The organism is Budvicia aquatica DSM 5075 = ATCC 35567 (genome assembly GCF_000427805.1).
Taxonomy (GTDB): domain Bacteria; phylum Pseudomonadota; class Gammaproteobacteria; order Enterobacterales; family Enterobacteriaceae; genus Budvicia; species Budvicia aquatica.
The window spans coordinates 1-230,686 of the sequence record NZ_ATYS01000001.1 but is presented as its reverse complement, the minus strand read 5'-3'; the positions used below and the strand labels follow the sequence as shown (position 1 = coordinate 230,686).

General features: G+C 44.9%; 194 protein-coding genes and 3 pseudogenes (1 of these 197 cut by a window edge). 80 read left to right on the top strand and 117 right to left on the bottom strand.

Features of this window, described 5'->3' with window-relative positions; genetic code table 11:
• Both YWE_RS0101040 and YWE_RS0101035 read right to left on the bottom strand, forming a co-directional pair.
• Positions 1-432, bottom strand: partial view of a siderophore-interacting protein gene (locus YWE_RS0101040; protein ID WP_029092836.1) — the 5' portion only. 366 nt of this gene lie to the left of the window's left edge; the window shows 432 of its 798 coding nt (coding positions 1-432); its start codon is at positions 430-432; the stop codon falls past the left edge of the window.
• Between the two features lie 200 nt (positions 433-632).
• Positions 633-1,355, bottom strand: coding sequence for a sugar isomerase domain-containing protein (locus YWE_RS0101035; RefSeq protein ID WP_051323118.1), 723 nt, complete (start codon positions 1,353-1,355; stop codon positions 633-635).
• Positions 1,356-1,699: 344 nt separating this feature from the next.
• On the opposite strand from YWE_RS0101035, the gene YWE_RS0101030 reads away from it, so the two are divergent.
• Positions 1,700-2,314: a helix-turn-helix domain-containing protein gene (locus tag YWE_RS0101030; RefSeq protein ID WP_161628756.1), complete on the top strand. Its 615-nt coding sequence runs from the start codon at positions 1,700-1,702 to the stop codon at positions 2,312-2,314.
• An 82-nt stretch (positions 2,315-2,396) separates the two neighbouring features.
• On the opposite strand, the gene YWE_RS26255 is transcribed toward YWE_RS0101030, so the two are convergent.
• Both YWE_RS26255 and YWE_RS0101020 read right to left on the bottom strand, forming a co-directional pair.
• Positions 2,397-3,080: an HAD-IA family hydrolase gene (locus YWE_RS26255; RefSeq protein WP_036014624.1), complete on the bottom strand. Its 684-nt coding sequence runs from the start codon at positions 3,078-3,080 to the stop codon at positions 2,397-2,399.
• A gap of 221 nt (positions 3,081-3,301) precedes the next feature.
• Positions 3,302-4,210 (bottom strand): LysR substrate-binding domain-containing protein, encoded by a 909-nt coding sequence (locus YWE_RS0101020; RefSeq protein WP_029092833.1) that lies wholly within the window; start codon positions 4,208-4,210, stop codon positions 3,302-3,304.
• A 108-nt stretch (positions 4,211-4,318) separates the two neighbouring features.
• Here YWE_RS0101020 and YWE_RS0101015 point away from each other — a divergent pair, with 108 nt between their 5' ends.
• Complete coding sequence (locus tag YWE_RS0101015; RefSeq protein ID WP_029092832.1) at positions 4,319-5,458, top strand: alanine racemase; 1,140 nt, start codon at positions 4,319-4,321, stop codon at positions 5,456-5,458.
• 74 nt (positions 5,459-5,532) lie between these two features.
• Here the strand turns inward: YWE_RS0101015 and YWE_RS26250 are convergent, their stop codons facing one another.
• From YWE_RS26250 to YWE_RS0101000, 3 genes are all read right to left on the bottom strand, one after another.
• Positions 5,533-6,369, bottom strand: coding sequence for a class I SAM-dependent methyltransferase (locus tag YWE_RS26250; RefSeq protein ID WP_036014691.1), 837 nt, complete (start codon positions 6,367-6,369; stop codon positions 5,533-5,535).
• Positions 6,370-6,742: 373 nt separating this feature from the next.
• Positions 6,743-8,839 carry a DUF2207 domain-containing protein gene (locus tag YWE_RS0101005; protein WP_029092831.1) on the bottom strand — a complete coding sequence of 699 codons (2,097 nt, stop codon included), beginning with the start codon at positions 8,837-8,839 and terminating at the stop codon, positions 6,743-6,745.
• 4 nt (positions 8,840-8,843) lie between these two features.
• Entirely contained in the window at positions 8,844-9,386 is a 543-nt protein-coding gene (locus YWE_RS0101000) for a LemA family protein (protein ID WP_029092830.1), read from the bottom strand.
• A gap of 193 nt (positions 9,387-9,579) precedes the next feature.
• Between YWE_RS0101000 and YWE_RS0100995 the strand changes: the two genes are divergently transcribed.
• Complete coding sequence (locus YWE_RS0100995) at positions 9,580-10,362, top strand: metallophosphoesterase (protein ID WP_029092829.1); 783 nt, start codon at positions 9,580-9,582, stop codon at positions 10,360-10,362.
• A gap of 45 nt (positions 10,363-10,407) precedes the next feature.
• Here the strand turns inward: YWE_RS0100995 and YWE_RS0100990 are convergent, their stop codons facing one another.
• The 5 genes from YWE_RS0100990 to YWE_RS26235 all read right to left on the bottom strand — a co-directional run bounded on the left by YWE_RS0100990 (position 10,408) and on the right by YWE_RS26235 (position 13,425).
• Positions 10,408-11,220 carry a class I SAM-dependent methyltransferase gene (locus tag YWE_RS0100990; protein WP_029092828.1) on the bottom strand — a complete coding sequence of 271 codons (813 nt, stop codon included), beginning with the start codon at positions 11,218-11,220 and terminating at the stop codon, positions 10,408-10,410.
• A 305-nt stretch (positions 11,221-11,525) separates the two neighbouring features.
• Positions 11,526-11,903, bottom strand: a complete 378-nt coding sequence (locus YWE_RS0100985; protein WP_029092827.1) for a winged helix-turn-helix domain-containing protein — start codon at positions 11,901-11,903, stop codon at positions 11,526-11,528.
• Between the two features lie 369 nt (positions 11,904-12,272).
• Positions 12,273-12,680 (bottom strand): helix-turn-helix domain-containing protein, encoded by a 408-nt coding sequence (locus tag YWE_RS26245; RefSeq protein WP_051323116.1) that lies wholly within the window; start codon positions 12,678-12,680, stop codon positions 12,273-12,275.
• A 9-nt stretch (positions 12,681-12,689) separates the two neighbouring features.
• Positions 12,690-12,944: a transposase-like zinc-binding domain-containing protein gene (locus tag YWE_RS31800; RefSeq protein ID WP_036014623.1), complete on the bottom strand. Its 255-nt coding sequence runs from the start codon at positions 12,942-12,944 to the stop codon at positions 12,690-12,692.
• An 85-nt stretch (positions 12,945-13,029) separates the two neighbouring features.
• Positions 13,030-13,425 (bottom strand): winged helix-turn-helix domain-containing protein, encoded by a 396-nt coding sequence (locus tag YWE_RS26235; protein ID WP_036014622.1) that lies wholly within the window; start codon positions 13,423-13,425, stop codon positions 13,030-13,032.
• Between the two features lie 654 nt (positions 13,426-14,079).
• On the opposite strand from YWE_RS26235, the gene YWE_RS28870 reads away from it, so the two are divergent.
• The 5 genes from YWE_RS28870 (at position 14,080) to YWE_RS0100940 (ending at position 22,174) form a co-directional block, all read left to right on the top strand.
• A complete protein-coding gene (locus YWE_RS28870; RefSeq protein WP_051323114.1) occupies positions 14,080-14,907 on the top strand; it encodes a transcriptional regulator in 828 nt (275 codons plus the stop codon).
• A complete protein-coding gene (locus YWE_RS0100960; protein ID WP_029092826.1) occupies positions 14,897-15,361 on the top strand; it encodes a hypothetical protein in 465 nt (154 codons plus the stop codon). Before YWE_RS28870 ends, YWE_RS0100960 begins: the two co-directional genes overlap by 11 nt.
• 213 nt (positions 15,362-15,574) lie before the next feature.
• The gene (locus YWE_RS26225) at positions 15,575-18,016 is read left to right on the top strand and encodes an autotransporter family protein (protein ID WP_051323113.1); all 2,442 of its coding nucleotides are present in this window, start codon (positions 15,575-15,577) and stop codon (positions 18,014-18,016) included.
• Between the two features lie 153 nt (positions 18,017-18,169).
• The gene (gene mscK / locus YWE_RS26220) at positions 18,170-21,493 is read left to right on the top strand and encodes a mechanosensitive channel MscK (RefSeq protein ID WP_051323112.1); all 3,324 of its coding nucleotides are present in this window, start codon (positions 18,170-18,172) and stop codon (positions 21,491-21,493) included.
• A 141-nt stretch (positions 21,494-21,634) separates the two neighbouring features.
• The gene (locus tag YWE_RS0100940) at positions 21,635-22,174 is read left to right on the top strand and encodes a DUF6630 family protein (protein WP_029092825.1); all 540 of its coding nucleotides are present in this window, start codon (positions 21,635-21,637) and stop codon (positions 22,172-22,174) included.
• A 75-nt stretch (positions 22,175-22,249) separates the two neighbouring features.
• Here the strand turns inward: YWE_RS0100940 and YWE_RS0100935 are convergent, their stop codons facing one another.
• Positions 22,250-25,879 (bottom strand): autotransporter outer membrane beta-barrel domain-containing protein, encoded by a 3,630-nt coding sequence (locus YWE_RS0100935; RefSeq protein ID WP_153071447.1) that lies wholly within the window; start codon positions 25,877-25,879, stop codon positions 22,250-22,252.
• A 449-nt stretch (positions 25,880-26,328) separates the two neighbouring features.
• Between YWE_RS0100935 and YWE_RS0100930 the strand changes: the two genes are divergently transcribed.
• Both YWE_RS0100930 and nemA read left to right on the top strand, forming a co-directional pair.
• Positions 26,329-26,928, top strand: coding sequence for a TetR/AcrR family transcriptional regulator (locus YWE_RS0100930; protein ID WP_071605806.1), 600 nt, complete (start codon positions 26,329-26,331; stop codon positions 26,926-26,928).
• A 54-nt stretch (positions 26,929-26,982) separates the two neighbouring features.
• Entirely contained in the window at positions 26,983-28,080 is a 1,098-nt protein-coding gene (nemA, locus tag YWE_RS0100925; protein ID WP_029092822.1) for an alkene reductase, read from the top strand.
• 93 nt (positions 28,081-28,173) lie between these two features.
• On the opposite strand, the gene YWE_RS26215 is transcribed toward nemA, so the two are convergent.
• The 4 genes from YWE_RS26215 to YWE_RS0100900 all read right to left on the bottom strand — a co-directional run bounded on the left by YWE_RS26215 (position 28,174) and on the right by YWE_RS0100900 (position 35,263).
• Complete coding sequence (locus YWE_RS26215; RefSeq protein ID WP_051323111.1) at positions 28,174-31,812, bottom strand: autotransporter outer membrane beta-barrel domain-containing protein; 3,639 nt, start codon at positions 31,810-31,812, stop codon at positions 28,174-28,176.
• An 841-nt stretch (positions 31,813-32,653) separates the two neighbouring features.
• Positions 32,654-33,418 carry a TSUP family transporter gene (locus tag YWE_RS0100910; RefSeq protein ID WP_029092821.1) on the bottom strand — a complete coding sequence of 255 codons (765 nt, stop codon included), beginning with the start codon at positions 33,416-33,418 and terminating at the stop codon, positions 32,654-32,656.
• A gap of 277 nt (positions 33,419-33,695) precedes the next feature.
• On the bottom strand, positions 33,696-33,800 hold the full coding sequence (gene yniD / locus YWE_RS31305; RefSeq protein ID WP_099044182.1) for a small membrane protein YniD: 105 nt from the start codon (positions 33,798-33,800) through the stop codon (positions 33,696-33,698).
• A 74-nt stretch (positions 33,801-33,874) separates the two neighbouring features.
• Positions 33,875-35,263, bottom strand: a complete 1,389-nt coding sequence (locus YWE_RS0100900) for a cation diffusion facilitator family transporter (protein WP_029092820.1) — start codon at positions 35,261-35,263, stop codon at positions 33,875-33,877.
• A gap of 398 nt (positions 35,264-35,661) precedes the next feature.
• On the opposite strand from YWE_RS0100900, the gene YWE_RS26210 reads away from it, so the two are divergent.
• Together YWE_RS26210 and YWE_RS0100890 are read left to right on the top strand one after the other, a co-directional pair.
• Positions 35,662-36,177, top strand: a complete 516-nt coding sequence (locus YWE_RS26210) for a helix-turn-helix domain-containing protein (RefSeq protein ID WP_051323110.1) — start codon at positions 35,662-35,664, stop codon at positions 36,175-36,177.
• 45 nt (positions 36,178-36,222) lie between these two features.
• Positions 36,223-36,759, top strand: a complete 537-nt coding sequence (locus tag YWE_RS0100890) for a DUF6622 family protein (RefSeq protein ID WP_321572725.1) — start codon at positions 36,223-36,225, stop codon at positions 36,757-36,759.
• Between the two features lie 50 nt (positions 36,760-36,809).
• On the opposite strand, the gene YWE_RS0100885 is transcribed toward YWE_RS0100890, so the two are convergent.
• Together YWE_RS0100885 and YWE_RS0100880 are read right to left on the bottom strand one after the other, a co-directional pair.
• Positions 36,810-38,267, bottom strand: coding sequence for a Cu(+)/Ag(+) sensor histidine kinase (locus YWE_RS0100885; RefSeq protein WP_029092818.1), 1,458 nt, complete (start codon positions 38,265-38,267; stop codon positions 36,810-36,812).
• Entirely contained in the window at positions 38,257-38,940 is a 684-nt protein-coding gene (locus tag YWE_RS0100880; RefSeq protein WP_029092817.1) for a copper/silver response regulator transcription factor, read from the bottom strand. Before YWE_RS0100880 ends, YWE_RS0100885 begins: the two co-directional genes overlap by 11 nt.
• 185 nt (positions 38,941-39,125) lie before the next feature.
• Between YWE_RS0100880 and YWE_RS0100875 the strand changes: the two genes are divergently transcribed.
• The 5 genes from YWE_RS0100875 to YWE_RS0100855 all read left to right on the top strand — a co-directional run bounded on the left by YWE_RS0100875 (position 39,126) and on the right by YWE_RS0100855 (position 46,076).
• Entirely contained in the window at positions 39,126-40,508 is a 1,383-nt protein-coding gene (locus YWE_RS0100875) for a Cu(I)/Ag(I) efflux RND transporter outer membrane protein (protein ID WP_036014619.1), read from the top strand.
• 67 nt (positions 40,509-40,575) lie between these two features.
• The gene (locus YWE_RS0100870; protein WP_029092815.1) at positions 40,576-40,938 is read left to right on the top strand and encodes a copper-binding protein; all 363 of its coding nucleotides are present in this window, start codon (positions 40,576-40,578) and stop codon (positions 40,936-40,938) included.
• Positions 40,939-41,056: 118 nt separating this feature from the next.
• Entirely contained in the window at positions 41,057-42,376 is a 1,320-nt protein-coding gene (locus YWE_RS0100865) for an efflux RND transporter periplasmic adaptor subunit (RefSeq protein WP_029092814.1), read from the top strand.
• A 10-nt stretch (positions 42,377-42,386) separates the two neighbouring features.
• A complete protein-coding gene (locus YWE_RS0100860) occupies positions 42,387-45,524 on the top strand; it encodes a CusA/CzcA family heavy metal efflux RND transporter (RefSeq protein ID WP_029092813.1) in 3,138 nt (1,045 codons plus the stop codon).
• A gap of 117 nt (positions 45,525-45,641) precedes the next feature.
• Positions 45,642-46,076 (top strand): VOC family protein, encoded by a 435-nt coding sequence (locus tag YWE_RS0100855; protein ID WP_029092812.1) that lies wholly within the window; start codon positions 45,642-45,644, stop codon positions 46,074-46,076.
• Positions 46,077-46,172: 96 nt separating this feature from the next.
• Here the strand turns inward: YWE_RS0100855 and YWE_RS0100850 are convergent, their stop codons facing one another.
• Positions 46,173-46,526, bottom strand: coding sequence for a winged helix-turn-helix transcriptional regulator (locus YWE_RS0100850; protein WP_029092811.1), 354 nt, complete (start codon positions 46,524-46,526; stop codon positions 46,173-46,175).
• 146 nt (positions 46,527-46,672) lie between these two features.
• On the opposite strand from YWE_RS0100850, the gene YWE_RS0100845 reads away from it, so the two are divergent.
• Together YWE_RS0100845 and YWE_RS0100840 are read left to right on the top strand one after the other, a co-directional pair.
• A complete protein-coding gene (locus YWE_RS0100845) occupies positions 46,673-47,203 on the top strand; it encodes an NAD(P)H-dependent oxidoreductase (RefSeq protein ID WP_029092810.1) in 531 nt (176 codons plus the stop codon).
• A 255-nt stretch (positions 47,204-47,458) separates the two neighbouring features.
• Positions 47,459-48,433 (top strand): alpha/beta hydrolase family protein, encoded by a 975-nt coding sequence (locus tag YWE_RS0100840; RefSeq protein WP_036014674.1) that lies wholly within the window; start codon positions 47,459-47,461, stop codon positions 48,431-48,433.
• Between the two features lie 96 nt (positions 48,434-48,529).
• On the opposite strand, the gene YWE_RS30250 is transcribed toward YWE_RS0100840, so the two are convergent.
• Positions 48,530-48,667: a hypothetical protein gene (locus YWE_RS30250; protein ID WP_211230981.1), complete on the bottom strand. Its 138-nt coding sequence runs from the start codon at positions 48,665-48,667 to the stop codon at positions 48,530-48,532.
• A gap of 195 nt (positions 48,668-48,862) precedes the next feature.
• Here YWE_RS30250 and YWE_RS0100830 point away from each other — a divergent pair, with 195 nt between their 5' ends.
• Complete coding sequence (locus YWE_RS0100830; RefSeq protein WP_029092808.1) at positions 48,863-49,390, top strand: hypothetical protein; 528 nt, start codon at positions 48,863-48,865, stop codon at positions 49,388-49,390.
• Positions 49,391-49,614: 224 nt separating this feature from the next.
• On the opposite strand, the gene YWE_RS0100825 is transcribed toward YWE_RS0100830, so the two are convergent.
• From YWE_RS0100825 to YWE_RS0100800, 6 genes are all read right to left on the bottom strand, one after another.
• Positions 49,615-50,232, bottom strand: coding sequence for a hypothetical protein (locus YWE_RS0100825; RefSeq protein WP_029092807.1), 618 nt, complete (start codon positions 50,230-50,232; stop codon positions 49,615-49,617).
• A 54-nt stretch (positions 50,233-50,286) separates the two neighbouring features.
• Positions 50,287-50,655 carry a hypothetical protein gene (locus YWE_RS28865; protein WP_051323109.1) on the bottom strand — a complete coding sequence of 123 codons (369 nt, stop codon included), beginning with the start codon at positions 50,653-50,655 and terminating at the stop codon, positions 50,287-50,289.
• A gap of 286 nt (positions 50,656-50,941) precedes the next feature.
• Positions 50,942-51,331 (bottom strand): aspartate 1-decarboxylase, encoded by a 390-nt coding sequence (gene panD / locus YWE_RS0100815; protein ID WP_029092806.1) that lies wholly within the window; start codon positions 51,329-51,331, stop codon positions 50,942-50,944.
• Between the two features lie 12 nt (positions 51,332-51,343).
• The gene (gene panC, locus YWE_RS0100810; protein WP_036014618.1) at positions 51,344-52,192 is read right to left on the bottom strand and encodes a pantoate--beta-alanine ligase; all 849 of its coding nucleotides are present in this window, start codon (positions 52,190-52,192) and stop codon (positions 51,344-51,346) included.
• A 41-nt stretch (positions 52,193-52,233) separates the two neighbouring features.
• On the bottom strand, positions 52,234-53,076 hold the full coding sequence (panB, locus tag YWE_RS0100805) for a 3-methyl-2-oxobutanoate hydroxymethyltransferase (RefSeq protein WP_029092804.1): 843 nt from the start codon (positions 53,074-53,076) through the stop codon (positions 52,234-52,236).
• Complete coding sequence (locus YWE_RS0100800; protein WP_084166925.1) at positions 53,073-54,002, bottom strand: Rossmann-like and DUF2520 domain-containing protein; 930 nt, start codon at positions 54,000-54,002, stop codon at positions 53,073-53,075. Before YWE_RS0100800 ends, panB begins: the two co-directional genes overlap by 4 nt.
• Before the next feature lie 471 nt (positions 54,003-54,473).
• On the opposite strand from YWE_RS0100800, the gene YWE_RS29345 reads away from it, so the two are divergent.
• Positions 54,474-54,731 carry a YjhX family toxin gene (locus YWE_RS29345; protein ID WP_071605805.1) on the top strand — a complete coding sequence of 86 codons (258 nt, stop codon included), beginning with the start codon at positions 54,474-54,476 and terminating at the stop codon, positions 54,729-54,731.
• Positions 54,732-54,741: 10 nt separating this feature from the next.
• A complete protein-coding gene (locus tag YWE_RS26195) occupies positions 54,742-55,482 on the top strand; it encodes an SAM-dependent methyltransferase (RefSeq protein WP_407641203.1) in 741 nt (246 codons plus the stop codon).
• A gap of 98 nt (positions 55,483-55,580) precedes the next feature.
• Here YWE_RS26195 and YWE_RS0100780 read toward each other — a convergent pair whose 3' ends face one another.
• Complete coding sequence (locus YWE_RS0100780) at positions 55,581-56,570, bottom strand: aldo/keto reductase (protein WP_029092802.1); 990 nt, start codon at positions 56,568-56,570, stop codon at positions 55,581-55,583.
• 209 nt (positions 56,571-56,779) lie between these two features.
• On the bottom strand, positions 56,780-57,673 hold the full coding sequence (locus YWE_RS0100775) for a LysR family transcriptional regulator (RefSeq protein WP_029092801.1): 894 nt from the start codon (positions 57,671-57,673) through the stop codon (positions 56,780-56,782).
• Positions 57,674-57,800: 127 nt separating this feature from the next.
• Here YWE_RS0100775 and YWE_RS0100770 point away from each other — a divergent pair, with 127 nt between their 5' ends.
• Complete coding sequence (locus tag YWE_RS0100770; RefSeq protein ID WP_029092800.1) at positions 57,801-58,196, top strand: (R)-mandelonitrile lyase; 396 nt, start codon at positions 57,801-57,803, stop codon at positions 58,194-58,196.
• Between the two features lie 106 nt (positions 58,197-58,302).
• Here the strand turns inward: YWE_RS0100770 and arcA are convergent, their stop codons facing one another.
• From arcA to YWE_RS0100740, 5 genes are all read right to left on the bottom strand, one after another.
• Positions 58,303-59,571, bottom strand: a complete 1,269-nt coding sequence (gene arcA, locus YWE_RS0100765; protein ID WP_029092799.1) for an arginine deiminase — start codon at positions 59,569-59,571, stop codon at positions 58,303-58,305.
• Positions 59,572-59,588: 17 nt separating this feature from the next.
• The gene (locus YWE_RS0100760; protein ID WP_029092798.1) at positions 59,589-61,094 is read right to left on the bottom strand and encodes an amino acid permease; all 1,506 of its coding nucleotides are present in this window, start codon (positions 61,092-61,094) and stop codon (positions 59,589-59,591) included.
• A gap of 903 nt (positions 61,095-61,997) precedes the next feature.
• Positions 61,998-62,804, bottom strand: coding sequence for a 2,5-didehydrogluconate reductase DkgB (gene dkgB / locus YWE_RS0100750; RefSeq protein WP_029092797.1), 807 nt, complete (start codon positions 62,802-62,804; stop codon positions 61,998-62,000).
• A gap of 198 nt (positions 62,805-63,002) precedes the next feature.
• Positions 63,003-63,440, bottom strand: coding sequence for a GNAT family N-acetyltransferase (locus YWE_RS0100745; protein ID WP_029092796.1), 438 nt, complete (start codon positions 63,438-63,440; stop codon positions 63,003-63,005).
• Positions 63,441-63,528: 88 nt separating this feature from the next.
• Entirely contained in the window at positions 63,529-64,977 is a 1,449-nt protein-coding gene (locus YWE_RS0100740; protein ID WP_029092795.1) for an AMP nucleosidase, read from the bottom strand.
• A gap of 237 nt (positions 64,978-65,214) precedes the next feature.
• Between YWE_RS0100740 and YWE_RS0100735 the strand changes: the two are divergent.
• Positions 65,215-65,531, top strand: a pseudogene (locus YWE_RS0100735) (ArsB/NhaD family transporter); the annotation flags it as partial.
• Complete coding sequence (gene arsC / locus YWE_RS0100730) at positions 65,528-65,956, top strand: glutaredoxin-dependent arsenate reductase (protein ID WP_029092793.1); 429 nt, start codon at positions 65,528-65,530, stop codon at positions 65,954-65,956. The pseudogene YWE_RS0100735 and the gene arsC, both read left to right, overlap by 4 nt.
• Before the next feature lie 120 nt (positions 65,957-66,076).
• Here arsC and YWE_RS0100725 read toward each other — a convergent pair whose 3' ends face one another.
• The gene (locus YWE_RS0100725; RefSeq protein WP_029092792.1) at positions 66,077-67,024 is read right to left on the bottom strand and encodes an aminoimidazole riboside kinase; all 948 of its coding nucleotides are present in this window, start codon (positions 67,022-67,024) and stop codon (positions 66,077-66,079) included.
• 281 nt (positions 67,025-67,305) lie between these two features.
• Here YWE_RS0100725 and YWE_RS0100720 point away from each other — a divergent pair, with 281 nt between their 5' ends.
• The 6 genes and pseudogenes from YWE_RS0100720 to YWE_RS0100695 all read left to right on the top strand — a co-directional run bounded on the left by YWE_RS0100720 (position 67,306) and on the right by YWE_RS0100695 (position 71,943).
• Positions 67,306-67,812, top strand: coding sequence for a DUF2938 domain-containing protein (locus tag YWE_RS0100720; protein ID WP_029092791.1), 507 nt, complete (start codon positions 67,306-67,308; stop codon positions 67,810-67,812).
• 155 nt (positions 67,813-67,967) lie between these two features.
• Positions 67,968-68,873 carry an EamA family transporter gene (locus tag YWE_RS0100715; RefSeq protein ID WP_029092790.1) on the top strand — a complete coding sequence of 302 codons (906 nt, stop codon included), beginning with the start codon at positions 67,968-67,970 and terminating at the stop codon, positions 68,871-68,873.
• Positions 68,874-69,326: 453 nt separating this feature from the next.
• Entirely contained in the window at positions 69,327-69,602 is a 276-nt protein-coding gene (locus YWE_RS31300) for an IS110 family transposase (RefSeq protein WP_227659945.1), read from the top strand.
• A 170-nt stretch (positions 69,603-69,772) separates the two neighbouring features.
• Positions 69,773-70,153 (top strand): transposase, encoded by a 381-nt coding sequence (locus tag YWE_RS31795; protein ID WP_428829252.1) that lies wholly within the window; start codon positions 69,773-69,775, stop codon positions 70,151-70,153.
• A 146-nt stretch (positions 70,154-70,299) separates the two neighbouring features.
• Positions 70,300-70,837 (top strand): annotated as a pseudogene (locus YWE_RS26180) (recombinase family protein).
• A gap of 185 nt (positions 70,838-71,022) precedes the next feature.
• The gene (locus YWE_RS0100695; protein ID WP_029092789.1) at positions 71,023-71,943 is read left to right on the top strand and encodes a hypothetical protein; all 921 of its coding nucleotides are present in this window, start codon (positions 71,023-71,025) and stop codon (positions 71,941-71,943) included.
• Between the two features lie 63 nt (positions 71,944-72,006).
• Here YWE_RS0100695 and YWE_RS0100690 read toward each other — a convergent pair whose 3' ends face one another.
• Complete coding sequence (locus YWE_RS0100690) at positions 72,007-73,245, bottom strand: IS110 family RNA-guided transposase (protein ID WP_029092788.1); 1,239 nt, start codon at positions 73,243-73,245, stop codon at positions 72,007-72,009.
• Between the two features lie 422 nt (positions 73,246-73,667).
• Positions 73,668-76,796, bottom strand: coding sequence for an autotransporter outer membrane beta-barrel domain-containing protein (locus YWE_RS0100685; RefSeq protein ID WP_051323108.1), 3,129 nt, complete (start codon positions 76,794-76,796; stop codon positions 73,668-73,670).
• Positions 76,797-77,996: 1,200 nt separating this feature from the next.
• Here YWE_RS0100685 and aldA point away from each other — a divergent pair.
• On the top strand, positions 77,997-79,433 hold the full coding sequence (gene aldA / locus YWE_RS0100680) for an aldehyde dehydrogenase (RefSeq protein ID WP_029092786.1): 1,437 nt from the start codon (positions 77,997-77,999) through the stop codon (positions 79,431-79,433).
• A gap of 102 nt (positions 79,434-79,535) precedes the next feature.
• Here aldA and YWE_RS0100675 read toward each other — a convergent pair whose 3' ends face one another.
• From YWE_RS0100675 to YWE_RS0100655, 5 genes are all read right to left on the bottom strand, one after another.
• The gene (locus YWE_RS0100675) at positions 79,536-79,754 is read right to left on the bottom strand and encodes a YgdI/YgdR family lipoprotein (RefSeq protein WP_029092785.1); all 219 of its coding nucleotides are present in this window, start codon (positions 79,752-79,754) and stop codon (positions 79,536-79,538) included.
• A 95-nt stretch (positions 79,755-79,849) separates the two neighbouring features.
• Positions 79,850-80,167 (bottom strand): hypothetical protein, encoded by a 318-nt coding sequence (locus YWE_RS0100670; protein WP_029092784.1) that lies wholly within the window; start codon positions 80,165-80,167, stop codon positions 79,850-79,852.
• Positions 80,168-80,267: 100 nt separating this feature from the next.
• The gene (locus YWE_RS26175) at positions 80,268-80,522 is read right to left on the bottom strand and encodes a putative Se/S carrier-like protein (protein ID WP_051323107.1); all 255 of its coding nucleotides are present in this window, start codon (positions 80,520-80,522) and stop codon (positions 80,268-80,270) included.
• On the bottom strand, positions 80,509-81,591 hold the full coding sequence (gene yedE / locus YWE_RS0100660) for a YedE family putative selenium transporter (protein WP_029092783.1): 1,083 nt from the start codon (positions 81,589-81,591) through the stop codon (positions 80,509-80,511). The genes YWE_RS26175 and yedE overlap by 14 nt, the downstream gene beginning before the upstream one ends.
• 384 nt (positions 81,592-81,975) lie before the next feature.
• Positions 81,976-82,719: an SDR family NAD(P)-dependent oxidoreductase gene (locus YWE_RS0100655; RefSeq protein ID WP_029092782.1), complete on the bottom strand. Its 744-nt coding sequence runs from the start codon at positions 82,717-82,719 to the stop codon at positions 81,976-81,978.
• Between the two features lie 176 nt (positions 82,720-82,895).
• Here YWE_RS0100655 and YWE_RS0100650 point away from each other — a divergent pair, with 176 nt between their 5' ends.
• Positions 82,896-83,969 carry an FAD-binding protein gene (locus tag YWE_RS0100650; protein WP_036014612.1) on the top strand — a complete coding sequence of 358 codons (1,074 nt, stop codon included), beginning with the start codon at positions 82,896-82,898 and terminating at the stop codon, positions 83,967-83,969.
• Between the two features lie 84 nt (positions 83,970-84,053).
• On the opposite strand, the gene YWE_RS0100645 is transcribed toward YWE_RS0100650, so the two are convergent.
• Both YWE_RS0100645 and YWE_RS0100640 read right to left on the bottom strand, forming a co-directional pair.
• Entirely contained in the window at positions 84,054-84,935 is an 882-nt protein-coding gene (locus YWE_RS0100645) for an AraC family transcriptional regulator (protein WP_051323106.1), read from the bottom strand.
• A 190-nt stretch (positions 84,936-85,125) separates the two neighbouring features.
• On the bottom strand, positions 85,126-85,902 hold the full coding sequence (locus YWE_RS0100640; RefSeq protein WP_029092779.1) for an NAD(P)H-dependent oxidoreductase: 777 nt from the start codon (positions 85,900-85,902) through the stop codon (positions 85,126-85,128).
• A 91-nt stretch (positions 85,903-85,993) separates the two neighbouring features.
• Here YWE_RS0100640 and YWE_RS0100635 point away from each other — a divergent pair, with 91 nt between their 5' ends.
• From YWE_RS0100635 to YWE_RS0100625, 3 genes are all read left to right on the top strand, one after another.
• A complete protein-coding gene (locus YWE_RS0100635; RefSeq protein ID WP_029092778.1) occupies positions 85,994-86,887 on the top strand; it encodes a LysR family transcriptional regulator in 894 nt (297 codons plus the stop codon).
• Positions 86,888-87,216: 329 nt separating this feature from the next.
• The gene (locus YWE_RS0100630) at positions 87,217-88,887 is read left to right on the top strand and encodes a sulfatase-like hydrolase/transferase (protein ID WP_029092777.1); all 1,671 of its coding nucleotides are present in this window, start codon (positions 87,217-87,219) and stop codon (positions 88,885-88,887) included.
• A gap of 61 nt (positions 88,888-88,948) precedes the next feature.
• A complete protein-coding gene (locus tag YWE_RS0100625; RefSeq protein WP_029092776.1) occupies positions 88,949-90,112 on the top strand; it encodes an anaerobic sulfatase maturase in 1,164 nt (387 codons plus the stop codon).
• 114 nt (positions 90,113-90,226) lie between these two features.
• Here the strand turns inward: YWE_RS0100625 and YWE_RS0100620 are convergent, their stop codons facing one another.
• The 3 genes from YWE_RS0100620 to YWE_RS0100610 all read right to left on the bottom strand — a co-directional run bounded on the left by YWE_RS0100620 (position 90,227) and on the right by YWE_RS0100610 (position 94,518).
• On the bottom strand, positions 90,227-90,784 hold the full coding sequence (locus tag YWE_RS0100620) for an isochorismatase family protein (protein ID WP_029092775.1): 558 nt from the start codon (positions 90,782-90,784) through the stop codon (positions 90,227-90,229).
• Positions 90,785-90,922: 138 nt separating this feature from the next.
• Positions 90,923-91,150: an HP1242/YdcH family protein gene (locus tag YWE_RS0100615; RefSeq protein ID WP_029092774.1), complete on the bottom strand. Its 228-nt coding sequence runs from the start codon at positions 91,148-91,150 to the stop codon at positions 90,923-90,925.
• A 575-nt stretch (positions 91,151-91,725) separates the two neighbouring features.
• Positions 91,726-94,518 carry an autotransporter family protein gene (locus tag YWE_RS0100610; RefSeq protein ID WP_227659944.1) on the bottom strand — a complete coding sequence of 931 codons (2,793 nt, stop codon included), beginning with the start codon at positions 94,516-94,518 and terminating at the stop codon, positions 91,726-91,728.
• 366 nt (positions 94,519-94,884) lie between these two features.
• Here YWE_RS0100610 and YWE_RS0100605 point away from each other — a divergent pair, with 366 nt between their 5' ends.
• The 3 genes from YWE_RS0100605 (at position 94,885) to YWE_RS0100590 (ending at position 97,305) form a co-directional block, all read left to right on the top strand.
• Entirely contained in the window at positions 94,885-95,823 is a 939-nt protein-coding gene (locus YWE_RS0100605; RefSeq protein WP_029092772.1) for an ADP-ribosylglycohydrolase family protein, read from the top strand.
• Positions 95,824-96,388: 565 nt separating this feature from the next.
• Positions 96,389-96,799, top strand: coding sequence for a hypothetical protein (locus YWE_RS0100595; protein WP_051323105.1), 411 nt, complete (start codon positions 96,389-96,391; stop codon positions 96,797-96,799).
• A gap of 71 nt (positions 96,800-96,870) precedes the next feature.
• Positions 96,871-97,305: a DUF411 domain-containing protein gene (locus tag YWE_RS0100590; protein WP_029092770.1), complete on the top strand. Its 435-nt coding sequence runs from the start codon at positions 96,871-96,873 to the stop codon at positions 97,303-97,305.
• A gap of 55 nt (positions 97,306-97,360) precedes the next feature.
• Here the strand turns inward: YWE_RS0100590 and YWE_RS0100585 are convergent, their stop codons facing one another.
• From YWE_RS0100585 to YWE_RS0100565, 5 genes are all read right to left on the bottom strand, one after another.
• Positions 97,361-97,867 carry a hypothetical protein gene (locus tag YWE_RS0100585; protein ID WP_127526459.1) on the bottom strand — a complete coding sequence of 169 codons (507 nt, stop codon included), beginning with the start codon at positions 97,865-97,867 and terminating at the stop codon, positions 97,361-97,363.
• 10 nt (positions 97,868-97,877) lie between these two features.
• Entirely contained in the window at positions 97,878-98,924 is a 1,047-nt protein-coding gene (locus YWE_RS0100580) for an aldo/keto reductase (protein ID WP_029092768.1), read from the bottom strand.
• A 45-nt stretch (positions 98,925-98,969) separates the two neighbouring features.
• A complete protein-coding gene (locus YWE_RS0100575; protein ID WP_051323104.1) occupies positions 98,970-99,311 on the bottom strand; it encodes a TIGR04076 family protein in 342 nt (113 codons plus the stop codon).
• Positions 99,311-100,756, bottom strand: coding sequence for a Na+/H+ antiporter NhaC family protein (locus tag YWE_RS0100570; RefSeq protein WP_029092766.1), 1,446 nt, complete (start codon positions 100,754-100,756; stop codon positions 99,311-99,313). Before YWE_RS0100570 ends, YWE_RS0100575 begins: the two co-directional genes overlap by 1 nt.
• A 231-nt stretch (positions 100,757-100,987) precedes the next feature.
• Positions 100,988-101,413 (bottom strand): pyridoxamine 5'-phosphate oxidase family protein, encoded by a 426-nt coding sequence (locus YWE_RS0100565; RefSeq protein ID WP_211230980.1) that lies wholly within the window; start codon positions 101,411-101,413, stop codon positions 100,988-100,990.
• Between the two features lie 100 nt (positions 101,414-101,513).
• On the opposite strand from YWE_RS0100565, the gene YWE_RS0100560 reads away from it, so the two are divergent.
• Positions 101,514-102,443 carry a helix-turn-helix transcriptional regulator gene (locus YWE_RS0100560; protein WP_029092764.1) on the top strand — a complete coding sequence of 310 codons (930 nt, stop codon included), beginning with the start codon at positions 101,514-101,516 and terminating at the stop codon, positions 102,441-102,443.
• Here the strand turns inward: YWE_RS0100560 and YWE_RS28855 are convergent.
• The 4 genes from YWE_RS28855 to YWE_RS0100540 form a co-directional block, all read right to left on the bottom strand.
• On the bottom strand, positions 102,440-103,138 hold the full coding sequence (locus YWE_RS28855; RefSeq protein ID WP_051323102.1) for a hypothetical protein: 699 nt from the start codon (positions 103,136-103,138) through the stop codon (positions 102,440-102,442). The two genes, YWE_RS0100560 and YWE_RS28855, sit on opposite strands and share 4 nt — an antisense overlap.
• A gap of 6 nt (positions 103,139-103,144) precedes the next feature.
• Complete coding sequence (locus YWE_RS0100550) at positions 103,145-103,582, bottom strand: hypothetical protein (protein WP_029092763.1); 438 nt, start codon at positions 103,580-103,582, stop codon at positions 103,145-103,147.
• 86 nt (positions 103,583-103,668) lie between these two features.
• Positions 103,669-104,019, bottom strand: coding sequence for a hypothetical protein (locus YWE_RS0100545; protein ID WP_029092762.1), 351 nt, complete (start codon positions 104,017-104,019; stop codon positions 103,669-103,671).
• 18 nt (positions 104,020-104,037) lie between these two features.
• Positions 104,038-104,496 (bottom strand): DUF6985 domain-containing protein, encoded by a 459-nt coding sequence (locus YWE_RS0100540; RefSeq protein WP_036014605.1) that lies wholly within the window; start codon positions 104,494-104,496, stop codon positions 104,038-104,040.
• 469 nt (positions 104,497-104,965) lie between these two features.
• On the opposite strand from YWE_RS0100540, the gene dcuC reads away from it, so the two are divergent.
• Positions 104,966-106,438: an anaerobic C4-dicarboxylate transporter DcuC gene (gene dcuC, locus YWE_RS26165; protein ID WP_051323101.1), complete on the top strand. Its 1,473-nt coding sequence runs from the start codon at positions 104,966-104,968 to the stop codon at positions 106,436-106,438.
• Between the two features lie 201 nt (positions 106,439-106,639).
• Positions 106,640-107,818 carry a sugar efflux transporter gene (locus YWE_RS0100530; protein WP_029092760.1) on the top strand — a complete coding sequence of 393 codons (1,179 nt, stop codon included), beginning with the start codon at positions 106,640-106,642 and terminating at the stop codon, positions 107,816-107,818.
• Positions 107,819-107,835: 17 nt separating this feature from the next.
• On the opposite strand, the gene YWE_RS31790 is transcribed toward YWE_RS0100530, so the two are convergent.
• Positions 107,836-108,111, bottom strand: coding sequence for a hypothetical protein (locus tag YWE_RS31790; RefSeq protein ID WP_036014599.1), 276 nt, complete (start codon positions 108,109-108,111; stop codon positions 107,836-107,838).
• A 1,518-nt stretch (positions 108,112-109,629) separates the two neighbouring features.
• Here YWE_RS31790 and mntP point away from each other — a divergent pair.
• Positions 109,630-110,205 (top strand): manganese efflux pump MntP, encoded by a 576-nt coding sequence (gene mntP / locus YWE_RS0100520; RefSeq protein ID WP_029092759.1) that lies wholly within the window; start codon positions 109,630-109,632, stop codon positions 110,203-110,205.
• Positions 110,206-110,275: 70 nt separating this feature from the next.
• On the opposite strand, the gene YWE_RS0100515 is transcribed toward mntP, so the two are convergent.
• Positions 110,276-110,944, bottom strand: a complete 669-nt coding sequence (locus tag YWE_RS0100515; RefSeq protein WP_029092758.1) for a TetR/AcrR family transcriptional regulator — start codon at positions 110,942-110,944, stop codon at positions 110,276-110,278.
• 330 nt (positions 110,945-111,274) lie between these two features.
• On the opposite strand from YWE_RS0100515, the gene eptA reads away from it, so the two are divergent.
• From eptA to YWE_RS0100490, 5 genes are all read left to right on the top strand, one after another.
• On the top strand, positions 111,275-112,906 hold the full coding sequence (gene eptA, locus YWE_RS0100510; RefSeq protein WP_029092757.1) for a phosphoethanolamine transferase EptA: 1,632 nt from the start codon (positions 111,275-111,277) through the stop codon (positions 112,904-112,906).
• Between the two features lie 23 nt (positions 112,907-112,929).
• The gene (locus tag YWE_RS0100505) at positions 112,930-113,301 is read left to right on the top strand and encodes a diacylglycerol kinase (RefSeq protein WP_036014595.1); all 372 of its coding nucleotides are present in this window, start codon (positions 112,930-112,932) and stop codon (positions 113,299-113,301) included.
• Positions 113,302-113,424: 123 nt separating this feature from the next.
• On the top strand, positions 113,425-114,087 hold the full coding sequence (locus YWE_RS0100500) for a response regulator (RefSeq protein WP_029092755.1): 663 nt from the start codon (positions 113,425-113,427) through the stop codon (positions 114,085-114,087).
• A complete protein-coding gene (gene qseC, locus YWE_RS0100495; RefSeq protein ID WP_029092754.1) occupies positions 114,084-115,439 on the top strand; it encodes a quorum sensing histidine kinase QseC in 1,356 nt (451 codons plus the stop codon). The genes YWE_RS0100500 and qseC (YWE_RS0100495) overlap by 4 nt, the downstream gene beginning before the upstream one ends.
• A 499-nt stretch (positions 115,440-115,938) precedes the next feature.
• Positions 115,939-116,631 carry an SDR family NAD(P)-dependent oxidoreductase gene (locus YWE_RS0100490; RefSeq protein WP_029092753.1) on the top strand — a complete coding sequence of 231 codons (693 nt, stop codon included), beginning with the start codon at positions 115,939-115,941 and terminating at the stop codon, positions 116,629-116,631.
• A gap of 9 nt (positions 116,632-116,640) precedes the next feature.
• Here the strand turns inward: YWE_RS0100490 and qseC (YWE_RS0100485) are convergent, their stop codons facing one another.
• Together qseC (YWE_RS0100485) and qseB are read right to left on the bottom strand one after the other, a co-directional pair.
• Positions 116,641-117,990 (bottom strand): quorum sensing histidine kinase QseC, encoded by a 1,350-nt coding sequence (qseC, locus tag YWE_RS0100485; protein WP_029092752.1) that lies wholly within the window; start codon positions 117,988-117,990, stop codon positions 116,641-116,643.
• Positions 117,987-118,649, bottom strand: a complete 663-nt coding sequence (qseB, locus tag YWE_RS0100480) for a quorum sensing response regulator transcription factor QseB (RefSeq protein WP_029092751.1) — start codon at positions 118,647-118,649, stop codon at positions 117,987-117,989. Before qseB ends, qseC (YWE_RS0100485) begins: the two co-directional genes overlap by 4 nt.
• 205 nt (positions 118,650-118,854) lie before the next feature.
• Here qseB and YWE_RS0100475 point away from each other — a divergent pair, with 205 nt between their 5' ends.
• Both YWE_RS0100475 and YWE_RS0100470 read left to right on the top strand, forming a co-directional pair.
• A complete protein-coding gene (locus tag YWE_RS0100475) occupies positions 118,855-119,259 on the top strand; it encodes a YgiW/YdeI family stress tolerance OB fold protein (protein ID WP_029092750.1) in 405 nt (134 codons plus the stop codon).
• Positions 119,260-119,448: 189 nt separating this feature from the next.
• The gene (locus YWE_RS0100470) at positions 119,449-120,066 is read left to right on the top strand and encodes a LysE family translocator (protein WP_029092749.1); all 618 of its coding nucleotides are present in this window, start codon (positions 119,449-119,451) and stop codon (positions 120,064-120,066) included.
• A gap of 63 nt (positions 120,067-120,129) precedes the next feature.
• On the opposite strand, the gene YWE_RS0100465 is transcribed toward YWE_RS0100470, so the two are convergent.
• The 4 genes from YWE_RS0100465 to hutW form a co-directional block, all read right to left on the bottom strand.
• Complete coding sequence (locus tag YWE_RS0100465; protein WP_029092748.1) at positions 120,130-120,513, bottom strand: RidA family protein; 384 nt, start codon at positions 120,511-120,513, stop codon at positions 120,130-120,132.
• Between the two features lie 184 nt (positions 120,514-120,697).
• Positions 120,698-121,324 (bottom strand): SDR family oxidoreductase, encoded by a 627-nt coding sequence (locus YWE_RS0100460; protein ID WP_029092747.1) that lies wholly within the window; start codon positions 121,322-121,324, stop codon positions 120,698-120,700.
• On the bottom strand, positions 121,321-121,830 hold the full coding sequence (gene hutX, locus YWE_RS0100455) for a heme utilization cystosolic carrier protein HutX (RefSeq protein WP_029092746.1): 510 nt from the start codon (positions 121,828-121,830) through the stop codon (positions 121,321-121,323). Before hutX ends, YWE_RS0100460 begins: the two co-directional genes overlap by 4 nt.
• A 40-nt stretch (positions 121,831-121,870) precedes the next feature.
• Positions 121,871-123,172 (bottom strand): heme anaerobic degradation radical SAM methyltransferase ChuW/HutW, encoded by a 1,302-nt coding sequence (hutW, locus tag YWE_RS0100450; RefSeq protein WP_029092745.1) that lies wholly within the window; start codon positions 123,170-123,172, stop codon positions 121,871-121,873.
• Positions 123,173-123,609: 437 nt separating this feature from the next.
• Between hutW and YWE_RS0100445 the strand changes: the two genes are divergently transcribed.
• From YWE_RS0100445 to YWE_RS0100425, 5 genes are all read left to right on the top strand, one after another.
• Positions 123,610-125,757, top strand: a complete 2,148-nt coding sequence (locus YWE_RS0100445) for a TonB-dependent receptor plug domain-containing protein (RefSeq protein WP_029092744.1) — start codon at positions 123,610-123,612, stop codon at positions 125,755-125,757.
• 9 nt (positions 125,758-125,766) lie between these two features.
• Positions 125,767-126,606, top strand: coding sequence for a heme/hemin ABC transporter substrate-binding protein (locus YWE_RS0100440; RefSeq protein WP_029092743.1), 840 nt, complete (start codon positions 125,767-125,769; stop codon positions 126,604-126,606).
• Positions 126,607-126,908: 302 nt separating this feature from the next.
• Positions 126,909-128,963, top strand: a complete 2,055-nt coding sequence (locus YWE_RS0100435) for a TonB-dependent receptor domain-containing protein (protein ID WP_029092742.1) — start codon at positions 126,909-126,911, stop codon at positions 128,961-128,963.
• Between the two features lie 60 nt (positions 128,964-129,023).
• Positions 129,024-129,899, top strand: coding sequence for an alpha/beta hydrolase (locus tag YWE_RS0100430; RefSeq protein WP_036014590.1), 876 nt, complete (start codon positions 129,024-129,026; stop codon positions 129,897-129,899).
• Positions 129,900-130,017: 118 nt separating this feature from the next.
• A complete protein-coding gene (locus YWE_RS0100425; RefSeq protein WP_029092740.1) occupies positions 130,018-130,623 on the top strand; it encodes a LysE family translocator in 606 nt (201 codons plus the stop codon).
• A gap of 5 nt (positions 130,624-130,628) precedes the next feature.
• Here the strand turns inward: YWE_RS0100425 and YWE_RS0100420 are convergent, their stop codons facing one another.
• The 5 genes from YWE_RS0100420 to YWE_RS0100400 form a co-directional block, all read right to left on the bottom strand.
• Complete coding sequence (locus YWE_RS0100420; protein ID WP_029092739.1) at positions 130,629-131,462, bottom strand: AraC family transcriptional regulator; 834 nt, start codon at positions 131,460-131,462, stop codon at positions 130,629-130,631.
• Between the two features lie 24 nt (positions 131,463-131,486).
• Positions 131,487-133,949, bottom strand: coding sequence for a DUF3772 domain-containing protein (locus YWE_RS0100415; RefSeq protein WP_029092738.1), 2,463 nt, complete (start codon positions 133,947-133,949; stop codon positions 131,487-131,489).
• Positions 133,950-134,038: 89 nt separating this feature from the next.
• A complete protein-coding gene (locus YWE_RS0100410) occupies positions 134,039-135,991 on the bottom strand; it encodes a peptidase U32 family protein (RefSeq protein WP_029092737.1) in 1,953 nt (650 codons plus the stop codon).
• 292 nt (positions 135,992-136,283) lie between these two features.
• Entirely contained in the window at positions 136,284-136,565 is a 282-nt protein-coding gene (locus tag YWE_RS0100405) for an IS1/IS1595 family N-terminal zinc-binding domain-containing protein (protein ID WP_029092736.1), read from the bottom strand.
• Between the two features lie 1,825 nt (positions 136,566-138,390).
• A complete protein-coding gene (locus tag YWE_RS0100400) occupies positions 138,391-139,053 on the bottom strand; it encodes a DUF3313 domain-containing protein (protein ID WP_029092735.1) in 663 nt (220 codons plus the stop codon).
• A gap of 685 nt (positions 139,054-139,738) precedes the next feature.
• On the opposite strand from YWE_RS0100400, the gene YWE_RS0100395 reads away from it, so the two are divergent.
• Together YWE_RS0100395 and YWE_RS0100390 are read left to right on the top strand one after the other, a co-directional pair.
• Positions 139,739-140,632 carry a manganese-dependent inorganic pyrophosphatase gene (locus YWE_RS0100395; RefSeq protein WP_029092734.1) on the top strand — a complete coding sequence of 298 codons (894 nt, stop codon included), beginning with the start codon at positions 139,739-139,741 and terminating at the stop codon, positions 140,630-140,632.
• Between the two features lie 83 nt (positions 140,633-140,715).
• Positions 140,716-140,979 carry a YjbD family protein gene (locus YWE_RS0100390; protein ID WP_029092733.1) on the top strand — a complete coding sequence of 88 codons (264 nt, stop codon included), beginning with the start codon at positions 140,716-140,718 and terminating at the stop codon, positions 140,977-140,979.
• A gap of 55 nt (positions 140,980-141,034) precedes the next feature.
• Here the strand turns inward: YWE_RS0100390 and YWE_RS28850 are convergent, their stop codons facing one another.
• From YWE_RS28850 to YWE_RS26140, 13 genes are all read right to left on the bottom strand, one after another.
• Positions 141,035-142,174: a hypothetical protein gene (locus YWE_RS28850; RefSeq protein WP_029092732.1), complete on the bottom strand. Its 1,140-nt coding sequence runs from the start codon at positions 142,172-142,174 to the stop codon at positions 141,035-141,037.
• Between the two features lie 123 nt (positions 142,175-142,297).
• On the bottom strand, positions 142,298-142,606 hold the full coding sequence (locus YWE_RS0100380) for a c-type cytochrome (protein ID WP_029092731.1): 309 nt from the start codon (positions 142,604-142,606) through the stop codon (positions 142,298-142,300).
• 8 nt (positions 142,607-142,614) lie between these two features.
• Complete coding sequence (locus tag YWE_RS0100375; RefSeq protein ID WP_099044178.1) at positions 142,615-143,118, bottom strand: TlpA family protein disulfide reductase; 504 nt, start codon at positions 143,116-143,118, stop codon at positions 142,615-142,617.
• Positions 143,108-143,854: an ABC transporter ATP-binding protein gene (locus YWE_RS26150; RefSeq protein WP_051323100.1), complete on the bottom strand. Its 747-nt coding sequence runs from the start codon at positions 143,852-143,854 to the stop codon at positions 143,108-143,110. The genes YWE_RS0100375 and YWE_RS26150 overlap by 11 nt, the downstream gene beginning before the upstream one ends.
• 2 nt (positions 143,855-143,856) lie before the next feature.
• A complete protein-coding gene (locus tag YWE_RS0100365) occupies positions 143,857-144,969 on the bottom strand; it encodes an ABC transporter permease (protein WP_084166932.1) in 1,113 nt (370 codons plus the stop codon).
• Between the two features lie 13 nt (positions 144,970-144,982).
• A complete protein-coding gene (locus YWE_RS0100360; protein ID WP_029092728.1) occupies positions 144,983-146,263 on the bottom strand; it encodes an ABC transporter permease in 1,281 nt (426 codons plus the stop codon).
• 2 nt (positions 146,264-146,265) lie between these two features.
• The gene (locus YWE_RS0100355) at positions 146,266-147,636 is read right to left on the bottom strand and encodes a Fe-S-containing protein (RefSeq protein ID WP_029092727.1); all 1,371 of its coding nucleotides are present in this window, start codon (positions 147,634-147,636) and stop codon (positions 146,266-146,268) included.
• Between the two features lie 240 nt (positions 147,637-147,876).
• Complete coding sequence (locus tag YWE_RS0100350) at positions 147,877-148,404, bottom strand: iron transporter (protein WP_029092726.1); 528 nt, start codon at positions 148,402-148,404, stop codon at positions 147,877-147,879.
• Positions 148,405-148,616: 212 nt separating this feature from the next.
• Positions 148,617-150,530 carry an FTR1 family iron permease gene (locus YWE_RS0100345; RefSeq protein ID WP_029092725.1) on the bottom strand — a complete coding sequence of 638 codons (1,914 nt, stop codon included), beginning with the start codon at positions 150,528-150,530 and terminating at the stop codon, positions 148,617-148,619.
• 336 nt (positions 150,531-150,866) lie between these two features.
• Positions 150,867-152,042: a beta-barrel domain-containing protein gene (locus tag YWE_RS0100340; protein WP_029092724.1), complete on the bottom strand. Its 1,176-nt coding sequence runs from the start codon at positions 152,040-152,042 to the stop codon at positions 150,867-150,869.
• Positions 152,043-152,044: 2 nt separating this feature from the next.
• Positions 152,045-154,270 carry a type I secretion system permease/ATPase gene (locus YWE_RS26145; protein WP_036014585.1) on the bottom strand — a complete coding sequence of 742 codons (2,226 nt, stop codon included), beginning with the start codon at positions 154,268-154,270 and terminating at the stop codon, positions 152,045-152,047.
• Positions 154,271-154,354: 84 nt separating this feature from the next.
• On the bottom strand, positions 154,355-155,737 hold the full coding sequence (locus tag YWE_RS0100330) for a TolC family outer membrane protein (RefSeq protein WP_084166923.1): 1,383 nt from the start codon (positions 155,735-155,737) through the stop codon (positions 154,355-154,357).
• Between the two features lie 97 nt (positions 155,738-155,834).
• Positions 155,835-165,944 (bottom strand): Ig-like domain-containing protein, encoded by a 10,110-nt coding sequence (locus tag YWE_RS26140; RefSeq protein ID WP_051323099.1) that lies wholly within the window; start codon positions 165,942-165,944, stop codon positions 155,835-155,837.
• 1,038 nt (positions 165,945-166,982) lie between these two features.
• Between YWE_RS26140 and fnr the strand changes: the two genes are divergently transcribed.
• Both fnr and uspE read left to right on the top strand, forming a co-directional pair.
• Positions 166,983-167,732, top strand: a complete 750-nt coding sequence (fnr, locus tag YWE_RS0100320; protein ID WP_029092722.1) for a fumarate/nitrate reduction transcriptional regulator Fnr — start codon at positions 166,983-166,985, stop codon at positions 167,730-167,732.
• A gap of 236 nt (positions 167,733-167,968) precedes the next feature.
• A complete protein-coding gene (gene uspE / locus YWE_RS0100315) occupies positions 167,969-168,910 on the top strand; it encodes a universal stress protein UspE (RefSeq protein WP_029092721.1) in 942 nt (313 codons plus the stop codon).
• 302 nt (positions 168,911-169,212) lie between these two features.
• Here the strand turns inward: uspE and pntB are convergent, their stop codons facing one another.
• Complete coding sequence (gene pntB / locus YWE_RS0100310) at positions 169,213-170,622, bottom strand: Re/Si-specific NAD(P)(+) transhydrogenase subunit beta (protein WP_029092720.1); 1,410 nt, start codon at positions 170,620-170,622, stop codon at positions 169,213-169,215.
• Positions 170,623-170,632: 10 nt separating this feature from the next.
• Positions 170,633-172,162: a Re/Si-specific NAD(P)(+) transhydrogenase subunit alpha gene (gene pntA / locus YWE_RS0100305; RefSeq protein ID WP_029092719.1), complete on the bottom strand. Its 1,530-nt coding sequence runs from the start codon at positions 172,160-172,162 to the stop codon at positions 170,633-170,635.
• A 372-nt stretch (positions 172,163-172,534) separates the two neighbouring features.
• Here pntA and ydgH point away from each other — a divergent pair, with 372 nt between their 5' ends.
• Together ydgH and catB are read left to right on the top strand one after the other, a co-directional pair.
• A complete protein-coding gene (gene ydgH, locus YWE_RS0100300; protein WP_029092718.1) occupies positions 172,535-173,491 on the top strand; it encodes a DUF1471 family protein YdgH in 957 nt (318 codons plus the stop codon).
• A gap of 201 nt (positions 173,492-173,692) precedes the next feature.
• Positions 173,693-174,337, top strand: coding sequence for a type B chloramphenicol O-acetyltransferase (catB, locus tag YWE_RS0100295; RefSeq protein ID WP_029092717.1), 645 nt, complete (start codon positions 173,693-173,695; stop codon positions 174,335-174,337).
• A gap of 40 nt (positions 174,338-174,377) precedes the next feature.
• Here the strand turns inward: catB and rtcA are convergent, their stop codons facing one another.
• On the bottom strand, positions 174,378-175,409 hold the full coding sequence (gene rtcA, locus YWE_RS0100290) for an RNA 3'-terminal phosphate cyclase (protein ID WP_029092716.1): 1,032 nt from the start codon (positions 175,407-175,409) through the stop codon (positions 174,378-174,380).
• A 171-nt stretch (positions 175,410-175,580) separates the two neighbouring features.
• On the opposite strand from rtcA, the gene YWE_RS0100285 reads away from it, so the two are divergent.
• The gene (locus tag YWE_RS0100285; protein WP_029092715.1) at positions 175,581-175,967 is read left to right on the top strand and encodes a hypothetical protein; all 387 of its coding nucleotides are present in this window, start codon (positions 175,581-175,583) and stop codon (positions 175,965-175,967) included.
• A gap of 29 nt (positions 175,968-175,996) precedes the next feature.
• Here YWE_RS0100285 and YWE_RS0100280 read toward each other — a convergent pair whose 3' ends face one another.
• The 10 genes from YWE_RS0100280 to YWE_RS0100230 all read right to left on the bottom strand — a co-directional run bounded on the left by YWE_RS0100280 (position 175,997) and on the right by YWE_RS0100230 (position 186,446).
• Positions 175,997-177,220: an RtcB family protein gene (locus YWE_RS0100280; RefSeq protein WP_029092714.1), complete on the bottom strand. Its 1,224-nt coding sequence runs from the start codon at positions 177,218-177,220 to the stop codon at positions 175,997-175,999.
• A gap of 727 nt (positions 177,221-177,947) precedes the next feature.
• The gene (locus YWE_RS0100275; RefSeq protein ID WP_029092713.1) at positions 177,948-179,534 is read right to left on the bottom strand and encodes a vWA domain-containing protein; all 1,587 of its coding nucleotides are present in this window, start codon (positions 179,532-179,534) and stop codon (positions 177,948-177,950) included.
• 614 nt (positions 179,535-180,148) lie between these two features.
• Complete coding sequence (gene hxpB, locus YWE_RS0100265; RefSeq protein WP_029092711.1) at positions 180,149-180,805, bottom strand: hexitol phosphatase HxpB; 657 nt, start codon at positions 180,803-180,805, stop codon at positions 180,149-180,151.
• The gene (locus YWE_RS0100260; RefSeq protein WP_029092710.1) at positions 180,802-181,584 is read right to left on the bottom strand and encodes a DeoR/GlpR family DNA-binding transcription regulator; all 783 of its coding nucleotides are present in this window, start codon (positions 181,582-181,584) and stop codon (positions 180,802-180,804) included. The genes hxpB and YWE_RS0100260 overlap by 4 nt, the downstream gene beginning before the upstream one ends.
• Positions 181,581-182,231, bottom strand: coding sequence for a beta/alpha barrel domain-containing protein (locus tag YWE_RS0100255; protein WP_029092709.1), 651 nt, complete (start codon positions 182,229-182,231; stop codon positions 181,581-181,583). The genes YWE_RS0100260 and YWE_RS0100255 overlap by 4 nt, the downstream gene beginning before the upstream one ends.
• An 8-nt stretch (positions 182,232-182,239) precedes the next feature.
• Positions 182,240-182,686: a PTS sugar transporter subunit IIA gene (locus YWE_RS0100250; RefSeq protein WP_029092708.1), complete on the bottom strand. Its 447-nt coding sequence runs from the start codon at positions 182,684-182,686 to the stop codon at positions 182,240-182,242.
• 111 nt (positions 182,687-182,797) lie between these two features.
• The gene (locus YWE_RS0100245; protein WP_029092707.1) at positions 182,798-183,604 is read right to left on the bottom strand and encodes a BtpA/SgcQ family protein; all 807 of its coding nucleotides are present in this window, start codon (positions 183,602-183,604) and stop codon (positions 182,798-182,800) included.
• 46 nt (positions 183,605-183,650) lie between these two features.
• Entirely contained in the window at positions 183,651-184,964 is a 1,314-nt protein-coding gene (sgcC, locus tag YWE_RS0100240) for a PTS sugar transporter subunit IIC SgcC (protein WP_029092706.1), read from the bottom strand.
• Positions 184,965-184,979: 15 nt separating this feature from the next.
• The gene (gene sgcB / locus YWE_RS0100235; RefSeq protein ID WP_029092705.1) at positions 184,980-185,258 is read right to left on the bottom strand and encodes a PTS sugar transporter subunit IIB SgcB; all 279 of its coding nucleotides are present in this window, start codon (positions 185,256-185,258) and stop codon (positions 184,980-184,982) included.
• Positions 185,259-185,354: 96 nt separating this feature from the next.
• Positions 185,355-186,446, bottom strand: a complete 1,092-nt coding sequence (locus YWE_RS0100230) for a M42 family metallopeptidase (protein WP_029092704.1) — start codon at positions 186,444-186,446, stop codon at positions 185,355-185,357.
• 490 nt (positions 186,447-186,936) lie between these two features.
• Here YWE_RS0100230 and eco point away from each other — a divergent pair, with 490 nt between their 5' ends.
• Together eco and dauA are read left to right on the top strand one after the other, a co-directional pair.
• Positions 186,937-187,419: a serine protease inhibitor ecotin gene (gene eco / locus YWE_RS0100225; protein ID WP_029092703.1), complete on the top strand. Its 483-nt coding sequence runs from the start codon at positions 186,937-186,939 to the stop codon at positions 187,417-187,419.
• Between the two features lie 500 nt (positions 187,420-187,919).
• Positions 187,920-189,623 (top strand): C4-dicarboxylic acid transporter DauA, encoded by a 1,704-nt coding sequence (dauA, locus tag YWE_RS0100220; protein ID WP_029092702.1) that lies wholly within the window; start codon positions 187,920-187,922, stop codon positions 189,621-189,623.
• A gap of 140 nt (positions 189,624-189,763) precedes the next feature.
• Here dauA and YWE_RS0100215 read toward each other — a convergent pair whose 3' ends face one another.
• The 8 genes from YWE_RS0100215 to hemA form a co-directional block, all read right to left on the bottom strand.
• Complete coding sequence (locus YWE_RS0100215; RefSeq protein ID WP_099044177.1) at positions 189,764-190,144, bottom strand: DUF1090 domain-containing protein; 381 nt, start codon at positions 190,142-190,144, stop codon at positions 189,764-189,766.
• A 289-nt stretch (positions 190,145-190,433) separates the two neighbouring features.
• Complete coding sequence (locus YWE_RS0100210; protein ID WP_071605804.1) at positions 190,434-200,411, bottom strand: autotransporter outer membrane beta-barrel domain-containing protein; 9,978 nt, start codon at positions 200,409-200,411, stop codon at positions 190,434-190,436.
• Between the two features lie 688 nt (positions 200,412-201,099).
• Positions 201,100-201,954, bottom strand: a complete 855-nt coding sequence (kdsA, locus tag YWE_RS0100205) for a 3-deoxy-8-phosphooctulonate synthase (protein ID WP_029092699.1) — start codon at positions 201,952-201,954, stop codon at positions 201,100-201,102.
• Between the two features lie 34 nt (positions 201,955-201,988).
• A complete protein-coding gene (gene sirB1 / locus YWE_RS0100200; protein WP_029092698.1) occupies positions 201,989-202,804 on the bottom strand; it encodes an invasion regulator SirB1 in 816 nt (271 codons plus the stop codon).
• Positions 202,801-203,193: a SirB2 family protein gene (locus YWE_RS0100195; protein WP_036014575.1), complete on the bottom strand. Its 393-nt coding sequence runs from the start codon at positions 203,191-203,193 to the stop codon at positions 202,801-202,803. Before YWE_RS0100195 ends, sirB1 begins: the two co-directional genes overlap by 4 nt.
• 168 nt (positions 203,194-203,361) lie before the next feature.
• The gene (gene prmC, locus YWE_RS0100190; RefSeq protein ID WP_029092696.1) at positions 203,362-204,198 is read right to left on the bottom strand and encodes a peptide chain release factor N(5)-glutamine methyltransferase; all 837 of its coding nucleotides are present in this window, start codon (positions 204,196-204,198) and stop codon (positions 203,362-203,364) included.
• Entirely contained in the window at positions 204,195-205,280 is a 1,086-nt protein-coding gene (gene prfA / locus YWE_RS0100185) for a peptide chain release factor 1 (RefSeq protein ID WP_029092695.1), read from the bottom strand. Before prfA ends, prmC begins: the two co-directional genes overlap by 4 nt.
• Positions 205,281-205,310: 30 nt before the next feature.
• Positions 205,311-206,573 (bottom strand): glutamyl-tRNA reductase, encoded by a 1,263-nt coding sequence (hemA, locus tag YWE_RS0100180; RefSeq protein WP_029092694.1) that lies wholly within the window; start codon positions 206,571-206,573, stop codon positions 205,311-205,313.
• 224 nt (positions 206,574-206,797) lie between these two features.
• Between hemA and lolB the strand changes: the two genes are divergently transcribed.
• From lolB to prs, 3 genes are all read left to right on the top strand, one after another.
• Positions 206,798-207,424 (top strand): lipoprotein insertase outer membrane protein LolB, encoded by a 627-nt coding sequence (gene lolB, locus YWE_RS0100175; RefSeq protein WP_036014655.1) that lies wholly within the window; start codon positions 206,798-206,800, stop codon positions 207,422-207,424.
• Positions 207,424-208,263, top strand: a complete 840-nt coding sequence (ispE, locus tag YWE_RS0100170) for a 4-(cytidine 5'-diphospho)-2-C-methyl-D-erythritol kinase (protein WP_099044175.1) — start codon at positions 207,424-207,426, stop codon at positions 208,261-208,263. Before lolB ends, ispE begins: the two co-directional genes overlap by 1 nt.
• Before the next feature lie 150 nt (positions 208,264-208,413).
• Positions 208,414-209,361, top strand: coding sequence for a ribose-phosphate diphosphokinase (prs, locus tag YWE_RS0100165; protein ID WP_029092691.1), 948 nt, complete (start codon positions 208,414-208,416; stop codon positions 209,359-209,361).
• 183 nt (positions 209,362-209,544) lie between these two features.
• Here the strand turns inward: prs and ychH are convergent, their stop codons facing one another.
• Complete coding sequence (ychH, locus tag YWE_RS0100160; RefSeq protein WP_029092690.1) at positions 209,545-209,820, bottom strand: stress-induced protein YchH; 276 nt, start codon at positions 209,818-209,820, stop codon at positions 209,545-209,547.
• Positions 209,821-210,199: 379 nt separating this feature from the next.
• Here ychH and pth point away from each other — a divergent pair, with 379 nt between their 5' ends.
• The gene (pth, locus tag YWE_RS0100150; RefSeq protein ID WP_029092688.1) at positions 210,200-210,790 is read left to right on the top strand and encodes an aminoacyl-tRNA hydrolase; all 591 of its coding nucleotides are present in this window, start codon (positions 210,200-210,202) and stop codon (positions 210,788-210,790) included.
• A gap of 69 nt (positions 210,791-210,859) precedes the next feature.
• Here the strand turns inward: pth and YWE_RS0100145 are convergent, their stop codons facing one another.
• On the bottom strand, positions 210,860-211,108 hold the full coding sequence (locus YWE_RS0100145) for a GlsB/YeaQ/YmgE family stress response membrane protein (protein WP_029092687.1): 249 nt from the start codon (positions 211,106-211,108) through the stop codon (positions 210,860-210,862).
• A 553-nt stretch (positions 211,109-211,661) separates the two neighbouring features.
• Positions 211,662-211,895, bottom strand: coding sequence for a hypothetical protein (locus YWE_RS0100140; protein WP_029092686.1), 234 nt, complete (start codon positions 211,893-211,895; stop codon positions 211,662-211,664).
• Between the two features lie 190 nt (positions 211,896-212,085).
• On the opposite strand from YWE_RS0100140, the gene YWE_RS0100135 reads away from it, so the two are divergent.
• The 3 genes from YWE_RS0100135 (at position 212,086) to YWE_RS0100125 (ending at position 212,929) form a co-directional block, all read left to right on the top strand.
• The gene (locus YWE_RS0100135) at positions 212,086-212,283 is read left to right on the top strand and encodes a hypothetical protein (RefSeq protein ID WP_029092685.1); all 198 of its coding nucleotides are present in this window, start codon (positions 212,086-212,088) and stop codon (positions 212,281-212,283) included.
• Between the two features lie 89 nt (positions 212,284-212,372).
• Positions 212,373-212,507 carry an entericidin A/B family lipoprotein gene (locus YWE_RS0100130; protein ID WP_029092684.1) on the top strand — a complete coding sequence of 45 codons (135 nt, stop codon included), beginning with the start codon at positions 212,373-212,375 and terminating at the stop codon, positions 212,505-212,507.
• A gap of 179 nt (positions 212,508-212,686) precedes the next feature.
• On the top strand, positions 212,687-212,929 hold the full coding sequence (locus tag YWE_RS0100125; RefSeq protein WP_029092683.1) for a tetratricopeptide repeat protein: 243 nt from the start codon (positions 212,687-212,689) through the stop codon (positions 212,927-212,929).
• 237 nt (positions 212,930-213,166) lie between these two features.
• On the opposite strand, the gene YWE_RS0100120 is transcribed toward YWE_RS0100125, so the two are convergent.
• Complete coding sequence (locus YWE_RS0100120; protein WP_029092682.1) at positions 213,167-213,361, bottom strand: hypothetical protein; 195 nt, start codon at positions 213,359-213,361, stop codon at positions 213,167-213,169.
• A 223-nt stretch (positions 213,362-213,584) separates the two neighbouring features.
• Complete coding sequence (locus YWE_RS0100115) at positions 213,585-214,229, bottom strand: Vat family streptogramin A O-acetyltransferase (RefSeq protein ID WP_029092681.1); 645 nt, start codon at positions 214,227-214,229, stop codon at positions 213,585-213,587.
• Between the two features lie 372 nt (positions 214,230-214,601).
• Between YWE_RS0100115 and YWE_RS0100110 the strand changes: the two genes are divergently transcribed.
• Positions 214,602-214,991 carry an SHOCT domain-containing protein gene (locus YWE_RS0100110; RefSeq protein ID WP_029092680.1) on the top strand — a complete coding sequence of 130 codons (390 nt, stop codon included), beginning with the start codon at positions 214,602-214,604 and terminating at the stop codon, positions 214,989-214,991.
• A gap of 92 nt (positions 214,992-215,083) precedes the next feature.
• On the opposite strand, the gene YWE_RS0100105 is transcribed toward YWE_RS0100110, so the two are convergent.
• Together YWE_RS0100105 and YWE_RS0100100 are read right to left on the bottom strand one after the other, a co-directional pair.
• Entirely contained in the window at positions 215,084-215,398 is a 315-nt protein-coding gene (locus tag YWE_RS0100105) for a hypothetical protein (RefSeq protein ID WP_029092679.1), read from the bottom strand.
• Between the two features lie 72 nt (positions 215,399-215,470).
• A complete protein-coding gene (locus YWE_RS0100100; RefSeq protein ID WP_036014570.1) occupies positions 215,471-215,752 on the bottom strand; it encodes a hypothetical protein in 282 nt (93 codons plus the stop codon).
• A gap of 241 nt (positions 215,753-215,993) precedes the next feature.
• Between YWE_RS0100100 and YWE_RS0100095 the strand changes: the two genes are divergently transcribed.
• Together YWE_RS0100095 and YWE_RS0100090 are read left to right on the top strand one after the other, a co-directional pair.
• Entirely contained in the window at positions 215,994-216,419 is a 426-nt protein-coding gene (locus tag YWE_RS0100095; RefSeq protein WP_029092677.1) for a universal stress protein, read from the top strand.
• 226 nt (positions 216,420-216,645) lie between these two features.
• Positions 216,646-217,218, top strand: coding sequence for a cytochrome b/b6 domain-containing protein (locus tag YWE_RS0100090; protein WP_029092676.1), 573 nt, complete (start codon positions 216,646-216,648; stop codon positions 217,216-217,218).
• Positions 217,219-217,377: 159 nt separating this feature from the next.
• On the opposite strand, the gene YWE_RS0100085 is transcribed toward YWE_RS0100090, so the two are convergent.
• Positions 217,378-217,749 (bottom strand): VOC family protein, encoded by a 372-nt coding sequence (locus tag YWE_RS0100085; RefSeq protein ID WP_029092675.1) that lies wholly within the window; start codon positions 217,747-217,749, stop codon positions 217,378-217,380.
• Between the two features lie 341 nt (positions 217,750-218,090).
• Here YWE_RS0100085 and blc point away from each other — a divergent pair, with 341 nt between their 5' ends.
• On the top strand, positions 218,091-218,615 hold the full coding sequence (blc, locus tag YWE_RS0100080; protein WP_029092674.1) for an outer membrane lipoprotein Blc: 525 nt from the start codon (positions 218,091-218,093) through the stop codon (positions 218,613-218,615).
• A gap of 283 nt (positions 218,616-218,898) precedes the next feature.
• On the opposite strand, the gene YWE_RS30240 is transcribed toward blc, so the two are convergent.
• Together YWE_RS30240 and YWE_RS0100065 are read right to left on the bottom strand one after the other, a co-directional pair.
• Positions 218,899-219,072, bottom strand: coding sequence for a hypothetical protein (locus tag YWE_RS30240; protein ID WP_154661396.1), 174 nt, complete (start codon positions 219,070-219,072; stop codon positions 218,899-218,901).
• 69 nt (positions 219,073-219,141) lie between these two features.
• The gene (locus tag YWE_RS0100065; protein ID WP_161628755.1) at positions 219,142-220,143 is read right to left on the bottom strand and encodes a molybdopterin-dependent oxidoreductase; all 1,002 of its coding nucleotides are present in this window, start codon (positions 220,141-220,143) and stop codon (positions 219,142-219,144) included.
• A 304-nt stretch (positions 220,144-220,447) separates the two neighbouring features.
• Here YWE_RS0100065 and YWE_RS0100060 point away from each other — a divergent pair, with 304 nt between their 5' ends.
• Both YWE_RS0100060 and YWE_RS0100055 read left to right on the top strand, forming a co-directional pair.
• Positions 220,448-220,963, top strand: a complete 516-nt coding sequence (locus YWE_RS0100060) for a hypothetical protein (RefSeq protein WP_227659943.1) — start codon at positions 220,448-220,450, stop codon at positions 220,961-220,963.
• A gap of 154 nt (positions 220,964-221,117) precedes the next feature.
• Positions 221,118-222,143 carry a hypothetical protein gene (locus tag YWE_RS0100055; protein ID WP_029092670.1) on the top strand — a complete coding sequence of 342 codons (1,026 nt, stop codon included), beginning with the start codon at positions 221,118-221,120 and terminating at the stop codon, positions 222,141-222,143.
• Positions 222,144-222,514: 371 nt separating this feature from the next.
• On the opposite strand, the gene YWE_RS0100050 is transcribed toward YWE_RS0100055, so the two are convergent.
• From YWE_RS0100050 to YWE_RS31280, 4 genes are all read right to left on the bottom strand, one after another.
• Complete coding sequence (locus YWE_RS0100050) at positions 222,515-223,291, bottom strand: type VI secretion system-associated protein TagO (RefSeq protein WP_029092669.1); 777 nt, start codon at positions 223,289-223,291, stop codon at positions 222,515-222,517.
• A gap of 626 nt (positions 223,292-223,917) precedes the next feature.
• Positions 223,918-224,223, bottom strand: a complete 306-nt coding sequence (locus tag YWE_RS0100035; protein ID WP_029092668.1) for a hypothetical protein — start codon at positions 224,221-224,223, stop codon at positions 223,918-223,920.
• A gap of 179 nt (positions 224,224-224,402) precedes the next feature.
• The gene (locus YWE_RS0100025; RefSeq protein ID WP_029092667.1) at positions 224,403-224,732 is read right to left on the bottom strand and encodes a hypothetical protein; all 330 of its coding nucleotides are present in this window, start codon (positions 224,730-224,732) and stop codon (positions 224,403-224,405) included.
• A gap of 71 nt (positions 224,733-224,803) precedes the next feature.
• A complete protein-coding gene (locus tag YWE_RS31280) occupies positions 224,804-225,247 on the bottom strand; it encodes a hypothetical protein (RefSeq protein WP_227659942.1) in 444 nt (147 codons plus the stop codon).
• A gap of 253 nt (positions 225,248-225,500) precedes the next feature.
• Between YWE_RS31280 and ychF the strand changes: the two genes are divergently transcribed.
• The 3 genes and pseudogenes from ychF to YWE_RS0100005 form a co-directional block, all read left to right on the top strand.
• Positions 225,501-226,592 (top strand): redox-regulated ATPase YchF, encoded by a 1,092-nt coding sequence (gene ychF / locus YWE_RS0100015; RefSeq protein WP_029092665.1) that lies wholly within the window; start codon positions 225,501-225,503, stop codon positions 226,590-226,592.
• Positions 226,593-226,972: 380 nt separating this feature from the next.
• The gene (locus YWE_RS0100010; RefSeq protein ID WP_029092664.1) at positions 226,973-228,484 is read left to right on the top strand and encodes a Na+/H+ antiporter NhaC family protein; all 1,512 of its coding nucleotides are present in this window, start codon (positions 226,973-226,975) and stop codon (positions 228,482-228,484) included.
• 514 nt (positions 228,485-228,998) lie between these two features.
• Positions 228,999-230,686 (top strand): annotated as a pseudogene (locus YWE_RS0100005) (hypothetical protein); the annotation flags it as partial.

The window sequence follows — 230,686 nt, the reverse complement described above, 5'->3', positions numbered from 1 at the left end:
AGGCACAACTAATGAGCCACGAGGGCCACCGATGACCAATTCATCACCGATTTTAGCCTGAGTAGCCCAATCACTGGCTACGCCACCGTTATGAATGTAGAAATCAAGGGTCAGCTTTTCTTTACCATCGAAAAATAGCGGCGTGTATTCGCGAGAAATCGGACTCTTCCCCGTTTCCCATACAATGCCCTGCTCTGTCACTTGAGGTAATTGCAGCTTGCTCGATCCTGCATCAGGGAAAAATATTTTGGTGTGGTCGTCAAAACCGGCTGAATTGAAACCGGCCAGGTCAGCGCTGATAAAATCGACACGCCAGAAGCTGTCAGCAATAAGCGTTTTATTTGCTACGGTTATGGCACGAAAGCGTAATTCATTTTGAACGCGTTTTGGTGCGCGGGTATCGGTATTTTTGTTTTTTGGGGTATTTTGCAAATTACGTTCCTTAGTGTTGTATGAGGAAATAATAAATTAACTCAGAATCATATTGTTATCTAGCGGTTTGGCTAAGGATACGTTGTGTTTAAAGCTTGAATCCCGTTTTTCAACGGGATAGCGGAGGTAAAAGTGTTTGGTAATAATTAGGGTTTGATGCTCTGTGGCGCGAAAACTCACATTAGGGGATTAGGGCTACCCTAGAAATAAGGGTTTCTTGAAGAGAAGCGTCCAAATAATGCTTCATTACTGGTTTTTCTCTCCGTATTTTGGCTTTGAAACAGCGGCACCGGTATATTGCGTTCATGGCACAGCCGTACGCTCTCGCAGAGCAGCGAATTGATCAAAATAACGCCAGTGAGTGTTGATAAGGGACCGGTAACGTACTCGCCATAGTGCATTTGCGCGTCGCCGTCAGGGGCGCCATTATCAAGAACAACGTCGGCCAACTGATAGAGTTTTTTCCCACTGGCGTGCAGTGAAACATTTGCGCTTGACTGCGTCAGTGACGTAATAGCAACAGTAAATACGCTCTCTTTCTGTGCTCTGAGCGCCATTTCCACAATAGCAGCATTGCGGCCCGAGTTTGAAACAATAAAAATCATATCATTAGAGTTCGGCGGAGTATTTTCCCAGATAATATCAGCGAGCCCCGACAATCTCTCCATTTTACTTGAGCGCCTTGCGCCACCTCCATTTAGCACAGTCTCATCAAGCATTGCGCAGACGTTGGCTAAACCGCCTGCACGACCAAATAGCTCCATTGGAATCATGTGAGAGTGACCCGTGCCGAACGCATAAATAATGCCATCATTTGCAATAGTTTTAGCCATTTGCTCGGCAACTTGTTCAAGCCGATCTTTTTGACTGATCAAAATATTATTGATCTGAGGAAGGCTGGTCTGAAAATAATCTGTAATCATCTTTCTTATCCTGCGTTATGAATAATGATATTTATTCTCCATCATATTATGTTAATTTAGTGAATTATCAGCGCGTAATAATGAATAATTAGCTCATTTTTTCAGACGGGAAATCTATGCTCAGAAGAGAATCTTTCCGATATGAATCAACAACTTCATGGTTTTCTACATACCTTCAGTTACATGAGATACCGTTTAAGTGGCATTATCATCAAGAGTATGAGCTTACGCTAACTTTAAACAGCGAAGGTAAGCGATACATCGGCAATCATGCTGCAAGTTACTGTTCCCCCGATCTGGTTTTCATTGGCCCGAACCAGCCTCACTCCTGGAAGAGTGATTATATGAACAAAGCCAGCGATATCTTCGTCATTTTGATTCCGCAAACCTGGTTTAATCGCCAACTGCTCAGCGGCATGGAAGAATACCGCGCAATTAGCCAGCTATTCTCCCGCGCTTCCCCTGCCATTCAATTCTCTACAGAATGCGCCAGAAAAAGTGAACCTTTGTTCAGAAAAATAACAGCGGCCAGCTCACCACTAACCCGGCTGAGCTATCTTATTCTGCTTTTTGAGCTATTAATTGAAGATACAGGCATTGAATATATTTCTGATAAGAAAAAACCATTATCTTATCAAAATCAACGAGTAGAGAAGATATTAGAGTATATTGATAATAATTTCACACTGCCGTTGGCTCTCCATCAGGTGGCCGAGCATGTGCACTGCAGTATCAGCACAGTAAAGCGGGATCTGATGGTCTTTGCCGGTTTGTCATTCAGCGAATATCTATTGAAACTGCGGCTCCACAAGGCCTGTTATTTATTAAGAACGACTTCACGCTCCCTGCCGGTAATTGCATCACAGTGTGGCTTTCAGGACGTCAGCTACTTTCACCGGCAGTTTAGTAAGATTATTCAGGAGACCCCTTCCAGATATCGTAAAAACAACATGGTTTAATTTATCCCATCTGGTGAAGCATGAGCTTAAATTTCATTGAAATTGGATTCCGATTAATAACTATCCTTAGTTTATTTGCCGCTTACGCCCCAATATAATCATTAATCGCAGCGGGCAAATCCGTTAACGTTGTCATTTCTTTCATCGGCAACGGGGCATTCTCCGGCGCTTTTAAACCGATGCGGTTATGCCAGAAGGTTGGAATACCGACCTTTGCTGTTCCAATAAGGTCATAGGCAGAGCCGGCGACAAAAATGGCCTCTTCGGCTTTAACGCCGGCCAGATCCAGCGCTAACTGATAAGGCCGGGGATCGGGTTTATAGAAACCGGCTTGATCGGAAGTCACCACAATATCAAAAGGAACCCCTACCAGCTCAGCGGCCTGATGGCCTAATCGATCGGAGCAATTGGTCACCACCCCCAGCTGATAGTGCTGTTGTCTTAATAAGCCAAGTACCGATACAACTTCTGACCATGGCTGAAGATTGTGCCAATTTTCCCGCAGACGTTCTGCAAAACTAATATCTAAACCAGACGCTAAAGCCGCCTCTTCGACCAAGGTTTCGTAGGGACGATATGCACCGCAGCCATAAGTAAGCTTTAGATAGGCCATGCGCCACTTTCTTCCCAGCGCTTCTGAACCCGCCGTTTCATTCCATACCTGCCAAGAATCAATCAGCGCAGTTAATAGATCGAATAAAATAATTTTAGGCGGATGAGAACCCGGTCGGGCTGATGTTAACTGACTTGTTGAAGACTGATTCATGACTCGCTCCTACAGACGTACTACAGGTTTAAGTAAAAGAATAATAAACATGAAAGCGATCGGATAGCATTAACCAGTAGAACGACCTTAGTTGAAATAAAACTTATAGTTCAATGTATTACCAGTGATAAATGCTGTCTAAACTTGCAACGAGTATAGTAAGCAAATAATTAAGAGTAAATTAAGCATTATTAAGTATTTAATTAAGAACGGCTTAATATTTATCGACGTTGCCACGGCGGCTGCGGTGAAAACTGCTGCTTTAGCAATGACATAAAAGCATGGACTCTTTCTGGCATTCCCTTACGCCGGTGGGTGAGTGCAACAACCGGCGCTTCGGGCAGTGTCCATTCAGGTAACAGCCGTATCAAATGGCCTTGCGATAGCGCGTCTGCCACATCCCACTGGGATCTCATAATAATCCCCAAGCCTGATTTGGCCCATGAACAAACGACATCACCATCATTGCTGCTTAGCGACGGTATCACTCTGATAGTTTGTTTTTTGCTTTTTTGTTCAAAGCACCAAAGCGTGGTGTCTTCGTTATTTTCTTGTAGCGCAATGGCGGGGAAATTTAATAAATCCTGAGGCGATGACGGCATGCCATAGTGTTCAATAAGTGCCGGAGCTGCACAGATAAAACGTTGATTAGGTGCAATAGCATGAACAATAAGATTGGAGTTATACAGCTCTCCAATATGTAAAACCAGATCGAACCGATCCTGCTCTTCGAGTAAAGGCTGCTCGGAAAGTTTTAATAACACTTCTACCTGAGGATACAAGCGGTGGAACTGAGTAATAATTGCGGTTAAATATTTGCGACCAAAGCCAAAGGGAGCATTGATTTTTAATGTGCCAACCAGCTTACCATGTTGCTGCATCACCTCTTCCAGCAAGGCTTTATGCTGTTCCAATAAGGTCTGGCCTTTTCGACATAGTAGCTCTCCCTCATCGGTAAAGTGGAGTCGTCTGGCCGTACGGTCAATAAGGTGGATATCGAGCCTGGCTTCTAACTGCTGTAGCCTTTGTGTAACCGCTGACGGCGTCACATTGAGGAACCGGGCAGCGCCTACCAATGAACCATGCTCTTTGATCGCAAGTAAGAATTGAAGATCGAGTGTATCAATCATTATCTGGCCGATATCAGGTTTAGAATAGCTAAATGATAGAGTTAAAAATTATTAATTTAAACTTAAATATACTGCCGCTATATTGAATGAGTCACTATGGAGGTCACCATGCCAATGAAAGAAACTCAAATTACTCAAGAAACGCCCTATTTGCTGCTTGATATCAAAAAGCTGGACGCCAATATTGCACGTATGCAAACCCATTTAGCTAAACTAAACGTTCAGTTACGTCCTCATGTAAAAACCAATAAATCAGCTCAGGTTGCCAGCCGTTTCTTTGATGGTGCTGAAAAACCTATAACCGTTTCAACCCTGCATGAAGCTGATTTCTTTGCTCAGTACGGATTCACGGATATTTTGTACGGCGTAGCCATTGCCCCGAATAAGTTTGAGCATGTAAAAAAGTTAATATTGGCCGGAACAGCGCTCAAGCTGATACTCGATAATCTTCAAACGGCTAAACTTCTTTTAGATTTTGCATCACGCCATCACTTGCCGGTTAACGTTTTGCTTGAAATCGACAGCGACGGCCATCGGTCAGGCTTGCCGCCTTGCGATGCGGAGATTGAAGCTATTGCTCAGTTGCTTCAAGGCAGCTTAGTCACCATTTGTGGCGTTATGACGCACGCCGGTAACTCTTATAACAGTAAGTCAATTGCCGAAATAGAACAGTACGCCAACCAAGAACGGGATGCGGTGGTTTCCAGTGCCGATATGCTCAGATCCTTAGGTGTTAATGTGAGCATTGTTAGCGTGGGTTCTACCCCTACTGCACTTTTTAGTCAGGATTTAACCGGCGTTACCGAAGTCAGGGCCGGGGTTTTTGCCTTTTTTGATCTTGTCATGGCCGGGCTTGGCGTATGTGAGTTAAATGATATAGCGCTTTCGGTTGTGACTACGGTGATCGGACACCAAAAAGACAAAGGGTGGATTATCACGGATGCCGGCTGGATGGCATTGTCACGAGATCGCGGAACGGCTAACCAAAAAGTCGATCAGGGCTATGGCATCGTGTGTGACTTACAGGGGAACCCTATCGGCGATCTGATTGTTACTGCGGCCAATCAGGAACATGGCATTATCAGTTCCAGAAGCCAAGGCCATGTCGAACATTTTCCCGTAGGGACTCAGCTGCGCATTCTGCCAAATCATGCCTGTTCTACCGCAGCCCAGTACGGCGGATATCATCTTCTCAATCTGGAGAATGATGCTACCCCATATTGGGAAAGAATTAATGGATGGGCGTAGGTAACGGTAGGTAAAAAACGTCGCCCGACAATACTCAACTCAGCTTGGTACTGTCGGGCATTTTTTATGACTACCTAATCTTTGCTGGCTAAATAGGCGGTGAGTTTATTCGCAAAGGTATCACCCGTTGGCCAATCATCAACCTGATTAACCCGCATAAGACCGGCTTGGCGTAACAGATTACCGTACTGTTGGTCAGTATAGGCCTGCATCGTTGCGCCATACTCCGTCAGGTTTGTAGACTCTAAATCGATGATAAGGTAGCGCGTGACGGCTGACGACTCGGCTTGATACCAAAAGTTTTCTTGCAGGCATACATGAGGCCGGATCGAAAACAGGCCTGATTCAGCTCTGTCCCAACTTGTATCGGCTAATCCTTGGCGCTGCACTTCATCATATTGATGAACTTCCACAATAAACTGCCCCGCCGGATTTAACCAGCGATGTACATTACGCAGCACTGACACCATTTCTTCCCGCCTAAACACATTAAATTCACCAAAGGTCATCATAATGAGATCGAAACGTTCAGCGGTATCGAACGTGCGAAGATCTTGCAGATGGTAGTGAATATCAAGCCGGTGTTCAGTTGCCTGACGCTCGGCATAAGCGATAGACGCCGGCGAAAAGTCAACGCCGACACATTTGAAACCCTGCTCAGCCAAACGTTGAGTATACAGGCCCGGGCCGCAGCCTAAGTCTAATACTCTGCCACCGACAGGGATTCTTGGCACAATCCAGTTCAGCTGTTGCTCAATAATCGTAGCCCTGCGGCTAGCCCAGTCGTGATCTTGTGAAAGATGTGAGCTGAGCATTCTTTGGCTGAATTCAACCTCATTCCACGGTATTTTATCGCCACTTTCCCAAGGAAGCGGACGCTGTGTTAACTGCATGAGTTGAGATAAGTTCATGATATTTCCCATCAGGCTAATAATATTTATTCCATAGGCACAGTAAACCTGAGTTAGATAACTCATGCCTAAAAGTCGGCGCGCTTTTAATGGGTAAGGAACGTTTGGCTAAAAGGAATAAGCCAGCAAGCGGCTATGAATATGCCACTCTAAAGAGAAGTGTCTTGATAAGATCCTACTCAGTCGTCACTACGCCAGCGCGATGGTGGCGATTGGGTACATGGCATGTCCTCTAATTGTTGGATGAATTGTTGAATGGTCGTATCATTTTATTATTACTACTTGATCCCGAAATATCAACCGACTGGTTTAAAATATGCCGCGCGGTTAACATTTCAAAGATGAATAAGACAGCATCAGCAGTGATTAAAAATTACCAGCCACCGCCCCCTCCGCCACCGGAACCTCCACCGGATGATCCCCTACCGGAAGAGCCTGAACCACTACTGCTTGAGCCGGATCTCGAGCTTGAGCCAGATGATCCGTTGCCGGTTCTGGTTCTCACTGATGATGAGCGGCAGGACTCACTAAAACGGTTTACATGCTCCCAGTCACCGCTGACAAAAGCGTCAGATACCGCACCGGTAGTTTCCAGATATTGGGCAAAGGTATTTGCCCAGGTTTTACCTACGCCTAAGGCCAGAGCATATGGCAGCATCTTTTCAAAGTGAGAAACGATCTGCTCTGGTGGGTAAAGCGCCTGATAGCGATACCGCTCAGCCGTACCCAGATACATCTTCAGCCCTTTTGCTAAGGCTAAATCATTCAACCCTAGCTGGGTATGACGCGGCGCTATTTTTCTTAAAATCAGCGCCAGTAAAATAGCGCTGATTAATGCCCCGGCGTATCCGGCCGGCATTTCCGTTAACGGAATCGCCATAAAGATACGTATGCCGACATACAATGACAACGAACCGGTAGTTAAGGCGAAAAAGGGAGCTATCCATCCTTTAATTTTGCTAAACCGGCTTGGGTCTAATAGCTGTTTTATAAATAAAAACAGTAATGAGCCGCCAAGTAACAGCAGTAGCGCCGTAGGAATGGTGACTAATGCAGTAAGCAGGCTGAATGCGTTAGCGCATATGATCGGTATCAGGAGTATCAGCAAGCCAATATAAAACCTGATGCCATATATATTGAGAAATAGCTTTTTCCGCTCTCCCTCATACTTTTTAGACAATGTTTCGTATGCCTTTTGCAGGGTTTTATGATAAGAATGACTCAGGTCGATCGGGCCAGAGATACTTGAGAAGAGATTGTTTAATAGCTGTTTTTCATCAATATTTAGCGGGCTGTTATTACCCTTGGGCCTGCGGGCTAGCCATTGCTTGTTGACTGAACGTTGCTTGAGCGGTTTTTGCTTATTAGACGGCTTATTTGTTTGTGTGATATCGAGATAACGTTTAGCAACCAGATTCAAAATATCGCTGCTAAAGCCAAATACATCGTATTTACCGTGATTGATATAACGGATATACCCGGGCGTAATTCCCTCGGGTACTGAATACAAAGGAATAACCGCAGGCATTTTCAATTTGGCGGCCAGAACATACCTGCACCACCAAAATAAGTAAAATAGAGCGATAACCAATACCGGCATCCACAATATTTTAGTTTCTGATGAAGGAAGTAGTAAATGGAGCAACGGATAGGTTGATTGTGGTGCCGGCGCCAGGCTCAATATAGAACGGGGCCAAGTATAAGCAACCGTTAGCCCTTCGCCTGTGCGTAGCGGTTGAAGGGTTTCGACGCTGCCATCAGCAAGGATTTTGGCGTTATGCCCTTTTTCGCCAACGGTGCCGGTATACACGTCGATCGATTGCAGTCGGCTGTCTTTACCGTTGTTATCAAGAAATTCTGATGAATCAGGAAGCTGTAGGCTAAAGCGCGCTTTATCAATGTCGTATGCCCAGCCGTTGCCGGTAACGTTCCAGTACAGCTCATCCCAGTCAGGGAAACGGCTGAAATGGTTGTCGATCTCATATTGGATCACATAGTTATGCAGACCCGGAGATAAAAGTTGATTAGCGCTCCCGATACGAATGGTGAGAATGTCACCGTCTTTGATCAAACTGTATGGTTCCGGTTTACCGTCGCGCCACACCTGATTAATTTGGTAATTAACGCTAAAGAATTTACCGTCTTGCCGCTTCCAGGTTAACGGTAGCGTACGAAAAATTCCGCGTTCGATCCGATCTCCGGTTGACCTGAGCTGAATATGCTCGTTAATCGTCATAACGCCTTCAGGAGCAAAACCAGCCTGCGCATCAAACAAGAGAATATGTTCGTATTGGTGATGGTCGGTATCTGAAATTAAGCCATCATCTTTCACGTTATATTCGCTAGAGATAAACTCGGGTGATGCCGCATTCTCACTGATTGCTATATCAGAAGATACCGCCCGAGCACTGCCGAAAATGAGTGCCAGCAGCAGGAAACTGTAGCGTATTACGCCTGATAAGCTAACCATGCCATTATTCCATCCGTGGTAATTGTGCTTCTTCAGGGCTCTCGAGCTCAAAAAATGAATCGGCTTTAAAATTAAACAGTTTTGCTATTAACAGGCTAGGAAACGATTCCACTAGAATATTTAAATTTCGCACCGTTCCGTTGAAATAGCGACGTGCCATCTGGAGCTGTTCTTCAATTTCAGCCAGGGATTGTTGTAAAGAAAGGAAGTTTTCGTTGGCTTTTAACTCAGGATAAGCTTCAGCCAATGCAAAAACGCGGCCTAAAATACCGGAGTACTGTTGTTCATTTTGTGCAACCTGACGGGTATCCCCCACCAGATTAGTGCGCTGGCCGGCGATGGCTTCCAGCAATTCCTTTTCATGCTGAGCATAGCGTTTAACCAAGCTGAGTAAGTTAGGCACCAGATCGTGACGACGTTTTAGCTGTACCGCAATACCGCTCCATGCCTCATCTTTAAAACGGCGCAGAGAGATAAAACGGTTATAGGTCAAAATCACCCATATGATGACAATGGCAGCAATAGCCAAACCAATATAAAGTTCCATTCTAATATCTCATCCGGTTAGCTAACTAATAAAGGAATTATCCTAAGATTTGTACGGATATTATCCTACTCTGGCCTGTCAGGTAAATATTGAGGCTAATCAGAAACCAATATGGCGTTGAAGGTTTAATTAACCTCAGGCTAGAATGGCATTAAGGGCATGATGCACAACAGCGGGCGTTAAGGAATCAGATATGCGCATCCAATATCAAAGTGATTTACATCTCGAGTTTTGTCAAAACAATATCAGCTATAGCCTGCCTGAGGTTGATGCGGACGTTATTGTGTTAGCCGGTGATATTGGTATGACTAAGCCCAAATATTTTGATTGGGTACTGCGCCAAACCCATGATATTCCAACGGTGATGGTATTGGGAAATCATGAAAGCTATGGTACCTCGATTCAACGGGCGCTGCGTAAATGGAAAGAGGCAACGTCCGGAAGTCACGTTCATATTCTGGATAATTCCCAACCTGTTATTATTGATGACGTGCGCTTTCTTGGCGGTACTTTATGGACGGATTTCAGCCTGTTCGGGGCCGAAACCCGCGAGTTGGCAATGCGGACTGTGAGCGATCGCATGAATGACTATAAGAAGATTCGTTATGAGAAAAATGGTGCCTACCGCTCTTTTACGCCAGAAAATGCTCGTCAGCTTCACTACTTAACACGAAGTTTTATTCAAAGAGAATTGGCGGCCGAACATCGGTATGGGCCAACCGTTGTCGTGACCCACCACGCACCCTGTCTTGGTTCTGTGCCTCTATCCGCTCAAAATGATCTTCTTGCAACGGCCTATGCCAGCGATCTCAGTGAGTTGATTGTTGAATATCAGCCACAGCTTTGGATTCATGGTCATATACACAATAATACCGACCTGCGCATCGGGCAGACTAAGGTCCTGTCTAATCCGCGCGGTTATCAAGGTTCAGAAATAAATCCGCAGTTCGATCCTAATTCGGTAGTCATCGTTTAATGTATCTGGCGGAGTGAAATCAGTATCAGGATCACACCATGATAATTATCTGCGCGTCTGAGTTTTATCCCATGAAATAAACGCCCAGCCACGCAGCGGAGAAATCAACGGCTCAGGGCCATCCTTGCCTTTCTGGTAGTAGGCATACAGAGCATTTTGTTCCGACTCGGTTAATTCACCTAATGACCAGCTAATAGATTTTTCAAACTCTTCATAGCTGTCAACACGAGACTGGCAGTTACGGCTGTAGATATAGTCCAGCCGCGGGTTAATTCCCATCTGACATAAAATATTCAACGGATAGATATAGTTAGGTAAACCCGTACTTTCCCGACCTAGCGCGCGCAGAATACGGATATCCATAAAATGAGGATCAATAGTATGGGTGGTATAAACCCTTAACCGGGCTTTATCATTCAATTTTTTAAGGGCTGATGCCATATCTGCAACCAGCGTTGAGCGGGACGCTACCACAATGTCACATTCAGGAATGCTATCCCAACTGTCATCCCATGCCCGTTGAAACAGAGTAACGTTATCCTGTTTCATCACTTTAGCTCTGCGTTGGGCAACTGCTAACATACCTGCGCTGTAATCCAGACCATAAACGTGTTTCAGCCGATCGGCAACCTGTAGACAGATGGTTCCCGGGCCGCATCCGATATCCAGTAGCGTTTCAGCACCGGTCAGATCCATCATGGACAGAAACTTCTTTAGATATTCATCCTCAGGATTAGCACAGCTTTCTGCCATTTTTTCCGCTTTGGCATCCCAACTGCTGGCCGGTTTAGTCACCCGCCCGGCTTTAGCCATATGGTTTTTATACAGGGTAGCAAAATCAATATCGTTAATAATCATGGTGTCAGCCTTATTTTTTCTAATTTATAAAAATTAGCAGCTTGGTCTGCATTTGAACACGCCTTTCCTTTTCTAGGACAATTTGTATAACTAAATTTCGCTATACTTTTATATATACAACGATTTGGATAATTTATCATGAATGGATTGAATGTATAACCACTAAAGTATCAGGCCATGAAAACTCATGGCCTGAATGGTAATGACAGGTAAGGTTACTCGCGAAGTGATACAGCGCAAAGGATAAAGCGCCCTGTTTATTGTCGGGTTCAACTAAATATCAGTTAGAAAAATAATTAAAAAAACTATTTTCTATAATAAAGCGGAGTTATATTGGGGTAATTAACTTTATATCCCTTTCCTTTCATATTAATAATGAAATCTTGTGGCATTCCAATTAATGATAGCTTTTCTTTTAACTCGGTCACAACTTGCCACAGACGTTGATTCGACGAACTTAAGTTATTTTCATCCCAAACCTCACGCATTATCTCCTCTTTAGTCACAACCTCTTCACTGGCATGAGTAAGAAGAAATATTAATAAATTCATGACCGTATCTTTAAGAACGATAGCGCTAAAATTTAGAATTTTATGTGAGTTTTCAGAAGATACTCTGATAAGCCTGTTGTTATCGATATCAACCTGTACATCAGCACCGATTAAAAAACCATGTAGTTTCATCTATATAACATCCTACCAGTCATTGTCCGTAATTGAGGTTATATAATTACTATCGCTGGAGTTATTTAATGTGTTGCCATGATTATAATTAACAAAGATATGTTTTCAATATCCCAATAAAATCATTTAATGAGATAAAATATGGGCAAATACCACATGATATGTCACACCTAGCCGAGATAGTGATATATAAAAACAAACAATCGCAACCATTAGCAGTAAATGTTGCAATGTATACCATCACTTTCAATAACGATAAAAAACCAAAAAAGAGAGTTAGTTAGATAGTTTCACTGCGTTGCTGTTAATATAAACGATTACATATTTTCAGCATATAAAATAGCCTTAAATTTCATATCCAATGCGTAACTAACTATTTTTATTGTAGTTGATTATTTTTCGATACATTGATGGTGTAATCGAAAACTCTTTTCTAAATGCCCGCCAAAAACTTTGTTGTGAATCAAACTGATATTTATAGGCAATATCAGTGATGTTGAAGCGGCTGTGCCTAAGTTCCCACGCCGCTTTGTATAACCGTTGCCTTCTGATGTAAAGCGCCAATGATTGGCCAGTTACATGTTTAAAAATTCGTTGAAAATGCCAGCGAGAATAGCCTGATTTTCTCGCAATCATACTAATATTAATTGGCAATTCTAAATTTTCATTAATCCAGCCAACCAGATTACTAACGATCTCGGTATGGATAGTGATAATGCTTTCATCGTCAACATTGGCATTTTTATCTCTTTCAGTTATAGCGTGCTCACAGATCATCAGCATTACCTATAAATAGCGGTCAACAACAGAGTGACGTAACTTTAAAATGCCACAAATTTGAATCTTGGTTTTGCCCTTAGACAGTAAGTTCTGTACTTGCTTAGCCATATTTTCCTCATAGGCTGGATAAATATACTTCGCCTGAAAGGTTTTATTACAATGACCACAACGGTAGCGCTGTAAGCCTGAGCGAGCTAAACCATATTTTTTAACATTGTTGGAACTGTCACAATGAGTACATATTGGGGTGTTATTAAGCATTTTATTTCTCCTGAAATTAATTTAAGCAATAGCCATCACTAATTAATTATGCTATTCATTAACATTAATATTTATTAGATATACTTCAGACATAGTTTGACTCTTTATAATAAAGAGGTGTTATGTAGGAATGATTTACTTTATATCCCTTCCCTCTCTGATTCACAATAAAATCCGGAGATATTCCTATTAATGAAAGTTTCTCTTTTAGCTCATTGACAACTTGCCATAAACGTTGATTCGATGAGCTTAAATTATTATCATCCCAGACGTTTTTAAGTATTTCTTCTTTACTGACTACGTCATCACGGGCATTAGTAAGAATATAAATCAGCAACTTCATTACAATATCTTTAAGAACGACAGCGCTAAAGTTTAATATTTTATCTGAATTACCAGAAGATACTCTAATTAACCGCTTGTTGTTAATGTCGACTTGAATATCTGAGCCAATTAGAAAGCCGTGTAGTTTATTATCCATATATCCGCCATACGACATCCGTGATTAAGGTTTGAACTTGTATTTTCACAAACCAAAATGTGTTGTATTGATTATAATAAACATAAATATGTTTTCAATAGATCAATAAAACAAGTTAGATAGTGATTCAAACCATTAATACCAGATGATATCTTAATTAAAGGGAATAGATTGATACATAAGAGCAATTAATTTAATTAATCAGCAGTAAAGCCTGATTATCACAGTATGCATCTCAATGAACATAATAATCTAGAATTTAAATTTATCCAGATTATTCAGCTACCCAATAAGTGTTGCCATTTAAATGCAATCACTCACTTCAGGTGCCTGCTGAATGACGATTAGATTAAGTGAGTATCACTATTTGTGTTAGTCAATTTTCACTTATTCACTATTAAATAAGATAAACAAGATCTTTTTGTTAATAACTTTTTTTTAACAAATAAGAGTGTTGTGCAACCTATTGATTTAATGCAACTTACAGGCTGCACCTAAAATAAAAATGCCGCCATCACACTGATATGTTAAATTTCTTAATAAGAAAAATTTTTAGCATTAATTATCTTAACGTGGTGTTAACCTGTACCTTAAGGTAAACTTTAACCAAAGATAGTACTAACTTTTAGGATTAACTCTTTAAGACACTAAACAATGAATAAAAGCTATCTTATTAACCATGTGGTTATTTTCCACTCAGAAGAGCACCGACTGGTGCCCGTTAAAGGGCATAACGGTGTTGAAACCTCATTGAACATCCCCGCCAGTCGCTGTTTACTGCTGCTTATTGAGCGAAAAAATACCGTTGTCAGTAAAGAGGACCTCTTTGATAAGGCTTGGGAACAGCGCGGAACCTACGTTACAGCAAATACTTTTTATCAAAATATCTCTTTACTGCGTAAAGCACTTAAAAGCGTTGGCTTACCGGAAGAAATCATTAAAACCGTGCCTAAAAGAGGCTTGATGCTGGACGAAGACGTTGTGATAACGCCGTTTACACAAGAAGTTGGTCCGAAAAATTTAGTTATTATTGAACAACCGCGCGAAACCGAGCAAGTCAGCACCCTTTCTACTCCTTTATCCACGTCAGCAAGTGAAGAGTTAGCACCAACGGATAGAAAATCCGGCCATACCCCTAACTCCTGGCGTGGCGTTGTCATCAGTACGCTAGTGTTTTTTGCTATTGCATTAACCTTCACGCTGCTGATCAAAGAGCCGAAAAAATTCCTTGATGGTTATAAGAAAAGTGACGACGTCAATGGCTGTAGCCTCTATGTGCCAGATAAAGAGCGTGATGTGGCAAAGTACGTTAATTTTATAAACAACAATAAGATAGCCTGTAATGCTAACAATAGCGTCTTATTTATGACCATTGATAAGACCTCCGAGTACACTTCCATTATCCGATGTGACAGTACTCAGATTACTCAAGATAGCCACTGTGATTCAAAGTTCTACTCCAGAGGTAAAAATGAAAAATAATATAGCTAAACTGTATATATTAACTCTGGTCATTTTCGCCCTCGCTATCGCCGGTTACTACAGCTATGTTAAGCATCAAGAAGATGATTTCTCTTGTGAGAGCCGTTTTTATATCCAAAACGAAGATAACTTGCTGGAAATGGATGTTCAATATAACTTCAATTCAGGTAAAGGTGATGTGGAAAGCTCTGGCTATTTTATTCCTAACGGTGGCGAACCAAAGCCGATAAAAATAAATGTTAAATTTAGCTACCATAAAGAAGGTAATGATTACTTATTAACTTCCAATACCACCCATCCAAATTATAACGATATATTAATGCTCAAAAATGCGTTACCTGATTTTTTCTTGACCAGGAATAGAGGGTTAAACGTTCATATATATCCGCAAGGTCAGGCCGGTTTTGTTTTCTCTGGCGATAAAGTCCCCTACTTTCTTTGTTTAAGAAACTAGTGAGTGCCAGTCACTCGTTTTTTAGCAGGTAACTTCGTAAAACTGAATAAACATATATAACCGAATATAAATCATATTCAGTTATATATCGTTTTCTAATATTTCTCCGTTGAAATCAGCTGATTAATAGATATTGTGCTGGTATGGCTTTGTTGCCAAGCCATCATCTAATTATCACCATTTTATATTTACACATAAATTAACGGATTAATAATGAACATAAAAGATAAGTTAATCCCCGATATGTATCGGGGCGTTGTGATGTGTGGAACCTCATTGGCCCTCTTATTATTACCTGTCCATGCGCTTGCCGATCTAACCATCAATAATAGTGAGAAATTTGTAGGTGAAGGCCAAGTATTGGATACCGCAGGCGATCTGTACGTTGGCAGAAACAGAGGTAACGGGACTCCCGGAGTTTTGACTATTACTAATGGTGGTCGAGTGGACAGTCGCTTAGGCTATGTTGGGTACATTAACGGTTCAAAAGGTATTACCACGGTTACCGGTGAAAACAGTCAGTGGATAAATACCAGCGAGTTAAGCGTCGGGTTCCAGAGTGAAGGAAAGCTGACTATTGCTGATGGCGCAAAGGTTAGTAACACCGTTGGCTATATTGGTCATCAGGCTGCCACAGGTGAAGTTCTCGTCACAGGTTCTCATTCTTTATGGCAGAACACCGGCGATTTGACGATTGCACATACGGACAGTAGCGGCGTCCTACTCATTGAAAATGGTGCAACAGTAACCAGTGTCAGCGGTCATATAGCAAAATTTAATTCTACTGCATCAGCTATAGTTACGGGCTCCGACTCCCAGTGGATTAATAGTGGAAATGTATTTATTGCCGAAGGTAGTAACAGTAAAGGCAGCTTAATCCTGACCGATAGCGGTAGCGTGACTGCCGGTACAATTTCTGTCGGTACCAACGGAAGTATTATCATTGGCGGGACTGATACGGCAGATAAACCAGGTTTTATTCATGCCAATACGATTAACTTAGGGGCTAATAACAGTAGTCTTAATTTTAACCACACATCAGATAATTACCTGTTTACTCCCGGCCTGAGCGGTGCGGGCATAGTGGATATTACCTCAGGCAATACGACATTATCGGGTCTTAACACCTATTGGGGCCCGACGTTTATACACAGCGGTGCAGTATTAGAAGCAGCCTCCGACGGAGCGTTAAGTCTAAACTCAAAATATACCCTGGCGCAGGGCTCGATATTACGTCTTGGCGGTACCCGGCAGACTATCGCTACGCTATCCAATTCAGGGGTAATGGTGATGAATAACTCTCCTTCTGCATCAGGAGCAAGTTTAACCATTATTGGTGATTACATTGGTAATAACGGCCATATCATATTTAATAGCCTACTTGGGGGGGATAACTCGGTAACCGATTTTATGATGGTTAAGGGCAATACCTCCGGAATCACTAATATTAGCGTCATTCATGCAGGTGGTTTAGGTGCCGATACTATCGAGGGTATTAAACTGATTGACGTTAGAGGCAATTCCGACGGTGAGTTTATTCAGAATGGTCGCATCGTCGCCGGACCCTATGAATATTATCTCCATAAGAATGGTGCTAATAACGTTGATGGCGGGTGGTATTTGCGCTCTGAGCACCCAACAACTCCCGAACCTGAAAAACCTTATGTCCCTGAAACACCGAATGAAAACGGCAATAATAATGGTAATAGCGGAAAACCATCAGGCCATATTCAGCGTCCTGAATCCGGCAGTTATATGGCCAATATGGCTATTGCCAGTAAATTGTTTAACCAACGGTTGGAAGATCGTAATGGCCGGGCTGAAAACTCAAGCCTATGGTTACGTCAGTCCGGGGCTCATACCCGTTTTCGCGATGGTTCTGCCCAATTGCATAACCAAACAAACCGTTATGTGGTACAAGGCGGAGGTGAAGTACTGACCACCCATTTTAGTGATGCAGATAGCCTAGGATTAGGAACCATGTTTGGCTATGGCTCTGCGTCAACCCATACAGATTCAGTGAGGAGTTCTTACTCATCAAAAGCACTAGTTGATGGCTATAGTACGGGTCTGTATGCGACCTGGTATCAGAATGCAAACACGCATAATGGTTTTTATGCCGATAGCTGGATTAACTATAGCTGGTTACATGCTCGCGTTAACGGAGACGGGTTAAGCGGCGAGCGCTATAATATCAATGGATACAGCGCATCATTTGAAAGCGGCTATAAGTTATCCTTACGGCAAAATGAGAGCAGTCAGATTGCCATTACTCCGCAGGCACAAATTATTTGGAATGGTTTAAGGGCTGATAACCATACTGAGTTGAACGGCACCCGCGTTCAGTCTGACGGTAGCAATAATATTCAAACTCGCTTGGGCGTTAAATTATCCAGAAATAGGATAAGCGGACTTAATATGCCTTTTTCGGTCTATACTGAAGCTAACTGGATGAATAACAGTAAGCTTATTGGGTCGACGTTGGATAGTATTAAGACTCATCAAGCGGGTAGCCAAAATTTAGCCGAGTTGAAGTTGGGTACTCAGGGACAGGTGGCTAATAATACGTTTTTGTGGACCAGCGTAGCTCAACAGCTGGGGAATGACAGCTACAGTGATACTTTGGTTAATTTAGGACTTAAATATCAATTTTAACCCTAGTTCACTTAAGAAGATTGGTCGGGGATGCTGCCCTTGTGGTGGCATACTCGAATATGAAATGTGTTTTAACACCGGTTGAAAGTGATATCATCCGGATTATTATCAAATTTTTTGTTATTTTTCGCCCTCACTTTATTGGGTCATTAAATGATTAAACCAACTGATTCGACCATTTACCCATTCATTCTGATACGTCGAGTGGCCGTATTATTGGTATTTTGTTTTTTATTTGCTATTCCTCCTGCGCTGGCACTCAGCAATCAATTCCCGACCCGAGATGAAGTCAACAGCCAGCTTGATATCCTTAATGGCAGCACGAATCTGACACCGCAAGACAAATTGGTGAAAGACGATTTAATGCACACCTTAGAATACATGGATAAAATTGGTGATATCGCACAGGAGCGAGCGGCGTTAGAAAAACAGCCGGCACAAATACAAAGCGAAATAGACGACCTTATTTCGCTAAATAACAACCAACAGCTGCTTCCTTCATCAGACCAATTACAAGCACTGTCAATAAAACAGCTAGAAACCCAGCTTAATGACGCGACTAATCGTTTACAAATTGCTCAGGAAAATCTCTTTTCCTATAATAGCCAGCTCGCCTCATTACAAACATTACCGGAGCGGGCTCAAAGTGCGATTCAGTCTATCTCTCATCAACAGGTTTTATTGCAGGACCAGCTGAGCGATCTTTCGTCTTCAGATACGGCCAGGCCAACTCAACGTATCATGATGGTTAATCAGCAAAATTTGTTTGATGCGCAGCGAGCTTTAGAATTCAGTCGGTTAGATATTAATACCCGACTAAATAGCCTAGTGCAAAAGCAAATCGACTATATCACCGTTTACATCAGCAAATTGCAGAGTGCTGTTTTTCAGCTTCAGGCCGAGCTAAATACCAAAAGGCTTAACTTATCAAAAAATATTATTGAAGATGAGCAACTGGCCGATGACGTTAAACAAAACCCGATAGTGAAAAAGCAACTGGAGTCTATATATCAAATTGGCCAACGCCTTAATGCGGTAACCAATGATACTAATCGTCTGGTTGAGGAAAATATTCAGGTCAGAAACTGGCTTAATAGCATTCAGGAGTCTCAACGCAACCTTAACGTACAAATCAATATGTTTCGCGGAACCCTGTTGTTATCACGCCTGCTCTATCAACAGCAGCAAAATTTTCAGACCGGTTCGCTAAATAATGATTTAAATCTGCATATTGATAATATCCGCATTGAGAAGTTTGATATTAACCAGAAAATTAATGCGCTATTTGAGCCTGATAAATATATTGATAACTTAATTTCAGGCCAAAATCCCGATGGGTTATCTGATGATGTACGCAACACGCTAAATAAAATTGTTGAAGTCAGACTCGGGCTATTGGGCCAACTGAATGAGCAATTAGGTAGTCAGTTGACCCAGTCAATTAAGCTACAGGTTAATCAGCAACAGTTAACGGATATTAATACCTCGATACGCCGCACTCTTGCCCAGCAGATATTTTGGGTTAGCAGTAATAAACCGATGAACTTATCTTGGTTTATGACGTTTCCGACACAGGCTAAGCAGCAACTTAGTGAGATGAAAATACAAATATCCACTGATGAGCTGATTCAAGGGGGTAAAAATGCCAGTGGCTACCTGCTGTTAATATTGTTTGCCATTGTGGCAATATACTGGCGGATGGGTACTATCAATAAGCGCCTTGAAACGCTATCAGCAAACGTCGGGCATTTTATTCACGATGGTCAATTAAATACCCCCCACGCGATTTACCTTACGCTCATAAAAGCACTTCCCGGTAGCCTGTTTATTTTTGCCATCGGACTGGTGTGCTTAAAATCAGAAATGAGTACCAGCCATTTTTTCTGGCGTCTGGCTTTACACCTGTCGCTGTTTTGGTTGGTGTGTTCGTTTATTTGGTACAGTTTGTCACCTAAAGGTTTTGTTGTGCATCATTTTGCCGTTCCGGTTAAATATTGCACTCAGCGTCGGCGGCAAGCGTTATTGCTGTCACTGACGATTCTACCGCTAATTTTTGGCTCAATATTGGGGGAGCAAAACCCACTTTGGCTAATGAATGATGTAATTGGCCAGGGAATCATTCTATTTATTCTACTGGCGCTGTGCGTCCAAATTTTTCCTTTGTGCCGTAGCTATCTGCAAAACGGTAACTCATTTATTATTCGTTTATCGGTGGTCTGCGTTGTAACTTTGGTGCCGGTAATATTTATTGTTCTGGTGGTATTAGGCTATTTTTATACCACCTTGCGTCTGGCCAGCCCTTGGATTGACACCCTCTATTTATTGATTGCCTGGAATTATGTGTTTTTAACCACCGTCCGTGGTTTAAGCGTCGCAGCGCAAAAGCTGGCCTACCGTAGAGCAATGGCCCGCCGTCAAGAATTAATGAAAGAAGGCAATGAGGATGACGGGCCGGTGCCGGTTGAAGAGCCGCTGCTTGCCATGGAGCAGATTAATCATCAATCTTTGCGCATTATTAACATGGTTTTCTTCATGCTATTTGCGTTCTTGTTCTACTGGATTTGGTCGGACCTTATCGTTGACCTCTCCTATTTATATAGCATTACCCTTTGGAATTATGATGAAGTGGTTTCCGGTACCACCACCTTACAGTCGGTGACGCTGGGCAGTTTATTAATCTGTCTGATTATCCTCGTCGTTAGCTATATTATGATGCGTAACTTACCGGGATTATTAGAAGTCTCGGTGCTTTCCCATCTACAGTTAAGGCCGGGTACCTCTTATGCTATTACCTCAGTATTAGCCTATTTGATTGCCGTTATCGGCGTGATGATTGCATTAGGGCGATTAGGTATTTCATGGGATAAGCTTCAATGGCTGGCCGCCGCCCTCTCCGTGGGACTCGGGTTTGGCTTACAAGAAATTTTGGCTAACTTCGTTTCAGGCTTAATTATATTATTTGAAAGACCAATCCGCATTGGAGATACCATCACTATTGGTACCTACTCGGGTAAAGTCAGTAAAATTCATATCAGAGCCACGCAAATTATCGATTTCGAGCATAAAGAAGTGATTATCCCCAATAAATCTTTTGTGACTGAAAGACTGATTAACTGGACCCTGTCAGATACCATAACCCGCGTGTCAATTAAGCTGGGTGTCGCCTACGGTTCTGATTTAGATAAGGTAAGAGAAGTATTATTGAAGGCGACAAAATCAAATCAATATGTATTATCCGATCCTGAGCCGCAAGTCTTGTTCCTCAACTTTGGCGACAGCACGCTCGAACATGAACTCCGTTTTTATGTTGGTGAACTGAAATATCGTACCCGTACGGTTGATGCACTAAATCGCACGATTGATACCCTATGCAGAGAGAATAATATTGATATCGCCTTTAATCAGCTTGAGGTTCATTTACATAATCCACAAAGTGGGGAGACGGTGGCTATCGATAGTTCCCCCCCCCAGCAATAAAGAATCATAAAGTATTTATTAACCAAACAAGTAAAGACTTTATCGAGTAAATATAGACACCTGACCGCTCATCATGTTACTTAATAGCGCATAATGGCTGTAGATATTACAGGGATTTTTTACAGAGCTAGCGGAGTTAATATGTCAGGCAATTTATTGAATATCGTAGAACAGATTATGTCGTCGGTGAGTAAGCTCGCCTACCTGCTTAATGATGATAAGGAATACGCTGAAGAAGCTATTGAACGATTTAAAGATATGCTGGAAGAGCATATTGATGAAGTGGGTGAAGACGCCTTTTGTGAAAGCTTCCACGAGGGTTTTCTTGGCTATTCGTTGGCATCCTTTATTGATGAAGCTCAGATCGGCAACAGCTTTTCAGTGGACTGGAAAGATACTGAGTCTGCATTAGATTGGCTGGGCGACGCGCTGGAACTGGAAGGCATTAAGATTGATATCGATTATTCTGTCGATGACCCGGTGAACGAACTGGATGCCCGTCAGATTTTTGTGCGCAGTAATCAGCAATTGCAAAGTTTAGGCTACAGTTTATTAGGTTTTGATACCGGTGATGACAGCTATAGAGAGATCTTACTGCCGTCTGATTCTGTCGATCAGTTTATCCAAATTGCGCTGGAAATAAATGTAGAGATGGATCTTAACGATACTGAAGAAGAGTAACCGTTCGGAAAATTGATAATCCACTTATCTATCGCTATGCAGGAGCCGGAAAATTCCGGCCCCTTAAAAACTAGCCTACCACCCTACCCTTATACCAACAGCGCCACCAACGGCATAATTATCACTGATATTATTGGTTGCACCGGTCAGGTTCAAATTGCCATACACCGCATAGCGGCCGTTTTGCCATTCATAAGTTCCGCCGGCACCAATACCTATCCACTGACGTTCGTCCCGTGTAGAGAGCTCAACGCCGGAATCCTTGACCTTAGTACCATTGGTAAACTCGTTATACAGATCTACATTACCGTAAACGTGGGTGCGGCTGGTTGTACCGTTTTCAGCCACCCATGCAGCTTCTTTATCCAGTGAGGTTCCGATTCTGGCGCGCAGATTATTACCGTCCTGAGGTGAAACTTTGCTGCCATAGGGATCGCGGAAGCTGTTAAAATCAACCCGAGAATAGATCAACTGCATTTGTGGCGTTAGTGACAGCCCTTCTTCATTCAGCGCATAGCGCTTACCGCCTTCAATCGAAGAGGCATATCCCCGACCGTTATTGCCAGAAACCATGGTGCGGCCAAGCGTATCGGATTTCAGATCGCTATCAAACCACATGGTCTGTAACTGCCCGTCAATATACATTCCGTCAGTGCCGTACCAGGTCAGCGTAGTGCCGACACCGTAGCCGGAAGTATCAATCGAACCGTCGCCGTAATAAGAAGTGATATCGGCATTGGCTTTGCCATAAATAAAGTTGACGCCGCCGGTTAACAAAGAACCGTCAGTATACTGATGCAAAGGAATATCTACCCCGGTCTGTAATTTCCACAGGTCAATATCACGCTGTGAGCCGCTGGTCGATCTGGCCGGATCCGATGACTGATGGCTGCCTTCAATACGCCCCCATGCCCACTGGTCATTATTAGCCGCGCTGTCGGTCGGTGAACCCTGTGACCAGTAACGGTTGCCAATACGCTGTTGCAGTGTCGGCAGCGTATTCAGTGCGGCTAATACCTGCGGATATTGCTCGTACAGCGGCACCCCCGGTTGATAGCGGCTCTCGTCTGTTCCCGGTTCTTCTGGTAACATTTCAGAGGTGAGATACCAGTCACGCCCCGGCGTAGCGGCTCCGCCATCGGCCTGTAAGGTATAAGCATAAGCCCCGCCAATCACCGCTTGCTTACCGTCTTTCGTGACATAATCGCCATCAAGCAGAAACGTGCTGTCCGAAGACAGGCCACCAACATTGATAATGTTGATCCCTTTAATGGTTTGATCTCCATTGCCACCGGCATTATTCACTTTGATTGAGGTAGCCCCTAAGGCGTCACCGTTAATAACTAAGCGGTCAGTGGCGGAATCATCATTGCCCAGCACGGTATCAATCAGCAGATATGCACCGCTGTTGCCGGTATAGTTACCGGTTACAGTCAACGTATCGCCGGCAAAGCTACCATTACCACCGGTATACTGATTGGCCAGTTGAACTGCTCCTGAATTGGTCAAATTACCGCTTAGGATTGATGATCCAATAGACGATAACGCAGCACCGTTAGCGACGGTCAGTGCCGTGCCTGTCGCGATTCCCAGCGTTGAGTTATCCAAGGCCAGAACGCCGGCTTCAACGCTGGCCGATGAAAATAAATTGACCGTACCGTTGGCGGTGTTAGTGCCTGTTAAAGTCCAGACGCTATTGCCGGTTTTAGCCAGAGTGCCAAAACCGGTAATACGGTTCGGATCGCCATCCAGAATAGCCTCTTGGCGATTATCAATGCGGTTAAGATCAAATGCTGCGTTGCCCGCGCCGCCAAGCACTAAATGGCTGTCGGCTAAATTAAGTGAGGCAAAATCGAGGTCAACGTAATCTTTGCTGATAACCAGCGCTTGAGTCATGCCTTCTAAAACATAACCGGACTGGAGCTCCAGCGTAGCGGATTTTTGCAGGCCATCAAGACGATTAATACCAATAGCGGTACCGTCACCGCCGTGAACCAGACCGGAAACAGTGAGATAGGTTTCGGCCGTATTGGTTTCAATATTGATTCCCTGCCCCTGCTGAGAAATGATTGAGCCTCGGGTGATTGCATCAATTGTTGAATCACCTGAATCAATACCCTGAACATTACTGCTGATATGAATAGCGTTATCCAGGCTTGAGATATTATTCACATCAACAACCGTTACGGTTTTACCGTCAACTACCGAAGAATTAAGGTCAATACCTGAGTTCCCGGTTGATGTCATTTGACCGCTTACGCTGAGATTTGTCGTTGCAGTGCCCGTATCTGTGGTGGTGTAGAGCGTTAATGCGTTAGCATCGGCGTTCATATTATTCATAGCAATCGTGGTAGTAGCATCCCCCCGATCGCCCGTGGTTTGAATAATTCCCCCCCACCACGCATGAATATCTCCCGTGACACTCATTGCGGTCAATGCCGTTCCTGCCGTAGTCATATTGCTAATATTGATAGCCTGAATATCGGCAGTGATATTGTTAACGTTGGCATTGATTTCAGAATTACCTTCAGATGAATTGTTCATCATATAAAGGCCATCACCACTGCTGGAGATAATATCGCCAGATACATTCAGATTAGAGACTATATTGCCCTTGGTGGTATGGTTGTAAATATTAATAGACTCAGATGATGTATACACATTTTTTAGTTTGATCTCAGAGCTGACATCGCCCTCTGCGGTGCTGGAATTTACCCTAATACCTTGGCCAGAAAGCGCAACGGTTAAGTCTCCGCTCAGCGCAATATCATTGATCACCGCACCATTCTGATTATGGTTATTGACAGTCAAACCAAAGTATTGGCTGCTGACATTGTCAGCTTGGAATTTGAAGCTGATAAGCCCGTTGTTGGCGTCGTTATTAAAGGTTGCTGCCTGACCATCGGCCGAGGTGATACTCCCATCAATAATAATATTGGTCGTCGCGCCACCGGAGGCATTGGCATTACTGATATGTATAGAATCAGCATTGGTAATGATATTTTTAGCATTGAGATTAAGAAGACTGGTGCCGCCATAACCACTATTACTAAGGTAGGCACCCTGCTTGCTAACATGAATATCCCCGGCAATATTAAAATTGCTGGTTGTCACTCCGGCGTAAGAAACGTTATCGCTGTAGATGCCTTGCACACCGGAAATAGCCTGCGTATTTAGCGCTACCGATGAGTTTCCCTGAACGCTTGAATTAATCAGAACCGCAGAATTTTCTCCACCGGATAGTCCACCGGTCACATCAACCTGAACCATTGAGTCAGCCTGACTAACTTGTTCAATAGCAATACCATTACCAATCGCTCCGTTGGTCTGAACAATGGTTGAATTTGACGTTGCTGAGTTATTATTAATATTCAGAGAATAATCTCCCCCGGTGCTCAACGGGGAACCATTGGTATCAATATAACTAATCGTCCCGCCTCCGTTGATATCAAGGGCCGGATTGACTACGCCGGGTACCGTTACGCTGAATCCGGGGTTAGTTTGAATATCAATATCAGTACCGGTAATAACAATTCCTGCACTATTGGCATTCTCACACAAATAGGCGCTTCCACCGGTATTGGTACAGGCAGCCTGAGCGACCTGCGGCATAGTCATAACTGAGAGTGCAAATACGGCCAACAGTGCTTTATCTTGCCCAGACGGGATAAAAAATGGCGGTGTTGATTTTTTTATTTTATTCATTCTATCTTTCCATAATGCGTGTTAACCGATAACTTGATACTTTATAAAAAACAGATTCTGATAGAATCCATTAACTATTAACCTGCAACTTATTAACAATATTGAAATTATTGAATTAGCCAGGTAGGGTAAATTATAGATAATAATTCATTATGGGAAGGCATTAATTTTAACAATTTCTCACATAAATTATTATTATCATAAATATCATCCAAATAAGTTGTTATTTAATTTAGTTAGTCAGATAACTATTAGTTAACTCCATATAAATTAATTGATTAGATATTTTTATTCTTGTGTCTACGTTAATGAATTTTATTTTAAAAAGGTTTTAATTTTAAGCATCAATATCATGGTTCAATATCAAACCCTTTAGTTCTGCCACTGTTTCATGAGAAAATAATTGCTCGGGGTTGAATTAGACTGATTGGTCTAGTACATTACACACCATGAAACGACATCCTGAACACGACACTTGTGAACATCTCCTTACCACCGGAGCTCAACTTTGCCTGAGCCGCGGTTTTACCGGTATGGGATTAAGCGAACTGCTGGCGACGGCTAAAGTGCCTAAAGGCTCTTTTTATCACTACTTTCGCTCAAAAGAAGCTTTCGGTGTCGCCATGTTGGAGCGTCATTACACGCTGTATAACCAACAAATACAGCAGTATTTTAACCAGGGTGATACCACTTACCGCGAGCGGATTATTGGCTGGTATCAGCAAAGTCTGAACTATTTTTGTCAGCACGATAAGTTAGTGAACTGCCTGACGGTAAAACTGTCGGCGGAGGTTTGTGACCTTTCAGAAGATATGCGCACTGCTCTGGATAACGGTTCTGCTCAAGTTATCTCGCACCTTGCCAATGCATTGAAGAAAGGACGAGCTGAGCAAAGCCTCCATTTTTCAGGTGACCCGGATATGCAGGCTCATATGATGTATTCACTTTGGCTGGGTGCCAGCCTGCAGGCGAAGATATCCCGCCGCGCAGAGCCATTAGAATGTGCGCTTGCCCATGTAACACAACTTTTAGCGGAGCCTGTCTCCTGACAGGCTTTTTTATTTGCCAAACTACTAGACGACCGGTCTATTTGAGGTTTTACGATGTTAAAAAGTAAACTATTTACCCCACTAAAAGTGGGTGCGATTACCGTGCCTAATCGTATTTTTATGGCTCCGCTAACGCGCTTGCGCAGCATTGAACCCGGCGATATCCCGACGCCATTAATGGCAGAATATTATCGTCAACGTGCCAGCTCGGGGTTGATTATCAGTGAAGCGACTCAAGTTTCTGCGCAGGCTAAAGGCTATGCCGGTGCTCCGGGTTTACACAGCCCGGAGCAAGTTGCCGCCTGGAAAAAAATTACCGCCGGGGTTCATGCCGAACAGGGGCATATAGCCGTACAGCTATGGCATACCGGACGTATTTCCCATAACAGTCTGCAACCGGGTCAGCAGGCACCGGTCGCCCCTTCAGCTATCAGTGCGGAAACCCGCACTTCCCTGCGCGATGAGAACGGCCATGCTATTCGCGTTGATACTTCACTACCGCGAGCGCTGGAAACTGATGAAATTCCGGGAATTGTAGACGACTTCCGTCAGGCTGTAGCTAACGCCCGTGATGCCGGTTTTGATCTGGTTGAACTGCACTCGGCCCACGGCTATTTGTTACATCAGTTTCTTTCATCAAATTCAAACCATCGCACCGACCAGTACGGTGGCTGCCTTGAGAATCGCGCCCGTTTAGTGCTGGAAGTGATCGATGCTGTCAGCAAAGAGTGGAGTGCCGATCGTATTGGCATCCGTATTTCACCATTAGGTACATTCCAAGGGTTAAATAATGGCGAACATGAAGAGGCTGAGGCGCTTTATCTGATTGAAGAATTAGGCAAGCGCGGCATGGCATATCTGCATTTCTCTGAGCCAGACTGGGCCGGCGGCCAACCTTACAGCGATCAATTCAGACAAAAAGTTCGCGATCGGTTCAGTGGCGTTATCGTCGGTTCCGGAGCCTATACCATGGAGAAAGCTGAAAAGCTGGTCGATCAAGGTTATATCGATGCGGTTGCTTTTGGTCGGGCCTATATTGCCAACCCGGATTTAGTTAAGCGCCTGCAGCATAATGCCGCACTAAACGATCCTCGTCCTGAATCATTTTACGGCGGCGGAGCTGAAGGTTATATCGATTATCCGGCGTTATAGCTTTTCTTTATGGTAAGCCAATAAAACACGCATCCCGACTTTCGTCGGGATGCGTGTTTTAGCTAAACTATTTTTCAACTGAATGACGAATAATTACCAACCTACTCTTATACCAACGGCACCGCCAACGGCATAATTATCACTGATATTATTGGTCGCGCTGGTCAGGTTCAGATTGCCATATACCGCATAGCGCCCATTTTGCCATTCGTAAGTCCCGCCTGCACCAATACCCACCCACTGTCGTTCATCCCGGGTAGAAAATTCAACGCCGGAATCTTTAATTTTAGTGCCATTGGTAAACTCGTTATACAGGTCTACATTACCGTAAACGTGGGTGCGGCTGGTTGTACCGTTTTCGGCTACCCACGCGGTTTCTTTATCCAGTGATGTTCCGATTCTGGTACGCAGATTATTACCGTCCTGGGCTGAAACTTTGCTGCCATAGGGATCGCGGAAGCTATTAAAATCAACCCGAGAATAGAGCAACTGCATTTGTGGCGTGAGTGACAGCCCTTCTTCATTCAGTGCATAGCGTTTACCGCCTTCAATCGAAGAGGCATATCCCCGGCCGTTATTGCCAGAGACCATGGTACGGCTGAGAGTGTCAGATTTCAGGTCGCTATCAAACCACATGGTCTGTAACTGCCCGTCAATATACACCCCATCAATGCCATACCAGGTCAACGTAGCGCCAACACCGTAACCCGAAGTGTCGATCGAGCCGTCACCATAATAGGAGGTGATATCAGCGTTTGCCTTGCCATAGATAAAGTTGACGCCGCCGGTTAACAAAGAACCGTTAGCATATTGATAAATAGGAATGTCTATTCCGGTTTGTAACTTCCACAGATCAATATCACGCTGTGAGCCACTGGTTGATCTGGCCGGATCCGATGATTGATGGCTACCTTCAATACGCCCCCATGCCCATTGCTCATTGTTGGCCGCGCTTTCTGCCAATGTACCCTGCGACCAGTAGCGGTTGCCGATACGCTGCTGTAATGTCGGCAGCGTATTCAGTGCGGCTAACACCTGTGGATATTGCTCATATAAAGGTACGCCCGGCTGATAACGGGATTCGCCACCGGCTTCCGGGCTCGGCTCTAAAGGCCGGAGTTCTGAAGACAAATACCAATCTCTATCCGGGCTTGCCGCATCGCCATTGGCTTGTAAGGTATAAGCATAGGCTCCGCCAATCACCGCTTGCTTACCATCTTTAGTGACATAATCACCATCAAGCAGAAATGTGCTGTCTGAAGACAGTCCGCTAACATTGATAATGTTGATTCCGTTAGTGGTGAGATCACCGTCACCACCGGCATTATTCACTTTGACTGAGGTCGTACCTAAAGAGTCACCGTTAATCACCAAACGGTCAGTGGCTGAGTTATCGTCACCGAGCATGGTATCAATCATCAGATATGCGCCGCTGTTGCCAGTGTAGTTGCCGGTCACGGTCAGCCTATCGCCGGCAAAATTACCATTGCCACCGACATATTGATTAGCCAGCCGAATTTCACCGCTGCTGGTCAGATTGCCACTGAGTGTCGATGTACCAATCGATGATAACGCGCCACCGTTAGCCACCGTTAATGCGGTGTCAGCCGCCAGGCCCAAAGTAGCACTATCCAGTGCCAGCACGCCCTTTTCTACATTTGCTGATGAAAATAAATTCACCGCATCATTAGCGGTGTTAGTTCCGACCAGAGTCCAGACGCCATTGCCGGTTTTAGCTAATGTGCCGAATCCGGTAATACGATTCGGGTCACCATTGAAAATAGCTTCTTCACGGTTATCAATCCGACTAAGATCAAACGTGGCATTCTCTGCCCCGCCAAGGACTAAGTGACCATTGGGCAAATCCAGTGAGCCGCTAGGCAAATCAAAGTAGTTGCTATTCATCACTAGCGCTTGAGTGATGCCTTCAAGCACATAGCCAGACTGCAACTCCAACGTCGCTGATCTTTGAGCACCATCAAGAGTATAAATCCCGACGGCGGTGTCATTGCCGCCACGTACAAGGCCGGCAACGGTAATATAGGTATCTGAGCTATTAGATTCGGTATAAATACCATATCCGTCTTGCGATACGATTTCGCCCCGAGTGGTCACATTAACCACGGATTTACCGTTGTCAGTACCAGGAACGAGATTGGAGATGTAAATAGCATCATAAACACTGGTGACGCTATTAATATCGAAATTAGCCACAGCATTGCCATCATCCACATAAGAATTAAGCACAATGCCGCTACTGGTGGATTTGATCTGACCAGAGACGGTGAGATCCGTTGTTGATGTACCGATATTCGTGGAGCCGATTATATGTAAGCCATCTGCATTTGAAGTCAGGTTATTGAGATTAATGACATTCGCCACATTGCCTTGATCGGACGATGATTGGATCGTTACACCGCCGGCCGAACCCGAAACGATATCTCCGGTGACGGAAATGGTAGAGATAACGTCACCGGTCGCGAAGTTGCTCAAATACAGCCCCTGATAGCCGGAAGTAATATTATTGGCCTTAATATCGCTATACGATGCCCCATCCGATACGCTACTCATCATATAAATGCCATAGCCAAACTCAGACGTAATCGTTCCTGAAACGTCCAGATTAGACGTTACATCGCCTTGTGTGGCATTGGCGCTTATATAGAGCGCATCATAGAAGCTCGACACATTATTAAGCTTAATAGTCGAACCGACATCTCCCTCTGATGCATAAGTACTTAGCCTCAGCGCGTGCCCGGAGGTGGCTGAAATATCGCCGGTTAAAGCGATGTCGGTTTGCGAGGAACCATACTGGCTATAGTTGGTAATATTCAGGCCTAAATACTGCCCTGATACATTATTAGCTCGAATGGTCAGATCAGAGAGACCGTTGTAGGAATTGTTATAAAAACTCGCCGCCTGACCGTTAGTTGAGGTGATATCCCCATCAATATCAATATGGGTGATCGCCGCTCCGTCATGACCCGAGTTGCTGATATATATAACATCAGATAAAGCGATAAGGTTTTTGGCGCTAAAATTGAGAATACCGCTGCCGTTACTGCTGGCATTATTAATATACCCCCCAACTCCACTAACATTGAGGTCTCCCTGCAGGTTAATGTCTTGCCTTGCCGTGCCATTTGCTGAATGAACAACGGTATTGATGCCGTTATCGCCGGAAATTCCCTGAGTATTAATATTAACGCTAGCGTTTTTTTCACCAGAAGAACGAACGTCTATGGCGAAGTTATCATAACCGCCTTCGGATAGGCTGCCGGAAAGATCGATAGCAACCGTTGAGTCATTTTGACTACTATTTTCAATAAATAGGCCATTAGGTATATTTGCGTTGGTTTGAACATGGGTTAACGACGACTCACCTGCGGTAGTGGTATTGTTAATTTGCAGCGAATATCCACCTTGGGTATCAAGCGTAGAACCATTAACATCGGTGTATTTAACCGTACCTGAACCCATGATATTCAGCGCCGCATCGCTGTTCCCTGGCTCTGATACACTAAAACCCGGTGCAGTATTAATATCGATATCGGTGCCCGTAATCGTAATTCCAGTGCTATTCGCATTTTCACAGAGATAAGTTCCGGTACCTGAACTGGTACAAGCAGCCATTACAGACTGCGGCATGGCGATAACTGAAAGTGCAAAAACTGCGATTAATGCTGTATCTTGGCGAAGTGGAGTAAAGCGTGTGTTTGTTAATGGTTTCATTTTTTCATCTCGTTGCTACCTGCATCATGAATCAGAGAGCTTTCGCTTTTTGCTATGCTTACTGATATATCGTCCGTCTTTATTGATAAACGCCATGAGAATGAATAGATAAAGCTTAGGTATACAAGCTAGCTTTACCCTCTAAAAACTATTGATATCTAATAGTTACCCTTAGTGTTATTAACGAAGTGACGATGGTAATTAACAATCAACACTTAGTCATATTTAAGCCATTAATAATTAGCGGGTGATTATATACAATAAATTATAGATAAAAACTCATTTAAAAGTGAATCTCTCCAAGTTAACATATATAGCATAAATTATAATCATAAATATCATATGGATAAGTTGTTTTTAGCACTAATGATTTTCATAAAGATAAACACAACAATTAAACAGTTAATGAGCTCCCTAATAGTCACCATTGAGGGTATTATTGTCATTGTTTTAAACCCACTACTTATCAACTAAATAGGTATGCTAGTAAGCTGGCTGGCAAAATATATACTTTAATAACAGTAAGATAACATCAGGCTGGCGATAAATATCACTCACTAGACACCAATTATATGGCTAAATTTAATAATAATTTAACAGATGACTTAACTTAATAATAAAAACGTGGTTTGATTTGTTTTTTAATCAGACAGGTATAAGGAGAGATAATGGTTAAAATAGAGCGACAAGCCAAAAAATATAATGACAAGAGTACAAAATAGTTTCGGAAATGCGCCATAAAGATGAATGACGTTTGTATTAATGCTAAACGAGCTGCTTATCAATACTCCCCCCGCGATTGAGTTAATCTTTGATAATTTAGACACCCAAAGCATTACCATTAATAAAGATCAAAAATAAGCTTACCGCTGATGATGATAGAGATGAAGATAATCATTGGTCTGATGATCTTTTTTCCTTTTGTAATCACCAAATTTGCCCCCAAACGTGCACCAATAGCTTGTCCGACAAACATCACAAGCCCCAGTGACCAAATCATTTTCCCGCCAAACATAAAAAATAGTATTGAGGCAATATTGGAGGCCAGATTGATAAAGTTTGAATGGATCTGTGCTTTATCAATGCTAAAACCCCAAAGCAATATATAGCTCAAGGTATAAAACGATCCTGCTCCCGGTCCGAGAAATCCATCGTAAAAACCTACGCAACCTCCGCCAATAACAGAAAACCAGAATACCGAAATTCGACGCTCAGTCTTAGGTTCAGTTACATTGGGAGAAAGGATGAAATAACATGCAACGATGATAATCAACACCGGTAATAACTTTTTCAACAATACCGGATCAATAAACTGAATTAATGTGGTACCAAGCGCGGCACCAACAAAGGCCGCAAGAAAAACGAATTTATGCTCAGCGACATCAATATGACCCTTTCTTAGAAAATAGATCACCGAGGTTAATGAACTTCCCAAAGCCTGTATCTTATTGGTTGCTAACGCATAAGACGGCGGTAATCCGGTCAGTAATAATGCCCCTATCGAAAGAAATCCACCGCCACCGGACACGACATTGATAAAGCCTGAAACAATAGCCACGAAAAACATGATGATATACAAATTGAGACTCAGGAATGAAATATCCATACTTTATGCCTTAATATCAGAAAGTTAAATTTCCTCTTATGGCAATGTAGAGTAAAAATTAAGCAACGGAAATGGACAAATCAGAATGTAGTTGTGATAGAGGATCAAGTATTCAACATTGCTATGATTGAAACCACTGGAAAGGAAGTGCCGACATAAGGATAGCGCCATAACTCATAACCACAGCGTATGTTATGAATAGGATAAGAATGAACCGGCTAACGGTTAATGCGTTACGCAGCGAAAAGTAATCTCGATACTCAAAGGATAATCATGGTTAGCCAAAAATCATTGCTCCCCACCGCACCAACAGCAGCGCACCGCAGATACAGAGCAGCACCAAAACCATCTTCCAGTGCTTATTAATCCTTAATTTGGCCATATATCACCCCGCAAAATTACAACACCTTGTTTGAGAATACGTTATCTGACCAAAAGGTGGAATTAATAGTTGGTTTAAAATATTTGCTGTCTCTGTGGTAACGGTAGAGATTCAGCGTGTCCGATTACCCGAAACACATGTGGAAAACCCGAACGAATAGATCTTTCTACCCGATCGACCTCAGTATGAACTTGGTCAACGCACATATCCGCCGGTAAGTAATAGTCAAAATAGACAATGACGCCCTGACTGGTCTCACGCACCCGCACGTGACTAATTTTGTTATCGCCACGATCTGCGGTACAGGCGTAAAGCGCTTGTTCAAATTCCTGCTTGAGGTTATCGGGTACGTCTTGTCCTTCTAACCAGTTGGCAATAATAGGTTCAATATGGGTGTCAATTTCAACGTGCTGCCCCAGTTCGGCACGGATCGCCGTTTCCAGATTATCAACAATGCCCTGTGACTGTTTTAAGCTTAAAGCGGCATCCAGTTCCAAATCAAAGCTGATCGTTAGCTGGTTCGGTAGCTGCAAGATCGTTAAGCGATGAATCGCCTGGTCGAGATTGGCTGCGATAATGCGTACCCGAGTTGCTATGGTTTCGCTACTTTCCGAGCGAGGTATGGCTATCAGGGTTATTTCGGTATGATTTAAATGCTGCTGTAAGGTTTGGGTAATTTGATTCTTTAATTCGCTCACCCGCTCCAGAGGTAAGCTACGGCTCACTGCCAGCGTTAGCTCAATAAACAACACCGGCCCCGCATTGCGCACTCGGGTTCTTTCAATGGCGATCACTTCCGGGAAGTTGTCCAGCAATGAAGCTATCTTAGATTCAGTTCCTGCCGGTGCGGTATCAACCAATGAGTCAAATGAACGTTTACCCAGCGTCGCTGCGGCACTCAAAATAAAGCAGGCCACGACGATGGCGGCAATGGCATCGGCTTTAACAAAGCCAAATGTCACAAAAACAATACCAATTAACACTACGCCGGACGCCAGCATGTCGGAGAAAAAGTGCAAAGCATCGGCTTCCAGGGCCGGGCTTCCTGTCTTTTTAGCCACCCGCCGTAGCGCTTTTACCCGGAAAAAGTCGACCACAATAGAAATAACAAGTACTGCGATCACCAAAGGAGCGGCAATAATTTCGTGAGGTTCACCCATCAGGCGTTTAATGGCTTCATAGGCGATCCACCCTGCCGCACCGAATAACAGTGCGACTTCAAACAGGGCCGCCATACTTTCCATTTTTCCATGACCATAGTGATGATTGTCATCAGCAGGTTTATCACTGATGCGAACCGCCCACCAGGTAACCGCCGTGGCAATAAAATCAGAGCAAGAATGGATACCCTCAGAGATCAAACCGATACTGCCGGTGAATATGCCGATGGTGAACTTACCAATAGCCAACAAGCCACTGGCCAACATAGAAACTAAAGCAACGTGCTGCTTTTCATTTTTCATCAAACACTCACTCTGGGGATTTATCATCAACAACTTTTAGCGGCCTATGACAGTAGCATAGACCAAGGTGTTTTAGGCAACAATGGCTCGGAAAGTGATAAAGATTTTTATATAAGGGGCTTGAAGTCCCGTAATATAAAAAACATTTTAAGACATCAGCGATTTGTTATTATTGAAGATTGAAATCCTTTTCCCTTACCTCAACTGAATTCTGCTCTAAAGTGGCTTATGGACTTTACTTGTCTTAAGTCACGATCGCTTCCCTCAAATAAGCAGTTGATGCGGCTGTCGTGTAAAGTGTGTCGCGGTTTTGTCATATTGATGTCACCTGCTTGTCGTGTTCGCAGGCAGAATGATGTGTAAATATATCCTTGATCGGTAATCAACGGGGAACATGCATGAATACGGGTGAAAAGGTTAAGGAGTACCGGCTTAGAAACGCCTGGTCACAGGAGCAACTGGCGGAACTCGCCTCTCTTTCTGTGAGAACGGTACAACGCATAGAAAAAGGCCATAAACCCGGTCTGGAAACGCTCAGTGCGCTGGCCTCTGTTTTTAACGTGGAGGTCGCAGAACTATCCGGAAACACACATCATGCGAGCAAAATGCTGGATACGCGGATTAACGAAGCCAGACGTCGTGTGGAACAGGAAACGCATTTTTATCGGACGCTGATTATCGCTTTGTTAGTCTGTGGCATTTTAATGACCGTAAATTATCTATTTTATCCTAACCGCTACTGGTCAGTCGTGGTGACATTAGTATGGGGTTCAGTTGTCGCTTTTCGGGCGCTGAGAATATTTGTTCTGAAAGAACAAATCGCAACGTGGCAACAAAAAAGAGTGCTGCGCATTATACGAGAGAAAAATAACATGCCTGTCCAAGAAAAATCACCGACGGAAAAAGACGACTAAGACAATCATTTTTGCGCGCTGAATTTTCGCTGCTGCCAGTTAACAATGGATGTTAGTCAACAAGGTGAAGATATGTCTATTGCACAGCTGGTCAAAAATACGCCTATCTGGGTGTGGGTTCTGCTCATTTTTTTGCTTTGTCGTGGGATTATTGCCCTGTTCGACAGGGAAATGCGGCCGGGCAGACTGTTCCTCCTCCCCGTATTGTTTCTAATCTGGGGAATATATAGTGTCGTTCACGAAACATACCGCCCTAGCCTGAGTTTGATAATGATGTTAGCCGGAACTTTGGTAGGCGCAGTTGCCGGGTGGATGATGTGGTGGTCACAACCGCCGCTGAGGCGCTCGGCGACCCCGGGTTTAGTCGTGCGCAGCGGAACGCCACTAACGCTTGGGATAATAATAGTTGCCTTCAGCCTTAAATTTATATTGACCTCCGTCCCTTATCTTCGCCCAGAACTCGGTGAAACCCGCGCATTTTGCATAATTTTCGGATTATTGACCGGCTTTGTCGACGGGATTTTCTGGGGAGGAACGCTCAGGCTATTTGTGCCTTGGTATAGAAAAAGATCGAGCGCTTAAACAGGGACCGATTAGTTTTATCCCGGATTGCGAACGGAGCGTTATTTAAACTATGGCTGCGGAATAAAAACCGAAAACTGCGTCAAATTTGAATCAGAAGTCACCGAGACTTTACCCCGATGGGCTTCAATAATTGACTTCACTATCGCTAAGCCGATGCCGCTACCTTCCCCTTTTCTTTGCCGCGACTGGTCGACCCGATAAAAACGATCAAACAATCTTGGCAAGTGTTCGGCCGGAATAACCCTGCCGGGGTTGGCGACTGACATCAGTATTCCGTTATTTTTTTGTGACAACGTCACTGTTACGCATTCACCTTCAGGCGTATAACGAATGGCGTTAGAGAGTAAATTATTAATCACTCGTCGTAACATCAGCGGATCGCCTTGAACTGGCCCTGCGTCACCAAGTAAACGCAGAGTCACTCCCCGTTCTTCAGACCAGGCTTCAAAGTATTCAAATACCTTATTAATTTCGTTTTTTAAATCGATGGTTAAACGTTCGGGAATCAGCAAATTATTATCAGCCTGAGCTAAAAACAGCATATCACTGACCATTTTAGACATGCGCTCATACTCTTCCAGATTTGAGTACATCACTTCCCGATAATCCTCGGTTGAACGCTTCTGGCTTAAGGCTATCTGAGTTTGGGTCACTAAATTGGTGATCGGAGTACGAATTTCGTGAGCAATATCGGCCGAGAAATTAGATTGTCGTTTAAATACGTCCTCAATCTGTTCAAGCATGGCATTAAAGGATACGGCAAGCTGCTGAAGTTCAATCGGCACTTGATCGGGCTGTAGCCGAACGTCCAAATTTTCGGAAGTGATGCCTTTAATTTCCTTACTCACTCTGCGCAGCGGTGCATGCCCCTGATAAACCGCAAAGTGGACGATCAATACCATAATCAGACAGGTAAAAAATGCAGCTAACATCAAGTTTCGAGTTAGCTCTTTGATGTAATGCAGATGAAAATCAATCGACAGTGCGATAACCAGCCGATAGTGAAGCTTTTGGTTATCCGCCATGGTGACAATCGGTAAAATCATCACCCGGTATCCCTCAGACGTAGCGTCATGAAGGCTATTGTTATCTTCATGTGGTGCAGTTTGTTCTTCAGGAGCGTTCCAGATCACCGGTAATTCAGTGTCAACCGGATAAGTCTCAATAATTTTTTTAAAATCAGGCCCGTCGGGTGACTGAAATAGTATCTGATTTGGGCTGCTATTCATTCTTTCCAAAAAGATAAATGCATTAGGACGCTGAGAAATAGCGTTAATAACCCGTTCAATACGCACATGTTCAGTTAAATCTTGGTGAGTTAATAACTGGCTAAGTGAGGTACTTAACTGCTGTAGTTCGTTGAGATCCTGCTCTTCAAAGTGTTTCTCAACCGACTGGATAGTCAGCCAGCTAAAGAGCATGAAAGCGGTGATAGTCGTAATGCTAATAAACAACGTTAAGCGAAAAGCCAATGACAAAGGCCGACGCCCGGGCTTAGTCTTCATCAGGAACCTCTAATACGTAGCCAATGCCCCTGACGGTTTGGATCAGCTTAGGTTCAAAGTCATTATCCACTTTAGCGCGCAGGCGCTTAACGGCAACATCAATGGCGTTAGTGTCACTATCAAAATTCATATCCCATACCTGAGATGCAATCAGCGAACGGGGTAATACTTCACCTTCGTGGCGAATAAAAAACTCCAGCAATGAGAACTCTTTGCCGGTTAGCGTGATTTTGGTTCCGCCACGGGTCACTTTACGTTTGACCAAGTCCATGACTAAATCAGCGATCTGAAACTGACTTTCTACGATGGTAAAAGCCCCCCGGCGCAGCAGCGTTCGGACTCGGGCCAGCAGCTCGGCAAAATCGAAAGGCTTAACTAAATAGTCATCGGCTCCTAGCTCCAGCCCTTTGACCTTATGTTCAGTGTTGCCTAAGGCAGTCAGTAACAGAATCGGCATGCTTTTGCCGGATGAACGCAGAAGTTTGACCACATTCCAGCCGTCTATATCAGGCAGCATGATATCCAAAATAATTAAGTCATAGTCCATGGTCATCGCTTGGTGGTAGCCAGTCATGCCGTTATCGGCCAGATCGACAACGAATCCGGATTCAGTCAGCCCTTTACACAGGTACTCTCCGGTTTTCACTTCATCTTCTACCACTAATAATTTCATGTTTTTCCGCCTCACTGCCGTCGTATTCTCAGCCATTCTAGCCGATATCAATAGCATATGGTGAAAATGACAAAATTGTCATCAAGCTGTCATCCGTTGAACAGAGCCTGTTGTATACACTGTTACACCATAACAATCAGATAAATATCACCTTACTTATGATCTACCGGTGAACGGGACTTATTATGTTTAAACTGAAAAAATTGGCTTTAGTTTCGCTGTTGGCACTGGCGGGCTGTACTTCGCTGGAGCCGGAATATCAACGGCCGGAAATGCCCGTTCCGCAATATTTTTCAGTGACCCGTAATGCGCTGGTTGAATCCGACAGTATTACCACACCCGGTTGGCAAACCTTTTTTGTTTCACCTTCGTTAAAACAGGTTATTTCGCTGTCATTGGTGCATAACAGCGACCTGAAAACGGCCAGTCTGAAAGTCGCTCAGGCGGCGGCTCAATATAACCTGACTGATTCCGAGCGGTACCCTCAATTAACCGGTTCGACTGATGCCAATTACAGCGGCGGATTCAGAAACCCGTCTACTACCGAACGCAAATACAGTATTGGCATGGGGCTTAGCCTTGAGCTGGATTTCTTCGGTCGATTAAAGAACATGAGTGAAGCTGAACAGCAGCGCTTTTTTGCCAGCGAACAGGCGCAACGGGCAGCCCATATTTTAGTGGTTTCCGGCGTAGCACAAAGCTACCTAAACCGCAGCCGGGCTGAACAACAGTTAACTATCGCCAGACAGACTCTACAAAACTACCAACGTTCTTATCAGTTTATGGAACAACGGGCCCGAATGGGAAATTCCACCCTGCTGGCTTTAGAACAGGCCCGTGGCCAAACGGAAACGGCTCGCACTGACATCGCTAAACGTGAAGGCGAACTGGCGCAGGCAAACCATGCCTTACAGCTAATTGTAGGGCAATATACTCTGCCAAAAGACGCCACGTTATCGACTGAAAAAGTCACCGAGATCGTTAAGCTACCCGCTAATTTATCATCCGATATTCTGCTTCAACGCCCGGATATTATTGAAGCCGAACACTTATTAATGGCAGATAACGCCGATATCGGTGCAGCCAGAGCGGCATTTTTCCCATCGGTCTCATTAACCGGAAATATCAGCGGTAACAGTACCAATATCACTAACCTATTTGATGCCGCCAATGGCCTGTGGAATTTCATACCTAAAATCGAGCTGCCGATTTTTAACGGCGGTAAAAACAGAGCCAATTTGTCATTAGCTGAGATTCGCCAGCAGATGTCGGTGGTTAACTATGAACAAAAAATTCAAACCGCCTTTAAAGAAGTCGCTGACGCCCTATCGCTCAGATCCACCATTGCCGCTCAGATCGAGGCTCAGCGTCGTTATCTGAACTCGCTGCGCATCACTCAACATCGGGCCAATGTGCTGTATGGCAACGGTGCCGTGAGCTTTATCGAAATACTGGATACCGAGCGCGCCCTGTTTAGCGCTCAACAAACCCTGGTCGATCTTGAGTTTGACCAACAGCTTAATGAAATCACGCTGTTTGCCGCATTAGGTGGCGGCTGGATTGAATAACAATCTGTTGTTTGTTTTTTGCTGTTTCTAATTTTCTTATCGCATTTATTTTAAACCGGAGTTAAACATGAATAATTTACTTAAGCTGGTCGTCTTCACCCTGCTGTCTGGTCCAGTCGCTTTAACCGCCGTCGCTGCTCAAGATCATCAAGGTCATGGTATGCCAGCGGCGCAAACGGCTGCAACAAACCCAGCATCAGAAAAAGTCATCACCACTAAAGGTGAAATCAAGATTATCGATCTGGATAACAAGAAAATCACCGTTGCCCATGAACCAATACCGTCGATTAACTGGCCGGCAATGACCATGCGATTCACCTTTGATGATCCGGCACAAATTAGCGGCCTCAAGGTTGGTGACAAGATCGACCTCGATTTTGTTCAGCAAGGCAATATTTCGCTGTTAAAGAAAATCGCCCTGACCCGCTAACTTTCTTTGCGGCGGATTTTCAGAACCGGCGAACTGACTTATTGCCGACCGGTTCTGAATAACTCAGCCGTACTTTTCATACTTTAGCCCTCTGTTTATTATTGAGTCAGGAACACTTATGGCCCCGACAACCATTAAAAATATAGTCATCATCGCAGGCAGTTTATTGGTCGGAGGTTTAGCTGCCACCGGTATTAACGCCTACTTTGTTACTTCTCCAGCGGGACATTTGCCAGAAGAAAGCCCGACTACTGAAGCGAAAGTTCTGTTTTGGTATGACCCGATGTACCCGAACACCAAATTTGATAAGCCGGGTAAATCACCGTTTATGGACATGGACTTGGTACCGAAATATGCCGACGAAGATGGCGATGGCGATGGTACTCAGGCTAAAGCCGGGATCAAAATTGATCCGACAATGACTCAAAACTTAGGTTTGCGTACCGAACAGGTCACTTATGGTCAGCTAAATTATGCTCTGACCATACCGGCAAACCTGAGTTTTAATGAATATCAGTATGCGATTGTACAGTCGCGCTCAGAGGGATTTATCGAGAAAGTCTACCCGTTGACTATCGGTGATAAAGTTAAAAAAGGAACGCCGCTGATTGAGCTTACCATTCCTGAATGGGTTGAAGCTCAAAGTGAATATCTGCTATTAGCCGAAACCGGCGCTTCGCCGTTACAAATTAAAGGCATTTTGGAACGGCTGCGCCTGTCGGGTATGTCTGAAGATGAAATCTCACAGCTGCGTAAAACCAGAAAAGCTCAAACCCGCTTTGTGATTAAAGCACCGATGGACGGAGTTATCACTGCGTTTGATCTCAGAAGCGGTATGAACATTTCCAAAGACAAAGTCGTCGCTCAAATTCAGGGAATTAACCCGATCTGGATTAATGCATCGATCCCTGAATCTGCCTCTTATCTGTTAAAAGACTCGACTCAATTTAGCATCGGCGTACCGGCCTATCCGCAGGAAACATTTAAGGTACTTAAGTGGGACATTCTGCCGAGCGTTGATCCGATAACTAGAACCCTACAGGTTCGTCTTGCAGTTGATAATGCTAAAGAGCGACTGAAGCCCGGCATGAACGCAGTAATGACACTCAACAGCCAAAGCGAACCAATGCTACTAATCCCGTCACAGGCAGTTATCGATGCCGGAGATGAACAACGGGTCATTACCTTAAATGAACAAGGCCGCTTCGTTCCTAAGTTAATCAAAATTTTTCATGAGTCCAAACAACAAACGGGCTTGATTTCCGGGCTAGAGGAAGGCGAAACCGTAGTAACCAGCGGTCTGTTTTTAATTGATTCTGAGGCCAATATCTCCGGTGCATTAGACCGTATGAGACAACAACAGACGGCGACAGAAATCGACCATTCACAGCACGTCGCCCCCTCCACCGCTCAACCCGATCCGCACGCGGGACACTAAGGAAACTATGATGATTGAATGGATTATTCGCCGATCGGTCGCTAACCGTTTTCTGGTCATGATGGGCGTGCTTTTTCTTGCCGTTTGGGGCACTTGGATTATTGTTAAGACCCCGGTCGATGCATTACCGGATCTGTCTGACGTTCAGGTTATTGTTAAAACCAGCTACCCCGGCCAAGCACCACAAATAGTTGAGAATCAGGTTACTTATCCGCTAACCACCACCATGCTATCGGTGCCGGGGGCAAAAACCGTGCGCGGATTTTCATCTTTCGGTGACTCTTATGTGTATGTCATTTTCGAAGACGGAACAGATCTGTATTGGGCCCGTTCACGGGTGCTTGAATATTTAAATCAGGTTCAGGGCAAACTCCCCAGTGGTGTCACCTCTGAACTTGGCCCTGATGCCACCGGCGTTGGCTGGATTTTTGAATACGCGCTGGTCGACCGGACGGGTAAACACGATCTGGCTGAACTTCGTTCACTGCAAGACTGGTTCTTAAAGTTTGAATTAAAGACCATTCCCAATGTTGCTGAAGTCGCCTCTGTCGGCGGTGCGATAAAACAGTATCAGGTAGTGATTGACCCGCTTAAACTGACCCAATATGGCATTACCCTCGCCAGCGTTAAACAGGCGATTAACGCCTCTAATCAGGAAGCCGGTGGCTCTGCGATTGAAATGGCTGAAGCGGAATATATGGTCAGAGCAAGCGGCTATCTTCAGTCTATTGAAGACTTTAACCAAATCGTATTAACCAGCGGTCAGAACGGCGTTCCGGTCTATTTACGAGACATTGCCCGCGTCCAGCTCGGCCCTGAAATGCGCCGCGGCGTGGCTGAATTAAACGGTGAAGGTGAAGTCGCGGGTGGGATTGTGCTGTTGCGTTCCGGTGAGAATGCACGGGAAGTTATTGAAGCGGTAAAAATTAAGTTAGCAGCGCTGAAGTCGAGCCTGCCTGACGGCGTGGAGATTGTGACCACCTACGATCGCAGCCAGCTTATTGACCGTGCCATCGATAATCTAAGTTATAAATTGCTCGAAGAATTTATTGTTGTTGCCCTGGTCTGTGCCCTATTCTTATGGCATCTGCGTTCAGCCCTGGTGGCCATAATATCGTTACCTCTTGGCCTTTGTATTGCCTTTATCGTGATGCACTTTCAGGGAGTTAATGCCAACATTATGTCACTGGGCGGTATTGCGATTGCGGTCGGTGCCATGGTGGATGCCGCGATAGTGATGATAGAGAATGCCCATAAAAAGCTCGAAGAGTGGGAGCATCAGCATCCACAGAAAAAGCTGGATAACGAAACCCGATGGGCAGTGATCACCGATGCGGCAGTTGAAGTTGGCCCGGCCCTGTTTATCAGCCTGCTGATCATCACGCTATCTTTTATCCCTATTTTTACCCTTGAAGGTCAGGAAGGACGGCTATTCGGACCATTGGCGTTCACCAAAACCTATGCCATGGCGGGTGCTGCAGTACTGGCTATCGTGGTGATTCCAATTCTGATGGGATACTGGATCCGCGGTAAAATTCCTAAAGAATCCAGTAATCCACTTAATCGCTTTTTAATTCGAATCTATCATCCGCTATTGCTTAAGGTTCTACACTGGCCGAAAGTCACGCTGTTGATTGCATTACTGTCACTGACCACTATTTTGTGGCCGTTAAGTAAGATCGGCGGAGAGTTTCTGCCAAGTATCAATGAAGGTGACTTACTGTATATGCCCTCTACCTTACCGGGTGTTTCTGCCGCCCAGTCAGCTGCGCTATTACAGGCTACCGATAAGCTGATTAAATCAGTGCCGGAAGTCGCCAGCGTATTTGGTAAAGCGGGTAAAGCCGAAACGGCGACCGACTCAGCGCCGATGGAAATGGTAGAAACCACCATTCAGTTGAAGCCGCAGAGTGAGTGGCGGCCGGGTATGACCATTGAAAAAATCATAGAAGAACTCGATCAAACCGTGCGCTTACCGGGGCTGGCTAACCTGTGGGTTCCACCCATTCGTAATCGTATTGATATGCTCTCTACCGGGGTAAAAAGCCCGATAGGTATTAAAGTTTCAGGTACTGACTTAGCCGATATTGATATCACTGCTCAGCAAATTGAAGAAGTGGCTAAGCAGGTGCCGGGAGTGGTTTCCGCACTGGCAGAACGCTTAGTGGGCGGGCGCTATATTGATGTGGATATTAAACGAGAACAGGCTGCTCGTTACAATATGACCATTGAAGACGTTCAGCTATTTGTCTCTTCGGCCATTGGTGGCGCAATGATTGGCGAGACGGTTGAAGGTATTGCCCGCTATCCGATTAATATTCGCTATCCGCAAAGCTATCGCAACAGCCCGCAGTCGTTACGTGAGTTACCGATATTAACGCCGATGAAGCAGCAAATTACCTTAGGTGACGTTGCTGATATCAACGTCGTTGCCGGTCCGCCAATGTTAAAAACAGAAAATGCCCGCCCTGCCAGTTGGATCTATATCGATGCCCGGGGCCGGGATATGGTCTCGGTAGTTAACGACCTGCGTGATGCTATTCATCAACAGGTTCAGCTTAAGCCGGGAACCAGCGTTTCGTTTACCGGCCAGTTTGAACTGTTAGAGCGGGCTAACCAAAAGCTGAAACTGATGGTGCCTGCAACGCTGATGATCATCTTTATTCTGCTGTATATCGCATTTAAACGTTTGGATGAAGCTCTGCTGATTATTGCCAGTATCCCGTTTGCACTAACCGGCGGAATTTGGTTCTTATATGCACTGGGCTTTAACTTTTCAGTGGCTACCGGAACCGGATTTATTGCCCTGGCCGGTCTTGCCGCCGAGTTTGGCGTGGTGATGCTGATGTATTTACGTCATGCCATCGAGGAACATCCTGAGCTGAGTAAACCGGAAACATTCAGTGAGCAGAAACTGGATGATGCGCTATACCACGGTGCGGTACTGCGAGTCAGGCCTAAAGCCATGACGGTCGCCGTGATTATTGCCGGGCTGTTGCCTATCTTATGGGGAACCGGCGCGGGATCTGAAGTGATGAGCCGTATTGCTGCACCGATGATCGGCGGCATGATCACTGCCCCGCTGCTTTCGATGTTTATTATACCGGCGGCCTATAAACTGATTTGGATGCGTAAGCACCGAAACTAACATTAAATCAGGCCGGTTAACTCGGCAATTTGCTTAGTGAAACTGGCCGGTTTATGGCAGTTAAGATATAAATGATATTGGGCGATGGTGCCATTTCATAAAAACTTAGGAGGGTGTATGAAGCCCGATTTATCAGGTATCGAAGTGTTATTTGTTGCCGGTTTTGGCCCGATTACACAAAATACTGCAATCAGTAAATCATTCTATGTCGATTCTCTTGGCTTACCGCTAAAACCGATGGACGGTAATACTGACTATATATTGACCGGGCATGATGCATTAGGCGGCGTTAAACACTTTGCGCTTTGGCCGCTTTCTCAGGCGGCATATTCCTGTTTTGGAACCGAACAATGGCCGGACAATCTTCCTGTACCTCAAGGATGGATCGAATTTGAAGTGAGCGATATTGATACCGCCACTGACATCCTGAGCGGCAAAGGTTATCAGTTATTGGTAGCTAAACGTGAAGAGCCATGGGGCCAAATCGTGACTCGCCTTCTCAGTCCTGAAGGGCTACTAACAGGTGTGACGATTACGCCGTGGTTGCGTTAGAAGCCTCGGCAAAGAAACCGACCTGATACCGGGTAAAATGGCAGCCCTCATAAGTCGGGGCTCATATTTTATCTAAACCGTAAGCTATGCCTTATCTTATTCAGGCTTATCATTTCGGTGGTTGGTCCCCCATTCACACATCATATCTAATACCGGAATTAACGATTTTCCCCTTTCAGTAAGGCTATATTCTACTTTGGGGGGAATTTGCGGGTATTCCTTTCTCACCACCAGGCCATCTCTTTCCAGCTCTTTCAACGTTGTGCTCAGGGTTTTAAAAGAAATGGTATCAATGCTGCGTTTAAGTTCGTTAAATCGCATAACGGGTTTGAATTCAGCCAGCCAATATAAAATAACCATTTTATATTTCCCGCTAATCAACGACAGCGTATAGCTAAATCCGCTATCACCCATGATATCACTGGTACTACAGGGATTTATCTCAGCCATAACACTCTCCTTTTGTATAGTATATAACTTCAATTACCGTACTTTATTTTAAAAAGCAATCTAACATACAATGCCGGAGCGGTACAAATACCGGCAACCTGTGTTGGCGGATGACGATGTTTTTTTACATAAATGGAGTAACAGATTTGAAAACACTGATTGTTGTATCTCATCCCAACTTGACGCATTCTGTGGTCAATAAACGCTGGATTGAAGAGCTGAAAAAGTACCCTGACTTATATACCGTACACGACCTTTATCAGGCATATCCGGACGGTGTGATTGACGTAGCAAAAGAACAGGCGCTGGTAGAACAGCACGGTAACCTGATTTTGCAGTTTCCGCTCTACTGGTTTAACTGCCCGCCGCGCTTAAAGCAGTGGCTGGATGAAGTGTTTCTCTACGGCTGGGCCTATGGTTCTACCAGCGGCTATAAGCTAAAAAGTCATAAGATTGCGCTGGCCGTTAGCGCCGGAATCAGTCAGGAAGACTTTGTCGAAGGTGGCCAATATAACGGTTCGTTACAACAAATTTTGCAGCCGTTTGAATTAACTGCAAAATATGTGCAGGCCGATTATGCTGAGCCCTATTTGTTCTATGATGCTGAGTTTAAGCTGATACCGGAGCGGGTTGAAGCCAGTGCTAAAGGGTATATTGAGTATTTGAGCACTCTTTGAGTCGGTGGCTGTTGGCCTGATGACTATAAAGTCGTTCAATTTTATTTCAACGGGATGACGAAGATACCGCCACCCTCGTCATCCCCGTGAAAACGGGGATCCAGGTTTTAACTTGTTAACATCGTTTAACTTAAGGCTGGACGATTCGCTTTTGATGTTTAATTTTATTTATTGGATGACTTTATGGATATTAATAAAACGGAATATATCAAGGCTACCAACCTGCCGGATTATAACAAAATATTCCTGAGATTGATGTTGGTAGTATTGTTTCTTATGCTGCCTGTTGCAGGTGTCAACGCCGAAAGCATTCATGCCGTTGGCATCAAGAAGCTTGAAGTTGTCGATCCTATTGATCATCAGCCAATGGAAACCGTCGTGTTCTTCCCTATTTCCGGGCGCGCTGAAGTGACCAACATTGGCCCTTATCAGATTGCGGCATCCAAGTCAGTCGCCATTGAGCGCGGTTTCTATCCGCTGATCCTGCTATCTCACGGGAATATGGGCAGTATGTGGGGGCATCATGACCTCGCTACAACCTTAGCGCGACAAGGATATATCGTCGTTAGCCTGACCCATCCCGGTGATAACTTCCAGAATTCTAGCAAGATGGGCACTACCAGCGTGCTCTACGGACGCCCCTTGCAGGTATCTGCTGCTTTATCGGCGGCTCTTAAAGATTCTGTACTTGCACCCCATATCGATAAGGATCGAATAGGATTTGTCGGGTTTTCGGCCGGAGGAACCACCGGCTTGATACTCGCGGGCGCCAAACCGACGCTGGCACGCCTGGTGGAGTATTGCGCTAAGCGCCCCAACGACCGCCATGTCTGCGAAGCCAAGGGACATATTCGGTTAGATCGCCCCGATCTTGCAGCATCCGCTGACCCGCGTATTCGGTCATTCGTTCTGCTCGCCCCTTTAAGCGTTATGTTTACGCCAGCGGAATCGAAGCTTATCAAATCACCGTTACTGATCTTCGTCGGAGATAAGGATGAAGAATTATCCCCTGATGAAAATGGGATGGCGTTAGCAAAGAATCTAGGTGCATCGTTGCAGGTCATTGCCAACGCGGGTCATTTCACGTTCTTATCACCCTGTTCACCCGATATGAGCCAAGCTATGCCGGAATTATGTATTGACCCTAAAGGCATTAATCGTACTGAGACCCATCAAAGGATTAATGCTGATATCGCAAGCTTCTTTAAGGATACGCTTGGCGTACAGTAGCGATAAGGTTATTGAATTAATGGCATTGATAAAATGTCATTGGTTCAAACTGAGGCCGCCACATCAGTAAGGGACGCTCATTAGCACAGTTAACATTCACTCGAACTGGGCTAAAATTAACAACCTTAATTGAGGCAAATCATCAATAGGATCATTTCCTATGACAAACTCAACATCAGCACGTTTTATTTCTACAAAGTCACCTTCTATTTGGGCTGATATCGTGTAAGCCATCATTAATTTCCATTATCGTTTTCCTTTGTCTGGATTAATCGTGTCGGTAACGCAGGTTACTGGCTGTATCGTAAATGCGACAAACATCATGCTATGCCTATAAATTCAAGTGTTATCAGAAAAGCTAGGGCTCGCAAATACTGTTATAGTAATCAACGTCTTTCTTTATATATATATGACATGGAGATTATTGATATGAGTATGCCAAGTAAAGAGCAGTTCTTTTCTCTCTTTGACAATCCACAAAGTGAATCCGTGCGTAAAATTCAATCTGAACTCAGTGAACGCCGATCGGACTTGGTTTATGAAAAGGATTATTTTCGAGTTTTCTGTGAAGTTTTTTGCCTGAATATGGATTGGAAAGAAAGCATTCTCGACTTTCTTGAGTGCCTATCAGAGCATTTAGGGACCGATATCTTGCAAGTGACTATTGATGACGATAATGAATCAGCAGAAGTTCATTATCGTAGTAACTATAGTATCTTCACTTCCCCTGAATTAGATGACTTTGATGACACAGCCGAAACTTTCGTCGCAGACATAGCTAAGCTTCAAGCTATGCTGGAACAGGACTACATTATCCTAATGGTCAATGCTCATAAATATGGAGTTAGTGACACTCTTCAATTTTTGATCATCCCTGCTGAGCTGTGGCAACAAGCTGAATCGCATTACGGTACTCAGCATGTTTCCGCCAACTTTTTAACCTACGGCAGTGCCTGATTGCCTGATTGCTTGATTAGTTGCTCAATTTATTTTTAAAATATTCCAGTGGGCTCCGGCTATCATTTCATGCTCACGCAACACTTATGTTGGCTGTCCTAAACCGGTATAGGACAGTACCGATCTGGTAATCATTTACAAATAATCACTTATCTTAAAGGTACAGGCCGTTTCTCAATGGTGCGCTACAACAAATCTAACACCTAATTATTAACGTAAAGACGTTATGCCGACTGAACAAAAAATAACCCCGCATTATCAACATCATCAATATTTTTTTTCAAAAATAAATAACCGATGGCATCAGATAATCCTAAAGCCCCACCGTCTTTTGATGGAATATCTGCTGAGTATAGCTGACATATAAAATCATAATCTTTTATGATTTTATCGTAGCCAACCATTCCATTTGGTATTTCATTAGATAGAAAGGAGAATGCTGGATAATCTTCATCATTAATTTGTTTTTCATTTAATTTAATTCTTTGACAAGGAAAAGTATTACCAGATTCATTTAACTTAGAGCTATTACTGACGGTCACCTTTGTAAAACCTGATTTGATATAGTTCAGCTCTATATCATCGCCAAAAAAAATAATATCATCTAGAAAATATCTGTTTTCATTGTAAGTCGAAAAAACAGATATATACCTACCTTTAGGCAGCTTGAAACGGTTAATTTCATTATTCAACTTATCACTATCAATGGTAATGAGCAGTGTTAAATCTTCCCCTAACGGATTTTTTGGCCAATCTTTCTCAATAAATGCCCCTCCGCCAAATTTGATGCCGCTATCATTATCATCTGCTGACGCGCATAGAAGCTGATAAACCTGTCGCATAATATCTCCACTCGACATTTGATAAGTTTTTTATAAAAACGGGCTGTTTTCCTCTTAGTTTATACTGACAGAACTGCCAAAGAAGATATCACTAAGATGATTTTTTAATCGGACATAATCTATATTGTCATTGCTGAACGTAACCACAATCCTTGACGCGTTGACCTTTTCTTCCTTGCCTGCCTTTATATCAACAATAAAATTTGTCCGGTTCAATATTACTTTTTCTATCGCGTTCGAGGTTTCCATTTCTGATAAATGAGTCTGAATACCAATTGAATCATCAATTTCACCATCATCAAATCTGGAGATAATTAGATAGTTTTCTGGCTCAGTTGGATCATCACCGATACCCATAACAAGAACGTCATCCTCGGTATAATAATTAACCACAGAAGCGGTAAATTTGACCTCATTACTCATAAGTTATTCCTCAAAATTTATCCCTTTATTTTGCGATTCATTTCCATAATTCCCAATTCTCTCACTAAATAGCCGCCCGGCCAATTGCCCCTTTCTCGCGGTCCTTGCTTTCCCTCGTCATCCCCGTGAAAACGGGGACCCAGGTCTTGGGCGCAATGGTTTAAGGGAACGACTCAAGGATTGGACTGCGTTTTCAACCTGTCTCTTGATCAGAAGGTCCGCTCAAGAGACAGGATTGAGACGTGGAGTTGCACTACTGATAGATCATTGTGTAATGAATAGAATTTTATAAGTCTTCTAATCGCCCGTGTTTTTCATAGCGGGAGACGCGGGAAATACCATTATTATCATCGACAAAGATAACCTTAGGCTGATGACTCTGCGCTTCTTCTGGCGTTAGCCGGGCATAACACATGATAATGATCTTATCGCCGACCTGAACGTGACGAGCCGCGGCACCGTTAAGGCAAATCAAGCCGCTGCCGCGCTGGCCTGTAATGGTATAGGTCTCAAACCGGCTACCGTTATTGATATTGACGATTTGGACTTTTTCATACTCCAAAATACCCGAGGCATCCAACAGATCCTGATCGACGGTAATACTACCGATATAGTCCAGCTCAGCCTGCACCACCGTTGCCCGGTGGATTTTGCTTTTTAGCATGGTGAGTTCCATCACCGCCTCCTGTTAAATATCAAAAACAATGTTATCAATTAATCGGGTTTTACCGATGTAAACGGCAATCGCACAGAGTACGGACCGATTAATGCCTTCTACCGGGCTTAGGGTATCGGCATCAACAATCGAGATATAGTCGATTTTGGCTAATGGTTCCTGCTCGATTAACGCTGTCATTTGGGCTGAGATTCGCTGGCAGTCCCTTTCTCCGTCTTGCATTAGCTGCTGTGAAAGCTTAATGGCACGATAAAGGCAGAGTGCAGCCTGACGTTGCTCTCGGTTGAGATAACTGTTGCGCGAGCTTTTAGCCAAGCCATCGTGCTCGCGGATAATCGGACAGCCAATAATCTCAACGTCAATATTTAAATCCCGGACCATACGACGGATCACCGCCAGCTGTTGAGCATCTTTTTGCCCGAAATAGGCTTTGTCTGGCTGCACAATATTAAATAGCTTGCTGACCACGGTACATACGCCTCTGAAATGTATCGGGCGACTGCGACCGCACAGCTCTTCGGTTAATCCGGTCATATCAACAAAGCTGCAAAAATCAGCAGAGTACATCTCGGCGGCATCCGGATGAAAAATCAGATCTGCTCCGGCCTGCTGGCACAGCTGACGATCTTTATCTAAATCCTTCGGATAGCTGGCCAGATCTTCCGTCGGGCCAAATTGCATTGGGTTCACAAACACTGAGACCACGACTTTTTCATTCTCTGATTTTGCCGCCGTCATCAGGCTTTGATGACCTTCGTGCAAATATCCCATTGTCGGCACCAGCCCGACCTGATGGCCGGCCCTTTTCCAGGCTTTAACAATATCGCGCACTTCACTGATGGTTTTGACTATCTGGACCAAAGCAATTCCCCTGTCTGTCGTTGTGATATCCAAACGTTGTGTTAACCCAAAATTCTTTGTTTTAGTTTTTCAATAATTTCATCATCTATAGTAAAGGTATGTTCAAGGGCAGGAAATTCACCGTTTTTGGTTTGCTGAATATACTGGCCGAAAGCGGCCTTCATGTGTTCACCGATATCAACGAACTTTTTAGCAAACTTAGGCGAATGCCCGCCGTACATACCGGTCATATCTTGATACACCAAAACCTGACCGTCACACCCGGCTCCGGCACCGATTCCAATGGTCGGAATAGATAATAACGATGAAATTAAGCCGGCTAATTTGGCCGGCACACACTCCAGCACCACGGCAAAGGCCCCGGCCTTTTCTACCGCTAATGCTGATTGAATAATCTTCCATGCCGCATCTAAATCTCGACCCTGGACTTTAAAACCGCCGAAGGCATTAACCGACTGTGGCGTGAGCCCTAAATGGGCCATTACCGGAATAGCGGCCTGAGTGATGGCACTTATCTGAGGGCATACCTCTTCACCACCTTCCAGTTTTACCGCATGGGCCCGGCCTTCTTTAACCAGTCGGCCAGCGTTATACAATGCGTCCTGAACTGAAACCTGATAAGACATAAAGGGTAAATCGGTCACCACCATGGCCTGACCGGCACCTCTGGCGACGGCTTTACTATGATGGATCATATCGTCCATGGTCACCGAAAGCGTATCTTCATAACCAAGCATCACCATACCGAGTGAGTCACCCACTAACAGCGCATTGATCCCCGCCTGATCCATTAGTTTAGCGGTCGAGTAATCATAGGCTGTCAGTACGGTGATTTTATCTTTATCTATTTTCTGCTGCTGCATACTGATAACGGTATTTTTCACGATGTTAACTCCGCCTCTATAAATGAATAATCTCTGTCCGGGTGCTTCTGTTTAGCTACGTTAAGCAGTACCTGCGATAACATCATGTATATCTGCCGTTCTGTTCCGCTTAGCGCATTAATATGCTTACGGATGGTCTCTGCATCGCCACGTTCCAGTGGCCCCGTTAACGCATTAGTGACGCCCGATGCGCAAATATTTTCAGCATTACCTATAAATAGTGCATTCCAGGCTTTTTGAGAAAAATCCCGATCAAAACCGCACTTTGAAAACAGGTCTGAACCTACTGCGGCCAACGCAACAACCAGATTACTCATCATAGCTGAAGCCGCGTGATACAACGCTTTGTCCTGTGCGCTGATGACGCTTACCGGATTTCCAATGCTTTCAATCAACGTTATCAACGGGTTAATTTCAGGCCCATGACCTTCAACGGTAAAATAGACCTCAGAAAATGATTTAAATGAGTTGTACTTGTCATGAATAGCGTAAATAGGATGGACAGAATAACCATAACCACCATGACGTTGAATATCGGTAAAAATATCTGAAGCTAGCCCGCCGCTACAATGACAAATATTCTTGTTATTAACCGGATACTGCTTAATTTTGTTCCATACGTCAGTAATGGCTGCATCAGGTACTGTGACAAATATTGTGTCACAATTCAGCAGCAACGCCGGCAATTCACAAAAGTATTGAGTATCGGTAAACATCGCAGCATCTTTGGCATCATCAATCTGCCGGCTGTAATAGCCGACCACCTCAATGCCTCGCAGAGTGAGATATTTCCCTAAGGTAAATCCGACCTTTCCTGCACCAATAAACCCAATTTTCAAAGCGACCTCAGCTACTCTTTGAACCTGTTGCCAGACAGTAAGATAACGCCTATTTGATCTTTCTAAAAGCCGGATAAATCCTTTCAATAATTAACAATATTTTAGATAAATGAATAAGTGCATTTTGGCGGAATATAACGCCTTCTAACGATGAACATGCCAGTGAATATAACGGGTATCTAAAGCGTGTTGGAGATATTGCTCGGGGACGATTTATTTGGCTAAAACAGAATGGCGCTGCTCAGATTGAGGGCTAGGAGGTTTATTTTGATGTCAGCATCAGTTTCGTCTGCGAGAAGGCGCCGGAATATTGGTTTTTTCTGGCGGTCTTATTAGGTTCAATCAACTCACGGGTGTTTGTTTTAAAACTATCTGTTATCATTCACTCGGTAAATACCTTTCAACTCAACCCGAGGCTTTGATGCTGGAGAATGTAATCATCAGATAATCAGCTTACCGACTTTTTCAAGCCGGACTGATTATCAATGCGCAGAAATCGAATGCGAACACCGCTGTGTTTGCAGGTTTTGTACATGATGATTAATAGGTTTTTCCAGTATGAATTTATCCCGTCAGGAACAACGTACCTTACACGTTCTCGCCAAAGGTGGACGTATTGCGCACATCCGCGATACTTCAGGCCGCGTCACATCCGTTGAATGCTATAGCCGTGAAGGACTGTTGCTCACCGACTGCACGCTTGCCGTGTTCAAAAAACTCAAGACCAAAAAGCTGATTAGATCCGTCAACGGTCAGCCCTACCGCATCAACACCACCGGGCTGAACAACGTTCGCGCCCAGCTCGATAACCGTTAAGGAGAGCATGATGGATATCCCACGTATTTTTACCATTAGCGAAAGCGCCCACCGCATCCATAATCCGTTTACGCCGGAGAAGTATGCCACGCTTGGTCATGCATTACGTATGAAGCCGGGCACACGCATTCTCGATCTCGGTAGCGGCTCAGGCGAAATGCTGTGCACTTGGGCGCGTGATTATGGCATCTCCGGTGTCGGAATCGATATGAGCCAGTTATTCAGTAAACAGGCAAAACTGCGCGCTGAAGAACTCGGCGTCACCGATCGCGTTGATTTTATTCATAACGATGCTGCCGGTTTTGTTGCCGACGAAAAATACCATGTGGCCGCCTGTGTCGGTGCCACCTGGATTGCGGGTGGCGTCGCCGGCACAATTAAGCTACTGGAAAAGAGCCTTAAACATGGTGGAATGATACTTATCGGTGAACCCTACTGGCTTCAGCAACCGACAACCGAAGAGATCGCCAGAGCGTGTGGAGCAACGTGTATCGCCGATTTTCTCACGCTTAATGGGCTTGTCACCTTTTTCGATCAACTCGACTATGACGTTGTGGAAATGGTACTGGCAGACCAAGAAGGCTGGGACAGATATGAAGCCGCTAAGTGGCTGACCATGCGCCACTGGTTGGCGGAGAATCCTGACGATGAGTTTGCCGAAGAAGTCCGAACGGCGTTAACCATATCGCCAAAACGCCACGTGACCTACACGCGGGAGGGGGGTATTTGTATTAATGGCACGATGATATAAAGCAGTCGGTATAGTCGAAAGGCTATACCGACATTCGAAATATCAAACCCTGCTCTGTTTTTACTTTTAGCGTTACTCGCTATCAGGCTGGCGAAATATTAGTTACCCACCCGCTTCATTAGATGTTCAGGATAGCGCGCGCCCTGAACTTCAATTGCAGACAGTGCGCTTTCAATGGCCTTAAGTTCAGTCGGGTTTAGGGTCAGATCTGTTGCGGCCAAATTTTCTTCCAGCCGATGAATTTTAGTGGTACCGGGGATCGGTACAATCCATGGTTTTTGCGCCAGTAGCCATGCCAGCGCGATTTGAGCCGGAGTCGCCTGTTTTTGTCGGGCTATGTGACCAAGAACTTCAACTAAATTTTGGTTAGCCTTACGGGCTTCCACACTAAAACGTGGCACAATATTACGGAAGTCATTGCTGTCAAAGGTGGTGTTTTCGGTTATAGCCCCGGTTAAAAAGCCTTTACCTAAAGGGCTAAATGGCACAAAGCCAATACCCAACTCTTCTAAGGTTGGCAATATTTCGAGTTCAGGTTCACGCCACCATAGGGAGTATTCACTTTGCAGCGCAGCCACCGGTTGAACGGCATGAGCCCGACGTATGGTTTGAGCTCCGGCCTCAGATAAACCAAAATGTTTTACCTTACCTTGTTGAATCAGTTCCTTAACCGTACCGGCTACGTCTTCAATCGGCACATTGGGGTCAACACGATGTTGATAAAGCAAGTCGATCGTTTCAATATTCAGACGCTTAAGCGAACCTTCAACCGCCTTACGAATTAATTCTGGTCGGCTATTGATGACTTGTTTACCGTCAGGCTGAGGTAGCTCAAAACCAAACTTGGTGGCGATAACCACGCTATCACGTACCGGTGCCAGCGCCTCTCCCAGTAATTCTTCATTGGTAAAAGGACCATAAACCTCAGCGGTATCAAACAAGGTCACGCCCCGCTCAACGGCGCCACGAATCAGTGATATTGCTTGCTGTTTATCCGTGGCCGGACCATAGCCAAAGCTCAACCCCATACAGCCTAAGCCTAAAGCAGAAACGGATAATCCCGCATTACCTAATTGACGCTTTTGCATTTTGTTTTCCTCAGAACAGTCTCCGATCGCCTTACTCTATTCAGTTGGTGATTCAATGATGAAGAATAAGGCGGGTATAGGCTATTACTGTAGGAGTAAGTCCGCTCGCTGACTATAAGCTAAATCTACTTGTTATTATGAGCTGTACTCATTAATCAGCTGGGCGGATTAATCAAACTGGCTAATAGGGTTCTGTTTGATTCTCCCTATTAGCTACGGTAGCGCAACGCATCAATCAGCAGCGCAAACGCCGGCGTATGCTGCCTGCGGCTCGGATAGTAAAGAAAATATCCGGGAAAGAGCTCGCACCAGTCTGCTAAAAAACGTACCAGCTTTCCGCTTTTTAGCTCTTTCTGCACCGTATCTTCAGGTACAAATGCCATACCTAAACCGGCCAATACCGCTTTCATAATTTGCGAATTAGAATTTAATATCAGTTGCCCTTCAACCCGCACCCGCAACGGTCGCCCTTCTTTTTCAAATTCCCATGCATAGACACCGCCCAATGTAGGCAGACGCAGATTAATACAGTTATGGTGTTGTAAATCTTGTGGCGTGACTGGATGAGGCTTACCAGCCATATAGGATGGCGTTGCCACCACGGCCATGCGCATATCGGGTCCGATACGCACGGCGATCATATCTTTGGCCACCTGTTCACCTAAGCGGATTCCGGCATCGTAGCGTTCTGCAACAATATCTCTCAGGCCGTAATCAATGGTAATTTCAACTTTAATATCGGGGTATTTGGGCAGGAATTTTTCTATCGCCGGCCAAAGCACCGTTTGTGTCGAGTGTTCTGCGGATGTAAGACGAATTGTCCCGCCCGGGCTCTCTTTTTGCCCGCTTAACAGTGATAAGCCTTGTTCTATTTCGAGCAGTTGGGGGTCAATCCGGCTAAGCAGTTGTTCTCCGGCATCGGTTGGTGCAACGCTGCGCGTGGTTCGGGTTAATAGCCTGATACCTAAACGCTCTTCTAACCCGCGAATAGCATGACTTAGTGCTGATTGAGAGATACCCAGCTTAGCGGCAGCTCGGGTAAAGCTTTTCTCTTTTGCCACCACGGAAAAAGAGATCAGATCGTTGATGTTTTCTCTTAGCATTAATGAATATTCCTCATAAGTCCTAGCTCACTTTACTACCTAGTCACACAACCCAACAAGCTGTAAATTCATGGGTAACACAGGTTTATCAGAGTCCTTATTTGCCGTACAACCAGAGGAAACAAAAATGAAAATTATACCTAATGGCACACAACCCACGGTTGAAGGTCCACAAAGCTGGTTTACCGGTAAGGTACATATCAATTCCCCTTTTCAGGCCAGCGAACCTGCCCGGGTGGGTGGCGCAACGGTAACCTTTGAAGCCGGAGCCCGAACCGTGTGGCATACCCATCCTTTAGGACAAACGCTATTAGTCACAGAAGGTAAAGGTCGAGTACAAGAATGGGGAAAACCAATTCAGCAGATAACTCCCGGTGATATAGTCTGGATCCCAGCAGGCGTGAAACACTGGCACGGTGCCGCGCCGGACTCAAGCATGACCCATATCGCCATTGCCGAGTCGTTAAACGGCAGCGCCGTTGAATGGATGGAAGAAGTCACTGCCGGGCAATATCAACCATAGTAAATCCCCCCTTTGCCATAATGAAAAACGCCTGAACAAATTCAGGCGTTTTAGGGATTACACAAGTTTATATCTAAACATTACGCTATCAACCAGCGTTGCTTAATTAGTAGTCAATGCCATCACGAATCAATGGACAGGTCATACAGTGACCACCGCCACGACCGCGACCCAATTCACTGCCGACAATTTCAATAACTTCGACCCCCTCTTTACGTAATTGAGTATTGGTTTTGGTATTACGATCGTAAGCCATTACCACGCCCGGAGATAACGCAACCATATTGTTGCCGCTATCCCACTGCTGACGCTCAACGTCATAATCATTACCCTCTGTTTCAACCACACGTAATTTCTTCAAGTTAAGTGCGCCTGCAACGGCTTCAACAAAGGTTCCTTTGTCTTCACTGAGTTTCATTCCGGTAGGACCATCGTCCGGACGCAGTGAGAACGTCTTAATCTGATTAACAATGGTCGGATACAGAGTGACCACATCGCGATCGCAGAAAGTGAACACGGTATCCAGGTGCATTGCGGCTCTTAAACGAGGCATTGCAGCAATCATCACCCGCTCAACGTCTGATTTTTTATTGGCAAAAAGCGCCGCGGCTAACTGAGTAATCGCCTGATGAGAGGTTCGTTCACTCATACCGATCAGCACCGTTTTATTACCGATTGGCATCACATCACCGCCTTCTAAGGTTGCGGTACCGTGATGTTTAGTCGGATCTCCCCACCAGACATTAATATCACTGTTCGCGAAGTCTGGGTGGAATTTATAAATTGCCGTGGTCAAAATAGTCTCTTCATGACGGGCCGGCCAGTAAAGCGGATTCAACGTCACGCCGCCATAGATCCAACAGGTTGTATCACGGGTATACAGCGTATTTGGCAGTGGTGGTAATAAGTACTCGGTAATACCTACTGCCTGACGGATCAATCTTAACTCTTCGTTATCGCAATGGCCTTCTTTCGCCAGTTCGGAAGTCGACAATCCGCCGATCAATACTTCCGCCAGAATGCGCGGAGCAAGTCCGTCTAAAAAGCTGCGGGTTTCACTAAGGATACCCAGCGAAACTTCATCGGGAACAATTTGCTGATCTAAGATCCATTTACGCGCGACCGGATTCTCTAAAGTTTCCGCCAGCAGGTTGTGCATCTCAACAACATCAACCCCTCTTTCACGCATTTTAGTCATGAAATCAAAGTGATCTCGCTTAGCGCGTTCAACCCAAAGTACATCATCAAACAGTAAATCATCACAGTTAGATGGTGTTAGTCGGTTATGAGCCCGGCCTGGAGCACAAACCATAACTTTATGAAGCTTCCCTACTTCAGAATGTACACCATAAGGGCGAGTATTATTTTTGTTCATAAATTTAACCTCTGGATTTAGATAGTTATTGCACCTGTAGCAATGCTGTAAATTGCAACAATCGCTGCGACAATGATGATTGCAAAAATGGTTCCTTCTACAACGTTAAACGGTTTTTGATGTTGCTCACGTTTGGCGATTAAGTAGAAAACAGTGCCCGGGCCGTAAATAATCGCTGACAATAAGATGTACTTCAGGCCACCGGCATATAGCATCAGTAATGCATAGAACGTTGCCAAAACGGCAATCGTCAGGTCTTTCTTATAATCTCGGCTGTCTGTTTCATAAGTTTCCTTGGTGTAGGCCAACTTGACGCCATAAGCGGCGACTAATAGGTAAGGAATCAGCGTTAATGAGCTGGTTAACTCAAGCGCTAATTGGAATGCATAGTCACTAAAGAAGGTCAGGATCAAGAAGACCTGAATGGTGATGTTGGTTAACCAAACCGCAACGTGTGGTACGTCTTTGTCATTCTCTTTAGTAAAGACATTGGGCATGCTCTTACTTTTTGCTGCGGAGAACAGAACTTCAGCCGCCAGCAGTGACCACGATAAATACGCGCCTAATACCGAAATAATCAAACCAACGCTGATAAATATTGCCCCCCAGCGACCGACAATGGCTTCCAGAATACCGGCCATCGATGGTTGGCGTAGTGCAGCAATATCAGGACGTAACATTACGCCGTACGACAGCATAGTCACCAGAACCAGCAAACACAGTACGCCTAAGAACCCGAGTACCGTTGCGATACCAACATGTTTCCGCTCTTTGGCATAGCGAGAATAGACGCTCGCACCTTCAATCCCTAGGAACACAAACACAGTGACCAGCATGGTACTGCGAACCTGTGACCATAAGGATTCAGGCTCAACGCTTGGCTCAATGGCCAATGCCGCATGACCGACATAACCGTAATCATTCAGGTGTGACAGATCGGCCGGAGCACTTGGCGGCGTTCCCCAGAAGTTCAGCGCGAAGATGTCAGCTTTAAAGGCAAACGCCAGTATGATAACGAAACAAAAGATAGGAATGATTTTGGCAAAGGTCGCGATGGTATTTATCGCCGCCGCGCTTTTAACTCCGCGCAACAAAAGAATATGGAAAAACCACAAAATGACCGATGACACGGCAATAGCCAAAAAGGTATTTCCATCACCAAATACCGGGAAGAATGCCCCCAGCGTTGATTTAATCAGTATGAAATAAGAGACGTTACCGATACAGGTACCGGCCCAGAACCCTAGTGCAGCGATAAAACCAAAATAGTCACCAAATCCGGCTTTGGCATAGATAAAAACGCCGGAATCCAGTTCAGGCTTGCGTTGAGCTAATGTCTGGAAAACAAACGCCAACATTAACATACCACTACCGGCTATCAGCCAGGCGATAAGTGCTCCACCACCTCCCGTTGCACGACCAAAGGTCGCAGGTAAAGAAAATATACCGGCACCTATCATTGAACCAACAACCAGTGCCGTTAGCGCATATAAAGAGAGTTTACTCGAAGTTGAATCACTCATAATTGTTATCACCTTATGGATAGACGTTATGATGAAAAAGGTATCAAAACCAACAACATTAATTGCACGTGTAGTTATAGTTAGAAGTATAGTTACAATTAAAAAAAAGCCAGTTAAGTTGAATAAAAAAAGCGATGAAATAGAGGTTTAATAAGGGGGTGTGGAAACAAAAATCAATAAAAGCAAGGTGTTAATAAAACTATTAATTTTTTATTACATTGATATCACAAAATAATCTAAGGGAAATTTGACCGGTGATTTTAAACGAAACCACAACATCGATAAAATTTTAATTGATTGATTTTATTTAAATAATTAGATTTATCGTGTTCTTACACCCTCCCATTTCTCATTAAAATAATCACCTTTTAAAATAATTCGGAGTATGTTGATAACGCTCCATTCAATAGTGTTGCACACGTTACCCATATTTTATTTTACCTTTAACTTTTTGGTCGAGTTTAAATATTGATAAACGTGTTTATTTTGCAGCATTAATATAATTTTTTATTTTTTACCATTACGTGATTTTGGGAGCAAGGTGTGTTGGATTGTTTTTGGCAATGCTGGTTAAGTAAAATAAATCCCATTAATATAATAATCAGCCTAATTACTTCCCTTATCATTCGCTGGCGAATGGCCCGAAGGGGGAATGAAGCGAATCATCCAGCCCTTAAGCCAAGTATTTGTTGGTGAGTTAAAACCTGGATCCCCGTTTTCACGGGGATAACGACATCGTTAGATTACATGATGATTCGCTGTGCTCATCCTGCGGACCATATGTTTGCTTCGCCTACGACTTGCGCTCTCGCTTTCGTAAGAATGGCGAAGATGAAGACTTTTCGTCATTCCGTTGAGAAACGGGATAACAAAGGAAGATGTTTTAAGAACCATTACGTTTAATTAATCATCCCATTTCGGGGCTAATCCGTCCGGGCTGACTAAACGTCCGTTACGTTCCAGCGCCGCTATTTGTGCCATATCTTCATCTGTCAGCTGTAACTGTGATGCCTGTAAGTTACTGGCTAAATTTTCACGCTTTGTTGACGAAGGAATCACTGAATAACCTAACCGCAGCGCCCAAGCTAAAGTAACCTGCGCCGGCGTTGCCTGATGGCGTTTTGCAATGGCATTAATCACTTTATCTTTTAGCACATTACCATACGCCAGCGTCATATAAGAGGTGATATGGATCCCCTGTTGCTTGAGGAACGCGACAAGCTTAGGATTTTGTAAATACGGGCTTAGTTCGATCTGATTGGTGGCAATCGCCTGTTTACCAACCACGTCAATCGCCTGCTGAGTCAGCTCAATATTAAAGTTTGAAATACCAATTTGTTGGGTCAGCCCTTGGGCCTTAGCGTCGGCTAACGCCGTCATAAATTCTGTAACCGAAATACCGTTACCCGGCGCAGGCCAGTGAATCAGAGTGAGATCAACATAGTCAGTGCGTAGTTTTGCCAAACTCTCTTTAAGGCTGGGAATCAATTTATCGTGAGCGTAATTATCTAGCCAAATCTTGGTGGTGATAAACAGTTCATCACGCTTAACCCCTGACTCGGCAATGGCCTGACCGACTTCAGCTTCATTGTTATAGATCTGGGCGGTATCAATAGCGCGGTAGCCGACATCAAGGGCATTACGCACTGAATCAATAGCAACCTGTCCGTCCAAACGGAAGGTACCAACGCCAAAAGATGGAATACTCATTTGCTTCTCCTGCTAAACCTGAATGGCACTGTGCTTATACACAATGGTCGATGGAATCTGGTAACTTGCTAGAAAACAACGTTAATAGAGACCCGATTGGCGCTATATTGCCATTCGGATATTTTCAGAAAAAGGAGGGAATCTGCGAAAGATAATTGAGTTAACTGCAACAATACCCATCTTCGAGTTTCCACAAAACTATAAGCGTTTAATAAATTTAACCTGTCCGTCTGGCTGAAGTTGGCTCTCGGTCCATCCGGTGTAACGGTAAAAGCCGTTAGCCCGAACCGCCGTATTACTGTCCGTTTCTAGCCAAACTTCCCGGCACCCCATTTCAGCTAACCATTTTTCAGCGGCGTTCATCAAACGCCGACCAATTCCCCTGCCTTCAACCTCAGGTTCAACAAACAGTGCAAAAATAGTGGCCTCTTCAGCATCCGCCATGGCAAATGCTGTTACTTCACCGTCCACCTCGGCAACCCAGCCCCGCCCTTGGCCGATCAGCATTTCAGGTAATGATTCAGGGGTAACCCCGATGGCTTTAAGCTCATCGAGGGTCATTTTGTTTTCATTGACGCTCATTCGAACCCGAAACATTGCCGGTACGTCTGCCGGGTTAGCCAATCTAATCTGCATAATAATCTTTTTAAATCAACAACGTTAAATCATCAGTAATCATAAAGCAGGAAAATATCGCCTACCTTATGATCAATATTATTGTGTATTAACGAAGCGGCGGTTCGTTAAAGGTCCGTAGCTTACGTGAATGCAACCGGTCACCTTCAGCGATAAGCAAATCAATCGCCCGAATCCCAATTTGAAGATGCTCGGAGATCGCTCCTTCATAAAAATGGTTGGCCTGCCCCGGTAGCTTAATTTCACCATGCAGCGGCTTGTCGGAAACGCAGAGCAATGTGCCGTAAGGTACCCGGAAACGATATCCCTGAGCGGCAATCGTTGCACTTTCCATATCAACAGCCACCGCGCGGCTAAGACTAAAACGCAGCGCCGAAGCAGAAAACCGCAATTCCCAGTTACGATCGTCAGATGTAACTACCGTACCGGTACGCAGTCGCTGCTTAACTTCTTCACCGGGTATGCCGCTGACGGCCTTAGTGGCGTCATACAGTGCGCGCTGAACTTCAGCAATGCTAGGAATCGGAATATCCGGTGGTAACACGGCATCCAGAACGTGATCGTCTCGTAAATAAGCATGAGCCAAAACATAGTCGCCAATTGACTGACTTTCACGCAGGCCGCCACAGTGGCCAATCATCAACCATACGTGTGGCCGCAGTACCGCTAAGTGATCGCAAATGGTTTTGGCATTAGACGGGCCAACGCCAATATTAACCAGCGTAATTCCCGGACCGTCCTTTTTGATCAGATGATAGGCCGGCATTTGGTGCTTTTTCCACGCCAGGTCTGACGTTGTTCTTTCCGGATCGGCATTCTCTGCCGTGATATAGGTGCCACCGGCACAAGATAACGCTTGATAAGGACTATTTGGGTCGAGAATTTGCTCGCAGGCCCAGCTAACAAACTCGTCAACATAACGGCTGTAGTTAGTGAAAAGAATATAGGGTTGAACGTGTTCAACCGGCGTACCGGTATAGTGTTTAAGCCGGGCAAGGGAAAAGTCAGTACGCAGGGCATCAAAATGGGATAGCGGGAAGCTTTCGGTATCTGGGTCTATTCCGTCAGTTATGCCATCACCAATTTTAGCTAAGTCGGTGGTCGGAAAGTGCTGGGCCAGACCGGCGGTCATCGAACGGTTAAGAATCAGGTCTGAGCCATCGATTACAAAGGGATATGGCATCTCTTGTTGTGACGGTGTCACCTCAAATTTAGCACCATACTCATTTTCCAGCAGCGTAAGCTGTTCTGTCAGGTATCTTCTGAACAGTGCCGGTCGGGTAACGGTTGTGCTGTAGTGTCCGGTACGAACAAAACGCCCGAAGGCACGGGTGCGTAAACGCTCTTGGAACTGCCCGTCCCAGGTGACGCTGATTTGGGGATAAGTAAACAGTCCATTAGCCCGAGCAGCAACATCCGGCAAAGTACCCTGATTAACAAAATCACTAATGGCCCCGCGTAGTGCTGTCAGTGCACAATCATAAAGCGCTTCAAGTTTATCCAGTGCCTCAGCCGTTGTGAGTTGTTGTTTATTCAAAATAATATCTCCATTAAACGCCTGATAAAGGCAGCCTAATCATGGTAAACAGCAAGCATAGTCGCGCTATAGATGATTAGCCATTCGGGCTTGTGGTTAGTTACTCTATCGTTTGATTCACGTTAACACCATATTATTACCGTTATGTATTTCATTAAATGTCAGTTATTGCGCTCAAACACACTTTAAATTTCATATGCATTATATTTGACATCATATCTACCCTGCGTATATATGCCTACGGGACTTATCGGTGCCCTGTCCATAGAAGGAAGCGATGCTAGCGGTTTGAACAGGCGATGGTTTATGCCAATGTTATTGGCAGCGATTTAGGCCCTAAAATTACTCCCATCGGCAGTCTGGCAACCTTACTTTGGCTGCACGTTCTGGCCCAAAAGAATATGACAATTACTTGGGGATATTACTTCCGTGTCGGCATTATCATGACGCTGCCGGTATTATTAGTCACCCTGAGCGCACTGGCTTTCCGTTTGTCTTTTATACCCTATAAGCGTCACACCACGCAGAGAATATTAAAGAGGCGATTTAAATGAATAGCATCACCATTTATCACAATCCGGCCTGCGGAACATCCCGTAATACGCTGGAATTAATCCGTAACAGCGGCATTGAACCGACGATTATTCACTACTTAGAAACTCCGCCGGACCGGGCTACGCTGGTTAAGATTATTGATGATATGGGCACCGGCGTTCGCGGATTATTACGCCCGAATACCGATCCATATGTGGAACTAAAGCTTGATGACGCGAAATGGACCAACGATCGGCTTATCGATTTTATGCTTCAGTACCCTATCCTGATTAATCGCCCGGTGGTTATCACCAAGCTGGGAACTCGCCTTTGTCGGCCTTCAGAAGTCGTGCTGGATATCTTACCCGACCCGCAAAAAGGGGCATTTACTAAAGAAGATGGTGAACAGATAGTTGATGCGAACGGGCAGAGAATCATAAAGTAATGACATTCGCCTCAATCAGTTGCTGATTGAGGCGATTAGCGGTGCTAATGGATTTATTTAATCCGCTGTCCGATCATCATTTTCCGCTCATCACTGTCCGACTATAACTACCGGCTATAACTACACGCCAGAACGAAAAACCAAGGCTGGCCGTTGCTGAATAAACTGTTCCAGCAGTTCCTCGGTCGGGGCCGCATTAATCGCACCCTTTTGCGTTGTTGCCAACGCACCGCATGCACTGGCGCGGCTAAATATTGTCTGTAACTTCAACTCGTTCAGTTCGGGGCCGACTTTAGCCAAAGCCGCTAGCAGACCGGCCATAAAGGCATCACCGGCACCGGTGGTATCAATACTGTCTACCTGATATCCCTTAATATGGAATTGCCGGTCCTGCCATAAAATCAGGCAGCCTTTAGCACCATATGTAATCACTTTAAGCCGTGCCGGATATTGTTGCAGAAACTCAATAGCAGGCTGTTGATTGTCGGTACCGGTCAGCCAATGCAGCTCTTCATCTGAAAGTTTCAGAATATCAGCCAGCTCAACATAGCGTTGAATCGTCCGGCGCATTAGTGCGGCGTCAGGCCACATCTGTTCACGCAGGTTAACGTCAAAGCTCAACAGCCCACCTGCTCGATGAATATCCTGTATTGCTTTATCTAATGTTTGACGGCAGGTTTCACCAACCAACGCCAGTGAGCAAAAGTGCAGAATATCGGCAGCCATACTCGGCAGATTTTCCTGCGACAGAAATTGGTCGGCCGACGGGTTGACTAAAAATGAAAACTCGCGCTCACCGTTATCATGCAGAGCAACCACAACGGTACTGGTTTTATGCCGGGCATCAAACTCCATGGCAGAGGTATCAACGCCGATATCTGATAACGTCTTTTGTATAAAATGACCAAAGGGTTCGTCACCAACCCGCCCGATAAATCCGGCCTGCTGCCCTAAGCGAACCACACCGGCAGCGACATTGACCGGCGCTCCGCCGACACAGGCCTGATACTGCATATTTCCCTGCGGTAGCAGATCAACCACCGCATCACCTAATGACCAAACTTTCATTTACTCTCCCTGCGTTAACCGATGGTAAACAAGGGATAATCTAACACTAGACAAGCGTTGGAGGACAATTCATTTTGCCCTCCTGTTTATCATTTTGAGTTTATTTCCTTATTTCTGAACCCACCAACGTTCACAGGCAGAAATACTTGCGGATTGTTGGCTATTTTAGCCATTCAGCTTAAATATTCATCATGCTTTATCAGCCTGACATTATTGCTAATCTTTCATTAATTGTTATGATATAACATATCAATTGCATTTTACCTTAAGGACATAAGCCAATGAATGAATATATAATCCTGATGACATACGCAGTGGTCATAGGCTGTGGAGCAACGATAATAATGGATTTGTGGGCCATTATGTTAAAGCGCTTTTTTGGCATATCTTCCCTCAATTATGCCATGGTAGGTCGCTGGATTGGCCACCTGCCTAAAGGGTATTTAGTTCATCAAAATATTGCTCAATCATTACCAATAAAGCACGAGAAGGCCTTGGGCTGGCTGGCACATTACCTTATTGGCATCGCCTTTGCCGCTCTGCTATTGGTGATATATGGCCTGAACTGGGCAACTCACCCCAGGCTGTTACCGGCGTTAATTATCGGAATTGTAACGGTATTAGCTCCCTTTTTTATTCTTCAACCCGGCATGGGGGCTGGAATAGCGGCCTCTAAAACACCTAAGCCCAACGTGGCCCGTTTTCGTAGCCTGCTTGCTCACACGGCTTTTGGTTTCGGGCTCTATATTAGCGCTGGCTTAGTCGCCATTTTATTTCCGCTTAGCTAAAAAGTAACAATGCGGCCCCGGTCTCTGTGAAAATAACGTTATGAACCTGCTGAATAATCAGGTAGTTTTGGCGTATTGATTCGTTTGTTTAAACCATAGCTATCTTAGTGACACTGTCACTAATGTTGGCCATTTTAAATGAGGTTCAGCGTAGTATGAGTACCAGAGACAGGATATTAGCCCTCTGCGTGGTGATTGTCTGGGGTGTGAACTTTGTCATTATCAGATTTGGTTTGGACGGGATTCCCCCTTTTTTACTCGGCGGGCTTCGCTTTCTATTTGTATTATTTCCGGCGCTACTGTTTGTTCCATTCCCTAAAGCTCCGCTCAAACTGCTGGTCATGTACGGGCTGGCGATGAACTTTGGTCAGTTTGCCTTTTTGTTCAGCGCGATAAAACTGGGAATGCCCGCTGGCTTAGCGTCTCTGGTGCTTCAGGCTCAGGCCTTTTTTACGTTACTGCTGTGTGCGTTGTTTTTCCGCGAAAAAATCAGAGCCAATCATGTGTTGGGGATCGCCGTTGCCGGCGGTGGTATCGCCGTTTTAGCTATGGGCCAGGCCCCTGCTGCTAATATAACCGCCCTGGGTTTTATTCTGACGCTGTGCGCCGCCCTATCTTGGGCCAGCGGTAACTTGGTGAATAAACGTATCGGTAGTGTCTCTCCCAACGATCGTATCCTTAGCGTTGTGGTATGGAGTGCGGCCATTCCCATTCTGCCATTTTTTGTCTGTTCTTATTTATTTGAAGGACCTGACGTTATCGTTAGCAGCCTGCTAAATATCGACCTTAAAGGCGTTTTCTCAATTATCTATCTCTCCTTTTTGAGCTCAATATTTGGCTATTCAGTCTGGGGCAATTTACTGTCGCGATATGAGACATGGCGGGTTGCACCGCTGACTTTACTGGTTCCCGTTGTCGGGCTTGCCGCCGCGTGGATTGTATTAGACGAAACCTTATCTATAGCTCAGATCTCCGGCGCCGTTATGGTGATGGTTGGCCTGCTGATTAATGTATTTGGCGCGCTTATCAGACGCCCAAGAAAGCCGTTATCATCTCAATAATGCACCAAAAAAAAATAGTAAAACGGGCACCTATTATGGTGCCCGTTTTACTCAGACTGCTGACAAACGCCCGGACATCAGCGTTTTGCTCTTAAAAAGCTTAAACGTAGGGAAAGAATTACAGGCTACTTCCTGTAGCCTGCCCTTTGGGCTAACACTCTGTGTTGTTCAAAGCCGTTCCCTACGGCTTGTCCGTTGGGGTCGTAGCTGCGTGAGCAGCCGGAGCGCCCTTATATCTTGATCTCTTTCCTCACCGGAGAGATGACCCCCAACTGATCATTGGGATGTCATGGATGAGATTGTGAGCGCCCGTGGGTTTTAAGCCTGTTTCCTAGATTAATCCCCCATGACATATCTCGTCGCCTTAACGACCGAACGGTATCTTGTGCCTCGAGCACGTATTCTATAAGGGAGGTCATGGCGATTTATTATGTTCTTTATAGGGCTATCACTATGACAACGCTGACTTCTGTGGGTATTGATATTGCGAGTAAAAAGTTTGATGCAACTATCTGGATTGAGGCGAAGAAATATAAAAATAAGGTATTTGCCAATACTCCCGACGGATTTCACGCTTTCTTGCTCTGGTTAGCTCCTTATGGTTTGCCATTGGCTACTTTTATTCATGATGCCGGCTATTTAGTCAGCGTTGAAAATCCAGCCAGAATACATGCCTTTGGCCAAAGTGAACTTATCCGCAATAAGACTGATAAAGGGATGCTAAAATGATCGCCCACTATTGCCGTCTTCACAATCCTCCTGAATGGAAACCAGCACCCCATCGTACAGGGTTTAATTCAAAGGAGCATTTCGGTACTAGAGCAACAAATCAAAGAAACAGAACAGGCAATCAAAGAGCATGTCGATAACGATCCTGATTTGAAAAAGAATAAAATCTTATTGGAATCGATACCGGCGTAGGGGAAGTATTAAGTACGACTTTGCTGGGATATGTGGGAGATATGTCGAGATTTAACAGCAACAAGGCACTAGTTGCCTATGCAGGACTTAATCCGATATTAAAAGAATCAGGCATATGGAAAGGCCAAACGAGATTATCCAAGAAAGGGAATGCAATGTTACGAAAGGCTCTTTATATGCCAGCACTCGCAGCCCTGAGATATAATCCCGTTATCTTAGCGTTATGTAATCGATTAAGAGAAAAAGGAAAACGGGGTAAATACTTAGTGTGTGCCGCGATGAAAAAACTACTGCAACTGGCTTATGGTGTCTTAAAATCGGGTAAGCCATTTATGGCCAAAATACCGTTTGCCAGATAACTAACAAGGGGTCCGCTTGGAAAGCGGAAAATATCCTACGCTAAGCCTGTTTTTTGTACATACCACTATCCACTGAGCGTAATGAACGGTATTTCCCCAGTACCAGCTTAAGGTTTGTCCGCCAGACGTAATGCCGGGTCTCTACCCTGGATCAGACCACCGAAAATCAGAGCAGAGAAATCGAGGCTGCCGGTTTTACCGTCCGGCCCCAGCGACTGATTGAAGAACATATCAGCGGTTCGGTTGCTGCCGGTGAGCGACCAAGCTTCACCCGACTACCTGATCGCATGGAAAATGGCGACGTACTGATTGTTACTAAACTTGACCGACTGAGGCGCAATGCGATGGATATCAGAAAAACAGTGGAACAACTGGCTGCTTCAGATATTCGCGTTCACTGCCTCGCGTTGGGCGGAGTTGATTTGACAAGCCCTGCAGGAAAAATTACCATGCAGGTCATCTCTGCTGTCGCGGAATTTGAAAGGGATCTGCTGTTTGAGCGTACGCACGCTGGTATTGCACGAGCAAAAGGAGCCGGTAAGCGGTTTGGCCGTCCTTCTGCAACAGCAACTTACTGTGATTGCACGTATCAACGCTGGGGTCAGTATCAGCGCCATTGCTAGGGAATTTAATACTACCCGACAAACCATACTCCGGGTAAAGGTAGGGCAGAACGAATCCTGACAGTAAAAATAAATTGAACTTGAAAGGCAGCTTTGTGCCAACAGCGGAAGTTCGTCACAATTCGTATTTTTCCGGATATTTCCTGCAAAACGCCCCCTTTGTTATATACCCATTAATATTTACATTAACTTTATTAGCGGGCATTGCCGGTATTAGTTTACAGGATTAAACAAAAGGAAGAATGGATGAACATTTTTTTACCGAAGTCATTGTCAATTGTGTGTACCACGCTGCTACTGACGGCTTGCTCTGGCATTCGTGACCAATCTGAAAAATCGTACGCCTATCGCGCTGAACATAGCGTCGCTTGGAATATCATCAATGCATCCGGTATGGACCTTTATAGCGACGCCTTGGTTAGCCAGTCTCAAAGCAAGATGTTCAGCCGCACGGATTATGATTTTGTTTTCCCTACAGTGGGAAATGATAAATTAAATGAAGCGACATTGTCCTTAACCCCGTTGCTGCAACATCGTGCCACGGGTATGAGTGTGGAAGATTGGCAATCAAATGGGATCCTGGCATGGATCCCCACCGAACTGGCAACCACACCCCAGGCGGCTTCACTTGTGCTCTCAGATAAAATAGAAGCTGCTGTTCTGGCTACCTTAAATGAATCTAAACGCAAATTTAGGGTTAGTAAGGGGGCGGGATACAATAACTGGTTAGGAAAATACGTTTTTCAAACCAATGCTTCACGCTTTCTGGTCGTTAAATTTGCAGATAAAGATGCGGGATGTGAGCTTCCAAAAGATGATTATTTCGACCCTGCTCGCAAGAATAGTCCGACCTGCACCTTTTACACAAGCTTCCACGACGCAGAAAAAATTGTCCGCACTCCTGACCTAATAGGTTCAAATGCGACCGGAAAAAGTTATTTCATAAGACACGATGGTTTAAATGGAAGTTTCCTCAGCCCGGTATTTAGAAACAGTGCTGATCATTCCGATGCAGAAAATGAGCGTATGAATTATGCCTTCATACAACAAGTCAGTAGCCATCTTCCTGCGTGGGTAATTCTTTACCTATCACCTCATGAACATGAGGGCTTGCCTGCCGTTGCATTTCAGCAAGGGAAAGTGCATTTTTTCTTTCGCGAAAAATAAAGCAAATCAACAGGTGATCTTAATGTCTGCTCGCTTCACGCCCTGAGACATTCGACAAGCTTTTTATGGCCTAAGTAAAGGCGAGTGTCGCGCTTCGAGTGCCAGCAAATATTTCGCTTCGTCGTAGCGGGTTCTGGTCTTCCAGCAGCGGTAAATGATCCTTATCCATTTAAACGCCAGAGCCCGGATGGCTGATTGATGCGATTTCCCTTTTTCTCGCTGGCCCTGATAATAAAGTCTGGCCCAGTATGATGAGTTAACCGTCTTGGCAGCCCATTCAACAAAGGTCTGCCTGACGAACTTTGCACATTGCCATCGCCAGTGAACCCAGGATTTCTGGCCACTTCGCGCTGTCACCGGTGCAATACCTGCATAGTTTTGAATTTCTTCAGCGCTGTTAAACCGGTCACGGTTATCACCAAGTGCAGCAAGCATCCGTGGACCCATACACGGCCCTATGCCCGGAAGTGATTTGAACAGCCCCGCATCTGGCAATGTGTCAAACAGCGTTTCGATTCGTTCGTCATAGGTTTTGATGATTTCACTCACGACTTTAATTTGTGTCGCCAGTGCTGTTGCCATTAAAGCATTAGCCTCTATAACACTCGAGTCTGTAGTCAATGGGATCGCGTTATCAATACTCGCCACACGTTGCTCGGTAAGGGCCATTGCGCGGCCACCTTTGGCATTCAGAAAGTTGCGGATCGTGTCGCGCCTGGCACGTTTCAGTTGTTGCAGACTGGGCCACCGTATAATCAGTTCACACAACAGTAAGCTCCCCCGATGTGAGAACCACTCCAGTGGCTGAGGATAATACTGTTTAAGCGTGTTGATTATCCGGTTCACAAAGCGTCGCTTATCTTCAACCAACTGACGACGTTGCTCAGCCGGTTGCTGAAGCAACCGGATATCCGCATTGTCGGGTTCAATGGCTTTTATATTTTGGGGATAGCGTAGCATTAACTCTAATGTCAGCTCGGCATCCTGCGGATCATCTTTAGCGCCGCTGGGCGAGAAAGCTTGCCGGTAACGAGCCAGAGACAAAGCGTGGACAGGGAAAACGGTGATAAACGGATATTTCTGAAGAGCATATACCACGGGCCCCTTCTTCAGCTCGAGAGCTATAGCGATCCTGCCTTTTACCTTCTGGTGTAACTCGGTAAGCCAGACATCAAGCGCTTCTACTGTATGTTCAATCACATGGAATACGCGTTCGCCGTTTTTAAACTGAACACAGACATCGTGTTTTTTATCTGCCCAGTCCAGACCAACATGTGCAGCAAATTGATTAGTCGTAGTCATCACCAACTCCTTTTCATCGGGGATTGGTATGCATTCCACGCTCTTCGAAAGAAATATAGCCAGCAGTTTATCTGCATGCCCTGAGTATTCGTTAGCGAACGTGGAGCACCTACTGGCTCGAAAGAAAAGCGGCGATCATCACGTGATTCTCGCTCAATATTCGTAACCAGTAGGCGCATACCCTGAATCACTTTAAAGTGTAATTATCAGGGTGCGAATGACTATACCTCGCTCAGATCTGCCTGTCATGTCTGCTTAAGAAATGGCCTTAACATAGGATATTTTCCGTTTTCCAAGCGGCCCCCTAACAAGACGGTATCTCGGCCGCTAGGAAAAACCAATATTCCGATGCTAACTATGCGGACGAAATTCGCGCTGAAATCAAATTAAACCACTGTGTCATCACTCTGAGTAAACAACCGTTAGAAACTATATTTCATACCAACTAATCCGGCTGTATCACTGTAGCCATCGCCGCCAAGACGCTGAGAAACATTGCTCCACACGCTAAACTGCTTGGTTAATTGCCCTTCAACACCCAGTTTTAGCTCACCTAAATCACGGGTTCCTTTCTGTTCGACTTTGACACCGTTTAAATTAGCGCCAAAAGCTTTGGTATTATGAATCCAGTTAGTCTCAATAAATGGTTGGAAGATACGATCTTTACCTTCATCAATCGGGTGATACCCTTGAAGATAAGCTCTCACCCCCAAACGAGTCATAATGTTTCCATCACCACGACCAGAAACCGTAGTGGTCATTGCCTGAGCGTTATTGCCTTCAGTATGGTCGTCTGCACTGACGTTCATCCATACCACCTGAGCCTGAGGTTGAATAAAGGCTTTTTTGTTTTCCGCCTGATTATCCATAATCTGGAAGGTATATCCGGACTCTAATGACAACACGACACCATCAGAATTATACTTTTCAGTGCCGATATACTGCCCCTGAATCTCATTGTTAAACCAGTTATACTGCGCCCAACTATCAACATAGAGGCCAGTTTTATCAATATTGTTGCTATACCAGGTACCGTAAACGCCGGCGCTATAGCCATCAACTTTGCCTCTGGTTGAATAACCGGTAATTCGTGAATCACTATTGCTGTCGGCCTGGCCATAGCCAAACATCAAGCCCAAATGACCGCGATCTAATCCGTCGCTACTCCAGTTAGCAATTTCACCCCCCCCGTGAACAACCACCCGGTTAGTCTGGGTTTGCATCTGCCCGGTTGAATCGCGAGAGCGGGTATGCCCACCCACAATTCTCAACCACATGCTGGTCGGGTGTTGAGTTTGGCCTCGAAGTGAATCGGTATACTGCGGCTCACCCAGACGATCGTGCAATGAATGGGTAAATAAGGTATTCGCCATGGCCAGATTAGCCGAATAGGTAGCCGCTTCAGGTCGGAATATCTCTACGGGTTTTTCTGGTATTACCGCAGGCTTATCCACTTGCGGATCCGGGGTAGTAACATCGCAGGAACCCTGCCCGTTAACACAGCTCGATGTCAGGTACCAATTTTTATTGGTGTCGGCCTGACTACCGCGAATTACGTCGTATTCATAGGCACCGGCAACGATCCTGTGGTTCTGTGCTTTATAAAACTCACCGTCAGACTGCCCTAAAACGTCGATAATCTTAATGCCGTTTAACGTCTGAGCACCGCCGCCACCGGCGTTGATAACTCTGATATACCCGGTTCCTGACGTATCGCCGTTAACCACTAATTGATCGGTTGCAGAACCATCGTCGCCCAGTAGCGTGTTATACACAATTTCACCGCCGTCTGAGTGGTAGTTACCCTCAATAGTCAGCAGGTTATGAGTGTTACCACGGGCAATCTCACCGGTATGAAATTTGATAGTACCGGCATTGGTGATATCGCCAGTAGTCTGGCGATAACCGGCTAAGTCTAGTATTCCGCCCTGAGCAATGTCATAGATTGAATTAGTGCTGAATGCATTATTTTCACCGGCCCGTAAAGTGCCGCCATCATGAATTTCGGTCAAGCCGCCGTAGGTCTGTTGGTCATTAAAAATAGTCACGCCATTGTGCGCCACAACCGTGCCGGTACCCCTGAGTAAATGAGTAAACTGATAATCATTTTCTGTATGGTTAAACACCACCCGGCCATCACCGTCGCCGAAAACAATTTGATTGGCATTCACCGTTCCGGTAGTGGCTGCAGCGCTATTTTCAGCCGCACCAAAATTCAGTATTCCTTTAGAGCCGGCAAGATTAGCAATAGTCAGTTTGTCACCAACATTAACAACGCCATTGTCGGCAACGGTCAGAATCCCGGTACCCGCATTGCCCAGCGTAATATTGCCACGGTTATTCCAGGCGGAATCCATTCCGGTCACGGTAATCGTGCCGGTATAGTTAGCAGTTAAACCTACGCGACCAAGAACGTTTTCTACCGTTCCGCCATTTGAAATAATCAGGTTGCCGTTAGCCTGATTACCTACAATCATATCCTGCGCGGCTTGCCAGAGTGAATCAGGGCCGGTAACGTAAGCAAAAGCATCACCACCGTTCTGGTGGCCGACTATTGCCTGACCGGGGAATTGCGTTCCACCGCCCGGCGCAGCCGATGTATATAACTTAGCGCCATCTTCAACCAAAAGGACTCCGGCACCGTTTCCATAGATATTAAGGTTGCCATAGTGGGTCAGGACGGAGTTTTCTCCGCTAACGGTAACGGTTTGAGCGACGCCATTATTGCCGCGGCCAAAAATAATTCCGCCATAAATGGTCGCCTCGCCGCCGTGACTAACGGTCATATGCCCTTCACCATAAAGCATAGAAACCCCGGCCCAGCCGGTAGAATTTAGTTGGTCAGTACCTAATAGCAGACTGGAACCGACACCGCTGACCGTAACTGAACCATATGACCCTTCCGCACTTGCAATACTGAAGCCCCTGGGGGTAACCACTGTGCCGCCATTAAGTACCGAGAGCTGACCTGAACCGGCGTTACCTATTTTTATAACGGTCTGATTACTAGGATGTTGTACATCACCATAAAGATTACTCCAGGTAGAACCCGCGCCGGTGACAATGACTTCGCCATTAGAGCCGGCGTTATTGCCCAATATAGTTGTCAGCGTCGATGAGTAGTTAACCTCACCGCCATTTTCAATCACCAACTTACCGCTGCCGTCATGACCAATATACTGACCAACCCCGTCCGTCGTTTGAGCCGATACCGCCGTGCCCAACGTCAGCGTATTCCCTTGGCCTACGGTTAATGACGCCTCAGAACCGGGTGCAATTCCCACTCCCAAATTAATGCTGCTGCCTGAAGTATCGAGTACCACGTTACCGTTATTAATAACAGTGCCATTCACCTTGCTAGGTAAGATATTCAGGCTCCAGTTATCCTGATTACTCCAGTCAGAAGATATGCCGCCTATCCACTCATTTGTCGCCGCCTGTACCCCTGCCACATTGGCATTAGCGACAATAGCTGCAGTAATTAGCAAAGAGAGTAGTTGTTTAGATGGTGGGTTTTTAGGTGACGCAAATGCGTGTTTATTATTTTTCATAACAAAGCATCCTTACTGATTTCCATATGAATGTGATGCAGTAATATTTTCCAATTTTGCATCACTTAATTTTAACTTTATGCATTAATTGTACTTACCCATAGGTGACAAATATAGGGAAGGACATTTTAATGGTAAAAAATAACATCATAAATTGGTGTTTGAATAATAATTAAATACAATTATATGTGTTGTCACCTTTAATGTCAGATTCGGCATCAGGATGATAGAAGATGATGAACACTGAAGATGGCACGATTAAACAAAAGGATGACTAACTTGTCAAGATCAAATAATCGATCTATTGGCTTAACGTTTTTTATATAAATAGAATATTATATCGTTATTTTTAAATAAGTCGATCAAATAACTCATTTGAGTTCAGTGGTAAGATTTAACACAATGCTTTTATTGCCAATGCGTGTAATGACTATTTATATAAACATATGTAAAGTTAAATTAGACTGTGATGGCGTCCAGATTATAAAAGTAAATAAGCTTAAAATTTAATTTTATTAAAAAAGTGTTTCTATAGCGTTAATTATTAGGTTTAAAGACTTCCATTTTGAAGTGATTATAACGCAATTGAATTATTTACTTTTACTTTAATCATTAAAATGTTGTCATCAATCGAAACCACCTAATCATCTTATAAATAAAATGAGCGTTTCGGTAAACTCAGTACCATATGATATGGCGGATGTTTATGTAAGATCGATTGATGTTAAAAATCAACTAAAATGCAGTAAGTAAGCCTCTTGGAAAAAAATATCGCTATTGAAGTACATTGCCCTGCCGATTCGTACTGAAGCTATTTTAACAATCCGATAAAATATCACTAGGCTAAACGTTACTAAGTACCCTGTTCAGAATTTCCCATACCTTAGTAAAGGGGCTACGGATACTATTTTTAACTACCATACTTCAATTTTAAGAGAAACATTCCAAATCATAGCGTTAGCTTAATAATTCCAACCCATTGTTATCGATATGTGAGCAAGGTTGCAAATGTGAAACAAAGTTTCATTTTAGCAACTTTTGCATAACAATTAACTTTTACTCCTACCCTATACTGATCGCGAACCCTATTTTGGTCAGCAAACCAAAATTTATGATTTACATCCGTTTAATCACTATATGAATTGATATTAAAACAATTCATATAGTGATTAAACGGACTTAGTAAAGGAGTAACTCAGCGTGTCTAATCGTCCTACAATTTATCAAAACTTTATCGATGGTCAGTTTCGTAGCAGTGCCGACCATATTGAGGTTTTTAATCCTGCAACCCAGGCTCTGTTATCCCACAGCCCGGCATCCTCTGCCTCAGATGTTGATGATGCGCTAAATGCAGCCAGACGCGCTCAGGCCGGCTGGGCACGCAAGCCTGCTATTGACCGCGCCCGATATTTAAATAAGATTGCGGCAAAACTGAGAGAAAACGTTAACCTGTTAGCTCGGACCATTACGTTAGAACAGGGTAAAATATCTGCTTTAGCTGAAGTTGAAGTGAACTTTACCGCTGATTACCTTGACTATATGGCTGAGTGGGCACGTAGAATTGAAGGGGAAATTATCCCCAGCGATCGGCTGAATGAAAATATTTTTCTGTTCCGTAAACCATTAGGCGTAGTCGCCGGAATTCTCCCCTGGAACTTCCCTTTCTTTCTGATTGCCAGAAAAATGGCACCGGCATTAATCACGGGTAATACCATTGTGATTAAACCAAGTGAAGAAACGCCGAATAACTGTTATGAATTCGCCAGACTGGTCGCTGAAACCGATCTTCCGGCCGGTGTGTTTAACGTTGTCGGTGGCGCAGGCAGCGTCGGCGGGCAGTTATCAGCCAGTACTCAAGTTGATATGATCAGCTTTACCGGCAGCGTTGGCACAGGGTCTCGCATTATGGCTGCCGCAGCACCGAACCTTACCAAGCTTAATCTGGAATTAGGCGGAAAAGCGCCGGCCATCGTTTTAGCCGATGCGAATATCGATTTAGCCGTTAATGCTATCCGTAATTCACGAATTATTAATACCGGACAGGTTTGTAACTGTGCAGAGCGTGTTTATGTTGAACGCAGCGTGGCCGATCAATTTATTGATAAAATATCTCAGGCTATGGCTGCAACCCGCTATGGCGATCCTATTGCTAATCCGGATATTGAAATGGGGCCATTGATTAATCAGGCTGGCTTGAATCAGGTAACACAGCGCGTACAAACCGCGATAAAACAAGGCGCAACGGTAGTCACCGGCGGCGCTGTGGCTGATTTAGGTCAAGGTTATCACTATCAACCGACCGTTCTGACCGCTTGTACTCAGGATATGGAGATTATGCGAAAAGAGATCTTCGGGCCGGTATTACCCATTCAGATTATCGATAGCCTGGATGAAGGTATCGCACTGGCTAACGATTGCGAATATGGCCTTACATCGTCGATCTATACTGAAAATCTCAATAAGGCAATGCAAGCCTGTCGCGAAATTGACTTTGGTGAAACCTATATTAACCGAGAAAACTTTGAAGCCATGCAGGGTTTCCACGCCGGCGTTCGTAAATCCGGCGTTGGCGGAGCCGATGGAAAACACGGCCTGTATGAATATACCCACACCCATGTGGTCTATATTCAGTCTTAATATAATGTCGATAAAAAACCCGCAGCCGCGGGTTTTTTGTTGCTTAATCATGACGACTAAGATGCAAGAAGCCTCATAGCAGATGCATTGACAGATGATTCTTTATTCCGCAATCATCTCTTTAATGTCATCTTTGTTAATCTGGCGCCGATCGCCAGCTTTATCGGTATAACTCATCATTCCGGTATCTTCATCCAGCTCAGGCTTACCCTGTGAAACAATGACGTCACCGCTTTTGGTGGTCATGACATAATTACTGGCACAGCCGGTCAGAACGCTTACCATGATTAATCCGGTAAACAACATAGCTAATTTCTTCATCATTATTTTTCCTCTGATTGATTAGCACCTTAAGTTTATAAAAGGTACACCTACCACTATAGGCTGGTTGTTAAAGGCAAATGTTGCATTTATGGTTATTCTTCCAGGCGGATTGAATAGACTGTGAGCTGATACTGGTCGCCATTAGCATCCAGACTACCTGTTGCAGCAATGTGCTGCCCGGGCGAATAATTCATCAATATTTGAATTCGAGGATCAAGGCCAATAAGCTTGATTTGTGAGCCCCGATATTTGCCGCTCTCTACAAGTATAGTCAGAACAGCCGCATCTTGCCCCTCTGGCGTTGATTCCGACGTTGCCGGCTGAGTGACGGAACCCGAAATGGTGGTTAATACTACCGACCGGCCTTTCTCTTTTTTGCGCGTAGTCGTCGGTTCTTGGTTATCTGACATGATGGTACCTGCCGTTGATATTTTTTAATTGCCTGCGGGCTATCGTTACACAATGCCCCTACCCGTTATTCAATTAGCCGCATCCCTGCAGCCAACGTCACTACTGGCTATCTTGCCATAATGAGATATATCTTTCGCATTCCACCCGATATACCGCACTCACCTGAGGGTTAATAAGCGACCTGTAGCCCTCATCTTTGGTCAGACTAAAACGCACGCTCATACCACACTCAGCAGATAGCTGCCGGGGGGCATCCATTACGCAAAACTCAATGCCTTTCAGCATAAGCTGTTTCTTTAATAAAATAACACCCAGAGGCGTATAAAAAAGAAATTGGTAATCAACGGGATTCATCTGTTATATCACTTAATGATTTTCTGCTTGCCAAGGTGTAGATAAAACCGACTGCCAGCACCAGTACAATGCCAATAATCACAATAAGCTTGCCGTTCTCAGTCGGGCCTGCCGGGCTTGAGGCAAATGAGAAGTTATGAGCGAATGCAGCACCGACTAACATACCCAGCACGCTAATCGCTGCATCTGAACTTCCCTGCCCGGCACTAATCAATTGACGCAGAGGACAACCGGTAATAAACACCCCACATAGCCCGACTAAAACCATAGATAAAAAATTCCATAGTCCGTCAGTATGGGCAATCGGCTGATTATCAAAGCTGATATTAAATTTGCCTAAATAGAGATTGCCAATAATGACAACTAGGGTTAACGCCAATATGCCGAGCGCCATATTATAGTTACGCGACAGAAATATATTTTTCGCCATACCAATAAAACAGAATCGAGTCCGTTGAACAATAAAGCCAATGACCAGACCGGCAAGTATTGATAACCAAACTGGAGCATGACTTGCCCCGGGACCTTTTTCACTGGCAGTAAATATTTGGCTATCCCAAAGGAAAATCAGCAATGCAACCAGACAAATAATGGGGAATAACACGCCTTCTATTGATGATTGCTTATAGCTTCTTGGCAGTGAGAATCCTTTTTTAATAAACAGGCTACCAATACCAATGCCGATAATAAGTCCGAATAATCCAATAATGGCATTTAAGTCACCGGCACCAATGCGCAATACCATGCGTAAAGGACAACCTAGAAAGACTAAGCAGCCAATCATCATTAAAAAGCCCAATGTAAAACGTATTATCGGCGCAGAACCTGCGCGGGCGTTGAATTCTCTGAATAAAATTGCGGTAGCGAATGCACCAATAACAAAGCCAAATATTTCGGGTCGTAGATATTGTACCGTTGCGGCACTATGAAGATTCAAACTTCCTGCACTATCTCGAATAAAGCAGGCGACACAGACGCCCATATTGGGTGGATTACCGGAAACTCCTAACGTTAATGCAATAAGACCAATAGCAAGACCTGATATAATTAATATCCACATTCTAGACATTTTGATTCCTTTATGGGCAGGAACAACCTGCTCACTTTCCCATTAAATGAATCGTTATTTTATCTTGCATCCTCGGGGTCATCTAATAACTGAGTCACAGAATGAATGGTCAATAATCATTTTGTGGTAATAATATAATATGAATAACTTCTATTTATTGGTTGGTTAAAATCATTATATAGGTTTAGATATAAATGATTCGACCAGACAGTTCGGCTATTGCCACCATATATACTGAATTCACTTATATCCAACGCCTTTAACCGACATATTGTCTAAGCCTGTTTGAGTAAAACCGCTTAATGTCATTAATACCTTTTCTGAAGCCCGCCCACAGAACCCGTCCTGCAGCTCTGTGGAGTAATGTGATCGGCCTACTGACGACTATTGCGACGTATAGCCGCCATCAACCAGCACTGAAGCACCATTAACAAACGTAGCCATATCCCCGGCAAGAAACAATACGACGTTAGCCACTTCGTTAGGATGACCCAAACGGCCCTGAGGATGTAACTTAATCAGCGCATCTTTCTGTTCAGATGTTAGTGCACTAAGCAGTGGCGTATCAATGTATCCCGGGCACACTGCATTAACTCTAATGCCTTTTGCTGCGTAATCTGCCGCGAGGGTTTCAGTTAACAGCTTAACGCCGCCTTTGGCCGCAGCATAGGCGGTAACATGTTGCTTACCCACAAAGCTATGAATCGACCCGCAGTTAACAATAACGCCACGCTGCCCGGCGTTTAGCCAATGGCTGATTGCCACTTTGTTGCTGAGAAATACGCCCGTTAAATTAACATCAATCGTCTTTTGCCAGTTGTCCACGCTTAGTGAGTCTATCGGCCCATCGCGGGCAATTCCGGCGTTGGCAAAAAGAATATCTAACCGTCGGAACTGACGAAGCGTCTCGGCCAACATATTTTCCTGATCCTGTAAGCTTGTTACGTCAGTTTTTACAAATCGGACCTGATAACCTTTTTGTTGCAGGGATAGCGCAATATCCGGCCCTTGTTCGCTAACATCAGCAATCATGACCGAAGCCCCATGCTGTGCAAATGCTTTGACTGTCTCAAGGCCTATTCCACTGCCCCCGCCGGTCACAATAACCACTTTTTCGGCAAAATTCATAATGAGTCTCCTGTCAGGTTAAAAGCAACATCTATTGCTTATAGCCTCTATTGGTAGCCCTATAACCCGATGGATGTTTCACAAAAAATGTTAACTCTTGTGTACTTCACAAATACTTCACTCAACCTCAGTATTCTGCGCGCATACATACTTCGAGTTTTTTATAACGGTTAATTATGGATTACGATATCGCAATTATAGGATTAGGTCCGGCCGGAGCCACCTTAGCCAGACTCCTCAACCCTAACCTTAAAGTCATCGCTTTTGATAAAAAGCAGCAAACCGGCGAGCAAGGTTTTCAAAAGCCCTGTGGCGGTCTGTTGGCTACTGATTCCCAGCGATCTTTTGTCAGATTTAACCTTAATTTGCCAACCTCAGTGCTGGCTAATCCACAGATATTCAGCGTAAAAACCTTTGATCTGCAAACCCAAATTATCCGTAATTATCAGCGGACCTACGTCAATATTAATCGCCATCAGTTCGATTTGTGGCTCAAGACGTTAATTCCACAGACCGTTGATGTACGCCATGACACCCTGTGTAAGCAAATGATTAAACAGGATGACGGATATCAAATTACCTTTGTTGAAAACGGCATTGAGCAGCAGGTTTCTGCCCGCTTTGTTGTTGGTGCCGACGGTGCTAATTCAATGATTCGCCGCAATCTGTATCCCGATCATCAGATTCGAAAATACTTATCTATTCAGCAGTGGTTTGAAGATTGTCATCCGGTCCCTTTTTACTCCTGTATTTTCGATCGGGCCGTCACTGACTGCTATTCATGGAGTATTTCTAAAGATGGCTATTTCATTATCGGTGGCGCATTTGAAATGAAAAATGCCAACCAGCGATTTGAACAGCTAAAAGAGAAGCTCATCCCCTACGCATTTACCTTTAATAAGGTGCTAAAGACCGAAAAATGCGTGGTGTTATGCCCGTCAAAATTCAGTGATTTCCGCTGCGGTAAAGATAATTTGTTTTTGATTGGTGAGGCAGCCGGATTTATCAGTGCCAGCTCATTAGAAGGTATCAGCTATGCACTGGATAGCGCTGAGATACTAAGCAAAATATTTAATGCTAACGATGCAACACCCAATAAAACCTACCATACCCGCACTCTGAAGCTGCGGATTAAGCTGTTCAGTAAGATGGTAAAAGCGGCGATTTTAACCTCGCCGCTGCTAAGAAAGTGGATTATGAAAAGCAAAATATCTCATATTTCGGTAGAAAATCAGTTTGGTCGTCAGTAGTTAAAAAAAACCGCCGGGAAATAAAGTTTTCTCGGCGGGTTCAAGATGGTTTAGACAACCAGTGTTATCCGCTACTTCGAGATTTTATTTATCTTTAATCGGTAAATAGATATCGGTTATCAATTCGGCCTCAGGCGTATCGTGAGGATTATTAACATAGATCTCAAACGGTGGCTGATCGGCACATTCATAGCCGCTGGTCGGTAGCCATTGACCATAAAATGTTTGGTAGGCCTGATGTAGTGTTGAATAAGGACCGATATGGCGATACTTGGCATAGCGGCCGCCTGCCAGTTTTATTGCCTGAACGTTTTTATCAGTAGGTTCATTTGCCAGCGGGTGATTGAACTGAATACAGGCATCGGACCGGCACTTCTCAGGTGCAGTACATAGCGGATCATCATAATAAATTCCCAGCCCGTAGCGAGCCTGAGAGGCTAATCCACTGGCGATAACCCAATCCCAAAGTTGGGTGAACGCGTTATAAATCTCCATATAAGGTCCGTTATGACGGATGCCATAAACCGTCTCTTGTTGCCGAGTTTCAATGGTAATATTCACGTTAATAATCTCCGTGTGTATCGGTGGATAGATAAAATAAGGATGAGAATAGCCCGCGCTCTTATTCGCTTTACGGTATTGTGCGGGTGATAAAGAAAACTGCTTTTTAAAGGCTTTGGAGAATGACTGGGGCGTTTCATATCCTGCCTCCATCGCGATATAAGTTATAGGCAGCGAGCCCCGGGCAACCTGTGCAGCAGCGCGATCTAATCGTAAACGACGATGAGTATCTGCCACAGTTTCACCGGTGAGTGCCGTATAAATTCGGTGAAAGTGGTAGAAAGAAAAAGCGGATTCTTTAGCCAAAAAGTGGATATCCAGAGGCTTATCCAGATTCCGGGCAATTAATCCATAAGCTTTGTGTATACGATTTAAATAGTCCTGCTCTGTTTTCGGTTTTTTCACAATTCATTGTTCCGTCTGAATTTTTTCCTTTGAAATCGATTTAGAACGGATTATAGCGGCACTTTGCCATGATACTTATCCCCGGTTGCGAAAATATAATGAAAAACGGTAGCTTCGGAATATAAGCAAAAAAATCGGCCACGCTATATAGCGGTAGCCGATGGTTATTTCATCCGTTGGTTAGTCCCTATTATTCGATATGAATAGCAAAACCAGAACGGTCCGGCGCAATATCTTCCCGTAGCGTAAGCTGAGGGATGGCATAGCTCCCGCCGTTTTGCTGACGAAAACCAATCGGTGTCGTGATAGCCAGATGGTCAAGACGCTGCCCCAGCTCATGCGTGATATCGATAAACTTAGCCTGATCCACTTTATTGGTACGATAGACCATAAACGGCGGTAATACATCAAAACCGGGGTAATATAAGATTCCGTGTTGAATAGGAAACAGTATATCGTCTATCGGGCCATTAATTCCGCGAGCGCTATAGTGTGATTCCCATCCTCCGGCCGTGACGATGAGCATCGCCCGCTTCCCGGCTAAATTACCTTCACCATAGCGATCCCCCCAGTGGGTATCAGAGTGTTCACCTACGCCGTAGGCAAAACCATTCGCATAAACCCTGTCTACCCAACCTTTTAGAATCGCCGGCATCGAGAACCACCATAAAGGGAACTGTAATATCACCGTATCAGCCCAGCGTAACTTCTCCTGCTCAATGGCGATATCCTCACTTTGACGACCATGATCAAAAGCCTGCCTTGAGCTCATCACTGCATCAAAGAATTCACCGTTTATTGAATCGAGACTGTCATCAGCATCAAGGGATGTTTTCCATTTCATCGCATATAAATCAGACACCTGAACGCTATGGCCTGCATTTTCAAGGTGTTTAACCGTAAAGTCTTTCAGTGAACCATTCAATGAAGCCGATTCCGGGTGTGCATAAACCAGTAAAATATTCATAGATTGCTATTCCATATCATGACCAAGAACAGGCAAGATAGTTTCTTTACAGGTATATTGAAAATGAATTCCTAACATACCAGGTATTACTATGAATAATCTCAGACGATTGGATCTCAATTTACTGGTCACCCTTGATACGCTGCTTTCAGAACAAAATGTCACCCGCACCGCACAGCGGTTAAATTTTTCACAACCGTCGGTCAGCGTTCATCTGGCTAAACTAAGAGATATTTTTGACGATCCGCTGCTATTACCCGGCCCGAGAGGAATGCGCCCCACGGCCAGAGCCGAAGAGCTTCGCCAGCCGTTACAGGATGCATTGAGGGCGCTGGAGCATGCCATCTCGCCCTCCAGTCCGTTTGATCCGGCCAGTGCAACAAATACTTGGCGGATATCCGCCTTTGACTATGGCGAATCAACTATTTTGCTACCGGCACTAGCCGGGCTGCGTTCAGCCGCGCCGGGTACTCGACTGGCTATTTTTGAAGTGACACCGTCACTCTTGACCAAAAAGGCTGAGCAAGGCGAAATCGATCTGGCTTTTCATATCCATGAATGCGTTGTGCCCGGCCTGCGCCATCGCATACTCTTTAGTGAAAAATACGTTCTGGTTGGCCGGGTCGGACATCCTAAACTAAAGGCTCCGTTGTCCGTAGAACAATTCTGTCAGTTGGAACAGGTTATTGTTTCCCCCGATGGCGGTGGATTTCATGGCGTGACCGACCGTGAACTGTCAAAGATTGGCCTGAGTCGATGCGTTGTCTTGTCTGTTCCACACTTTCTGTTTGTAAAATCAGTACTGGCTACCACCGATCTGGTCGCTATGCTGCCTTCTCGCCTGGTGCGTGGAGAACCTGAGCTACAAGCGATAGAACCACCGATAGAGATTCCGGGCTATGAGATGGCCATGTTTTGGCACGAACGCTGCCATCGCGATCCTGCACACCAATGGCTGCGCGAATTTATTGCCGGCAGTGTGTAATAGCCGATAAATTTACCGCTAAAGGCTGATGCTAGTTCTTAACGTCAGCTCATTTTATTCATCTTCAATCTACTGCTCGTAACATTTCGCCAATTATTTTCGAAGAGAAATATCTACTTATCAATCTAATAATAACTACCGTTAGTGTAAATAAATTTCACGAAATCATAAATAATCAACATTAAAAACCAACAAGCGATCACATTAAGAAATAACAAACTAATACCAATGGAAACTATTTTAATCTCACTTATATAGTTGCGATCACATTAAATCTTATTTCTAGTCGTAAAATATCATTCGGACTATAACCAATAGAGAATTAAATAATGAAATTAAACTTAAAAAGGAACATTGTCAGCGCGTCAGTGTCCGTTATTTTGGCCTCAGGGCTTATGGGTGTCCCGGCCCATGCGGATGATGTCAAACTCAAAGCAACAAATACCAACGTTGCTTTTGCGGACTTTACTCCGAAAGAATACAGCACCAAAGGTAAACCTAATATCATCGTATTGACGATGGATGACCTAGGCTACGGTCAGCTTCCATTTGATGAAAGTTCTTTTGAACCTAAGTCTATGGAAAATAGAGAAGTTGTTGATACTTATAGAATAGGTATTGATAAAGCCATTGAAGCCGCAAAAAAATCCACGCCAACGTTACTTTCTTTAATGGATGAAGGCGTTCGCTTCACTAACGGCTATGTTGCTCATGGCGTTTCAGGCCCTTCTCGTGCAGCCATTATGACTGGTCGCTCTCCGGCCAGATTTGGCGTTTACTCCAATACCGATGCCCAGAACGGAATCGCATTAGAAGAGACCTTTTTACCGGAATTATTCCAAAACAATGGTTATTACACTGCGGCAATTGGTAAGTGGCACCTGTCAAAAATTAGCAACGTACCGGTCCCCGAAGCAGAACAAACTCGTGACTATCACGATAACTTTACCACTTACTCAGCAGAAGAATGGCAGCCTCAAAACCGTGGATTCAACTATTTTATGGGTTACCACGCAGCCGGCACCGCCTACTATAATTCCCCTTCTCTTTTCCATAATAAAGAGCGAGTCAAAGCTAAAGGTTATATCAGCGATCAGTTAACCGATGAGGCTATTGGCGTTGTTGACAGAGCAAAAGCTTTAGATGAGCCATTTATGTTGTACCTAGCCTACAGTGCACCTCATCTGCCAAATGATAATCCAGCACCGGATGAATATCAGAAACACTTTAATACCGGTAGCCAAACTGCAGATAACTTCTATGCGTCTGTTTATTCAGTAGACCAAGGGGTAAAACGCCTGCTTGAACAACTGAAGAAAAATGGTCAATACGAAAATACTATTATCATGTTCACCTCCGATAACGGGGCGGTGATAGACGGCCCACTGCCGTTGAATGGTAATCAGAAAGGATATAAGAGCCAAACGTTTCCTGGCGGAACACATACGCCAATGTTTATTTGGTGGAAAGGCAAATTGCAGACCGGAAATTACGATAAGCTGATCTCAGCAATGGACTTCCTTCCTACTGCGCTTGATGCGGCTAAAATTGATGCACCAAAAGATTTAGACGGTGTTTCACTGCTTCCGTATCTGACTGAAAACAATAAGGCTAATCCTCATAAATACCTAACGTGGGTAACGGCATATACTCATTGGTTTGATGAAGAAAACATCCCGTTCTGGGACGGTTACCACAAGTTTGTGCGTAACGAATCTAATGATTATCCTAAAAACCCTAATACCGAAGATCTTAGCCAGTTTTCTTATACTATCCGCAGTAATGACTACTCATTAACCTATACTTACGACGGAAATAAATTAGGCCTGTATAAACTCAATGACTTAAATCAGAAAAATGATTTAGCAAGTACGCACCCTGAGGTGGTTAAAGAAATGCAGGCTGAAATGAAAGACTTTATTAGCCACAGTAAGCCGCCGGTGAGTGAAGTAAATCAGGACAAATTTAATAAAATTAAACAAGCGCTTGGAATGAAATAAGCTAACAACCAGACGGCAAGTTTATCTCTTGCCGTCTGTCTTTATACCGCCGAGGAATACTATGCATATCACCGCTAAACCGACCAGTTTTCAATGTAACCTTAAGTGTGATTATTGTTTTTATCTCAGTAAAGAAAACACCTTTAAGCATAAAGGCTGGATGACTGACGAAACCCTAGAAACCTTCGTCGAAAGATACATAGGTGCAGCAGGACAAGAAGTGTATTTCACCTGGCAAGGCGGCGAGCCGACCATGGCCGGACTGGATTTCTTTGAGAAAGCTATACAATATCAAAACCGTTATAAGGGCAACAAAATAATACATAACGCCTTGCAAACTAACGGTATTTTACTGGATGATGCCTGGTGTATCTTTCTGAGAGAAAATGGTTTTCTGGTTGGTATCTCTATTGACGGGCCTAAAGAATTGCACGATAAATATCGCGTGACACGCTCGGGCAAAGGATCTTTTGACAAAGTCATGGCCGGTATTGAACAACTCAAAAAACATCAGGTTGAGTTTAATACCTTAACGGTAATCAACCGTATCAATGCTAAACACCCGCTTGAAGTCTATCAATTTTTAAAATCGATCGGATCCAAACATATTCAGTTTATAGAACTGTTGGAAACCACTGAACCCAATTCTGATTTTTTAAATCAGAAAAAAAACTTTGAGCTGATTGAGTTCTCTGTGCCGGCTGTTGATTACGGGCATTTTATGGCTGAAGTATTTAAACAATGGGTACACCATGATGTAGGAACCATTTTTATTCGTCAGTTTGAATCTTTTGTCAGTCGGTTTATGGGCAACGGACATACCAGCTGTGTTTTCCAGAAATCTTGTCGAAATAACTTTGTTATTGAATCTAACGGAGACATCTATGAGTGCGATCACTTTGTCTACCCTGAATATAAGATCGGTAATATTTATCACGACAAATTAAGCTCATTGGAAAGCCATAAACTATCAGCACAAAAAGGGGTGTTATCAGAATCTTGCCGCAAGTGTGCCTATAAGCCTATCTGCTATGGCGGGTGTCCGAAGCATCGAATAGATCAGGATAGTGACGGTATGAAATCCTATTTTTGTGAAGGATATAAAATTCTATTCTCACAAATGGTTCCCTATATGAATGCGATGGTTGAACTAGAAAAAAATAGTATTCCGCTCACCAGCATTATGAGTATTGCAGATGATATTGAACGTGGTATGCGCGGTTAATCTTGTTGCCTGATAAGGATTATTAAGGGAAAGTTGAAGAACGTGAGCCATAAGACCGCATACCGGGGCTTATGGCGATAGTCAGATCGATAATAACGATCTTATGATGAAGTGCTAAAAGTGAATGTCTTTCGCCGGGCGAACTTCAATGCCGCGCCCCTGATGCTTAAACAGCGGCAGGATATTATTGTGGTGGGCAACAATCTGTTGAAAGGTCATCGACTGGCTGTTAGCGGTTAAGTGACCATCAGCCACCAGCGTTACATTGTAACCAAAAAATACCGCTTTTCTGGCCGCAATATCGACGCAATATTGCGTCATAAAGCCGCCGACAATCAGACGATCGACAGAAAATTGACTCAGACGCTTAGCCAGATCCGTTTCAAAAAATGAATCATTGGTCTTTTTGGCGATCAAGATATCGCCTTTTACCGCTGCGATTTTAGGATGAATCTCCCACCCGGAAGTTCCTTTTTCTAACCGATGGCCGACCTTGCCATCGTGTTGCACGATAAACACCGGTACCTCCGCGGCAGTAGCCTTAGCTTTCAATAAACTAAGCTGATCAAGGGTAAAGTTAAAAGCTTGGTCGAGTTGCTGCTGTTTTTCTCCGGTTTCAAAATTACTCAGAATTGCATTTTGTACATCAATTAACAGTAACGCAGTTGCCACTTTGACCTCCTGGCGATTTTAAGGCGGAACGGGTCATTACAATTATCGATCCGCGTTCCGATCATCATGGTCAAAGTGAGAAATCATGTTCACTTTGACCATTCTCTATCTATTCCTTATCAATACTGTTAATGGTGACTATGACAATCCTTGTGCTTCGCACGCTTTCAGTATTTTGTATAACTCATCTTTCAACCGCAGTTTTTCTTTTTTCATCTGCATAATGTCGTTGTCATACAGCGCGCCGGGTTTCTGTTCAGCCCGTCTCACCTCATGATCTAACTGATTATGCCGTTGAAACAATGTGCAGAACCGTGGATTATCTACCTTTAACTGAGTGATTAAATTTCGATATTCTGGAAACACAATGCTATCTCCTCTTGTTGTTACGGTTAAAGACAGCCTATCACGACATTACGTGTATACAAATCATACATTATGCGAATGCTTTTTAGCCGCTAAGCCGTCGTCTGACGCCAAGTTGTACCCGTTGAATACGTTACTTAATGCCAGTTAAATAATATTAGCCAATATTTTTCACAACAATAAACCGGAGTAAGCAGCAGATCTCTGAGGTTATTTGAATAGGATAAAACTATCAGGATGACGTTGAATTCCTTAGAGTTAAATATAAATCACTCAGATAAAATCTGATTAAAACCGTAGGTTCCGTCTATTAATTAACCTTATATTACATAGTGATAAAAAATAACCGCTAGTCTGAACAAACAAACTATTTATTTTATTCAAGTATAAAATGAAATTAAAAACACCAATTAACAACACATTAGTTGATTAAGTAACTAAATATTTGTTGGCAGAATTTATTGGAAATGTGAAGAAAGTCACGCTCTGTCCAGACCCGAGTTTTATAGCGCGCATAAAAAAGCGTACCGCACTCTTATGCGATACGCCCTATCGGTTCCAGTAGTGGATAACCATCAGAAACTATACTTAATACCAACCAGTCCTTCAGTGCGTTTGTAATCTTGGCTACCTAACTGCTGACCGATATGGAACCAGGTAGTGAGATTTTGATTAATTTGCCCTTCAACCCCCAACTTAAGCTCCGCAATATCACGGATACCTTCTTGCTTCAGATTAATCGCTGAAGTAACAGGATGGTCAAAATTGATCTTGTTGTCCTTGGTATTATGGATCCAGTTAAGCTCAGCGAAAGGCTGGAATGTACGCTGGCGGCCTTTATCAAGATCGCTATAGCCATTCAGGAAGAGTCGTCCGCCCAGTCGAGTTTGTAGATACCCGCTATCTGCCTGAGAAACGTTAGTACCGCCGGACTCGAGATGGTCGTCCATTGTTACACCCAACCACGTAACCTGTGCCTGAGGTTCAACAAACAGCGCCTTATCGCTGGTTTGCCAAAGTTTAAGCGTATAACCCGTTTCAATTGATGCACTAATACCGTCTGAATCGTAGCGCTCATTTCTGAGACTATCGCCCTTCACTTCATTATTAAACCAACCGTATTGCAGCCATGAATCAACATACAGCCCGGTACGATCGGTATCATTCTGATACCAGGTAGCATAAGCGCCAACGCTATAGCCATCAGTGGTGCCTTTTGCTGAGGATGAAATTAGCGTCGAACCGGATGACGTATCCGCTTTACCGTAACCCGCCATCAACCCCAGATGCAGGCGATCGGTCTGATTATTGGTCCACTGAGCAACATCGCCGCCTAACTGAACAATGGCGCTGTTAGTTTTGATGTTTATCTGCCCCTGACCACTTTGGCTCTCGGCACGGCTACCGGCAATTCGTAACCACATTGACGTTGGCGTCGAGGTTTGGTCTTTTAGCGACTCGGTATAACGAGGTTCGCCCAACCGATCGTGCAATGAATGCATAAACATAGCATTCGCTGCGGCCAGGTTACCAATATAAGCGCCCGGTTCAGGACGAATAATCACGCCCGGCTCAGGCTTTTCACCGCCACCACCCGGTTGGTCATTTAGCTCGGAGCGAAGATACCAGTGACCATCGTCATAGACAGATTTTGAACCGGAATGGAGGAAGTATTCATAAGCTCCCGCCACCGCTCTTCCTTCAAGAACAAAGCTTCCGTCAGATAGACCATTGACCTGAACAACCTGAATTCCCTCTTGGGTTTCATTTCCGGCACCGGATATATTATTGACCATCAGCTTAGTCAGCCCTGACGTATTACCGTTAACGATCAATTTATCCGTTGGCGAGCTGTCACCGGATAGCTGGCCGTTAAGTAAAAGCGTACCACCGTTACCGTTATAATTACCGTTGATAGTGAGTGTGGTAAAGCCGGATGATGTACCATTGGCAAAAGTCTGCGGTTGCACAATCCCCGGAGCCAACAGCCCGGCATTTTCCACGTTACCATAAATAACGCCGCCACCGCCTAAGGTCCCGAACTCACCAATATTCACCTGCCCGCCCAGCTCACCATTAACGATCAGTCGCCCACCGGATACTTCGGTTTTTCCGCTGAATCCGGCGCTGTCACCGGTCAAAATAGTGGTGCCCGCCAGTTGATTAATCGTTCCGCTACCGTCAATATCAGCCCCCAGCAAATAGGAGCCGGAATTATCGGTATGATTGAGATTTAGGATACTTTTATCGGCAGTGAATAACTGAAGATAAGGCGTATTAAGATAGCCGGCCGCCTGGGCGGCGCTGCCTTTTGCTCCACCGATATTAATCACATTAATTCCGTCGCTCGGTGCACTGGCCGAATAATCACCATAGCCTACGCCGATCCCTTGGCTGACGGTGACTTCACCACCGTTGTTTACCGTCAGCGTTCCGCTGCTATTGTCACGGCCGATAAATAGGATATTACCGGCATTCCATGCTGATTCCTGCCCGGTGACTAATACGGAATTTTCTACATCATTTTTACTGTCTGCCAGATAACTATTGGCCGAGCCAAGTACGTTAACCTTTGCGCCATCCGAAATGGTTAATATGCCCGATGAGCTATTACCAATATACATATCGCCGCCGACGTTCAGTGATGACCCCGCACCATCGACCAATACATATCCTCCGACGGTATTATCGCCATTAAACCCGCCAATCAGTAGGCTATATCCGTTATAAACCGAATGTGTATTAACCGTGCCACCGTTGGTGATATTTAAATATCCGTTACCATCACCGCCAACCGTCAGATTACCTTGAATATCGATCAGCGATCCCTGCCCGTCAACGCCGACAATACCGGTTGATGTTTTATGGTCGGCCAGCACCATTCCACGGCTAGCGCCTTCAAGATAAACTTTACCGCCGCCACTAACCTGAAGCTCCCCCTGACCATACTGGCCGACATACAGCGAAGCACTGGTCAGTGTGAACTTGGCATCTTCACCTGTGACAAACAGTTTGCCGGAACCATTCGTCGCACTGTCGCCACCCAGCGTCATAAGCCGTGTACCGGTCACCGTGAGTTGGCCACCATCTGAAAGCGTGAGCTGTGCATTATGACCATTACCCGGAGCCATTTTGAGCTGAGTAATGGTTGAGTGATTATTTTTGAGGCTTACGCTGCCGTTATTAATCGTCGCAGCAGTACTTGGATCGGGTGTCGCTGCGGGTAACCAGTTACTGGCTTCAAACCAGTCGTCAGAGGCGGAACCATTCCACTCACCGGCAATGGCCGTTGAACTGATGCAGCTTAAAGAAAGTAATATTGATAAAGTGACATGATTCACCCTAACAGAGTGTTTTCCATAACTCATTGAATTATCTCCCTATAGATGAAAACCGAAAATTAAAAAGGTTGTTTCTATATTTACTATAATATTTTTATTGCGTTGTTAAAACAATTTTTAATAATTTGATTCCATATGAAACAAAATCAATTAAAGGGTGTTTTATCATTTCCTTTGGTAACAATGGATTGAAGCGAATAATATAAACAAACATTAATGAAATTTATTTCATTATCAACTTATCTTTATTTGATTAAATAATCACACTAATTATTAGCATAATTACTATCTTCTTTTCGTTAAGCTCGGCGACAAAGCTTTAAATTCAGACTTTATGACCTATTCACTTCCTGATATGTTTATCTTGTCACTTATTGAACAAGGAACGTTACTGTGGAAAATAGATCGATAGGCACTAGCCAATATCAAATCAAAAGCGCACTTTACGGACTGTTAATCGGAGATGCCGTTGGTGTTCCCTATGAGTTTAATGATGCTAAAACATTAGCTAAGCTCGACACTATTGATATGGTGCCGCCGAAAAACTTTCAGCGTTCTCATGCGGGAGAACTTCCGGGTACATGGTCTGATGACGGCGCACAGATGCTCTGTCTGTTTGCCAGCTTAAAGGCCTGTGGAAAATTCGATATTTATGATATCGCCGATCGCTTTGTTGCTTGGTACGATCGGGGCTATATGGCCATTAACCATCGTGTTTTCGACGTTGGAATACAAACCTCCCGTTCACTGCATGAATATAAACTCAGTAAAAATCCCTATACCTCAGGGCTGGTTGTCGAAAATGGTCGAGGAAATGGTTCATTAATGAGGGTACTGCCCGTTGGCCTGCATTCGGAATATTCAAACCAACAGTTGATCGACTATTCTCATCAACAGTCATTAATTACTCACGGTGATGCAGTTCCTCAAATTTGCTGTGCTCTTTATAGCCTATGGGTTAGCAGTATTATCAATGGACTATCGATAAAGCACGCCTATGAACACGCAGTTAATACCCTGACTGAACACTATCAGTCGCGGGACGATTTCCTCTATCAGTTGGAAGAACGTGTTCGACCGTTAGATTACGCGTTAACCGGTAAAGGCGGAGGTTATGTTATCGACTCATTAAGAAGCGTACGGGACGTATTATTGAATACGGATAACTATCGTGACGCTATCATTAACTCAATTTTGCTGGGCGACGACACCGATACGACTGCCGCCATCGCGGGTGGAATAGCCGGATTATATTACGGTTATGATGCGATACCCCAGCCTTGGGTTGATCTGTTGGCAGGTAAGGCGTTAGTTGAGGAACTACTCGTTTAAGTTAATTGTATTAGCCATTATCTATTAAATACGACTCCTTAAAGGAGCCGCATGATTAACTGAGTGAAGCTGAGGTTATCAGAACATCACTTTGACCCCAAACGTTGAGATTTTTATTGATTTGCCCTTCTACGCCGGTTTTTAATTCGGCGATATTTTTAGTTCTCGCCTGATTAACGGTATCTTCCATGCTTATATACAGACAATGCCATCTGAAATATCACTTAAAAAGTAAACGTTTTTTATCAGCATCGAATATTAAACAAGATAATCTAATTTCAATTATTCCTGTTATCCGAAAAACGAAATAGCACGATGATTGGAAATATATTTTTTAAATTAAAGGGTTGCTTATATGATAAAATGTAAAAATAAATGATATCTTGAGACAACCACCAAGAAAAATAACCGATGTTACTGTTCAAACAATAGCTTAGCGTCCGAGACTGATTATCAGTCATCAGAATATTTATAACTCTTTATAATTAGTGAAAAAATAAGCCTAGATTATACCTGTTGAACCATTGTATCCTTCAGGCCATATCCTTATAACATCAACGGTAATATGGTTAAAAATCATTCACTACTCCGGTTGATACATCGTTTAAGTAAACATACCGGCGTATGGATACTGGCGATCTGTTGGTTGCTGCTGAATGCTCAATTTGCCGTTGCCAGCCACGATTGCCGAATGGCTGACCCAAGTGCCCCAGCCCAGGCTTTACACACTCAACATATACAACCCGCCTCAATTAACCTTAGTGCTGAAATACCCGGTCCGCTGTGTGAAAAGCACTGCTTACCCGAAGCAACTCAGGCGGATACCGGCAACCATGCGTTTGTCGCACTTATTCCCGAAACCTCACTACCACTGGCCTATGGGGTTGAGCTGGCTAAAAACTCATCGTTTCATTGTCTTACACCGCCAATACAGGAAATTGCGGCTGAAATTCGTTTTTGCCGTTTCCGAGAGTAGATCCGGGTACTTCACTTTGTTTAAACGCCGCCGTTTGGCGTTATTAATGTGTTTACTATTTGGAGATAACGATGAAATTTAATTTATTCGCACTGGTGCTGTTATTCACTTCAACCTCTGCGTTGGCAACAACTATTACTATGTATAAATCCCCGACCTGCGGCTGCTGTTCTCAATGGGCGAAAAAAATGGAAGACAGCGGTTTTACCGTTGATACCGTGATGATCAACAACGACCGCGAGTTCTATAAAATCAAGCAGGACCATAAAATTCCAATGGAATATATGTCCTGCCATACGGCACTGGTTGATGGCTATGTCATTGAAGGCCACGTTCCGGCTGATGATATTAAGCGCCTGTTAAAAGAACGCCCGAATATTATCGGGCTAAGCACGCCGGGAATGCCTGTCGGTAGCCCGGGCATGGAGCAAGGTGATGAGAAAGAGGCCTATTCAGTGATGACCTTTGATGCGCAGGATAAGCGTACGGTTTATAGTTCACATTAAAAATTTATCCGACAATCAGCGTGAAACAATATGTTTCGCGCTGATTAGACCGTGTCTATTCGAACCAAGGAACGGCCTCGAGTTTGGGGTAGCTCTGACCGATCTCCATGGGTTCAATAATTAATTCCACGACCAGCTTGAGTTCATCGTCGTATGAGGATGCGAATTGTCGCAGCGTTACTCGATATATCCCTGGGAGGGCGGGCAATCGGACGTGACGGTCAACTTGCGGCGCTTCATCACTAAACTGGGCTGCCATGGTCAACTGAGTGTAGTCAGTCAGCCAAAGCCCCCCCGAGCCAACTCGAACTAGCCCTGACGCCTCTCGCTGCGCGGCAACCTTTGAAGGGGTATCAGAAATACGAAGGGATGCGTTAGCTAGATTCGGGCCTGGATAGGCAGTAAAGAGTGCACCTGCGTTCATCTGCTCGGTGAATCGAGCAAGTATCTGTTCAAGTGTCCAATCGTCACTAATGTAGCCGGAATATGTGTCTGGACAGACCAGCGCGACGAAACCATCGTCGTCCACGCTGCTGTGCAATTCAAGTTTGCCTTGGCTCATAAAGGGAGCTCTACTCATCGTTCAGGTTCATTTTCATAATATTACGATGCTTATTGCCCTCTTCTCGCTCCAGCCCGAACGGTTCGCCCGCAGGAATAGCGTGCTGATTAAGGAAATCATCAATCCGCTGAATATCTTCAGCCAATAACTGGGTAGAGAACACCTTCTCATTAGACTGAATATGACGCTCACTGCGGGTACCAACAATCGCCGAAGCCACCGCCTGTTTGTTCAATACATAATGAACTGCGACGTTAGACAGCGAGCAACCGCGCTGCTCACCAATCTGCTTCATCAACATCAGTAGCTGCTGGTAGCCATCCCAACCAACGGAATCATCAATGACCAACCGATATTTAACCAGTGAGCGGTTATCCAGCTTTTCCGGTGCCGCTTTGCCCAGCCATGACTCTGACAGGAAGCCACCGGCCAAAGAGCCGTAGCATAAAAGTTTCACATTATTACGCAGGCAGAAGTCGACCATTGCCCGCTCAGGGCGACGATCCAGCACTGAATACTGGGTCTGGTTGCTGACTAACGGGTATCCTGCATCAACTAACTGCTGTAGGTGTTCAGTATCGAAGTTAGTGGTGCCTAAGTTATCGATCAGCCCTTTCTCCTGTAGGCGAACCAAATGACCGGCAATATCGATACAGCCGGGAATGGCGTAATCCCACCAGTGAAACTGAACCAGATCCAAACGCTCCTTATTCAAGCGCTTTAAACTGCGGATAATGATGCGCTCAACGTAGTCATAATCCACCTGGTCTAACATCGATAAGTCAGGGACAAACTTGGTATGAACCTTAACGTCATCTTTACCGCTATTTTTACGGCGCTCAGCAATAAATTTACCAATCAGGTCTTCAACCCCGGTGTAAATATCTGCGCAGTCAAAGGTATTAAATCCACGATCGGCCAGCTGATGGAATGCCTTAAGCACCGGGTCAAAATCCAGCGTACCCTGTAGTTTATGTCCTTCAGAAAGCTGCCATCCGCCGTTAATAATCCGGCAGGCGCTATAATCGGGTGTCAGTGCAATTTGTTTATCAGTCATTGTCTTGATTCCTGTTGGTTCTTTTATTCTCTATTTTATCTGTGTTTATTTTGCCGCCGGATTAAGCGGTACTACAGTACAATCGCTGTGTTTAAAGGTGCGGATTCCGGTCCGGGTGATTTTAAACAGCGCACCGCAGTAAGGATCCGGACAGGCGATTAATCCGTCGGTGGTCATCCAGTCATTAGCGTGAGTCATACGCTGTTTAGCCGGTAACAAGGGTAATAATGCCGACAAAGAATAAAGCGAGAAGCGCCCGCCTTCAGGAAAAATCAAATTCTCGCCCTCAACGTCAAAGCCCTGCCCGGTATGATGAGAACACACATAGGGTTTATCACCGGGCACCACTTCAACGCGTAAATCGTACAGTTCAAAGCTATCATTCATCAGGCATTATCCTGTTCTGGTATCTCAATATTTTGCAGGGTTTTCTCAGGAACGCGGCTGCGACCTTCAAAACGGCGTCCCCATCCGGTAATAATACTGCCGCTGAACACCACAAACAGCGCCCAAGGATAGACGGCACTGAAAAATAGGGTAAATGGCGTAATTACATCACCGGACGCTTGATTTTTTACCGCAATCATCACCACAAACACAAAGGCGCTGAAAGGAAGAATCACCGGGATACTGTTGGCCATTGCACTCATAATATGCGAACGACGGAACGGATGAAGCTGAGCGCTTTTACCCACTTTATCGCCAATCGGCCCGAACAGGATAAGCGCAGCGCTGGTTACGCCGGCAAACACGGTGGAACACACAAAAGCACCTGCGGCTAATAGGGCCTCAGCTTTGCGCGGAGTTAACGGCTTATCACCTTGTAACAGCTTGGTGGTCATGGCTTCCATCGCGCCGCTCTTATCCAGAATGCCAATGACGGCAAACAGAGACAGACACAGCATGATGGTTCCGGCCATATCATTGATACCGCCATAAAGAATGCCCTGTAAATGACCGTCCTGCACAGATAGCACTTGATCTAAAACTAAACGCCCGCTTGCCAGCCCGATCAAAATGCCGGAAATAATTCCACCAATCAGCGCCAGAAATATATTCTTGGTATAAATAGCGATACCTACCAGAATGATCACTGGCAGTAACATCACCAGACCGGTCGGCGAAGCACTGTCGGCCAGTGCCATATTAATATCGCCACCGCCACCAAACAGCATATAGAAAGGAATAGTCAGCGCCGCGGCCAGTAACGCATAAGGTGAACGGGAAACGACTACGCCGCCCACCTCTGCCGTTTCCCCATCTTGAATATAGGTTTGGGTACTGGCGGAGATGACCGTTACATCCGAAACCGGCGCTAGGTTGTCACCAAAAATTGCCCCGCTTAAAATAGCGCCGGCCAGCATGGCCGGATCGCCGCCAAGCTGAACGCCGGCGGCAAAAAATACCGGAACGGCAGCAAAAATGGTACCGATCGACGTACCGGTGGCGGTGGCAATAATCGCGGTAGCAATAAAGGTAAAAGTACAGAACAGTGCACCGGTAATACCGGTTTCTGCGCCCAGCCAGACAAAACCATCAGCAACGCCGCCGGTTTTCATCATGGTAGAGAAAATACCAGCTAATACTAAAATACACACCAGAACGCCGGTTAGCGGCGTAGCAATGCCTGAAATGGCACCGTTCCAGTAATCTACCGAGTTTTTAGCTAAGAACGATCCCGCTACTACGCCTAAAAAGCCACCCATGGCTAATCCGGTCATATCGAAAGCTTTCTGAAAAATAAACAGATAAACCGCGACAATAAGAAAAACGATGGCCGGAATTAACACCATTCCTGCGCCACCGTAGAATCGAATTCGAGAAGAAGACAAAGGTAAGCTCCATGTAACCAATACGAAAAAAAACGTTGGCTTACCTTAACTGAACTACCGTCACATTCAAACCGCAATCTGATGCCAAATAAAAGAATAACGCGTTAACCGGAATCAGCCGCGATGTTTGAACAAATCAGCTAATATCTCGGAATTCTATAGATAAAGTCCCTTTGGTTAACGCGCAGATTATCAAACTGTTACTAACGTTTCAGCCACACGTCCGGTAAGTTAAAAACTCACGCTGCCTGAACGCGTATAATCAATGGTCACCGTAGCCTGCTTAAAGTGAATCTCATACAGATCCAGTTCATTACCCGCCTGTTCAATAATCGAGGCGTAATCAGGAACTTTAGCCACAAAAGCGTCTTTCAGATCATAAACGGTTAACTCACTAATCCTGACCGTTGATTGCTGAATCCGCACGTGTTCATTAGTTCCCAGCGGAACGGTGCTCAATGCCGCTTGAGGATTAAGCGCAAACTCTTTGGTTTTAGGATTGCCCCTAAAGGTGGCAAAGTACACGACGCCTTTGTTGTCAGGGTGATAAACAAAATTAACAATCCGAACGTTAGGTTGGTTATCTACACAGCTGGCCAGCGCTATCTCGCTTTGCTTTTCCATAATACGGTTAAAATCGGCTAAAAATTCCATCATCACTCTCCTGTTTGGTTGACTTGAACCGAGTATTACATGCTAACCTTGACAGCTGTATGTCAGGGTTTAGTTTCAACTTAAAAATAAGGGTTAACGGCGAGTGAAAATTGATCGATTGATATCGCTGATTATGGTTTTACTTGAGCATGATAAAGTCAGCGCAACCAGGCTGGCTGAAATGTTTGAAGTGACCCCTCGCACTATTTATCGCGATGTAGAAACCCTTAGCCGGGCTGGAATTCCGATAACTGCGTACCCCGGTATACACGGCGGCATCAGTATCATGAGCCAATATAAAGTGGATAAAAAGCTGTTTAATCCCGACGATATAGCCACGCTGCTTATTGGCCTCGGTAGCTTGTCTTCCACCCTGTTACCGAATGAAATTGTCGGCACCTTAGCCAAAGTTAAAGGCCTTATTCCCGATAAACAGCGTAAGGATATCGATCTTAAATCCAACCAGATATTTATCGACCTGACCAGTTGGGCCGGTAATAAGAACCTATCCCCTAATCTTGAGAAGATAAAATCAGCGCTCAACGCCAGCAACTGCCTGTCTTTTAATTACTCAGACAGTAACGGAAAAAGAACCGTTCGCACTATAGAACCCTACCAGTTAGTGTTAAAAGAAGGTCACTGGTATATACAGGGTTACTGCACCAAGCGGCAGGATTTTCGTATTTTTAAGCTATATCGAATCTCTGCACTTGAAGTGCTGAATAACACCTTTACCCCGCGCCCGTTTAACTCAAAACTGATGGATGATTCTTGTTGGATAGCATCGAGAATAATCACCATAAAGCTGTTAATTGATAATTCTCTCAGAGAACAAATTGCCGAACGTTGCAGTGAGGAGAATATCACCTCTTATGACGAACATAGGCTGCTGGTTGAATTAGAGTTTGTTGACGATGAACCGGGCTATCAGATGTTAATGAGCTTTGGCGAACGCTGTGAATGTTTAGAGCCAGAACATATCAGACAAGGCCTTATACAAAGGATTGAGCGAATGATGAAGGTTTATGGCTAGGTTGTTAGTCCTATAAGGTCCGTGCGATTACACCGGCTGAGTAATGTGTCACAGGTTAACGGAGATAAAATCAGGTTGCCGATATAAGCAGTCCTCCGATCAAAATCCCATTCACCGAAAGCGATCAAATGAGCCTGATGACTAATTAGTTGAATCAACAGCCAATTGCCCAAATTGCTTTGATCGTTGCCATAATAGTAGAGCCAATCTTGATATTGAATAATATGACTATCATCAAAACAATACAGTTTATCTAAAAAACACCCTACCTCATGCTCCGGCGCTATAGCTTGTTCAACCTTAGCTAAGGGAATAACATCCATCACTTTGACTTCTATCCACGCACAGCGTTCTGCCACGCTGATGGATGAAACAAACTGACAGTGAATAAAAGCAGATGAAATTATTTCCTGTGGATAATCTTCCCAACCGTTAAGACAGGAATATCCCGGCTGAAACAAAGTCCAGAATTCGCCATTAAGCTGTTGATTAAATGGTTTTTCGACCAAAACCATTCGAACTTGCCCAACTGAAGGAATATCCATCTCTCTGGGCCAAATATGATTATCCAGCGGAAGCTTTTCGGCATATTCCAGCCACTGGACGACGCTGTCATACCCCTGATAAATAAAACCAAGATAATTCGTCAGTACGTCTCGGCAATGTTTTTCACGTGAAAATGGAAATGTCAGCATCTCAATTTACTCGCCGTCATAACTACCATCCCGCCACTTATTATAATCCGGCACCACAAACTGATTAACCATCACTTCATCAATCAACGCCCAGTTAGGAAACGATGACTCATCGTCATCCTCAAGCTTTTTGGCTATTGCTTCAGCCTGAGCCCTATCACCACAAACCCGCTGAAACTCTCGGATAATCTGGCCGAAACCTTCAGAATAACAAGAGATCAAATAGACCTTTTGCCGATCGGCGCACTCACCTTCAATCGGCATAATGATTAAGTCATTACCAAGGTCAACCTCACGATAACTTTGGCTCTGCCACGGATCCTGCTTTTCTAACACTAAACGATATTGTAACCGCTGTCGCTCAGCCTGGTCTTGAGCGTCAAATAGCCCTAAAAACAGGCTGGGGCCATCATAATCAGAAACTTTGCGATATAAAATATACATACTAAACCTTATCTTCCCGTGAAACTGATTAACCGGCCGCGCTCAAATATGGCTTATCTCTCTCAATAAATTGCGCTAACTCACGACTATTTTTGATGCTCTTCAGGCAAGTAATACCAAGGGTATTCTTCGCTATCAAATACCGAATCATCAAACATGTGGTTAATTTTTTCCGGCATCATCGGTGCCATTTTTTGATACAAAGCGGTACTCAGCACGCTAAATCCAGCGGGTTGCTTAATGCTGCCCAAAAAACGTTCAACGCTCTGAATATGCGGATAATGCTCCGGTTGGTGGAAAAAACGCATATATTCATTCAGCGTCTGATAAACGTAAACCAGATCGGCCAGATTAACTTCAACGGTTAAATCAGGATCTATCTGATCCAAGTTGTGCGTAACCAAGCTGGCAATATCATTGGTGTAACCCGCTTTCATCTCTTATCCTTTTAATCATTAAGCATAATTCCATCGATCTTTAACCTGATAATTACCCCAACAGTCAACGCTGGTAAAATGACCGACATACAGCACCTCATCGCCACGGATAAGCCATTCCATACCGTGTTCAACTTCCCAACTGCAATTCAGTTCTAAATGAATTACCGGTTCATCACCATTTTCCGGGTTTGGCACCATCAACGAACACGGCGTTATCAGCGTCAGTACATCTCTAGGGTTGCTAAATTCAACGGGTTCGGATGCATTGTGGTAACGGATACTGGCCCGACAAAGCTCATCAATAACTGCGTCATCCAGATTATTCAGATATTCAATACAGCGAGTGGCGTAAGCAAGGTCTGCGTAATCATCAGTATAAAACTCAATATAACGGTCAAACAGTGAGAAGAAACACTCGCCCTCAAGCATTGGCCATTCATCACTGGTGGTAACATCTTTAATTAACTGTTTCATAAAGTATTCCTTGGTATAGATGTATCAACTATTTTTAACACATGATGCCATAACATATGCGATGAAATAGCGCCGTAACCAGACTACTGAACAATATTGTATTCAATCACCATCATACCCCAGCTGCTGTTTTGCCATAGCAATAGCTAAAAATGAATCCGGCTCAGATTATAACTACCTTTATCACACCTTAATCGCTATTGGTAAAGATCGCCTACTGAGTCTTGGCGATGCAAAAAGTGAATAACGCTGGATTAAGTACAAAAAGATTCACCTTTATTTTTTGCTTAATCGTCAAAGTAGACTCGCATCTCTAATGTGACAGAAAAACACAGACTAATTAGCTAACAAAAATCATTAAATGAAACATTTTTACTAAAAATGTATAGTGCACATCGTTTTTTTACTCTTGATGAGTTTATTGTGCTCACAATTTTTTTGAGCAGCCCTATTGTGGAGATAGTCAGATATGGTGGAAGTTCCTTATACCGTCAATTTATTGATCGGTGCAATTGTCGCGGTGGCCGTTGGCTATTACATTATGAAAGGCTATTCAGCCACCGGCGTTCTGATGATAGGCGGTATTGCCCTGCTGCTGATCAGTATCAGCCTTGGTCGCCCTATTATCGCACCTAAAGACTCAACCGGTTTTTTACTGCTTGACGTATTTGAGTATATAAAAGGATTGCTCAGTAACCGCGCAGCCGATCTCGGTATGATGATCATGATTTTATGCGGTTTTGCCGCTTATATGTCTCATATTGGCGCTAATGATATGGTGGTTAAGCTGGCCTCTCACCCGCTTAAATATATCAACTCCCCCTACGTTCTGATGATTGCTGCCTATTTCGTGGCCTGTCTGATGTCATTAGCGGTTTCATCAGCAACCGGCTTAGGCGTACTGTTAATGGCAACGCTGTTTCCGGTGATGGTAAATGTGGGTATTAGTCGGGGTGCCGCAACCGCCATTTGCGCATCGCCTGCCGCAATTATTTTGTCACCCACCTCCGGTGACGTTATTGTTGCTGCAGAAGCCTCCAATATGGGCGGCCCGAAGCTGATTGAATTTGCATTCCACACAACCTTGCCTATCTCAATTATTGCCATTTTAGCTATCGCCGTGGCGCATTTCTTCTGGCAGCGTTATTTGGATAAAAAAGAGCAAGTCGTCAGTGAAAAGCTGGACGTTTCTCATATTGTCACGCGCGTTCCGGTGTTCTATGCCATTCTGCCGTTTCTGCCTATTATCGGCGTACTTATTTTTTCCGGCAAAATCCCCCTGCCGTTAACTGATGCAGAAGGCGTTCAGAAAGTTATCCCGAGTCTAAACATCATCACTATCATCATTATCTGTATGGTGGTGACAGCGGTGATTGAATTCCTCCGCTCCTTTAAGGCCAAACAGGTTTTTGACGGTTTAGATTCAGCCTACAAAGCGATGGGAGAGGCTTTCTTCACCGTTGTTATGCTGCTAGTCGCAGCGGGCATTTTTGCTCAAGGTCTGAACACCGTCGGTTTTATTACCGGATTGATCCATTTAGCCGAAACCTCCGGCGGTGGAACCATTGTGATGATGTTGGTTCTGGTTGTAATAACCATGCTGGCAGCGATTGCTACCGGTTCTGGTAATGCGCCGTTCTATGCCTTCGTTGAATTTATTCCCAAGCTGGCCGATCAAATGGGCATTAACCCGACTTACCTGGTGATTCCAATGTTACAGGCATCTAACTTAGGCCGTTCCATGTCACCTGTCTCCGGGGTCATTGTTGCCACATCGGGCATGGCAAAAATATCGCCGTTTGAAATTGTGAAACGTACATCTGTACCGATGATAGTTGGCCTATTGGTGGTTATTATCGCGTCACATATTATGGTTCCGGAATATACGCCGGAGCAACTTCAGCAACAGCAGTCCTCTCAGCGGGCCCCTGTAACACCCTGATTTGCACTGAAATAGCCCATTCTAAATAGACAATCCCGCCATGTTCATTAACGGCGGGATTGTTTTATTCAGAACCTCAGCACAAGCTGTAATCCATTTAAATCAGCTCGCCGGACATAAATCAGATGTGAATAGTGTTCACTCGTCATATAATTTTCTGATTAACCGCCCTTATCTACTGACATAGCCTTTTAGCAATATATGCACATGATCCCTGCCTCACTGAAGAAGATGGCCGATGTTACCGCGCTCGCTTTTTTGTTAGTCGCTTTTCTGACCGGTATTGCCTCAGCGCTCCAAACACCGACGCTAAGTCTATTTTTAACCACTGAAGTACAAACTCGCCCTTTAATGGTCGGGCTGTTTTATACCGGCAGCGCAGTTATTGGCATTGTTATCAGCCAGTTGATTGCCAGCTATTCAGACCGCTCTGGCGATCGAAAAACCCTTATTATTCAGTGCTGCCTGATCGGTGCTGCAGGTTGCGTTCTGTACGCCTTCAATCGTAACTATTTCATTTTGTTAACTATCGGCGTTGTGCTTTCAACCTTTGGTTCTACTGCAACACCCCAGCTATTTGCCTTAGCCAGAGAGCATGCTGATAAAACAGGTCGTGAAGCGGTGATGTTCACATCAGTTTTGCGCACTCAAATATCACTAGCCTGGGTTATCGGCCCACCGTTAGCATTTGCCTTAGCTTTAGGTTACGGGTTTAAAACCATGTATATCGCGGCGGCGACCACCTTTGTTCTTTGCGCCGCCGTTGTTTGGTATGCACTGCCTTCAATGCAGAAGACAACAGTAAGTGAAGCGGCCTCCGTTGAGTCACCAAGGCAAAATCGTCTCGATACATTACTGCTATTTATTGCTTGTTCACTGATGTGGACCTGCAACGGCATGTACATCATTAATATGCCGTTGTACTTAATTCAGGAGTTGCAGTTATCCAAAAATTTGGTCGGTATTATGATGGGTGCCGCTGCCGGGTTAGAAATTCCGGTCATGTTAATTGCCGGTTATTATGCGAAACGCTTTGGTAAACAGCCGCTGATGGCATTAGCTATTATTTCAGGATTAGTCTTTTATATCGGTTTGATGGTATTTACGCAGGTTTGGTTATTACTGGCGCTACAGCTATTGAATGCGATATTTATTGGCATTCTGGCTAGTATCGGCATGCTTTATTTTCAGGATCTTATGCCCAGACAAGCCGGTTCAGCCACCACCCTGTTTACTAATACGATTCGAGTGGGTTGGATCATTGGTGGTTCAATGGCAGGAGCGGTGGCTGAGATATGGCAGTATCATGCTGTTTTCTATATTGCGGCGCTGATGTGTCTGGTCGCTGTTCTCTGCATGCTTAAGATTAAACCGGCTTAAAACAGCAGCCTATATTACTAACAGACACTCTCCATTTCTTCCGCATAATAGTTAACCGTCTGTAAGCGTACCTGAGTCTCTGAACTAATTTGCTCAGGGGTATGACCTTGCGATAACAACTTCTTAATTTGCATGGCCATATTCTCTTCATTACCGCGATATATGTAGCGCGTTTGGAATGTTCGTTTGCAGAATCGACAAAAATAACGCTGATTACCGGTGTTACCAATTCCATGCTTTTTTACCCCTTCAGGCCTGGCACAGTGGTGACAAATTGGCGTTTCTTTTTTCATTATTTCATCTCCTTTCTTAAATAAAGAGGGTAATCCATAAAGCGTTGCAAACCCTCTCATTACCCCCGGATATACCGGTATTTTTGATTTAAATTATGAGATTAGTACGGTGTAAAAATGCATACAGCAATACCGACATGCAGTAATTCATGCGATCTTTATTGTGCCTGGAAAGAAGGGATAAAATGCAGTTACACCAACGCGTTGTTAGTCAAAAATAGATGATTAGGCTACACTCCCTGTCATCAAAACTGCATCCCTACTTAATTAAACCTTACAGAATATATTATATCCGTGTCGACAAACTGTTCGCTAAAAATAAAACATTTGTAACCATAAGTTATTTACAAGATATAATTTATATTTTTCAGTTTATTAACAATAAAGAACTACTACCCAAAAGACGGTATCATATGTAAATGCGCAATTATTTCTATTGAAACTATTCACATTATATGAATATAACTTATCCGTTGAATATTATCGTATTCGATCCTATAAACCATGTAAACACGACATAACAGATTTGAATGCCACCCAGAAAGGCCTGTGCGATATATATCACTACCATTCGTTTTTTTTAAGCCTAAATAATTAAACTTACCTATTGCTCTGAAGTTTATAATATCTTTTTTGGAAAAAATAAGAACAAATAACTTTAATTGTCCATTGCAAGATAAAGACATTAATTGCTAAAAAATTAACCACCAACCCGAATGTATTGCCACACATAAAGACAATACCGTTGCCATTTATAATTAATTTAACCTCATATAACAAATTGTGACCAAGATCAAAACGTAGGCTAAAAATTAAAAATATAAATTACTTTATATTTGATACTCATCCACATTTACTCATTGTTGATAACAAAATTCACCAACGCATTAAGAACAATAGATTCACTAAACGAATGCTATTAATATTAAAAAAACAGAGAAATATTAATGACATCCAATAAAGCTTATTAAAATCAAATGATTCCGCCATTTACTCTCATTGTCTGTCCATTAACCCAGCCGCCAATTGCAGCCCCTATCCCTCTTGATGCTCCGGTCACTATCGCTACTTTCTTTGTTAGTTGATTCAAAATACCCTCTCTGCATATCCGCATAGTGACCTTAGGTAAAGCGATACTATTGAAATTAGTAAGTAAACCGCCAAAAGTCGACCTGGGTAATAAGAATTTATCAGCTGAATAAATTTTGTACCGTTAGCATGTTATTCAAGCGGTCTTTGTGTTGATGATAATAATTATCAATTGCATTGATTCTTAAGTCTTTTTTCACTTGGTCATCTAATACGTTGGTGGTAAGATGCGCCGGTCATTGGGGAGTAGCCGGTTTCTGTTATTGCAACAGAAGCGCTCGTATCAACATACTCGTATGAATCGGATTGATTCAACGTGGTGCGGGCAACCTATCTGGTAGGCGAGACCATAGACATGTTTAACACCCGATTGGTTGGGAGGTGTTTATACATGTATATGGAATCATCCCGGCCGGAGATATTACAACAATGAATCTTTCTGCAACTCTTATTCTTGCCTTTGGCATGTCTATGGATGCGTTTGCTGCCTCGATTGGGAAAGGCGCGATCCTACATAAACCACATTTTCGTGAAGCATTTCGTACCGGCCTTATTTTTGGTTGTATTGAAGCCATTACCCCGCTTATTGGTTGGGCTATGGGGCTGATGGCCAGTCAGTATATTCTGGAATGGGACCATTGGGTTGCCTTTACCCTACTGTTTGTTTTAGGTTGCCGAATGATTATTGAAGGCTTAAAACAACCCGAACCCGATGCGCCTAAGTTACATCGTCACTCCTTTCTGATACTTGCCACAACCGCGGTTGCCACTAGCCTTGATGCCCTGGCCGTCGGCGTTGGTTTAGCCTTCTTGCAGGTCAATATTATTCATACTGCGATGGCTATCGGCATGGCTACCATGATCATGGCCACTTTAGGCATGATGTTAGGCCGCTTTATTGGCCCTATTTTGGGTAAACGCGCTGAAATTATTGGCGGGGTGATTTTGATTGGCATTGGATTTAATATTTTAGCCGAGCACCTTGGATGGCTGAGCGGCTCTTGATCTCAATAATGCCAAAGGCTCAATATCTTTGGCATATATTCAGCTAAAAAGGGCTAATCCTTAATCCCGGTTAGCCCTTTTTATTTACTCGGTTTTCTGCTTCCGCTGCTGTATCAGCTTTAGCCTGATTAAGAATCGCTTTAGCCATCCATTGAGTAATAGACTGCACTTCATCATTATCTAGCTGCCAGATATCTTTGAACACCATAAAGACTTCAGAGCCATACACTAAAGATAAAGAGTGAATAACCTTTTCACGCAATTCTGCCGATAGCCGATCTTTTAGCGGTTCAGTGACCAGTGATAAAATTTGTTTGCGGTGACCACGTATTAGCTTTTCATTGACCACTACGCCCGGCTTAGCATTCATTTCTTGAGAACGGTTTTCAGCCCATTGCTGTAATGACAATAATAACGCAGCCCGTAGCGCGCCTTCATGCTTAAACATCTGTGGATAAGCGAATTTAAGTAACTCATCAACCCGATCTTCAGCATCAGTCTGTTCCGGTTCCCAAGCTATTATTGGTTTTAGAATTTCATCAACCACGGTCGAGATCAGCGCACTCTGCGTGGGAAAATACCGATACGCCGTAGCTCTGGAGACTTCTGCCTCAAGTGCCAATTCAGTCACTGATGGGAATGCCCCCTCCTCAAACATTCTTAAAGCATGCTGTATTAAAACCTTATACTTTCTTTTTTTGAGTTGAGTGAGTGGCATCACTGGTTTATCCCGTTCCATACTCTCGCCCCTATGACTGATTGGTTAAATATTCCAATGATAATATCACATTACGCTACATCGTCTATCAACCCGTAATATCTCATTATTATTTATTCTTTACCTAATTTCTTCATAGTTGAACAACTTATAGAAACTGTCATCTCTTTTATTACATTCCCCGCCAAAATGCAGACCTATCATCATTAGCCCTCCACTCACAAAAAATAACCATTAATTATCAGTTGGTTATTAAAAATTAATCGCTTAATAATTGATTAAGAATTGAATGGTTAACTTTATACATCATCCGATTAGTTTGTTGCGTTAATTTCAAGGTAGAGAATGTGTATGAAGATTAAATCCCGGCTACAGTGTAGTGATACCACATTTATTATCTGTATCTCCCTGTTCATTACTCTGTTTCAAAATACCCGGTTCTTAACCAAGGGATGGGATATCGTCGGTTTCGATTCACTCCGGGCCTTGCTATTTTCAGCTTCGATGTTGGCGTTACTATTTTGCTGTTTAAATGTCATTTTTAGCCTGCTGCTGTTGCCCTACTTACGCAAAAGCGTGGCGATTATTTTTATTTTGACCGGCGCGGTAATCAATTACTTTATGTACAGTTTTAATATCGTGATTGATGCCAACATGACCGACAATGCTCTTCAGACCAACCTCAATGAAACGCTGGATCTGGTCTCAATAAAAATGGTGCTGTGGATTGTATGCCTGGGCATTATTCCATCGATTATCGTTGCCATAACTCAAATAACGCCAACACAAAGCATCAAAAAATTTATTACATTTAAAGCAATAAATATTATAGCTTCCACTCTGGCGATCGTTTTTATTGCTTTCTTTTTCTATCGTGACTACGCCCCGTTCTTTCGCAATAACAAAGATATGATGAAGATGCTGGTTCCTTCCAATGCCGTTGCCAGCCTGATTAAAAATATCTCTGATGGAATTGAAGCGCGTAAGCCGTTTGAGACTATTGGTCTGGACGCCAAAAAAGGTGAAAAAATCACCGGCCAACCGAAGAAAACGTTAGTCATTCTGGTGCTGGGAGAAACCGCCAGGGCTGAGAATTTTTCATTAGGTGGCTATCAGCGCGATACCAATCCACTGCTGTCTAAGCGCAGCAACCTGACCTACTTTGATAATGTCAGTTCTTGCGGCACAGCAACCGCTGTTTCACTGCCCTGCATGTTCTCTAATATGACGCGTAAAGACTACAGTGCAATTGAAGCTAAACATCAGGAGAACGTACTGGATATTTTACAACGCGCTAACGTCAGCGTGTTATGGCGGGATAATGACAGTGGCTGTAAAGGCGCCTGCGACCGGGTTCCCAACCAAAATTCAACCAGACTGATGCTGCCGGAGTTTTGTAGTGACGGAGCCTGTAAAGATGAAATTCTGCTGGATAAGCTTGATGACTACATCCAAAAGTTGGATAACGATGGCATTATCGTTCTTCACCAAATGGGGAGCCACGGCCCGACCTATTATCAACGTTACCCTGCTGCCCAGCGCAAATTTGATCCGACCTGTGACACTAAACAGATTCAAGACTGCGATAAGGTAAAACTGGTTAATACTTACGATAACAGCATTGTTTATACCGATTACATATTGGATAAAACCATTTCTCTGCTGGAAAAAAATAGCGATAAATTCGCTACTTCAATGATTTATGTATCTGACCATGGTGAATCATTGGGCGAGAATGGAATGTATTTGCACGGAGCGCCTTATGCTATCGCACCGTCACAACAGACTCATGTTCCTATGATGATCTGGACCTCCGACGACTATCGTAACAGCCAGAAACTCAATCAGGACTGCCTGAGCAAAGAAGCTAAACAAAACACCTTCAGCCACGACAATTTATTCCACTCTCTTCTGGGCATATTCGATATCCAAACCAACCAATATAAACCCGAATTAGATATGTTCCGGTCATGTCGTCAATAACAGCGGATATCAAGGAAAACGTTATGATTAAGCAGCAGGTAACCGGCATCACTCGAATGATTAATGCCACCGGCTACTCTTGTGCCGGTTTGAAAGCGGCTTGGCAAAACGAAGCCGCATTTCGCCAAGAAAGCATATTGTGTATTGTCGCTACGACACTGGCACTGTGGCTGGATGTCTCTTCTCTCGAACGTATCATGCTTATCGGGTCAGTAGTATTAGTGGTCATTGTTGAGTTACTTAACAGTGCCATTGAAGCGGTAGTCGATCGCATTGGTTATGAACGTCATGAACTCTCAGGCCGGGCTAAAGATATTGGTTCTGCCGCAGTACTGGTATCACTGCTTATGAGTGCCATAGTTTGGGGCGTTATTGCGTTACCTAAATTCTGCTAAAGTCAGGCTTAACGCGTTTACGTTAATGCGCGGTAAAACCCGTTATACTTGCCTACGGGTTTTATTACTCACCTTATTTGATTTACTGCATAAGCAGGTTAACCACGGTAAAGGGCTTTATCAATGCGAATTCTTTTAATTGAAGATGATATGTTAATTGGTGACGGCATCCACGTGGGCTTGGCTGAACTCGGTTTTACTATTGACTGGTTTACTGATGGACTGATTGGACAGCAGGCGATTGATTCAGCGCCTTACGACGCGGTAATTCTTGATTTAAGCCTGCCCGGTATCGATGGTATGGATATTTTGCGCACCTGGCGAAAAAATGGGCGTGATGAACCGGTGTTAATCTTAACCGCTCGTGATGCATTGTCTCAACGAGTGTCTGGATTACAGCTCGGTGCCGATGACTATTTATGCAAGCCTTTTGCCTTAGAAGAAGTAGCGGCCCGCCTTCAGGCGTTAATTCGCCGGCGTAGCGGGCAACTAAGCTCGATCATTCAGTATTCAGATATTGTGTTTGATACATCTAACTTTAGCGTTACAAAAGAAGGTATGCCGGTGGTATTAACCTCTCGTGAAATAAAGCTGCTGGAACTCTTCTTGCTCAATCAAAATCGGGTGTTGAATAAATCATTTATTCAAGAAAAGCTTTATTCATGGAGTGATGATGTGAGCAGTAATACCGTTGAAGTTCATATCCACAATCTAAGACATAAGTTAGGTAAGCACCTTATTCGCACAATTTACGGTATCGGTTATATTTTAGGTGAAGAAGCATGATAAGCCGGAGCCTGCGCACCCGTCTGGTGGTGATTTTTACCTTGTTATTGGTATTGGCCTGGGCAATCTCTTCTGCAATATCCTATGTTAAAGTCCGCCATCGCGTGCGGCTTATTTTCGACAGTGAGCAGATTATGTTTGCTCAGCGTTTAGAACGCTCGAATCTCACCGACCTGCTGAAGATTTTACCGGAAAACGATAAAACATCGCTAAAAGATGGCCAATATAATCAGGCCAGAGAAATCTTCTCTTTTGCCATATTTACCGTCGATGGTAAGAGATTAATCAGCAACAAAAATGACGATTTTGACTTTAATTATTCAAAGGACAGGCTTAAGTTAGACAATGGCCCCGTGTTTGAAGAGAATCCTGCACTACGCACCCTATGGCTGAGATCGCAGGATGGGCAATTTGTTATTGCCGTCGGGCAAGAGAATACTTATCGCAATAAGCTGACCATCAAAATTTTGACCGACCACGCCGTTACGCCGTGGGTTATCCTGCTGCCAATCTTATTACTGATGATCGTACTTATTATTAACCGCGAGCTGGCTCCGTTAAAGCAGATGTCCCGCGCGCTTAAAAATCGATCGCCGGACGATGATACCCCGCTCGATGGTCAACGATTACCAAGTGAGATGCTGCCGTTTGTTGATGCGTTAAATAGCCTGTTTGCCCGAATAGGCCATCTTCTTCGCCGAGAAAGACGTTTTGTATCAGATGCAGCCCATGAACTTCGTAGCCCATTAGCCGCCCTTCGGGTGCAGGCTCAGGTTGCTCAGTTAGCCATTAATAAACCGGAGGTTCAGCTTCGGGCGCTGGATAATCTGACCATTGGCATTGACCGGGCTTCCCGCCTGATCGATCAGCTGTTAACGCTGTCAAAGTTGGATGCTGAAGAGTCAGTTCCTGACCCTACGCCGGTTAACTGGCAGCGTATCATTCAGGATATGCAGCCCCTGTTTTTCACTCTGGCGCAAAAAAATGATATTGATCTACAGGTTAACTATCAGGGGAATCCGCCGGACTCTCAGGGGAACTCATTGTTATTATCGCTGCTTATTCGCAATCTGGTGGATAATGCGCTGCACTACACTCAGAAAGGCGGCTTTGTGCGGGTCACTTTGTCCAATAATGCTTTTACCGTCGAAGACAATGGCCCGGGCGTTACACAAGAACAGTTGACCCGGCTGGGTGAACGATTCTACCGCCCGCCCGGACAAATCAAAACCGGCAGTGGTTTAGGTATCTCTATTTCAAAACAGATTGCAGATCTGCATGGCTTACAGGTCACTTTTAATCATCGTGAAGGCGGCGGTTTTATCGCGACTATTATGATTAATCAGCGATAGGTTATTTCAGCGTCTGCGAAGAGAACACCAGGGCAGTTAAGCGTAGTCAATGGTGATTAACCTAATTATCACCAAGATCTCTGCCCCGTCACCCCGTTGAAAAACGGGGTCTAGCCCCTAAACCATTGCCCCTAAGGTCGTCATCCCCGCCAAGGCCCACTACTGTTCAAGATAAATAGAAAGGCATCAAAAGTTAAGAACTCTTATTTATCAGTAAGAATTTGCTTCAAGAAATTGATAGTAAAGTGATTCAATTTAGTTTTATTGTCAGTTTCGTCTGCAAAAATAATGTCGAAATATAACCTTTTGCTGGCGTTCGAGAGGCAATATTTTTGAGTTCAGTGGGCTCCGAGCCTACCTTTGCTTAATATATAACCGCTGTGATAATTCGCTACGCCCCCTCATGACATTTCTATTCTTTAACTTCATCATAACCTCTATTATTTTTGATTAAATTAAATCATAATGATTTTTAATAATCAAAGTAAAGGGGCATATCATGGTTCAGCATTCCAATAAACAGGCTTTAATCACCGGAACCAGCTCAGGGATTGGCGCTGCAATTGCAACAAAACTCTTAAATGAGGGCTGGCAGGTTATCGGGCTATCGCGCAAGCCCGGCAATATTCAGCATATTAACTTCACCCATAAAATGATTGATGTCACCGATATTTCGGCTCTTGATGACCTGCTGGCGGAAATAACCCAGGTCGATGCGGTCATTCATGCCGCAGGAATAATGAAGTCAGCCCCTTTAGGCCAACTTTGCCAACAAGACAGTGAAAAATTATGGAAGCTGCATATACAGGTGGCAGAAGTTTTAGCCGATCGATTAATGACTAAGCTACCGTCCGGCGGGCGCATTATACTGCTCGGTAGTCGTACTTCATCAGGCGTGGCCGGTCGAAGTCAGTATGTAGCCACTAAATCGGCTATGATTGGCATGGCCCGAAGCTGGGCGGCTGAACTGGCACCAAAGGGCATTACGGTGAATATTGTTGCGCCGGGTGCGACTGAAACGCCGATGCTGATGAAACCCGGCAGAGAAAGCTCTCCGCCTAAGTGCCCGCCAATCGGCCGTTTTATTCAACCACAGGAAGTGGCTGACTTAGTTCACTACTTGCTGTCACCTTCTGCCGCAGCGATTACCGGCCAGCAGTTAGTCATTTGTGGCGGGGCTTCTTTAGCCTAAAACAACGGCTCAGGGCCAACTGATTTTCACTAAAAAGCCCCCCTGCGGTCGGTTGCCGAATTTCACTGACAGCCCGTGTAATCGGGCAATACGTTGCACTATTGATAATCCCAGCCCGCTGCCGGTTTTAGCCTGCCCCGGCGGGCGGTAGAAACGCTCACCAATACGTTGAATAAATTCATCACTAACCCCGGGGCCGTTATCCTCAACGCTAAAACTGTTTGATTCCAGCGTTACTGTGACACAACTCCCCGATTGGCTATAGCGAACGGCGTTATCAAACAGATTGCGAATCAGTACCGAAAGTAATAACCCATGACCGCGTATTGGTTTGGGTGATTGTTTAATATCCAGCCGAAACTCAACCCCTTCAGCCTGCGCTTTATGATAAATATCCGCTACGCTACTTTGTAATAGAGCCGGCCAGTCGACCTTCTCAACCTCATCCAGTTCAGATAAGGAATCCAGCCGGGACAGCATCAGCAACTGATCGACAACCCGAGTTGAACGATCTATTCCATCCGTCAGATTAGCCAATGCGTGATTTCGCATTTCTTCATCATTTCCGGCCAGCATAGCGACTTCAGTTTGTACCTTGAGTGCCGCCAGCGGGCTGCGCAGCTCGTGCGCAGCATCAGAGGTGAACCGGCGCTCTCTGGCCAGCATGTTACCAATGCGAGAAAATAGGCCATTAAGTGCAATCACCATCGGGCGAACTTCGCTGGGAACCTGTTGTGTGGTTAGCGGAAGTTCATCATCAGGCTGCCGTTGGCTCAACTCTTTCGCAATATATCGCAATGGTTTAAGCTCTCGGGTGATCAACCATATCATCAGCAGCATCATTAATGGCAGAGCGACAAGCCACGGCGTAAGCTGCGAAACAACAATATCCTGTGCCATATCCTGTCGGTAATCCAGCTCTTGCCCGACTACCACGACATACTGTTTATCCGCTGTTGCCAACCAGACTAAGCGCCACTCATCATCGCTATCTTTAAGCGTTGAGTTAACAAATCCATCGCCGTGATAATCGAACTTCAACTTGCGACCATTATCGCCGTCATTTAACAGCATTTTTCCGTCATGGGTAAAAATGGCAAAAGCCAGAGCATCATCATCCTGGCGGCCGCGGTTATGCGGTACCATTTTTTTTGTTTTATCCAGACTATGGTTGCCACTGAACGTTTCAGGGTCCAGCACTGACAAACGTTTGGCAAACACCATTTGTTGAGTATCGAACAGTTCATTAATGTTTTTGCTGGTTTGCTGCCAGGCTAAAAAGCTGGCAATACCCCAAGTGACCAAAGCCAGTATCACAAACACCAGAATCAGCCGTAGTCTGAGGCTAAGGGATGTCATTTTGCTTCTCCCAGCGTATAGCCAACGCCATGAACCGTGCGGATAAAATCATTACCCAACTTACGCCTCAGGTGGTGAACGTGAACTTCTACCGCATTGCTGCTGACTTCTTCATCCCAGTTATACAGTTTTTCTTCAATTAGCGGCCGCGGTAAGACCCTTCCCGCGTTATGCATAAAGAGCTCCAATATGGCGAGCTCTTTGGGCGTCAGGATCACCGGTTCACCATGACTGGTTACTTTCATACTGGCAGGGTCAAACACCACATGGTTATAGCTTAAGGTTGGCGTCAGTTGACCATGGCGACGTCGGATTAACGCCTGAAGGCGAGCGGCAACTTCAGCCAGCGCAAAGGGCTTGCATAAATAGTCATCGGCTCCGTTTTGCAACCCGGCGACCTTTTGAGACAACGCATCACGAGCGGTCAGGATTAACACCGGTTCATCATGCCCGCTGTTACGCCACTGATACAGGATATCCATACCGTCAATACCGGGCAGGCTGAGGTCTAAAATTACAGCGTCATAAGGTGCGGCATCTATAGCCTGCAGACCCGTTTTGCCGTCAGAGAACCAGTCAATACTGAACCCCAGCTTGGTTAAGCCGGCTTTTAATCCATCACCTATTAACTTATCATCTTCAATCAGCAAAACCCGCATAACCTAGCCTCCTTAATATTGATGGGCTATTATTTACAGCATAAATGAGCATGTGGCTATCTCCTGATTGGCGTTGAGTAAAAAAACTTTTTATATTCCGGTTCTTAAGATCTTGTTAAGAACTTCGTGGTTAAATAGTTCTCAACAAGGCGACATAAACCGCCATTCATTCATCGTTAAATATTTTGTTGTTAGGGAGAATTCAATGAAAAAGATCGCAATACTAGCCTTAGTTACCGCGTTAACCAGTACCGCAGCATTTGCACAAAATAACCAGTCAGGTGGTTTTGTTAATCCTGATGCCCCGGCAATAACCAGTACTCAATCTGGCGGCTTCTCAGGTCCTAAAGCCAGCAGCATGACCGTTGAGCAAGCCAAAAAGATGAGTGATGATACTTGGGTGACTTTACAAGGCACCATTGAGAGCCAAGTCAGTAAAGAGCATTATCTATTCCGTGATGCAACCGGCACCATCAATATCGATATTGACGATAAACGTTGGAATGGCCTGACGGTGACACCAAAAGACAAAGTTGAGATTGAAGGCGAAGTGGATAAAGACTTTAACTCTGTAGAAATCGATGTAAAACGAATCCGTAAGATTCAATAATCATCATACTCAGGCTGAAGGGACATGATTCCTTCAGCCTGAGTAGATTATAATGAGTCCTCTCCGCGATAACCTACCGCCTCAACCGACCACCTTCGGTTAAAAATCCTGCGATACAATACTTGTTTTTTACCCGATGTCTGACATTATCGGGTAATGGATTGCCGTATTCAGGATTAACAAGATTCTATGCTCGAAACATCACTGTTTATCGCCACTCTGGCTACCTTAGGGATGATCTCCCCCGGCCCGGATTTTTTTCTGGTGGTTAAGAATGCTGCCCGTTATCGCCGTTCACTTGCCATGATGACGGTATTCGGCGTGATTATGGGCGTTGTTACTCATATGACCTACTGCGTTGCCGGCTTAGCGGTGGTCATTACGGCTACTCCGTGGCTATTTAACCTACTTAAATATGCCGGCGCAGGTTATCTGATTTGGATTGGTATTCAGGCGCTGCGTTCTCATGGTGACAGTAAGTTGGATGTCACTAACGTTGTCAGGCAACAAACCAGCTATAAAAGTGCTTTTATACAGGGATACTTGTGTAACCTGTTAAATCCGAAAGCGACGCTGTTTTTTCTCTCGGTCTTCACACAGGTTCTGAGTATCGACTCAGGAATGGGTGAAAAGCTGTGGTACGCCTTTATTATCGTTATTCTGGCGGTTATCTGGTGGCCAATTTTGGTGTTTTTGATCCAAAGTGCTCCGGTTCGCCGTGGTTTAGCAAAAGCACAGAAAGTGGTTGATAAAGTATTAGGCGTGGTGCTGATCGGCCTGGGAATTAGGGTCGCGTGGGGAGATTAATATTTTCGGCTCTGATTTATCGAAACTGTCATCCCATCATTCCGGGATGACAGGCAGGTAAACTTAATGGTCCTTGTTTGCAATCATCTCAATTTCCACTTCCGCACCCAGCGGTAGCCCTAATACAGCAATACAGGTTCTTGCCGGATAAGGCGATGAAAAGTACGTTTTGTACACCTCATTCATTGCTGAGAAATTATTCATATCGGTAAGATAAACATTAACCTTCACGACGTTGCTCTCATTCAGGCCGGCAGCGCTGAGGATCGCAAGTAAATTGCGAAAACACTGCTCAGTCTGCTTTGAAATATCCCCTATCAGCGCTTTTCCGCCTTCAGAGTTCATTGCCGTCTGGCCAGAGAAATAAACCAAGTTACCGGCATCGATGGCATTAGAGTAAGGGCCTGAGGCAATAACATCATTAGAATCATAGGCAATTCTTGTCATTCTTTTGCTCCTGATAAATTGAATTAATGTCCGCCTCATGATTGCACAAGCAAAGATCGGGAACTATCTGAAAAATTTTACTAATCTGCCGGAGATTAAACGATTTGGCGGGCTAGATAACCCGCATTTGGTGACGTTGTCACCAAATGCTCTATTTAATACCATGGGTAATATACAGTGCCAATCAATTAGCTGGCGTAGGCTTTAGCTCAGGTTCAACCATGCTGTAAACCTGATTTTTTAGTTCAGTTTTCAGTAACGATTCAATCTCCAGCGCAACATCACTGCGATTTACAAAGCCATGAACTTCCTGATTGATAAACAGTTTGGCTTGTCCGCTGGGTTCTCCGTTGAGTAATCCTCCCGGACGTAAAATACAGTAATCAAGCGTGCTGGTTTGCAGCCAGCTCTCCGCCAGTGACTTCTCACGAACCGCCTGACCAAATGCAGCTTTGGCCCGATCGGATAAGGTCGGCCAGCTATCGCCACAACCCAGAGATGTCACCATCACCATCCGTTTAATTGCACTTTTTTCGGCGCAGTCAATAATAGTGCGATGAGCCAGGTAGTCATGACGACCACCGATAGTTGAAATAATCACCGCGTCCTGACCTGCCGCCTGACAGGCTTTTTCTACCGCAGCTTCATCACAGGCATCACCTTTAATAACCCGAATACCCTGACCTTCCAAACGTAGAACATCTTCCTCACTACGAACAAAAGCGATTGCCGGCTGGCCGCTGTTTATAGCGCGCTGTAATAACAGCGCGCCGGTTCCTTTTGCGGCACCAAAAATTAGCCAGCAACTCATGAGTTAATGCTCTTTAATTTATCAGCCAGTTGACGGAATGCCGTTACCTGATCGGCCAACAGTTGGCGGTGGCTATCGCGGCCCAAAAATATTTTAAACATGGCGTTTTGCTGTTGATTGAAAAATACAATGGAAGCGGTTGCCATTCCCATAAAGTCACGTTCAATCAAGGCAATATGACGGCAATTTTCAGCTTTAATATGGCCACTTAAACCATTTTTTCCACGTAGGTTGTAATAACCATGGCGATGAAATCCGGATGGCAGCTCACCTTGAAACTCAAGGATAACGTCAGCGTTATGGACCAGCGTGGTCACTGTCCCCCAAGTAGTAACCTCATCCCATACGGTATCAAACTGTTCGCCGCCGGTCAGAGTGTGAACAGGCAATGTGGCAACAACCTCGAGTAACGACACATTGTATTGCTTAGCCACGTCTTCTAACGTGCCGTCCGGGTTAGTTTTCATAAATTCAGCGAGGGTCATTTGTAGCGCGATATCAGTCATGAGCTTATTTTCCTTTTGGCATTAAATTCAGGCATTAAATTCAGGCATTAACCTGCATAATAATTTGTTGGAGAGACTGCAATAAATTACTGGCCCAGAAACGCCCGCTGTCGGTCAAATGCAGACACGCCCTATTGTCTTTCACTAATCCGGCCTGATGCCATTGGTCGATCAGCGGCTGCAATATTGCGCTGTGCGGCGTCAGTCGTGGAAGATCGATACGACCAATTTCAATACCTTCCTGTAGCTGATGGCGCCACAAATAACCGGTATCCGTTACCTGTGTCATCATCATGATTGGCTTCTGCCCGTTTTCCAACATTTGATAATATTTATCCAGATTACGTTCCATCATATAGGCCTGACCGTTCAGATTACCGCCAGCGCCGGAGCCCATAGCAATGCAGTCAGCACCCTGTTTAATCAGCAGGTTATATAAATTACGTTCTCTGGTAGTACGTGCCCAGTGGCTATTGCTTAACTGACGCCAGCCATAGTCCGCCAGCATTGATGCGCCCTGTAGATAAAAATCCCGACGTTGAGCAACATCAGGTAAGGTAACGCGATTATTTTCAGATGCTTTAGCCAGCGGCGTAGTCGGCAACAGGTTGAGTGCATATAAATCGACGCCGTCCAGACCTAAATCTCGCACAATCGCTAAATCTTCAGCCCACGTTTGTTCGGTCTGACCGGGCAGGCCAAACATCAAATCACATACCACCGCAGCCCGGTCACGAGAGCAAAGATTTTTCATAAAGCTGACAGACTGTTGCTTGTCTGAAGTACGGGCCATTTTTTGACGAATTTTGGTATCAAAAGTCTGAATACCAATAGAAAAACGATTTGCTCCCGCATCCAGGCAGGCATCAATACGCTGGTCATCAAAGTTAAGAATTCGCCCTTCAACGGTGATTTCACAGTCAGGGGCCAAGGGCAAACGGGCCTTAAGCGTACTGATAATTCGATAAAGTTCTGTCGCGGCCAGCGATGTCGGTGTCCCGCCGCCAAAATAGACCGCATGAATGGGTGCCGACTGATGCAACGGGCTATCAGCCTCCATCTCTATCTCTTGAAGTAAATAATCGACGTATTTTTCAGTGCTTTCCGGCTGTAAGCGGTTTTGGTAAAAACCACAGAATGTGCAATGGGTGGCACAAAAAGGAATGTGCAAATACAACAATCTTTTACGTGACGGTAGCTGACGTTGGGTTAATGCCTGCCATTCAGTTTGAATTTTATCGGCTGTTAAGGGAACACTATTGCGCCAGGGCATAGTTGCACGGCGATCGCTAAAGGGTAACGGACCAGATTGAGCGTAGTAAGGGGATAAATCAATTGTCATAGATCTCATACTCGAGCCAGAGCCAAATTTCCCTAAATTTAATGATAATAATAATCATTTAGCAAATGATATTTTTCTCATTTGCGTTGTATGCCGAAGAAGTACCCCCTAACTTACTGGGCCTTTATTTCTCATTTTATTAACAATAATGGCGAATACTAAAGTTGCATTTTTTATATTATTTATCATTACATTACTCATGCAACACATTCATAAATTGTTAATGAAATGGAAATGAAAAACTTAAAAATAATATTAAATCACTGATATAAATCTGATTTTTTCACCAAAAATCACTTTTAAAATTTATGATGGAGATCATAAGTTAACTAAATAATCTATTTATTTGCTCGAAAATTGGCTTAACTTTCTTTATAAATACAATTGATAACCATTCGCATTTATTTGCAATTAAAACAAAATCGAGATAATGAAAAATGTTCAAACGGAAAAACTCACTCACGTTTATTCTGCCATTACTTAGCTGTACCTCTGCCCTCGCTGACTCTTCAACATCAACACCGGTATCTGCTACTACGCCGGGAGAAACCATGGTCATTAGTGCCAGCCGATCTGAAAGCACCCTGTGGGAAAGCCCTGTTTCAATGCAAGTTGTCGACCGGGAAGAATTGGACCGACTGACCGGAGACTCCGTTGCTGAAGCGCTGCGAGATATTCCCGGCGTTGATATTTATGATAATGCTCTGGCCGGACGCAAGCAGATTCGTATCCGCGGTGAAGCCCCTTCCCGCGTACTCATTCTGATAGACGGCCAAGAAGTGACCTATCAACGCTCCGGGCAGAACTCAGGCCCGGGATTGCTGATTGACGAATCCTCCCTTGAGCGCATCGAAGTGGTTAAAGGACCTCACTCGGTACTTTATGGATCGCAGGCAATAGGTGGTGTAGTTAACTTTATAACCAAAAAAGGCGGAGATAAACCCTTTGGTGGCCGGGCAAACGTCACTTATGACAGCGCCACTAATGGCTGGAATCAATCCGGCAGTCTATTCGGCTCGGTTGATAATTTCGATTATCGACTCAATGCCAGTTATGCCGATCACGGCGATCGCGATACCCCAGATGGCCGTTTACCAAACACCGGTTTCAGTAATCAGAGTCAGGGAGCATGGCTAGGCTATACCCTTGATAAACATAAGTTCGGTATTTCGTTAGATCGTTATGAGTTAGATACCCAAACCTATTTTGACGATCCCGGCTATCAGAGCTTCAGCGTCAAAATACCTAAGCTAGAGCGTAAAAAAGTAGGCCTATTTTATGACTACAAGCCGGACGGGGATATTATCAAAAATATCCATCTTGATGGTTATCAACAAAAAATGACCCGCGAATTTCGCAATAACATTGCAGTCAGTACCTTTACCGGTAGCCCGATGATCGGCAATTTAAATGTCAAAACCAAAACCGGGACTAACGATACTCAAGATACTGACGGGCTGACGTTTCAAACCGATCTGCAGCTAACGGAAAATAATAAGCTGATTATCGGCAGTCAGTATCAACAAGATCGAGTCAAACAAAACTCCGACAGTAACGTTAGCTCTTCGACGACCACCGGTTTTCCTCCGGCAACTAACTACAGTCGTAATACCCATTCGAATAATCGCTGGGAGCAAACCAGCTGGTCGGCCTTCGGGCAAAATGAGCTAAAACTGGCTGAAGACTGGACCTGGACCCTAGGTGCCCGACAATACTGGCTGGAGTCCAAAGTCGTCGACGGCAATAGCCAAACAACTCACTCTAAGACCGGAGTTACCACCACCAATGCGGATAAGCAGACCACCCGTGATAATACCCTGATCGCCGCCACTAACCTGCGCTACTCCGGCTTCAAAAATACCGAGCTCAGGCTCTCTTATGCTCAAGGATATGTCTTCCCTAGCCTGTCTCATTTGTTTATTGAAACCACCGCCGGCGGCGGAACCATTTATGGGAATCCGGATTTGAAAGCCGAACGTTCAGATAACTATGAGATTGGCGCGCGGTATAATGGAAATCAATGGTATATCGATACCGCGTTCTACTACTCAATTGCCGATGATTACATTGCCAGTATCCCCTGTACCGGTAATCAGATTTGCCAAGGAAATATCAATACCGGTCGAACATCGTATCAGTACTATACCAACGCCAATAAGGCCACCACCTACGGGCTCGAAATGCACGCCGAGTATAACGGTTGGGTTATATCGCCCTACCTGACCGGCAATCTTATTCAGCGTGAGTTGGAGATGGAAAATACCAAAACCTATCATACCGGTGAACCTATGCTGACCGGTCGATTTGGTATCAAACACAATCGTTATTTCGACCTGATGGAACTGAATACCGATCTGTTTATTCGGGCAGCATCCGGTGCCACTGATAAAACGACCGATATTGAGTATCAATATCCGGGCTGGGCGACGGCTAATCTGGCCTTTACCGGTTACTTTGGTGCTGAAAACCAATATCAGGTTAATTTGGCGTTGAATAATCTGACCGACCGGCGTTATCAGACTGCCCATGAGAGCATTCCGGCCTCTGGCTTTAATGCTGCCGTTGGCCTTGGCATAAAATTTTAAGGAATCGCAATGATGAAGATAATTAGCGGATTATTGCTATTGGCGCTCCCTCTTCTGGCTCAGTCCCAAGACAGAATTATCATTGCCGGAGGGTCATTAACCGAGATCGTTTATGCCTTAGGTGCCGGTGACCGGGTAATCGCCGTTGATCAAACTTCCGGCTATCCCCCACAGGTTGGATCATTGCCTCAAATAGGCTACTGGAAGCAGCTAAATACCGAGGGCATTTTATCTCTGAAACCCGACCTGTTTATGACATGGAGTGATGCTGAACCTAACTGGGTTTTACAGCAGTTAGCTCAACAGAGCGTCAACGTTTCTCTTTTCAAACGCATACCCGCTACGGTTGAACAGCTATGTATCAATATCAGTCAGGTTGCAAAGATACTGGATTTAAAACCGCAGGGAGAGCGTCTGATTGCCGACATTAAGCAAAAAATTGACAGGGTAACGATCGAAGTCAGCAAACAGCCGGAAAAGGTACGCGTCTTATTCTTACTCAGCATCGGCGGTGGTTCGCCTCAGATAGCCGGTCAGGGAAGCATTGCTGATGGCATAATCACCCTGGCGGGCGGGACGAATGCCGCTACCCACAGTCAGTACAAGCAATACAGCGGTGAATCCATCATTGCTACCCGGCCAGATATCATTGTGGTGACTAAACAGAGTATGGAATCTACCGATGGTTTGAAAAGTCTGGAAGCTACACCGGGCGTCGTTCAGACGCCGGCATGGCGAAATCAACGCATCGTTGCCGTAGATCAAGCGACATTACTGGGAATGGGACCGCGCGTTGCTGAAGCCGTAGATGAACTATATCGGGGGTTTTATCCTGCTGCGGCTAAATAAGCCGTTAATTTAGTCCCTGTCGCCATGCTGTTTTTTAGCGGGATGGCGACAGAATCAACCTAAAAAGTACGCTGATAATCATCTCGCTTGTCAATTATTATACTTGCATCTCAAAAACAATGACCCCCATCAAAGAAATGCTAATAACAACTATTCTCATTCGCGTTTGATCTGTTATATTCTCCCCCGACTCTTTTAGGGCCATCGTTTTTTAACCATACATCAACACCCGGCACGGGGAATGGCTTAAAACAAAATAATAGCCGCAAATAACGTGCCTTTAGATATCATCAGGATACTTAATGAAAACCAGACAGTTAAACTGCCTCTATTTAGCCATTCTCAGCGCTATCTCTCTACCCGCATTTGCAGACAGCACGAATACTTCCGATGAAACTATGGTGGTCACTGCATCCGGCTTTTTGCAAAGCCTGCGTAATGCCCCTGCCAGTATTTCGGTAGTAACCCGAGAAGAACTGGAAAAAAGGCCAATTCATAACCTGGCCGATGCGGTAAAAGATATTGAAGGCGTCAGTATCACCGGCAGCGGTACCAATACCCAGGATATCTCTATCCGTGGCTTACCCGGTGATTACACGCTGATTTTAGTTGATGGTAAACGTCAGAATAGCCGTGAATCCCGCCCTAACGGTAGCGGTGGCTTTGAAGCCGGTTTCGTGCCACCGGTAGAAGCCATTGATCGAATTGAAGTTATCCGCGGCCCGATGTCATCTCTATATGGCTCAGATGCTATGGGTGGCGTCATTAACGTGATTACCCGTAAAGTTACGCCGAAATGGCACGGTGCAGTGAGTATGGACGGCACCATTCAAGAGAACTCAGACTCAGGTAATATCTATAACGGTAACTTCTATCTGTCTGGTCCGTTAATTGAAAAAACCGTCGGTTTTCAGGTTTATGGTTACGGTAATTTCCGTCCTGAAGATGAAATTATCGGCGGGTATAATAAAAATGATAATAAGAGCATTACCACTAAGTTAACCATTACGCCAACCGAAAGTCAGGAAATCATACTGGAAAGCGGTCGCACCGTGCAAAAGCGGGAGTCTACGCCAGGAAAGTCTATCGATGCTTATACTATTCGCGGCTCGCTGAAACAGCCAAATCCTAAAACCGATATCAATAACGAACGCAACCACTGGGCGATTACCCACAACGGTCAATGGGGCTTTGGCTTCTCTGACGTAAGCCTGTATCAGGAAAAAACCAAGCGAAATACCCAGACTTATAAGTTAGATTCTGCCAGTGGAGCATGGAACGGTGGCTATGAAGCACGCAAACCTGAAATTACCAATACGGTGGTAGACGCTAAACTGACTCTGCCCCTGACCAATAATATGCTTACCATCGGTGGTCAATATCAATATTCCGAGCTGGAAGACTCTTCAGCAACGGGGAAAACAACTACCGAGCAGGCAAAAATAAGCGCTTATCAGCAATCTGTGTTTATTGAAAACGAGCTATCGCTGACCGATGACCTGAGCCTGACCGGGGGGATTCGCTTAGACGACCACGAAACCTACGGCGAATACTGGAACCCTCGGGGTTATTTGGTTTATCACCTGACGGATGAAATCACTCTGCGCGGTGGGGTCGCTAAAGCATTCAGAGCCCCGACCTTACGCGAAATCAGCCCAAGTTATGGAACATCAACTCAGGGCGGTGCCGGCATTATGTACGGTAACGCAGATCTTAAGCCTGAAACCAGCCTGAATCAGGAGATCGGAATTGCTTACGATCATGAATCCGGATTCAATGCAGCACTGACCCTGTTTAACACTGATTTTAAAAATAAATTAACCAGCTACAGTACCGGAACCAAAGATCCAATTACCGGTCTGAATCTGTACACTTACGACAACGTGGGTGAAGCCAATATTAAAGGTATTGAAGCCGCCACCACAATTCCAGTGGCAGAAGCGTGGAAGTTGAACCTCAACTACACTTATCTGGAATCTAAACGTGAAAGCGATGATGAATTCTTTAGTACCGGAGAATCATTGAAAGGTCAGCCATTGGCACAAACGCCTAAACATAGCGCTAATGCCAAATTAACCTGGTCAGTCAATGAAGACTTAGAGGCTTACACTCGAGTAACGTATACCGGTGAACAAGTCTGGGCAGCTCAGCGCAATAGCTATACGGGTCCGCGCTATCGTTCAGCCTTTACCACTGCAGACGTAGGTGGCAGTTATCAAATCAATAAGAACACCCAGTTAAATCTGGCTGTGCTGAACATTACTGATGAAACCAATGACGCTATTGATGTCAATGGCGGGAACTGGATGATTGAAGACGGACGCCGTTACTGGGCCGGCATCAATGTGAAATTCTAACCTTCGGTCGCGGTACTGCAACGTCAGTACCGCGCCAACGACTTGAGTGATAATAAAACTATGCTAAAAACCATTGCTCTCACCCTCACGACACTTTTACTCTCCTTCAGTATTCATGCTAAGCCTAATCAGGTTATTCAGCCTATCTCTGAAAATGCCAAAACCCGTTTTGAAATTCAGCAGTACGATCTTGCTGGCGAAGATAAATCACAATATCGAATTTTCGTTGCCGTCCCGCGCACGCCTGCGCCAGCCGGCGGCTATCCGGTGTTGTATTTATTAGATGGCAACAATACGTTTCCGATGGCGGTGAATGGTTATCTGCCAGTGAATGGTGACGCGCCATTAATTATTGCCATCGGTTATCCCGGTGACACCGCTTATAATCAAGAAGCCCGCACCCGCGATTACACCCCGGCAGCCCCCGGTGAAGAATTTGCTAAAGGTGGTAATGCTGAAGACTTCTTCCTATTTATTAACCAAAAGCTAAAGCCTTGGGCCTCCGCGCGCTACGCCATTGATATGAAGCGCCAAACTTTATCCGGTCACTCTTTTGGAGGCTTGTTTACCCTTTATACATTATTTAACCACACCGATGAGTTCCAACATTATGTTGCTGCTAGCCCATCAATCTGGTGGGGCAACGGTATTGTGATTCCCTCGAGAACGCCGCTACTGAATACCAAGCCAAAATCCATCACCATTACCGTCGGTGAGTTCGAAGAAAAGCCGGAACCGGCTAATGCAGCAAAACCGGAAGACCCGCAAAGAGTTAAACGTAAAGCCGAACGCCAGCAGGTGACGAAAGCCCGCGACCTTGTGGCAACCCTTAAGCAACAGGGTAACAATGTTAACTTTATAATGTTTGCAGGAAAAAACCACGGTACCGTTATTCCTGATGCAGTGAATACGGCGGTGATGGTGGCAGGTCAATAAACTAACAGGTGCACGGGCTTAATAGCCCGTGCTAAATCTCTCTGCACAAACGTTCCAGAATCCCACCCAATTATTCATTATTATCTCTGCATACCTCACTCCCCCCGATGGATATTTTATGGGACAGTTAATTCCGTTTATTCTTTTTGCCTTTGTGGCCTCAATTACCCCCGGGCCAACCAACGTACTTATTTTGTCTCAAAGTGCCCGCCACGGTTTTAACGCCAGCATCGGGCTAATTGTCGGAGCAGGCGTTACCGCGGCGGCCATTGTTTGGATTACCGGAATTAGCTTAGGGACCACGCTGACAGAATACCCTATGTTACAAACCGGTATGACATGGGCCGGTATCGCGTTATTAACCTGGGTGTCATGGCAAATCTACCGGGAATCCCCTTCTGAGATTCCTGATGGTAGTCAGGCGAGTACCGGTACACGTATCGGCCTGATGGGTGGTGCAGGGCTACAGTTTATCAACCCTAAAGCCTGGATGATGGCAATCGCCGTCATCAGCGTATTTTTACCGGACTCACCCGATCGAAATTATTACGTCGGGGTTTACTCACTGACCTTCTTAGCCGTTTCCCTGCCCTGTATGGTTCTTTGGGCACTGTTAGGCTGTGGCGCTGCACGGATTATCAGTACGCCACAACAGATGAAAATCTTTAATACCTTGATGGCGCTATTGTTGCTGTTATCGACATGGGCCAACCTGATAATTTAAAAGGATTAACGTTGCAGGCACAATTTGCGGTAATGGGATGGGGTTAAACGATAGGCTTTGCGGAACCAGCGGCCCATATGGCTTTGGTCGGCAAAGCCGACAATCGTAGAAACGTCTATGGGTAACATGCCGTTGGCTAACAGCAGCCGGGCATGGGTTAGTTTGAGCTGAACCAGATAGGTATGAGGCGGCTGGCCAAAACGTTGTTTAAATGCCCGAGTCAGCGTAAATCGATCGGTATCCAGCACCGCCGATAAGTCATCCAGCCCGATATTTTCATACATATGGGCATGAATATACTCTCTGGCTCGTTCGGCCAGCGTCAAATTAAGTCCTGATTGTTGGGTATTCGCCCGCCATGCCACGTGGCGGGTTAACGTGGCAAGCAGAGTGTCAATGGCACTCTGTTTAACCATGCGGATTTCGCCATAATGCAGCATCTCAAACGCATCAGATATTGCCTGTGCCAGCTGAGGATCCTGAGAAAGCGTGGTATCAAACCCCGGTATGTAACCCACCGGGACTTGTTCAAACAGCCCGGATAGCGACTGTTCCAGCCACTCAGGATCGATATATAGCATCCGGTAAGTAAAGCCATCCTGTCGAATCGACTCACCGTCATGCATTTCTCCCGGCTCTAATAAAAAGACCTTCCCTGGTGTACTCTGCACTTTCTGCTTACGGCAGTTAAACTGCTGAATGCCCTGCTCGGTCAATCCCACCAGATAGCTTGGATGCCAGTGAGGATCGTAAGCATGACCTTTAAAATGGGCGCGCAGGGTTTCAATACCGGTATCCGCATCACGAGATAAATCTATCCAGTTAGTTGACGACGTCATAAACCCCCTTTAGTCGCTGAGTTGTTACAAATCCTTCGGGCTGTTATCAGAATCCCCGTCCGCAACCTCTGGCGTGATATTTTGGATAGTCAGACTCTGCGGGCTGGATAAGCGAACGTTGGCAGCCCGTAAGCGTTTCAGCAGATCGAACAGCAGGTCGCTTTTTGTTCGGCTGACAATTCTCGGGCTACTAACGTATCCGGTCACGCTCAGGGTTATGCCATCCGGCGTAAGCTGGCTAAAGCTAACCGAAGGCGCCGGCATGTCCAGAATAGATTCATGCATCTGGTAAGCTTCCAGCAGAATGGTGCGAACCTGTTCAGGATCGATATCCAGCGGGAAAGTTAACGGGATCGTGACGACTCCCTGAGCGCTCCCCATCGTGACATTACGTACACTCTGAGAAATAAACTGAGAGTTCGGCACAATGACCGTCGATTTATCGCTCATCTGGATCTCCGTTGCCCGTACGTTAATTCTGCGGATGTCCCCTTCAATACCGGCAATACTAACCAAATCACCCACTTTAACCGGACGCTCCGTCAGCAAAATCAGACCAGAGATAAAGTTTTTAACGATTTCCTGTAAGCCGAAACCAATACCGACGGACAAAGCACTCACAATCCAGGCCAGTTTATTCCACTCAATGCCCAGCAAAGATAAGGTAACTAAAATAACGATCACATAACCAATATTGCTGAATAGCGTCACCAGAGACATGCGCATTCCGGTGTCCATGGTGGTTTTCGGCAGAAATTTAGTGTTTAACCAACGGCGGGCGGTTCTTAGTATATAGAGCCCTAACGCCATGCTAATCAATGCATTAAAGACATTGGCCGGAACAATATTGATTTTCCCAAGGCTATCACTGCCCATGATCTCAATCACTTTATTCACGATGGTCATCGGCGTTGTCGCACCGTACGTCCCGTTAAATAAGGCAATGGCGGCCAGAAGAATCAATAGCGTATGACCGATAGCAGAAAATAAAATCGTCGCCTGGTCCAGATACCTGACGTCCAGGTTAAATGCCTGTTTTAACCACTTTCCGCTGGCGTTATTCGCTGAAAACAGGCTTTCACAGGCATCACCGACAAACTTAAACATCAGATACAGGCTGGATAACACGATACCGACCCACACCATTTCATAAGTCAGGAACCGGGCCAGCGGAATATAGCCAATTAATAGGGAAAGTAAAATGCTAATGGCAACGGCCGAGGCCACAATATGCACCAAACCGGCAACCGTTGAGCGTGAATCAATAGGTTCACCTATGGCAGCCATATGACGGCGAATACGATTAGTTTGTATCGGGGCCAAACAGCCCAGAATCCCCACTAATAACGATGCCAGACCATTACCAAAAATAGCCGTTGGGACGCTGCTACCAATGTTGGTATTAACCTGTTCTACAATGCCAAAAAACATCAATACCATTGCTATGGCAGGCGGGAATATGCCTAAAACTTTAGCGACCTGATCCGGCATGGGTGCCAAACGCCATGATGGCCGCTGGTTAGATAATATTGCCCGGCCGAGTCCGACAATCAGCGCAGAGAAAATGATCAGGGTAAACACACCATCAGCAAAACTTTGCAGCAGCGGAGTCAGTGTATTTTGTCGGGCAAAGACCTGGTATAACAAACCGGCCCCGCCCCATAGCGTCAGTACCGTCGTCAGCACTGTTGCACAGGCAAAAAAGCTGCGCCTTAGGCGCCCGTCGGGAATACCGTTGGTACAGACCCAAACGATAAGTAAATCCATTACCCGCCGGCCATATCCCCAGACGGCTAATGCCAATACAAATAAAACAGTCGAGCCAAACAGCGTATCGGGCTTCCAGGCGTTGTCCCAGGCCTCTTTCACTTGCCCGATAAAGTTATCTAATCGAATAACATCTTCCGGCTGCGGGCTAAATACCGGCGACCAGAAACGCGCGCCTAAAATGCTACCCGAGTTTAAGGCGAGCTGCGTTTTTAAGGCATTGCGGCGTAGAGCAAGAATTTGGGTAGACAGATTAGATGCATTAGTTTTTAGCGTTTGAGCATGTTCCAGCGCTTTCTCTAGCTGAGTCTTTTGAGCCGTAATAGTGCTGCGCTGTTTCATCACCTCCGGTGACTCTGGCATTGCACCTTCTGCCGGAGCTGGCCCGATAACATCAATTTGGGTCTGAATCTGAGCCAGGTCGGGTAATAATGCACTAATGAAATCATCCGTCTGATTAACCAACTCGAGGGTTTGATTATTTAACGAGCTGAGTTCGCTATCTTTGGTAGCAGCAGAGACTTCTTGTTTAATATCATTAAGCCTTTGCTGTAACTTATCCAGTTCACTAGGTTCAATATTTTTATTATTTTTAGACAGTACCTTCGGCTGTGTTTTTGTCACAGTGTCAGTTTTGCTCTCCGCAAATGCTGACGGAGATAATACACTCAGAGCAAGCAACGGTAATATTAACAGCAGCGTCTGTGACAGTTTACGCATAAAACAAAAGCTCCAAACATCATGGTGTTCAAGCCGGAGACGACTGATTAGCCGTCATCAGGTTATCTTTGATTACCGTTATCAAAAAGCTACTTAAGAGTCTTCTTTAAATCATCGACTGAAATCGATGCAACAATGCTGCCTGAGAGCGGAGTTTTTAAAACGTGATGTTTAATTTTCCCCCACACCTGCATTTCACATGGCTTACAGTCAAATTTTAGCGTCAATATTTCATCATTATGAACCAGTTGCATCGGTGTCGCCCGGCCCTTCACGCCCTGTACACCTTTAGCCTGCTTAGGACATAAATTAAAGGCAAACCGCAGACAGTGTTTGGTTATCATGACCGGTACGTCTGATTTTTCCTGATGGGCTTCATAAGCGGCATCAATTAACTTAACCCCAAAACGGTGATAGAACTCACGGGCTTTATGGTTATAAACGTTGGCCAAAAAGGTCAAGTGGGTTTCAGGGTAGACAGGCTCCGGCGTTGAGACAGCCAGGCGTTCAGCACGCTGATAGTGACTAACCCGAGCTTCAGTTAATGCCTCAATCGCGTCGCGACGCAGCTGATTTAACTGAGCGCTAGGGATAAAACAAACAATCGGTAAATCAATACGTACCGCGGTTGCTTTGTAGATTGTTTGCCCCAGCTTAGCCAGCCCGTCTTTTAAGCTGCTTAATGCTTTATCAGCCTGATTTGCCACATCAAAATCATTTTTCAGTGACACCGTAACGAAAACATTCTCTTCGCTGGTGGCGCGCAGTAATAAATTGTCGCCCTCAGCGGTTAAGTGTAGTTCAACATTAATTCGACGCTCGCTTGAAGACTTCAACAGCGACTGCTGCCAGACATGATCAAGGTTGCGATTAAGCGGATGCTCCGGGCGCAGTTTACTGAACTCAGGTAACATCTCGTTGGGATAAATCCGATAACGTAAGTTATCAACCTTCTCAACTTTACTGGCCCTAAACCCGACGATTTCACGTTTGATTAGCACATTCAGACCATCGCCATTATTTAGCGGTTCAGTCACCTTAACGTCTAAATAAGTCGAAGTAACTTTAAGTACTTCACCTATCGGCAACCCGACAAATTTAGGTGAATCAAATGCCCCGATATCGATCTGCCGCGCATTGACAAAATAGTCGGTACTGCCTCGGTGGAAGGTTTTTTCAGGGTCGGGAAGAAAGTGATGTTGAGTCCTGCCGCTGGAAGCTGATGTCAGGTCTGTTCTCTGTTCCAAAATAGCGTCTAGCTGCTGGCGATAGTAAGCCGTAATGTTTTTCACATAGCCCATATCTTTATAGCGCCCTTCAATCTTGAAAGAACGTACGCCGGCATCAATCAATGCGCTCAGGTTAGCCGCCTGATTATTGTCTTTCATCGAAAGCAGATGTTTATCATAGGCAACAATACCGCCTTTATCGTCTTTTAACGTAAAAGGTAAACGGCAGGCTTGCGAACAGTCACCGCGGTTCGCACTGCGTCCGGTTTGAGCATGGGATATATAGCACTGGCCTGAGAACGCCACGCATAATGCGCCGTGAATAAAGAACTCAATGGATGAAGTTACATTTTGCTTAATCTGGCGGATCTCACTGAGATTGAGCTCTCTGGCTAACACCAGTTGTGATAAGCCAACGTCAGATAAAAACTTGGCTTTTTCGACCGTCCGAATATCAGTTTGAGTACTGGCATGAAGGTCAATCGGTGGAATATCTAATTGCAGAATACCCATATCCTGAACAATAAGGGCATCAACGCCAACCTGATACAGTTGATGAATCAACTGCCGTGCGGGCTCCAGCTCATCATCATGTAGGATAGTATTCAGCGTAATAAAGACTTTGACATAATAGCGATGGGCAAACTCAACCAGTTCAGCAATATCTTTTAGGCTATTACCGGCATTATGGCGGGCACCAAAACCCGGGCCACCGATATAAATCGCATCCGCGCCATGAAGGATAGCTTCACGGGCAATTTCGACGTCACGGGCCGGACTAAGTAATTCGAGCTGATTATCTAAAAGTCTCATAGGTCACTGCATTTATCATGATTCAGATTATGCATTTCAGTGGACAATGGCATGACATCCGGCCTGAAAGCTGCTTATACCCTGCCTCTGAAATCAGATAAAACCTATTCAGTGATTCATCAGGGGAAGCTATTGTACCTCAGATTTGATTTTTAACGCACCGTGGCGCTAACAGTTTATTTAACGGGATAATTGCTCTGAATTGACACAAATTTGGTCAGCTAACACCACATAATGGGTGTTAGCTGACCAAGCAGATAACAACAAAAGCGGATAAAACAGCCGGTGAAACTTAGGCCATCGTATCCATCGTTAGCATATAGATGTGTCGATCTATCACACTAAGTTCGACGCCTAGCTTGCGGCTGATATCAATGCGGCTATCCCCCTCATTAAGTCCGATCTTTATTTGTTGGAGGATATTCTCTTCATTCCCCTGATAAAGGTAATGAACTTGAAAGGTTTTACGACATACTGAACAGTAATATCGTTGAATTCCTGAACGCGCTTTACCGTGTTTACGTACGCTATTTGCCTCACTACAGTGATGGCAGGCTGATGGATTATCCGTCATCTCAACTTCTCCTATGCTTCCTATGATAACCAAATTTCAGACATGCATTCGCTTGGTTATATCTTCCCTGCGGCTGTTCTAAACCAGAACAACCAATGCTTAAAATTTTAACAGAATGGGGAAATAAGCAGGTCCCCTGTCAAAAAGCGCTTATATTATTGCCCTATTATCCGAGTAAGGCTAATAATTGATGTTCTGACTTATATTTTATTTTTAAGTTCCATAAAATTAAACGAATGCTATTAAATAGCCGGGTAATTTTAAAAACATCTGACGATGTTGCCTTATCTCATCCATAACGTATCACTGAGGCAAAGGACGCGTTAAAATCTATCGGCTGGAGAACGCCTGGGCACCTTCCCCTGAGTATCGACAGATAACGGAGTTAAAAGGTTTATTTGCATTTTCTGAATGAATTTTTACAGGCTCAATATGGCATCTGTGGTTAGAGTTTGTGGCAATAGCAAACAACCTATACGTACAATTAATCACCAGTTCGGCATATTATCGGAGGAAAAATAAAAGGATTGGCTATTTATAGTTATATTTACCCAAGGATAAACCGTATAAGCCACAGCTATCATATCCATTTTCAATCAGTCACCGTGATGTTCAGGATCGTCAAGCATCACCATTACTACGCTTACCGCACAAAATAGATATAATATTATTAATAAACACAGTGAGGAAAGCATCATAAAACTTGATATCCATAAAATAATCGAGTCAATAAAATGGCTGATAGTCTCTATCATATAATTCCCTAACGGCCATATTAACCGTCATTATTAAATAGCTATAACATCATTATCCCTCATCATCATTGATGTATAAAAAAGTAACCCTGCCATGATATCCGACATTATCCAGGGGTATTGATTCCATAGGCTAACCCCATTATTTAATAACCGTTAGCCATAAAACGAAATGAATATAATTAATTGATTTTGATTGTAAATTTTATTTGAACTGTAGCATGCACTGGAGTTCATTGGTTTAAATGTGGAAAACAGCTATAGCTATAGTTATTAACAACACCAATTAACAACACCAATTAATATTAATCGCGTCATATTCAATCAAAATGACGGAGCAAGAAGCTCATCAATTTTAAGATGGTCTAGATAATTACTTAGCAAACGTGGAATAAAAAGACGATAAAACAAGGAGATGAAAAACGACAGCAGAAAAAGAAAGGATATAATTAATACAAACTACGCTAACCATATTCCGCCAACGGTAAGTACTGCTGGCGGAGCGGCTACAATCAGCGTGCTCATGGCATGCTGATGATGAACAGCGTAGAATAAAATACTAATAGGACAAAGCCCGTGATGCTTAATAAAACTTTCATAATATACTCCTCGCTGGACGCCATTAAACCAAGATAACCACCTAAGTATCAGCTGACTAAGCCTCGCTGAACTCGTTATTAATATCTTAGCAACTCGTGAAAATTTCGCCACACAATTGTGAATCATTTGTTAATTTTATGTTTTATTTGTTGATTTTTAGCGCTAATAACCCGACAGTTCAAGCTACTAAAAAACCAGTTTATACTTAATCATGCTAAAAATCATAAGTTTTAATGGTTTTTATTATATTTTATGGTTTTTATTGCGGGGTTGTTTTTTTATCTTAATGTCCTAAATAAATCAGTAAGATAGATCCACTGATAAAACAGCTCGGAAGCGTTCCTCTAGGTTGAGTTCTCAACATTGACCTAGCCAGCTTATAGGCTTAAAACGCCAATAAAAAATGCGCCTGATTGGCGCATTTTTTATTTAACTATACTGTTCTGGCTAGCTGCCGAGAACATCATTAATCATTTATTGTAATAAGTAATGTCTGAAGCCATATCGGTGACGATCTTCTTCAGGTCTTCTACCGTCACTTTTTGTGCATTATTATCCAGTTGTTTACCAAAGCCTTTACGAACGACTTCAAATACCGGTTTTCCGGTAGCCGCATCGATTAACTGGCCTTCAAAAAACAGTTGGGTATCCTGATCGCGATTTCCGGTTGCCGCCATAGTTCCGGCAATAACCAAGGCAACGGGGACAACTTCATAGAATTGCAGGCCTTCGTCAGCAGTGCTTACGCCGGTAATTGCACCACGGAAAATCAGGGTATTGGCACCTTTAGGGCTGTTAACCAGAGTAAAACGCTCGCCTAACGCAGACTTAATATTCTGGTTAGTATAGGTCAGCACCTTATTCAAGGTATCCTGACTAATTTGTGCTGTCGGTTTAGGCGTCGGATGGAATTTTATTGGCTCATAATAGAGATTAGTAAATTGTTTGATATCAACGGAAGGATCGATCCAGCGTAATACGGTTTGTCCAGAGGCACTTTCGGCCTTTTGTAAATGAGAATAATCAGATAAAAAACCGGAGAACTCTGTATTGTCAGCAACTTTTGAAGTACAACCGCCTAATAGCAGGCTACCCAGGAGAATACCTGCAGAAATATGTTTTATTGTTAACATTCTTTGAACCCCTATACATAAAATTTTATGAAAATAGAAATTGTTATAGCCAGTGATACAAAACGCCGTTGACTTTACTGCAAACTATGATTAACGAATTAAAATATCAGCGGGATATTGGCGTTTATCCTATTCTTATCCCCTTACCTTCAATGACAGCTTCCAGGAACATGCCATAAAAATAATGCTGAACTTTCCACTGGAGTATAGAAGATAAAAATAAACTTACAGAGAATTTTTTATACTTTCTTATAAATTTATTACTGTACAGATTCAATTAGATACATATTGGGTAAGTAATATGCAATAAATTTTATTTTTAGGGGTGAAGAAAGCCGATACTCGGTAATTTAATAAGGTTAAAAAGATAACGATTATTCATTAAAACTCACACTCCGATACAATTTTATTAGACACACTTTCCATGACCTAAAAAGTACACCAATAATCAATCTGTTCTCCGGGTTATTTGCCAATTTATGGCATACCTCAACGCCCGCATGGTTTAATATTCGGGCAAAGCTAATTTAACAAATCAACATTCAGTTCAGATGTCCGTTGTTGATAAGATCTTAATCAATATTTATTCAGATGGGTCACGGATAGCCATTGGTTTGGTTTATCATACTTTGGTCAGCAGTCCTGAAAGAGGGTCTGCCCTGCTCATTATTTAATAAGGTATTCTATGATTTCAGTTTTTGGTCACCTCAACCCTGATAGTGACAGTATATGCAGCACCATAGTCGTTACTGACTGGCTCAATTTTTTAAATAAAAATGCAGTGGCCTATCGGCTGGGAGAAATTAACCCTGAAACCCAGTTTTTATTAACTGAAGCCAACCAGCAGCCTCCGGCGTTATTAACTCACAGTATTGAAGGTCAGGATGTTTGGCTGGTTGATTTTAGCGAACTTGAACAAGGGCCGGCAGGTCTGGATAAAAGTAACGTCATTGGCCTAATAGACCATCACCGCTTAGGCTCTCTGGTCACGGCAGAACCCTTAGATGCATGGATAAGAAAAGTCGGATGCTGCGGGACTCTGGTATTTGATATCCTGTCTAAACAGAGCGGATACACCCTTTCATCCTCCCACGCAATTTTATTGTTAGGCGCGATATTAAGCGATACCGTCGGCTTTCAGTCTCCGACAACCACTGAGCAAGACAGGCTAGCCGCTGAGGCTCTGACCACTATCTCAGGCGTTAATCTGGCCGATTTCACACTTAAATTACTGAATGCTAAAACCGATATCAGCGGATTAACCATTGAACGCCTGCTGCAAAAAGATGAAAAGAATTACACTATTGGCAGCAATAAAGTGATTCTGGCCCAAATTGAAGTCAGTAACTTTGCTGCTGTCGAAGACAAAATTACTCAACTTAAGGCAGAAATGGAAAAGCGCGTGATTACTGATGCGCTGGATTTTTATGTGCTGATGGTGACGTCGCTTTCAACGTCTCAGAGCCAAATCTATTTCTCTGACCATAATCCAGTCAGCAAGGTTACCCTGACGATGGACAATATGATCAGCCGGAAAAAACAGCTACTCCCTTGGTTAACTCAGGCTCTGGGGCAATAATTTGCTTATCCGCCGATAAACGCTGATCTTTTTGGCTTTTCCGCGCTACACTAAAAGCAGACAATGACGCAGAGGGCAGCATGATGCAAAAGTTAACATTAAAAGATCTGAACGAAAGCCAACTGCAACGGGTTAAAATGCGGCAGGCGCAGGCAAAGAAGAACCTAGAAAGAAACTTAACTAACAATGAGCAAAATAAGATTAAAGACCAAGTGATTGGCGAGATAATGCAGGAACTGGAAAAAGAAGCCAAAAAACTCCGGGCTGAAAAGAAGAAGCAAAAATTTGTTCCCAGTGATGAAACCTTCGACTGGTCAAAGAAAAATCACTCGCGCGGCGTTCGCTAACCCCCTTAAAACCCGCCTATGGCTGCTTGGCCGTAGGCGATTAATCGAGAATAAGTTACAACGTAACAGAGTCGTTAATAACTAATTGCTGATACTTAACGACTTCCACCATCTTCTTATCCGCATGATAACAATAAAAAATATGCCAATCAGGCTGATAAATCCATTGAAATAATGGGTTTTTAACCTTGCCTTCGACCTTTTGCTCAACCATCAGCATATGCGGGTTGTCGTATAACTTATTTCCATCAGTATCAACAATCACTACGCCTTTATCACCGATCGCAATCAACGTTTTATAATCACGATCGTAATAAAGTTCTCCGCTGATTTCGCCATATTCGTTGTGACTAAATAGCCCGCTGTTTACAATTTTATAAGGCTGAAGCCGTTTTTCTGCTAAATCAATATCGCTAAACTGATAAAACTCTAAAGTTCTTGGTAGGTAGGCATCCAGTTCATCTTGGTCATAATAGTCTTCACTCGGTCTATCAACCGCAATCACAAATCGGTTCTCATCCAAAAACGCACAGGGGCGGTCCCAGTTATAACCATTAGTGTATTCAACCGCAATCGTAGAAAATTCATAGCCAGTTAAAAACGTCTCAACCTCAATACAACGAATATTATCAACCGGTGCCCACATCCAGCCATTATCTAATATCCGACCAAATTGCGGGGAAACCAATAGCTGGCTATGAAAGTAGTCCATATAATTCAGCCTATTATAGCAGGGAGCCGTGCCCGGCAATCGCTTCTCAGGCTCAATTTCCTCAATGCTAATCTCTCTTGGAGTTAATAACCGGCCGTCTTGCAGATCGGTAATATCTAAGCGATTCCACTGGGTTTGATGGACCAGTAAGGTTCGCCCTTGGCGTTCAATAAACGCCATAGAATAAGAAGAAACGTCAGCGTGGTAATCTTCACGGCGAAATAGCTGAGTCGCGCCAGTATTAAGATTAATGACTGCCGCATTCAGGCCAAAATTTTCAGTAACGCCAATATAAGGTGTATGGAAATAGAGCTTAATCGGCTTGTCCAGCAACACAATACCATCAACTATCGCCAACTGTTTTAAGCTATCTGTAGATTTATCATAAAGATATAAGCCATTATCCCGACAAAAAACTGCAAATAACTCAGCATTCCTATCAGAAACGACAATCGCTAATACGTCTACTTGAGAGAGATTCATGTTAATCCGTTAACGAACATTAAAGTGGGCAGCCTAGAGTAAACGAAGAAAGGTAATGATACCAAGCACCGGCTCTCCCACCGCGCATAGAATACCTACGCCATAAGGCGGAAAAACCTATGACTATCGTTTTAACGTTACAATAAACTCCGCCAAACCGGTAATATCTTCATCACTCAATCTTGCCTTCACCTTATTTCCGGCCCCTACAATCGTTCCGGCTTTACGGGCGGTTAATCCATCGGCAATCTCTTGCTGACTTAATTCCGTTAGCAGGCGAGCTTTGCCCAGCGCTGTTTTTTCACCGAATCGGCCATGGCATGAAGCACAGTTCTTTTTATACAGTAAATTAGGCGCCTGTGTAGCCTGAGCCAAGGCTGAGCCGCTGGATACCAGTAGAACAGCCAATAAGGCTAATCGCGATATATTCATCAGTGAAGTTAGCCTTTTTGCTTTGATTTTTCGAAAATAGCTTTGAGTTCAGGTTCGTGCAACATTCCGATATATTGATCCGTCAATTTACCCTGAGGATCAATCAGAAATGAGGTTGGTGTACCAATAACCTGATAGCGTTCCTGAGTAATAGACAATTGATCGCGAATATTAGGGAATGACACCTGGCGTTCATCCAGCAGTGCCTGAATATTCATCTCATCTTTATCTGTATTGATACCTACCACCACGATGCTGTCACCGAACTCTTTGCTCAATTTCTCCAGCGCAGGCATTTCAGCCAGGCAGCCACCGCAGTTCGAAGCCCAAAAGTTGAGATAAACATATTTCCCTTTCCACTGCTCAAGAGATGCCTGATTACCCTGTAAATCGTAAGCGGCCAGTGCCGGTGCCGCGGCACCTACCTCGGCCTTCTCATCTTTACAACCGCTCAGTAACACGGTAAGACTCAGCAGTAAAATACTGCCTATTCCTTTTATATTAAGAGACATGTTCCACCTCATCGTGCAGCGCTGCATCATCATCACGCGGATTAAGCTCCTCGCTCAAATATTTGCCGTGCTGTAAGCGTACAATCCGGTCGGCAAAACGACCCAGTTCAGGGTTGTGGGTAACCATCACGATGGTGCGCCCCAGTTTGTGTAAGTCAGTTAGCAGACCAAGAACCAGTTGTTCATTTTGCTCATCTAAGTTACCTGTCGGTTCATCAGCAAAAATGACCGGTGGTTCATTGACTAAAGCTCTGGCAATACAGACTCGCTGCTGTTCCCCCCCCGAAAGTTGACTTGGCAAGTGGTCAAAACGATGGCCTAATCCGACCTGATCCAACACCTTACGGGCCGCATCTTCATCAACTACGCTGTGGTAATGCTGGGCCAGCATCACATTCTCTAACGCCGTCAGGAATGGAATTAAGTGGAACTGCTGAAATACCAGGCCAATCTTATCGGAACGGAATGCCCTGCGTCCTTCTTCATCAAGGCCGGCAGCATCTACGCCGTCGAGTAAAACCTGCCCCTCACTAACCGTATCCAGACAGGTCAGAATATTCATTAGCGTGGTTTTACCTGAACCTGAAGCCCCCATGATGGCCACAAACTCACCGCGTTTAATTTTAAGATTAATATCATCCAGAGCGACAACTTGACCAAAGCGCTTATATAAGTGGCGGGTTTCAATGACCCATGGCGATAGTTGCCGGTCGTTTTTCGGTTGCTGTTGAGTCACCGTTACTCTCCTTTTAACACTTTAGCCGGTTCAATATTAACGGCTCTATACGTTGGCAGAACGGCTGCAATCAGGGCAACCAGCAATGAAAGAACTAAGGTCAACGGGATAACCTGTGCCCGTAATCCGATCGATGCGGAAAACACAGTTTGGCCTAAGATCTGGGCGAGTATATATCCGGCACCAATACCGACAACCACCGCAAACAGAGCGATAATCATCGTTTCAGCCATTATCTGACGCACAATATCGCTGCCTTTAGCCCCAAGCGCTTTCTGTAGGGCAAACTCTCGCGATCGTTCACTGACGATCGCCATCAGCGTTGTATTAACACAGAGCGTAGACAGAACCAGAATAACCAGTGAAACCAGCCCCATCAGCCCTTTAATTTTATCCAGAACCTGACCTTCAGAAGCGGATACTTTACGAATTGGGCGAATCTCCAGCGCGGGATAGCTTTTTTGCAACTCCTCAGCATACAGGTCAACCTGCCCGCTCTCATTACTTACGCTGAATAAAGCATGGCTGATAATATCAGGCTGATGCAGCCAACTTTGCGCTAACGGTAGGTTAACAATCAGTACGTTATCCGTCGCATCACCGGCTTCGACAATGCCTTTAATCTGCAGCGATTTTTTCTGATCCCCTTCAATTAACACCACGGAATCACCGACTTTAAGCTCAAGGCGGTTAGCCAGCTTATAGCCAATCATGGCATTACGGTCATCAAAGCTGACCCCAATCCAGTTACCGGTGACCTGCCAGTAAGGTACGATCTGTTTTAATGATTCGAACCATACGCCCATCACAACGACTTTTTCCAGCTCGGTACGGGCCATGCCGTATAAATAGGGGCTATTTGCGGTAACCAGCCCTTGGGGGGCCAGATCGACAATCTGCTGATAGTCTTTTTGATCCATGGTGCTGCCGTGACCGGGGCCAATATAGAAGTTAGCGCCAAAGGTTCTCAGTTCCTGACTCATTTTAGCGTTAATATCAAAATAAACGGCGGACATGGCGGTGACGATAGCGGCACCAACGGCCAGTGCGGCAAAAACCACAATGACCCGTTGCATACGCAGCTTTAACGCTCGAAAAACTAAACGCCAGAACATGCTTTGTTGATGCTTAACGGCCATACAGCACCTCCACCGGATAGAGATGTGCAATACGACGGGCCGGGAACCAGGTGCCTGCCAGTGCAATCAGCACTGACAATACCAGAACACAGGGTACCACTATCCAGGCAAAGCTAAGCGGAGCACCAAACAGCATCAAACCAATTGCCTTAGCTAATCCCCACCCGGCAATACAGCCTAATAACCCACCGATAACGCCGCTCATTGCGGCCTCTAGATAAAACAACATCATAATCTGCCACTGTCTGGCGCCCAGCGCTTTCATCAAACCAATTTCTTTAGTTCGCTCCATAATATTACTGGTCATCAGCGAGGCAATACCCATGGCCGATGCCAGTAACGCCGCCAGTGTAACAACCGCCAGAAGCAGTTGGATCTTCTCAATGACGATGCCTTCTGATGCAGCGACCTGCCAGATTGGGCGCACCCCGGAACCTGAAATCGCCTCTTCTAACTGGTGAGCAATCGATGAAACATAAGCGGTGCAGTACCAAAGGTCATACTCTTCGGCATCCAGTGATTCAAGATCGGCCCGGGCCTTACGTGATAACTCATTTTCCGGAACCGTTAAAGCAGAGACTCGTATAGCCTGTACTTTGCCTTTCAGTCCTAATAAGGTCTGAACCTGTGCCAATGGAAGAACCAATTGTTGTTCTTCATCACCACCGCTGGCCAAAATACCGCTAATCATCACGTCCAAAGCACCTTTAGGTCCTTTGACGTTAATCTTATCACCAAGCTTCCAGCCGGTTTGTTGAGCGAGCTGTTGGCCGACCAGAGCCTGATTTTCTGCACCGGACTCATCCGGCCACTGGCCGGTTACCTGCCAGTAAGGGCTGATAATTTTCTGCCCGGTCTGATAATTCTCTTCATCCGGCACATCGACCTTTTGTTCAAAGAAAGTGCCAAGAACCGGAATGATTTTGTTATCAACGGTCACTTCACCGCTCAGCAGTGGTGCAAAACCGATAATGTTGTTACGCCAGAAGATATCTTTAATATTAGGCAGTTCTGCCTCATCAAGAAAGTCCTGTCCGGCCAGCGGGTTATTCTTCTCGCCAAACAGAGAGGGTAAAGTCGCCTGGCCGGCCGGCTCGATTAAAATATTGGCGCCGTAAGATTTCATCTCGCGGGCCATCTTATCGCCGATATCAATAGATACCGCCAGCAGCGCAGAGACCAGTCCGGCAGCTAAAAAGATGGTTATAACTGCCAGCGACTTCTTGCGAATATTACGGTACCAGGATTGTTGCAGCATGCGCCATAACATGGTTATTCCTCCTCCTTAACGAATTTCTCAGGCGTGTCTCTGAAAGCTTCATAGTTTGCCGCATTCGAGAAGAAATAGGTCTTACCGGCAAAGTTATAGCGATGCTCTGCTTTGGTATTCGTCAGCTTGCTGCCGTCAACCGGATCGGTAACTTCCAGCGTAATAATGGTGCTGAAGTAATTCAGACCCGACTCCAATGACTTCTTGCCGATGACTAAATCGGTATCAGTCATCTCCCACTCATCAATAGGTACCGGATTACAACCGCCCGGTTTTCCAATTGATGGTATAAAAATCCGTACGTCACAGGCGACACAAATCACCTGATTTCCTTCCATAACATAACCCTGGTCGCCGCACAGCAGGCAGGCGTCAAACACAACGCCTAAGCGTAACTTGTCCGGATAACGGTTAATCACGAAAAAGCGCACCGCTTTGCCATCGTCAGCAACCCATACAAAACGGTGTAACTTGCCGTCTTTGACCTGTTCCAGAGGGATCTTCACCACCCCTTCGGCATTCAGCGTCACGGGCAATGCTTCGGATAATCTTGGCGGCTGAGAGGCCACTTTATCCCAATAGATCTGAGCGCCGGCGATAATCACCGTCAGCAGTATGGTCATCAGCATGACACGGCGGGAGTTTTGATAATGAGCTACCGCTTTACGGTGCTCAATCGGCCGTTCTTCAGCCTGAGCCAAACGGCGCGGTAAAACAATTTTTAACAGATAAATCAGTGCAGACAGCAGCAGCAATCCGCCACAAATATAGTTAATCAGTCCGCTGGCATTAGTGACTTTAGCCACGTAGCTCAACAGTGATTTGGTCAGGGCCATGACCTGAAGCTTCATCAGGACTAGCATCAGTTCGCCAGACAGCGGCGCTAATAATAACAGCGATAATAATATCAGGAGTGGCCAACGAAGGCCGCCAACCTGCCGCACGCAGTTCGCCAACAGCGCACTGGCAAAAACGACAATAACAATGCCGGTAATCACCGCACTGACGTTAAGCAGCAAGTCGGTATTGATCACGTTGGTCGCCGTGATTGCGCTCAGATTTGGGGTTTGCCCCCAACGCAACGCTGCAACAAAAATTAAGATAAATTGCCAGATATAGCCTGAACGGGAGCCAGCAATAAACTGGCTTAGCAGGAACAACAGCATCAATGCTATTTGCAGACCGGTAAACAACAGAATCCATTGCTGTGAATCAGGAAGATGGGTTGCTGCCATTGTGCCGCCCAAAAAACTGATCAGGCTTAATAGCACCATCGGGCGAACGTGGGGAGTTTTGCGCGATGACCAGCTTAGCCCCAACAGTAAGGAGACGGGCAAGAAAGATTGCAATACCGAAACAAGAAAATAGCTCATGATTGGTGTATACCCCGCTCTCTGACAAGCTCTGCCTGAGCGGCAATTTTTTATTAACCGTTATCCGTTAATGATGAGCTTGTCCAATCATAGAAACAGACGGAAAACGTCGAATAGATCTGTCCAGTTTAAATGCAATGGCCGGGATGTCATTTCCCGGCCCTATCAGCACTAGCATCAATATCCATAATCAGTGAAGCCACAGCGATATTTGCCACAGCTTCAGGGATGAAGGATATATCAGTTCAGACCGACATATTTAAAGTCAAAGCTTACGTCAAACGGTTTCCACCAACGGCCAACGCCGGTTTCGCTATCGGTATGACGGTGTAAACCGGCTTTGGATGGCGGGTCAATATGATAGGTTACTTTATAGTTACCCACGCCCATCATCTTAATGTTTGCACCGTAGTGAGGACCATCACTGGCCACCATTGGCATGAAGGTACCTTCTTGCTTTTCACCGGTATCCGTGTTTGTCAGGGTATAAGCGATGGTCAGGTACGGCATCCATTCACCTGCACCAAAACCATTCTTGTTACCTTCGGTAGAGTGAATATCCGCTTCTAAATGGATATCAGCCTTAGCCGCCGGTAAGCCCATTCCGCGAGGATCCATATCAATTGGCTGTAAATATACCGCCGCAATCTCCAGCTCATTCATTTTTACCGGCTCGCCGGCTGGATACTCTTTAAACGCAAATGCTGCTGGTGCAGTAAAGATACCGGCAATCAGTGCACCGGTGATAAACGCTTTTTTCATTACCATTTTCCTATCATCCTCTGTCAAAAATTAATTCAAGATTAAAATAGTTATCAATATTTTAGCTAACCGCCCTGCCAACTGACGGGGTCGAACAGACATCGTAAAATGAGTTTTCAATCTACTTTTTCGTAGATACTTCGCACTTATTTACCCTTCTCACCATCTGTTTCTACCCGATGTATTAGGCCGTTAGAGGGTGAGAAGGATGCTGTTTTTTAAACCTGAGCCTGATTTGCCGTAGTTGACGATCCGCGTTTCATCACCCACAGAGCAATAACGGCCGCAACCAGTAAGATGACCTGCGGTATCAGCGTCTCAACGTATGGATAGATTCCCAACCAGGAAATTTCTGGCATACCTGAAATCAAGGTTGGCTCAAATAGCTTACCTTCTATCAGTTCCAGTACCCCTTTACCTGCGAACACAAAGGCCATCAGATACATAAAGCTACCGGTAAACATAAAGAACGGCTTAAGTGGCAATTTGACAACGCTATAGCGCATCACGAAGTAGGCAATCAGTAAGATCACACAGCCAATCAGGAATCCGGCCAGAATAGACAGATGGCCACTCATATCGGTGGAATCGCCCATCAGCGCAAAGTAGAACAGTACGGTTTCGGCACCTTCACGGTACACCGCCAAGAAGCTGGTAGCCCACAGGCCAACCATTGAGCCTTTGCTTAATGAGTGAGACAGTTTCCCTTCCAGATAGGCTTTCCAGTGTTTAGCTTCAACCTTCGACAGCAGCCAGTAGCTCATAGAGAACAGCATGACCACCGCAATCAGCATGGTAAAGCCTTCCAGCAGTTCCCGACTGGCTCCGGAATTAGAGAATAGCCACTGGAATATAACCGCCGTGACTAAGCTGGCTAATAGTGCGGCATATACCGACTGACGAATAAGCGGTAGCTTATCCTGGTGATTATTTTTCACCAGATAAGCGACAATGGCAGCCACGATCAAGAGTGCTTCCAGACCTTCGCGCACGATAATTAGCAGGCTATAAATCAACAGGCTCCAGCTTGTTTGCCCGCCGCTGCCCAGCATCTCAACGGCCGCTGACAGATCTGTTTGCAGAGCCTGAGATTGTTGTTGAACGGTTGCTACCGGCTGGCCCGCCTTAATTTGGCTGACCATGCGGGTGAAATAGCCTTCAATTTTGGTTTTAAAGGCTGAATCACGGGAACCAATTTTGTTTTCCATTCCGCTGGCTTCAAACAGGTCAAAGTAAGCGTCCTGAATCGCCATCATTGCGCCTTTGCTGTCACCCGAGCCGTACTGAGTAATGGCGGCATTGACGGCAGAATCAATATCAGTGACAACTTTCTGCCAGTCAGCGTCCAGAATTCCGCCATCAACCGGCGTGGCGGCAACAACCTGATCGTCACGCGTTGTCGGCAAGCCGGGCAGTAAATCTTCGATATCCTGTAATAAAGTGGTAATGCGATAGCCCACTTCATTCATTTGATCCGGCTGGCCGCTAAGGGCGATTAATTCAGAGAACTGGCGGTTAATATTACCGGCCTGTTGAGAAGAGCGATTCTGGCGGACGGACATTTCCATTTCGGAATTTTTAAATCCGTCATACTGTGCTAGCTGTATTTTTTTGCTGGCCTCAGCGTAACTATTGTTTTGATATAGGTTAACGGCTTCAGCTAATAGGTCATCAATTGTCTTAAAGCTTTGCTGCCAGTAAGGGGCAATTTGATCGTTATCATAAGCGCCGTGTTGTTGCTCAGCCGTTAACCTATGGCCATCGGCCAGTACAGGTAAAACGCTGTTTAACTCACTCTTTAACCAGTTGATTTTCGCATCGACTTCCGCCTGAGGCTTACCGTCCCCTATCATCTTACGGATTTCACCGAAGGCGGCTTCCATCTGATAGCTTTTTTGTGCAGAGATATTAATACGAATAGGACCCTCGAGGTTTTCAAATACCTCAAAGTAGGCCATTTGGACTTCAGTACGGGCGTCTGCAATTTGCTGCTGTTGATAAAATTGGGAGGTTTTATCAAGCCGTAGTTGAATGTCATCACTCAAGGCTTTGTAATCGGTGTCAGCTATCGCTACCGAGCTGAGAAGTATCCATCCGGTGCAGAGTAAAAGAATCTGCTTAATAATGCGCATAGTCATGATAGGCGTTCTTATAATGAGAGTTATTCGCATTGTACGCTTTTAAGTTATATATAGAACCTGATCTTTATCAAATTATCAGGAAAGCAGAAGGATCTACCTAAGACGGGAATTCAGCGATAGGAAATTATTTTTAGACGATGTAATGCATTGAAAATGTCGAATTAACAGAAAACTCGAGGTCAGAAAATGGTCAACACTGAAGATCCGTCAGCTGTTCGCATTAGGTTATTCAGCAAAATAAAGTAAATGATTAATAACCATAGCTGTCAATCGGATAGCCCCGGTCAAAATTCTCCAACCGGGGTTATTGAGTTCAAGCCATTGCGACTATCGCTCACGCAGTGACTCTTTTACCTTATTCAACGGTTTAATCAGGTAATCCAGCACGCTTTTTTGGCCGGTTTTAATCTCAACGTTAGCAATCATGCCCGGCAAAATGGGGAAACTTTTACCGGCCTTATTCTTCAGGCTGGCTGAGTCAGTGCGAACATAAATGCGGTAATAAAACTGGTCGCGTTTAACTTCATCCTGAATGGTATCGGGAGAAACCGTATCCACTACGCCTTTCAGATTGCCATATATTGATGAATCATAGGCGGTGACTTTTACCGTTGCGTCTAATCCAGGCCGAATATAGGCAATGTCTCGCGGGTTTATTCGAGTTTCGATCAATAGTTGATCTTCCAGCGGCACGATTTCCATCAGTTTACCGCCCGGTGGTAATACCCCGCCCACCGTAGTTATTTGAATGTCTTTCACAATACCGTGCACCGGTGAATTAAGCGTTGCCCGGTCTAATTGGTCGGCTTTACCCGCCATGACTTCCAACTGGGCATCCAACTCGGCGTTGTTTTTAACCTGCTCTTCGCGGGCTCTGACCGCATATTGGTTAGCCGCTTCGTCAATTTTACCTTTAAGTTCGGTAACCTGACGGCGCAGGCGTATAACCTCAACCTGTCCGGCGGCACCTTTAGCCACCAGCGGTTCAGTCATTCTCATTTCTTGTTCCACCAGCTTCATTGAACTGGTTAAGTTAGAGATAGTTTCATCGCGATTACGTTTGCGCGACTCATACAACTGAGTTTCACGGGCTACCAGATCAGGCTCTTTGAGCGTTTCATCGCTGAACTTTAAAGACTCACCGGTTAACTCTGAGCGCAGTCGTTCAGCCGAAGCCCTTAACGCTCTGGCTCTGGCGGCTGCTTCACCATAATTTGACTGAAAACGTTTTAAATCCAGGCGCGCTAATATCTGTCCTTTATTAACGATATCACCTTCGTTAACCATCAGTTCGTGCACAATTCCGCCGTCTAAGCTCTCAATAATTTGCCCCCGGCTGGAAGGCGTTACTTTGCCGATACCAACCGTCACTTCGTCTAAAATTGCCCAAGTGGCCCAAATCATAAAGATAAACAGGCCGAATATACTCAGCCATATAATTGATGAAAAACGGCGATTCTGGCAGGCCGCGCTGTCTTGCTCATCCTGAATAGTTCTATTCATGGTTATATTCCCGTTGCCGCTGAAGCCAATACCTGACGCTTGGCATCATTAGCTGCCTGAGACGCTTGGGCTGACGCCTGGAGTATCTGATCTCTTGGCCCATCCGCCACAATTCGCCCGTTATCAACCACTACAATTCTATCGACCAGCTTCAACAACGCTGGGCGATGGGTAACTACAATCATGGTACGCCCCGTCATCCACTGGGCCAATTGCGTCAGTACCTGTTCTTCCAGTTGTTCGTCCATCGACGCCGTTGGCTCGTCCATCAGCACCACCTGAGGGTTACGTAAAATCATCCGGCTTAGCATCACCATTTGCTTTTGCCCGCCAGAAAGGCCGCGCCCGCCTTCATTAATCAGCCGGTCTAAGCTGGCGGCATCCTGTTGAATCATGCCCAGTGCACCGCTAATTTTCAGTGCCTGAATCATCTCTTTTTCCGTGGCGTGCGGCGATCCCAGCATCAGATTTTGCCTTAACGTGCCAAAAAACAGGCGGGATTCTTGCGACAAATAGCCCAACTGGCGGCGTAAATCGGCGGGATCAACATGGGCGATATTCACACCGTCAATAATCACTTTACCCTGAGTCGCAGAAGCCTGACCGGAAAGCAGTTTTAACAGCGTCGACTTACCGGCGCCGACTCTGCCAAGAATGGCTATTTTCTCACCGGGGGCAATATCCAGCTTGGCGACGTTAAGCACATTAAGCTGTTTTTCTTCATCATAAGCGTACTGAACGTTACGCAACTGGTAATGGCCGGACAGCGCCGGGCAGTGCGACATTTTTTGGTCATCCGGGCGATCTAACGGTTTTTGCAACAGATCGTCTAACCCTTTCATCGCATTCTTAGCGTGCTGCCAGCGGGAAAACACCATAGTAAGCTGCATCAGCGGGGCAATTGTCCGGGAAGACAGCAGGCTACAGGCCACCATAGTGCCGGTGGTAATTTCACCGTCCAACACTAAGTAAGTTCCGAATACCAGCATTCCGGCGTAGGTCAGTTGTTGCACGCTGGAAGCCCAACCGCTGAGCTTAGCGCCCCATAGCCGCTGCTTCATACTAATCGCGGCGCTGACTTCGTGGGTTTGTTCCCATTGGCGCTGAAAATAAGGTTCGGCCTGCAATGCCTTAATGTCTTCCACTCCTTCAATGGTCTCCACCAAAACCGCATTGCGCAGCGCACTTTCACGCATTCCCTCTTTAGCCAATCGAGCCAGCGGGATCTGAATCAATAACCCCGGAATAACGATCAGCGGAATAGCCACAACCGGAATAATCACCATCGGGCCGCCGATGGCAAACATAATGGCTAAAAACAGCAGCACAAAGGGTATATCCGCAGTGGCACCGACGGTGGTTGAGGTTAGCAATTCCCTGACCTGATCTATTTCACGCAGTTGGGAAATAAACGAACCGGTCGACTTAGGCCGAGCCTCATTTTTTATCGCCATCGCTCTGGCAAACAGCATCGAAGAAACCTTAAGGTCAATCTGTTTACCCATATAATCTGAAACACCGGTGCGCGCCAGCCTGACGAAATATTCAATCCCGGCGGCCAGCAACACGCCAACGAACAATACCCATAACGTTGGCAGTGATTGAGCCGGAATAACCCGGTCATAGACCTGCATAGAAAACAGAATACCGGCCAACGCCAGTACATTACTGACGACCGATGCCAGCGATATTTCACCAATTTGACGTTTGGCATGGCGAAAATGCTGCCAGAACCAGTGTTTTTTATAAGGCTGAACAAATTCATCAATCCGTAAATCATGCCCACGGGCCGCAATACCGACTAAAATAACCGGCTCTTGTGTCTGACTTAGCAAATCGTTAAGCGCAGTGGTACGCAGTAAATCGCCGCCGTCGCTTAACCAATAGCTGATCCGTTTTTCTGTTTTAACCTTAGTTTCAGTGCCAGCATCATTGTCGTTGGCCGCGATTTCAACCTCATCAATGGTTTCAACCACAGCAATACTGGCATCCGGTAAAATCAGCAAAATCGGCAATAGGCTGTTTTTCCAGATGACCGACTGCCCATTTATTGGCTTAATTTTCACCCCTAATAGGCGACTTAAGCGATCTAACTGCTTCGCCGGCGGCAGATGAGCAAACCAGCTCATTTGCTGTTGCAGGAAATTTGAGTCTGCCGGGAGCCCGAATTTTTCTGCCGCTCTGGACATGGCGCCGATCCATGTGGCGGTGGTGACATTTTGTGGCATGTAAACTCCGGTTAAAGCTAATATTAACTTCACTCAAAAAGAGAGTAATGACCCGTTAGATGGCCTAAATTTAACCCCGGTCAGTCACAACGACGGCAGCATATTATCTCTTTCGGTTTTTCGCTCTATTCCCAGCATCATTAGCAAGTTATCTACTGCCGAAGCATAGCGAACGCTGGCATCCCATTGGTCATAGAGTGCATTAATGCGCGCGCTGTCGGCCTGTACTACGTCTTGCTCTACGCTGAGAAGGTCGTTAAGGCTGCGTTTGCTGAGCTGATATTCATCGCGATAAACGTCTCGGGTATAGGTCGCGCTGGCTAACTGTTGATCGCCAGCCAGTTTGCGTTGTTGAGCGCCGAACAGGTCAGCATTAGCCGTGGCTGCCCGTTTATTAATGTTGAGTTTTACGCTTTCTACTTCGGCCTGAGCGGTACGGCGTTCTGCCTCTGAAGTACGAACTTTAGCATCCACGGCCCCCCCCTGATAAAGCGGAGCCTGTACCACTAACTGAACCTGATCGTCCCAATACGATTGGTCATTGTCGTTATAGCGACTGCGCCCGGCCTGCACAGAAATTGTTGGCCAGTGCTGAGCTTCAGCCTGACGTACGCGTTGAGCCGCAGCCTGTTGTTTAGATTCCGCGCTGCGCACCATGCTGCTGTCTTTATAGGAGATATGTTGCGGCTTAACTTTCTGTTTGGTTAACGCTTGAGGTAAGTCCGGTAATGATTCAGCAACCACACCGGTTAATACGCTAAGCTCAGCCTGAGCGGTACGCTGCTGTGCCCGGTATTGTTCATAAGTGGCATTCATACCGGCGATACGCGTTTCGGCCTGTAGCACATCAGACTGGGAACTAAGTCCGGCATCTGCACGCATTTTTGCCATATCCCGTACTTTCTCTAACGAGGCAATGTTTTTAACCACCGACTGAGATAAGTCCTGATAACGCTTAGATTGCAGGTAGGCCTGAATAGTTTGAGTGCCCACGTCGGTCATTACGCTTTGTAACTGATACTGGTAGGCTTCCGTCAGTTGTTTTTGTTCATCAATACTGCCGCCGGTTTTACCGAAATCGTACAGCAGTTGGCTAAGAGATATGCCGGCTGAGGTTGGGTTTCCCGGCGTATTGTAATCAGAACCGGAACGGTGATTCTTGCCGGTGGTTCCTTGCAAAGAAATTTGTGGAAACCACGCGGCGGTGGCGGCGTCTATCTGCCCTTTTCCTACTTGAATTTGGGCAGAAGACTGAAGAATTTCAGGATTACGCGCAAAAGCCCGTAGTATGGCCTCACGCAGTGACAGGCTTTTAACCTGTTGCTCTGAAGGCGCATTCTGCCATGTAGTATCGTTCTGGGCAGCCAGGCCGCTAGATATCGACACCCCCAAAAGTAGCGTTACTGTGGCAGAAAACAGGGCTGCAGAGGTCACCACTTTTAATCCGCCGTACAAACTATTTTTCATTATCATGGGTTACTTCGCTGGTATTCTGACTACCTAATAGCGTCTGGCAGATAAAACGGCGCTAAACCACAATTAACCCATTCAGCGCCGCTCTGATTTACACCATGTGGACGTGAACGCCCTGTTGTATAAAGATATCGCCTAATCCGTTATCACTGCTCAGCGAGGAGTTGTGATAAACATCGAAGGTTTGACCGTTAATTTCCCGCTGGCCAATGCTGGTCCAAACGCCACCGTCGGCATTGATTAAGGTCACATCGCCCCCTTTGGCTCCGGTAATAATCAGATCGTCTTCAGGCTTATCGGTAACGCCCAACGCCTGCTGCAAGCCCAGCGTAATGCTGTTATTGCCGGACTGGCCGAGGTCAAAAATCTCAACGTGCTCTATTTTCAAACCCAGAGCGTTAAGATCGAGGTGCATGTTTTCCCCGTTTAACACCAGCGTGTCGGTTCCTAGCCCGCCGTTGATATGACCAAAGGTTTCGCTATTCAGATAAATTTGGTCATCGCCTGCGCTACCGGTCACTGAATCACCGGTCTGATAGCTGCCGTCAGCTAACTGAATGGTTACGCCTCCAATGGTATAAGTACCCTCACTAACCCCAGCGGTGATAGCCTGATTGACTTGAACGGAGTTTTCACTGACCGGCGTTGAGTGAGCTATGTTTTCTGACGTTATGCTGGCGGATACCATCAGACTTTCCGGCGTATTCACTTCGGTTTTATTCTGGTCTTGCTTGTCGTCTTGAACGGTATGGCCTGTTTCTGCTGCAGCCATTAGCATTAACTCCGGATCAACGTGGGTTTCTTGTTCACTTGCGACTGAAATCAGCGGCCCGCCGTTGAGCTTGACCCCGAGATAAAAACCATTACCGGCCAGATCCTGTACCGACGCTTCAACCCCAATATTTAGCAAACCTAATAGGTTTAAGCCTTTAAGTAAGCTGGCGTCAATTTTAAAGCCCCATACGCCGCCAGCTCCGATGGTAGCGGTCAGGCTTTGCCCCAGAACGGTAACGTTAACTTTCGCGCCGACCTGTAAATTCTGGCTGTGGCCGGTTAACTGTAGACCACCGTTCAGTATCGATAGCAGGTTACCTAAGTTAATGGTCGGCAGATCTAAAGTCAGGACCGGTAGTGCGTGAATTTTCACGTTGATATCAGCGCCATTCGAGCTGGTATTACCCACTTTATCGGTAACAATCACGCCTAAATGAGCGGAACCATCAGCAATGAGCCCCAAATCAAGCGCCGGTAGCTGAACGCTCCATTTCCCGTCATTGCCCACCGTGGAGGTATAAGTATGATTATTAAACGTCACGACAACCGAACCACCGATAGCGTTAGTGGCGATACCATCGATAGTTTGCAGTGCTGCTGATTCAGCTAAGTTAAGGTAAAAATCTCCGCCAAAAATATTGGGCAGATCGAGATTAACCGTTGGCAGGTTGTGAATGCCGATATCCAAACCTGCGCTGGCGTTTGCACTATGACCGGCGGCGTTGGTTATTGAGGCGCCTACCGTAAAATGACCATCGGTTAAGGTAGTTAAATCGCCAGGCGATAGGCTAATCGACCACTTACCGTTAGCACTGACGGTAGCGGTAAAGGTTTTAGTCCCTATCGTGACATTAACCACAGACCCTATCGCATTGGTTGAGGTTCCGCTGATGGTTTGAGTCAACAATGAATCAGCCAGATTGAGTAACCCATCGCCAAAAAGAGGATCCAGCGTCAGGGTTGGTAATAGATTAATCTGCACCGATAGGCTTGCTTGCTTAGATGCACCATTACCGGCAGCATCTTTGACTGAAGCATCGATGGTCAGTGGACCATCCAATAACGTTTTTAGATCCAGGGTCGGAACCGTTAGGCTCCATTTACCGGCCGCGTCTACGCTGGCCTGATACGAAAATGCGCCGAGCGTAATATCCACTTTGGAACCGGCAGTCAGATTAGTGACTGTGCCAGTGATAGCTTGTGAAGTCAGTAAATCAGCGATGCTGAGCACGCCATCACCAAATATAGGATCCAGCGTTAACGTTGGTAGGTTATGAATGGCAATATGTACACCACCACCCACGCTACTGGTATTTCCAACCCGGTCGGTTAGCGTGACGCTAAAGGTCAGATCGCCATCGACCAGCGTTTTTAAGATTTCCGGCGTTAAAGAAGCCGACCAGTTGCCGCTTGAGTCAATAATTGCAGTTATCGAATTAGCACCGATTTTCACCACCACCGAGCTGCCAGCACTGGCGTTAGTGATGGTTCCGGTAATCGTTTGAGTCAGTACTGCCTCGGCGGCATTAAGGAATCCGTCGCCGTTAAAGATAGTGCCTAAGTGGATAACCGGTAGATTATTGACTAACACATCAAGGTTACCATTGATGGTATTCGTGTTACCGAAATTGTCGGTTACTTTGACAGCTACGCTCTGCAGATTATCAGCCAGTCCGATCAAATCTGACGGCTGTACCCTGATGTTAAATTTACCGTTAGCATCAGCGGTCGCGTTCAGAACTTTATTATTTCCTAACGTCACTTGAATATGGGCACCGGCACCGCCCACACCCGGGATGGTGCCGCCAATAACCTGCGATACTAATGCATCGGCCGCGCTTAATAATCCGTCGCCAAATATTGGATCCAGCGTGATAGTCGGTAAACTCACGTGAACGCCTAGTGACCCGGCTGTAGAACCCGTATTACCTGCCTGATCTTCGATGCTAACGTTAACCGTTAAACTACCATCGGTTAGCTTTTGCAAATCAATAGGTAAAATGGTCGCGCTCCATTTCCCTCCGGTACCAACATAAGCAACGGCGCTAACTGAACCGATGGTAATAGAAATTTTATCGCCCACTGCTGCATTTTGAACCGTTCCGCTAATCACCTGACCGGTAAGCAGGTCAAGCACATTAAGAATACCGTCGCCAAAAATAGGATCCAGACTGACGGTAGGCAGATTATGAATATGAATACCGACATTCACATTGTTAGTCACAACGTTACCCACGTGGTCAGTTACGCTCACGCTTAGTACCGTATTGCCGTCCAGTAATTTGCTTAAATCGGTAGGCGGAATGATATAACTCCAGACGCCTCCGGCCTGAATAGTGGTTTGGTAGCTCAGACTACCCAGATTAATCGTGACGGTGTCACCAACTTTTACATTGTTAATCACACCGCCAATAGTTTGATCGGTCAAAGCCTCAACAGCGTTAAGCAAACCGTTATCACCAAAGATCGGATCTAGCAAGCCAAACGATGGCAGATTGTGGGTAACGATATCCAGATGAAGGACATCTTTGGCGGTGTTGCCGTTAATATCAGTAACGGTCACATCAATATTCTGAATGCCATCCGGGATATTGGCCAAGAATCCGGGTTCGATATTGATACTCCACTTGCCTCCGGCACCTACCGTAGCGGAAAATATCTCGCCATTTAGGGTTAATTTCACCACCGCACCAACGGAGTTACCTAAAACGGTACCACTCAATACCTGAGTAATTTCGGATTCCAACTGGTTCAGTAAACCACCGCCGCCAAACACCGGATCCAGCACTAAATCTAGCGCCTGATTAAGCGCAACGTTTAGCGTAGCGTTCACGCTGTTGGCATTACCGTCGCTGTCGGTTACCGATGCGCTAATCGATAGCGGACCATCAGCCAGCTTGAGTAAATCTGAGTGGCTTAGATTAAGGCTCCAGTGACCGGTGCCATCAACGGTGACGGTGGTACTAATCAGGCTACCTACCGTGACGTTAATTTGTGCACCTATTTCACCGTTGCCGCCAATGACCAGACCTAATAAGGTTTCAACCAGAGTCAAAATATTGTCAGTGGCGATAACGTCAATAGACAAAAGCGGTAGATCGCTGTTAACCACAAAGCTATGGTCGATAATCTGTTTATTACCATGATCGTCGATCAACGTGACTTCAGCGCTATTCGGGCCTTGAGTCAACGCTTGCAAATCAGCGGAAGGAATACGGGTACTCCAGTTACCGTCCTGGTCTACAACCGCATAGTAGGTTTTACCGTTAAGCTTAATGGTCACCGTGTGACCGGCTTCATCTGCGGTTGTGCTACCTGAGAGTGATTGAGCAATCCCGGCTTCAGCGTGGCTTAAACGATCGTCGCCAGCGAACTGATTAACGGTTAAGGCCGGTAACTGGGTATCAACTAAGACATTAACCTCGGCGGTACCTGTGCCACCAAGGCCAGCGGTACTCGCGGTGACGGTATAGTTACCATTTTGAAGAAAGGCTAGATTACCGATAAACGCAACGTCCCAGGTTCCGTCAGGATTAACCAACGTCGATGTGACATAAGGTACGGCAACGCCGTCATATTGAATCGTTACGTTCACTAATTGCCCGATGGCAAAAGGTGCTTTACCCCCGATGGTCATCAGGAGATTGACTTCATCGGCAATAACCACGTTATCGCCGGTAACCGGGTCGATGGTAATAATCGGTGGCGGTAAGCTGGTATCAACGGTGAATGAATGGTCGCCCGTTGCCAGGTTTCCTGCGTTATCGCTTACCTGTGCATGAATATTTGTTCCTGCACCGTTAGCGGTTAACGCCGTTGCATCGGCAACCGGAACGTTTACGCTCCACTTACCGTCACCGCCGACTTTTGCGCTATAACTTTTACCGTTCAGGGTAATCGTCACCGGTTGTCCAACGGCTATGTTCGTCGTTGTACCGCTAATCGTTTGTAGCTGGTGGCTTTCCGCCGTAGTCAGAATATTGTCACCGGCAAAATTATCAATGGTAATGGTCGGGAGGTCGGCGCTATCAATAACCACAACCACGCTGCCCGATGAGGTGGCGGTATTACCCGCAACGTCCTGAACCTTCACGGTAACCGCTGGGGTGCCATCCTGAAGCATTAACAGATCGGCACTCGGAACCGTCACCACCCAGTGACCATCGGTTCCGGCAGTCACGGTATAAGGTTTATTATTGAGTGTCACGGTAACCTGCTGTTGTGCTCCGGTCGCACCGGTGTTGCCGGTAATGGTTTGATCTAAACCGGCTTCTGCTTGGTTAAGATATCCATCGCCAAAAATGGTCTCAATCACCGGTTTTGGCACGTTGTGAATCAGGCTAGTAAAGTCTTCACTATAAGTATTGGTGTTACCCGCATCATCCGTCACCGTAATGGTAATCGTATGTAGTTGGTCAACCAGTCCGTTAAGCGCATTGGCCGGTATATTCACCGTCCAGGTATTGCCATTAACCATGGCCGGGTATTGAACACCATTCAGATCAATCATTAGCGTGGCCACTGAACTGCCCGAGGTCACTCCGGTGGTTCCGCTAATCAACATAGCATTTGAAGCGTCGCTTAAGCTGAGATAACCATCATTACCAAACAGTTCAGTAAATCCGGGAGTTGGCAGCGTTTGAGAAGATGTAAAACTAACGTCGGCACCGGTGGCGTGATTATTTGCCGCATCGCTGGCCGTTACGCTAATGGTATGTGGGCCAGCATCCAGCCCGGTAAGAAAATCATCGGTTAACGCTAACTGCCATTGTCCTGAGGCATTCACGATTGCCTGTTGAGCCGGGCCACCGTCAATCGAGACCGTGACGGTTTGGTCGGCGCCTATCAGCCCGGTTTTTCCGGTTAAAAGCTGACCGTTCAACGCTTCTTGATGATTTAGAATACCGTCAAGGAAAGGCGTATTAACGGTCGGTGCTGGCATAGTGTGGGTATAAACGCCCAAATCTATACTGGTACTATTGGTGTTACCTACCTTGTCAGTGACCGTTACCGTGATCGGCAAAGTACCGTCCGGCAATGCCCCAAGCTGGTCTATCGTTAAAGGCATTGTCCAGTTCCCTTGGTCGTCTACGGTAACGCCGGGATAATTGGTTCCATTAATAGAAACAGTGACAGTCTGCCCCGCTCCCGTCGCACCAGTGGTACCGCTCAGGCTGGAGGCTAATTGAGACTCATCAATACTAAGCTTGCCGTCATCAAACGGCCGTACGATGGTCGGTAGCGGCGTCAGGTGAATAATAGAATCAAAATCAAGCTCTATAGTGCCAGTATTACCGGCTTTATCGGTTACCTCTACGCTAAGGTTATGGGTTTTATCCACCAATAACGCGAGATCTTCTTTCGGAATGGTCACCGTCCAGCTGCCGTTAACGCTAACGTCGGCGTTATAATCTTTGCCATCAATACTGACAATGACCGTTTGCCCGCCGCCTTTAACGCCGGTGCTACCGGTTATCAATTGATCGACCAACGCCTCTTTAGCATTTAAGTCGCCATCACCAAACGGCAGATTGATCGACGGATTGGGTAGATTATGAATATATACGTCCAGTGAGCCGCTGGTACTGGCTTTATTACCAGCATCATCAGCGGCAGTAATACCAATCTGTAATTGCCCATCCTGCACAAGATTAAGTACGTTCAGCGAATTAGCCGGAACGGTAACGCTCCAATGGCCGTTACTATCGACACTTCCTTCAAATACCGAATCACCGATAGTAACGGTAATTTTAGCGTTGGCGGGTAAGTTGGTGTAAGTGCCGGTTATCAGGTTATCCAACGTGGTGTCATTCAGGCTTAACAGGCCGTCTTGAAATATTGTGTCTACCGTTAAGCCCGGTAAAATGTGGGTGGCTACCGTTACATCAACCGTTTTGGTTGTGGTATTACCAGCGCCGTCAGTCACCTTAAGCGTGAACGTATTGGTCTCTTCCGCTAAGCCTAATAGCACGCTGCTCGATAGCTGAATACGCCAGTAACCATCGATATCAGCCGTTGCTGAATAATCTATATTGTTAATCGTCAGGGTGACTTTCAGCCCGGCGTCCGTTTGGCCCGTCAGCGACTGACCTAAAGTCGCTTCGGCCAAATTCAGAATATTATCGCTGGCAAAAAGATCGACAGTTAACAGTGGCAGTTTTGAATCTACGGTAAACGTATGGCTGGCGGTGGCCTGATTTTGAGCCGCATCATCAACGCTGGCTTCAACGGTATACTGTTTGTCCGATAATCCGTTAACCGTATCGGCATCCAGTTCATAGCGCCAGTTACCGTCTGAATCAACCTTAGTGGTGTAGCTTTGTCCATTGAATTTAATCGTTACCAGTGTATTAACATCAATGTTTTGAGTGGTGCCGGAAATTATCAGTGGCCCGTTCTTTTCATCACTATTAACCCGGTCATTATCGGAAACGGCATTGATATGAATAACCGGTAAATCAGCCGCATCAGCAATAACGGTGATGGTATGAGCACTGTTCGCCGGGTTACCCGCTTTATCGGTGACCTTTGCGGTAATCGTGCCCTGGCCGTCACTAAGAGCGCCGACTTCACTAGCATCAATGGTGAATGACCAGTTACCGTCTGAACCCACGCTCGCAGTATGTATCTGACCGTTAATATTCACAGTCACTAGCTGGCCGATCTCAACATTTTTCGTGGTACCGGAAATTTCTAATGATTGTCCGGACTCTTTCTGATTGATGTAATTATCGTCAGAGATAGTGTTGATAGTCAGCGTAGGGAGGTTGGCCGGATCGGCATCAATAATCACATTTTTTATTGAATGACCGGTATTTCCGGCCTGATCGGTCAGCGACAGATCTAAACTAAGTTTGCCATCTTGAATTCCGTTTAAACTGCCTGACGGTAACGTAATAGTCCAGCTACCGTCACCTTGAACCATACCGCTGTAGGTTATGCCGCCAATGGTCACTTTGACCTGTTGACCTGCATCACCAACGGAGGCGCTGCCTTTAATCTCCACTGGATTAAGTATTTCCAGCGAATTAATCACACCATCGCCTGAAATCTGATCTACCGTTAACACCGGAATATCCCGGTCAACGACGATGCCACTTTGGATAGTCTGTTGGTTATTAGCCGCATCCGACACGGTCACTACTACCGTCAGCGGGCCTGTTGATAATGCTCCAAGCTGATCTGTGGTCAATACCAACGTCCAACTTCCGTCATTTGCCACGTTGGCCGTATAGCTATTACCATCGATTTTAACAATAACGCTCTGACCTGAACCGGAAACCCCGGTAGTGCCGCTCAGCGTTTGGCTGGACTGGCTTTCTTCAGCATTCAAAAAACCAGTGCCAAACGGCGTATTTAGCGTCGCCGACGGTAAATGGTTAATGTATATACCGATAGACTCAGTTAATACGCTCTTATTACCCGCTCGGTCGGTTGCCGTGACGGTGAGATTAGTGCTGCCGTCTTGAATCTGGATCAGGTCTGCTGATGGGATGCTTAGGCTCCAGTTGCCGCTATTATCAACCGTTGCTTGATACGTTTGATTATTGAAGCTGACTAAAACGGATTGCCCTGCTCCACTGACGCCGGTAGAACCGCTAATTGCCTGATCCAGAGCCGCTTCAATGGCATTTAATTTGCTGCCACCAAACGGTGAATTTACGCTGACATTTGGCAAATTGTTGATTATCACATCGAGAGAAAGCGTCTCACTGACGATATTACCGGCCAGATCTTTAAGGGAAACTTTTATATCTGCAATACCGTCGCTCAGTAGTTTTAGATCGGCAGCAGGAATATTCAGGTTCCAGCTACCGTCAGTTTGTACCTTTGTCGTATAGTTTTTTCCATTGAGTACAATAATGACATTCTGGCCCGCTTCAGTCACGGAGGCACTGCCGCTCAGGCTCTGAACGCTGTTTAACTCTCCCGCACCTAAAATATTGTCAGTGGCAAAGTCATTTAACATCAGCGTTGGCGGAGTGAGATCAACGTCAATCGGAAGTACTCCGGTCAAGGTATTGCCTTTACCGTCCGGTACCGTGGCTACAATGTTGTAGGGGCCGTCGGCTATCAAATTCAGGTCATTACTGGAAATACTGACCTTCCAGCTTCCATCTCCGTTTATCGTTGTAGTATACGTTTTGCCATTGAGCGTTACGGTGACCGTTTCACCGGCAGACACGTGGGCCGATGAACCGCCAATAGTCAGTGGAGCCTGCGCTTCCTGCTGGTTTAGGTAGTTATCAGCCCCGATAGGATCAATCTTAATCAACGGTGTGGTGGCATCGACGGTAATTTGGTGAGTAAGCGATGCAGACTGCCCGGCGACGTCACGCACAGAAACCGTTAGGGAATAAGCACCGTCTGCCATAGCTTGCAAGTCAGCAGTCGGAACGCTTAAGCTCCACTTGCCATCACTGCCAGCGATGGTGGTATAACTTTTGCCATTCAGCTGAACGGTAACCGTTTGCCCTGTCTCGCTAACAGAAACGCTACCAGAAACCGTTTGGCTACTTTTTACTTCCACCGCATCGATGAAATTATCACCGGTAAAAGCGTCGAGGGTAATATCAGGTGCGGTAGTATCAATGGTGATATTTACGGTTTTATCAACAATATGCCCGGCTTTATCCGAAGTAGTTACCGTCAGACTATAACTACCGTCTTGCATCAGTAGGAAGTCAGCCGCAGGTATCGTCACCTGCCATTTGCCATCGGCACCCACCACGCCAAGATACGTCTTATCATTTAATACGACGGTAACTATCTGGCCAGCCTCAACGTTGGTTGTTGAGCCACTGAATCTCTGACCGGCTTTAACCTCACTGGTATTCAGAATATTGTCATCAGACAGCGGGTTAACCGTTAAGGTTGGTGGCAGATTATCAGTATTGCCACCCGGATTATTATCATTATTTGCGCCGTTTTTATGACTACCGCTACCGCTATGACTTGATGCCAGTGCGGCTACGCCGCCGCCGATGGCTAAAAATCCGAGTACACCAAGCAAAAACGTATTGATTGAAGAGGTATTTTCAGTCGTTAACGCTGAGATATCGGCTATCGTTTCAAACTGAGGTGATATAGCAATGGCTTCTACCGGAGAGGCTACGTCGGTGGCAAACGGAAATACGGCATGTTGAATAGTAACACCGTCATCAAATACCAATTCACTATGGCGGCCTTCCTCATCTACCGAGAAAAAGTTCTTATAACGGGTGGTTGAACCATCTTTCATATGAATAATCAGGTCATTACCCTGACGCTCATAGTTCATAACCATTTCAGGAGAGCCCTGAATCTTTATCACGCTACTTTCACTAAGCGTAACGTTCGCCCCTTCTGAAGCAACGCTTGACGTCATAGAGCCTGACTGGCGGGATAAAATTTCTGCCACACCGTTATTGCCAACATTCTCAGCCATAGTAATACCCTCAATGTTCGTTGACGTATGTAAATTTGACGCAAAAAAACTACCGCCCCGAAAGTCAGCATTAATTATCAAAAAAACAATGATTACTTTTTATCTTTCAGTTAAAGCGAAAAATAACCTTACTGAATATAATTTATTGTTATGTTTACCTGTAACAATAGGTATATGTGCGTATTCGAAGTTTTTCCAAGCCCTACATAAAACAATCACCAAAATGTGATTCAAATCACATTTTCATATTGGTAGATAAATGTAAAAAAGTGGCTATATCGCCATGAAAATATCACAAATTCGGAATAAAAATAAATTTACAATTAAAATCAATGCATTAAAATAAGTGTAATTTAGTACTTATTAACCTAATTACAAATTTATTCAATCAGCATTTTATTAGCCAATAATTCATAATTTAAAGAAAATAACTGATAATAAAGTCGCCAAGCTCAAAACCATGACGTTAATTTTTTATTTGACGTATTATTTTCGATATTGAAACCAGACATACTTCAACTTAAATTTTTAGACGACAATCTATTAAATAGCTAATTGGCCTGTTCAATCACCATGTTAAAAATTATCATGCCATGTGTATTTAACTTTGAAGAATCAAAAAAGGGTCATTCATCGAACCGATTAATTTATGTCATTTTCGTTAACGAAAGCAGTTTTTTCATAAGAACATGATCATAATGTTAATAAAAAATTAAAATAATGGAGTTATCAGAAAGCCTGTTCAGCTTTTTTTCTCAAAAAATCGAACAGTCTTAGTGTAAACATCCGTTTATTGATTTTTTTTAACGATTAATCGAGATTTTGAGTCCAAAAAATAGACAAGCGATTATTTTTTGACCATGCATGCAAAGCGTTGCTTCACTCATTCATGGATTTAATTGATTATAAAACAGCCTATTAGCATTTTATATGCCACATTGTTCACAACTCATCAGTTCACTTTTTTACAAGCCTTACCTATTTCCAGAAAAACTGTTAAAATTGACTCATATCAAATAAATTGAAGAGCGATATTCTATGATTCCGGAAAAGCGAACTATTCGGCGTATACAATCAGGCGGTTGTGCAATTCACTGTCAGGATTGCTGTATCAGCCCGCTATGCATTCCTTTTACGCTGAATGAGCATGAACTGAATCAGCTCGACAATATTATTGAGCACAAAAAGCCCATCCAGAAAGGCCAGGCTTTATTTAAGGCCGGCGACGATCTTAAGTCTCTATACGCCATTCGTTCGGGTACTATCAAAAGCTATACCATTACTGAACAAGGTGATGAGCAAATTACCGGCTTTCATTTAGCGGGCGATTTAGTTGGCTTTGATGCTATCAGCACTCATATGCACCCAAGCTTTGCTCAGGCCTTAGAAACGTCAATGGTCTGTGAAATTCCTTATGAAGTTCTGGATGATTTGTCCGGAAAAATGCCAAGCTTACGCCAGCAAATCATGCGCTTAATGAGCGGTGAAATTAAAGGCGATCAGGACATGATTTTATTATTGTCTAAGAAGAATGCCGAAGAGCGCCTGGCCGCCTTTATTTATAATCTCTCTCGCCGTTTTGCTCAGCGTGGTTTTTCACCAAGAGAATTCCGCCTGACCATGACTCGCGGTGATATCGGTAACTATTTAGGCCTGACGGTTGAAACCATCAGCCGCCTGCTAGGCCGTTTTCAAAAGAGTGAAATCCTGAGTGTAAAAGGTAAGTATATTACCATTCAAGATATTGATACCCTGGCTGATTTAGCAGGCCAAAACCAAAACGATTAATCTTAACGTCTGGTCGATAGATCACAAGCTATCGGCCAGACATTCAATCAATAATTTGTCTTCCTTTTATTCCTCAGCCTGACACCGCGAGTTTTTTGTTCAATAATTCATTTATTTTTAATATGTTAACCTCAAATTTGCCAAAATATTGATCCCAGTCCCGTTCCTGCCCTATTCTGTTCTTACGATATGGTTTACTCTTTAGTTATATCGTTTAATTCACAGGTGGAGGCTGTATGACACACTATCGAAATCTTATTGTTGCAATTGATCCTAACGAAGAAGATCAGGCGGCCCTGCGGCGTGCTGTTTATCTTGTTCGCCGCAACGGTGGGAAAATTAAAGCATTTCTGCCTATTTACGATTTTTCTTATGAAGTGACCAGTCTGTTATCACAAGATGAACGTATGGCAATGCGCCAAAGTGCTATTGACCAACGAGTTGCCTGGATAAGACAGCTAAGCCATTACTATATTGAATCAGGCGTTGAGATTGAAATTAAAGTGGTATGGCATAAACGTTACCACGAAGCCGTTATCGAAGAAGTCATCGATTGCGATCATGACCTACTGCTAAAAGCAGCCCATCAACAAGATCGGCTTGAAGCCGTGATTTTTACGCCGGTCGATTGGCATCTGTTAAGAAAATGTCCTTGTCCGGTATGGATCGTTAAAGATCAACCATGGCCTGAACATGGTAAAGCGCTGGTTGCGGTTAACTTATCCAGTGAAGAAGACTTTCACGATGAGCTAAATGAAAAACTGGTAAAAGAGTCGCTAAAGCTCGCCGCATTTGCTGATAGCACCGAAGTACAGCTGGTGAGCGCCTATCCTTCTACTTCAATTAATATTGCCATTGAACTGCCGGAGTTTGACCCAACGGTTTATAACAATGCCATCAGAGGCCAGTTCTTGGTCTCCATGAAGGCGTTACGGCAGAAACACGGTATTCCTGAAGAGCGGACTCACGTAGAGAAAGGCATGCCGGAAGACGTTATTCCCGCCGTTGCCGAATCAATTGATGCCGGTATTGTTGTCTTGGGTACCATGGGCCGGACCGGGATTTCTGCTGCCTTTATCGGTAATACCACGGAACGTGTGATCGGTCATCTGAAATGTGACCTGCTGGCAATTAAGCCCGATGACACTGACTCCGATGAACATGATGATGAAGATTAACTGACACCTCGTTCAGTTAACTGACGTTAAGGGCTGCATTTATCTGGCAGCCCTTAATTTTTGCTACAAACAGAGATAAAGAAGGCCGTTTAAGTACCGAAACACTTCGATTAATCCTAACACCTAGGTGTTTACACCTAAATATTTCGTCCCTCGGCCGCTAGGAAAAATCAATATTCCGATGCTGATTATGCGGGCGAAATTTGCATTGAAATTAAATTGAACAATGTTAATTGAACAACGTTGCCAGCAATCATAAAAAAGGCCGCTTGCGCGGCCTTTCTAAACTCAGCTAATGATAATTAAAGTGCGCGCAGGATCTTATCTACGCTTTCTTTAGCATCGCCAAATAACATCTGAGTGTTCTCTTTAAAGAACAGCGGGTTTTGCACGCCAGCGTAACCGGTATTCATCGAACGTTTGAATACGATAACGTTTTGCGCATGCCACACTTCAAGCACTGGCATACCGGCAATCGGGCTGCGTGGGTCTTCCAGAGCAGCCGGGTTAACCGTATCGTTAGCACCAATAACTAACACCACATCAGTACTTTTGAAATCATCGTTGATTTCATCCATTTCTAATACGATATCGTAAGGTACTTTAGCTTCCGCCAATAATACGTTCATATGACCGGGTAAACGACCGGCAACAGGGTGAATACCAAAGCGAACCTTGATGCCCTTTTCACGCAGTCTGGCGGTAATATCAGCAACCGGATACTGTGCCTGAGCAACTGCCATGCCGTATCCCGGAGTGATAATGACAGAACTTGAGTTCTTCAGTAATTCAGCCACTTCTTCCGCAGAAACTTCACGGTACTCACCCACTTCATCGGTTTCACCAGTTGATGAACCATCGGTACCAAAGCCACCGGCAATAACGCTGATAAATGAGCGGTTCATCGCCTTACACATGATATAAGACAGAATCGCACCGGAAGAACCTACCAAGGCACCGGTCACGATTAACAGGTCATTGCTTAACATAAAGCCTGCTGCTGCCGCGGCCCAACCTGAGTATGAGTTCAGCATTGAAACAACAACCGGCATATCAGCACCGCCGATTGAAGCCACTAAATGCCAGCCAAAGGCTAAAGCAATCACGGTCATCAATAACAGCGCGACTACGTGAACGCCTACGCTGTCACTGTTTACAAACCATACCATCAGAACAAAAGAGACAACGATAGCGGCTAAGTTCAGCTTATGGCGATTAGGTAGCATTAGCGGTTTAGAGGAGATAATACCGCGTAATTTACCAAAGGCTACGATTGAACCGGTAAAGGTCACCGCACCGATAAAGATGCCTAAGAACACTTCAACGTTGTGAATATTCAGCACAACCTGTAGGTCTTCAGGTTTTACCCCTTCCATATGTGGTCCAACAATATAACTGTTGAAACCCACCAGAACTGCCGCCAGACCGACGAAGCTATGTAAAATAGCAACCAGCTCAGGCATTTCGGTCATCTCGACCTTTTTAGCCAGGTAAATACCGATAGCACCACCAATGATCATGGCTAAAATAATCCATGAAACATTGCTTGAGTCAGGTCCAAAAATGGTAGCAATTAACGCGATTGCCATACCCACAACGCCAAAGGTATTACCCTGTCTTGACGTTTCATGTTTAGACAGACCTGCAAGGCTGAAAATAAATAGAATTGCGGCAACAATATAGGCGGCCGTAACTAATCCTCCAGATAACATTTATTACTCCTTAGTTCTTCCGGAACATTTTCAGCATGCGCTGGGTGACGGTGAATCCACCAAAAATATTAATGCTGGCAATCAGCACCGCGATGAAAGAGAAGAATGTCACCCAACCACCCTGACCAATCTGCAGCAGCGCACCAACCACGATAATACCGGAGATAGCATTGGTTACAGACATCAGCGGCGTATGTAGCGCATGACTCACGTTCCATACCACGTAATAACCAACAATGCAGGCTAGTGCGAATACGGTAAAGTGAGACAAGAATGATGCAGGAGCAACGTTCGCTAACCAACCAAACAGAATGATCGCCAGCGCAAACAGGGCATATTTCTTCACGGGTGAAGACGGCGCAGCTTCAGCAACTACAACCGGCTCGGCGGCCTTTGGTTTCTGCGGTTGAGCCGATACTTTGATTGGCGGCGCAGGCCACGTGATCTCACCGGTTTTAACTACGGTAACGCCACGAATAACGTCATCTTCAAAGTTAATATCCAGCTCGCCATTTTTCTCTTTGCACAATAGTTTTAATAAATTAACTAAGTTAGTGCCATAAAGTTGAGAAGACTGGGTAGGTAAACGGCTTGGCAAGTCGGTATAACCGATGATCTTCACACCGTTTGGTGTTTCTGTAATTTGGTCGGCGATAGTCAGATCGCAGTTACCGCCGTTTTGCGCAGCAAGGTCAACGATAACGCTGCCCGGCTTCATGGATTCAACCATCTCTTGAGTAATTAACTTCGGAGCTGGTTTACCCGGAATCAGTGCAGTTGTAACAATAATGTCGACGTCTTTAGCCTGAGCGGCAAACAACTCCATCTCAGCTTTGATAAAGGCCGGAGACATCACTTTAGCGTAACCATCACCGCTGCCCGCTTCTTCCTCGAAGTCTAATTCAAGGAATTCTGCGCCCATACTCTGAACCTGTTCCTTGACTTCAGGACGGGTATCAAATGCACGAACGATAGCACCTAAGCTTCCGGCGGCACCTACGGCAGCCAGACCGGCTACACCGGCACCAATAACCATAACTTTAGCAGGCGGTACTTTACCTGCGGCAGTAATTTGCCCGGTAAAGAAACGACCAAATTCATGGGCGGCCTCAACAATTGCACGGTAACCGGCAATGTTAGCCATTGAGCTGAGGGCATCCATTGATTGAGCACGCGAAATACGAGGAACGGAGTCCATCGCCAGCACGGTCACTTTCTTATCCGCCAGCTTTTGCATCAGTTCAGGGTTTTGAGCAGGCCATATAAAGCTAACCAGCGTCGTTCCTTCACGAAGTAACTCTATTTCACTCTCTTGCGGCGCATTGACCTTCAGAATAATATCTGACTTCCAGACATCATCTGTAGATACAATCGTTGCGGCAGCAGCTTCAAAAGCTGAGTCATCAAAGCTGGCTAATTTACCAGCCCCTTGTTCTATGGCCACGGTGAAACCCAACGCAATAAGCTGCTCTACCGTTTTCGGTGTTGCTGCTACTCGGGCTTCATTGGCCAACCGCTCTCTTGGTACACCAATTTGCATAATATTCCCTTTCATCTGTCGTGGATGATAAGTGTATAGTTAACCTGAACTACATGTAATTTGAGCCGAGAACACTGGTGGTATAACGAATACCTGGACAAACAACCTTCCCCCGGTTAATTCAGCTGCCTATAAGCTACTGAAAATATATCCGGCGATCCACCGTTCTCTTTCTTTATATTCAAGTTTTTATGCTGATAGTATAAAACTTGTGTAATTCAGCCCTGTTTCTGAGCTACCCTAGTTATAACTTGAAATGATAAAAAATGCTAAAGCATCCCATGTAAATACATGACATAATCTGTTGCCCTTATCGGTACTGACTTATGCACACGTTAAAAATGTTAATAAACAAGGCGTAAAGGATCCTTTATGAAGCTGAAGACAACGCTAATTACTACAGCACTACTTTCCGTAATGACTTTTTCTGCCTTTGCGGCCCAAGAGCTTACTCCTGAGAAGGCCGATCAAATCGTTCCTTTTGATCGCATTACATTCACCGGGCGCTATGACAGTATCTACGACGCTAACCGGGCAGCCTCTAAGCATGCAGATAAAGTTGGTGCGACCTCATTCTTTGTTCGTGATATCAGCGACCAAAATGGCGATAGCGGTAACCTGCGCGTAACGGTAGACCTGTATCATGCAGATGCTCAGCCAGTCAGCGGTGAAACCCAGTACCGGATGTTTAACGGCCTGCGCGAATTACCGAAAGAAGAAGCCACCAAATTAGAGCCTTTTGATACGGTCTCTATTCGCGGCATTTACCCTGTCGATAACGACATCAGTGAAGAAATTTCGAAATTAGCTAAAGAGAAAGGCGCTTATTCTTTCTTTATCGTTAGGCAAATCGATGCCAACCGTGGCGCGAACCAATACATCACCGCCTTTATCTATAAAAAAGATGCGCCGGTGCGTAAGCTTCAAACAATAGACAACCCAATTCCAGCTGATTCCGATGCTGGCCGTGCTGCGCTTGCTGAAGGTGGTGCCGCTGCGGCTGAAGTAGAAGTACCAAACGTCGCATCATCAACATCGTTCAGTAGTAAAGTCGGTCGTTTTTTCGAAACGCAGACCAGTAGTGAAGGTTCTCGTTATTATGTCACCCTGCGTGATGGCACTAAAATTGAAGAATTGAATAACGCTACAGCGGAAAAAATGACACCGTTTGATTCAATCACCTTTACTGATAACTTTAGCAACAGCACTGATATGGCTGAACAAATTGCGAAACGTGCCCATCAGAAAGGCGCTAAGTACTACCATATAACCCGTCAGTGGGAAAAGAATGGTGGCACCATTACCGTAACGGCCGATCTGTACAAATAATCATTGGTTGTCATTGATTATGCAAAACTCAAAAAGGGCGATTTTATCGCCCTTTTTATATTGGTAACAAAGCCATTTAGTTTTAGTGCCAATTCCGGTCCTTCCCAACGTTAAACAGCATGATAACCTCAAACTTTATCCCCACGCATTCGCTAGAATATTTTCAGATAACAACCACACCTATATAAAAGTGAAATACTGATGACTGATAACTACTTTAACAATCCGTTCAAAGGCGTTGAGCTGGCCGAACAGGTGACTAACCCTAATATTATTGTCGGCCGTTATAGCTACTATTCTGGCTATTATCACGGGCATAGCTTTGATGAGTGCGCCCGATATCTGATGGATGACCGTAACGATGTCGATAAGCTGATAATAGGCAGCTTCTGCTCTATCGGCAGTGGCGTTGTATTTATGATGGCGGGTAATCAAGGTCATAGAATGGAGTGGATCAGTAGTTTCCCGTTCTTCTACGATCCCAGGGCTGAATTTGAAGGCGCCGTTGATGGCTATCAACCGAAAGGCGATACCGTGATTGGTAATGATGTGTGGATAGGTACTGAAGTCATTATTATGCCGGGGGTTAAAATCGGTCATGGCGCGGTTATTGGCAGCCGTTCAGTGGTCACCAACGATGTCGCCCCTTACACCATTGTGGCGGGTAATCCGGCAAAACCATTGCGCCAGCGATTCACTGCTAAAGATATTGAACGCCTATTGGAAATAACCTGGTGGGACTGGCCGATGGAGAAGCTGACTCCGGCTATTCCATTAATGTGTTCAGAGAATATAGATGCGCTATACCAGTATTGGACGCTGCAAGTTTCATCGATTGATATATAAAAATACCCGTAGCGCCCGGCAATATCCGGGCGTTTAATATTCAGCATTTACGTCGTTCAATTTCAACCACAAACCGATCGTCCTGCGGCTCAATTCGAATATTCACCGCTAAAAACTTTTGAATAATTTCTGCATTGGTTCGCAAATGCGGCGTTACTTTGCTGGTCGAAAAGCTCCCTCTTCCGGCTAATGCCATAGGTAGCAACAGCTGATCGGCTAAGTGCTCGCCAACCGCCGCACTCGAAGCCAGATACGCCAGAGCTTCCTTACAGGCCTCATTAGCGACGACTTCTACTTTTTTTACTTTCGATCCGAAGGCACAAACCGACTCAGAAAGATGTTCAAAATCCATTTGAAGTAGCAAAACATTGCCCGATCCCTGAACCCTCGGCAGTAATATCTCATGGAGCCGTTCGTCTGGCCACGACATCTGTTGCTTCACTACGGCCAGTTCGCGCAGGCCAATACCATCAGGCAGATTAGCGTTTAATACTTCAGCTTTGATGCCTGTAGGCTGTCCGCGATGCCGTAGATTTAACTCATTCCACTGGGTAACTGGCTGAGTATTAACTTCAATATCCCCGCCGCCGGCAGGATAGAAACCATAACGATGGAGCTGTAATTCTGCCACAGCGCCCATTTTGGCCATTATCGGCAACCATGCGTATTGTAAAAAATCAACGGTTGGGGCCATAGGATTATGGGTTCCACCTTTTAGGCGGATATGACTTGCTGTTGTACAGATCCATAAGGCCGGTAATAGGGTTTGCAGTACTAAAGTACAACTTCCTGCACCACCCAGATCAAACGCATAGTTTCCGCTATTGATCGGACCGGGAATAAAACTCAGCTCGGTGGAACCCAGTACGGCACCTTCAACCTGAGCATTACAAATCTGTTGAGCGGCCAGCACCGCCGTCAAATGCTGACGCATCAGCCCTGGCTTTTGCCGGCCAGCCCGAATACGCGTAAAGCGTACGGGCCTGTGGCAAATCATCGACAAAGAAAGCGCACTACGCAGGATTTGCCCACCGCCCTCGCCCTGAGATCCGTCAATATTTATCCATTCCATTGTTTTGTCCTGAATCATAGAAATCTTGTCAGTAAACCGACAGCTAACAATCAATTTTGTTAATTATGTGAAAGTTATTCGTAAAGCCCCTATTTAGTCCAAATGAAATACCGTATTGATAGTTCTGCCGGGTCACTCATTTGACGGATTTTAATTTTAAGGACCTTACCTATGCTGACGAGAAATATCATTAAATTGGCCATTATTGCCACACTGTGTGTTCATCTATCAGCCTGTGCTCATATTGACGATAATCGCCATGGCCCGATGAATCACGGTTACAGTTCAACCACCCACATCAGCGGTTATCAGTCGCGACCTGATTCACGTAGCCACTATCAGCAACGCAATGTAGCGCGCCATGAACCGAGCAACCAATACAATCAGCAGCACCAAAATAAAGTGGGGTATTCTCAACCCCGCGCAAATAACAATTTCAATAACAAGCCTGTACAGCCAGTTAAACCGAATTTATCGCAGAAGACCTCCGGTAAACCACCAGTCATTAACCAGAATAAATCTGCCTATGGCTCACCGAGGCCGACAAGTCGTCATTAATATTGGTGAATCTAAGGGGCCGATGGCCCCTATCCTTTCACACAAACAACCTGCTTCAGCGTATGCACAATCTCAACCAGCTCTGACTGGGCAGCCATTACTGCATCGATATCTTTATAGGCCATCGGAATTTCATCAATAACATCGGCATCTTTACGACACTCAACGCCTTCAGTGGCCTTAACCTGATCGGCTATTGAGAAACGACGCTTAGCTTCAGTACGGCTCATTGTTCGACCGGCTCCGTGGCTACATGAACAGAATGCATCCTCGTTACCTTTTCCACGCACGATAAACGATTTCGCCCCCATCGAACCCGGAATAATTCCTAATTCACCAAGCTGGGCGCTTACCGCCCCTTTACGGGTTACTAAGACTTCCTGACCAAAATGTTGCTCTTTCTGCACATAGTTATGGTGACAGTTCACCGCCTGCATCTCTAAAGTGAAAGGTTTAGTAATCACTTTTCGAGCGGCTGCAATCACGTTATCCATCATCGTTTCACGGTTTAAACGAGCAAACCGCTGTGCCCAGTCGACGGCAAACACATAGTCTTCATAGTGTTCACTTCCCTCAACCAGATATGCCAAATCTTTATGCGGTAAATTAATAAAGTGGCGTTCCATATCTTTCTTTGCCAGCTCAATAAAGTGGCTACCGATGGCATTACCAACGCCACGAGAACCTGAATGCAACATAAACCAAACCGACTGATTCTCATCCAGGCACACTTCAATAAAGTGGTTACCGGTTCCTAAGGTTCCTAAATGTACGCGGTTATTGGTATTCTTCAGGCGCGGATGTTTATCAATAATCTGTTTAAAGTCCGGGTCTAACTGTAGCCATGCTTTATTTACCGACTCAGGCACATTACCCCACGCACCTTTATCTCGTTTCGCACGGTTAACTACACGTCCGTGCGGAACTGCCTGTTCAATCGCATCACGCAACGCAGAAAGGTTATCCGGCAGATCGCAGGCATGAAGCGAGGTTTTAGCCGCCATCATTCCACACCCGATATCCACGCCTACCGCAGCGGGGATAATGGCACCCAGCGTTGGAATAACTGAACCAATAGTCGATCCTTTACCTAAATGCACATCAGGCATTACCGCCAAATGTTTAAAAATAAATGGCATTTTCGCCGTATTTTCTAACTGACGTTTGGCTTCTTCTTCAACCGGTACGCCCTGCGTCCACATCTTTACCGGACGGCCATTTTCTACATTAAGAACCTGAATGTTCTGTTTCATTATCTATCCTTACTTTCTTTTCCATTTCGGTTGCTCTGTCATTGCAAAACAACAATGAGGTTGGGCGACAAATTAGCGGTGAAACAGTCACAATGCTCTATCCAACTGAGCTACGGAACCTGGTTAGATTCCGGCGGGAATTGAACCCGCGACCGTTGCCTTTGATGTAGTTCCACCTGCATTCGCCCTATATTCTTTCGTTATTCTTTCATTATTGGGTGCGGTAACAAAAGTCGATGAAAGGGAGCTTGCTCTACCAACTGAGCTACCGTTAATTGCTTAACGGCCCGGGCTCGAACCGGGGACAAAGTACTTTCATCTGCATTTACCGCTAATTTATAAAGCAAACCGGTAACAACCAGTAGTGCTGAGATATCTTCTTACGAAGGCCGGGTTCGAACCGGCTATACCATGTAATCCCAGCGGGCATTTGTAACCCGTTTGCCGTTTTCCATTTAAACAGGCTGTACTATTTTCAATTCTTTTTGCTCGCACTACATACACAAAAGGTCGGGAGACAAAAGTGATGAAACGTGGTGGATGCAAGCATCCGGTGCTCTACCGCTGAGCTACGGTCCCATAGTGGTGGAACCGACGGGATTCGAACCCGCGACCTCCTCAATCATAGTGATGTAGTTTCATCGGCATTCTCCCTGTTTTCGTTACAATTTTTATTACTGCATTATTGATAACCACAGGGTGCGGTATGTCATACCGCACTTCACACCTATTGTGACAGCGTCACCTTATCAATCTCTCCAACCCAGTGGTTCGGGTCCATTTGACCTTCTGCGAAGGCCGTTATCATCCGGAATACCGCATCAGAGAAACCGCCGATATTCATAATGTCATCCCTATCCTGCGCCTGCGTTGTGGCATAGGGCTGAATATCCAAACACACTAATTTAGCCTTAGGATTGCTTTGCTTAAAGATTTCCCACTGGCGCATCGTTTCAGACGGCTGATTTCTGAAGGGAGAAATGCTTCCCCAAGACTCGTTATCTGATACTAACATCACCAGATCCGCCTTCACTCTGTTCTCATTTAACCATTTAATCGCCGAGCTACAGTTAGTACCACCACCACAAATTGCTGATAACTTTGCCGCATTGGTTAATACCGTATCCCGCGGGTTCAGCGTTAGCTTCCGAGGTTCAACAACGCAATTTTCAAACGGTAATACCAAGGTATCGCGCTGTTTGCGTAAATAGGTTGCCGCTACCAGCGCTGCGATATCCACACAGCGCGTGGCGGTCGTTGCCCCTTGACGATAACCGGTTACCGCACTACTCATTGAACCGGAAACGTCCGGACAAACCACCACTTTACCGTTAATTGCAGGAACGTTAGCCAGTGCAATTTCTAACGCATCCTGTAAAGCCTCTCTTACCACTAAAGGTATATCCTGACTAGCGGCTTTATAAGCCGTAAGTAGCTGATAAGGAAAAATCTTAGCTTTCGCGATACTGGCTTCATCTCGCAGTTTTTCAGCGACTCGTTCAGCCATTCCTGGCAGCTCAAATACCCCGTGGCGGGCAAAGGTATTCAAATTCATCCGCACCATCTGCCATCCGCTCTGGCTGGCAATTTTTGCCCAGTCTTTTTTAGTCAGCGTCAGTGAGGTTAACATCTGGAAAGGCACATCCGGCAGCTCACCTTCAATACCCAAGGCACGGCAACGTTTAAACTCTTCAAAAGCGCGTGTCATCGGCGGTAAAGCATCGTGGTTATAGGGTTTACCAATTAGCCAGGCAAAGAACGCCTCTCTCCAAGCCTCAACGGGCTTCGGGTGAACCATTTTAACTACATCAGCCAACGATGGTGAGTTACCGACAGAGGCCGCCAGAAGCGCTTTTTCATCCGCATTATTTAACCATGCCTGAACTAACTTTTTAGGCCGGGTTCCTAACGACTTACGTCCGACCACGCCGCTACGCAAAATTTGCACAAAGTTACGCAACATCTTTCCGTTATTAACAACCCGCGGAAAAGCCAGAGGTAGGTAATCCTGCCCTTTTACCGATAACAGCGCCAAAAGCAGGGCCGGCATATCTTTCATATAACCATGTTCACGGCAATATACTGCTGTTTTTGCTACTGTAATAGCGTCAACGCGAGTACAGAGCTCAAGTACTTTATCTAACTGCGTTTCAGCCGAGGCATAATAAGTACCGTTCAGGCAACCTGTCGCAGCATACTGAGCCAGCGCGTGCTCTGCGGTAAATTCATAGGCAGTTCCGCCCGCTTCATTTACTGCGTTAGTTTTAGGCAGTAAACGACCTTTTATTGATTGAAATAACTGGATATTCGCCATGCTCATTCTCCTTGAGACAATTTTTATTATTTGGTGGACGCAGCGGAGTTATTCGGTCTTCGACCTCACCCTTCGGGCCAATGCTGACACATTGTTGTCTCGCTTCGGCCTGCCGCAACCAGGTCATTACTCTGGCTGGTACCGCAGTTGGAAATGCGCGCCAGTTAGTTACCCGTCAGCGGAGCAACAACCTGCATCCTCAACCGTCCTGCAGCACCACTTAGACGACAGCCGGTTTTATCCGGACCACTCCATTAACTTTTTGGGTGGCGACGCTCCCTGTTATCAGTGCGCCCAAATTCTTGTTTATTCGTCTGTTGGTATACATATAGCGATAAGCGTGCCAGTTTTTAAATTTATCAAATATAATTTTCTATTTATTTGATTTTAAATGAATTTAAATTTTCATCTTGAATTTATTAAAATATCAGGCATCAGATAAACCCAATATTTTTATAAATAAATATCTATATTTATAATTTAAGATAAACAAAATCTAAGCTGAGCGTTAAGAACAGAAAGATATGGGGCTAAATGCTAAAAATAAAAAAGCCCGATCAAGAGGCTTACACCTGACCGGGCTACCAGAGCAAAATTATTGTTAAATCGTATGATTAAATGAGTGTCTCAATGTGTTGCCATACCTGATTAAGTGAATCAACCTTGGCGTCTGCCAGAGCAAAGCGCGGGTCGCTACGCTGCTCGGGATCCGGCATAACAATCACCTTCATTTCAGCGGCCTTAGCAGCAACCATACCGTTAATCGCATCTTCAATCACAATACATTGTTCAGGGGTTAAACCGAGTTTTTCAGCCGCTAATAAAAATACTGCCGGATGTGGCTTGCCGTTAACCAATCCCTCTGCCGAAACCTGATGAGAAAAATAGTGAGTAATATTCAGTGCTTCCAGCACTCTGGCTATTTGCTTTTTGGGGGATGAGGACGCAACTACCATTGGTAAACCGTGCTGTTTAATGGTTTCCAGGAGTTCAAATACCCCCGGCATAGGTATTGGCGATGACTGTATACGACGCCCCACTTCAGTGACAACATCAATAGCCCGTTGAGGGACATCCTCCATAGGCAGCGAGTAACGCTGATGATGAGTCGCTAATAGCTTATCAACTCGAATGCCGGCAGAATCTATGAAATCATCGCTGGTCAGTTGAACACCGTACTGTTTTAGATAGATATCTTGTTCAACTGCCATCCATACCGGCTCTGAATCAACCAGTACGCCGTCCATGTCAAAGATAATGCCGTAATTCATGCGTTCTCCCCTGCTCTGATGATGTTGATCCCGGCCTGTCGATAGCGCTGGAAAGTCTCTTCCGCTAATAAAGCATCAGTAATAATGCAACTGATGGAAAGCAACGTCGCTACGCTGTGGGATTTAATTTGATCGAATTTACTATGGTCGGCTAACAGTATCACCTGACGTGCGCGCTGTATAAGCATCTTTTTCACGCCAACCTCAAACATCGTAGCATTGGTAATACCACTTTCCAGCGATAATGAATCGCAAGACATAAACGCTTTATCAGCCGAGAATAGCTTAAGCATGTCCACCGCCAGACTCTCTCCTACGGTAAAATAACCAGACCGAATCATCCCGCCGACAATATAGCTTTCCAGTTGGTTAAAACAGCCAAGCTGATTAGCAATTTTAACATCGGTGGTAATCACCTTCGCCGGAATATCAGACAGTAGCTTAGCCAGCGCCAAGCAGGTTGAGCCAGAATCCAAAAGAATACAGTCATTGGCAGAAATCATACTGCGAGCCACTGCGGCAATATCTTGTTTAGCAACCCGTTGAATGCTCTGTTTGACGTCGAAGATATATTCCTGATCGACCGTCGACTCATCAAACACCACCCCGCCATGACAGCGAATCATACCGGGATAGCCATCGGCGATAATCTGAAAATCACGGCGAATTGAAGCTTCAGAATAGCCGAATAACTCTACCGCCTGGCGGGTTTCCATCTTCTTATGCTGCCATAAATAGTGAAGGATATTACGCATCCGATCTGAACGTTTGTCACTCATAATTCAATCTCCGTGAACTTAGCGGCGTTAGCTGCATAGTCAGCAACCTCGTCATTAGAGCCAAACACCGCCCGCCCCAACACCATATGACCGGCACCGGCATGATAGAGTCGTTTAGCTGCGGGAAGATCGATGCCACCATCCGCCCAGATTTCACTCGCGCTAAAAATGTCGGCGGCTTCAGCGACCTTACTAATCAACCAAGGATTAAATAGTTGCCCATAGCCATCCGGTTCACTGGTCATAATCAAAACGCTATCGGTTAAATGGGTCAGATAGCGATAGCTTTGTAGCCGCGTTGCCGGATTAAATGCCAAGCCCGCTTTTGCACCAGTGGCGCGAATAAGTGCCAGAGCTTCCGCCGGATTAGCTAAGGCTTCAGCATGAACAAATACCCACCCCGGCTTCAGCGGTTTTAACCATTCAATCCATGGAAAAGGATTAGCCAGCATAAGATGAAAAGAGAGCGGAATCGAGGTAGCCTCAGCAACCTGAGTAACGGTTTTTAAACCAAAGGTAATATTACGAATAAAGCTGGTATCTTCAATATCAAGATGTACCGAGCCCGGAGCCAGTGCATCAAGCCGCCGCAGCGTAGCACCAAGCCGGAGCTGATTGGCCGAAGCCAGCGAAGGATGAAGCGTAATAGCCATAGTTAAGCGTCCGTTGAAACGGCGCTGAGCAGATCATACAGCTCACTGTCAGTCGTGGCCTGCTTTAACCGTTGAATAAACTCATCCTGCTGCAATAAATTAGCCAGCCGCTGAATGGTATAAATATGTTGTTCAGCATCAGTCGCACTGATACAGATCAGCAACCAAACGGGATCGCCCTCATCGTGACCAAATTCAACCGGCTTAGATAAGGTGGTAAAGGCGACACCGTTACTCAACGCCCCTTGTTCAGGCCGGGCGTGAGGCAGTGCCACCCCGGGAGCAATAATATAATAGGGCCCGTACTCTTCGGTATTATCAATAATTCCTTGTACATAGTCAGGCTGCACATGACCTAATGCAATTAACGGTAATGCAGCAAGAGTGACAGCGTCACGCCAGCCGTCAGCCTGACGCAAAGCCTGTGCGGCTCTGTGATCCTCAATCAACATGTTGACTCCTTTGGTCGATTGGTTATTGTAATAGGCCCCGAAGGTACTTTTTGCCGAAGGCTTCGGGGCGTTTAAAACCGGAGGGATAAGCGTTTTGCTTATCCCTTTTTACTGACGAATACTCCTAACTCTATCCATAAAGCGGCTAACACGATCGCCATCAACAAAGTTGTCAAAAACGCCATCTTTCTTGAAGTGGGTTGCGGTAACGCAACCGTCAGCAATGGCCAACTGCTCGTCAACGTTTTCTAAACAAACGCCGGTATTGGCTAACACTACGGTATTAGGAACGGTATCTTTGACTAACTTCAACGTTGCCGAGTCAGTTCTGCTTCCGGCAGTCAGTCCTGAAACGCAAAGCGCATCGGGTCGGTTATTAAACACGGTCGATTTAGCTATGGAGCATATATCGCGTTCCCCCATATATACCGCCGCTTCAGGCACAATGTTAAACAGCGTTTTAACCTTTCCAGCCCCAATTCGATGCTGATGACGAATGGTTTCTCCTACGTTAGTATTCCATACGCCAAAGTCACTGGCATAAGCGCCGGTAAAGATCTCACGAATAAACTTGGCATCAACGGCCATCGCTAAATCGAAGGACGCCACCGGGTCCCACAGCACGTTCACGCCGTAAGGTACGCGAATTTCAGTCATTAGTTGGCCGATAATCCGCGCCATTGCAACAGCGGTTTCAGCTTTGACTTTAGTCAGATAAGGCATGCTGAACTCGTTAGAGAACATCACCGCATCAACACCGCCATTTTGCAGTGCGGTAAGATCGTCATAGGCCCGATCGATAACCCAGTTCATGCCCTTGGCCGCATCGAATCCAGGGTCCCCCGGCAGTGCCCGCAGGTGACACATGGCAATAACCGCCTTCTCCGTACCAATTACATCTTTAAGCCAACTCATTAGACATACTCCTGTTTTAATAAAAATAAATCGAACAAACTTAGCGTTAAGCCGACAACTCTTTATTACGTAGCCACAGTACAATTGACGCGACCAATCCTACCGTGACAACCACGCCAATAACCCCGAGTGCCATCAGTTCTGATATAGACCAGCCGAACATATTCCCCACCGATAACGCGCTGATTTGTGCGCCGTCGGCAGCAAAGCTAAATCCACCGTTACGGGCCATTTCCGTAAAGTAAGGGGCGAACTGAGAGGCAATCAATAAAACGGTCACCATCACAATAACGCCGCTGATTAAGGTGCGGATTAAGTCTCCGCGGTGAATCACCGTAGCCATACAGATAAAGAACGGAGCCACCGGAAGATCGGCCAACGGTAATACGGTATTACCCGGTAAAATGCTGGCAATCAGTAGCATAATCGGAATCAGTAACAGACCAACCGCAATGGTTGTGGGATGTCCCAGCGTGACGGCAGTATCCAGGCCGATATACACTTCCCGGCCGTGAAGATACTTCTGAAAGAATTTGCGAGCACCGTCAGAGATCGGCATCAGACCTTCAACAATCAGCCGAATCATACGCGGAAATAACACCATAATTGCTGCAACGGTAACCATCAGCGTTGCCGTACCTTTAAAGTCCTCACCGGCAGCCAGACCAAATAACAACCCCAAAAAGATACCAATAATCACCGGATCACCTACCATACCAAAGCGTTTTTGAACTTCCGACGCATCAATATTTCGGCCTTTCAGGAACGGGATATAACTATAGATTTTATCCAGCAGGATAAATAAAGGAACAGAACTGGAGCCATACCCCTGAGGAATCGATATACCTTCCAGCCCGACGATACTCTGTACCCGCTTGGCAGTCAGGTCAGCCATTTTTAACGACAGTGCGGCATGACAAATAGCACCCAGCACGCCGTAAATCATATTGCCGGTCATCATCTGTACCACGGTGCCGGTGATAGCAAAGTGCCAGTAATTATAGATATCGACGTTCATGGTTTTGGTCAGTCGGGTCACTAACATACCGATATTCAATAAGAAGATGACCGGAATAATAATTGCCCCGATGGCAGTGGCATAACCTACGCCAGAAGCGGGCCCGGCGCCGACATCCAGTACGTGTAAGTTCAGGCCAAAGCGTTCAATCATAATTTTAATCGGCGGGCTCAGGCTATCGATAGCCATCACAATAACCAGCCCCATTCCGACAAAACCGATGCCGACCGTGACGCCGGCTTTAATCGCTTGAAATATCGGGATCCTGAAAATCAATCCGATAATAATCATTACGATAGGGACGAAAATGGTTCCGCCCAGAGACAGAATGTAATCAAACATGGTGCCTCCTGAATATTATTGGCTAAGCAGAGTTTTAATCTGCTGTTTCAGCGCATCGTCATTAATACCGATTAATAACGGAGCACCGTTTAACGTCGGAATACCGTAGTCCTTATCCACTTTCATGGAGGTTACGATTAAATCCATTCCGCTACAGTTGTAAGGAATTTCATTTAAGCAGCATTGGGACGTCGTGACGTTAATGCCCTGCTCTGACAGATATTCCTGTAATCGCTGAGCTATCATCGTTGAGGTGGACATTCCTGTTCCGCAGGCTACAAGGATCTTCTTCATTGTTATTAACCTCTGTGTAGGACGTGTTGTATGAGGTGTAATAACCGCCGTTACGCTGTTATTACATTAAGCAGCCCCTGCTGAACTCAGCAGAAACTAACGTGGATCAATAGGAAATTCAGCGCCGTTGGTTCGGGCGACGGCCAGCAGTAAGCGGATGCATTCGCTTAGATCGCGCACGCTGGCGACTTCCGCCGGAGAATGGGTATAACGGCAGGGAATGGACAGGCTGGCGCAGGGAATACCGTCTTGCTCAACCTGAATGTATCCGGTTTCAGTAATCACGCCCGGAGCAACTTCCCGCTGAACCGGTATTTTGTGTGCTGACGCCGTCTGTTCCAGAAAAGCAATCAGAGCCGGTGGTGTAATTAATCCGGCCAAAGTGCCGCGTCCATGGTAATTAAGGCAGGTAATACCGGGGCCTTTGTTAATAACAACGTCGGAGTATCCGGCTAAATCCGGCGTGTCGCATGAAGGTGTTATATCAATACCGATCGCCATATCCGGATTTATTCGGCGCAATACCGGCAGAATGCCGCGAATATTGAACTCCTCCTGAACGGATGCAACCAAATACAGTGCGATATTCAGATCTTCTCCGGCGACGGCATCTGCAACCCCGAGCAGCGCGGTGCACCCTAATCGGTCATCTAAGGCTTTGCTGCATATCAGATCATTGCCCAATACCTTTGGCGGGTTATACAGACATACTGGTGTGCCGACCTTAACCCCCATTCTGGCGGCATCCTGTTTATTTGCAGCACCAATATCTATCCATAAATGATCGATAGTCGGCGACTGGGTCCGCTCATCGCCTTTGCTGAAATGGTAAGACTTAATCCCAATACAACCATGGACCGGTCCGAACTCCCCGTCTAACGTAACGGTAGAGCCGGGCATGGTTATTTGAGCCGGGCCACCTACCCGCTCAAAGCGGATAAACCCGCTGTCTTCTATTTTGCGCACCATAAAACCCACTTCGTCCATATGGGCGAAAACCATCAAACGAAACGCATCTGGCGATCGGCTGCCATAATGAGCCACCACATTGCCCAACCTATCCTTCCAGACGTCATGAGCGCTATGGCTAAAAGCATCCTGCATAACCGACGCGATGTTGTTTTCATGGCCGGAAATTCCGTCCAGTTCCAGCAGCGTCATTAAAGTATCCTGAACATTAAAGGTCATCGTTTGCTCCCGTGAGTAATTTGGCGTTAGCTGGTTTTTCAGCCATTCAATCAACTGATGAACGTTTATAGACTTTGGGTGGAGTTAAAATTGTGATGGGTATCACTGCAAAGGATGAAGATATAGATAGATGTCTCACTATGTGAGCTAATTCAAAATAAAATAGTCAACTAAAGTGATTGTTAGGATAAAACGCTCATTTTTGATGATTGTTTAATGCCATTTATTGCACGATCGCTGTTGCTTATTGCGATAGCTCACGTTATCTAAGGTGGTTTAATGCTAATTCAGCCTAAGTTTTTCCCGCCCAATCAACATCGAAGATCTGTTTTCTGCCCGCCATCGAGGGTTACACTTCTAACCTAAATGGCCTGTTTTATGGGAAGTTACGCCATATCAACTATACTCAAACTGTATCAACCATAGAAAAAACCATTCAATCAGCATATAATCCTACCCATTGAATGCAATTAAGAAGGAAAATAGATAAATGAAAGCAAAACTAGCGGTTATCGCAGGCTTACTGTGTATCTCCAGCGCAGGTGTACTAGCAAATACGCCAAATTTGAGCGAGATTGCCCCTTACCCTATTGCTGAAGAAGGTCAAATTCGCCACGCTATTTTTCTACCCGCTGCAGAAAATGAAGACAACCTAAAAGTGGAGCTTTCTATGGGTAAAACCATGAAGGTTGACTGTAATCGCCATATGATGGGCGGCACATTAGAATCGAGAGATCTGAAAGGCTGGGGTTATAACTACTTCGTATTAACCGACGTAAGACAACCGGCATCAACCATGATGGCCTGCCCGGACAATACGCTAAGAGAAACCTTTGTCGAAATTAATAACGCAAACCGCTTTGAGCGTTATAACAGCAAATTACCCATCGTTGTCTTTACCCCGAAAGATGTTGAAGTCCGTTACCGTATTTGGACCGCCGGTGATACCTTCCAACAGGCTGAGATTAAATAATTTTAGCCGGCGTCTTATCGCTTACCCCGGTTCTGAAACGTTCAGTCCGGGGTAATAAAAGATCGACATACCAGATTTAAGATGCCTAAAAATATTTAGTGTTGCTAATGTCGCACTCCATTTTGCACTATTTATTTTCGAAAAATATTATCCATATAAAGATATTGATTACTTATCCCCCTATTTCATGCCTGTATAGCCGGAAATTTCCGATAAATTTTTTTGGTTATAACTTAGCCACAATATATATCACTTATTCAATGCGCATCTCTGGACGCCACTGATTAATTTTTACACTATATCACTGATTTTCAGTATTACATTTACGACATATTGATAATTAACCACGTTAATTAACGTATTTCCGGGCTAAAGGCGGATATAACTTGATGCTAATCTATACATAATATTGATAAACAGCGTATGGTTAATAAATAAATTTGCGACGGGCCCAACGCGGCCCGCCATTTTTTCATATTTTGCTGCTAGGTTATTTTCAGATGAAGACTCATAGCGTTAACGGTATCAGACCGTTTAGTGCATTGATCGACGCGTGTTGGCGCGAACCCTACAATTCACACCGATTCCTCAAAGACATTATTGCCGGCATTACCGTCGGTATTATTGCCATTCCTTTGGCAATGGCGTTGGCTATTGCCAGTGGAGTCCCGCCGCAATATGGCTTATATACCTCTGCAATTGCCGGCATTGTTATTGCGGTAACCGGCGGCTCACGCTTTAGCGTATCCGGCCCGACCGCCGCCTTCGTGGTTATTTTATACCCGGTATCACAACAGTTTGGCCTTGCCGGTTTGCTGGTCGCCACGCTGATGTCGGGGCTGTTCCTGATTATTATGGGATTGGCTCGCTTTGGCCGCCTGATTGAATATATTCCGATTTCGGTCACGCTGGGTTTTACGTCCGGTATTGGTATTACCATTGCTACCATGCAGGTCAAAGACTTCTTTGGCCTGACGCTAGACGTGCCTGAAAATTATATTAATAAGGTTTCAGCGCTGGTATCCGCGATGCCGACTATCAGCTGGGCCGATACGCTAATCGCGACCGTTACGCTGGGCGTATTAATTTTTTGGCCCAGATTGAAACTTGCTGTTCCGGGGCATCTTCCTGCATTACTGGCAGGTACAGCGATAATGGCGGTTCTGGCACATTTTGATCATCAGGTTGCCACTATCGGTTCGCGCTTTAGTTATATGATGCCTGACGGTACCAGCGGGCAAGGTATTCCCCCGATTTTGCCTCAGTTTGTACTCCCTTGGAATTTGCCGGATGCCGGTGGCAAGGCTTTTGAACTGAGCTGGAATACGATTTCGGCCCTGCTTCCTGCCGCCTTCTCAATGGCGATGCTCGGGGCTATTGAATCCCTGCTATGCGCCGTAGTTCTCGACGGGATGACCGGAAAAAAACACCACTCTAACAGCGAGCTTATCGGCCAGGGGCTGGGGAATATCGCGGCACCATTTTTCGGCGGCATAACGGCTACTGCCGCTATTGCCCGTTCGGCAGCTAACGTGCGGGCAGGAGCGACGTCACCGGTATCGGCAATTATCCATGCCATTATGGTGATTATGGCGCTGCTTATATTGGCTCCGGGACTGTCTTACTTGCCGCTTGCCGCCATGTCTTCATTGCTACTGATTGTGGCGTGGAATATGAGTGAAGCTCGCAAAGTGGTTGATATTTTACGCCGCGCACCGAAAGACGACATTATCGTAATGCTGCTGTGTATGTCGCTAACGGTGCTGTTTGATATGGTCATCGCGATTACTGTCGGTATTGTTTTAGCTTCACTGTTGTTTATGCGCCGGATTGCACGCATGACTCGGTTAAGTGAATTGCTGACAGAATCGAATTCCGATCGCTTAGTTATGCGCGTTAGCGGCCCGCTGTTCTTCGCCGCTGCTGAACGTATCTTCAATGAGCTGGCTGAAAAAATTGATACTCAACGTACCATTATTTTACAGTGGGACGCGGTACCAATACTGGATGCCGGCGGGTTAAGCGCGTTCCAACGTTTTATTGAATTACTGCCTGAAGGTATGATGCTGATTAACTGTGATATCCAGTACCAGCCATTGAAAACCTTGGCCCGGGGGCAGATAAAGCCGATTCCCGGCAAGCTGGCTTTCTATTCATCCTTAGAAGAAGCCCTGACTGCAGAAAGCATTATTACCGGCAAATAGTTAACTATTGCGCGATCACAGTGATAACTTTTATCGATTCCAAAATATTAATGCCCGGTGACAAAACCGGGCATTATGACTGCAGTTAACCTCGATTAACGACGTTATATTCGCAGATTAATATAGGCAAAACCTTTAAGTTAAAGCCGCTCTAACGCCTCTTCCAACTCGCTCTCAGCTTCTCTTAACTTACGTTGTTTCTTAGCGATCTTATCGCTCCGGCCTGAAGCCTTAGCTTCTCTCAATTCAGCTTCGCGTTCAGCAACCTTGCGCTCTTTCTTGGCAATTCGCTCCTCATTGTCGGCACGATATCCTTCGTTAGTACAATAGGTTTCTACGTTGCTTAATGCCCGCTGCAGACCGGCAACCCGGTGAGGGTTATTATATTGCTTAGCATACTCAATCTGTTGCTGAATTTTTTCTTTCTTGATCGCACAGTAATCTTTTCCTGAAGTGGAATTACCAGCCAAAACGGCCGGAGAAATAATCATTGTGGCGATTAAACAGATTCTTTTTAACATTGCTATCTCCATAAGCAGTAAGTCCTGATTCCTAACCCTTTAGGAATTAAGCGAATGGTAGCATAGGAAAATATTCATTCAACCGTCTGTAATAATTAGTAGCATTTATTTAACCTATCTTAACATCGGCAGTACAAAGCGTTACTCTATTAATTTCATTGGTAATTAATTCGTTGTAAAATATGACATTTACTCATGAAAAAATTTGAATACAAATAAATTATAATAACGGCTCTTTGGTCAGTTAAAAATGCGTACAGCAATAATTGCTGCACGCATATATTTTGACTTAGAAACGGTACTTGACGCCTAAATTCACTGAGGTATCGCTGTAGCCTTCATTACCCAACCGTTGACCAACGTTGGTCCATAGATTGATATGTTGATTCAACTGCCCCTCGACCCCCAATTTCAATTCGGCCACGTGTCGGCTACCGCCCTGCTTCACTTCAACGCCGTCCATCACGGCTCCCGCCTGTTGACTATTGTATAGCCAGTTGATTTCAGCATAAGTAGTGAATAGCTTATTGCGACCCTTATCCCGATCGCTGACACCATCACGAGAGACTTTCATGCCTAAACGGGTCTGAACGTTATCATTGCCCGAAGATCTGACTCGGGTGCCGTTAGCTTCAGTATGATCGTCAGCCTTAATACCATTCCAGACAATTTGTGCCTGCGGGGTAAAATACACATCACCATTCAACCCTTGATACACCGGTAATCGATAGCCTGTTTCAACCGAAGCACTGAAGCCATTCATATCGTAGGACTCATTCGCAACTTCCTGCCCCTTTACTTCCGCATCCAGCCAACTGTACTGAATCCAACTGTCCACATAAGCCCCGTTCAGCGTTCTGGCATTCTGATACCAAGTGCCGTAAACCCCGGTACTGTAACCATCAATGGTACTGTTTGCTTGGTAACCGGTAGTGCGTGAGTTCGATTTGCTATCAGCCTTACCGTAAGCAGCCATCAGGCCTAAACCGAAACGTCCGGTGTCAGCGATATCAGAACCGAACACTTCTCCGCCCCCCTGAACGACATAACTATTAGTGGCGGTATGCAACTGACCGCTGCTATCACGGTGTTTATTACGCGAACCGGTCTGGCGCAGCCACATACTGGAGTTCTCGGCCCGCCCCTCACGGTCTTCTAATCGCAGACTGAATAAATTACCCGCAGCAGCCATATTTGCCAGATATCCACCGGCTTCCGGCCGGTAGACCGACGGGTCCGGATTGCCTGAATTCAAGACTGAACGCAGGTACCAATCACCGTCATCCGGCGTTGATATAGCACCTTGATACAGGAAGTACTCATAGGCGCCGGCAATCGCCCGGCCGCTGAGTGCAAACTGACCGGTAGAAGTTCCCTGCACGTCAATCAGCTTAATACCGTCAGTGGTTAATGCCCCATCGCCACGGGCACTGGTCACCATCACCGTACTCTGACCGGTACTGTCACCGGTAATTACCAAGCGGTCGGTGGCTGAACGATCGTCGTCCAGTTGCGGGCTGAACACCACCGTGCCGTTATCACCATGATAGTTGCCATTAATGGTGAACACCCCTTCAGCGTTACCGGTTAATGCGTGTCCCATCAGTAAATTACCGCTGTTACTCACATTGCCGGTCACCGTACCGTAACCACCTAATGCGCCGTCTTTACGAATAATCACGTCGCCGAGCAGGTTCGCAGAAGCCGCACGGTTTAAAATACTCCCCGCAGGCGCACCACCAATCAGCAGCAAACCATTTTCGATATCAGTCAGACTGACGGATAGGTTATCACCGTCAACCTGTACCGTACCGCTACCGCGTTTTACAAAAGTACCACTGCCACTGATGGTGTTATCTAACGTCCACAGTCCGGTTGCATCAGCAACAAACGTCCCTACGTTATTAATCACAGCACTACCAAGCTGCGATACCTCGGTGGCGGTTAATATGGTACCAGCGTCGATGGTAAAGCTACCGGAATAACCGCTGCTGTCACCCACCAATGTGATGTCTGCACCGTTAGTCAGCAATGTGTCACCGCCGCCTTTCAGACTATTAAGTAAAGTCCCTTTTGCCGAATCAATATTCAGCCTTCCTTCATTAGTAATAATGCCCTGTCCTAAACCTTGAGATGCAGTCAGTCGGGCGCTAGCGTCAACATCAATATGGGTAGCACCGGTAAACTGGCGGTTATTTTGCGTCAAAGTCAGGATACCACCGGTCAGGTTTAACTGACCGTTTCCGGTCAGATTACCGTCTATCAGACCACCGGCGTTAATCGTCAGTTCACCACCGTTTAGCGCCAGTACGCTATTAAGCATGGAATTCAGTTCACCAATAGCCTGTCGGTTACCGTTCATATTCAGACTGGTTCCACTGTGCATATTTAGCGCTGACGTCTGTCCAAAACCGTTGTGGGTTATTAGCTCTACGTTGCCGGAATTTATATCGGTTACGCCGGTATAGTCACTGGCGGCATTACCAATTCTGACCGTGCCTGTAGCTTTGATAGTGAAACCGCCGTCACCGGTCAGTTTAGCCCCCAGCCCATTATCAACCGCGTTACTGTTATCCAGTATCACCGACTGACCGGCGAAGGCATCGAGCTGAGTTAATCCATAGCCCAAATACAGGCCGTCAGACTTCACTGAACCAAAATAATTGTAGTGGGCGTTACCGACCTGAGTCACACCCTGTGTCAGCGTAATAATGGTATCCGGCGCGACCGCGGTTCCGTCAACCCGCGTGATAGCCAACTGGCTACCGACACCGTTAACTGCGGATGCCGCTACTATCCGATCGCCGGCATTATCATCCTGATCGAATAGCGAAGCACCGGTTGTCGGTAACAGGTTTGGCAGATTACCCGGAGAAGTAATAGCCAGATTACCGCCACCGGTGACGTCCAGCGTGTTGACCGTTAGAAAACCTTCAGGCAGGTAATCAATGGCGTTGTAATCCACCTCTAACTGGCCGCCGTTCATCGTCAGGCCCCCAATGTTCCGGGTGCCATTCAGCTTGGTGCTGCCCTGAATATTTAGTTGTAACATGGCCTGACTTAGCGTGTTTTCAGCATCAGCATTGAGCATCAAGCGCCCCGAGTCCATAGAAACCAGTCCGGAGAAGTGACCGCCTGCTGACGTGCTGTTCAGGCTAAAATCGTTATCCTGACCACCAAGATTCACTGCCAGTTTACCGCTACCGCTCAGTTGACGGGTAAAATCAACGTTATCAGCCACCGTTTTCAAAATCGTCAGCGTACCGCCGGCGCCTAAGTTCACCACCCCGTTCGCACTGGCCAATTGCGCCAGGTTATCCACCTGTAGCGTACCACCGCTTACGTTGACCTGAGCAGTGTTGGCACTGTTATTACCAGTCCAGATTAATGTTCCGGCACCCGCTTTGGTAAACGAATTGGTACTGGTATTCAGATCGTCCCAACCGTTCATCACGGCCGTTCTATCTTGATCAACGATCACACTACCGGCCTTCGCCAGAGTGACATGGCGGTTTGATATCAGATCGGCAGTTATCTGCAGATGACCGCCGTTCAGGACCGTCAGATTAGTCGCCTGACCGTTACCTAAACGGGTATCAGAAGATATCGCCAGTGTACCGTTCTGAATATCCGTTTGGCCGGAGTAGCTGTTATTTCCGGATACGGTCAGAGTACCGGCACTGGTTTTCACCAGTTCACCGTTACCGCTGATTATTGCTGCCAGCGTCATGAATTCAGCATTATCAACAATAAATCGATTCGCATTAAGAATACCGCTCGCCCCACCAATTTGTTGCGTTTCGCTGACCGTCAGAACCGATGTGGAATCAATATCTATTGCGCCAGTAAAACCGGAATTATTACCGATTAAGCGCACATTGCTACCGGCATGGCTATTCAACTGACCACTGCCAGAAAACCTATTAGCAAACGTGCCATTTATGTTGCTCAACGTCACTTTTCCGTCAGCAACAATTTCACCAAAGCCCAACGACTGAACGTCTTTCAGTCGCACCTCTGCGTCGTGACTGACCGTGGTAGTGGCACTTAGTGCACTATTGGCATTCTTAACCGTCAAAGTACCGCCAGCTACCGTTAGGTTACCCGCTCCAGTTAACCAACCGGATGACGTACCGCCATTGGTTAACGTCAGGTTAGCGCCATTAAGTTGAAGCGTTGACCCTGCTGTGCCGTTCAGCGCCCCGATAGTCTGGACTGTACCGTTCATGTTCGCCGTCGTTGATACTGCCAGATTCAGGGTTGATGTCTGCCCCAACGCATTGTCGGTTGCAGTAATCAAGGTGCCGTTTTGCAAATCGGTCGCACCGGTATAGTTGTTGTTCAGATTGCTTAACGTTAACGCCCCGCTACCGTCAGCGGCATAAATGCCTAAATCACCGCTGCCGATTACTTTAGCCGACAGCACTTTTTCATTACTGGCGGCAGTATTAATCACCAGCCGATTACCCCCTTGAGCTAACAAGTTCAGTTGACTTAAGCCGTAACCGGCATACAGTCCATTGGCATTACCACCGTTATCTTTAGTGGTCAGGCGATAATCATACACAGCATCAGCCGCATGAACTCCGCCCTGCATAACCGCTATACCGGTGGATGCACTGATGATATTGCCGTTTTCATCGGTCAGGTTCAGGTTACCTGCATGACCGGTTACCGCGGTGGCACGTACCAGCTGTATCAGAGTCTGGTTCTGCTGATCCAGCAAGCCGAGGGTCTGGTCAGGTACCGTGACAGCCGCACTATCAATACTACTGCGTACCAGTTTCACCTGTCCGGTTTTAGATGCATTTAAATCATTGACCGTAATCGTGCCACGGGAAATAATTCCCCCCGGAATTTGGCTGCCGAAATCTATCGTACCACCGTCTAATGTCAGTCTGCCGATAGTCTGATTACCCAAGCCTACGGTCGTGGTGTTATTACCCATCACTGACAGTTCAGCATTGGTCAATGCGATAGAATTAAGGCCGGACAGCGCAAAGTCTGTGCTGTTCATCTGTACCAGACCGCTAAACAGATGGCCGGACGCCACACCAAAATCAAAAGTCGTGCCGGACTGTACATCCACCAAACCTGAACCATTCAGTTCATGGTTCAGGGTATAGGCTGCAACCGGGTTCAGTATTAGCGATGACGTACCGTCAATAACAATCCGACCGGCTGATAATGCCGTATCGCCCAGTTGAATCTGCTGTGCAGTAGTAAAACCAGTCCCGTTAGTCAGATTTAGTCGATCAAAATGTTGGATATCGGCCGTATTTGCTAAAGTGTAATCTATCCCGTCAAAGGCCAGGCTATCATCGGCCCCGCCGGTACCTGCATCCAGAGTGCCAAAGGTAGCGCTATTCTTTATCACCAATATGTTATTGCCATTGCCACCGACAAAGCTGCCGATACTGGCGCTGTCTTGCAAAGTCAGGTGATTATTGCCACTGCCGGTAATTAGCGCCCCTGCGGCTGATGTGCCATATAAATTCAGTTGATTGTTACCATTACCGGTAGCGATATCACTCAGACTGGCGTTGATAAAGGTAAGCGTGCTGTCGCCGTTACCCGTAGTGATATTGCCAGCATTCGACGCGTCAACCAGCAGTTGATTATTCCCGTCCCCCAAGGTCACGGTGCCGACCGTAGATAACTGTTTAACCTCTGTCTGGCGATCGCCGGAGCCGGTCATCACCAGATTACCCAGCGTAGAACCTCCTTTAACTGTCACGGTTTGGGCCTTAGAGCCGGTCAAAATCACATCACCGACATGAAGCGAACCGTCGGAAGCCATCACGGTATTTGTGCCTCCGCTGGCTTTCACATTACCGACCAAGCTGCCGCCAGCCAGATTAATCAGGTTATCACCGGTCGCAAAATCAACAAATCCGGTGATGCTGCCGGTATTGGTGAAGGTTTTATTACCGATATTTGACATGGCAATCGCTGCGATATTCGCCGACGAGGACGCAATAGTGCCGCTGTTGCTAATGGTATCTGCCCCATGTACGTTCAACACATTACCGTCAGCTACGGTTGACCGGGAGATCAAATTACCGGAGTTAGTGACCGACTTAGCCCCTGCCACATCAATGGCAGAACCCCCACTGGCTGCTCTGATATTGACACTGGCACCGGTGTTAACCGTGCGTTCATGTCCGTCCAGCGTAGCTTTAACGCCAATGCCACTTCCGTCAACGTTAATAGTCAGATCCGCTGATTGTGAGAAGTCGATATTAGCTGCCATCGCGCTACCGTCTTCGTTAAGGTATAAAATACCCGTGCCGTCAGTCACACTAATCGAGCCCGAATTAGTTAACGCCAATGAAGCACCGGTTTTAATACCAATACCGCTACCGCCAACCTTGATTTCAGTATTATCCAGTTGAATACCGGCAATACCGGCCACGTTATGAATACCAATACCGCTGGAGGTGGTATCGCTCATATCAATCACAGTATTAGCAACGTTAAGACCCAATGCGCCTTGATCCAGTAAAATACCGTCGGCGCTGCCTTTGGCAATAATGGTACCACTGCCAGAAACCGCGCTTAAGTCCAGCCCGGCCCCGTCATCAACGTGAATGGCTGCCACACCGTCAGTGGCGGTAATTACGCCAGAATTATTAATTGTGCTGCGGGCACCTTTAATGTGGACCGCTGTGCCACTGGCGCTGATATTACCGGTGTTAATCACGTGGCCGTTATCTACATCAATTGCCGTATGGTCGATACCGGATGACAGGTCAATATTGCCCTTGTTATCAACTAAACCGCCATTTTCAGCTAAAAATGCTGTTGAACCTCTACTGCCAGCAACGGAAGTCACTGAGGCATGATTTTCTACTATCGCGCCATTGCCGGTCGATTTACCCACCACCGCATTGCTGCCGGTTACGCTAAAGGTCACATTTTGCTCAATGACCGCTTTACCACTCGCCTCAGCCAGTACGCCAGTGGCATGGGTACCTACCGTAATCTGGCTACCTGATGATAGCGTTGCCTGCGCGCCGCCACCACGCACCCGAATACCCGAAGTGACCTTATCGCTGCCTGCAACGCCAGCCAAATTTAAGTTCAGCGCACCTGATAGCGTGGCATTATCAGTGACAAAAAACAGCGTTGCGCCATCGCCAATAACATTGGTTAATACGTTACCAGCCTGAGTGATAATTTTAGACCCTTCCCCCTCGATCCAAAACACTACCTGCTGTGACTTCGTGGTATCGAAATTAATTGCCACTTTGTCTTTTAGCGTCACGGTACTACCGCCGGAGGCATGAACCCCAACAGCACCGGCACCGTTCAAATTAATTGATGCCTCATTAACACCATCACCTACGGTGACCGCCACTTGACTACCATTAGCCAATACGCCAGTGGTGCGAGTTCCATCATCAACACCATTCCAGTTTCCGTTGAGAACAATATTGCCGGTAGAACTCAACTGGGTATGAGTGGTATCAGCCGTCGCCACTAGCCCAACGCTGCCAGAGCCGTCGAGCGTAATATTTCCACTGTTGGCCCCGACGGCGCCTTCCGCTACCCGAATGCCAGTCGCGTTTTTACCGCTGAAGGTAATATTACCGGAGTTAGTTAAGCTCGCATGATTACGGGCGATATAGCCGGTTACATTGTCCAGCGATGAGTTCAGATTAGCACCCGCAACCAATACCGTTCCGCGACCAAACCCTGCTGCGCCAGCATTTAGCGCTTCATTACTCAACACGCCCGCTACCGGTGAACCAACGACATTACCGGACAAATCGCGCTTTTGACCATCGGCAATGGCGGCAATCGCCCCCACCCCGGATAAATTGATGATGGCGTTAGCATCTATTTTTCCCTGAGCCCCGCCTTCAACTAAAACACCGGTTGACCCTTCTCCGGTTAAATTAAGCGTCATACCGCCAGAATTAAACGCAGAGACATCACCACCGGTCAGCCCTGTAGCCATTACTAACGTAGAATTTTTCCCCGACGCTGTCAGTACTGAGCTGGCGCCACTGCCTCCGGTAAAATCAGCGCCATCTTCCATGCGAAACAGGGTGGAGTTTTCAGTAGAAACATTCATGACACCGGCACCAGTATTGGTCAACTGGGCGGACGGGCCATAGACAAAGAAACCAATTTGATCGGTACCGGAGACAAAGTTTATCTGGCCTAAACCTTCAATCCCGATACTGCCGCCGTCGCGGGCATGAACGCCAATTGCGCCGTCACCGGCTAAATTCACCGTGCCTGAAAGCGTAATTTTACTATTAGCATTCTGAGACCATATGCCATAGTTACGCAGGCCGGTTGCCGGCTCAGCGCCTCCGGCAACGTTGATAACCCCGCTGGATGAAGCTTTACCACCGTTAAACGCATGAATACCTATGACATTCATACCCGTTAGGTTAATAATTCCGGCATTATCGACTACAGTATTAGACGCCGTACTTGCACTGCGAATGCCATAATTACTGATAGGTTGGGCACTGTAATGACCACGGACTTCAATAATACCGTTATTCACCACGTTAACGGCGCTAGTTACCGCTGCAAATAAGGCCGTGCCATTCTGGACCTTATCACCAATAATCATGGTACCTTTATTATTAACCGTCCCGCCGCTACCGCCAATGTGTACGAGACGACCACCGTTCGGCTGCTCCACATCATCGCCACCACGCTCAATTGACGCCGACGTGGTGTCGTAGCTTTGCCCTCGTCCCAAATACAGCACCCCGTCAGTTTCATTAATAAAGCGGCTATTGGTACCGCCCATATTAATGCCGACGAGAAAGCTCAATGCTTGCAGCGGAGTAGTACCTACATTAATTGCACCATAATTGGTCGCAACAGCACCACTATTAACTCTTAACGCCGTTGATTGAACGCTGGATGTGGTGTTCCAGCTCCAGCCAGCTAAGTTCATGGTGCCATTATTGATATAAGTTGAACCGGCTCCGGTCACCGTATCGGTACCCGATTCGGTACGTACGCCACTTTCTGTACTGTAAAAACGCAACCCGTTATTAATTCCATGACCACCGGTATCGACATAAATCCCCCCTAATACGCCGGGGCCATAAGTTATCAGCTTACCCTCATTAATCACCGTTCCACCGTTATAGGCATATAAGCCATAACCAGAAGAAGAGGTAATTGCACCAGTAGAGCCGATTCGCGCTACTGCATTGACACCGTCAGCGGCCATTGCAGCACGAATGCCTTGAGGAATAAATATTGGGTCGGTATCCGGAATTGACTGCGGATTGCGGTTTACGTCATAGCTATGAACCGATGAGCGGTAAGCGGCGGTAAATGCAGCGTCATAATTGCTTTGTGCATCATTACCGCTGCCAAGCTTACCGTCCGTCAGTTGTTGAATCAGCCAGCTATTATAGTTTCTGAGATCGTTAATATTATTAACGGTATGGGGCTGTGGACCATCAGCGGTGTTAACCGTAAAAGTCCCACTGTACGTCTGGGTAGTGACTTTCCAGGTTAAGGGGCTTAAATCAGGGCCAACGTTATTGCTTGAGTTATTAGCGAACTGTACCGTATTGACTGAATTCCAGTTTGCCTCACCGTCGTTTACATTGATATATACAGTGTCTTTAACCGAACCGTTACCAATAACGCCGCTGACCGAAAAGTTTAGTACCCCGCCCCCGGTAACGTTGGCAATCTGTGACTGAACAAATGGGCCTTTACCCTCTGCGGTAGGAAAATAGATCCCTACGGTCGACGTTCCACCGCCGGCAAGTTGAACTATCTTGCTACTGTCATAGGTATTGACCACTATCGCGCCACCGGTAACCGGATCGGCGACTAATGCACTGGCATTTTTTGCACCGGAATTAATCACATATAAATCATTCGGGTCATCAGCCCCAGTAATATAACCGGCCTTATAACCATTGATCAGTGTCATCGATGCGCTATTGATACCCGATGATCCGGTAAATGACGTATTTCCTGTCATATTGACCGTATTGCCGTTAATCAACGTAGTACCAGCATAATAGTTATACATGTCGGGTGTAATTGTCGGGTCAATAGTGATATCTGCAGCGCCGGCAGTTGCAGTACTAATCAGTATGGTGCTTATCAACGTTCTCAGCAGTAATCGATGAGTATTTAGCATAGACGTTAACGTGCAATCGGATATCGCGGAGCTTAATTTACTTTTTGTTTTTCCTCTACTGAGTTCCGAGGCCACCACCCATCGACTTAACGCACTGTTCCATATTATTCGATATATTCTATTCATTCTATATTCCCTTACTTTGCCTGAAAGAAAAGACCATAATTGTTTAAACTACAATTAGTTGATATTAATAATAAAAAATATTCTTTTGCATAAAAACACAAAAATGAATCAATGACGCGAATGCCGCTCAAAGCCATAAGCATAGTTAAGCTAATGATTTAAAATAAAATAAGTTAAAAATGACATTAAAGTATCATTTTAAATATAATATCATGTCAAAGGGTTAATTTGAAATTATAGATCGAGCAACTTAAATAAATAATTATAAAAAACTGTTAATGATTACAATTAAGGATTAAACGCCACATTATAAAAACAAACTCAAGATAAACGATCTAAATATGTAAAAATGGGGAATTATTCATTCAACTATATATTTAAATAGAGAATCATTCTCTCAACAATATATTTGAATATTATAATTTCACTTATAAACTGATTAGATATTTAGGCATTATATTTTCACATCGTCTAACTCAGTTTTAAATAGAATGCATTAATGAATATATAGAATTTTATATATAGATAGAACTAACATACAGTGGCTAAGTCTACCTGCACATCAACTCAACGTTTGATTGGGGAGTATTAACAGGCCGCGAAAGCAGGCTTACCTTCACGGCCAATAGGGGAAGCGTCAGCAGAAATAACCATGTAGCCATTATTTCCCTGCCACTAAATCTGAAAATTAGTTACTGGTATCCAACTCAGGGAAACTTTTCACTAAGTCATCAATCGCTTTAATCTGCTTTAAGAACGGCTCTAATTTATCCAGCGGTAAGGCTGAAGGACCATCGCACTTCGCATTAGCCGGATCAGGATGAGCTTCAATAAATAATCCGGCAATACCAATCGCCATACCTGAACGAGCAAGTTCAGTAACCTGAGCACGACGACCACCCGATGCGGCACCAAACGGGTCGCGACACTGTAAAGAGTGGGTCACGTCGAAAATAACAGGGTGACCACCGGTCGCTTGCTTCATAACGTTAAAGCCCAGCATATCAACAACCAGATTATCGTAACCAAAGTTACTACCGCGATCGCATAAAATAACCTGGTCGTTACCGCCTTCTTTAAACTTGTCGACGATATTACCCATTTGCCCCGGGCTGACAAACTGGGGTTTTTTAACGTTAATCACTGCGCCGGTCTTCGCCATGGCTTCAACTAAGTCAGTCTGGCGGGCTAAAAATGCCGGTAGCTGAATCACATCAACCACTTCAGAAACTGGCTGAGCCTGAGCGGCCTCGTGCACATCGGTAATGATTTTCACACCGAATGCTTTTTTCAGCTCTTCAAATATCCGCATGCCCTCTTCCATTCCCGGTCCACGATAGGAGTGGATAGATGAACGGTTAGCCTTATCGTAAGAGGCTTTAAACACATAAGGAATGCCCAACTTCTGCGTAACTGTGACGTAATGCTCACAAATACGCATGGCTAAATCCCGCGACTCCAGCACGTTCATACCACCAAACAGTACAAATGGAAGATCGTTTGCTACATCAATGTCGCCAATTTTAACTACTTTCTGACTCATACCGTTTTATTCCTTAGTCTTTAATAATCAAATTTTAATGCAGCGTCACATTTCCCTGCTCAATACTATTGATCTGCATTTTTATAATTTCAGATACCGGATCTTCCGGACAATGTTCAACGAAATAGTTAAGATCGGTTGTTGCTGCTTTATTGCAATCAAGTTGAGCATATATCAAGCCACGGTCCCGAATTTCATACGGATCTTCCGGATCAAAGCTCAGGGCAAGCTGGCTGGCTCTTAGCGCCATTTCTGGCTTATTCTCCTGCATCAGAGCCCCTTTAAGGGAGCCTAACAACTTCATAATAATATGGCTGTTATCAGCGTCACTCAAATCGTCATTACCTAAATTAGCCGTAATGCCAAAATGCCCTTTTAGCCAGACATCAAGCATTCTGCAGGTTAAGGTCTCGCCGTCTAATGGATTAATCACCCAGTAATCTCCGTCAAGCCATTCTGCTTTAACCAATAGCTGGGTGGGAAATATCACCGGATATAAAGCAATATCTAAACGTTGCGCAATATACATCAGAATCAACCCCAAGGTTGAAGGGGCTCCCTGATGTGTTTTTAGCACCTTATCCAACCATAACGTATCTGAAAGGTTATACACCCCGCCCGGGCCACCAAATCCCCAGGTATGATAGAAAAGATGCAACAGCTGCTCCAACTGCTGCTCTTCATCAATATCATCGGGAATAATGCTTTTGGCACGTTCAGCTAATACATCCAACTCGCGTCGAACATCCTCTTCCGGGAAGTCATCGCGAATAAAACGTGTAATTCGATAAATCCCTTCATGCAATGGATTATCATCAAACTCAAAATCAGTGACGTCTTCGTTATTCATGCATACCCCATAAGTAACGGCATTTTATTTACGGCTAATATAACAATGAAATACACACAGATCATGGCCAACATAAAGGCTGTCGCCCGAACCATCTGATTCCGCGCTCTCTTGCCCAAAGCGACGTGACCTAAACCAATATAGATAATGACCCCGATTAATTTCTCGGTCATCCAGACGCCCTGCACGGTGAACGGATAAAACTGAGTTAATGAGATCAGTACAATACCGGTGACGAATAAAATCGTATCGTTAAGATGTGGCGCTATTTTAATCCAACGCTGTTGCATTATCGCCGCGCCGCGCCACTTCCAATAAAAACGCAGGACAAACAATGTGATGCTAATAGCTGCAGTGAGAACATGCAGATGCTTTATCCATACATACATAGGGAGCAATTCCTGTTTATCGGTTTTTAACGTTTATATACCCAAAATATTTCGAATTGCATTGCGGCAGCAAGAGAACCAGTCCCGATGAGCTTACTCAGGTAAGTGATTCGGACAAGTGAGCACCGCCAACAAAAATGCAACCTAAAGGATTACGGGTATAAAGTATCAGTGTTTGAACCAACGGCCCAGCGTAACACGCTCATTGCCGCCGTAGTCCAGATGCGTGGCGATCAGTTCAAAATTATGCTGTTTGAATAATCCACGCACTTGTTCACCTTGGGTCCAGCCATGTTCCAGCAATAACCAGCCTCCGGGCTTAAGATACTCTGGCGCACTTTCAATAATGTGCTGAAGGTCAGCAAAACCCTGCTGAGCAGAGATAAGTGCACTGTCGGGCTCATAGCGAACATCACCCTGAGACAGATGAGGATCTTCTTCATCAATATAAGGGGGATTGCTAACAATCATATCAAAATAGCACTCAGTCAGTGGCGTAAACCAGTCACCCTGAACAAAATGAACGTTATTAATATTCAGATTATCGGCATTATCCTGAGCCAGAGCGATAGCTTCCGGCTGATAATCAATCCCCGTAATTGAGCAATCGGGACGTTCGCTGCCCAAGGCCAAAGCAATCGCCCCGGTACCTGTGCCTAAATCCAGAATATCACAATCGATTGTCGGTAAACGCTCCAGCGCCAGCTCAACCAGTTTTTCAGTATCTGGACGAGGGATAAGCGTAACTGGTGAGACTTTCAGCATCAGCGACCAGAACTCTCGGGTTCCCACCAGATAAGCAATCGGCTCCCCTTGCTCTCTTCTCACCAACAGTTCATCTAACACTGACGCTTGTGCCGGTGTAAGTAAGGTCTCGCTAAATGCCATTAAAAAGGTGCGGGTTTTCCCGGTGACAAAACCGAGCAAAATTTCCGCATCGCGCTTAGGGCTATCGCCACCGTCTAGCCTGGCGATAGCTTGTTCTAACCATTGATTAAAAGTCATGCGTCTTGTTCGGAAAGTGCTGCCAACTGATCCGCCTGATATTCCTGAACAATAGGCTGAATCAACATATCCAACTTCCCTTCCATCACTTCGTCTAAACGGTAAACGGTCAGGTTAATGCGATGATCGGTCACCCTTCCCTGCGGGAAGTTATAGGTACGGTTACGGTCAGAGCGATCGCCGGTACCCAACAGGTTACGACGGGTTGATGCTTCTTCTGACTGACGTTTGGCTATTTCAGCCGCGCGAATTCTGGCACCCAAAACGGATAAAGCCTTTGCCTTATTCTTATGCTGGGAACGCTCATCCTGGCATTCAACCACGATACCGGTAGGTAAGTGGGTAATACGAATCGCTGAGTCGGTGGTATTAACGTGCTGACCACCCGCTCCGGAGGAACGGAACGTATCTATTTTTAGATCTGACGGATTAATATCAGGAAGCTCAGCCTCTGGGATTTCAGGCATTACGGCAACAGTACAGGCCGACGTGTGAATACGCCCTTGGGATTCTGTTTCAGGCACTCGCTGAACCCGATGCCCGCCGGATTCAAACTTCAGGTTGCCATAAACACCATCGCCAGAAACTTTCGCAATCACTTCCTTATAACCGCCATGTTCACCTTCGTTGGCGCTGATAATCTCTACCCGCCAACGACGGGTTTCAGCATAACGGCTGTACATACGGAATAAGTCACCGGCAAAAATAGCCGCTTCATCGCCGCCGGTACCGGCCCGAACTTCCAGAAAGCAACCGCGCTCATCATTAGGATCTTTGGGCAGTAAAAGAACCTGTAGTTGTTGCTCGAGCTCTTCTGTTCTTTGCTTAGCCTGATTAATTTCTTCCTGGGCCATATCGCGCATTTCAGGATCGCTTAGCATCATTTCAGCCGTTGCTAAATCTTCCTGAACCTGCTGCCACTGGCTAAAACATGCCGTAACATCACCTAACTGAGCATATTCGCGGGAAAGTGCCCGAAAACGGTCCTGATCGGCGATAACGTCTGCATCACCTAAATGCGCCTGAACTTCTTCATGACGCTCTTGTAAAGCTTCTAATTTAGCAATAATAGAAGGTTTCATGCGTGCCTAAACCCTATGAATAAAAGGAAACTAACATTGATCCAGCCCGAGGCTATCTCGTAGTAAATTTAACTGTTCCAGATCGCCGCTACTGGCCGCTTTCTGAAGTGATTTGGTTGGAGCGTGAATCAATCGATTGGTCAGCTTACGCGAAAGATCGTTAACCGCACTTTCGACATCTGCGCCCTGCTGAATAGCAATAAGGGTTTTTTCAACCAGCTCTTCGCGGATATTATCCGCCATAGAGCGGTAATCACGGATCGAGGACACCGCTGATTGCGAACGCATCCACTCCATGAAGTTTAAGCTTTCTTGCTTAACAATATCTTCGGCCTGAACGGCCGCCGCTTTTCGCTGAGACAAGTTGTGCTCAATAATGGCATGCAGGTCATCAACGGTATACAGATAAACGTTAGAGAGTTTACCAACTTCAGGTTCAATATCGCGCGGAACGGCAATATCGATAAATAACATCGGCTGATTACGTCGGGCTTTCAGCGAGCGTTCAACCATGCCTTTTCCGATTATAGGTAGCGGACTGGCGGTCGAACTAATGATGATATCGGCTTTATATAAACGCTCATCAATTTCAGGCAGCGTAATAGCTTCGGCCTGAACTTCATCAGCCAATACTTGAGCGCGTTCGCGAGTCCGGTTGGCAATCACCATTTTCTTAACCTGATGTTCGCGCAAATAGCGGGCCACCAGTTCAATAGTTTCACCGGCGCCGACTAACAGAACGTTGACTTCAGACATCGATTCAAAGATCTGGCGGGCCAAAGAACAGGCGGCAAAGGCAACGGAAACGGCACTGGAGCCAATATCCGTTTCAGTCCGAACCCGTTTTGCTACTGAAAATGACTTATGGAACAACCGTTCCAGCTCAGTATTAAGCTTGTGCCGTTCCTGAGACTCGGCAAAGGCTTTTTTTACCTGGCCTAAAATCTGAGGTTCACCGAGCACTAAAGAATCCAGCCCGCAAGAGACCCGCATCAGATGATTAACCGCATCAATACCCTGATGCCAGTAAAGGCTTTTCTTTAAATCATCCAGTGATAACTTATGATACTGGCACAGCCAATTAACTAATTGCTGTAGAGCATTGTCATCTTGTTCAACGCTTAAGTAGAGTTCAGTTCGGTTACAGGTAGACAGCACAACACCGCCCTGCACCAACGGCTGTTGGTGAAGGCTTTGTAATGCATCACCCAGCGTATCCGGAGAAAAAGTAACACGTTCTCTTAATGATACAGGGGCGGTTTTATGGTTGATTCCAAGTGCAAGCAGGGTCATTAAACGGCTATTATTATAGTTCTTTCATTCATTGATTCACGGTTTGAGCGTCCATTCTACTTGATGCAGACAATCAATAAAAGCGACACATTCCCCAGCACCGCGTTGGCAAGATGAAATACGTCTAAATAGGTATAGTTTATTCGGATTTAATAATACGATTGACGTTTGGCCGTCAGGCTATTAGCGTTATCGGCTACAGACAGGATATCGGCGAGAACATCATGGCATATATACGGACCACTACATTTTTAAAACTAATCCCATTGGCGAGCGTGTTATTAACCGCGTGTACCCTTACGGGTACAACTGATAGCACCACAACCACCTCTTCACCGGAATGGCAGCAGCACCAAAAACAGGTTACAGCGCTGACGCAATATCAGACCCGTGGTTCATTCGCCTATATAAATTCATCGCAAAAAGTTTATGCCCGTTTCTTCTGGCAGCAGGACGAGCCTGAGCGCTACCGCCTATTGTTAACAAATCCGCTAGGTAATACGGTAATGGAACTTAACGTTCAACCCGGCTTGGTCCAGTTAACGGATGATAAAGGTCAGCGCTATATCAGTGATGATGCTGAGAAAATGATTCAAGAAATGACCGGCATGAATATTCCACTGAATAATATGCGCCAGTGGATGCTGGGTTTACCTGCCGGAGCGAAAGAATTTACCCTAACGCCTGAAGGCCGCCTGCAAAAAATCTCCCTCACTCAGGGCGGCGAAGTTTGGACGGTTGATTACCAAAAGTATGATACCAATAGCAAACCGGCGCTTCCTGGTCTGCTAGAGATTGTTCACGGTGATGACCGCATTAAATTGAAAATGGATAACTGGACGCTGAAATAATGGTGAACTGGCCCTCTCCCGCTAAGCTCAATTTATTCCTCTATATCACCGGCCGCCGTGCCGACGGCTACCATGACTTGCAGACCTTATTCCAGTTTATCGACTATGGCGATACGCTAAACTTTGCATTGCGTGATGACGGTGAAATTTGCCTGTTAACCCCCATTGATGGCGTACCCGATGAAAGTAACCTGATTGTCCGTGCGGCCAGATTGCTAAAGTCGTATAGTTCAGCACCGTTGGGCGCAGATATTTCGATTAATAAAGTTCTGCCCATGGGCGGCGGTTTGGGCGGTGGCTCATCAAATGCGGCAACGGTCTTAGTTGCCCTCAATCATTTATGGCAATGTGGCCTGTCAGTTGAACAGCTATGTGAAATTGGATTAACTTTGGGTGCCGACGTTCCGGTATTTATTTTTGGTCATTCTGCGTTTGCCGAAGGCGTTGGAGAAAAACTTCAACCGGCCAATCCACAAGAAAAATGGTACCTCGTTGCTCATCCGGGCGTTCATATTCCGACCCCAATTATTTTTTCCGATGCGGAATTAATCAGAAATACACCAAAACGTTCATTATTAACGCTTTTAAACGCCCCTTTTTCCAATGATTGTGAACCAATCGCAAGAAAAAGGTTCCCCGAGGTTGAACAGCTCATTTCTTGGCTGTTAGAATATGCCCCGTCACGATTAACTGGAACCGGCGCTTGTGTATTTGCCGAATTCGATACAGAATCTGCGGCCCGTGATGTATTAAAAAAAGCCCCTGAGTGGTTACATGGATTTGTTGCGCGAGGAATTAATACCTCCCCGTTGCAGACCGTACTCTCAAGGCAAGAATGAGTTCTACTTTAATACGGTAACCAAAGCTACCCTCGGAGTCAGCGCTGTTTACCGTATTAAGTGTTCTCTGTTTTCGTATATCATTTATGAGTTAGATTTAGTCTATCTTCTTGATGGTATCTTTCTGGATGCAAGCCTGAGGTTGTTCTCGTGCCTGACATGAAGCTCTTTGCTGGTAACGCTACGCCGGAACTAGCACAACGTGTAGCCAATCGTCTTTATACTTCTCTCGGTGACGCCGCTGTAGGCCGTTTTAGCGACGGTGAAGTGAGTGTTCAAATTAATGAAAACGTACGCGGTGGTGATATTTTTATTATCCAATCCACCTGTGCGCCAACAAATGACAATTTAATGGAATTGGTCGTCATGATTGATGCGCTGCGTCGTGCATCAGCCGGACGTATTACTGCCGTAATTCCTTATTTTGGTTATGCCCGTCAGGATCGTCGCGTACGCTCTGCTCGCGTACCAATTACCGCAAAAGTTGTTGCTGACTTTCTTTCCAGCGTCGGCGTTGACCGCGTATTAACCGTTGATCTGCACGCAGAGCAAATTCAAGGGTTCTTTGACGTACCGGTTGATAACGTTTTCGGTAGCCCTATCTTGTTAGAAGATATGCTGCAGCAGAATCTGGAAAGCCCGATTGTTGTCTCTCCTGATATTGGCGGCGTTGTTCGCGCCCGCGCAATTGCCAAACTATTAAACGATACCGATATGGCCATCATCGATAAGCGTCGCCCTCGTGCTAACGTTTCTCAAGTGATGCATATCATCGGTGACGTCAATGGTCGCGATTGTGTGTTAGTTGATGACATGATTGATACCGGTGGTACGCTGTGTAAAGCAGCAGAAGCACTGAAAGAGCGTGGCGCTAAGCGCGTATTTGCTTATGCAACTCACCCGATCTTCTCAGGTAATGCCGTTGATAACATCAAGAACTCAATGATTGATGAAGTCATCGTTTGTGACACTATTCCTCTATCTGCTGAGATTAAAGCGATTAATAAAGTTCGTACATTAACGCTTTCTGGCATGCTGGCTGAAGCTATTCGCCGCATCAGCAACGAAGAGTCAATTTCTGCAATGTTTGAACATTAACAGAAATTAGTTCGACAAAAAAACCCGCTGTTCATCTAATGAATAGCGGGTTTTTTACTGCTGAATGGTTAGTTAAATTTGGCTCACTTCAACCCTGTCACTTCAGTACAAGCTGACTATATCAAGCTCTGACTGCATATCTCTTCTGTAACCTGACCGTCTATAAGCGTCACGACAGACACACTATAAGTGTTTATGCCTATAGCCGTTGTTGTTACGATCGCAGTGCTTGATCCACCAATAACGTTCCGCAACCCTTTCCCGTCCGCTAATACGCGCACCGACCAACCAGATTAAAGCACCAACGAAAATGCCCATTACCGGTAAGTGAGCCAAAGAGCCGGCCAGAACAAAGTCTTTCATCATGCCCAGAACGGTAAAAGCAACGCCGCCAACCATAGAAACCAGACCAATTCCCATGAGGGTATTTCCGAGTGCGACTGCTGTTTTGCGTTTCATAAGAACCTCCATTGATGGCCTACTGAAGTGAGGATGTGATTCTGCTTAACCACACATTTGTTATGAGTATAGGCAACCAGGCTTATTATTAGTGTGGTGTCGATCACAGGCTGGGGATGTTCTTTACGATTTGCTTACATTTCCTTTCAAAAAATTTAATTGCCGTATTCACCAATGAAAACTCTATTAATAAGCATCTAATATTTTTAAATATCAAAATGTTATTTTTCTTCGACGCTTACCTACCCTATCAATTATCAGCATATTTTGTGATTCAGGTCAGAGAGGGTAAAATGGCACGCTTATAATTTGGCATCCCTGAACTGAGTCTTAGCGTAGAGATGCTCCTGATGCACCATCTTGTTAGTAGGAATAGATCGTGAGTAGCATTAAATTAATCGTTGGCTTAGCCAATCCGGGGGCTGAATATGCCCAGACCCGTCATAATGCCGGAGCCTGGTACGTTGACCTACTGGCTGAACGCCACAATCAGTCGCTGAAAGAAGAAGCTAAATTTTTTGGTTACACGGCGCGGTTAAATATTGACGGTCAGGATATTCGCCTGCTGGTCCCGACGACCTTTATGAATTTGAGCGGCAAGTCGGTGCTGGCTATGGCCGGCTTTTTTCGTATCGCTCCCGAAGAAATTTTAGTTGCTCATGATGAACTGGATCTGCCGCCCGGCGTGGCAAAACTTAAGTTGGGTGGCGGCAACGGCGGTCATAATGGTTTAAAAGATATCACCAATAAATTCAGTAATAACCCTAACTTCTACCGCTTAAGAATTGGTATCGGTCATCCCGGCGATAAAAATAAAGTCACCGGATTCGTTTTGGGTAAGCCACCACAAAGCGAACAAAAGATGATAGATGAAGCGATTGATGAAGCGGTACGCTGTACCGATATATTGATTAAAGAAGATGCCACTAAGGCCATGAACCGGTTGCATTCATTTAAAGCAACGGCCTGAAGGTAGTCGAAATATAAAGCCGCCGGTTTTGATAAAACCGGCGGCTTTACAATAAAGATGACTGAAAACTTATCTCTGGAGTTTGCGGTAAACAAACAGCACTAACATTGCACCAAGTACAGCGATAACCATACTACCCAGATTGAAACCGTCTACGGTACCAAAACCGAAGAATGAACTGATAAATCCCCCGACCATTGCCCCGACAATGCCTAAAATTACGGTCATGATAAAGCCACCGCCATCGGGTCCGGGCATCAGCCATTTAGCTAATATGCCCACAATTAAGCCCAGTACGATCCAAGCGATGAAACCCATATACACACCTCCGATACATCATTTATTCAAGGAAAAATAATTCGTCGTATTTTATTATTACTTGTTTAAGGATAGGTGCTGTTAGGCGAAACTTCTAATTATTCACCAATTAATTTCATAGTGACATTAGTTTTAAGCCTTAAATATTTCACTATAAATCAAAATGTTATTAGCCATTACCCCATTAGCTAACCGTGACAATTCTCTGCCTTTATTCCCTAAATTTAGCCACTCACAGCGGTATAATCACCTTTCGATTTCAACATCAGTTGTTATGTGGCCAAATATCTCTTGCTCGAATCTCACTTATCTCTCTTACAACAAGGTGGTTATCACCGGGTAATATTGTTCGCGGGCATAAAAAATAGAGCTGTCGAGTGATAAGCCTGATACATGATCTGTTATTAAATAATATTGAATTAGAAGGAAAGAGATAATAATCAGCGCTGTTTAATGGGAAGTGGCCATTACGGAAAGTTTAAACGTATTCGCATTTATTGATAAAAAGCTCTGTGGTTACAGAGCTCCGATAACGAATAGAACGCTCTGGCCTTCACGCATTATCACAAAATGCAGTCCAGGCATCTTCAGACAGCTTATGAATACGAATAAACTTTCGAGTTTTACACAGAGACTTTCTTAATGCCTTCTTGGCCTGCTCACGTTTAATCTTCGTTGCCGGCGGCGTTACGCGTTTAGATGCCCGAAGATGAACGCCAAGAATATAGACGCTATAACAAATATCGGTACTGACTCCGTCATGATCAACTTCATTATAAAACTTCATAGCCTGTGAAATCCCCTGTCACCCAAATACCATTGAGCCAGTATATCTTAAACCTTTTTTGTATTGCAGATTTATCATCGCTGAGCATAACTTAACCATTCAAGGTTAACATTGGTTAAAATGAATCGTTGCCATTAACGTTGGGTGCTATATTGGTCACAATTAAATTTAATTTTGCGGAAGCATACCCATGAAGCCAAGCTACATTCTCGTACACAATGATAATATGAAACTCCTTGGTGAAGCCGTGTACGCACTGATCAAAAGAGAAATACCCATAGATAACAATTCAATAAAAATGGAACTACAGGGTATGATTGCAGCAATTCCGGCGGATAACATCGGAAAGCACAAACTGATTACCGGCGTGTTAAAACTGTTAGATTAGTCTGAAAATATCGTCTATTTTTGAATATTCACTTAGATACGACTAACCTTAATAATGCGTTCAATCTCTTTATCAGAAGGAACATAACTATGTTAAGAAAACGTATTGTCGCGATAGCATCTTTGCTTATTCTTTGTGGGGTATTGTCAGCCTGTAATACTACCCGAGGCGTTGGGGAAGATATTGAAGCAGGTGGACAGGCTATACAGCGTAGTACTCAATAACCTATTACCCCCTATTTATCTATCAAAGCCTTCATCTGAGGGCTTTAATTTATCTATTGACTGCCATTAGCAATATCCTTCATGTTCCCCCTCTCTTTACACAACGGCCATTGAGGTATACTCAACGAATAAAAAGCGCTAGATTAGAATCATGTCGTTTAATTCAAGGTGCCATTATTATGAATAATCCTGATATAAACCTATCCACCATATTATCTGACGTATTTAAAAAGACCTCAAAGAAAGCTGAGCAGGGAAATGCGGATGAACAATTTCATCTGGGTATCATGTATGTTATGGGGCATGGTACCGACAGAGACTTCACTAAGGCACGATTGTGGTTTGAAAAGGCAGCCAACCAAGATAATTCACTGGCCAAGACGGCCGTTGCTTACTTAGATAAAATTAACCCAGTCGCCTGATTTTCACAGCGATCTCACCAGAATATTTTCACTCGCTATTCTTCTCGGGTGTTATTCCTAATGGTTCAGTCGCTTTTCATCCTGCATTGAGCGTAACTGAATAGTCGGCGTCAATGTTCCGGCTGTATTAGCACCGCAGTTATTTAAGTGCATAATATTTAAACATAGCGGATACCAACCGGTATCCGCTGCAAAGAGCTTTTATTTATTCAGCCCATTGGGGCAATTAAAGCTAGGCTAGGCTTCACTTTTAGCTAAAAAATCAAGAGCCAGCGTTGCCGTCCTGTTTCTTTCGGACCCCGCTGGCTCTTTATTTGTGACTCTTATCAATTTTTCAGATATTGAACTCTTGTCTATCGGTAACTTTGCTTCACATAGCTTAACAACCATTTCACCGATAATTTGTCGTATTGGATCCATTTTCTGAGACATAATTCACCTGTAAATTAATAAACCTAATTGTATTAAGCTATAAATATTCGGAATACTCAAGGTGTAAATAGCAGAAATATGAATAATGTTTGCACCTATCATTATCAGTTAGAATGCTGCATAAATTACTTGACCATAGCTATTTAATTCATCTGATTTACATATCATATCAATGGCTTTTTATTAATTCCGTTTTATGACTACGTCCTCATATTAACGCTCATTAGTCTCTTTGCTTATGACATACATTCAGTGCATCAACATCTGCTGACACGATATGATGTAGATGCTTGGTAATAAAATCTATTGGCCAATTCCACCATGCAATATTTTCCAGCGTTGCAACAACCTCCTCAGAGAACCGATATTTAAGTACTTTTGCCGGATTACCACCAACAACGGCATAGGCGGGAACGTCTTTGGTAACAACCGAACATGCAGACACTATCGCACCATTGCCTATTTTTATACCGGGCATGATTACCGCTTCATAACCTATCCATACATCATTACCAACAATGGTATCCCCTTTGTATGGTAACTCACTAAGCGCAGGCATGACTCTTTCCCAGCCGTTACCGAATATCTGAAACGGATAGGTTGAGATACCCGATAGCTTATGATTAGCGCCGTTCATAATAAAACGAACACCTTTAGCAATGGCACAAAACTTCCCTATACGCAGTTTATCTCCGATAAACGGATAGTGATAAAGAACATTTTTTTCAAAATCTTCTGAGTTATCCGGATCGTCGTAATATGTATACTCACCAATAACGATATTTGGGTTTTTGACCGTATTCTTGATGTAACAAACCTGCGGGAACCCTTCCATAGGGTGTTTATTATCTGGATCTGGTCCGTTCATATTTATCACCAAATTTTTATATTATTAATCAATGAATTGAAGCCTCTATCGCGATCTTGTAGGCCCAGCCACAACATCATAATCAATTAAGCCGATCAAGTTAATTATATATCATAATATAAATATTATTTTTATGATATTCATAGCCATACCTCCGCCCTCTCACTCTGATGACACCCCTAGTTTTAATTTTTAAAGTTACAACGCATTTATAAAATATTCGACTATAGTCAGAAAGTAGTAGTCCGTTAATCAACGGGATTTTTCCTATTCGATATAACGTTGGTTATTGATACTAAAACGGTCACACAGCCTTACGGCCCGGTATTAGATTAATTGTGACCGATATATTTTTTAATGTTAGGAGAAAACATGGCCAATCACTTTCTTACCCTTTGGGATATATTAGCGACAACATTTTCAATTTTCTTTTTCATTGCTTACCTGCTGATCCTGTTTCAGGTGGTATCTGACCTCTTTAGAGACCATGAGCTAAACGGCTTTTTTAAAGCTATATGGATTATATTTTTGCTATTCGTTCCATTACTTGCTTCTCTTTTATATCTCGTTACCCGAGGCAAAGGCATGGCACAACGGCAGCGTGCCATGATGCAAAAATCAGTGTCTGATACTAATGCTTATATTCGTGAGGTCGCGGGAAAATCGCCGGCCGAGCAAATATCGGATGCGAAAAAACTATTAGATGAAGGGACGATTACACAGGACGAATACCAAAAGCTGAAGGCTAAAGCATTAGCTTGATCTCAAGATTTTTGCTTCACTCATCAAGGCTAAATGTCAATTCTTGTACCATTTAGCCTTGATTCTATGCACTCCCATGGTTCGCTATACGATTACCTCGTAGGCTCATTAAAACCGAGCATTTTAGTCGCCATGTTTTTAAAGTTATTCATATCGTCACCGGTGTAAATATCGGGAGTACAAAGCTTCTTGATTTCTTCATCCTGAGCATCAAAACACACTCCCTTTGTATAACCGTTCTTGTATGCCAGAGCGATAAATAGCTGGGTATTTAACACGCACAGATCGACGCTACGCGCACCAGATTCTTTACAGGCATTAGTGATACCCTTCTCCAGCTTATTTAATTCGGCTACCGCCTCCAGGCTAGATAACCCCAACACCCCAAATAATATTAATTTTTTCATATTACATCCTTATATATACGTTGGATGGATATTATCATTTATAAGGATTAAATAAAGCGTGAATACAATTGATTAATGACAGAATGGACAAAAAAAATTATCCATAAAATCTTCCGGCTCAATAGTGTCACTTGGTAATAATATCGTCATTTTACCGTGTTTTTTGCATTCAATTTCCTGAAAAGCCCCTGATTTCGTAAGGTGACTAATTTCTAAATCACGCCAGCCACACCAAGGGCAACATTTCACACTCTCATCGGTATTTGCTGTAATCAGTAATTCCCAATTACACTCACCACAGTGGATTTTATATATCGGCTTAGCCGTTGTTAATACTTTAATCTCATGTCTCATCACCGTTACCTTTTTATATAAACTCTAAGAATAGTTTAAGTTATTCTATATAAATTCAGGTGTTATATTTACATTCAGCCTGTAATTACCCACTCGCGAAAGCTATCAGAAATGTTCGGTAAGCTGTTATGCAAGCCAAATGAGTAGCTATTTCTTCAACTTGTTGGCATTCTACCTTAGTAGCTTACTATTTGTAATTTAACAAAACGATATAGATAGACTCAAAATACGGGAGGTAATTATGTATAAAACTATCTTAATTCCGATCGATATTTCAGAACAAGATTTGACTAACTTAGTCATTCCACACACCGAAAGGATGGCAAAGTTAGGGGACCCCATGTTTCATTTTATTGCCGTTATCCCCTCTTACACCACATATAGCATAGCTTATGCAACACGACTTCCAGACCCAGAAGAAATGAAGAACGCGACGCTGGAAAAGCTGGAAGAGATAACCAAAGCATTTAGAATACCGAATACCAGAATCCAGCATCATATCGATGTCGGCTCGGCGCGAGACAAAATACTGAATTTGTCTGAAGCTATCGAAGCTGACTTGATTATTGTTGGTTCTCGCCGCCCGAGTATTTCTACCCACCTATTGGGTTCAACGTCATCGGCCATCGTTCGATATGCAAAAACATCCGTGCTGGTTGTAAGATAGAACTCATTTAGATTTAATCATCTGATCTGAACTAACCCCATACGGTTGGAGAACGATTTAAACGGCTAATAAGGACTGATTTCTGGATCGGTCCTTTCAATTTTGGCTGATTCTCTCGTTGTTATATATCCTATTTATAAAGATGGAGATGTCATTTCTCTGTTATCTACTAAAATTAGTACTAAATTGGGCTTGATGCCTTGTATTTAATAAATTTGGTAATCCTATGAATTTATTTAAGTCTATTTGGTTCTTTTTGGGGAAGTATCAAACACCCAAAATAAGGGTATTGCATGTTTTAATTTTAGTTTTAGTTATAACTCAAATAATCATTAGTAACTGGATGGTCGGTACTCAATCCTCCACAATTCCCAGTATCAGTGGGGAATACATCTTTACGTGGATGCATATATTGATTGGCTTTAGTTTATTTTTTCTTTCATTTGCTTTGATTTGGACATGTTTAAAAGAGAAAGGGGTTAAACATTTCTACCCTTACTTATGGGGTGACGTCAAACAAATAAAAAGTGATATTAATCAGTTAATTGAATTTAAGTTACCTGATAGCACCCCTGCGGGGTTAGCTGCCACAGTTCAAGGATTAGGATTAGGCGCTTTATCAATTGTTATTATTTCAGGGCTAACATGGTTTTTCCTGTGGATACTCGGAGCATCATTCGCCTACGACGCTCGAAGCATTCATAAATCACTAACTATATTGATAGAAATTTATATTTATGGGCACGGAGGTCTAGGACTTATCCATTTTGTTATCTGGTATAAAAAGGCAAAAAAATAAACCATCCATTCCTTTTTATAAACGGATTGAAGCATAAGTAAACGCTATGACGGCGTTAGCCTTACTCTTTTGCCGTCCTTAGAACCTAAACAGGCCACCGATGTGGCCTGTTTAGGATATTTAACTGCGTTGGTTTGCTCTGTGCTGGGCCAGAACACCTTATTTCTGTGAATGCAGCCCAATCACGTTATCTTCACTATCTTTAACAATAGAAGCAAAACCATATTCTCCGATAGCGAATTTCGCTCTCAGTATTGTACCGCCATTAGGAACAATTCGACTTTCTTCCACCGCGCAGTCATCACACGATAGATAAATCAGCGTTCCGCCGGCCCCCGGTGTAACACAATCCATTTTGACCAATGCGCCAGAGGCCCCTTCAACGCCGTCTTGATAAGGGAACATCAGGTATTCCATCCCCTCAGCTTCCAGTTTCTCTAACTTAGTATTGAAAACGGCTTCGTAGAATTTTTTTGCCCGTGGCATATCTGCAACATAAATCTCAAACCAACAACCAATATTTGCTTTCATCAACTTCTCCTTAGTTTTTTTAGATAGTTTCCTGATACTCATTCTTGCAAGTAGTGTGTTTTTATACAGTGATCTGAGTCAAACTATCTGAAATAACTCTATTTATGAAATTCCTGAATTCTCATTTTCTGACCCGACGAGTTTTGTAATGATTACTCGGGCAGCAAAAACGATAATCCCCTTCTTTTTTGTTTCAATACTTGAATTTTAATTAATGGAGTGTGAAGAAGTTATAAGTGAGATATTCAGGAGCACATAGACAGGATGATTGCCAATTACTTAAGCGGCCTAGGCAACATTTGTACTACACTAAAACTTAAAATATATACCAGAGAACTCATATGAAGCTATGGCATGTACTGACAGGTGTTGCACTATCTATGGCCCTTGTAGCCTGTAAATCCCCGACACCGCCAAAGGGGGTAAGCCCGATCGCTAATTTTGATGCCACTCGCTATCTGGGCAAGTGGTATGAAGTAGCCCGGCTAGAGAACCGCTTTGAACGAGGGCTTGAGCAAGTTACCGCTACCTATGGCGAGCGTAACGACGGCGGTTTGTCCGTTCTGAACCGTGGATACGACCCGGTAAAAGGTGTGTGGAAACAAAGCGAAGGCAAGGCCTATTTTACCGGTATCCCAACTACCGCAGCCCTTAAAGTGTCGTTTTTCGGTCCGTTTTACGGCGGCTATAACGTGATCGCTCTGGATGACAACTATCAGTATGCGCTAGTGAGCGGGCCTAACCGCGACTATCTATGGATATTATCGCGTACACCAACCATTCCAGACGATGTTAAACAGAATTATCTCAATATTGCCCGCGAGCTGAATTTTCAGGTAGACCAATTACTTTGGGTTACGCACTAAAGTCTCATGGGTAACGGGTAGATCTGTCAGGTATTGGCGGGTGGGTTTATGTGGTAATATAGCTCATCAAATCAAGGGCTACTTTAATCATGCAAATAGACACCCTCATTATCATTGCCATCGTAATAATGGTCGCTGTATTGCTGATATCTCGAGCCATTGTCGGTGCTATGACAAAACAATCAGGTATGAGCATAACCTACCGAGTCCTTATTTTTTCCTCTATTTTTGGCCTGCTGTTTTTTATCCTGATATCCATTGTTTTGGCTTCGATTTAGGCTTGCTATGCAAATACCATCAGCCCAGCTGATTTTTCTTTGCAATAAAGCATGCCCTTTGAGTCATTGATTCCGATGTCGTCACACGTTGTCGATATCATCTCTTCTACTACATTTTCTTGGGCTACCGCTCCGAAACTCGCTAAACCCAGCACCACACCCAACATTAACTTTTTCATCTTATGTCCTTATAAATGCGTGAGGTGGATACTAATATTCCCCCAGCAATGACCATGTAAACAGGAAGATTAACTGACAAAAATAATTGATCGGTAGACCTGATTTCGTTTGCCTAATAATGGCTGAACGTTCCCTTCCCGATCTGAAGCTCTGATTACAATATGGAACTCCCCGATAACATGAGGTTCCCATTCAAAAGAAAATCGCTGCCAACTGTTTTCATCCCGGCTTTCAATCTCAGCATCTTGCCATGTCAATCCGGCGTTTAAGGAGACCTCGACTTTTGATATTGGATGAAAACCCCACGCCCAGCCCCATAAAGTCTGTTTTTCCTTTGGCAAATGCATACCGTTCTCTGGAAAAACTAAAAGTGAATTTGGTTTAATTTCCCAAACTGGCGTTAAGACTTCTGCACCATCGATAACTTCACGGTCATTATAGTAGCGAGTAGTGAAATCACCGTTGTGCCTGGTTTCTGCCAACGCGAGTCGGTTAAGCCATTTTGTTGAATTAGTACCATAATAACCCGGCACAATAAGGCGTACTGGTCCGCCACGGCTGTTTGATAATGGCTCTCCGTTGATCTTTAGCGCCAACAAAACATTATCATTCAGGGCCATTTCTAGCGGTAAATCTTTGTCATACGATTCATAATGTTGGCCATTAAAATCACCGTGGTCGACGCCACTAGAATGGATAAACTTGATATTATTCCCGACCCCGACTTGCAGAAGAACGTCTCTTAACCTCACGCCTTCCCATACAATATTTCCCACTCGTCTCTGGGGGATATCAGGAAATACAGGACTGCCAGCGCATTCTTGGAAAGACATTACGGTGGTTTGCTCTAATTCTTGCAGGTCTTTTAGTGTTAATGTCAGTGTCCCATCTACACCGCCCTCTATAGCAACCTGCCAACCTTCAGTAGAGGTATCTGGTATTCCAAGATGCCAGACTTTATATAGCCCGTCTTCATCAGTGATGAAGGACCTGAAAATTTCTTTTTCATGCTTTTGAATAAGGCCGAAACCATTCGACTTCATGACCTGCTTGTTTTTAATTTCCATCATTTCGTTCTCATACATCCCGGCCAGTGCGCTTTGAAACAGCGGGCATCCATAATTACCATACAAATCATTGATTACAAAAACAAGGAGATATCATATAAAACAAATACCTCTAACTGCCCTTTTCATGAAGCTAATTATTGCGGTAGCAGTCCTGGTTGTCGCCAGTTCTGCCGTGATGCTCAATTTCCTTATGCCTATAGTGGTGACTTAAGGGAGTAGAAATCTACCCTACTAAAAACAAGCGCTATTTATCCGCTTCATTAAACCAGATCGCCATTGCGCGGCTTTTTTATTGATTAAATCTATGACAACATACTATTTCAGCGACTTAAATTCAGGGAGATTAGTTGTGGGATGTGATATTCACATGTTCGTTGAGGTTAAGTATTCATTTGGTGATAACAATAAATGGATTAACTTTGACCATCATACAAAAAATCCTTATTTTGATGAGTATCGAGATACCCCTGAGTTTGATGTAATTGAGTTACATGATGTCAGAAATTATCTTGCATTCGAACAACTTTGCGGTGTCCGGGCTTATACTGAATCACCAAGTATCTCTCCGCCCAGAGGAGTCCCAATAGATATAAGTGCATTTGTCAAACAACACATAGAGTCTTGGAATATTGATGGACACTCTCATAGCTTTGTTACTCTGGAAGAAATTAGAATTTATAGAGCAAATCTAAAAGATCTATCCTTTGATGGCTTAAAATATATTCATGAAGCGTTAGAACTGCGGGCTATTGAGTACTTTTTAACGCCCGAGGGCGTCGATCCTAAAAATATAAGAATCGTTTTTTTCTTTGATAACTAACAAAAAATTCCTGCTGAAGCGAGGGTTAAAATTGGTGCGAATTATAGCCCGTGTTGCTGACCGGAAAAAGACAGGCTGAGTGTTGGAATCACTATTCATTTCTATATAATTATTTTTAATATTGAGCTAGTGGAACCTACAGAAAGGAAACTACGTGATATCGATAATTAAATACCAAGAAGCTTCTACTCGTTTTTCATTACCTAGTTGGATGAATGATGGATACTTCAATACTTGGCTGTTACATGAAGGCGATGCATTTTTAAATAATCATTTATGTCTCGACTGGGAGAAGTTAACGTTTAATAAATGGAAGCAATGGAATAACTTACCGCCTAGTCGTCAAGATATAGAACTTCATGGTGTTATTGTTACAGGCAACCTGGCCGTCAATGCTTCCATTCTAAATACCAACGGTGATGGCGGCCCTTGTTTGATTGTTTTGGGTGATTGCCAAGCCCATAATTTAGTCGGTGGCGGTTCCGACATACATATTCATGGGGATACATTGATAGCTGGCGCCGTTTATGGTTTCTACAATCACGGAGTACTAAATTTTCAAGGAAAACTTCACTCGACAATATTTATTAATGATGACCATTCGATATCAGCAAATATAAAAAATCAAAAACATAACTTCACTTATTCTAGCCGAGATAAAAATAGGATATTAGATAATGACGACTCAATACCAGCTAAATTGAAAAAAATAGTATCTTCCCGGTTGCTGCTTTGGGGCGATATATTACCGGCTCTTTGCCGTGGTGAAGATATTGTCAAAAAGTCAGGAGAAAAAACACCTGAGACTATTCAAGATTGGGTTACTCTAGTATGGAAGAATCCAATGGCACTAAAAAAAGTTCCAAAGGAATTAAGAACTGAGCGGTTCTATCTCTCCTTATTCTCAGAGGAGGCACCATTAGACGCCCTCACTGTTATAGAAATAGTTGGTACTATTTCTCAAAACTCTGCAACATTAGAAGTACTAGTCTCTGCTATGCAACTTTCTCCCAAAAGCCTAGTAAGAGCCCCAGTTTCATTTGATCTAGCAGAACTATATGAGCAATGCTTTCTACAACTAAAAAACCCACAGAAAGTGTTTTATGAGATACCTGAGCAGTTTCGCAGCCAAGCTATGCTCAGGCATTTTGATGCATTCTTAGCAGACCAAACAACCTAGCATATAAGTATGATGAGAGGATGAATTGAGGGCCAATGGATAACCGATACAACAGCTTCACCGGCAACAAGAATCTTAGTCAGTGCTTCACGTACGTTCAGCGCGGCACTACCTACCCCGCGCTAAAGCAGGAGTCCGACATCAGATATATCTTCGCCGATTGATGTGTTTGGCAATTCTTTGGAGGGCGCATAATTATCCCAGGAGAAGTCTTCAACAAAACTGTCGTAGATGTTTTCCTCTGGCTGCCGAATATTCAGCCCTGAACGGTTTTATGTGGTGGTTAACACGCAGTTAGAACGGCAACCGGCTTACGATTGTTTCTAAGCCTCCAGTGCGATGGTTAACTCAGTATTATCCCAATAGACCATTCAGTTAATTTCACACTTATATCTTAACTCACTCAATACCTTGTCATAAGAAGTCATATCAAAGCTGACAACATCATTCCCGTGCATATATTCCGAGTAACTGACAATCAATTGCTGACTATTTATAAATGCATTTGAGAAATTAATATTACTGGAGGGCACAGCCATGGAACCAGTCCCCATTACGCGAACATTCCACGCTGAACGTACCGCTTTTTCTTTATCCACTCGGGTTACGATATTGCCATCAGTCACCTCCTCATCAAGAAATATTAACGCAACAGATATCGCTTTCCTGGCCGTAGTACAGGAAACAGTCATTCCAACATTGCGTTTATTTTCAGATGTCAGGTTAGCGGTAAAAACTAGCTGATCGTCCAGTGGATTAATTCTTTGAGATATCGACCATTTGCCAAATGGTTTAGGGACCTCTTTCTTACAGTAGTCCCATTTATGGAGCTGCTGCTTGTCTTTATCTAAAACAGTAAACACATCTCTATTTTCAGACATGGTGTACACACTGATACCATCATCAATTGAACGTTCTGAGTTTTCTGGTTGGGGTAATTTAGGGCTACTGAACCACTTATCATATTGGCCATGGGCCTTGAAGCTATCACTACCGATTTCAACTTTTTGAAATGTTATCCGTGGGCGCTTTCTGACCGTACCATTATAAATATCACCGATATTGTATTGGCATTCGTACATTTCAGAAGCAAACACCGCATTAGACGCGCCCAATAAACCTACGAATGCTAACAATAGCTTTTTCACACTGATGCCTAAGAAAATATTGTTTTCATTAGCATATCAATGTAGTCACCAGAACTCACTACACATCTCTGCTTATGTTCACACTTTAGACGTAAAAAAGGCCACCAAAGTGACCTGTTTGGAATACTGTGTTGAAAAGTCTTTATCTAAGGTTTAGCGAGTTAACCGGTATAATAATACTGTCCAAACCGGTTACAGTATCCCGTACCGTATTAAGCACCGGCACCACTTTTGACAGGGCGCCGCCTGTTTTCAACAGATTAAACTCAAGATGGTCGCCGTTCATCACTAACGAACCACGTACCGGTAAGTCGATTCACCGAAACCTGTCGGCAAATATGAAGGCCTAAGACGGCAGTTCAATTCCGCAATACAGCTAATAGATAGTCAGCAAAAGCAACTCTCTTTCTATCGTGAGCGTGATTATCAGGCATCGAAGGAGGCTGTCAGAGCTAATGCGCATGAGCTTAATTCTCAGCGTGATGTGAATGCACAACTAACTCAGGAGCTTGAAGTAGCACATAAGCGCATTGTAGAACTCGAAGCATCTCAACCGGCAGTGCCGGAAACTGGCTCAATCGGAACCAGTTCCAGCATTGTAGGGGGTAATTACTTCAGCGCTGAATTTACTTTCTGAGCTCTTCGTCTAACTCATAATATGCTTGAAATTGACTACCACTTAGAATGTTTTCACAGTTTTGAATCTCTTTCTTGTTCTTATTCAATCTTATTTCGTACTCGCATCGCCCCGACAGCCTTCCTGATGTAAATGAATGAACTGTGACTATTTTGACCATCTGTTCGCAAGATGCTTGAGCTTTTGCATTTTGTTCTGAACATGCAGATTTTATTATTTGTTTCACATCAAAATCATCGGCAAAGCTACTTGCACTAAACATAGCTAGCACCACACCTAACATTACCTTTTTCATCTTTCATCCTTATTAAAAGCGTTGGATGAATATTAACATTTATTATGGAGATTAAATAAATGCCAGAACAATCACGGGAAGAGTACGAGGCTATGAGCGGATGTCAGCAGGCGGCGCATAGAGCAAAATTATGCTGGGCTGCCATGCTCAACGCAGCCCCAGCACTACAGGTGGGGTAATTACTTCAACTTCGGATATTTTTCCTGTCGCTCTTTTTTTAGCTCAAAAAATTCAAGGATATCACTATTACTAGCCATAGCTATTTTACACCGTTGAACTAATTCCGGCTCCGCATTAATTCCTATTGCATATTCGCATATCCCGGCTAGTTGTCCCACAGCAAATGCAGTGGTCGCGGTACTAATGACTAAGTCCTCACAAGCAGTCCGGGCCTCTACCTTTGAGTTTTTACATACAGCCTTTGCGGCTTTTTTCACATCTATATCGTCATCGGCAAAGCTAATTGCACTAAGCGTGGCTATCACCACACCCAACATTAACCTTTTCATCTCACGTCCTTATAAATGCGTTGGATGGATATTAACATTTATGAGGATTAAATAAATTTGAATAAGGCAGTTTAATATACCGCTGCCCAATCGAGGTGATCAGCATTAACCCATTCAACAATCTCAGACTTTATCAGCGGGTTTCTGAAAAAATCCTCAATAACTTTGAATGCTATGGTCGGTGTCAAACAAGAGCCGAGAGGAATATACAGGTCAGTATCAGCATCAACCAAAGTGTCTAACTTATCTGCATTACCAACGCTATACCAACATAAACCGCCTCTCACGCTGGGAATATTAAAATCATATCTTAATGAAATTTCTGATTCTGAATATCTAGCAAAAAATAGAATTACGCTACCGCCGTTTCCATTTTCAAATTTAAAGTGCCCTGAATTTGCTTTATCTCCCCAGCATTTGGCATGCTCCGGTTTAAAATAAGCAGCAAACGAGTCTAATGATGCATCTTCAACATAGGGTAAATCTAAAAAGCTAGCGCTGATTCTTATTGCCATGGCAGTTGCCAAACTCCTGTTGTGGAACTGATTATCTAAGCCAATACTACATTAGTATTCCCCTACTAAACATCTCCTGCATCTCGCCGGTATGGCAAAGAATAAAACGCTCAACCAGAACCATGACGCTCACGCAACAGAGCGAATAGAGATTAAAACCCTATATTGTGTATAATAGCGCATCAATTTAGAGAGCACTTAGACAATAACTTCTAATGTGCTGATATTAAACAATTTTAAGGTGATATGAGTTATGGGATTCAAATGCGGTATTGTCGGGCTGCCTAACGTTGGCAAATCAACCCTGTTTAATGCATTAACTAAAGCGGGTATCGAAGCAGCTAACTTTCCGTTCTGTACGATCGAGCCGAACACCGGTGTCGTGCCCATGCCTGATTCACGTTTAGATCAATTAGCTGAAATCGTTAAGCCTCAGCGCGTTCTGCCAACCACCATGGAATTTGTTGATATTGCGGGCCTGGTTAAAGGCGCGTCTAAAGGTGAAGGCCTGGGCAACCAATTCTTAACCAACATTCGTGAAACCGAAGCTATTGGTCACGTAGTGCGCTGTTTTGAAAATGACAATATCATTCACGTTTCAGGTAAAGTTGACCCGGCTGAAGATATCGATACCATCAACACCGAACTCGCCCTTTCCGATTTAGATACCTGTGAACGCGCTATTCATCGCGTACAGAAGAAGGCGAAAGGCGGCGATAAAGATGCAAAAGTTGAACTCTCTGCTTTAGAGAAGTGCCTGCCACATTTAGAAAACGCCGGCATGTTACGTGCACTGGATCTGGACACTGAAGAAAAAGCCGCACTGAGATACTTAAGTTTCCTGACGCTAAAGCCAACCATGTACATTGCTAACGTTAATGAAGACGGCTTTGAGAACAATCCTTATCTGGATAAAGTGCGCGAGATCGCCGCCGCTGAAGGTTCTGTTGTGGTTGCAGTATGTGCCGCCGTTGAATCTGATATTGCCGAGTTAGAAGACGACGAACGTGAAGAATTTATGGCTGAGCTGGGGATTACTGAGCCGGGTTTAAACCGCGTTATTCGCGCTGGTTATGAACTGCTAAACCTACAAACCTACTTCACCGCAGGCGTTAAAGAAGTTCGCGCATGGACCATTCCGGTTGGCGCAACCGCACCTCAGGCCGCAGGTAAAATTCATACTGACTTTGAAAAAGGTTTTATCCGTGCACAAACCATCGCATTTGAAGATTTCATCAAATTCAAAGGCGAACAAGGTGCAAAAGAAGCCGGAAAAATGCGTTCAGAAGGTAAAGACTATATCGTTAAAGATGGCGATATTATGAACTTCCTGTTCAACGTCTAAATAAATTTATACCTTACGGCATCTTATGATGCCCGTTAGGCTAAATGAAAATAGTCTCAAATCCACGCAATTGCGTGGATTTTTTGTTTCTGATACCTCAATGAAACCTAAAAGTCGTATTTATAAACACAGACTCGCCACGGTGCCATTTAGATAACCATCAACACACCTTACCGATTAATCAAAGTACGCCACCAACGCCGTCAACACTGACCCACAAGCCACACCACCTCTTTAACCACCATCAAAAATTTAACTCATTATATTTTTTATACAATTATCAAAAGCGTCTATGCTTAAACTAACAATAAGCAGTACAACAACACAATAACACTAAACTTAAAATAACCCCTTTTGCCTTAACGGCGTATGGAGCATATATGGACGTTGAGCCTAAATCTTCCCGTACAATAAAAGCCCCCAGTTATCTCGATGCCCTTACCCCAGTCATTACATTGATTGTGCTGGTAGGAACCTCCGTTGCCCTATTTGGCCTTAATGCCGTAAACGGTCCGCTGCAGGTTGCGATCATTGTCAGCACCATGATTACCTCAATGATCATATTAAAGAATGGTCATAGCTGGGATGAGATCTCTGAATCCGGGCGCAAAGGTATTTCTACGGTCTCAGGGGCAATTTTTATCCTTTTTGCCGTTGGGGCGCTGATTGGAACCTGGAACATGTCCGGTACAATTCCGACCATGGTCTATTACGGCATTATCATGATCTCCCCAAACTGGTTCTATCCTATCGCCTTTCTGGTATGTGCCGGGGTGTCGTTAAGTATCGGCAGCTCTTGGACAACGGCCGGAACGCTTGGCGTCGGATTAGTTGGTCTAGCCAATATGCTCGGTATATCACCGGAAATAACCGCCGGGGCCGTTATTTCCGGCGCCTACGTCGGCGATAAGATTTCGCCGCTATCAGAAAGTACCGTACTGGCCGCTCAGTTAAACGGTGTTGAACTCTATAAGCATATCCGCACCCAGCTTTGGACAACGGCCCCCGCCGGATTAATTGCTCTGATTGCCTTTATCGTTCTGGGTATGAATCAGCACGGTGCTTTTGATGCGACGGTGACAAATAATGAACTGACTCGCTTTAATGAGCTTTTTCATATCACCCCATGGAATTTGTTACCGCTGTTCTTTTTATTAGCACTGTCGGTATTGAAGGTCCCGGCCTCTCTGGCCATCATGTGTTCTGCTTTGCTGGCCGGCGTTATGGCTTCTTTTATGCAGCCACAGGTTATCCTACGTTTTATCGCTGAACCCGATGTCTCTACCCCGCTGCTGGCCATCAAGGCTACTTGGGTTGCGATGGCGACCGGCTTTCAAGAAAACTCAGGTATTGAACAAATAGACGCCCTGCTTTCACGTGGCGGCATGGACAGCATGTTACTGACAATTTGGTTGATTATCGGTGCGGTAACCTTCGGCATTATGGTGGATGACTTTGGTCTGTTGAACAAGTTAGTGACACCGTTATTGCTGCGAGCCAAATCCGTGGGCAGTTTACTTGCCTCAGTGGTTGCCACTGCCATCGGCCTGAACATCACCGCTGGCGATCAATATATTGCTCTGCTTTTGCCAACTCGCCTGTTTCGCGCTGAATTCGCCAAACGAAGGCTCGCGCCAGAAAACCTGTCACGGGCAGTCTCTGATGCAGGCATTGTCACCTCACCGTTGATCCCGTGGAACTCTTGTGGTGCCTATATGGCAGCAGTTTTAGGGGTTTCAACCATGTCCTATATGCCGTTTGCCGTGTTTAATATTGCAGCACCATTAATCACAGTGGCATTAGGAATCACCGGCTTTAATATTCGTTACATGCCGGCCGCTACACCGCAATCAAAAGAAAATGAAGCTGCCCATAAAGCCGTTCAGGAATAACGGACCAAAAACCAATATATCGGCAGTTCAAACAGGCTGATAGCCCGGAGCACGGGTTATCAGCCTGTTTTTTGTTAAGCCCCAGCTAATACCAACGCTGTACTGACACTCTATTTACCGCTTCAACACTACACTCAAAAAGAGTTATTAACTTTAATCGTCATGAGCAATTTATTTAATAATTAGGCATAAAAAGCACCTGCATCTCCCATACATATGACTATCGATATAATGTTAATTATCTCTTAAAGAAATATATATTTACTTAACATAACTGAATAAAACTGAATAAAACTGACATAAGGGTAATTCCCTACGGATTGAAAAATTACAATGAGAAAAAACAACCCAATTGAAATAATTAACAATACAAAAGTATCAATAAGATACATACAATTATGTAATTAATTAAAACAAACTAATATTATTACATATACTTCAACATATAAATTAATATAGAATAATCGGCAGTGAGATGAGCTGTTGCAATAATTAAACCCAACTCAAACAAGTTATGGAAAACGTGAAAAAATCTAATATACGGATATTTAAAAAGAATCTGATTCTTTTAAGCATACTGTCAGTAGTCAGCACCGCACCTGTTGTTCAGGCGGCTAGCATCTATTGGGATAATGCCAGCGGAAACAATCAGTTTTTTGGTCAACAGAACTGGTCCAATAATTCCACGCCAGCCCTGAATGATGACCTGTACATTTATGATTCGGGTAATCAAACGGTTGAGCTCTCTCTTGCCGCAGTTGACTATTATTCCCCCAGCCTTGATGGCGACTATAACCACACCTTATTTGTCGGTGAAGGCTCAGGCAATAGCGCATCATTAAAAATCACCAGCACGCCAGATAGCTACCAGTACACCACCTATCTCAGTGGTTCAATGTCAGTTGGCAGCAATGGCGGAAAAGGCGTTGTTGAATATCATGACTATATTTTTGATGCCTCCAATATTGAGAATCCTGAAGAAAATAGGTTTACGCCAAAAATTCATTTAGAAACGCTGAGTATTGGTTCAGGCCTGAACAGTGACGGTTTAGTTTCTTTGACCGGCTCAGGAAAAAGCGCCAGCGAATATATGATGAGTTCATCTGCCCTAACGGTTAAAGATCTCCATGTGGGCACTGACGGCGGTAAAGGCGTGCTGAACGTTGATGGCAGTAGCATTGACGTGGGCTCAATGGGATATACGGAAGACCAGCGCACATTTTCACTGGGGCAAGGTACCGACAGCGGTATAGCCGGTACAGGAACCATTAATATACTCGGTGGCGGTAAGATGATGGTCTCCGGGAGTGCCTATAGCGAAGGGGTAATCAGCGCTGTTATTGGTAAAAATCAAGGTAACGGTGCGCTGAATATCTCCGGCAGCGTGGTAAGAAATGGTGAAACCATCCAAAGCCAGGCCGTTTTCGCTCAAGGGTTAGAGGTCGGGGTTAATTCCGGGAGTATCGGATCTATCTCTGTTTTAAATGGTGCAAGCCTGTCTACCATGGCATCAAACACCGATGAGTCTAATATCAGCGCTTATATCGGCGTTGATAATGGCAGCGGTTCAGTGTTGGTATCCGGAGAAAATAGTATCTGGAAGGCATCCGGCCACACTTATATCCCCTCCGAAACAAATGAAGTGGGTCATCTTTCTATTGGTGAAAGCGGCACCGGTAGTCTGACAGTAGCCAACGGCGGCGTTGTCTCTACCGGCAGCACCGGCTATTTCAATCGACATAACGAGACCGGCTACAGTAGCTATGAACCGGTATTTGATAACAGCATTCTGGGCGATTTATATCTGGGAAATCAGGTTAATGGCGTAGGAACCCTCAATATCGGTGGCGCTGAAGGTCATGCACCACAAATGGTAGGTAGCGTTGAGGTAAATAAAATCATTTTTGGCGCCGGCGATGGTTCTATCGTATTTAACCATACCGACCTGAGCGGTAATTATACCTTTACTACCGATCTGGTCAGCAGCGCGGAAGGTAAAGGAACCATCAAACAGGTTAACGGTATTACCGAGTTTGATACCGATCGCAGCCNGTTCAGCGGCAAAACCGAGATAACCGGCGGAACGCTGGTCGTCAGCAACGCGCTGGGCGGCTCAATGAGCATTGCGGAGCGTGGCACCCTTGCCGGTACCGGTATGGTAGGCACAACCACCCTATATAACGGCGGTAATATTTCACCCGG

What these genes read in the sequence shown, in the direction of transcription:
- YWE_RS0101035 (WP_051323118.1), bottom strand. Translation starts at nt 1,355, where the DNA reads ATGATTACAGATTATTTTCAGACCAGCCTTCCTCAGATCAATAATATT.
- YWE_RS0101030 (WP_161628756.1), top strand. Translation starts at nt 1,700, where the DNA reads ATGAACAAAGCCAGCGATATCTTCGTCATTTTGATTCCGCAAACCTGG.
- YWE_RS26255 (WP_036014624.1), bottom strand. Translation starts at nt 3,080, where the DNA reads ATGAATCAGTCTTCAACAAGTCAGTTAACATCAGCCCGACCGGGTTCT.
- YWE_RS0101020 (WP_029092833.1), bottom strand. Translation starts at nt 4,210, where the DNA reads ATGATTGATACACTCGATCTTCAATTCTTACTTGCGATCAAAGAGCAT.
- YWE_RS0101015 (WP_029092832.1), top strand. Translation starts at nt 4,319, where the DNA reads ATGCCAATGAAAGAAACTCAAATTACTCAAGAAACGCCCTATTTGCTG.
- YWE_RS26250 (WP_036014691.1), bottom strand. Translation starts at nt 6,369, where the DNA reads ATGAACTTATCTCAACTCATGCAGTTAACACAGCGTCCGCTTCCTTGG.
- YWE_RS0101005 (WP_029092831.1), bottom strand. Translation starts at nt 8,839, where the DNA reads ATGGTTAGCTTATCAGGCGTAATACGCTACAGTTTCCTGCTGCTGGCA.
- YWE_RS0101000 (WP_029092830.1), bottom strand. Translation starts at nt 9,386, where the DNA reads ATGGAACTTTATATTGGTTTGGCTATTGCTGCCATTGTCATCATATGG.
- YWE_RS0100995 (WP_029092829.1), top strand. Translation starts at nt 9,580, where the DNA reads ATGCGCATCCAATATCAAAGTGATTTACATCTCGAGTTTTGTCAAAAC.
- YWE_RS0100990 (WP_029092828.1), bottom strand. Translation starts at nt 11,220, where the DNA reads ATGATTATTAACGATATTGATTTTGCTACCCTGTATAAAAACCATATG.
- YWE_RS0100985 (WP_029092827.1), bottom strand. Translation starts at nt 11,903, where the DNA reads ATGAAACTACATGGTTTTTTAATCGGTGCTGATGTACAGGTTGATATC.
- YWE_RS26245 (WP_051323116.1), bottom strand. Translation starts at nt 12,680, where the DNA reads ATGATCTGTGAGCACGCTATAACTGAAAGAGATAAAAATGCCAATGTT.
- YWE_RS31800 (WP_036014623.1), bottom strand. Translation starts at nt 12,944, where the DNA reads ATGCTTAATAACACCCCAATATGTACTCATTGTGACAGTTCCAACAAT.
- YWE_RS26235 (WP_036014622.1), bottom strand. Translation starts at nt 13,425, where the DNA reads ATGGATAATAAACTACACGGCTTTCTAATTGGCTCAGATATTCAAGTC.
- YWE_RS28870 (WP_051323114.1), top strand. Translation starts at nt 14,080, where the DNA reads ATGAATAAAAGCTATCTTATTAACCATGTGGTTATTTTCCACTCAGAA.
- YWE_RS0100960 (WP_029092826.1), top strand. Translation starts at nt 14,897, where the DNA reads ATGAAAAATAATATAGCTAAACTGTATATATTAACTCTGGTCATTTTC.
- YWE_RS26225 (WP_051323113.1), top strand. Translation starts at nt 15,575, where the DNA reads ATGAACATAAAAGATAAGTTAATCCCCGATATGTATCGGGGCGTTGTG.
- mscK (WP_051323112.1), top strand. Translation starts at nt 18,170, where the DNA reads ATGATTAAACCAACTGATTCGACCATTTACCCATTCATTCTGATACGT.
- YWE_RS0100940 (WP_029092825.1), top strand. Translation starts at nt 21,635, where the DNA reads ATGTCAGGCAATTTATTGAATATCGTAGAACAGATTATGTCGTCGGTG.
- YWE_RS0100935 (WP_153071447.1), bottom strand. Translation starts at nt 25,879, where the DNA reads ATGAATAAAATAAAAAAATCAACACCGCCATTTTTTATCCCGTCTGGG.
- YWE_RS0100930 (WP_071605806.1), top strand. Translation starts at nt 26,329, where the DNA reads ATGAAACGACATCCTGAACACGACACTTGTGAACATCTCCTTACCACC.
- nemA (WP_029092822.1), top strand. Translation starts at nt 26,983, where the DNA reads ATGTTAAAAAGTAAACTATTTACCCCACTAAAAGTGGGTGCGATTACC.
- YWE_RS26215 (WP_051323111.1), bottom strand. Translation starts at nt 31,812, where the DNA reads ATGAAACCATTAACAAACACACGCTTTACTCCACTTCGCCAAGATACA.
- YWE_RS0100910 (WP_029092821.1), bottom strand. Translation starts at nt 33,418, where the DNA reads ATGGATATTTCATTCCTGAGTCTCAATTTGTATATCATCATGTTTTTC.
- yniD (WP_099044182.1), bottom strand. Translation starts at nt 33,800, where the DNA reads ATGGCCAAATTAAGGATTAATAAGCACTGGAAGATGGTTTTGGTGCTG.
- YWE_RS0100900 (WP_029092820.1), bottom strand. Translation starts at nt 35,263, where the DNA reads ATGAAAAATGAAAAGCAGCACGTTGCTTTAGTTTCTATGTTGGCCAGT.
- YWE_RS26210 (WP_051323110.1), top strand. Translation starts at nt 35,662, where the DNA reads ATGAATACGGGTGAAAAGGTTAAGGAGTACCGGCTTAGAAACGCCTGG.
- YWE_RS0100890 (WP_321572725.1), top strand. Translation starts at nt 36,223, where the DNA reads ATGGATGTTAGTCAACAAGGTGAAGATATGTCTATTGCACAGCTGGTC.
- YWE_RS0100885 (WP_029092818.1), bottom strand. Translation starts at nt 38,267, where the DNA reads ATGAAGACTAAGCCCGGGCGTCGGCCTTTGTCATTGGCTTTTCGCTTA.
- YWE_RS0100880 (WP_029092817.1), bottom strand. Translation starts at nt 38,940, where the DNA reads ATGAAATTATTAGTGGTAGAAGATGAAGTGAAAACCGGAGAGTACCTG.
- YWE_RS0100875 (WP_036014619.1), top strand. Translation starts at nt 39,126, where the DNA reads ATGTTTAAACTGAAAAAATTGGCTTTAGTTTCGCTGTTGGCACTGGCG.
- YWE_RS0100870 (WP_029092815.1), top strand. Translation starts at nt 40,576, where the DNA reads ATGAATAATTTACTTAAGCTGGTCGTCTTCACCCTGCTGTCTGGTCCA.
- YWE_RS0100865 (WP_029092814.1), top strand. Translation starts at nt 41,057, where the DNA reads ATGGCCCCGACAACCATTAAAAATATAGTCATCATCGCAGGCAGTTTA.
- YWE_RS0100860 (WP_029092813.1), top strand. Translation starts at nt 42,387, where the DNA reads ATGATTGAATGGATTATTCGCCGATCGGTCGCTAACCGTTTTCTGGTC.
- YWE_RS0100855 (WP_029092812.1), top strand. Translation starts at nt 45,642, where the DNA reads ATGAAGCCCGATTTATCAGGTATCGAAGTGTTATTTGTTGCCGGTTTT.
- YWE_RS0100850 (WP_029092811.1), bottom strand. Translation starts at nt 46,526, where the DNA reads ATGGCTGAGATAAATCCCTGTAGTACCAGTGATATCATGGGTGATAGC.
- YWE_RS0100840 (WP_036014674.1), top strand. Translation starts at nt 47,459, where the DNA reads ATGTTGGTAGTATTGTTTCTTATGCTGCCTGTTGCAGGTGTCAACGCC.
- YWE_RS30250 (WP_211230981.1), bottom strand. Translation starts at nt 48,667, where the DNA reads ATGGCTTACACGATATCAGCCCAAATAGAAGGTGACTTTGTAGAAATA.
- YWE_RS0100830 (WP_029092808.1), top strand. Translation starts at nt 48,863, where the DNA reads ATGAGTATGCCAAGTAAAGAGCAGTTCTTTTCTCTCTTTGACAATCCA.
- YWE_RS0100825 (WP_029092807.1), bottom strand. Translation starts at nt 50,232, where the DNA reads ATGCGACAGGTTTATCAGCTTCTATGCGCGTCAGCAGATGATAATGAT.
- YWE_RS28865 (WP_051323109.1), bottom strand. Translation starts at nt 50,655, where the DNA reads ATGAGTAATGAGGTCAAATTTACCGCTTCTGTGGTTAATTATTATACC.
- panD (WP_029092806.1), bottom strand. Translation starts at nt 51,331, where the DNA reads ATGGAACTCACCATGCTAAAAAGCAAAATCCACCGGGCAACGGTGGTG.
- YWE_RS29345 (WP_071605805.1), top strand. Translation starts at nt 54,474, where the DNA reads ATGAATTTATCCCGTCAGGAACAACGTACCTTACACGTTCTCGCCAAA.
- YWE_RS26195 (WP_407641203.1), top strand. Translation starts at nt 54,742, where the DNA reads ATGGATATCCCACGTATTTTTACCATTAGCGAAAGCGCCCACCGCATC.
- YWE_RS0100780 (WP_029092802.1), bottom strand. Translation starts at nt 56,570, where the DNA reads ATGCAAAAGCGTCAATTAGGTAATGCGGGATTATCCGTTTCTGCTTTA.
- YWE_RS0100775 (WP_029092801.1), bottom strand. Translation starts at nt 57,673, where the DNA reads ATGCTAAGAGAAAACATCAACGATCTGATCTCTTTTTCCGTGGTGGCA.
- YWE_RS0100770 (WP_029092800.1), top strand. Translation starts at nt 57,801, where the DNA reads ATGAAAATTATACCTAATGGCACACAACCCACGGTTGAAGGTCCACAA.
- arcA (WP_029092799.1), bottom strand. Translation starts at nt 59,571, where the DNA reads ATGAACAAAAATAATACTCGCCCTTATGGTGTACATTCTGAAGTAGGG.
- YWE_RS0100760 (WP_029092798.1), bottom strand. Translation starts at nt 61,094, where the DNA reads ATGAGTGATTCAACTTCGAGTAAACTCTCTTTATATGCGCTAACGGCA.
- dkgB (WP_029092797.1), bottom strand. Translation starts at nt 62,804, where the DNA reads ATGAGTATTCCATCTTTTGGCGTTGGTACCTTCCGTTTGGACGGACAG.
- YWE_RS0100745 (WP_029092796.1), bottom strand. Translation starts at nt 63,440, where the DNA reads ATGCAGATTAGATTGGCTAACCCGGCAGACGTACCGGCAATGTTTCGG.
- arsC (WP_029092793.1), top strand. Translation starts at nt 65,528, where the DNA reads ATGAATAGCATCACCATTTATCACAATCCGGCCTGCGGAACATCCCGT.
- YWE_RS0100725 (WP_029092792.1), bottom strand. Translation starts at nt 67,024, where the DNA reads ATGAAAGTTTGGTCATTAGGTGATGCGGTGGTTGATCTGCTACCGCAG.
- YWE_RS0100720 (WP_029092791.1), top strand. Translation starts at nt 67,306, where the DNA reads ATGAATGAATATATAATCCTGATGACATACGCAGTGGTCATAGGCTGT.
- YWE_RS0100715 (WP_029092790.1), top strand. Translation starts at nt 67,968, where the DNA reads ATGAGTACCAGAGACAGGATATTAGCCCTCTGCGTGGTGATTGTCTGG.
- YWE_RS31300 (WP_227659945.1), top strand. Translation starts at nt 69,327, where the DNA reads ATGACAACGCTGACTTCTGTGGGTATTGATATTGCGAGTAAAAAGTTT.
- YWE_RS0100695 (WP_029092789.1), top strand. Translation starts at nt 71,023, where the DNA reads ATGAACATTTTTTTACCGAAGTCATTGTCAATTGTGTGTACCACGCTG.
- YWE_RS0100690 (WP_029092788.1), bottom strand. Translation starts at nt 73,245, where the DNA reads ATGACTACGACTAATCAATTTGCTGCACATGTTGGTCTGGACTGGGCA.
- YWE_RS0100685 (WP_051323108.1), bottom strand. Translation starts at nt 76,796, where the DNA reads ATGAAAAATAATAAACACGCATTTGCGTCACCTAAAAACCCACCATCT.
- YWE_RS0100675 (WP_029092785.1), bottom strand. Translation starts at nt 79,754, where the DNA reads ATGAAGAAATTAGCTATGTTGTTTACCGGATTAATCATGGTAAGCGTT.
- YWE_RS0100670 (WP_029092784.1), bottom strand. Translation starts at nt 80,167, where the DNA reads ATGTCAGATAACCAAGAACCGACGACTACGCGCAAAAAAGAGAAAGGC.
- YWE_RS26175 (WP_051323107.1), bottom strand. Translation starts at nt 80,522, where the DNA reads ATGAATCCCGTTGATTACCAATTTCTTTTTTATACGCCTCTGGGTGTT.
- yedE (WP_029092783.1), bottom strand. Translation starts at nt 81,591, where the DNA reads ATGTCTAGAATGTGGATATTAATTATATCAGGTCTTGCTATTGGTCTT.
- YWE_RS0100655 (WP_029092782.1), bottom strand. Translation starts at nt 82,719, where the DNA reads ATGAATTTTGCCGAAAAAGTGGTTATTGTGACCGGCGGGGGCAGTGGA.
- YWE_RS0100650 (WP_036014612.1), top strand. Translation starts at nt 82,896, where the DNA reads ATGGATTACGATATCGCAATTATAGGATTAGGTCCGGCCGGAGCCACC.
- YWE_RS0100640 (WP_029092779.1), bottom strand. Translation starts at nt 85,902, where the DNA reads ATGAATATTTTACTGGTTTATGCACACCCGGAATCGGCTTCATTGAAT.
- YWE_RS0100635 (WP_029092778.1), top strand. Translation starts at nt 85,994, where the DNA reads ATGAATAATCTCAGACGATTGGATCTCAATTTACTGGTCACCCTTGAT.
- YWE_RS0100630 (WP_029092777.1), top strand. Translation starts at nt 87,217, where the DNA reads ATGAAATTAAACTTAAAAAGGAACATTGTCAGCGCGTCAGTGTCCGTT.
- YWE_RS0100625 (WP_029092776.1), top strand. Translation starts at nt 88,949, where the DNA reads ATGCATATCACCGCTAAACCGACCAGTTTTCAATGTAACCTTAAGTGT.
- YWE_RS0100610 (WP_227659944.1), bottom strand. Translation starts at nt 94,518, where the DNA reads ATGAGTTATGGAAAACACTCTGTTAGGGTGAATCATGTCACTTTATCA.
- YWE_RS0100595 (WP_051323105.1), top strand. Translation starts at nt 96,389, where the DNA reads ATGGTTAAAAATCATTCACTACTCCGGTTGATACATCGTTTAAGTAAA.
- YWE_RS0100590 (WP_029092770.1), top strand. Translation starts at nt 96,871, where the DNA reads ATGAAATTTAATTTATTCGCACTGGTGCTGTTATTCACTTCAACCTCT.
- YWE_RS0100585 (WP_127526459.1), bottom strand. Translation starts at nt 97,867, where the DNA reads ATGAGCCAAGGCAAACTTGAATTGCACAGCAGCGTGGACGACGATGGT.
- YWE_RS0100580 (WP_029092768.1), bottom strand. Translation starts at nt 98,924, where the DNA reads ATGACTGATAAACAAATTGCACTGACACCCGATTATAGCGCCTGCCGG.
- YWE_RS0100575 (WP_051323104.1), bottom strand. Translation starts at nt 99,311, where the DNA reads ATGAATGATAGCTTTGAACTGTACGATTTACGCGTTGAAGTGGTGCCC.
- YWE_RS0100565 (WP_211230980.1), bottom strand. Translation starts at nt 101,413, where the DNA reads ATGATGGAATTTTTAGCCGATTTTAACCGTATTATGGAAAAGCAAAGC.
- YWE_RS28855 (WP_051323102.1), bottom strand. Translation starts at nt 103,138, where the DNA reads ATGCTGACATTTCCATTTTCACGTGAAAAACATTGCCGAGACGTACTG.
- YWE_RS0100550 (WP_029092763.1), bottom strand. Translation starts at nt 103,582, where the DNA reads ATGTATATTTTATATCGCAAAGTTTCTGATTATGATGGCCCCAGCCTG.
- YWE_RS0100545 (WP_029092762.1), bottom strand. Translation starts at nt 104,019, where the DNA reads ATGAAAGCGGGTTACACCAATGATATTGCCAGCTTGGTTACGCACAAC.
- YWE_RS0100540 (WP_036014605.1), bottom strand. Translation starts at nt 104,496, where the DNA reads ATGAAACAGTTAATTAAAGATGTTACCACCAGTGATGAATGGCCAATG.
- dcuC (WP_051323101.1), top strand. Translation starts at nt 104,966, where the DNA reads ATGGTGGAAGTTCCTTATACCGTCAATTTATTGATCGGTGCAATTGTC.
- YWE_RS0100530 (WP_029092760.1), top strand. Translation starts at nt 106,640, where the DNA reads ATGCACATGATCCCTGCCTCACTGAAGAAGATGGCCGATGTTACCGCG.
- YWE_RS31790 (WP_036014599.1), bottom strand. Translation starts at nt 108,111, where the DNA reads ATGAAAAAAGAAACGCCAATTTGTCACCACTGTGCCAGGCCTGAAGGG.
- mntP (WP_029092759.1), top strand. Translation starts at nt 109,630, where the DNA reads ATGAATCTTTCTGCAACTCTTATTCTTGCCTTTGGCATGTCTATGGAT.
- YWE_RS0100515 (WP_029092758.1), bottom strand. Translation starts at nt 110,944, where the DNA reads ATGGAACGGGATAAACCAGTGATGCCACTCACTCAACTCAAAAAAAGA.
- eptA (WP_029092757.1), top strand. Translation starts at nt 111,275, where the DNA reads ATGAAGATTAAATCCCGGCTACAGTGTAGTGATACCACATTTATTATC.
- YWE_RS0100505 (WP_036014595.1), top strand. Translation starts at nt 112,930, where the DNA reads ATGATTAAGCAGCAGGTAACCGGCATCACTCGAATGATTAATGCCACC.
- YWE_RS0100500 (WP_029092755.1), top strand. Translation starts at nt 113,425, where the DNA reads ATGCGAATTCTTTTAATTGAAGATGATATGTTAATTGGTGACGGCATC.
- qseC (WP_029092754.1), top strand. Translation starts at nt 114,084, where the DNA reads ATGATAAGCCGGAGCCTGCGCACCCGTCTGGTGGTGATTTTTACCTTG.
- YWE_RS0100490 (WP_029092753.1), top strand. Translation starts at nt 115,939, where the DNA reads ATGGTTCAGCATTCCAATAAACAGGCTTTAATCACCGGAACCAGCTCA.
- qseC (WP_029092752.1), bottom strand. Translation starts at nt 117,990, where the DNA reads ATGACATCCCTTAGCCTCAGACTACGGCTGATTCTGGTGTTTGTGATA.
- qseB (WP_029092751.1), bottom strand. Translation starts at nt 118,649, where the DNA reads ATGCGGGTTTTGCTGATTGAAGATGATAAGTTAATAGGTGATGGATTA.
- YWE_RS0100475 (WP_029092750.1), top strand. Translation starts at nt 118,855, where the DNA reads ATGAAAAAGATCGCAATACTAGCCTTAGTTACCGCGTTAACCAGTACC.
- YWE_RS0100470 (WP_029092749.1), top strand. Translation starts at nt 119,449, where the DNA reads ATGCTCGAAACATCACTGTTTATCGCCACTCTGGCTACCTTAGGGATG.
- YWE_RS0100465 (WP_029092748.1), bottom strand. Translation starts at nt 120,513, where the DNA reads ATGACAAGAATTGCCTATGATTCTAATGATGTTATTGCCTCAGGCCCT.
- YWE_RS0100460 (WP_029092747.1), bottom strand. Translation starts at nt 121,324, where the DNA reads ATGAGTTGCTGGCTAATTTTTGGTGCCGCAAAAGGAACCGGCGCGCTG.
- hutX (WP_029092746.1), bottom strand. Translation starts at nt 121,830, where the DNA reads ATGACTGATATCGCGCTACAAATGACCCTCGCTGAATTTATGAAAACT.
- hutW (WP_029092745.1), bottom strand. Translation starts at nt 123,172, where the DNA reads ATGACAATTGATTTATCCCCTTACTACGCTCAATCTGGTCCGTTACCC.
- YWE_RS0100445 (WP_029092744.1), top strand. Translation starts at nt 123,610, where the DNA reads ATGTTCAAACGGAAAAACTCACTCACGTTTATTCTGCCATTACTTAGC.
- YWE_RS0100440 (WP_029092743.1), top strand. Translation starts at nt 125,767, where the DNA reads ATGATGAAGATAATTAGCGGATTATTGCTATTGGCGCTCCCTCTTCTG.
- YWE_RS0100435 (WP_029092742.1), top strand. Translation starts at nt 126,909, where the DNA reads ATGAAAACCAGACAGTTAAACTGCCTCTATTTAGCCATTCTCAGCGCT.
- YWE_RS0100430 (WP_036014590.1), top strand. Translation starts at nt 129,024, where the DNA reads ATGCTAAAAACCATTGCTCTCACCCTCACGACACTTTTACTCTCCTTC.
- YWE_RS0100425 (WP_029092740.1), top strand. Translation starts at nt 130,018, where the DNA reads ATGGGACAGTTAATTCCGTTTATTCTTTTTGCCTTTGTGGCCTCAATT.
- YWE_RS0100420 (WP_029092739.1), bottom strand. Translation starts at nt 131,462, where the DNA reads ATGACGTCGTCAACTAACTGGATAGATTTATCTCGTGATGCGGATACC.
- YWE_RS0100415 (WP_029092738.1), bottom strand. Translation starts at nt 133,949, where the DNA reads ATGCGTAAACTGTCACAGACGCTGCTGTTAATATTACCGTTGCTTGCT.
- YWE_RS0100410 (WP_029092737.1), bottom strand. Translation starts at nt 135,991, where the DNA reads ATGAGACTTTTAGATAATCAGCTCGAATTACTTAGTCCGGCCCGTGAC.
- YWE_RS0100405 (WP_029092736.1), bottom strand. Translation starts at nt 136,565, where the DNA reads ATGACGGATAATCCATCAGCCTGCCATCACTGTAGTGAGGCAAATAGC.
- YWE_RS0100400 (WP_029092735.1), bottom strand. Translation starts at nt 139,053, where the DNA reads ATGTTAACAATAAAACATATTTCTGCAGGTATTCTCCTGGGTAGCCTG.
- YWE_RS0100395 (WP_029092734.1), top strand. Translation starts at nt 139,739, where the DNA reads ATGATTTCAGTTTTTGGTCACCTCAACCCTGATAGTGACAGTATATGC.
- YWE_RS0100390 (WP_029092733.1), top strand. Translation starts at nt 140,716, where the DNA reads ATGCAAAAGTTAACATTAAAAGATCTGAACGAAAGCCAACTGCAACGG.
- YWE_RS28850 (WP_029092732.1), bottom strand. Translation starts at nt 142,174, where the DNA reads ATGAATCTCTCTCAAGTAGACGTATTAGCGATTGTCGTTTCTGATAGG.
- YWE_RS0100380 (WP_029092731.1), bottom strand. Translation starts at nt 142,606, where the DNA reads ATGAATATATCGCGATTAGCCTTATTGGCTGTTCTACTGGTATCCAGC.
- YWE_RS0100375 (WP_099044178.1), bottom strand. Translation starts at nt 143,118, where the DNA reads ATGTCTCTTAATATAAAAGGAATAGGCAGTATTTTACTGCTGAGTCTT.
- YWE_RS0100365 (WP_084166932.1), bottom strand. Translation starts at nt 144,969, where the DNA reads ATGTTCTGGCGTTTAGTTTTTCGAGCGTTAAAGCTGCGTATGCAACGG.
- YWE_RS0100360 (WP_029092728.1), bottom strand. Translation starts at nt 146,263, where the DNA reads ATGTTATGGCGCATGCTGCAACAATCCTGGTACCGTAATATTCGCAAG.
- YWE_RS0100355 (WP_029092727.1), bottom strand. Translation starts at nt 147,636, where the DNA reads ATGAGCTATTTTCTTGTTTCGGTATTGCAATCTTTCTTGCCCGTCTCC.
- YWE_RS0100350 (WP_029092726.1), bottom strand. Translation starts at nt 148,404, where the DNA reads ATGGTAATGAAAAAAGCGTTTATCACCGGTGCACTGATTGCCGGTATC.
- YWE_RS0100345 (WP_029092725.1), bottom strand. Translation starts at nt 150,530, where the DNA reads ATGCGCATTATTAAGCAGATTCTTTTACTCTGCACCGGATGGATACTT.
- YWE_RS0100340 (WP_029092724.1), bottom strand. Translation starts at nt 152,042, where the DNA reads ATGAATAGAACTATTCAGGATGAGCAAGACAGCGCGGCCTGCCAGAAT.
- YWE_RS26145 (WP_036014585.1), bottom strand. Translation starts at nt 154,270, where the DNA reads ATGCCACAAAATGTCACCACCGCCACATGGATCGGCGCCATGTCCAGA.
- YWE_RS0100330 (WP_084166923.1), bottom strand. Translation starts at nt 155,737, where the DNA reads ATGAAAAATAGTTTGTACGGCGGATTAAAAGTGGTGACCTCTGCAGCC.
- YWE_RS26140 (WP_051323099.1), bottom strand. Translation starts at nt 165,944, where the DNA reads ATGGCTGAGAATGTTGGCAATAACGGTGTGGCAGAAATTTTATCCCGC.
- fnr (WP_029092722.1), top strand. Translation starts at nt 166,983, where the DNA reads ATGATTCCGGAAAAGCGAACTATTCGGCGTATACAATCAGGCGGTTGT.
- uspE (WP_029092721.1), top strand. Translation starts at nt 167,969, where the DNA reads ATGACACACTATCGAAATCTTATTGTTGCAATTGATCCTAACGAAGAA.
- pntB (WP_029092720.1), bottom strand. Translation starts at nt 170,622, where the DNA reads ATGTTATCTGGAGGATTAGTTACGGCCGCCTATATTGTTGCCGCAATT.
- pntA (WP_029092719.1), bottom strand. Translation starts at nt 172,162, where the DNA reads ATGCAAATTGGTGTACCAAGAGAGCGGTTGGCCAATGAAGCCCGAGTA.
- ydgH (WP_029092718.1), top strand. Translation starts at nt 172,535, where the DNA reads ATGAAGCTGAAGACAACGCTAATTACTACAGCACTACTTTCCGTAATG.
- catB (WP_029092717.1), top strand. Translation starts at nt 173,693, where the DNA reads ATGACTGATAACTACTTTAACAATCCGTTCAAAGGCGTTGAGCTGGCC.
- rtcA (WP_029092716.1), bottom strand. Translation starts at nt 175,409, where the DNA reads ATGGAATGGATAAATATTGACGGATCTCAGGGCGAGGGCGGTGGGCAA.
- YWE_RS0100285 (WP_029092715.1), top strand. Translation starts at nt 175,581, where the DNA reads ATGCTGACGAGAAATATCATTAAATTGGCCATTATTGCCACACTGTGT.
- YWE_RS0100280 (WP_029092714.1), bottom strand. Translation starts at nt 177,220, where the DNA reads ATGAAACAGAACATTCAGGTTCTTAATGTAGAAAATGGCCGTCCGGTA.
- YWE_RS0100275 (WP_029092713.1), bottom strand. Translation starts at nt 179,534, where the DNA reads ATGGCGAATATCCAGTTATTTCAATCAATAAAAGGTCGTTTACTGCCT.
- hxpB (WP_029092711.1), bottom strand. Translation starts at nt 180,805, where the DNA reads ATGAATTACGGCATTATCTTTGACATGGACGGCGTACTGGTTGATTCA.
- YWE_RS0100260 (WP_029092710.1), bottom strand. Translation starts at nt 181,584, where the DNA reads ATGAGTGACAAACGTTCAGATCGGATGCGTAATATCCTTCACTATTTA.
- YWE_RS0100245 (WP_029092707.1), bottom strand. Translation starts at nt 183,604, where the DNA reads ATGAGTTGGCTTAAAGATGTAATTGGTACGGAGAAGGCGGTTATTGCC.
- sgcC (WP_029092706.1), bottom strand. Translation starts at nt 184,964, where the DNA reads ATGTTTGATTACATTCTGTCTCTGGGCGGAACCATTTTCGTCCCTATC.
- sgcB (WP_029092705.1), bottom strand. Translation starts at nt 185,258, where the DNA reads ATGAAGAAGATCCTTGTAGCCTGCGGAACAGGAATGTCCACCTCAACG.
- YWE_RS0100230 (WP_029092704.1), bottom strand. Translation starts at nt 186,446, where the DNA reads ATGACCTTTAATGTTCAGGATACTTTAATGACGCTGCTGGAACTGGAC.
- eco (WP_029092703.1), top strand. Translation starts at nt 186,937, where the DNA reads ATGAAAGCAAAACTAGCGGTTATCGCAGGCTTACTGTGTATCTCCAGC.
- dauA (WP_029092702.1), top strand. Translation starts at nt 187,920, where the DNA reads ATGAAGACTCATAGCGTTAACGGTATCAGACCGTTTAGTGCATTGATC.
- YWE_RS0100215 (WP_099044177.1), bottom strand. Translation starts at nt 190,144, where the DNA reads ATGTTAAAAAGAATCTGTTTAATCGCCACAATGATTATTTCTCCGGCC.
- YWE_RS0100210 (WP_071605804.1), bottom strand. Translation starts at nt 200,411, where the DNA reads ATGAATAGAATATATCGAATAATATGGAACAGTGCGTTAAGTCGATGG.
- kdsA (WP_029092699.1), bottom strand. Translation starts at nt 201,954, where the DNA reads ATGAGTCAGAAAGTAGTTAAAATTGGCGACATTGATGTAGCAAACGAT.
- sirB1 (WP_029092698.1), bottom strand. Translation starts at nt 202,804, where the DNA reads ATGAATAACGAAGACGTCACTGATTTTGAGTTTGATGATAATCCATTG.
- YWE_RS0100195 (WP_036014575.1), bottom strand. Translation starts at nt 203,193, where the DNA reads ATGTATGTATGGATAAAGCATCTGCATGTTCTCACTGCAGCTATTAGC.
- prmC (WP_029092696.1), bottom strand. Translation starts at nt 204,198, where the DNA reads ATGACTTTTAATCAATGGTTAGAACAAGCTATCGCCAGGCTAGACGGT.
- prfA (WP_029092695.1), bottom strand. Translation starts at nt 205,280, where the DNA reads ATGAAACCTTCTATTATTGCTAAATTAGAAGCTTTACAAGAGCGTCAT.
- hemA (WP_029092694.1), bottom strand. Translation starts at nt 206,573, where the DNA reads ATGACCCTGCTTGCACTTGGAATCAACCATAAAACCGCCCCTGTATCA.
- lolB (WP_036014655.1), top strand. Translation starts at nt 206,798, where the DNA reads ATGGCATATATACGGACCACTACATTTTTAAAACTAATCCCATTGGCG.
- ispE (WP_099044175.1), top strand. Translation starts at nt 207,424, where the DNA reads ATGGTGAACTGGCCCTCTCCCGCTAAGCTCAATTTATTCCTCTATATC.
- ychH (WP_029092690.1), bottom strand. Translation starts at nt 209,820, where the DNA reads ATGAAACGCAAAACAGCAGTCGCACTCGGAAATACCCTCATGGGAATT.
- YWE_RS0100145 (WP_029092687.1), bottom strand. Translation starts at nt 211,108, where the DNA reads ATGGGTTTCATCGCTTGGATCGTACTGGGCTTAATTGTGGGCATATTA.
- YWE_RS0100140 (WP_029092686.1), bottom strand. Translation starts at nt 211,895, where the DNA reads ATGAAGTTTTATAATGAAGTTGATCATGACGGAGTCAGTACCGATATT.
- YWE_RS0100135 (WP_029092685.1), top strand. Translation starts at nt 212,086, where the DNA reads ATGAAGCCAAGCTACATTCTCGTACACAATGATAATATGAAACTCCTT.
- YWE_RS0100130 (WP_029092684.1), top strand. Translation starts at nt 212,373, where the DNA reads ATGTTAAGAAAACGTATTGTCGCGATAGCATCTTTGCTTATTCTTTGT.
- YWE_RS0100125 (WP_029092683.1), top strand. Translation starts at nt 212,687, where the DNA reads ATGAATAATCCTGATATAAACCTATCCACCATATTATCTGACGTATTT.
- YWE_RS0100120 (WP_029092682.1), bottom strand. Translation starts at nt 213,361, where the DNA reads ATGTCTCAGAAAATGGATCCAATACGACAAATTATCGGTGAAATGGTT.
- YWE_RS0100115 (WP_029092681.1), bottom strand. Translation starts at nt 214,229, where the DNA reads ATGAACGGACCAGATCCAGATAATAAACACCCTATGGAAGGGTTCCCG.
- YWE_RS0100110 (WP_029092680.1), top strand. Translation starts at nt 214,602, where the DNA reads ATGGCCAATCACTTTCTTACCCTTTGGGATATATTAGCGACAACATTT.
- YWE_RS0100105 (WP_029092679.1), bottom strand. Translation starts at nt 215,398, where the DNA reads ATGAAAAAATTAATATTATTTGGGGTGTTGGGGTTATCTAGCCTGGAG.
- YWE_RS0100100 (WP_036014570.1), bottom strand. Translation starts at nt 215,752, where the DNA reads ATGAGACATGAGATTAAAGTATTAACAACGGCTAAGCCGATATATAAA.
- YWE_RS0100095 (WP_029092677.1), top strand. Translation starts at nt 215,994, where the DNA reads ATGTATAAAACTATCTTAATTCCGATCGATATTTCAGAACAAGATTTG.
- YWE_RS0100090 (WP_029092676.1), top strand. Translation starts at nt 216,646, where the DNA reads ATGAATTTATTTAAGTCTATTTGGTTCTTTTTGGGGAAGTATCAAACA.
- YWE_RS0100085 (WP_029092675.1), bottom strand. Translation starts at nt 217,749, where the DNA reads ATGAAAGCAAATATTGGTTGTTGGTTTGAGATTTATGTTGCAGATATG.
- blc (WP_029092674.1), top strand. Translation starts at nt 218,091, where the DNA reads ATGAAGCTATGGCATGTACTGACAGGTGTTGCACTATCTATGGCCCTT.
- YWE_RS30240 (WP_154661396.1), bottom strand. Translation starts at nt 219,072, where the DNA reads ATGAAAAAGTTAATGTTGGGTGTGGTGCTGGGTTTAGCGAGTTTCGGA.
- YWE_RS0100065 (WP_161628755.1), bottom strand. Translation starts at nt 220,143, where the DNA reads ATGATGGAAATTAAAAACAAGCAGGTCATGAAGTCGAATGGTTTCGGC.
- YWE_RS0100060 (WP_227659943.1), top strand. Translation starts at nt 220,448, where the DNA reads ATGACAACATACTATTTCAGCGACTTAAATTCAGGGAGATTAGTTGTG.
- YWE_RS0100035 (WP_029092668.1), bottom strand. Translation starts at nt 224,223, where the DNA reads ATGAAAAAGGTAATGTTAGGTGTGGTGCTAGCTATGTTTAGTGCAAGT.
- YWE_RS0100025 (WP_029092667.1), bottom strand. Translation starts at nt 224,732, where the DNA reads ATGAAAAGGTTAATGTTGGGTGTGGTGATAGCCACGCTTAGTGCAATT.
- YWE_RS31280 (WP_227659942.1), bottom strand. Translation starts at nt 225,247, where the DNA reads ATGGCAATAAGAATCAGCGCTAGCTTTTTAGATTTACCCTATGTTGAA.
- ychF (WP_029092665.1), top strand. Translation starts at nt 225,501, where the DNA reads ATGGGATTCAAATGCGGTATTGTCGGGCTGCCTAACGTTGGCAAATCA.
- YWE_RS0100010 (WP_029092664.1), top strand. Translation starts at nt 226,973, where the DNA reads ATGGACGTTGAGCCTAAATCTTCCCGTACAATAAAAGCCCCCAGTTAT.